The organism is Stenotrophomonas sp. TWI602 (assembly GCF_039674045.1).
Lineage (GTDB): Bacteria > Pseudomonadota > Gammaproteobacteria > Xanthomonadales > Xanthomonadaceae > Stenotrophomonas.
Window position 1 is genome coordinate 1 of record NZ_JBDJMT010000004.1, and the last position, 228461, is coordinate 228461.

Annotated in this window: 205 protein-coding genes, 1 pseudogene and 1 riboswitch (1 of these 207 running past the window's edge); of the genes and pseudogenes, 116 read left to right on the forward strand and 90 right to left on the reverse strand. The window is 66.5% G+C overall.

The features are described from left to right. Positions 1 to 87: 87 nt before the first annotated feature. On the reverse strand, positions 88 to 780 hold the full coding sequence (locus ABE483_RS06095; RefSeq protein ID WP_313212749.1) for a rhomboid family intramembrane serine protease: 693 nt from the start codon (positions 778 to 780) through the stop codon (positions 88 to 90). A 226-nt stretch (positions 781 to 1006) separates the two neighbouring features. On the opposite strand from ABE483_RS06095, the gene ABE483_RS06100 reads away from it, so the two are divergent. Further along, complete coding sequence (locus ABE483_RS06100) at positions 1007 to 2356, forward strand: outer membrane protein transport protein (protein ID WP_346481336.1); 1350 nt, start codon at positions 1007 to 1009, stop codon at positions 2354 to 2356. A gap of 83 nt (positions 2357 to 2439) precedes the next feature. Here the strand turns inward: ABE483_RS06100 and ABE483_RS06105 are convergent, their stop codons facing one another. Continuing rightward, positions 2440 to 3399 carry a helix-turn-helix domain-containing protein gene (locus ABE483_RS06105; protein WP_313212747.1) on the reverse strand — a complete coding sequence of 320 codons (960 nt, stop codon included), beginning with the start codon at positions 3397 to 3399 and terminating at the stop codon, positions 2440 to 2442. A 95-nt stretch (positions 3400 to 3494) separates the two neighbouring features. Here ABE483_RS06105 and ABE483_RS06110 point away from each other — a divergent pair, with 95 nt between their 5' ends. Continuing rightward, complete coding sequence (locus tag ABE483_RS06110; protein WP_346481337.1) at positions 3495 to 3953, forward strand: hypothetical protein; 459 nt, start codon at positions 3495 to 3497, stop codon at positions 3951 to 3953. A 113-nt stretch (positions 3954 to 4066) separates the two neighbouring features. After that, complete coding sequence (locus tag ABE483_RS06115) at positions 4067 to 4699, forward strand: hypothetical protein (RefSeq protein WP_346464584.1); 633 nt, start codon at positions 4067 to 4069, stop codon at positions 4697 to 4699. 94 nt (positions 4700 to 4793) lie between these two features. Here ABE483_RS06115 and putA read toward each other — a convergent pair whose 3' ends face one another. Then, entirely contained in the window at positions 4794 to 8018 is a 3225-nt protein-coding gene (gene putA, locus ABE483_RS06120; protein WP_346481338.1) for a bifunctional proline dehydrogenase/L-glutamate gamma-semialdehyde dehydrogenase PutA, read from the reverse strand. A gap of 12 nt (positions 8019 to 8030) precedes the next feature. Between putA and ABE483_RS06125 the strand changes: the two genes are divergently transcribed. From ABE483_RS06125 to ABE483_RS06155, 7 genes are all read left to right on the forward strand, one after another. Beyond that, on the forward strand, positions 8031 to 8210 hold the full coding sequence (locus tag ABE483_RS06125) for a hypothetical protein (protein ID WP_313212743.1): 180 nt from the start codon (positions 8031 to 8033) through the stop codon (positions 8208 to 8210). A gap of 85 nt (positions 8211 to 8295) precedes the next feature. After that, positions 8296 to 8772 (forward strand): DUF2244 domain-containing protein, encoded by a 477-nt coding sequence (locus ABE483_RS06130; protein WP_070426473.1) that lies wholly within the window; start codon positions 8296 to 8298, stop codon positions 8770 to 8772. 11 nt (positions 8773 to 8783) lie between these two features. After that, entirely contained in the window at positions 8784 to 9725 is a 942-nt protein-coding gene (gene coxB, locus ABE483_RS06135) for a cytochrome c oxidase subunit II (RefSeq protein ID WP_313212741.1), read from the forward strand. 64 nt (positions 9726 to 9789) lie between these two features. Beyond that, positions 9790 to 11400: a cytochrome c oxidase subunit I gene (ctaD, locus tag ABE483_RS06140; RefSeq protein WP_019185997.1), complete on the forward strand. Its 1611-nt coding sequence runs from the start codon at positions 9790 to 9792 to the stop codon at positions 11398 to 11400. Between the two features lie 8 nt (positions 11401 to 11408). After that, entirely contained in the window at positions 11409 to 11543 is a 135-nt protein-coding gene (locus ABE483_RS06145) for a hypothetical protein (protein ID WP_259462181.1), read from the forward strand. Next, positions 11540 to 12127: a cytochrome c oxidase assembly protein gene (locus ABE483_RS06150; RefSeq protein WP_121042251.1), complete on the forward strand. Its 588-nt coding sequence runs from the start codon at positions 11540 to 11542 to the stop codon at positions 12125 to 12127. Before ABE483_RS06145 ends, ABE483_RS06150 begins: the two co-directional genes overlap by 4 nt. Positions 12128 to 12147: 20 nt before the next feature. Beyond that, a complete protein-coding gene (locus ABE483_RS06155) occupies positions 12148 to 13023 on the forward strand; it encodes a cytochrome c oxidase subunit 3 (RefSeq protein WP_152153731.1) in 876 nt (291 codons plus the stop codon). A 40-nt stretch (positions 13024 to 13063) separates the two neighbouring features. Here the strand turns inward: ABE483_RS06155 and ABE483_RS06160 are convergent, their stop codons facing one another. Further along, positions 13064 to 13282 carry a twin transmembrane helix small protein gene (locus ABE483_RS06160; protein ID WP_019185993.1) on the reverse strand — a complete coding sequence of 73 codons (219 nt, stop codon included), beginning with the start codon at positions 13280 to 13282 and terminating at the stop codon, positions 13064 to 13066. Positions 13283 to 13339: 57 nt separating this feature from the next. Between ABE483_RS06160 and ABE483_RS06165 the strand changes: the two genes are divergently transcribed. From ABE483_RS06165 to ABE483_RS06185, 5 genes are read left to right on the forward strand one after another with little or no spacing between them, the layout of a single operon-like run. Continuing rightward, positions 13340 to 14074, forward strand: a complete 735-nt coding sequence (locus tag ABE483_RS06165) for an SURF1 family protein (RefSeq protein ID WP_346481339.1) — start codon at positions 13340 to 13342, stop codon at positions 14072 to 14074. A 27-nt stretch (positions 14075 to 14101) separates the two neighbouring features. Next, on the forward strand, positions 14102 to 14677 hold the full coding sequence (locus ABE483_RS06170; protein ID WP_121042257.1) for a hypothetical protein: 576 nt from the start codon (positions 14102 to 14104) through the stop codon (positions 14675 to 14677). A gap of 11 nt (positions 14678 to 14688) precedes the next feature. Then, positions 14689 to 15900 (forward strand): COX15/CtaA family protein, encoded by a 1212-nt coding sequence (locus ABE483_RS06175; RefSeq protein ID WP_313220124.1) that lies wholly within the window; start codon positions 14689 to 14691, stop codon positions 15898 to 15900. Between the two features lie 4 nt (positions 15901 to 15904). Continuing rightward, the gene (gene cyoE / locus ABE483_RS06180; RefSeq protein ID WP_313212955.1) at positions 15905 to 16798 is read left to right on the forward strand and encodes a heme o synthase; all 894 of its coding nucleotides are present in this window, start codon (positions 15905 to 15907) and stop codon (positions 16796 to 16798) included. A 60-nt stretch (positions 16799 to 16858) separates the two neighbouring features. Continuing rightward, complete coding sequence (locus ABE483_RS06185) at positions 16859 to 17677, forward strand: calcium-binding protein (RefSeq protein WP_313212957.1); 819 nt, start codon at positions 16859 to 16861, stop codon at positions 17675 to 17677. A 71-nt stretch (positions 17678 to 17748) separates the two neighbouring features. On the opposite strand, the gene ABE483_RS06190 is transcribed toward ABE483_RS06185, so the two are convergent. The 4 genes from ABE483_RS06190 to ABE483_RS06205 form a co-directional block, all read right to left on the reverse strand. Further along, the gene (locus ABE483_RS06190) at positions 17749 to 18747 is read right to left on the reverse strand and encodes a bile acid:sodium symporter family protein (RefSeq protein ID WP_313220121.1); all 999 of its coding nucleotides are present in this window, start codon (positions 18745 to 18747) and stop codon (positions 17749 to 17751) included. 52 nt (positions 18748 to 18799) lie between these two features. Then, entirely contained in the window at positions 18800 to 19270 is a 471-nt protein-coding gene (locus tag ABE483_RS06195; RefSeq protein ID WP_346481419.1) for a sulfur transferase domain-containing protein, read from the reverse strand. 74 nt (positions 19271 to 19344) lie between these two features. Further along, positions 19345 to 21075 carry a DNA primase gene (gene dnaG / locus ABE483_RS06200; protein WP_346464577.1) on the reverse strand — a complete coding sequence of 577 codons (1731 nt, stop codon included), beginning with the start codon at positions 21073 to 21075 and terminating at the stop codon, positions 19345 to 19347. 63 nt (positions 21076 to 21138) lie between these two features. Then, positions 21139 to 22062 carry a YihY/virulence factor BrkB family protein gene (locus ABE483_RS06205; RefSeq protein WP_313212962.1) on the reverse strand — a complete coding sequence of 308 codons (924 nt, stop codon included), beginning with the start codon at positions 22060 to 22062 and terminating at the stop codon, positions 21139 to 21141. Between the two features lie 138 nt (positions 22063 to 22200). Here ABE483_RS06205 and ABE483_RS06210 point away from each other — a divergent pair, with 138 nt between their 5' ends. Further along, entirely contained in the window at positions 22201 to 23136 is a 936-nt protein-coding gene (locus tag ABE483_RS06210; RefSeq protein WP_313212964.1) for a hypothetical protein, read from the forward strand. A gap of 67 nt (positions 23137 to 23203) precedes the next feature. Here the strand turns inward: ABE483_RS06210 and ABE483_RS06215 are convergent, their stop codons facing one another. Further along, positions 23204 to 23650: a GatB/YqeY domain-containing protein gene (locus ABE483_RS06215; RefSeq protein WP_176990535.1), complete on the reverse strand. Its 447-nt coding sequence runs from the start codon at positions 23648 to 23650 to the stop codon at positions 23204 to 23206. Between the two features lie 136 nt (positions 23651 to 23786). After that, complete coding sequence (gene rpsU, locus ABE483_RS06220) at positions 23787 to 24002, reverse strand: 30S ribosomal protein S21 (RefSeq protein ID WP_002808376.1); 216 nt, start codon at positions 24000 to 24002, stop codon at positions 23787 to 23789. 167 nt (positions 24003 to 24169) lie between these two features. Here rpsU and tsaD point away from each other — a divergent pair, with 167 nt between their 5' ends. Beyond that, a complete protein-coding gene (tsaD, locus tag ABE483_RS06225; protein WP_346481340.1) occupies positions 24170 to 25195 on the forward strand; it encodes a tRNA (adenosine(37)-N6)-threonylcarbamoyltransferase complex transferase subunit TsaD in 1026 nt (341 codons plus the stop codon). 22 nt (positions 25196 to 25217) lie between these two features. On the opposite strand, the gene ABE483_RS06230 is transcribed toward tsaD, so the two are convergent. After that, positions 25218 to 25580, reverse strand: coding sequence for a hypothetical protein (locus ABE483_RS06230; RefSeq protein ID WP_346481341.1), 363 nt, complete (start codon positions 25578 to 25580; stop codon positions 25218 to 25220). 242 nt (positions 25581 to 25822) lie between these two features. Between ABE483_RS06230 and folB the strand changes: the two genes are divergently transcribed. The 4 genes from folB (at position 25823) to ABE483_RS06250 (ending at position 30615) form a co-directional block, all read left to right on the forward strand. Next, positions 25823 to 26191 (forward strand): dihydroneopterin aldolase, encoded by a 369-nt coding sequence (folB, locus tag ABE483_RS06235; protein WP_088434566.1) that lies wholly within the window; start codon positions 25823 to 25825, stop codon positions 26189 to 26191. Positions 26192 to 26217: 26 nt separating this feature from the next. After that, entirely contained in the window at positions 26218 to 27492 is a 1275-nt protein-coding gene (locus ABE483_RS06240) for a mechanosensitive ion channel domain-containing protein (protein ID WP_313220118.1), read from the forward strand. 137 nt (positions 27493 to 27629) lie between these two features. After that, the gene (locus tag ABE483_RS06245) at positions 27630 to 29804 is read left to right on the forward strand and encodes a glycoside hydrolase family 3 N-terminal domain-containing protein (RefSeq protein WP_313220117.1); all 2175 of its coding nucleotides are present in this window, start codon (positions 27630 to 27632) and stop codon (positions 29802 to 29804) included. A gap of 187 nt (positions 29805 to 29991) precedes the next feature. Then, positions 29992 to 30615: a hypothetical protein gene (locus tag ABE483_RS06250; protein ID WP_346481420.1), complete on the forward strand. Its 624-nt coding sequence runs from the start codon at positions 29992 to 29994 to the stop codon at positions 30613 to 30615. 69 nt (positions 30616 to 30684) lie between these two features. On the opposite strand, the gene ABE483_RS06255 is transcribed toward ABE483_RS06250, so the two are convergent. The 7 genes from ABE483_RS06255 to ABE483_RS06285 form a co-directional block, all read right to left on the reverse strand. Then, positions 30685 to 31839: a PQQ-dependent sugar dehydrogenase gene (locus ABE483_RS06255; RefSeq protein ID WP_313211667.1), complete on the reverse strand. Its 1155-nt coding sequence runs from the start codon at positions 31837 to 31839 to the stop codon at positions 30685 to 30687. 147 nt (positions 31840 to 31986) lie between these two features. Further along, on the reverse strand, positions 31987 to 32334 hold the full coding sequence (locus ABE483_RS06260) for a hypothetical protein (RefSeq protein ID WP_070471533.1): 348 nt from the start codon (positions 32332 to 32334) through the stop codon (positions 31987 to 31989). 105 nt (positions 32335 to 32439) lie between these two features. After that, positions 32440 to 33741 carry an amino acid permease gene (locus ABE483_RS06265; RefSeq protein WP_346466606.1) on the reverse strand — a complete coding sequence of 434 codons (1302 nt, stop codon included), beginning with the start codon at positions 33739 to 33741 and terminating at the stop codon, positions 32440 to 32442. After that, positions 33738 to 34496, reverse strand: coding sequence for a hypothetical protein (locus tag ABE483_RS06270; RefSeq protein ID WP_346464101.1), 759 nt, complete (start codon positions 34494 to 34496; stop codon positions 33738 to 33740). Before ABE483_RS06270 ends, ABE483_RS06265 begins: the two co-directional genes overlap by 4 nt. Before the next feature lie 18 nt (positions 34497 to 34514). Beyond that, positions 34515 to 35363: a MurR/RpiR family transcriptional regulator gene (locus tag ABE483_RS06275; protein ID WP_346481342.1), complete on the reverse strand. Its 849-nt coding sequence runs from the start codon at positions 35361 to 35363 to the stop codon at positions 34515 to 34517. Positions 35364 to 35547: 184 nt separating this feature from the next. Then, positions 35548 to 36654: a dipeptide epimerase gene (locus tag ABE483_RS06280; protein ID WP_313220114.1), complete on the reverse strand. Its 1107-nt coding sequence runs from the start codon at positions 36652 to 36654 to the stop codon at positions 35548 to 35550. Continuing rightward, a complete protein-coding gene (locus ABE483_RS06285; RefSeq protein WP_346481421.1) occupies positions 36655 to 38010 on the reverse strand; it encodes an SH3 domain-containing protein in 1356 nt (451 codons plus the stop codon). A 224-nt stretch (positions 38011 to 38234) separates the two neighbouring features. Here ABE483_RS06285 and ABE483_RS06290 point away from each other — a divergent pair, with 224 nt between their 5' ends. The 9 genes from ABE483_RS06290 to ABE483_RS06330 all read left to right on the forward strand — a co-directional run bounded on the left by ABE483_RS06290 (position 38235) and on the right by ABE483_RS06330 (position 49233). Beyond that, a complete protein-coding gene (locus ABE483_RS06290; RefSeq protein WP_346481343.1) occupies positions 38235 to 39719 on the forward strand; it encodes a transglutaminase domain-containing protein in 1485 nt (494 codons plus the stop codon). A 43-nt stretch (positions 39720 to 39762) separates the two neighbouring features. Continuing rightward, positions 39763 to 42789 carry a TonB-dependent receptor gene (locus tag ABE483_RS06295; RefSeq protein WP_313220112.1) on the forward strand — a complete coding sequence of 1009 codons (3027 nt, stop codon included), beginning with the start codon at positions 39763 to 39765 and terminating at the stop codon, positions 42787 to 42789. 139 nt (positions 42790 to 42928) lie between these two features. After that, positions 42929 to 44506 (forward strand): serine hydrolase domain-containing protein, encoded by a 1578-nt coding sequence (locus ABE483_RS06300; RefSeq protein WP_346481344.1) that lies wholly within the window; start codon positions 42929 to 42931, stop codon positions 44504 to 44506. After that, positions 44460 to 45197, forward strand: a complete 738-nt coding sequence (locus ABE483_RS06305) for a M15 family metallopeptidase (RefSeq protein WP_346481345.1) — start codon at positions 44460 to 44462, stop codon at positions 45195 to 45197. Before ABE483_RS06300 ends, ABE483_RS06305 begins: the two co-directional genes overlap by 47 nt. Positions 45198 to 45240: 43 nt before the next feature. Then, a complete protein-coding gene (locus ABE483_RS06310; RefSeq protein ID WP_121042305.1) occupies positions 45241 to 45618 on the forward strand; it encodes a hypothetical protein in 378 nt (125 codons plus the stop codon). 219 nt (positions 45619 to 45837) lie between these two features. Next, positions 45838 to 46254: an EF-hand domain-containing protein gene (locus ABE483_RS06315; RefSeq protein WP_259262113.1), complete on the forward strand. Its 417-nt coding sequence runs from the start codon at positions 45838 to 45840 to the stop codon at positions 46252 to 46254. Positions 46255 to 46362: 108 nt separating this feature from the next. After that, positions 46363 to 47115: an HAD family hydrolase gene (locus ABE483_RS06320; RefSeq protein WP_123731350.1), complete on the forward strand. Its 753-nt coding sequence runs from the start codon at positions 46363 to 46365 to the stop codon at positions 47113 to 47115. Next, a complete protein-coding gene (locus ABE483_RS06325) occupies positions 47112 to 47657 on the forward strand; it encodes a hypothetical protein (RefSeq protein WP_313211657.1) in 546 nt (181 codons plus the stop codon). Before ABE483_RS06320 ends, ABE483_RS06325 begins: the two co-directional genes overlap by 4 nt. 208 nt (positions 47658 to 47865) lie before the next feature. Continuing rightward, positions 47866 to 49233 carry a VOC family protein gene (locus ABE483_RS06330; protein ID WP_346481346.1) on the forward strand — a complete coding sequence of 456 codons (1368 nt, stop codon included), beginning with the start codon at positions 47866 to 47868 and terminating at the stop codon, positions 49231 to 49233. 395 nt (positions 49234 to 49628) lie between these two features. Here the strand turns inward: ABE483_RS06330 and ABE483_RS06335 are convergent, their stop codons facing one another. Beyond that, entirely contained in the window at positions 49629 to 51143 is a 1515-nt protein-coding gene (locus ABE483_RS06335; protein ID WP_070471520.1) for an acetyl-CoA hydrolase/transferase family protein, read from the reverse strand. Positions 51144 to 51518: 375 nt separating this feature from the next. Here ABE483_RS06335 and glnE point away from each other — a divergent pair, with 375 nt between their 5' ends. Next, positions 51519 to 54359 carry a bifunctional [glutamate--ammonia ligase]-adenylyl-L-tyrosine phosphorylase/[glutamate--ammonia-ligase] adenylyltransferase gene (gene glnE, locus ABE483_RS06340; RefSeq protein WP_346481347.1) on the forward strand — a complete coding sequence of 947 codons (2841 nt, stop codon included), beginning with the start codon at positions 51519 to 51521 and terminating at the stop codon, positions 54357 to 54359. A 222-nt stretch (positions 54360 to 54581) separates the two neighbouring features. On the opposite strand, the gene ABE483_RS06345 is transcribed toward glnE, so the two are convergent. The 5 genes from ABE483_RS06345 to ABE483_RS06365 all read right to left on the reverse strand — a co-directional run bounded on the left by ABE483_RS06345 (position 54582) and on the right by ABE483_RS06365 (position 58255). After that, entirely contained in the window at positions 54582 to 55136 is a 555-nt protein-coding gene (locus tag ABE483_RS06345) for a queuosine precursor transporter (RefSeq protein ID WP_259261656.1), read from the reverse strand. A gap of 75 nt (positions 55137 to 55211) precedes the next feature. Beyond that, complete coding sequence (locus ABE483_RS06350) at positions 55212 to 55739, reverse strand: hypothetical protein (RefSeq protein WP_346481348.1); 528 nt, start codon at positions 55737 to 55739, stop codon at positions 55212 to 55214. Positions 55740 to 55773: 34 nt separating this feature from the next. Continuing rightward, positions 55774 to 56295: a hypothetical protein gene (locus ABE483_RS06355; RefSeq protein WP_346481349.1), complete on the reverse strand. Its 522-nt coding sequence runs from the start codon at positions 56293 to 56295 to the stop codon at positions 55774 to 55776. 67 nt (positions 56296 to 56362) lie between these two features. Then, the gene (locus tag ABE483_RS06360; protein ID WP_313211648.1) at positions 56363 to 57226 is read right to left on the reverse strand and encodes a DUF2145 domain-containing protein; all 864 of its coding nucleotides are present in this window, start codon (positions 57224 to 57226) and stop codon (positions 56363 to 56365) included. Positions 57227 to 57283: 57 nt separating this feature from the next. Further along, a complete protein-coding gene (locus tag ABE483_RS06365; protein ID WP_346481350.1) occupies positions 57284 to 58255 on the reverse strand; it encodes a mitochondrial fission ELM1 family protein in 972 nt (323 codons plus the stop codon). Positions 58256 to 58384: 129 nt separating this feature from the next. Here ABE483_RS06365 and ABE483_RS06370 point away from each other — a divergent pair, with 129 nt between their 5' ends. Both ABE483_RS06370 and ABE483_RS06375 read left to right on the forward strand, forming a co-directional pair. After that, positions 58385 to 58975 (forward strand): malonic semialdehyde reductase, encoded by a 591-nt coding sequence (locus ABE483_RS06370; RefSeq protein WP_088434587.1) that lies wholly within the window; start codon positions 58385 to 58387, stop codon positions 58973 to 58975. 86 nt (positions 58976 to 59061) lie between these two features. After that, positions 59062 to 59763 carry a YceI family protein gene (locus tag ABE483_RS06375; RefSeq protein ID WP_346481351.1) on the forward strand — a complete coding sequence of 234 codons (702 nt, stop codon included), beginning with the start codon at positions 59062 to 59064 and terminating at the stop codon, positions 59761 to 59763. 254 nt (positions 59764 to 60017) lie between these two features. Here the strand turns inward: ABE483_RS06375 and ABE483_RS06380 are convergent, their stop codons facing one another. From ABE483_RS06380 to ABE483_RS06390, 3 genes are all read right to left on the reverse strand, one after another. Continuing rightward, the gene (locus tag ABE483_RS06380; protein ID WP_346466474.1) at positions 60018 to 60455 is read right to left on the reverse strand and encodes a hypothetical protein; all 438 of its coding nucleotides are present in this window, start codon (positions 60453 to 60455) and stop codon (positions 60018 to 60020) included. A 57-nt stretch (positions 60456 to 60512) separates the two neighbouring features. After that, a complete protein-coding gene (locus ABE483_RS06385; protein WP_346481352.1) occupies positions 60513 to 61310 on the reverse strand; it encodes a siderophore-interacting protein in 798 nt (265 codons plus the stop codon). 90 nt (positions 61311 to 61400) lie between these two features. Next, positions 61401 to 61904, reverse strand: coding sequence for a PadR family transcriptional regulator (locus tag ABE483_RS06390; RefSeq protein WP_346467202.1), 504 nt, complete (start codon positions 61902 to 61904; stop codon positions 61401 to 61403). A 469-nt stretch (positions 61905 to 62373) separates the two neighbouring features. On the opposite strand from ABE483_RS06390, the gene aceE reads away from it, so the two are divergent. The 3 genes from aceE to ABE483_RS06405 all read left to right on the forward strand — a co-directional run bounded on the left by aceE (position 62374) and on the right by ABE483_RS06405 (position 68002). Continuing rightward, on the forward strand, positions 62374 to 65061 hold the full coding sequence (aceE, locus tag ABE483_RS06395) for a pyruvate dehydrogenase (acetyl-transferring), homodimeric type (protein WP_346464067.1): 2688 nt from the start codon (positions 62374 to 62376) through the stop codon (positions 65059 to 65061). Positions 65062 to 65172: 111 nt separating this feature from the next. Beyond that, complete coding sequence (locus ABE483_RS06400) at positions 65173 to 67332, forward strand: ATP-binding domain-containing protein (RefSeq protein WP_346481353.1); 2160 nt, start codon at positions 65173 to 65175, stop codon at positions 67330 to 67332. Then, positions 67310 to 68002: a DUF2290 domain-containing protein gene (locus ABE483_RS06405; protein WP_346481354.1), complete on the forward strand. Its 693-nt coding sequence runs from the start codon at positions 67310 to 67312 to the stop codon at positions 68000 to 68002. Before ABE483_RS06400 ends, ABE483_RS06405 begins: the two co-directional genes overlap by 23 nt. 131 nt (positions 68003 to 68133) lie before the next feature. Here the strand turns inward: ABE483_RS06405 and ABE483_RS06410 are convergent, their stop codons facing one another. After that, positions 68134 to 69447 carry a DNA cytosine methyltransferase gene (locus ABE483_RS06410; protein WP_346481355.1) on the reverse strand — a complete coding sequence of 438 codons (1314 nt, stop codon included), beginning with the start codon at positions 69445 to 69447 and terminating at the stop codon, positions 68134 to 68136. Between the two features lie 128 nt (positions 69448 to 69575). On the opposite strand from ABE483_RS06410, the gene vsr reads away from it, so the two are divergent. Both vsr and ABE483_RS06420 read left to right on the forward strand, forming a co-directional pair. Further along, the gene (gene vsr, locus ABE483_RS06415; protein WP_346481356.1) at positions 69576 to 69977 is read left to right on the forward strand and encodes a DNA mismatch endonuclease Vsr; all 402 of its coding nucleotides are present in this window, start codon (positions 69576 to 69578) and stop codon (positions 69975 to 69977) included. 48 nt (positions 69978 to 70025) lie between these two features. Next, positions 70026 to 70841: an endonuclease gene (locus ABE483_RS06420; protein ID WP_346481357.1), complete on the forward strand. Its 816-nt coding sequence runs from the start codon at positions 70026 to 70028 to the stop codon at positions 70839 to 70841. Between the two features lie 38 nt (positions 70842 to 70879). On the opposite strand, the gene ABE483_RS06425 is transcribed toward ABE483_RS06420, so the two are convergent. Both ABE483_RS06425 and ABE483_RS06430 read right to left on the reverse strand, forming a co-directional pair. Beyond that, positions 70880 to 71656, reverse strand: a complete 777-nt coding sequence (locus tag ABE483_RS06425) for an HNH endonuclease (protein WP_346481358.1) — start codon at positions 71654 to 71656, stop codon at positions 70880 to 70882. Positions 71657 to 71737: 81 nt separating this feature from the next. Continuing rightward, positions 71738 to 71953 carry a hypothetical protein gene (locus ABE483_RS06430; protein WP_346481359.1) on the reverse strand — a complete coding sequence of 72 codons (216 nt, stop codon included), beginning with the start codon at positions 71951 to 71953 and terminating at the stop codon, positions 71738 to 71740. A gap of 333 nt (positions 71954 to 72286) precedes the next feature. On the opposite strand from ABE483_RS06430, the gene ABE483_RS06435 reads away from it, so the two are divergent. From ABE483_RS06435 to ABE483_RS06455, 5 genes are all read left to right on the forward strand, one after another. Next, entirely contained in the window at positions 72287 to 72628 is a 342-nt protein-coding gene (locus ABE483_RS06435) for a SymE family type I addiction module toxin (protein ID WP_346481360.1), read from the forward strand. Positions 72629 to 72713: 85 nt separating this feature from the next. After that, the gene (locus tag ABE483_RS06440) at positions 72714 to 72836 is read left to right on the forward strand and encodes a hypothetical protein (RefSeq protein ID WP_346481361.1); all 123 of its coding nucleotides are present in this window, start codon (positions 72714 to 72716) and stop codon (positions 72834 to 72836) included. Positions 72837 to 73048: 212 nt separating this feature from the next. Beyond that, entirely contained in the window at positions 73049 to 75154 is a 2106-nt protein-coding gene (locus ABE483_RS06445; RefSeq protein ID WP_346481362.1) for an AAA family ATPase, read from the forward strand. Positions 75155 to 75157: 3 nt separating this feature from the next. After that, on the forward strand, positions 75158 to 76420 hold the full coding sequence (locus ABE483_RS06450) for an McrC family protein (protein ID WP_346481363.1): 1263 nt from the start codon (positions 75158 to 75160) through the stop codon (positions 76418 to 76420). A gap of 182 nt (positions 76421 to 76602) precedes the next feature. Continuing rightward, positions 76603 to 77742 carry a YncE family protein gene (locus ABE483_RS06455; protein ID WP_346481364.1) on the forward strand — a complete coding sequence of 380 codons (1140 nt, stop codon included), beginning with the start codon at positions 76603 to 76605 and terminating at the stop codon, positions 77740 to 77742. Positions 77743 to 77872: 130 nt separating this feature from the next. Here ABE483_RS06455 and ABE483_RS06460 read toward each other — a convergent pair whose 3' ends face one another. The 3 genes from ABE483_RS06460 to ABE483_RS06470 all read right to left on the reverse strand — a co-directional run bounded on the left by ABE483_RS06460 (position 77873) and on the right by ABE483_RS06470 (position 81558). Then, a complete protein-coding gene (locus ABE483_RS06460) occupies positions 77873 to 79450 on the reverse strand; it encodes a serine hydrolase domain-containing protein (RefSeq protein WP_346481365.1) in 1578 nt (525 codons plus the stop codon). Between the two features lie 159 nt (positions 79451 to 79609). Then, positions 79610 to 81166, reverse strand: coding sequence for a M56 family metallopeptidase (locus tag ABE483_RS06465; RefSeq protein ID WP_346481366.1), 1557 nt, complete (start codon positions 81164 to 81166; stop codon positions 79610 to 79612). Next, the gene (locus ABE483_RS06470; protein WP_259261678.1) at positions 81163 to 81558 is read right to left on the reverse strand and encodes a BlaI/MecI/CopY family transcriptional regulator; all 396 of its coding nucleotides are present in this window, start codon (positions 81556 to 81558) and stop codon (positions 81163 to 81165) included. The genes ABE483_RS06465 and ABE483_RS06470 overlap by 4 nt, the downstream gene beginning before the upstream one ends. Positions 81559 to 82130: 572 nt before the next feature. On the opposite strand from ABE483_RS06470, the gene ABE483_RS06475 reads away from it, so the two are divergent. Then, on the forward strand, positions 82131 to 82943 hold the full coding sequence (locus ABE483_RS06475) for an alpha/beta hydrolase (protein ID WP_346481367.1): 813 nt from the start codon (positions 82131 to 82133) through the stop codon (positions 82941 to 82943). A gap of 111 nt (positions 82944 to 83054) precedes the next feature. Further along, on the forward strand, positions 83055 to 83231 hold the full coding sequence (locus ABE483_RS06480) for a hypothetical protein (protein ID WP_019185714.1): 177 nt from the start codon (positions 83055 to 83057) through the stop codon (positions 83229 to 83231). Between the two features lie 12 nt (positions 83232 to 83243). On the opposite strand, the gene ABE483_RS06485 is transcribed toward ABE483_RS06480, so the two are convergent. Further along, on the reverse strand, positions 83244 to 84086 hold the full coding sequence (locus ABE483_RS06485) for an MnmC family methyltransferase (protein WP_346481368.1): 843 nt from the start codon (positions 84084 to 84086) through the stop codon (positions 83244 to 83246). A 193-nt stretch (positions 84087 to 84279) separates the two neighbouring features. Between ABE483_RS06485 and ABE483_RS06490 the strand changes: the two genes are divergently transcribed. After that, positions 84280 to 84765: a transposase gene (locus ABE483_RS06490; protein ID WP_346466490.1), complete on the forward strand. Its 486-nt coding sequence runs from the start codon at positions 84280 to 84282 to the stop codon at positions 84763 to 84765. Between the two features lie 146 nt (positions 84766 to 84911). On the opposite strand, the gene ABE483_RS06495 is transcribed toward ABE483_RS06490, so the two are convergent. Next, the gene (locus tag ABE483_RS06495; RefSeq protein WP_346481369.1) at positions 84912 to 85331 is read right to left on the reverse strand and encodes a hypothetical protein; all 420 of its coding nucleotides are present in this window, start codon (positions 85329 to 85331) and stop codon (positions 84912 to 84914) included. A 112-nt stretch (positions 85332 to 85443) separates the two neighbouring features. On the opposite strand from ABE483_RS06495, the gene ABE483_RS06500 reads away from it, so the two are divergent. Beyond that, a complete protein-coding gene (locus ABE483_RS06500) occupies positions 85444 to 85776 on the forward strand; it encodes a hypothetical protein (protein WP_346481370.1) in 333 nt (110 codons plus the stop codon). 14 nt (positions 85777 to 85790) lie between these two features. Here the strand turns inward: ABE483_RS06500 and ABE483_RS06505 are convergent, their stop codons facing one another. Beyond that, positions 85791 to 86162, reverse strand: a complete 372-nt coding sequence (locus ABE483_RS06505; RefSeq protein ID WP_313220082.1) for a MerC domain-containing protein — start codon at positions 86160 to 86162, stop codon at positions 85791 to 85793. Between the two features lie 70 nt (positions 86163 to 86232). Here ABE483_RS06505 and ABE483_RS06510 point away from each other — a divergent pair, with 70 nt between their 5' ends. Next, positions 86233 to 87564 (forward strand): GTP-binding protein, encoded by a 1332-nt coding sequence (locus ABE483_RS06510; RefSeq protein WP_346481371.1) that lies wholly within the window; start codon positions 86233 to 86235, stop codon positions 87562 to 87564. Positions 87565 to 87573: 9 nt separating this feature from the next. On the opposite strand, the gene ABE483_RS06515 is transcribed toward ABE483_RS06510, so the two are convergent. Together ABE483_RS06515 and ABE483_RS06520 are read right to left on the reverse strand one after the other, a co-directional pair. Further along, positions 87574 to 89184: an ABC-F family ATP-binding cassette domain-containing protein gene (locus tag ABE483_RS06515; RefSeq protein ID WP_346481372.1), complete on the reverse strand. Its 1611-nt coding sequence runs from the start codon at positions 89182 to 89184 to the stop codon at positions 87574 to 87576. Positions 89185 to 89359: 175 nt separating this feature from the next. Further along, entirely contained in the window at positions 89360 to 90262 is a 903-nt protein-coding gene (locus ABE483_RS06520) for a LysR family transcriptional regulator (RefSeq protein WP_346481373.1), read from the reverse strand. Positions 90263 to 90566: 304 nt separating this feature from the next. Here ABE483_RS06520 and ABE483_RS06525 point away from each other — a divergent pair, with 304 nt between their 5' ends. Next, positions 90567 to 91769 (forward strand): MFS transporter, encoded by a 1203-nt coding sequence (locus ABE483_RS06525; protein WP_346466496.1) that lies wholly within the window; start codon positions 90567 to 90569, stop codon positions 91767 to 91769. A gap of 106 nt (positions 91770 to 91875) precedes the next feature. Beyond that, positions 91876 to 92823 carry a polysaccharide deacetylase family protein gene (locus ABE483_RS06530; protein ID WP_346481422.1) on the forward strand — a complete coding sequence of 316 codons (948 nt, stop codon included), beginning with the start codon at positions 91876 to 91878 and terminating at the stop codon, positions 92821 to 92823. A 9-nt stretch (positions 92824 to 92832) separates the two neighbouring features. Here ABE483_RS06530 and ABE483_RS06535 read toward each other — a convergent pair whose 3' ends face one another. Next, positions 92833 to 94437 (reverse strand): EAL domain-containing protein, encoded by a 1605-nt coding sequence (locus tag ABE483_RS06535; RefSeq protein ID WP_346481374.1) that lies wholly within the window; start codon positions 94435 to 94437, stop codon positions 92833 to 92835. Positions 94438 to 94718: 281 nt separating this feature from the next. Here ABE483_RS06535 and ABE483_RS06540 point away from each other — a divergent pair, with 281 nt between their 5' ends. Beyond that, on the forward strand, positions 94719 to 95492 hold the full coding sequence (locus ABE483_RS06540; protein WP_070426523.1) for a lytic transglycosylase domain-containing protein: 774 nt from the start codon (positions 94719 to 94721) through the stop codon (positions 95490 to 95492). Between the two features lie 9 nt (positions 95493 to 95501). Here ABE483_RS06540 and ABE483_RS06545 read toward each other — a convergent pair whose 3' ends face one another. Then, a complete protein-coding gene (locus ABE483_RS06545; RefSeq protein ID WP_346481375.1) occupies positions 95502 to 97028 on the reverse strand; it encodes a hypothetical protein in 1527 nt (508 codons plus the stop codon). Positions 97029 to 97167: 139 nt separating this feature from the next. Between ABE483_RS06545 and ABE483_RS06550 the strand changes: the two genes are divergently transcribed. Further along, positions 97168 to 99252, forward strand: a complete 2085-nt coding sequence (locus tag ABE483_RS06550; RefSeq protein WP_346481376.1) for a gluconolaconase — start codon at positions 97168 to 97170, stop codon at positions 99250 to 99252. A gap of 6 nt (positions 99253 to 99258) precedes the next feature. Here the strand turns inward: ABE483_RS06550 and ABE483_RS06555 are convergent, their stop codons facing one another. Next, complete coding sequence (locus ABE483_RS06555) at positions 99259 to 99633, reverse strand: YciI family protein (protein WP_346481377.1); 375 nt, start codon at positions 99631 to 99633, stop codon at positions 99259 to 99261. Between the two features lie 189 nt (positions 99634 to 99822). Between ABE483_RS06555 and ABE483_RS06560 the strand changes: the two genes are divergently transcribed. From ABE483_RS06560 to ABE483_RS06590, 7 genes are all read left to right on the forward strand, one after another. Next, positions 99823 to 100242 (forward strand): YciI family protein, encoded by a 420-nt coding sequence (locus ABE483_RS06560; protein WP_313211743.1) that lies wholly within the window; start codon positions 99823 to 99825, stop codon positions 100240 to 100242. A 26-nt stretch (positions 100243 to 100268) separates the two neighbouring features. After that, positions 100269 to 100691, forward strand: coding sequence for a VOC family protein (locus tag ABE483_RS06565; RefSeq protein ID WP_313220074.1), 423 nt, complete (start codon positions 100269 to 100271; stop codon positions 100689 to 100691). A 71-nt stretch (positions 100692 to 100762) separates the two neighbouring features. Next, on the forward strand, positions 100763 to 102016 hold the full coding sequence (locus ABE483_RS06570; protein ID WP_346481378.1) for a sigma-70 family RNA polymerase sigma factor: 1254 nt from the start codon (positions 100763 to 100765) through the stop codon (positions 102014 to 102016). 69 nt (positions 102017 to 102085) lie between these two features. Further along, positions 102086 to 103735 (forward strand): M28 family metallopeptidase, encoded by a 1650-nt coding sequence (locus ABE483_RS06575; RefSeq protein ID WP_346464032.1) that lies wholly within the window; start codon positions 102086 to 102088, stop codon positions 103733 to 103735. 330 nt (positions 103736 to 104065) lie between these two features. Beyond that, the gene (locus tag ABE483_RS06580; protein WP_313211748.1) at positions 104066 to 105325 is read left to right on the forward strand and encodes a histidine kinase; all 1260 of its coding nucleotides are present in this window, start codon (positions 104066 to 104068) and stop codon (positions 105323 to 105325) included. Further along, a complete protein-coding gene (locus tag ABE483_RS06585) occupies positions 105315 to 106088 on the forward strand; it encodes a LytTR family DNA-binding domain-containing protein (RefSeq protein ID WP_313211749.1) in 774 nt (257 codons plus the stop codon). The genes ABE483_RS06580 and ABE483_RS06585 overlap by 11 nt, the downstream gene beginning before the upstream one ends. Before the next feature lie 29 nt (positions 106089 to 106117). Then, positions 106118 to 106462: a hypothetical protein gene (locus ABE483_RS06590; protein WP_313211750.1), complete on the forward strand. Its 345-nt coding sequence runs from the start codon at positions 106118 to 106120 to the stop codon at positions 106460 to 106462. A 39-nt stretch (positions 106463 to 106501) separates the two neighbouring features. On the opposite strand, the gene ABE483_RS06595 is transcribed toward ABE483_RS06590, so the two are convergent. Further along, positions 106502 to 107116, reverse strand: coding sequence for a hypothetical protein (locus ABE483_RS06595; RefSeq protein ID WP_346481379.1), 615 nt, complete (start codon positions 107114 to 107116; stop codon positions 106502 to 106504). A 318-nt stretch (positions 107117 to 107434) separates the two neighbouring features. Here ABE483_RS06595 and ABE483_RS06600 point away from each other — a divergent pair, with 318 nt between their 5' ends. Further along, a complete protein-coding gene (locus ABE483_RS06600) occupies positions 107435 to 108352 on the forward strand; it encodes an oxygenase MpaB family protein (RefSeq protein ID WP_346481380.1) in 918 nt (305 codons plus the stop codon). A gap of 765 nt (positions 108353 to 109117) precedes the next feature. Here the strand turns inward: ABE483_RS06600 and ABE483_RS06605 are convergent. Continuing rightward, positions 109118 to 111238, reverse strand: coding sequence for a M13 family metallopeptidase (locus ABE483_RS06605; RefSeq protein WP_346464031.1), 2121 nt, complete (start codon positions 111236 to 111238; stop codon positions 109118 to 109120). 306 nt (positions 111239 to 111544) lie between these two features. Here ABE483_RS06605 and ABE483_RS06610 point away from each other — a divergent pair, with 306 nt between their 5' ends. Then, positions 111545 to 114493 (forward strand): EAL domain-containing protein, encoded by a 2949-nt coding sequence (locus tag ABE483_RS06610; protein ID WP_346464029.1) that lies wholly within the window; start codon positions 111545 to 111547, stop codon positions 114491 to 114493. Positions 114494 to 114525: 32 nt separating this feature from the next. Here the strand turns inward: ABE483_RS06610 and ABE483_RS06615 are convergent, their stop codons facing one another. Continuing rightward, positions 114526 to 115410, reverse strand: a complete 885-nt coding sequence (locus tag ABE483_RS06615; protein ID WP_313220066.1) for a LysR family transcriptional regulator — start codon at positions 115408 to 115410, stop codon at positions 114526 to 114528. 99 nt (positions 115411 to 115509) lie between these two features. On the opposite strand from ABE483_RS06615, the gene ABE483_RS06620 reads away from it, so the two are divergent. Then, positions 115510 to 116319, forward strand: coding sequence for a class III extradiol ring-cleavage dioxygenase (locus ABE483_RS06620; RefSeq protein WP_313211756.1), 810 nt, complete (start codon positions 115510 to 115512; stop codon positions 116317 to 116319). Positions 116320 to 116450: 131 nt separating this feature from the next. Further along, entirely contained in the window at positions 116451 to 118094 is a 1644-nt protein-coding gene (locus ABE483_RS06625) for a Na+/H+ antiporter (protein WP_121042433.1), read from the forward strand. Between the two features lie 167 nt (positions 118095 to 118261). On the opposite strand, the gene ABE483_RS06630 is transcribed toward ABE483_RS06625, so the two are convergent. After that, the gene (locus tag ABE483_RS06630) at positions 118262 to 118513 is read right to left on the reverse strand and encodes a DUF3297 family protein (protein WP_259261709.1); all 252 of its coding nucleotides are present in this window, start codon (positions 118511 to 118513) and stop codon (positions 118262 to 118264) included. 136 nt (positions 118514 to 118649) lie between these two features. On the opposite strand from ABE483_RS06630, the gene ABE483_RS06635 reads away from it, so the two are divergent. Further along, positions 118650 to 119192 carry a hypothetical protein gene (locus ABE483_RS06635; RefSeq protein ID WP_313211759.1) on the forward strand — a complete coding sequence of 181 codons (543 nt, stop codon included), beginning with the start codon at positions 118650 to 118652 and terminating at the stop codon, positions 119190 to 119192. Positions 119193 to 119234: 42 nt separating this feature from the next. Here ABE483_RS06635 and ABE483_RS06640 read toward each other — a convergent pair whose 3' ends face one another. From ABE483_RS06640 to msrB (ABE483_RS06660), 5 genes are all read right to left on the reverse strand, one after another. Next, complete coding sequence (locus tag ABE483_RS06640; protein ID WP_313220064.1) at positions 119235 to 119510, reverse strand: DUF4031 domain-containing protein; 276 nt, start codon at positions 119508 to 119510, stop codon at positions 119235 to 119237. A 14-nt stretch (positions 119511 to 119524) separates the two neighbouring features. After that, positions 119525 to 120046 carry a hypothetical protein gene (locus ABE483_RS06645; RefSeq protein WP_313211761.1) on the reverse strand — a complete coding sequence of 174 codons (522 nt, stop codon included), beginning with the start codon at positions 120044 to 120046 and terminating at the stop codon, positions 119525 to 119527. Positions 120047 to 120329: 283 nt separating this feature from the next. Beyond that, complete coding sequence (gene motB, locus ABE483_RS06650; protein WP_346481381.1) at positions 120330 to 121277, reverse strand: flagellar motor protein MotB; 948 nt, start codon at positions 121275 to 121277, stop codon at positions 120330 to 120332. Positions 121278 to 121286: 9 nt separating this feature from the next. Continuing rightward, positions 121287 to 122141, reverse strand: a complete 855-nt coding sequence (gene motA / locus ABE483_RS06655; protein ID WP_313211763.1) for a flagellar motor stator protein MotA — start codon at positions 122139 to 122141, stop codon at positions 121287 to 121289. A 91-nt stretch (positions 122142 to 122232) separates the two neighbouring features. Then, on the reverse strand, positions 122233 to 122700 hold the full coding sequence (gene msrB, locus ABE483_RS06660; protein WP_346481382.1) for a peptide-methionine (R)-S-oxide reductase MsrB: 468 nt from the start codon (positions 122698 to 122700) through the stop codon (positions 122233 to 122235). A 127-nt stretch (positions 122701 to 122827) separates the two neighbouring features. Between msrB (ABE483_RS06660) and ABE483_RS06665 the strand changes: the two genes are divergently transcribed. Both ABE483_RS06665 and ABE483_RS06670 read left to right on the forward strand, forming a co-directional pair. Continuing rightward, a complete protein-coding gene (locus ABE483_RS06665) occupies positions 122828 to 123244 on the forward strand; it encodes a classical arabinogalactan protein 4 (RefSeq protein WP_313211765.1) in 417 nt (138 codons plus the stop codon). A 173-nt stretch (positions 123245 to 123417) separates the two neighbouring features. Further along, positions 123418 to 123588 carry a lana protein gene (locus ABE483_RS06670; RefSeq protein WP_121042445.1) on the forward strand — a complete coding sequence of 57 codons (171 nt, stop codon included), beginning with the start codon at positions 123418 to 123420 and terminating at the stop codon, positions 123586 to 123588. 86 nt (positions 123589 to 123674) lie between these two features. On the opposite strand, the gene ABE483_RS06675 is transcribed toward ABE483_RS06670, so the two are convergent. Continuing rightward, positions 123675 to 124154: an Lrp/AsnC ligand binding domain-containing protein gene (locus ABE483_RS06675; protein WP_046272909.1), complete on the reverse strand. Its 480-nt coding sequence runs from the start codon at positions 124152 to 124154 to the stop codon at positions 123675 to 123677. A 149-nt stretch (positions 124155 to 124303) separates the two neighbouring features. Here ABE483_RS06675 and ABE483_RS06680 point away from each other — a divergent pair, with 149 nt between their 5' ends. Then, positions 124304 to 125614 (forward strand): D-amino acid dehydrogenase, encoded by a 1311-nt coding sequence (locus ABE483_RS06680; RefSeq protein ID WP_313211766.1) that lies wholly within the window; start codon positions 124304 to 124306, stop codon positions 125612 to 125614. After that, positions 125593 to 126666: an alanine racemase gene (gene alr / locus ABE483_RS06685; RefSeq protein ID WP_346481383.1), complete on the forward strand. Its 1074-nt coding sequence runs from the start codon at positions 125593 to 125595 to the stop codon at positions 126664 to 126666. Before ABE483_RS06680 ends, alr begins: the two co-directional genes overlap by 22 nt. A 75-nt stretch (positions 126667 to 126741) precedes the next feature. Here the strand turns inward: alr and ABE483_RS06690 are convergent, their stop codons facing one another. Then, complete coding sequence (locus ABE483_RS06690; protein ID WP_313211768.1) at positions 126742 to 127308, reverse strand: DUF3016 domain-containing protein; 567 nt, start codon at positions 127306 to 127308, stop codon at positions 126742 to 126744. Between the two features lie 208 nt (positions 127309 to 127516). On the opposite strand from ABE483_RS06690, the gene ABE483_RS06695 reads away from it, so the two are divergent. Both ABE483_RS06695 and ABE483_RS06700 read left to right on the forward strand, forming a co-directional pair. After that, positions 127517 to 129529, forward strand: a complete 2013-nt coding sequence (locus tag ABE483_RS06695; RefSeq protein ID WP_346481384.1) for an ATP-binding protein — start codon at positions 127517 to 127519, stop codon at positions 129527 to 129529. A 65-nt stretch (positions 129530 to 129594) separates the two neighbouring features. Continuing rightward, positions 129595 to 129885, forward strand: coding sequence for a DUF3247 family protein (locus tag ABE483_RS06700; RefSeq protein WP_313211770.1), 291 nt, complete (start codon positions 129595 to 129597; stop codon positions 129883 to 129885). Positions 129886 to 129915: 30 nt separating this feature from the next. Here ABE483_RS06700 and ABE483_RS06705 read toward each other — a convergent pair whose 3' ends face one another. Continuing rightward, positions 129916 to 130179 (reverse strand): hypothetical protein, encoded by a 264-nt coding sequence (locus tag ABE483_RS06705; protein ID WP_313211772.1) that lies wholly within the window; start codon positions 130177 to 130179, stop codon positions 129916 to 129918. 142 nt (positions 130180 to 130321) lie between these two features. On the opposite strand from ABE483_RS06705, the gene ABE483_RS06710 reads away from it, so the two are divergent. Genes ABE483_RS06710 through ABE483_RS06720 form a run of 3 tightly spaced genes read left to right on the forward strand, consistent with a single transcriptional unit; the run spans position 130322 to position 132833 of the window. After that, positions 130322 to 131443, forward strand: coding sequence for a class I SAM-dependent methyltransferase (locus tag ABE483_RS06710; protein WP_152153033.1), 1122 nt, complete (start codon positions 130322 to 130324; stop codon positions 131441 to 131443). Next, positions 131440 to 132144, forward strand: coding sequence for a pseudouridine synthase (locus tag ABE483_RS06715; RefSeq protein ID WP_123731283.1), 705 nt, complete (start codon positions 131440 to 131442; stop codon positions 132142 to 132144). The genes ABE483_RS06710 and ABE483_RS06715 overlap by 4 nt, the downstream gene beginning before the upstream one ends. After that, entirely contained in the window at positions 132141 to 132833 is a 693-nt protein-coding gene (locus ABE483_RS06720; RefSeq protein ID WP_313213068.1) for an HAD family phosphatase, read from the forward strand. The genes ABE483_RS06715 and ABE483_RS06720 overlap by 4 nt, the downstream gene beginning before the upstream one ends. A 76-nt stretch (positions 132834 to 132909) precedes the next feature. Here the strand turns inward: ABE483_RS06720 and fabB are convergent, their stop codons facing one another. Beyond that, positions 132910 to 134118: a beta-ketoacyl-ACP synthase I gene (fabB, locus tag ABE483_RS06725; protein ID WP_282263386.1), complete on the reverse strand. Its 1209-nt coding sequence runs from the start codon at positions 134116 to 134118 to the stop codon at positions 132910 to 132912. Further along, on the reverse strand, positions 134118 to 134633 hold the full coding sequence (gene fabA / locus ABE483_RS06730; RefSeq protein WP_070471641.1) for a 3-hydroxyacyl-[acyl-carrier-protein] dehydratase FabA: 516 nt from the start codon (positions 134631 to 134633) through the stop codon (positions 134118 to 134120). The genes fabB and fabA overlap by 1 nt, the downstream gene beginning before the upstream one ends. Before the next feature lie 231 nt (positions 134634 to 134864). On the opposite strand from fabA, the gene dinB reads away from it, so the two are divergent. Then, positions 134865 to 135947: a DNA polymerase IV gene (gene dinB, locus ABE483_RS06735; RefSeq protein WP_346481385.1), complete on the forward strand. Its 1083-nt coding sequence runs from the start codon at positions 134865 to 134867 to the stop codon at positions 135945 to 135947. A gap of 427 nt (positions 135948 to 136374) precedes the next feature. Here dinB and ABE483_RS06740 read toward each other — a convergent pair whose 3' ends face one another. After that, the gene (locus ABE483_RS06740) at positions 136375 to 137289 is read right to left on the reverse strand and encodes an MBL fold metallo-hydrolase (protein WP_346481386.1); all 915 of its coding nucleotides are present in this window, start codon (positions 137287 to 137289) and stop codon (positions 136375 to 136377) included. A gap of 226 nt (positions 137290 to 137515) precedes the next feature. Continuing rightward, complete coding sequence (locus ABE483_RS06745) at positions 137516 to 138154, reverse strand: NAD(P)H-binding protein (protein ID WP_313212104.1); 639 nt, start codon at positions 138152 to 138154, stop codon at positions 137516 to 137518. 96 nt (positions 138155 to 138250) lie between these two features. Between ABE483_RS06745 and ABE483_RS06750 the strand changes: the two genes are divergently transcribed. Next, the gene (locus tag ABE483_RS06750) at positions 138251 to 139153 is read left to right on the forward strand and encodes a LysR family transcriptional regulator (protein ID WP_313220057.1); all 903 of its coding nucleotides are present in this window, start codon (positions 138251 to 138253) and stop codon (positions 139151 to 139153) included. Between the two features lie 191 nt (positions 139154 to 139344). Then, complete coding sequence (gph, locus tag ABE483_RS06755) at positions 139345 to 139995, forward strand: phosphoglycolate phosphatase (protein WP_313220137.1); 651 nt, start codon at positions 139345 to 139347, stop codon at positions 139993 to 139995. Between the two features lie 76 nt (positions 139996 to 140071). Here the strand turns inward: gph and btuB are convergent, their stop codons facing one another. After that, entirely contained in the window at positions 140072 to 141913 is a 1842-nt protein-coding gene (gene btuB, locus ABE483_RS06760; RefSeq protein ID WP_346481387.1) for a TonB-dependent vitamin B12 receptor, read from the reverse strand. Positions 141914 to 142036: 123 nt separating this feature from the next. Beyond that, positions 142037 to 142268, reverse strand: a riboswitch (cobalamin riboswitch). Positions 142269 to 142420: 152 nt separating this feature from the next. Here btuB and ABE483_RS06765 point away from each other — a divergent pair. After that, positions 142421 to 142999: a histidine phosphatase family protein gene (locus tag ABE483_RS06765; RefSeq protein ID WP_313220055.1), complete on the forward strand. Its 579-nt coding sequence runs from the start codon at positions 142421 to 142423 to the stop codon at positions 142997 to 142999. Between the two features lie 37 nt (positions 143000 to 143036). On the opposite strand, the gene ABE483_RS06770 is transcribed toward ABE483_RS06765, so the two are convergent. Continuing rightward, positions 143037 to 143408: a TfoX/Sxy family protein gene (locus ABE483_RS06770; RefSeq protein WP_313212100.1), complete on the reverse strand. Its 372-nt coding sequence runs from the start codon at positions 143406 to 143408 to the stop codon at positions 143037 to 143039. After that, positions 143405 to 143887 carry a GAF domain-containing protein gene (locus ABE483_RS06775; protein WP_088432024.1) on the reverse strand — a complete coding sequence of 161 codons (483 nt, stop codon included), beginning with the start codon at positions 143885 to 143887 and terminating at the stop codon, positions 143405 to 143407. The genes ABE483_RS06770 and ABE483_RS06775 overlap by 4 nt, the downstream gene beginning before the upstream one ends. A 119-nt stretch (positions 143888 to 144006) precedes the next feature. Here ABE483_RS06775 and bioD point away from each other — a divergent pair, with 119 nt between their 5' ends. Beyond that, complete coding sequence (bioD, locus tag ABE483_RS06780; RefSeq protein WP_313212098.1) at positions 144007 to 144690, forward strand: dethiobiotin synthase; 684 nt, start codon at positions 144007 to 144009, stop codon at positions 144688 to 144690. A 3-nt stretch (positions 144691 to 144693) separates the two neighbouring features. On the opposite strand, the gene ABE483_RS06785 is transcribed toward bioD, so the two are convergent. The 4 genes from ABE483_RS06785 to msrB (ABE483_RS06800) all read right to left on the reverse strand — a co-directional run bounded on the left by ABE483_RS06785 (position 144694) and on the right by msrB (ABE483_RS06800) (position 149336). Then, complete coding sequence (locus ABE483_RS06785) at positions 144694 to 146124, reverse strand: PLP-dependent aminotransferase family protein (protein ID WP_313212097.1); 1431 nt, start codon at positions 146122 to 146124, stop codon at positions 144694 to 144696. Positions 146125 to 146280: 156 nt separating this feature from the next. Continuing rightward, positions 146281 to 147024, reverse strand: a complete 744-nt coding sequence (gene msrA, locus ABE483_RS06790) for a peptide-methionine (S)-S-oxide reductase MsrA (RefSeq protein WP_346481388.1) — start codon at positions 147022 to 147024, stop codon at positions 146281 to 146283. Between the two features lie 11 nt (positions 147025 to 147035). After that, the gene (locus tag ABE483_RS06795) at positions 147036 to 148793 is read right to left on the reverse strand and encodes a cytochrome c biogenesis protein DipZ (protein WP_070471650.1); all 1758 of its coding nucleotides are present in this window, start codon (positions 148791 to 148793) and stop codon (positions 147036 to 147038) included. Between the two features lie 36 nt (positions 148794 to 148829). Next, entirely contained in the window at positions 148830 to 149336 is a 507-nt protein-coding gene (msrB, locus tag ABE483_RS06800) for a peptide-methionine (R)-S-oxide reductase MsrB (RefSeq protein ID WP_313212095.1), read from the reverse strand. A 146-nt stretch (positions 149337 to 149482) separates the two neighbouring features. Between msrB (ABE483_RS06800) and ABE483_RS06805 the strand changes: the two genes are divergently transcribed. Further along, the gene (locus ABE483_RS06805) at positions 149483 to 150205 is read left to right on the forward strand and encodes a response regulator transcription factor (protein ID WP_346481389.1); all 723 of its coding nucleotides are present in this window, start codon (positions 149483 to 149485) and stop codon (positions 150203 to 150205) included. Continuing rightward, entirely contained in the window at positions 150202 to 151668 is a 1467-nt protein-coding gene (locus tag ABE483_RS06810) for a HAMP domain-containing sensor histidine kinase (RefSeq protein ID WP_346481390.1), read from the forward strand. Before ABE483_RS06805 ends, ABE483_RS06810 begins: the two co-directional genes overlap by 4 nt. Positions 151669 to 151684: 16 nt before the next feature. Here the strand turns inward: ABE483_RS06810 and ABE483_RS06815 are convergent, their stop codons facing one another. Further along, on the reverse strand, positions 151685 to 152944 hold the full coding sequence (locus ABE483_RS06815) for an ATP-binding protein (RefSeq protein WP_346481391.1): 1260 nt from the start codon (positions 152942 to 152944) through the stop codon (positions 151685 to 151687). Between the two features lie 77 nt (positions 152945 to 153021). Continuing rightward, entirely contained in the window at positions 153022 to 153711 is a 690-nt protein-coding gene (locus ABE483_RS06820; RefSeq protein WP_313212091.1) for a winged helix-turn-helix domain-containing protein, read from the reverse strand. Positions 153712 to 154050: 339 nt separating this feature from the next. Between ABE483_RS06820 and ABE483_RS06825 the strand changes: the two genes are divergently transcribed. Together ABE483_RS06825 and ABE483_RS06830 are read left to right on the forward strand one after the other, a co-directional pair. After that, complete coding sequence (locus tag ABE483_RS06825; RefSeq protein ID WP_346481392.1) at positions 154051 to 154662, forward strand: outer membrane beta-barrel protein; 612 nt, start codon at positions 154051 to 154053, stop codon at positions 154660 to 154662. 6 nt (positions 154663 to 154668) lie between these two features. After that, on the forward strand, positions 154669 to 156654 hold the full coding sequence (locus ABE483_RS06830) for an asparagine synthase-related protein (protein ID WP_346481393.1): 1986 nt from the start codon (positions 154669 to 154671) through the stop codon (positions 156652 to 156654). A gap of 100 nt (positions 156655 to 156754) precedes the next feature. Here the strand turns inward: ABE483_RS06830 and ABE483_RS06835 are convergent, their stop codons facing one another. Together ABE483_RS06835 and queD are read right to left on the reverse strand one after the other, a co-directional pair. Continuing rightward, positions 156755 to 157120 carry a phasin family protein gene (locus ABE483_RS06835; RefSeq protein WP_088432036.1) on the reverse strand — a complete coding sequence of 122 codons (366 nt, stop codon included), beginning with the start codon at positions 157118 to 157120 and terminating at the stop codon, positions 156755 to 156757. Between the two features lie 188 nt (positions 157121 to 157308). After that, complete coding sequence (gene queD, locus ABE483_RS06840) at positions 157309 to 157662, reverse strand: 6-carboxytetrahydropterin synthase QueD (RefSeq protein ID WP_019182605.1); 354 nt, start codon at positions 157660 to 157662, stop codon at positions 157309 to 157311. Between the two features lie 188 nt (positions 157663 to 157850). On the opposite strand from queD, the gene ABE483_RS06845 reads away from it, so the two are divergent. The 4 genes from ABE483_RS06845 (at position 157851) to ABE483_RS06860 (ending at position 166748) form a co-directional block, all read left to right on the forward strand. Beyond that, complete coding sequence (locus tag ABE483_RS06845; protein ID WP_346481424.1) at positions 157851 to 160496, forward strand: TonB-dependent receptor; 2646 nt, start codon at positions 157851 to 157853, stop codon at positions 160494 to 160496. Between the two features lie 90 nt (positions 160497 to 160586). Further along, positions 160587 to 163151 (forward strand): M14 family zinc carboxypeptidase, encoded by a 2565-nt coding sequence (locus tag ABE483_RS06850; protein WP_346481425.1) that lies wholly within the window; start codon positions 160587 to 160589, stop codon positions 163149 to 163151. Positions 163152 to 163414: 263 nt separating this feature from the next. Next, positions 163415 to 164266, forward strand: a complete 852-nt coding sequence (locus ABE483_RS06855) for an EF-hand domain-containing protein (protein WP_346481394.1) — start codon at positions 163415 to 163417, stop codon at positions 164264 to 164266. 178 nt (positions 164267 to 164444) lie between these two features. Beyond that, the gene (locus ABE483_RS06860; RefSeq protein WP_346481395.1) at positions 164445 to 166748 is read left to right on the forward strand and encodes a TonB-dependent hemoglobin/transferrin/lactoferrin family receptor; all 2304 of its coding nucleotides are present in this window, start codon (positions 164445 to 164447) and stop codon (positions 166746 to 166748) included. Between the two features lie 137 nt (positions 166749 to 166885). On the opposite strand, the gene ABE483_RS06865 is transcribed toward ABE483_RS06860, so the two are convergent. After that, positions 166886 to 168286, reverse strand: coding sequence for a DEAD/DEAH box helicase (locus ABE483_RS06865; RefSeq protein WP_346481396.1), 1401 nt, complete (start codon positions 168284 to 168286; stop codon positions 166886 to 166888). Positions 168287 to 168731: 445 nt separating this feature from the next. Between ABE483_RS06865 and ABE483_RS06870 the strand changes: the two genes are divergently transcribed. Together ABE483_RS06870 and maiA are read left to right on the forward strand one after the other, a co-directional pair. Beyond that, a complete protein-coding gene (locus ABE483_RS06870; protein ID WP_313212085.1) occupies positions 168732 to 169721 on the forward strand; it encodes a fumarylacetoacetate hydrolase family protein in 990 nt (329 codons plus the stop codon). 20 nt (positions 169722 to 169741) lie between these two features. Further along, a complete protein-coding gene (gene maiA, locus ABE483_RS06875; protein ID WP_346481397.1) occupies positions 169742 to 170395 on the forward strand; it encodes a maleylacetoacetate isomerase in 654 nt (217 codons plus the stop codon). Positions 170396 to 170463: 68 nt separating this feature from the next. Here the strand turns inward: maiA and ABE483_RS06880 are convergent, their stop codons facing one another. Continuing rightward, positions 170464 to 171597, reverse strand: a complete 1134-nt coding sequence (locus ABE483_RS06880; protein WP_313212083.1) for a PilT/PilU family type 4a pilus ATPase — start codon at positions 171595 to 171597, stop codon at positions 170464 to 170466. Positions 171598 to 171695: 98 nt separating this feature from the next. Between ABE483_RS06880 and ABE483_RS06885 the strand changes: the two genes are divergently transcribed. The 11 genes from ABE483_RS06885 (at position 171696) to ABE483_RS06935 (ending at position 185645) form a co-directional block, all read left to right on the forward strand. Next, on the forward strand, positions 171696 to 172079 hold the full coding sequence (locus ABE483_RS06885; protein WP_167390367.1) for a DUF4398 domain-containing protein: 384 nt from the start codon (positions 171696 to 171698) through the stop codon (positions 172077 to 172079). 14 nt (positions 172080 to 172093) lie between these two features. Continuing rightward, positions 172094 to 172975, forward strand: coding sequence for a hypothetical protein (locus ABE483_RS06890; RefSeq protein WP_167390370.1), 882 nt, complete (start codon positions 172094 to 172096; stop codon positions 172973 to 172975). Between the two features lie 364 nt (positions 172976 to 173339). Beyond that, entirely contained in the window at positions 173340 to 173558 is a 219-nt protein-coding gene (locus ABE483_RS06895; protein WP_019182593.1) for a YdcH family protein, read from the forward strand. Positions 173559 to 173711: 153 nt separating this feature from the next. Further along, complete coding sequence (locus tag ABE483_RS06900; protein ID WP_102788976.1) at positions 173712 to 175082, forward strand: pyridoxal-phosphate dependent enzyme; 1371 nt, start codon at positions 173712 to 173714, stop codon at positions 175080 to 175082. 119 nt (positions 175083 to 175201) lie between these two features. Beyond that, positions 175202 to 176395, forward strand: coding sequence for a cystathionine gamma-synthase (locus tag ABE483_RS06905; protein ID WP_346481398.1), 1194 nt, complete (start codon positions 175202 to 175204; stop codon positions 176393 to 176395). A gap of 1 nt (position 176396) precedes the next feature. After that, positions 176397 to 177191 carry an ABC transporter permease gene (locus ABE483_RS06910; protein WP_319206731.1) on the forward strand — a complete coding sequence of 265 codons (795 nt, stop codon included), beginning with the start codon at positions 176397 to 176399 and terminating at the stop codon, positions 177189 to 177191. Next, complete coding sequence (locus ABE483_RS06915; protein ID WP_346466137.1) at positions 177181 to 178545, forward strand: ABC transporter ATP-binding protein; 1365 nt, start codon at positions 177181 to 177183, stop codon at positions 178543 to 178545. Before ABE483_RS06910 ends, ABE483_RS06915 begins: the two co-directional genes overlap by 11 nt. After that, on the forward strand, positions 178542 to 182060 hold the full coding sequence (locus tag ABE483_RS06920; protein ID WP_346481399.1) for a glycosyltransferase: 3519 nt from the start codon (positions 178542 to 178544) through the stop codon (positions 182058 to 182060). The genes ABE483_RS06915 and ABE483_RS06920 overlap by 4 nt, the downstream gene beginning before the upstream one ends. A gap of 95 nt (positions 182061 to 182155) precedes the next feature. Next, positions 182156 to 184345, forward strand: coding sequence for a hypothetical protein (locus ABE483_RS06925; RefSeq protein WP_346481400.1), 2190 nt, complete (start codon positions 182156 to 182158; stop codon positions 184343 to 184345). After that, positions 184342 to 184809, forward strand: coding sequence for a GtrA family protein (locus ABE483_RS06930; RefSeq protein WP_346481401.1), 468 nt, complete (start codon positions 184342 to 184344; stop codon positions 184807 to 184809). The genes ABE483_RS06925 and ABE483_RS06930 overlap by 4 nt, the downstream gene beginning before the upstream one ends. Beyond that, entirely contained in the window at positions 184809 to 185645 is an 837-nt protein-coding gene (locus ABE483_RS06935) for a glycosyltransferase family A protein (RefSeq protein WP_346481402.1), read from the forward strand. Before ABE483_RS06930 ends, ABE483_RS06935 begins: the two co-directional genes overlap by 1 nt. A 97-nt stretch (positions 185646 to 185742) precedes the next feature. Here the strand turns inward: ABE483_RS06935 and ABE483_RS06940 are convergent, their stop codons facing one another. From ABE483_RS06940 to ABE483_RS06955, 4 genes are all read right to left on the reverse strand, one after another. Beyond that, positions 185743 to 186699 (reverse strand): glycosyltransferase family 2 protein, encoded by a 957-nt coding sequence (locus tag ABE483_RS06940; protein ID WP_346481403.1) that lies wholly within the window; start codon positions 186697 to 186699, stop codon positions 185743 to 185745. Beyond that, a complete protein-coding gene (locus ABE483_RS06945) occupies positions 186689 to 187384 on the reverse strand; it encodes an NAD-dependent epimerase/dehydratase family protein (RefSeq protein ID WP_346466141.1) in 696 nt (231 codons plus the stop codon). The genes ABE483_RS06940 and ABE483_RS06945 overlap by 11 nt, the downstream gene beginning before the upstream one ends. Positions 187385 to 187562: 178 nt before the next feature. Further along, positions 187563 to 188504 (reverse strand): electron transfer flavoprotein subunit alpha/FixB family protein, encoded by a 942-nt coding sequence (locus tag ABE483_RS06950; protein WP_346462900.1) that lies wholly within the window; start codon positions 188502 to 188504, stop codon positions 187563 to 187565. Continuing rightward, the gene (locus tag ABE483_RS06955) at positions 188504 to 189250 is read right to left on the reverse strand and encodes an electron transfer flavoprotein subunit beta/FixA family protein (protein WP_128096508.1); all 747 of its coding nucleotides are present in this window, start codon (positions 189248 to 189250) and stop codon (positions 188504 to 188506) included. Before ABE483_RS06955 ends, ABE483_RS06950 begins: the two co-directional genes overlap by 1 nt. Before the next feature lie 261 nt (positions 189251 to 189511). On the opposite strand from ABE483_RS06955, the gene rfbB reads away from it, so the two are divergent. From rfbB to rfbD, 4 genes are read left to right on the forward strand one after another with little or no spacing between them, the layout of a single operon-like run. Continuing rightward, positions 189512 to 190567, forward strand: coding sequence for a dTDP-glucose 4,6-dehydratase (rfbB, locus tag ABE483_RS06960; RefSeq protein WP_346462899.1), 1056 nt, complete (start codon positions 189512 to 189514; stop codon positions 190565 to 190567). A 31-nt stretch (positions 190568 to 190598) separates the two neighbouring features. After that, positions 190599 to 191486: a glucose-1-phosphate thymidylyltransferase RfbA gene (rfbA, locus tag ABE483_RS06965; RefSeq protein ID WP_346462898.1), complete on the forward strand. Its 888-nt coding sequence runs from the start codon at positions 190599 to 190601 to the stop codon at positions 191484 to 191486. Continuing rightward, entirely contained in the window at positions 191483 to 192040 is a 558-nt protein-coding gene (rfbC, locus tag ABE483_RS06970; protein WP_346466143.1) for a dTDP-4-dehydrorhamnose 3,5-epimerase, read from the forward strand. The genes rfbA and rfbC overlap by 4 nt, the downstream gene beginning before the upstream one ends. After that, on the forward strand, positions 192037 to 192927 hold the full coding sequence (gene rfbD, locus ABE483_RS06975) for a dTDP-4-dehydrorhamnose reductase (protein WP_346481404.1): 891 nt from the start codon (positions 192037 to 192039) through the stop codon (positions 192925 to 192927). Before rfbC ends, rfbD begins: the two co-directional genes overlap by 4 nt. 138 nt (positions 192928 to 193065) lie before the next feature. Here the strand turns inward: rfbD and ABE483_RS06980 are convergent, their stop codons facing one another. Beyond that, positions 193066 to 194469: a mannose-1-phosphate guanylyltransferase/mannose-6-phosphate isomerase gene (locus tag ABE483_RS06980; protein ID WP_284128400.1), complete on the reverse strand. Its 1404-nt coding sequence runs from the start codon at positions 194467 to 194469 to the stop codon at positions 193066 to 193068. Between the two features lie 16 nt (positions 194470 to 194485). Then, positions 194486 to 195835, reverse strand: a complete 1350-nt coding sequence (locus tag ABE483_RS06985; protein WP_346481405.1) for a phosphomannomutase — start codon at positions 195833 to 195835, stop codon at positions 194486 to 194488. Positions 195836 to 195995: 160 nt separating this feature from the next. On the opposite strand from ABE483_RS06985, the gene ABE483_RS06990 reads away from it, so the two are divergent. The 3 genes from ABE483_RS06990 to ABE483_RS07000 are packed head-to-tail and all read left to right on the forward strand — an operon-like array spanning position 195996 to position 198014. Beyond that, positions 195996 to 196730 (forward strand): CoA transferase subunit A, encoded by a 735-nt coding sequence (locus ABE483_RS06990; RefSeq protein ID WP_284128398.1) that lies wholly within the window; start codon positions 195996 to 195998, stop codon positions 196728 to 196730. A 1-nt stretch (position 196731) separates the two neighbouring features. Next, positions 196732 to 197364: a CoA transferase subunit B gene (locus ABE483_RS06995; protein ID WP_346462895.1), complete on the forward strand. Its 633-nt coding sequence runs from the start codon at positions 196732 to 196734 to the stop codon at positions 197362 to 197364. 59 nt (positions 197365 to 197423) lie between these two features. Next, positions 197424 to 198014 carry an alpha-ketoglutarate-dependent dioxygenase AlkB gene (locus ABE483_RS07000; protein WP_346466146.1) on the forward strand — a complete coding sequence of 197 codons (591 nt, stop codon included), beginning with the start codon at positions 197424 to 197426 and terminating at the stop codon, positions 198012 to 198014. Here ABE483_RS07000 and ABE483_RS07005 read toward each other — a convergent pair. From ABE483_RS07005 to ABE483_RS07020, 4 genes are read right to left on the reverse strand one after another with little or no spacing between them, the layout of a single operon-like run. Beyond that, on the reverse strand, positions 197992 to 198651 hold the full coding sequence (locus ABE483_RS07005) for an ABC-type transport auxiliary lipoprotein family protein (protein WP_284128394.1): 660 nt from the start codon (positions 198649 to 198651) through the stop codon (positions 197992 to 197994). The two genes, ABE483_RS07000 and ABE483_RS07005, sit on opposite strands and share 23 nt — an antisense overlap. Next, positions 198648 to 199574, reverse strand: a complete 927-nt coding sequence (locus tag ABE483_RS07010) for an MlaD family protein (protein WP_121042588.1) — start codon at positions 199572 to 199574, stop codon at positions 198648 to 198650. Before ABE483_RS07010 ends, ABE483_RS07005 begins: the two co-directional genes overlap by 4 nt. Before the next feature lie 3 nt (positions 199575 to 199577). Then, complete coding sequence (locus ABE483_RS07015) at positions 199578 to 200408, reverse strand: ABC transporter ATP-binding protein (protein ID WP_346462893.1); 831 nt, start codon at positions 200406 to 200408, stop codon at positions 199578 to 199580. A 3-nt stretch (positions 200409 to 200411) separates the two neighbouring features. Continuing rightward, the gene (locus tag ABE483_RS07020) at positions 200412 to 201524 is read right to left on the reverse strand and encodes an ABC transporter permease (RefSeq protein ID WP_070426576.1); all 1113 of its coding nucleotides are present in this window, start codon (positions 201522 to 201524) and stop codon (positions 200412 to 200414) included. A 160-nt stretch (positions 201525 to 201684) separates the two neighbouring features. Between ABE483_RS07020 and ABE483_RS07025 the strand changes: the two genes are divergently transcribed. Further along, entirely contained in the window at positions 201685 to 202944 is a 1260-nt protein-coding gene (locus tag ABE483_RS07025) for a threonine/serine exporter family protein (protein ID WP_088432072.1), read from the forward strand. 90 nt (positions 202945 to 203034) lie between these two features. On the opposite strand, the pseudogene ABE483_RS07030 reads toward ABE483_RS07025, so the two are convergent. The 3 genes and pseudogenes from ABE483_RS07030 to ABE483_RS07040 all read right to left on the reverse strand — a co-directional run. Continuing rightward, positions 203035 to 203409: pseudogene (locus ABE483_RS07030) on the reverse strand (H-NS histone family protein); the annotation flags it as partial. Positions 203410 to 203561: 152 nt separating this feature from the next. Continuing rightward, positions 203562 to 205253 (reverse strand): proline--tRNA ligase, encoded by a 1692-nt coding sequence (locus ABE483_RS07035; RefSeq protein ID WP_346481406.1) that lies wholly within the window; start codon positions 205251 to 205253, stop codon positions 203562 to 203564. Positions 205254 to 205351: 98 nt separating this feature from the next. Beyond that, positions 205352 to 205726, reverse strand: a complete 375-nt coding sequence (locus ABE483_RS07040; RefSeq protein WP_284128390.1) for a DUF4124 domain-containing protein — start codon at positions 205724 to 205726, stop codon at positions 205352 to 205354. A 72-nt stretch (positions 205727 to 205798) separates the two neighbouring features. Between ABE483_RS07040 and pssA the strand changes: the two genes are divergently transcribed. Genes pssA through rimI form a run of 3 tightly spaced genes read left to right on the forward strand, consistent with a single transcriptional unit; the run spans position 205799 to position 207551 of the window. Beyond that, positions 205799 to 206578, forward strand: a complete 780-nt coding sequence (gene pssA, locus ABE483_RS07045) for a CDP-diacylglycerol--serine O-phosphatidyltransferase (protein WP_284128389.1) — start codon at positions 205799 to 205801, stop codon at positions 206576 to 206578. Next, positions 206575 to 207057, forward strand: coding sequence for a hypothetical protein (locus tag ABE483_RS07050; protein WP_284128388.1), 483 nt, complete (start codon positions 206575 to 206577; stop codon positions 207055 to 207057). Before pssA ends, ABE483_RS07050 begins: the two co-directional genes overlap by 4 nt. After that, positions 207054 to 207551: a ribosomal protein S18-alanine N-acetyltransferase gene (rimI, locus tag ABE483_RS07055; RefSeq protein ID WP_121042847.1), complete on the forward strand. Its 498-nt coding sequence runs from the start codon at positions 207054 to 207056 to the stop codon at positions 207549 to 207551. The genes ABE483_RS07050 and rimI overlap by 4 nt, the downstream gene beginning before the upstream one ends. 98 nt (positions 207552 to 207649) lie before the next feature. On the opposite strand, the gene ABE483_RS07060 is transcribed toward rimI, so the two are convergent. The 5 genes from ABE483_RS07060 to ABE483_RS07080 all read right to left on the reverse strand — a co-directional run bounded on the left by ABE483_RS07060 (position 207650) and on the right by ABE483_RS07080 (position 213794). After that, a complete protein-coding gene (locus tag ABE483_RS07060; protein WP_284128387.1) occupies positions 207650 to 208474 on the reverse strand; it encodes a DMT family transporter in 825 nt (274 codons plus the stop codon). A 266-nt stretch (positions 208475 to 208740) separates the two neighbouring features. Next, positions 208741 to 211509 (reverse strand): valine--tRNA ligase, encoded by a 2769-nt coding sequence (locus tag ABE483_RS07065; protein WP_346481407.1) that lies wholly within the window; start codon positions 211507 to 211509, stop codon positions 208741 to 208743. A gap of 43 nt (positions 211510 to 211552) precedes the next feature. Next, a complete protein-coding gene (locus ABE483_RS07070; RefSeq protein ID WP_313209222.1) occupies positions 211553 to 211759 on the reverse strand; it encodes a YqaE/Pmp3 family membrane protein in 207 nt (68 codons plus the stop codon). 45 nt (positions 211760 to 211804) lie between these two features. Further along, positions 211805 to 212230, reverse strand: coding sequence for a DNA polymerase III subunit chi (locus tag ABE483_RS07075; RefSeq protein ID WP_019182556.1), 426 nt, complete (start codon positions 212228 to 212230; stop codon positions 211805 to 211807). 85 nt (positions 212231 to 212315) lie between these two features. Beyond that, positions 212316 to 213794, reverse strand: coding sequence for a leucyl aminopeptidase (locus ABE483_RS07080; RefSeq protein WP_313220012.1), 1479 nt, complete (start codon positions 213792 to 213794; stop codon positions 212316 to 212318). 104 nt (positions 213795 to 213898) lie between these two features. Between ABE483_RS07080 and lptF the strand changes: the two genes are divergently transcribed. Continuing rightward, the gene (lptF, locus tag ABE483_RS07085; RefSeq protein WP_313209225.1) at positions 213899 to 214978 is read left to right on the forward strand and encodes an LPS export ABC transporter permease LptF; all 1080 of its coding nucleotides are present in this window, start codon (positions 213899 to 213901) and stop codon (positions 214976 to 214978) included. Further along, positions 214975 to 216084, forward strand: a complete 1110-nt coding sequence (lptG, locus tag ABE483_RS07090) for an LPS export ABC transporter permease LptG (RefSeq protein ID WP_313209226.1) — start codon at positions 214975 to 214977, stop codon at positions 216082 to 216084. Before lptF ends, lptG begins: the two co-directional genes overlap by 4 nt. A gap of 765 nt (positions 216085 to 216849) precedes the next feature. On the opposite strand, the gene ABE483_RS07095 is transcribed toward lptG, so the two are convergent. Next, the gene (locus ABE483_RS07095) at positions 216850 to 217326 is read right to left on the reverse strand and encodes an RDD family protein (protein WP_346481408.1); all 477 of its coding nucleotides are present in this window, start codon (positions 217324 to 217326) and stop codon (positions 216850 to 216852) included. Positions 217327 to 217397: 71 nt separating this feature from the next. Here ABE483_RS07095 and xerD point away from each other — a divergent pair, with 71 nt between their 5' ends. Then, complete coding sequence (gene xerD, locus ABE483_RS07100; RefSeq protein ID WP_346466150.1) at positions 217398 to 218375, forward strand: site-specific tyrosine recombinase XerD; 978 nt, start codon at positions 217398 to 217400, stop codon at positions 218373 to 218375. A gap of 104 nt (positions 218376 to 218479) precedes the next feature. Further along, positions 218480 to 219259, forward strand: a complete 780-nt coding sequence (locus tag ABE483_RS07105) for a thioredoxin fold domain-containing protein (protein ID WP_313209232.1) — start codon at positions 218480 to 218482, stop codon at positions 219257 to 219259. Between the two features lie 99 nt (positions 219260 to 219358). On the opposite strand, the gene ABE483_RS07110 is transcribed toward ABE483_RS07105, so the two are convergent. After that, positions 219359 to 221467, reverse strand: a complete 2109-nt coding sequence (locus tag ABE483_RS07110; RefSeq protein ID WP_346481409.1) for a glycosyl hydrolase family 18 protein — start codon at positions 221465 to 221467, stop codon at positions 219359 to 219361. A 291-nt stretch (positions 221468 to 221758) separates the two neighbouring features. Between ABE483_RS07110 and purL the strand changes: the two genes are divergently transcribed. Then, positions 221759 to 225643, forward strand: a complete 3885-nt coding sequence (purL, locus tag ABE483_RS07115) for a phosphoribosylformylglycinamidine synthase (protein ID WP_313220010.1) — start codon at positions 221759 to 221761, stop codon at positions 225641 to 225643. Positions 225644 to 226093: 450 nt separating this feature from the next. Continuing rightward, positions 226094 to 228461: the start of an ESPR-type extended signal peptide-containing protein gene (locus tag ABE483_RS07120; RefSeq protein WP_346481410.1), read on the forward strand. It continues 5204 nt past the right edge of the window; 2368 of the gene's 7572 nt are visible here — the first part of the coding sequence; its start codon is at positions 226094 to 226096; its stop codon lies beyond the right edge, outside the window.

The window sequence follows — 228461 nt, forward strand, 5'->3', positions numbered from 1 at the left end:
GCTCGAATCCAACCCTGCGTGGAGCCGGCCAGCGGCCGGCACTACCCGTTGGCCGATCTGTCGGCCGACCTGCTCCCGGTCATGCCCTCAAAACCCATGCCGCTTGCGCAGCCGCCGCGCGATCGCCGCGCGCACATACACGCCGTAGCCCAGGCCGAACACGAAGCCGGCGATATGCGCCCACCAGGCCACCATCCCGAAGGTCGGGCCGATGTAGGCGAACACCACCTGCAGCGCCGCCCAGACCCCGATCAGCAGATAGGCGGGGGCGCGGACGAATTCCAGGAACAGGCCCAGCGGGATCACCACGCCCAGCCGCGCGCCTGGGAACAGGGCCAGGTAGGCGCCGATCAAGGCCGACACCGCGCCGCTGGCACCGATGATGATCTGGTCCGGGTTGCCCATGGTGTAGATGGCGGTCAGATTCGAGATCGCCCCGCCCACCAGGAACAGCAGCATCAGCCGCCACGGCCCCAGCACGCGCTCGGCCGGCAGCCCGAAGATCAGCAGGAACACCAGGTTGCCCAGCAGGTGCGACCAGTCCGCGTGCAGGAACAGCGCGGTGAACAGCCGCAGCACGCTGCCGTCCTGCAGGGTCGCCCACCAGTCCAGCGGATGGGTCAGGCCGGTCGAGAGGGCGCCCCAGTCCATCCACAGGCTTCGCCGCGCATCGTCCGGCCGGGAGATCGACCAGAGGAAGGCCACCCACAGCGCGGCGAACAGCAGGGGGGTGGCCCAGCGGTAGGCGGCTTTCTTGCGGGAGGGGGTCGACACGAACATGCGGGCACTAGCCTAGCGCGGAGGCTGACCTGACGGGGATATGTCGCGTTCAGCATGAATAGCCACAAGGGCGACTTACGTTATTGTTTCATTAACCGCTCTCGGTATACTCGCATACGGCGTCGTATGTCGGGAGGGGAATCCGGCGCGTTGTCCTGACCCATCAAGGGGAGGGGCGGCGCAGGCGCGCGTTGCCAACATCACCGCTTTCCGGAGAGAACCAACAATGCATACCGCTTCCACTCTTGCCCGCGTCACCGCCCTGGCCGTCGGCATCGCCGGTGTCCTGGCCGTGGGCCACGTCCACGCCGCCGCCTTCCAGCTGAAGGAAAACAGCGCCAAGGGCCTCGGCCGCGCCTTTGCCGGTTCCGGCAGCGCCGCCGGCGACGCCTCGATCATGGCCGTCAACCCGGCCGGCATGCGCCAGCTCGAGGGCATGCAGATCCAGGGCGACCTGAGCGCGATCAGCTTCTCGGCCAAGTACAAGGGCACCGGCCGCAACGGCGCAGGTCAGCCGCAGACGGGCGGTAACGGCGGCGACGCCGGCATGATCGCCCCGGTTCCGGCCGCGTACTTCCACATGCCGATCGGCGAGCAGGCCCACTTCGGCGTCTCGCTGACCGCCCCGTTCGGTTTCAAGACCGATTATGACAATGGCTGGGTCGGCCGTTACAGCGGTCTGAAGACCGATATGAAGGCCATCGACCTGGGCTTTGCCGCGTCCTACGACGTCAACCCGTACGTGTCCTTCGGCGCGTCCGTGTTCGTCGAGCACCTGACCATCGAGCTGAGCCAGGCTGTCGACTTCGGCGCCCTCTTCGCCGGTCGCGTGCCGGGCTACGCGCCGGGCAGCGCCGATGGCAAGTCGACCGTGAAGGGTGACAACAACGCCGTGGGCTGGACCGTCGGCGGCTTGTTCAGCCCGGACGAGAACACCCACATCGGCATCAGCTACCGCTCCAAGGTCGAGCACAAGATCACCGGCGGCGATGCCAACTTTGATCTGCCCAACGATGGTGGCCGTACGGCGACGATTCTGGCAGCGACCCAGCCGGGCGTGTTCGTCAACACCAGCGGCAAGGCCACGCTGACCCTGCCGGCCTCGGCCACCCTGAGCGTCACCCACAACATCAATGACCGCTGGACCGTCATGGGTGATGTGACCCGCACCGCGTGGTCGACCGCGTTCGACACGGTCACCATCGACTTCGCCTCCAACCAGCCGAACTCGGAGCTGAACTTCGCGTACCGCGACACGACCTTCGTCTCGCTGGGTACCGATTACAAGCTGAGCGACACCGTGACCCTGCGTGGTGGTGTGGCGCTGGACCAGACCCCGACCACCGACGCGCACCGCGACGTCCGCGTGCCGGATACCAGCCGCAAGTGGCTGTCGCTGGGCGTGGGCTGGACCCCGTCGGCGAACACCGAATACAACTTCGGTTACACCCACCTGTTCACCAGCGAGCCGAACATCCTGGTCAAGCCGACCCAGGGCAACCAGGGCAACTCGCTCAACGGCAAGTACAAGGTCCGTGGCGACGTGCTGGCCGCTTCGTTCAACTACAAGTTCTGATCAACGCCTGATCGGTTGAACGCAGCAGCAGAAAACCCCGCGAAAGCGGGGTTTTTTGTTGCCTGCAGAGAATGCGGACCGGATCAGCGCAACTGCCGCGGCGTGGCGTTGAGGCGCTTGCGCATCAGCCGGCGCAGCGCGGTGGGATCGCGGTAGCCCACCCGCTCGGCCACGGTCTCCACCGAGTAGCGGCTGTTCTCGAGCAGGGCGCGCGCCTGGTTCAACTGCACGCTGCGGATCAGGTGCAGCGGCCCTTGCCCGGTCGCCTTGCCCACCTGCCGCGACAGCGTGCGCGTGGACATGCCGGCATGCGCGGCGAGCGCGCCGACGCTGACCGTGGCCGGCAGGGTAGCTTCGATATGCGCGGTGAGCGAGGCGATCAGCGCGTTGCCCTGCGCCATCATCGCCGGGACCATGAACGGCGATTGCAGCTGCCGACGATCCAGCAGCAGTGCCCTCGCCACCGCATCGGGAAGCGCCGGGCCAAAGCGTTGCCGGAGCAGGTACAGCATCAGATCGGTGTGCCCGAGCGCAGCACCGGCCGTGATCAGCGGCGCGTCGTCGATCACCATGCGGTCTGGATCGACCTGGCACTCCGGAGCTTGCCGCTGCAACGCGCCGGCCAGCCACCAGGTGGTGGTCACGCTGCGCCCGGTCAGCAGCCCGGCGTTGTGCAGCAGGAAGACGGAGGCACAGGAGGCCGCGACACGCCCGCCCGCCGCCACGTGCGCGCGCAGCGCCCGCACCACCCCCGGGATGTCGGGCTCACCCAGCCGCTGTGCGATGGCGTCGGGATCCTCCACGCCCAGCCCTGGCACGATCCAGCACGCCTGCGCATCGGCCACGCGTGGCATCGGCGCGGCACGCAACTGCAGGTGCGTTCCCAGGCGGACAGCGCTGCGCGCCGGGCTGCAGACCTGCCAGCGCGGCACCGGCAGCCCCAGGCGCGGGGCGAGGGTGGCGGCCGTGGTGAGGATGTCCAAGGTAAGCGCGACGCTGGAGGCGAACGCACCCGGCAGGACGATGACAGTGAAATCGTGCATTGGCTGATTGTGCACGAAAGATGTCGGATCGGCCGATGTCGCGCGGTGGGGCGTTCGGCTCCAATGGAGGCCCCTTACGCAACCGGTCGATCCGCATGCCCAACATCACCCTCACCCTTCCCGCCAACGCGTTCGACGCCGCTACCCGGCAACGCCTGCTGCAGGCGGTGCATGACGCCGCCGTCCGCGCCAGCGGCCTGGGTGCCGAGCCAGCTCAGCAGCGGCTGTGCTGGGTGATGCTGCAGGAACTCGCGGCCGGCCACTGGCTGTGTGGCGGCCAGGATATCGGCGCACGCGGCATTCCCTGCCAGGTCGAGGTGCGGATTCCGCAGGGCGTGCTGGATGCGCAGCAACGCGCCGACTACGCGCTGCACCTGCACGACGCCATCGCCGGTTGCGTGGCACCGGGCGATCCGCGCGTGCTGCTGAGTTCGATCGTGATGACCGATATCGCCGATGGCCACTGGGCGGCCAACGGCCGACTGTGGCACTTGAACGACTTCGTGCAGGCGGCCGGTTACGCGCATCTGCAATCGCAGGTCGCATCGACATGATCACGCGCGCCGCGCGGCCGGAACGATGAACACTGGAATGACATCCAGCACGACGTACAATCCCCGCCCGGACTGCGCCCTGCCGTCCCGTGCTTACTGACAAGGATCTGTATATGTCGTCTCTGCTGCTGCGCTCCACGCTCGCCATTGGTCTGGCCGGTCTCTCGCTGCCTGCCATTGCCGCGCCGGAGTTCGCTGCCTGTTTCACGTTGACCCCGGGCCTGTCCTGGTCCAACGCCGATGAAACGCTGACCATCGAAAAAGTCACCTTCGCCGGCCAGACTGCCCTCAAGGTGCACAGTGCCGGTGGTGGCATCGGGATGGCCACGTTCCATGACATCAGCGGCCGCCAGCTGCTGGGCCAGGAGCGTTACAGCATGTCCAGCGACGGCCCCACGCGGACCGACACCTTCAAGCCGGCGCCGACGTTCCCGCAGAGCGCCAAGCCGGGCGATCGTTTCGAGCTCACCGGCGCGGGCGAGCGCACCAACCATGTCGACGAAACCGTCGAGCCGATCGACTACGACGGCTTTTCCGATTACACCTTCGTCGGTTTCGAGAACATTGAAGCGGATGTCGACAACCAGCCGCGCACGTTCAAGGACACCTGCCACGTCACCGCGACCTTCGAAGACGGCCGCATCGAGGCGTGGTACGCCGCCGGCTTCGGCCGCATCAAGTTTGAGCGCTACATGGGTAACGAGCTGCTGATGCAGGACCAGATCGAGTCCATCGAAAGCCCGTGATCCGGGCCGCTGACCGGCGACGCCAAGCGCGTGCCAGGCCCCACAAAAAACCCCGCTTTCGCGGGGTTTTTCGTTTGCTGCATGACGCCGGAGATCAGTCGCCCAGGGTCAGCAGCGAGGCATTGCCACCGGCCGCCGTGGTATTCACGGTGACGGTCTTTTCGGTGGCGAAACGCAGCAGGTAGTGCGGGCCGCCGGCCTTGGGGCCGGTGCCGGACAGGCCCTGGCCGCCGAACGGCTGCACGCCGACCACCGCGCCGATCTGGTTGCGGTTGACGTACACGTTGCCGACGTTGATGCGCGAGGAAATGCGGTCGACGGTTTCATCGATGCGCGAATGCACGCCCAGGGTGAGGCCGTAGCCAGTGGCGTTGATCTGGTCGATCACCGCATCGAGCTGGTCGCCCTTCCAGCGGATCACGTGCAGCACCGGCCCGAAGATTTCCTTGTGCAGCTGGTCCAGGGTCTTCAGTTCGTACGCACGCGGCGCGAAGAAGGTACCGTGCGCGGCTTCGTCGCTGAGCGTGGCAGCGGCGATCAGGCGCGCCTCCTTCTCCATGCGCACGGCGTGGTCCTTGAGGATCTGCAGCGCGTCGGCATCGATCACCGGGCCGACATCGGTCGACAGCAGCCCCGGGTCACCGACCTTCAGTTCGGCCATCGCGCCGGACAGCATGGTCATCACCTTGTCGGCGATGTCGTCCTGCACGAACAGCACGCGCGCGGCCGAGCAGCGCTGGCCGGCCGAGGTGAAGGCCGAACCGATCGCATCCTTGACCAGCTGTTCCGGCAGCGCCGAGGAGTCGGCGATGAAGGCGTTCTGGCCGCCGGTTTCGGCGATCAGCACACCGATGGCGGCGTCGCGGGCGGCCATCGCGCGGTTGATCGCACGGGCGGTGTCGGTGGAGCCGGTGAAGGCCACGCCGGCCACGCGCGGGTCGGCGGTGAGCGCGGCACCGACGGTCGCGCCGTCGCCCGGCAGGAACTGCAGCACGCCTTCGGGCACGCCGGCGTCGAGCAGCAGCTTCACCGCGTAGTAGCCGATCAGGTTGGTCTGCTCGGCCGGCTTGGCGATCACGCTGTTGCCGGCGGCGAGCGCGGCGCTGACCTGGCCCAGGAAGATCGCCAGCGGGAAGTTCCACGGGCTGATGCAGACGAACACACCGCGGCCATGCAGCTGCAGTTCGTTGGATTCACCGGTCGGGCTGGGCAGCTTTTCGGCGTGGCCGAACTGCTCGCGCGCCTGCTTGGCGTAGTAGCGCAGGAAGTCGACCGCTTCGCGCACTTCGGCGATGCCGTCGGGCAGGCTCTTGCCGGCTTCCTTGACGCACAGCGCCATGAACTCGGGCATGCGCGCTTCCAGCTGGTCGGCGGCGTGTTCCAGGATCGCGGCGCGGCTGGCGGCCGGGGTGCGGTTCCAGGACGGCTGCGCGGCCACGGCATTGGCCAGCGCCTTCTCGACGGTGGCGCTGTCGGCGGGCTGCCACTGGCCCACTATCTGGCGCGTGTCGGCCGGGTTGGTCACGTTCAACAGTGCGCCGGTCGGGTTGGCACCCGGCACCAGCGGCGCGGCGTGCCACGGCTTCACGGCGGCGTTGAGCTGCTCGGCCAGGGCGCGCAGATCGTTGTCGTTGGCGAGATTGACGCCCATGGAGTTCTTCCTGTCATGGTTCTGGCTGCGCAGCAGATCGACCGGCAGCGGGATTTTCGGATGCGGGATGGACGCGAACGAGGAGACCACTTCGACCGGATCGCGGATCAGGTCGTCGATGGCCACGTTCTCGTCGGTGATGCGGTTGACGAAGCTGGAATTGGCGCCGTTCTCGAGCAGGCGACGCACCAGGTACGGCAGCAGGTCTTCATGCGAACCGACCGGCGCATACACGCGGCACGGCACGTTCAGACGGTCGGCCGGCACCACTTCGGCATACAGGTCATCGCCCATGCCGTGCAGCTTCTGGTGCTCGTACTGGCCGCCCCTGGCGATCGCCTGCACCGCCGCGATGGTGTGCGCGTTGTGCGTGGCGAACATCGGGTAGATCGCATCGCTGTGCGTGAACAGACGCTTGGCGCAGGCCAGGTAGGAGACGTCGGTGTTCTGCTTGCGGGTGAACACCGGGTAGGCCGGCAGGCCGTCGATCTGCGCGCGCTTGATCTCCGCATCCCAGTACGCGCCCTTGACCAGGCGCACCTGCAGGCGGCGACCGATGCGACGGGCCAGGTCAGCCAGGTAGTCGATCGTGTACGGGGTGCGCTTCTGGTAGGACTGCACGACCACACCGAAGCCTTCCCAGCCGGCCAGCGAGGCATCGCTGACCACGGTTTCAATGATGTCCAGCGACAGTTCCAGGCGGTCGGTTTCTTCGGCGTCAACGGTGCAGCCGATGCCGTACGACTTGGCCAGCTGCGCCAGTTCCAGCACGCCCGGCACCAGGTCGGCCATGACGCGTGCGCGCTTGGCGTGCTCGTAGCGCGGGTACAGCGCAGAGAGCTTGATCGAGATGCCCGGTGCCGAATTGACGTCGCCATCGGGACGGCCGCCGCGGGCCTTGTGGTCGCCGCCGATCGAGTGGATCGCGCGACGGTAGTCTTCCAGGTAACGCTTGGCGTCCTTCATGGTCAGCGCACCTTCGCCGAGCATGTCGAACGAATAGCGGTAGCTGGCGTTGTCGCCCTTGTGCGAGCGCGACAGCGCTTCGTCGATGGTGCGGCCCATGACGAACTGGTGGCCCATGATCTTCATCGCCTGGCGCACGGCCAGGCGGATCACCGGCTCACCCACGCGGCCGATCAGGCGCTTGAACGCGCCCGGCACATCGGCGCGGGTGGCATCGTTGATCTGGACCAGGCGGCCGGTCAGCATCAGGCCCCAGGTGGAGGCGTTGACCAGCACCGAGTCGCTGCCGCCCATGTGCTTCTTCCAGTCGGCATCGCCGAGCTTGTCGCGGATCAGCTTGTCGGCGGTCTCCTGGTCCGGAATGCGCAGCAGTGCTTCGGCCACGCACATCAGCAGCACGCCTTCTTCGCTGCCCAGATCGTACTGGCGCATGAAGGCTTCGATCGCGCCCTGGTCCTGGGCACGCACGCGCACGCGCTTGACCAGGTCGGCAGCAGTGGCCTGCACCTTGGCCTGCTCGGCGGCCGGCAGGCGTGCCTGCTCGAGCAGCTCGCGCACATGGGTGGCCTCGTCCTTCAACCAGGCATCGGTGATCGCCTGGCGGAACGCGTTGGGAACGGCCGGCAGCTCGGGGGACAGCAGCGGCGGGCGGGCGGCGCCGGACGATGCCGGGGCAGGGGGAAGGACAGAGGATGCAGTCATGCCGGTCGGCTCGTGGAGAACTTGACCATTTTAATCGTTTTCTGGGGGAGTCAAGGGCTTTTCGTGGTCGCGCCCATGCGGCGCATCGCCTTTCATACAGGGGGATTCGGCGGATTCGACCCGCCCGCCATTTATTGTGCTGTTTTCGTCAAAACGGCCGCCGCAGGCAATGCTGTATTGCAACATTCCTGAAACTGTGAATGGACCCTTGCTACTCGCTGGAGAGCGGGGCTACCATCGAGACGTTTCCCGCGGCAGGAAAAAACGCGGTTGCGACATGATCGAGGTGCTCATCGCTCCGGACGGATCAGGGACGCAACTGCGGCTGCGCCCCCCACGGGCGCTCGATGCCCGGCAGTTCGTCCTGTTGTTTGCGGTGTTGGCGGGGGTGATGTGGCTGGCGGCTGGCCTGGGCTGGTTCACCGGCAATGTATTCGCCCCCGTGTTTGCTCTGCTGTACAGCGTGTTGCTGGCAGTGGCGCTGCGCACGGTGTGGCGCAGTGGAGAACGGCAGGAAGAGATCCGGGTAGTGCCGGCGTGTGTGGAAGTGATTCCCGCACCCGGGCATTCGCCGGTGTTCAGCGCCCACCCGCACTGGGTGAGGCTGATCGCCGACGAGCGCAGAGTCCGGCTGGCATCCAGCGGTCGGCAGGTGGACGTGGGGAGTTTCCTCGCACCGGCCGAACGCCAGGTACTGGCTCAGAAACTAGAAGGCTTGCTCGCGGCCAATGACGGCCGCAACCGACGACGCTAAGGGTCTAGGCAATGAAGCAATGCAGAAAGTGGGGCAGGACGTTCGGGAAGTCAGTGTTGAGCGGGGTCGCGCTGCTGGCGCCGGCCATGGCGTGGGCCCAGGCGGCCGACCCCAAACCGTGGCAATTGAACATGGGCAAGGGCGTGACCCAGAGCTCGCGGTTGGCGTGGGAGTCCAACCTGTTCTCGCTGTGGGTCTGTACCGTGATCGGGGTGCTGGTGTTCGGCGCGCTGTTCTACGCGATCTTCAAATTCCGCAAATCCAAGGGCGCGGTGGCCGCCACCTTCAGCCACAACACCAAGGCCGAGGTCATCTGGACGGTGATCCCGGTGATCATCCTGGTGGTGATGGCCTGGCCGGCCACGGCCAATCTGATCAAGTTCTACGACACCCGCGATTCGGAAATGACCGTCAAGGTCACCGGGTATCAGTGGATGTGGAAGTACGAATACCTCGGCGAGAACGTCAGCTTCACCAGCCGCCTGGACCGTGAGTCCGACCGGGTCCGCCAGAGTGGCGTGGTGCCGACCCGGGACAGCCATCCGCATTACCTGCTGGATGTCGACAACCGCCTGGTGCTGCCGGTCGATACCAAGGTGCGCTTCGTGATCACCTCCGACGACGTCATCCACGCATGGTGGGTGCCGGCGCTGGGCTGGAAGCAGGATGCGATTCCCGGCTTCATCAACGAAGCCTGGACCAACATCGAACAGGTCGGCGTGTACCGCGGCCAGTGCGCCGAGCTGTGTGGCAAGGATCACGGTTTCATGCCGATCGTGGTCGAGGCGGTCTCCAAGGAGGATTACCAGACATGGCTGGCCTCCAAGAAGCCTGCGCCGGCCCCTGCGCCGGAGGCCGCTCCGGCGCCCGCGCCGGCTGCCCCGGCCGAGGCCACCCCGGCACCGGCACCGGCCAGCGAGCCTGCCGCGGCAGCAACAGACAGCAACGCCTGAAATCGAGCCGCGTCCGCCAGCCGGCGGATGCGGGTACCACCGGATACAGTGAGGTGTAGTTGCGATGGCGCATTCCGCAGTTGACCACGACGGGCATCACGGGCATCAGCAGGGGTTCTTCGAGCGTTGGTTCTTCTCGACCAACCACAAGGACATCGGCACGCTCTACCTGCTTTTCAGCTTCATCATGTTCATCATCGGTGCGGCGATGAGCGTGATCATCCGCGCTGAGCTGGCGCAACCGGGCCTGCAGTTCGTCAAGCCCGAGTTCTTCAACCAGATGACCACCGTGCATGCGCTGGTGATGATCTTCGGTGGCGTGATGCCGGCCTTCGTCGGCCTGGCCAACTGGATGATCCCGCTGCAGATCGGCGCGCCGGACATGGCGCTGCCGCGCATGAACAACTGGTCGTTCTGGCTGCTGCCGGTGGCCTTCAGCCTGCTGCTGCTGACCCTGTTCCTGCCCGGCGGTGCACCGGCCGGTGGCTGGACGCTGTACCCGCCGCTGTCGCTGCAGGGTGGCTACAACGTGGCCTTCAGCGTGTTCGCCATCCACGTGGCCGGCATCAGCTCGATCATGGGCGCGATCAACATCATCGCCACCGTGCTCAACATGCGTGCGCCCGGCATCGATCTGCTGAAGATGCCGATCTTCTGCTGGGCCTGGCTGATCACCGCCTTCCTGCTGATCGCGGTGATGCCGGTGCTGGCCGGTGCGGTGACGATGCTGCTCACCGACAAGTTCTTCGGCACCAGCTTCTTCAACGCCGCAGGTGGCGGTGACCCGGTGATGTACCAGCACATCTTCTGGTTCTTCGGGCACCCGGAGGTCTACATCATGATCCTGCCGGCGTTCGGCGTGGTCAGCGAGATCATCCCCACCTTCAGCCGCAAGCCGCTGTTCGGTTACCAGGCCATGGTCTACGCGATCGCCGCGATCGCCTTCCTGTCCTTCATCGTCTGGGCCCACCACATGTTCACCGTGGGCATGCCGCTGGGCGGCGAGATCTACTTCATGTTCGCCACGATGCTCATCTCCATCCCGACCGGGGTGAAGGTGTTCAACTGGGTCAGCACCATGTGGCGCGGCTCGCTCACCTTTGAAGCGCCGATGCTGTGGGCGGTGGCCTTCGTGATCCTGTTCACCATCGGCGGGTTCTCCGGCCTGATGCTGGCGATCGTGGTGGCCGATTTCCAATACCACGACACTTACTTCGTGGTCGCCCATTTCCACTACGTACTGGTCACCGGCGCGGTGTTCGGGTTGATCGCCGCGGTGTATTACTGGTGGCCGAAATGGACCGGCCGCATGTACAGCGAGACCTGGGCCAAGGTGCACTTCTGGTGGTCGATCGTGTTCGTGAACCTGCTGTTCTTCCCGCAGCACTTCCTCGGCCTGGCCGGCATGCCGCGACGCATCCCGGATTACAGCGTGGCCTTCGCGGACTGGAACCTGATCAGCTCGATCGGCGCGTTCGGCATGTTCGTCACGCCCTTCATGATGGCCGCGATCCTGTGGCACTCGCTGCGTCACGGCGCGAAGGCCGCCGACCGCTGCTGGGAAGGCGCACGGGGCCTGGAGTGGACGATTCCCTCGCCCGCACCGGCGCATACCTTCACCACGCCGCCGACCATCCGTCCGGGTGATCTGGCCCATGACGACATCACCCATTGAGGCCGCTCATGACCAGCACAACCCGCACGCCGGATGAGCAGGCCCTGCAACGTCGCCGCGCGCATCGCACCGCGTGGGCGGTCGGGATCGTCGCGCTGATGGTCTATGGCGGCTTCATCCTCAGCGGGGTGATCGGGCGATGAGCGATCCGCGCCCGGCACCCGCGCGTCATGCGGGCCTGCCCCGCCTGATCGGGGTGGCGCTGGCGGTGTTCGTGCTGACCTTCTCGCTGGTGCCGCTGTACCGCATCGCCTGCGAGAAGGTGTTCGGTGTGCGCCTGGAGCGTGGCCCCGGCGCGGCGGCAGGCACTGCAGCCGCCACCGGCAAGCGCACGGTGCGGGTGGAGTTCGATGGCGGCGTGAATTCCAAGTTGCCGTGGGCGTTCCATCCCGAACAGCTGACGATGGACGTGGTGCCCGGCGAGCTCAACGAGGCGCTCTATTACGCGCGTAACGACAGCGATCGCGCGCTGGTCGGCAGCGCCGTGCCGTCGGTGGCGCCGGCCAAGGCATCGGGCTACTTCAGCAAGACCGAATGCTTCTGCTTCACCGCGCAGACCCTGCAGGCCGGCGAGAAACGCGACATGCCGGTGCGCTTCATCGTCGATCCCGACCTGCCGGCCAACATCACCACGATCACCCTGTCCTACACCTTCTACAAGAACGACGCCTTGTCCGCGCAGCTGGCTCCGGCCAGCCTGCCGACCGGCGCGCGTGCAGCTCCCTGATCCGGACCGGACCCAAGACCATGGCCCAGCAAAGCCCCGATGCGAACGTGTACTTCGTGCCCACGCACAGCAAATGGCCGTTCATCGGTTCCATTGCGATGATGGTGACCATGGTCGGCGTGGCCAGCTGGCTCAACGATTCCGGCTGGGGCAAGTGGACCTTCTACGCCGGCATCGCGATGCTGGTGCTGACCCTGTTCTGGTGGTTCAGCGACGTGGTGCGCGAATCGCAGGCCGGCAGCTACAACCGCCAGGTGGATGGCTCGTTCCGGATGGGGATGGTGTGGTTCATCTTCTCCGAAGTGATGTTCTTCGGCGCGTTCTTCGGGGCGCTGTTCTACACCCGCAACCTGGGCCTGCCGTGGCTGGGCGGCGCGGGCGACGGCGTGATGACCAATGAGCTGCTGTGGGACGGCTATTCGGCGGCGTGGCCGACCAATGGCCCGGGTGCGATCGGCGGCCATTTCCAGACCATCCCGGCCTGGGGCCTGCCGCTGATCAATACGCTGATCCTGCTCACCTCCGGCGTCACCCTCACCATCGCGCACCACGCGCTCAAGGCCGGTCACCGCCGCCAACTCCTGGTCTGGCTGGGCATCACCGTGCTGCTCGGCGTGGGCTTCCTCACCCTGCAGGCGGAGGAGTACATCCACGCCTACAAGGAACTCAACCTCACCCTGGGTTCGGGCATCTACGGCTCGACCTTCTTCATGCTCACTGGTTTCCACGGCGTGCATGTGCTGCTGGGCACGGTCATGTTGGCGGTGATGTGGCTGCGCTCGTCGAAGGGGCATTTCACCCGCGACAACCACTTCGGTTTCGAAGCGGCCGCGTGGTACTGGCACTTCGTCGACGTGGTGTGGCTGATGCTGTTCCTGTTCGTGTACGTGCTGTAGCGTCGGTGCGACCTCCTGCCGCATCGACGCCGGTGCGGCCTCAGCCGCCGATGCCGTGGGGCTTGATCCAACCGCTGTAGATGCCGATGACCACCAGCACGATCAGCGCCACCGATACCGCGATGCGGCGGGTGAGGGCATTGACGGTGCGCTTGGTCTGGCCGCGATCGACCAGCAGGTAATACAGCCCGGCGCCCAGATTCCAGACGATGACGATCAGAAACGCGATTACCAGCAGGGTCTTCAACGAATCATTCATGCGCGGCTCGATGGCGTGGCGGGTGCGCCTATATCACCGCGTTTTGCCGGCGTTGTCATGATGCGCAAGCACACACGCCTGATCGGCTGGATTGCCGCGGTGCTGGTCATCCTCGCGTTCTGCCTGCTGGGCCGCTGGCAACTGCAGCGCATGCACGACAAAGAGGCGTTGCTGGCCCAGCAGGTGCCCGCCCGCGCGCAGTCGCTCACGCTGCGCCAGGCCCAGGCCGCCCCGCCGCTGCTGCGCTGGGTGGACGACCACGGCCGCGTCCTGCCGGGCACGATCCTGCTCGACAACCAGACCCGCGAAGGCCGCGCCGGCCTCAAGGTGTATCAGCCGTTCCAGAGTGATGACGGCGCACGCGTGCTGGTCGATCTGGGCTGGCTGCCGATGCCGCCGGATCGTGTCATCCCACCGATCACACCGCTTACCGGCCATACGGCCATCCGCGGCCTGCTGGCGCCGTCACCGGCCACCGGCCTGGCCCTGGGGCCGGCGCTGTCGCCCGCGCCACAGCCGCACGTGTGGCTGGCCAGCCGGATGCCACCTGACGACATGGCGCGCGCGCTGTCGCTGCCGCCGGGCAGCCTTGGCGCGCGCGTGCTGCGGTTGGATCCGGCGCTGCCAGGCGGCTACGCGCGCGATCTGGAGCTGCTCCCCAATACCCTGCCGCCCAGTCGCCATCTGGGCTACGCCGTGCAATGGTTCGGACTGGCGTTGACCGTGCTGGTGGTCGCGCTGGTCCTGGAATTCCGTCGCCATCGCCGCCGGCGTGGCACTCCCCGGCGCTGACCGGCTCAACATGAGAAAATGCCGCCCATGAATGCCACTTCCCCGGCCCGGCTGCCGTCCCGTTCACGCGGCCGCTGGACCCTGATCGCGTTGTTCGGCGTGTTCTTCGGCGCCATGGCGCTGGCGGGCGTGCTGCGCTTCTCCGGCTGGCAGCCGACCTCGCACCGCAATACCGGGGAGTTGCTGCAGCCGCCGGCCGATCTGCGCGCGCTGCCGCCCACCTTGGCCGACGGTCAGCCATACCCGTGGAACCCCAACGATCGCACCTGGCGGATCCTGGTGGCCCCGTCTGCCAGCTGTACCAGCGAGTGCGTCACTTTGTCGCAGGGATTGGGCAAGGTGTGGCAGCTGTTCGGCCATAACGCCGATAATGTCGAGATCCTGTGGCTGGGCACGCCGCCGGCCGAGGTCCAGGGCATGCCCGCACTGCGCGCGCTGCGCGCCCAACCGGACCTGCGTGCTGCGTTGCCCGCCGTGGATGACGCCGCCGGCACGCCTGTGTATGTGATCGATCCCAATGGATTCGTGATCATGCGGTACGCGCCGGGATTCGATATGGCCGGTCTGCGCAAAGACCTGGCCACGCTGCTGAAACTGAAGTGAGTTCCGTTTAGATGAGCCTCTCCGCACGCCCGGTGCTGCACCGCAATTTCCACCGTCTGGCGTGGTTTGCGCTGATCATGACCGCCAGTACGATCATGTTCGGTTCGTTCGTGCGTCTGTCCGATGCGGGCCTGAGCTGCCCGGACTGGCCGACCTGCTATGGCCGTGTCACCTGGCCGCAGCACGCCGAGGAAGTGATCGGCCACGAGGCCGCCAAGATCCGCCCGCTGGAAACGCACAAGGCGTGGCGCGAGCAGGTGCACCGTTTCCTGGCCGGTGCACTCGGCATCGAGATCCTCACCCTGGCGCTGCTGGCCACGCGCCGCCGTCGCTGGGGCAGCACCGCGGTGATCACCGCCTGTGTGCTGGTGGCGACCGGCATACCGCTGTACATGATGGGGATGCACGTCCCCGCGAGCATCATCGCCTTGATCGGCGAGGCGATCCTGCTGATCGCCGCACTGCGCTGGACCAACATCGACCTGGCCCGCGCCGCATTGCTGACGCTGGCGGTGGTGATCTTCCAGGCGCTGCTCGGCATGTGGACGGTCACCTGGCTGCTCAAGCCGATCGTGGTGATGGGCCATCTGCTCGGCGGCATGCTGATGTTCGGCCTGCTGGTGTGGATGGCGTGGCGTGCCACGCACATGCCGATCACCCTGGCCGAAGCGCCCAAGCTGAAGTGGCTGATCCGCGCCGGCGTGGCCGTGCTGGTCGCACAGATCGCCCTCGGCGGCTGGGTCAGCGCCAACTACGCCGCACTCGCCTGCGGTGGCGGCAGCGCCTCGCTGGACAACTTCCCGCGCTGCGTCAGCCAGTGGTGGCCGACGCATGACTTCAAGGAAGGCTTCACCCTGTGGCGCGGCATCGGCGTGGATTACGAAGGCGGGGTGCTCGATGGCGCTTCGCGCATTGCCATCCAGATGGCGCACCGCATGATGGCGATCGTGGTCGCCGTGTACCTGCTGTGGCTGTCGGTGCGCCTGTTCCGACTGCCGAGCATGCGCGGCTGGGCGAGCGCCCTGGGTCTGCTGGTGGTGCTGCAGATCACCCTGGGCATCCTCAACGTGAAGCTGGCGGTGCCGCTGGAAGTGGCCGTCGCGCACAGCGGGGGCGCCGTGGCGCTGCTGTTCGTGCTGGTGACGTTGCTGGCGCGCCTGCGCGCGCCGGATGCCGAGGGCGGCAAGGCCAGCGCGGCCTCCCCTGCCGTGCAGGCGGGCTGACGGCATGGCCAGTTACCGTCAGTACTGGGATCTGACCAAGCCCAAGGTCGTCGCGCTGATCGTGTTCACCGCGCTCGTCGGCATGTTCCTGGCCATCCCCGGGGTGCCGACCGCGCAGCAGGCGCTGGACGGCGCACTCGGCTTCCTCGGCATCTGGCTGGCCGCCTCGGCTGCTGCGGCGATCAACCAGCTGCTGGATGCGCGCATCGATGCACAGATGGCGCGCACCTCGTGGCGCCCGCTGGTGGTGGGCAAGGTCAAGCCATGGCAGGTACTGGTCTTCGCCGGCCTGCTGATCGCGCTGTCGATGACGATCCTGGTGGTCTGGGTCAACGTGATCACTGCCGTGCTGACCTTCGCCTCGCTGATCGGGTACGCGGTGATCTACACCGTGTACCTCAAGCGCGCGACCTCGCAGAACATCGTCATCGGCGGCCTCGCCGGCGCCACCCCGCCGATGCTCGGCTGGGCGGCGATCACCGGCATGCAGGGCCCATGGGACTGGGCCTACGCGTCGCTGCTGGTGCTGATCATCTTCATCTGGACCCCGCCGCACTTCTGGGCGTTGGCGATCTTCCGCCGCGAGGATTACGCCAAGGCGGAAATCCCGATGCTGCCGGTGACCCATGGTGTGGCGTACACCCGCAAGTCGATCATGGTCTATTCGATCGCCCTGGCCATCGTCAGCATCCTGCCGGTCGTGTTCGGCATGAGCGGCATGTTCTACCTCGGCGGTGCGATCGTGCTCAACGCGGTCTTCCTCTGGTATGCGTGGCGCATGCTGAATCCGCCGGACGAACTGTTCTCGATGAAGATGTTCGGCTATTCCATCGTCTACCTGATGGCGCTGTTCGCCTTCCTGATGGTGGATCACTGGATGCTGCCCTGGTTGGCATAGCTGCCTTGAATCGGTAATTCGCCACCGCCATTGCGTCAGTACCGAACAGGGAGTGACGGCATGAAGCGATGGCGCTGGATGGCAGGCGTGGTGATCGGGATGGCGTTGGGTGCGGCGAATGCCGCACCGGCAGCGTCCGCAGAGGACACGGCCGCGCAGATCATGCGGCAGGCAGGCGCAAGCCAACTCGTGGTCCTGGGCGAACTGCACGGTACGCGTGAGATGCCGCAGCTCGTGCAGGAACTGGTCCAGGCCTATGTCGCGCAGGGCACCCCCGTGCACCTTGGGCTGGAACTGCCGGCCACCGAGAACGCCCGGCTGGCCACCTATCTGGCCTCCAACGGTGACGCCGCAGCACGCCAGGCGGTGCGCACCACCTCCTACTGGCGCACCGCCGGTAAGCCGCACGACGGCCGTCGCAATGAAGACACGCTGTCGCTGATCGAGGCGGTGCGGGTCCTGCGCGTGCAGGGCCACGATGTACAGGTCGTTGGGTTCGACCAGGTGCTGCCGGCGGCACAGGCCGGTACCGGCGCGCGTGATGCGGCGATGGCCGATGCACTGCGCGCGCACCACGCAACGTTGCCTTCCGATGGGCGGCTGCTGGTACTTACCGGGAATGTGCATGCCATGCGCACTCAGCCGGAGGGGCTGCCGTGGCCGCCGATGACCGCCTTGCTGCTCGATCTCCAACCCTACGCGGTGCGGGTCGATGCGCGCAGCGGCGAGGCATGGGGCTGCACACAGCATCGGCAATGCGGCGCGCGATCACTGCCGGCATACACCGGGCCTTCGCCGCTGCAGAGAACGGGCTCGGACCGGTCATACGATCTGCAGATCTGGCTACCGCGCTTCAGCGTGGCGCGGTGGGTGGAATAGCCGCTTGCGATTGGGGATGTTCAGCTATGCCGCGTAGGGCGAGGCTCTACGCGGCAGGAGGTCGAGCGCGCTCAACTACCTCCCTTACCCGTCGCCGGCTCCACCGGATCACGCGCATACCGCTGCGCGATCATCGCGCAGACGATCAACTGGATCTGGTGGTAGATCATGATCGGCAGCACGATCGCACCGAGACTGCCGCCGGCGAACAGGACCTTGGCGATCGGCACGCCGGTGGCCAGGCTCTTCTTCGAGCCGCAGAACAGGATGGTGATCTCGTCTTCGCGGTTGAAGCCCAGCCGGCGCGCGATGAAGCGGATCAGCGGCATCGCGATGCCGAGCAGCACGGCTGCCACCACCGCCACGCTGAGCAGCGACAACAGCGGCGTCTTGCTCCACAGCCCCTCACTGACGGCTTCGCCGAAGGCGGAGTAGACCACCAGCAGGATCGTGCCCTGGTCGGTATAGCGCAGCAGCGCGCGCTGCTTCTCTACCCAGCGGGCGATCCACGGGCGCAGCAGATGGCCGGCCACGAACGGCACCAGCAGCTGCAGCATGATGCTGACGATGGCTTGGCCGGGGTTGTGCATGCCGCCTTCGGTGCCGGCCAGCAGGGCCAGCAGCAGCGGGGTCAGGAAGACGCCGAGGATGCTCGACAGCGAGGCGCTGCACACCGCCGCCGGGACGTTGCCACGGGCAATCGAGGTGAACGCGATCGAGGACTGCACCGTGGACGGCAGCGCGCACAGGAACAGCACGCCGATGTACAGCTCGGGCGTGAGCAGCCAGCCATCCAGCGGTTTGAACATCAGGCCCAGCAGCGGGAACATCACGAAGGTGCAGGCCAGGATGGTCAGGTGCAGGCGCCAGTGCAGCAGGCCGGCGACGATCGACTCTCGTGGCAGGCGCGCGCCGTGCAGGAAGAACAGCGCGGCAATGGCGACGTCGGTGACATCGTCGAGCACCATCGCGGCGGCGCCATGCATCGGCAGGAAGGACGCCAGCAGCACGGTGCAGAGCAGGGCGAGGGTGAAGTTGTCCGGTCGCAGGCGCGACCACCAGCGGGTCATGGTGGGCAGGCTCCTGTAGAGCAGGGAAGTAAGCGGGGGAAGAAGAGCAGGGTCAACGCGCGGCGTCCTGCTCCAGCAGCGCACGGGTCGGTGCTTCCAGCGAGGTCATGCCGGCCTCGCGGCCGAACTGCAGGGCCTGGTCCACCGAGGCACCGTCACGCGCCTGCAGTAGTGCCAGCAGCGCACCGGCGCGATTGCCGGAGGCGCAGTGCAGCAGCACCGGGCCTTGGCTCTGCGCCAGCGCGGTACGCAGGGCCTGCGCATTGGCGTCGGTCAGGCCGGCGGCACCGGCGACCGGTATGCGCACATAGCGCAGCCCCAGGCGTTCGGCCGCGGCGGTTTCATCGAAGCCGCGCGCTTCGCCAGGCTGGCGTAGGTCGATCAGCGTCGTGACGCCGGCCGCGGCGGCCTGCTGTAGCTGAGCGGCGCTGGGTTGTCCGGCGGTGTACAGCTGCGGCCGTGGCTGCGCGAAGGGCAGCTCCGCGGCCCAGGCGGGCGTGCATGGCGCCAGCAGTGCGGCGATGACGCCAGCGCGGAGCCAGCGGAGGATCGATGCAGCGGGGTTCGCGAGGTGGGATGCCACGGCGGCTCCGTTGGTCAGAAGCGGAGGGTGCTGCGCGCCTTGAGCAGTTCGCGCAGCTCGTACTTGTCAGTATCGTCCAGACCCTGCTGGCTCTGCTTTGCCTGAAGCTCATCCAGACGTTGCATCAGCAGCTGTTTTTCCAGCTGGGCCACTGCGTCATGCAGTTCCTGGGTCCACATCGCCTCATCACCAGGCAGGGTCTGCGCGGCCAGCTTGTGCAGCGATTCCTGTTCCTCGCGGCCTTCGAAGTGCTCCAGCAGCGCGCCGGTGCTGATGTCCGGGCGCTGCTCGACCAGGGTCAGCAGTTCGGTCAGCAGTTCGATGCCGGGCAGGCGCAGGCCGGTGAAGTGATGGCCTTCCAGGGTCATCGCCAGCGAGGGCTGCTGCAGCAGGATCGCGATGGCCGCGCGCACCAGGCTGCGGCGCTGTGCCGGTGCCACCGCGCGCTGCGGTTGGCGTGACGGCTGCGCGGACGCACTGGGCTTGGCGCCCAAGCCGGTCAGCGTGGTCAGCTGCTGCTTCATCAGGTCGCCGAAGGCGCCATCGGGAATCTGTGCCAGCATCGGCTTGGCCCGTTCGGCCAGGCGTGCCTTGCCGTCGAGCGTGCCCATGTTGACCTCACGGGTGAGCTCGTCGAAGAAGAACTGCGACAGCGGCGTGGCCTGCTGCAGCCGGGCATCGAAGCCCTCGCGGCCTTCCTTGCGCACGATGGTGTCCGGGTCTTCACCATCGGGCAGGAACAGGAAGAAGGCCTGGCGGCCGTCCTTCATGCGCGGCAGCACCGACTCCAACGCGCGCCAGCCGGCGCGACGGCCGGCGGCATCGCCATCGAAGCAGAAGAACACGTCCGGCGCGTTGCGGAACAGCAGCTCGGCGTGGTCCGGCGTGGTCGCCGTGCCCAGTGTCGCCACCGCCTGGGTGACGCCGAACTGGAACAGCGAGACCACGTCCATGTAGCCCTCGACCACGATCAGCCGCTCGATCTTCTGGTTGGCCTGGCGCACCTGCCACAGGCCGTACAGCTCGCGGCCCTTGTGGAACAGCGCGGTCTCGGGCGAGTTGAGGTACTTCGGGCCGTCGTCTTTCTCCATCACCCGGCCGCCGTACGCGATCACGCGGCCACGGCGGTCGAAGATCGGGAACATGACCCGGTCGCGGAACTTGTCGTAGACGTGGCCGCGGTCGTTCTTGGAAAACAGGCCGGCGCGGTCGAGCAGCTTCATGCGCCGCTCGTCCTTGCCCAGTGCATCCTTCAACGCGCTGTAGCCGTCCGGTGCGTAACCGATGGCGAAGCGCTCGCGGTTCTCCTCATCGACGCCGCGCTGGTCCAGGTAGGCGCGTGCCTTGTCGCTGCCTTTCAGCGCGGTCTGGAAGAAGCGCGTGGCCGCGTCCAGCGCCGAGTACAGATCGCGGCTGTCGTCCTGCTGCTGGGCGGTGCGCGGCTGGGTATCGCGCGGCACTTCCATGCCCACGCGCTTGGCCAGCTCATCGACCGCGTCGAGAAACTCGAGGCGGTCGTAATTCATCAGGAAGCTGATCGCCGTGCCATGCGCGCCGCAGCCGAAGCAGTGATAGAACTGCTTGGTCGGTGAGACCGTGAACGAGGCCGAGCGCTCGTCATGGAAGGGGCAGCGCGCGGCGTATTCCTTGCCCTGGCGCTTCAGCGGCACGCGACTGCCCACCACCTCGACGATGTCGGAGCGGGCCAGCAGGTCGTCGATGAATGCGTCGGGGATACGGGCCATGGGCAGCAGGCGGGGGCATGGCCGGTCACGGCCACGCGCGGAAGCGGGGGTACCGCTAGTCTACTAGCTGCCGGCCGGTTCGCCCGGTTTCGGTGGCTCCACCCCAGCCTCGGCGAGCACGGCATGGGCGCGCAGGCGCTCATCGATCACCGAGGTCATCAGTGCACCGACGAAGAACACCACCGTGGCGTAGTAGATCCACACCAGCGAGATCACCAGGGCGCCCATCGAGCCATACGCGCTGCCCGGTGCGACGGTGGCGATGTACAGGCCGATGCCATAGCGGCCCAGTGCGAACAGGGCCGAGGTGATCGCACCGCCGATGAAGGCCTGGCGCCACGCCACGCGGCGGTCGGGCAGGTAGTGGTAAAGGAAGGCGAAGCCCACGGTGTACAGCGCCAGGCTGGTCAGATAGCCGATCGCCGGCAGCACCGAGGGCAGATGCGCGAACACGACCTGCAGCATCGTGGTGGCGGTCATCGAGAGGATCAGCAGGAAGCCCAGCGCCAGCACCACGCCGAACGAAAACACCCGCTTGCGCAACCAGGCCACGATGCCATCCAGGCGCTCGCCGCTGGTGTTGAAGATCAGGTTCAGGGCGTTCTGCAGCTGGGCGAACACCGCCGTGGCACCAATGAACAGCAGCAGGGTGCTCCATACGCCGGCCAGCGTGCCGATGTCCGGCTGGTTGTTGGCGTTGCTGAGCACCGTCTCCGCCACCGAGGCGGCGCTGGTGCCGGCCACATCATTGATCTGGCCCAGCAACGCCTGCTGCGCCGGGGGGTACAGCGAGGCGGTCAGCCACAGCAGCAGCACCAGCAGCGGCGCCATCGAGAGCAGGGCGTAGAAGGCCAGCGCAGCGGCCTGGGTCATCACGTCCGCATCGATGAAGCGGCGCAGCAGCACGGCGGGGAAGCTCTGCTCCAGCCGCGCCATGTGCTTGCGGATCCTGGAGAGGGAGTGGCTCGGCGGGTGCATGGACGGCATCAGGTCGGAAGCGAGGCCCCCGTTCTAGCAAATCGACGGATTGCACCGGGTGAAGTGGTCCGGTCACGTCAGGATCTTGACGGATATCGCGCTATCCTTTTGCCCGGTTTTCCACCTTCACAGCAGAAAGGACGCTTCATGAAAGGAATGGTCTACACGACGATGGCGCTGTTGGCGGCCGCAGGTCCGGCGATGGCTTCCGGGGCCTGCGACAAGGCTTTCAAGACGGTAGGGGATGCGCGCAACGGTGCGCTGTACATGGCCGATGTCACGGTGCCGGGCCTGAAGGTGCAGAGCGCACTGGACCAGCTGCGCAAGATCGGCGGCGATGACAAGTTCGAAGTCGCGGGGCAGCTGGTGGAGGGCGATACCGGCGACCAGTACCTGATCCAGCGCACAGGGCTGCGCGTCCCGCTGGTCCTGGTGGGCACCGCCGATCGCACCGGTCGCGTCACCCTGGCGACCAAGCTGGCCCGCGGTCAGTCGGTCGAGCCGGCGGCGGCCAAGCAGTCCATGTGCGGAATGCTGGACAAGCTCAAGGCGGGCAGCCAGGGCGACGCGGTCGCCGCCGCGGGGCGCACCCAGTACCCGATGCCGGCCGTCGAGGCGGTGGCAGCGCCGGATCTGTCCAAGATGATGGGCAAGGAAGTGAAAGACACGATGGCGTTGTACCGCAGTGCCGGTGCCTTCAAGGATCTGATGCTGGGGACCAACACGAACAAGGAAGACAAGGGCGATCGCTCGGCCACTTTCCTGCCGCTGTACGCGAAGTACGTGGGGCGGCGCTATCAGATCGACGGCCAGATCTATACGGTCAACTCCAACCGGTATTCGACCAAGCCCGGTGACATCGGCTCGATCAATTACCTGGTCACGCCGACCCGCGGCCTGCTGCGCGTCCGCCAGAACGACACCTTCAACAACAACAACTACACCATCCGCTGTGAATTCGCGTCGGATCAGGCCGCCAACTTCACCATGCTGCGCGAGCGCGACTGGGCCAAGCTGGAAGGCGAGATCAGTTCGATCGAGGAAAGCTCGATGACGCTGCGCAACTGCCGCCAGGCCTCGTAACAACGGACCTGCTGAAACGGAAAAGGCCCGCGAGAGCGGGCCTTTTCACTGCAGCGTGGCGGCGGGATCAGCCGGCCAGCTGCTGCTTGACCAGCTTGGACACCAGGCCCATGTCGGCCTGACCGGCCAGGCGCGGCTTGAGCGCACCCATCAGCTTGCCGATGTCGGCCGGGGTGGTCGCGCCGGTTTCGGCGATGGCGGCCTGGATGGCGGCCACGATCTCGGCCTCGCCCAGCTTGGCCGGCAGGTACTGGTCGATCACCACGATTTCCTCGCGCTCGATCACGGCCAGGTCTTCGCGGTTGGCGGCTTCGAACTGGGTGACCGAGTCCTTGCGCTGCTTGACCATCTTTTCCAGCACGGCGAGCACGGCGGCGTCGTCCAGCTCGATGCGCTCGTCGACTTCGCGCTGCTTGATCGCGGCGTTCATCAGGCGGATCACGCCCAGGCGGTGCTTCTCGCCGGCCTTCATGGCGGCCTTCATGTCATCGGTGAGCTGCTGCTTCAGGCTCATGGGAACACCTCGTGTCGGTGGAAAAGGAAAGCGGGGCGCCGAAGCGCTGGAACGCAAAAAGCCGGTAACGCTCGCGCGTTCCGGCTTCGGCTCCGTCACGACAGGCCAAGGCCTGCCGTATCGAAGTTGCGTCCGATCAGTACAGGCGCTGACGCTTGGTAACGTCGCGCGACGAACGGCGCAGCTGACGCTTCACAGCAGCGGCAGCCTTACGCTTACGCTCCTGGGTCGGCTTTTCATAGAACTCGCGCTTGCGGGTTTCGGCCAGCACGCCGGCCTTTTCGCAGGTGCGCTTGAAGCGACGGAGCGCAAACTCGAAGGGCTCGTTCTCGCGGACTTTAACGCTGGGCATGGAATCTCCGGGACACAGTAGAACCGGGTCACGCCCGGTGAGAGCCGCACATTATAGCGGCGAGAAAAGAAGTTGCAACCCACCCCGGCGAACTTCTTGGCCACGGGTGATGCAGAGACAGGCCAGCGTACGTCTGCCCGGGCCTGAAGAGGTCCATAATACCCGTTATGCGAGTCCTTGGTATCGAATCTTCCTGCGATGAGACCGGCGTGGCGGTGTATGACACCTCCCTGTCCGGGATCGACGCCCTGCGCGCCCATGCGGTCTACAGCCAGATCGCCCTCCACGCTGAATACGGCGGGGTGGTGCCCGAGCTGGCCAGCCGTGACCACGTGCGCAAACTGCTGCCGCTGATCCGGCAGACCCTGGCCGAGGCTGACATGACCGTGGCCGACATCGACGGGGTGGCCTATACGGCCGGCCCCGGGCTGGTCGGCGCGCTGCTGGTGGGGGCGGGCGTGGCCCGTTCGCTGGCCTGGGCGCTGGAGGTGTCGGCGGTCGGTGTACATCATATGGAAGGCCACTTGCTGGCCCCGCTGATGGAAGACGACCCGCCGCAGGCGCCCTTCGTGGCCCTGCTGGTGTCCGGTGGGCATACCCAGCTGGTCGCCGTGGACCGGATCGGCCAGTACCGCCTGCTCGGCGAGACCCTGGACGACGCCGCCGGCGAGGCCTTCGACAAGACCGCCAAGCTGATGGGCCTGCCGTACCCCGGTGGCCCACAGCTGGCCGCCCTGGCCGAGCGCGGCACGCCGGGCCGGTTCAAGTTCACCCGCCCGATGACCGATCGCCCCGGGCTGGATTTCAGCTTCTCCGGGTTGAAGACCCAGGTCCTGCTGGCCTGGCGCGACAGCGACCAGAGCGAGCAGACCCGCGCCGACATCGCGCGCGGCTTTGAAGATGCCGTGGTCGACACCCTGGCGATCAAGTGCGAACGCGCGCTGGATGCGGCGGGCACCGATGTGATCGTGGTGGCCGGCGGGGTAGGGGCCAACAAGCGCCTGCGCGCCAAGCTGCAGCAGATGGCCGCCCGCCGCGGTGGCCGCGCCTGCTTCCCGCGCCCGGCGCTGTGCACCGACAACGGCGCGATGATCGCCTTCGCCGGCGCGCTGCGTCTGGAAGCGGGCCAGCACACGCCGCCGCAGGTGCAGGTGACGCCGCGCTGGGACATGGCGACGCTGCCGGCGGTGTGAGGGTTGCGGCGGCGCTGCTGCATCACGTCGGCCGATCCACCAGAAGCTGAGTCACTGATTCATGGTCAGACATCCACTCCGCTGTGCGTCCGCACCGCCGTCCGATGACCCGCAGGATGGCGGCGAAGTCGTCGGCCAGGGCCCGGGCGAAAATTGGCTCGTGATGGGCGATGCGATTGCGTAATCGCCGGATCTGCTCCAGATCGTCATGGATCTGCGCACGGGTGAGATGCCAAGGCGTTGACACGTTGGCACCGGGCAGGACGGATGCCATGCAATGCGACCATAGCCGAGCATCAAAGCGCTGCGTGAATATCTTCTGCCAGAACACAAAGCCGAGTGCCGGAATGACGTCTGCCGCATCCCTGTTCAAGCGCAGGGTCACGCGCTGCAGCTCGTCTCATTTGGCGTAACCAATCATTGACTCCACTCGGCCCCGGACGTAGTTTTACCCCGCGCGCCACCGGGACCCGCGGATGGAACTCCCATCTCCGCCCGGGGACAAGAAGTAAGCAGAGGGCCCCGCGAGGGGCCCTTTGTCTTTCTCAGAGAGCCTCGTCACCCCGGTTCCCGGCACATTCCGGACAGCCCCGTTACCATGGTCACCATCTTCCACGTGGCATGGCTATGGACAAGGTATTCATCGAAGGGCTCGAGATCGATGCCCTGATCGGGATCTACGATTGGGAACGGCGGATCCGCCAGACCCTGCGTTTCGATCTGGAAATGGGCTTCGACAACCGCCGCCCGGCGGCCAGCGACGACATCGCCGATACCCTCAATTACAAAGCCGTGAGCAAGCGTATCGAGCAGTTCGTGCGTGACTCGGATTACGGCCTGGTCGAAACCCTGGCCGAGCGCATCGCCGAGATCGTGCTGCGTGAATTCAACGTGCAATGGCTGCGCCTGAAGCTCAGCAAGCCCGGCGCGGTACGCGGCGCGCGCGCGGTCGGCGTGATCATCGAGCGCAGCGCGCAGGACCTGGCAACGCCCTGATACCCCTGATAGGAGAGCGATACACGATGTTGGATGCGGTAGTGGCAACCCGATGGCTGGACAGTGTCCAGCGGACCCTCGAACCCTGGCCCTGGGCCTACACCCTGCTGGTGCTGGCAGCGCTGGCCCTGGCGGCCTGGCTGGCCAACTTCGTCACCAAGAAGATCCTGCTGCGCGGCCTGCGCAAGCTGGTCAACCGCTTGCCTGGCCACAGCGCGGGCAATGAAGGCGGCAACAACCTGCGGGTGATCTCGCGGCTGTCCAACGTGGTGCCGAGCATGGTCATCGCCGCCGGCATCCGGATCGTGCCGGACCTGCCGCCGGAGCTGGTGGAGTTCGTGATCGGGGCGTGCCGGGCGTGGGCGGTGCTGACCGTGGCGCTGGCCGTCTCGCATGCGCTGGACGCCGCCAACGATCTGTACGAGCGCCGCCCGGATGCGCGCAACAAGCCGATCAAGGGTTACCTGCAGGTCGTGAAGATCGTTGTCTTCGTGATCGCCGGCCTGTCGATCGTGGCGACCCTGCTGGGGGTGAAGCTCGGCCCGCTGGTCACCGGCCTCGGCGCAGCCACCGCGGTACTCATGCTGATCTTCCAGGACACCATCCTGTCGCTGGTGGCCAGCGTGCAGATCAGCGGCGATGGCCGGGTGCGGCTGGGCGACTGGATCGAGATGCCCAGCCAGAACGCCGATGGCGACGTGATCGACATCGCCCTGCATACCATCACCGTGCAGAACTTCGACAAGACCATCACCACCATCCCGACCAAGAAGCTGGTGACCGAGTCGTTCAAGAACTGGCGCGGCATGCAGGAAGCGGGCGGGCGCCGGATCAAGCGCTCGTTGTATCTGGACCAGCACAGCGTCGGCTTCGTCGATGCGCCGATGCTGGCCGAGCTGGAGCAGTTCGCGGTGCTGGGCGATTACCTGCGCGGCAAGCAGGCCGAGCTGCAGCAGTACAACGCCGAACTCCAGGCCAAGGGCGTGGCGGCCGTCAATGCGCGCCGGGTCACCAACCTGGGTACCTTCCGCGCCTACGTGGAGCGCTACCTGCAGCACCATCCGGGCATCCATACGGAGATGACCCTGCTGGTACGGCAGCTGCAGCCCACGACCCAGGGCCTGCCGCTGGAGATCTACTGCTTCACGCGCAGCACGGCGTGGGGTGAGTACGAGGGGGTGCAGTCGGACGTGTTCGATCACCTGCTGGCGATCCTTCCGGCCTTCGGGCTGCGGGTTTTCCAGGAATCCAGCGACGCCATGTTGATGGCGGGGCAGCAGCGCCTGGCCGCCGCGGAGTAAGCTCCTGTGCCTCCGTCGCCGCCTGCGCGGCGGCGGGGGTCTCCCTCCGGGGAAGAAAAATGAACGCAAAAGTCATTCACAACGGCTTCGGGAACGCTAGAATCCCGGGCTTGTAAACGTTTTCATAAGGACAGCCGGTGGCCGCCGATCGTATCGAAACCCTCATTGCCCAGATGACCGTCGAAGAAAAAGTCGGCCAGCTGGGTGTGTTCGCCGACATGGTCCGCCCGTTCGCGCCGGATGTGAATCCGGAAGCCAACGTCAGCAACGCCGACCAGGTGCTGCAGCAGGTGCGCGAGGGCAAGGTGGGCTCGCTGTTCAATGGCGTCGGCGTGGAAGCCGGCCGCCGCATCCAGCAGGTCGCGCTGGAAGAAAGCCGCCTGAAGATCCCGGTGATCCTGGCTGCGGACGTGATCCATGGCATGCGCACCGTGTTCCCGATCCCGCTGGGCGAGGCCGCCAGCTTCGAGCCGGACCTGGCTGAGCGCACCGCCCGTGCCACCGCGGTGGAAGCCACCGCCGCCGGCCTGCACTGGACCTACGCACCGGCCGTGGATATCGCCCGCGACCAGCGCTGGGGCCGGGGTGCCGAAGGCGCCGGTGAAGACGTGGTGCTGGGCTGTGCGTTCGCCGCCGCCCGTGTGCGCGGCTTCCAGGGCCCGGACCTGCGTGCCGACGATGCCCTGCTGGCCACCCCGAAGCATTTCGCCGCCTACGGGGCGGTGATGGCCGGCATGGAATACAACATGGTCGACATCTCCCCGCAGACCCTGCGCGACGTCCACCTGCCGCCGTTCAAGGCCGCCTTCGAAGCCGGCGCCCTGACCGTGATGTCCTCCTTCAACGACATCAACGGCGTGCCGGCCAGCGCCAACGCCGAGCTGCTGACCGACATCCTGCGCGGGGAGTGGAACTTCCCGGGCGTGGTGATCTCCGATTACACCGCCGACATGGAGCTGGTCGCGCACGGCTACGCCGCCGATGACCGCGACGCCACCGCCAAGGCCTTCACCGCCGGCCTGGACCTGAGCATGCAGAGCGGCTTCTACGCCGAGCACCTGCCGGGCCTGATCGAGAGCGGCGAAGTACCGATGGCCACGCTGGACGAATCGGTGCGCCGCATCCTGCGCCTGAAGGAGGCGATCGGGCTGTTCGACGATCCGTACCGCTCGCTGGATCTGGCGCGTGAAGCGGACACCTCGCACATCGCCGCGCATGACGAACTCTCGCGCGATGCCGCGCGCCGCTCGATCGTGCTGCTGAAGAACGCCGAGTCGGTGCTGCCGCTGAAGAAGGCCGGGCAGAAGATCGCGCTGATCGGGCCGTTCGTGCAGGACCGCGAGAACATCGAAGGCTGCTGGACGCTGTTCGGCGACAAGTCGCGCTACGTCACCCTGGAAGCCGGCGTCCGCGCGGCGATCAGCGATGAAGCGCTGCTGGAGATCGTGCCGGGCTGCGATCTGGAAGCGGCCGTGCAGGATGGCATCGAACAGGCCGTGGCCGCCGCGCTGCGTGCCGACGTGGTGGTGCTCGCCCTGGGCGAACCGCAGCGGTACAGCGGTGAAGCACAGTCGCGCGTGGAGATCACCCTGCCGCCCGCGCAGCAGGCATTGGCTGAAGCGGTGGCGATGACCGGCAAGCCGCTGGTGGTGCTGCTGCGCAACGGTCGCGCGCTGGCCCTGCAGGGCGCCGTGCGCAATGCGCATGCCGTGGCGATCACCTGGTACCTCGGCACCCAGACCGGGCACGCCGTGGCCGATGTGCTGTTCGGTGACTACAACCCGTCCGGCCGCCTGCCGGTCAGCTTCCCGCAGGTCTCCGGCCAGCAGCCGTACTTCTACAACCACGCGCGTACCGGTCGCCCGGAACTGCCGACCATGTCCGAGTTCAAGGCACGTTGGCGCGAGATTCCGAACGAGCCGGCGTACGCCTTCGGCCACGGCATCGGCTACACCACGTTCGCCTATGGCGTGCCGCAGCTGAGCAGCGCGCAGCTGGGCTGGGACGACACCCTGACCATCACCACGACGCTGACCAATACCGGTGCGGTGGCGGGTGAGGAAGTGGTGCAGCTGTACATCCACGATCGTGTGGCCAGCCGCGTGCGGCCGGTGCGCGAGCTGAAGGGCTTCGACAAGATCGCCCTGCAGCCGGGTGAGAGCACCGAGGTGCAGTTCACGCTGGACCGCCATGCGCTGGGCTTCACCGGTCGCGATGGCGTGTTCCGCGCCGAGCCGGGTCAGTTCGAGCTGTGGGTGTGCGCATCGTCGATCAGCGGCGAGCCGGTGATCTTCGAGCTGCTGGCTGCCTGAGGCGGCATCGCCTCACCGGTAGTGCCGGCCGCTGGCCGGCAACGCTGAACGATGATGGCATCCCGGGGCGCCGGCCAGCGGCCGGCACTACCGTGGATCCATCATCGGCGGCTGACGTTTCGGCGGGTACGCTGGCTCTCTCGTGAAACCGATGGAGCCACCCATGCGCCTGTCCCGTACCCCGTTGCTGTTGGCCCTGGCCAGCCCGTTATGGTTGGCCGCCTGCAGTCCGTCGGCGCCGCCGCCGGCCGATACCGCTGCCGCGGACCCTGCCCAGGGCCCGGCGACCGCCATTCCTGAAGGCCGCCCGACGCCAGGTGACACGGTGCCGTCGTCCGGCCTGTCGCCGGATGCGGTCACTGCCGGCAGCCCCGCGCCAGATGCCGCTGCGCCTGCTGCGGGCGGTGCCACGACACCTGCCGCGGAACCCGCCGCGCCGACCAGCGCTGGCACCAGCGACGTCCGTCAGCGCATCGACCAGGTCCTCGGCGACGCTGCCCAGTACGAAGCGGTATTCAATGCCTTCCAGAAAGCCGTCAATGGCGGCGATCGCGCGGCCGTGGTCGAGGAGGTCCGCTTCCCGTTGAACATCGCCAACGGGGCCAAGATCACCGGCCCCGGCGAGTTCCAGCGCAACTACGAGCGCATCCTGACCCCGGCCGTGCGCAAGGCGATCGCGGCGCAGAAATTCGACGACGTCATGGTCAACCAGCAGGGCGTGATGATCGGCGACGGCCAGGTCTGGCTCAACGGCACGTGCCTGGATGCGGCCTGCAGCCGCACCGAGGTCAAGGTCGTGACCATCCAGTAAGCCGATGTAGCGCCAGAGCGCGCGTGAGTTGTGCAGGCTGCCGGCGATGCGCCGGCAGCCTGCCAGGGCTCAGGCTTTCGGCGTGAGCTTGAGCAGCTTGCCGTTGCTGCCGTCTTCCAGCAGCCAGATGGCGCCATCCGGACCCTGTTCGATCTCGCGGATGCGCTCGCCCATGTCGAAGCGCTCGGCCTCGCGGGCGGTGTCGCCGTCGAAGGCCACGCGGACCAGCGCCTTGGACGACAGGCCGCCGATGAAGCCGCTGCCCTTCCACGCCGGGAACTGCGTCCCGTTGTAGATGACGAAACCGGCCGGGGAGATCACCGGGGTCCAGGTCACCTTGGGGGCAGCGAACTCCGGGCGGGTGTCATGGTCGGGGATGTCGCGGCCGTCGTAGTGGCTGCCGTTGGAGACGATCGGGTAGCCGTAGTTGGCACCGCGTTCGATCAGGTTCAACTCGTCACCGCCGGCCGGGCCCATTTCATGCACCCACAGCTTGCCGCGCGCATCGAAGGCGATACCCAGTGCATTGCGATGGCCCAGCGACCACACCTGCGCGGCAACGCCGCCCTGCGAGGCGAACGGATTGTCGGCCGGCACGCTGCCGTCGTCGTTGAGGCGGATCAGCTTGCCGAGATTGCCGCTCATCTCCTGGGCCGGATCGAACTTCTGGCGTTCGCTGGAGGTGATCCACAGTTTGCCGTCCGGACCAAAGGCGAGACGGTGGCCGTAGTGGCCCTTGCCGCTGACTTTCGGGGTCTGGCGCCAGATCACCTTGAGGTCTTCCAGCGTGCCGCTGCCATCGGCCGTCAGCGCCAGGCGCGCACGCGCCACTGCAGCACCGCGGGTATCGCCGTCGCCTTCCTCGGCGTAGCTGAGATAGATCAGCTGGTTCTTCGCGAAGTCAGGATGCGGCAGCACGTCGCCGAAGCCCCCCTGACCGCCGTAGGCCACCTCGGGCACACCGGTGATGGTCGCGGTCTTGCGGGTCTGCACGTTGAAGTGCTTCAGCGCGCCTTTCTTCTCGGTGACCAGCAGGCTGCCGTCGGGCAGGAAGCTCATCGCCCATGGCTCGTCGAAGCGGGCGAATTCGGTGGCCGCGAACGGCCACTGGGCCTTCTTGAGCACGGGCGCGCTGGGGCTGGCCGTGTCTGCCGCGACGCAGGCGGTGGTGAACAGGGCGGGGGTGAGGCTGATAGCGAGGGTGAGCAACAGCTTGCGGGTCATGGAAGTCTCCGTCGGGGAGGCGATGGCCAGCCCCTGTTGTACACCATGGCCATCAACGCCGCGTGGACCAAAGGTCCTGCGGGCATGACAACGGCGACCCGAAGGCCGCCGCTGTCGTTTGCGCTGTCGCCGTGCGGGAAGGCGCGATCAGGTGCCGCGCGGCACGCCCTTGTCCAGGTGTGCCTGGCGCAGCGCGGTGGATTCATCCCAGCCGCGGCGGACCGCATTGCGGGCCTGTTCCCAGCTCAGCTTGCTCTGGCCGTGTTCCTGCGCCCAACGGGTCTGCAGCTCGGCCTCCACTTCTTCATACGCGCGGATCATGTCGTCGGCACGGGTGCGATGACCGAGCTGATACGCGGGCTCGTAATCATCGAAGAACTGGTTGTTGTCGTAGTACGGTTCGCTCGGGAAGCGCTCACGCCAATAGTCCGATACGGCCTGGCGCGGGACACCGTCTTCCGGCACCCGGCCGGGGATCTGATAGTCAGTGCTCATGTGTTGGCTCCGGTTGGGTGAAGCTTCACCGTACCCAAGGCCGGGTTAACGTCATGGACCCGCGAGGTGAATGACACATCAAGCGCCATTCACCTGCGCATCGGCTCAGCCCGGGTGATCGCGGCGCGGGAATTTGTAGATCACCGCACCCACGGCAAACGCGATGCCTGCCGCGGCGATGTTCTGCCAGCTCGCACTGGCGAACAGGGCCAGGCACAGCACCAGCGCGAGGATCGGAATCAGCGGGCCACCCGGCAGTTTCAGCGCACCCGGGCGATCACGGAAGCGACGCGCCAGCACCAGCACCGCGGCGGCCGTGCCGATGTAGGCGAACAGGCGCGTGGTCATCGACAGCAGCGCCAGCTGCACGAACGAACCGGACAACGCCAGCGCCAGCGCGATCAGGCCCTGCGCGATGATCGCCGCCGCCGGGGTGCGGAAGCGCGGGTGCACCTGGGCCAGGATCTTCGGCCCGTAGCCATCGCGCGCCAACGCGAACAGGAAGCGCGGCCCCATCATCATCGTGTTGCTGTTGGTGCCGAGGATGGAGATCGTCGCGCCGACGGTCAGGATCAAGGCGAGCGTCAGACCACCGAAGCTGGCGGCGGCATCGGCCAGCGGCGTCGGCGAGCTGGCCAATCCGGCCAGCGTGCCCTGCGCGATGAACTGCACCGCGCCATAGATCACGGTGACGGTGATGATCATGGTGATCAACGCGAACGGAATATCGCGGCGCGGGTTCTTGTACTCGCCGGCGGCGGCCGGGATGTTCTCGAAGCCGGCGTAGGCATACAGCAGCAGGAGTGCGGCTTCGCCCATGCGCTGCAGATCGTGCGGGTCCGGGCGCACGCCGGAGAAGGCCAGATCGGTATCGACGTAGAACACGCCGATCGCCACGAACAGCAGCAGCGGCAGCAGCTTGCCGATCACCAGGATCACCCCGGTGCGCGCCGCCGAGCGCACGCCGGCCACGTTCACCGCGGTGAGGAAACCGAGCGAGACCACGATGATCGCGACGCGGCCGATGTCATGCCCGGCCCAGGGCCAGAAGCGCGCCACCGCATCGGCCAGTGCATTGCTGAGCGCCGCCGCGGAGCTGATCCGGGTCAGCCAGATCATCCAGCCGATCTCGAACCCGGCAAACCGGCCGAACGCCTCACGCGCATACAGATAGCTGCCGCCGGGCTCGTCGAAGTAGCTGGCCGCCTGCGCGTAGCAGAGCACCAGCAGCGCGACCACGATGCCGGCGGCGACCACGCCCCACAGACTGAAGGGACCGAGCAGGGCAACGGTGGCGGCCGGCAGCAGGTAGATGCCACTGCCGATCACATCGTTGATCGAGAGCCCCACGATCTGCCAGCGGCTGACCGCGCGTTCGAGCTGCGGATCCGGCGGTGCGGTACTCACGGTACGCTCCCCGCCAGCACGGGCAGCTGCCACTCGGCCTGCAGGCGCTGGTACTCCGCGCGCGGCAACAGCACGAAGCGCGGCCGCGCGCTGGCCTGCAACCAGGCCAGCAGCGTGGTCATCGGTGCGGGCGCCATCGCGGTGCAGCCGGCGGTGGCCTCACCGGGCGCGCGCCACAGGTGGGCGAAGATGCAGCTGCCACGCCCGGGCGTGGCCTTGGGGTTGTGCTCGATGACGAAGCCTTCGCGGTAGCGCACGTCGCCCTTGTTGTGCAGGTCCAGCCGCATCGGCTCGGTCGAGCCTTCCACTGCCTCGGCCCCGACCACCTCGGCATCGACGATGCGGTTGTAATACGGCGAATCCGGCACATCCATGCAGTAGCTGGTGTCGCGCATCGGCTGGTAGGGCAGGCCGCTGGTGACGCCGGGCGCATAGCCGAAGGCCGGCCCGATCGCAAAGATACCGGCCGGGCTGCGCCCGTCGCCTTCCTGCTTCTGCGGCGTTCCGGCCTGGGCCGGATGCAGTCCTTCACCCCAGGCGCTGCCGCTGCGGCCCACGGCGACATCGACGGCGGCGCCGTGCGGCTGCCAGCCCTGCGCAGTGCGCTCAAAGGCCTGGAGATTGCCCTGGGTGGCGTCCCAGCCTTCGGTGGTGACCACGACCAGCTGCGTGCTGCCGTCCAGTGGGGTGGCCAAGACGGGAGCGGTGGCGAGCAGCAGCACCGCGGCGGTGACGGAACGGAACAGCGACATCATCGTGGCGGACTCCAGGGATCAGCTGTCGATCAGGTGTTCGATCCGTTCCAGGTTCACCCCGAGCTGGCGGTGGCGGTCCGGGTTGGCGTGGCACAGCAGGACGAAGACAACATCCAGCAGGGACTGCAATGAGGAACGGTACAGCAGTTGTGCCACGTGCGGCGCCGGGTCGTGGGCGCACAGCACCAGGCTGACATCGGCGTGCGCGCGCAGCGGGTTGGCGCTGTGGCGGGTGATCGAGACCACCTTGCCACCCATGTCCTGGAACTGGCGCGACAGCTGGAACAACTGCGGCAGCTTGCCGAATTCGGAGAACACCAGCATCGCATCTCCGGGCCGCGCGGCCGAGAGGTTGGCCATCATCAGGATCGGGTCGGCGTGGTGCACGGTGAGCATGCCGAGCAGCGACAGCCGCATGGCGAACTCGCGCGCGTACAGGCCGTCATCGCCCAACCCGTAGACGAATACCTTGGGCGCCCCATCGATCAGCTGCACGATGGCTTCGATGTCGGCCTGGGGATTGGCCAGCCAGGTCTCTTCTTCGGCCGCGGCTTTGCTTGCGCGCAGGCGCTCGGCGATCTGGGTGAAACCGTCGGCCGCCTCGGGCGCCGGTGGCCGGCTGTGCGGGTCGTTGCCGGCGCGCGCGACGGCCTCGCCGATGGAGTACTTGAGATCGGGGTAGCCCTTGAAGCCCAGCTTCTGGCTGAACTTGACCACGCTGGACTGGCTGATCCCCAATGCACTGGCCAACTGCTGGGAGGAGTAATCGCGCAGGAGATGGGCGTTGTCGAGGATGAAGTCGGCGATGCGACGTTCGATCGCCGACATGTGGTCACGCTCGGAGCGGATTTTCACCAGAGGGGGCATGGCTGGGGCATCAGGTCCGGAAAGGAGAGAATACGCAAAGCACCGGGTAGAGCCGACCGTTGGTCGGCTGCGCAAGGCGGAATCGCGCGAAGTAGAGCCGACCGTTGGTCGGCTACGCACGCCGGAATCGCGCGAACAGCAGCCACCCATGGGGTGGCTCTACCCGCAGGTGGTGCAGGCAGTGTCACCACCGCCGCGGCGTGATCATCTCCAGCCCACGTACCTCGGTGATGCCCAGCCCGGGCGCATCGCTGATGGTGATTTCCGATTCGTTGAAGTTGACCCCACCGGTGACCGGGTTGAACTGGCCCAGTGACGGCCCGTCCAGATCCACCTTGGTGATGATGTCGCTCTTGGCGACGGCCAGGTGCACGGCGGCGGCCACGGAGATGCTCGATTCGATCATGCAGCCGATCATGCACGGCACGCCGTAGATCGCGGCGATGTCGGCGATGCGGATCGCGTTGGACAACCCGCCGGTCTTCATCAGCTTGATGTTGATGATGTCGGCGGCGCGCTGCTGGATCAGGTCGAATACCTGGCCGGGGTTGAACACGCTTTCATCGGCCATGACCGGGGTGTTGACGCGGTCGGTGACGTATTTCAGGCCACTGATGTCGGCGGCCTTGACCGGCTGCTCGAGCAGTTCCAGCACCACGCCGGCTTCTTCCAGCGCGCGCATCGCGTGCACGGCCTGCTTGGCGGTCCAGCCCTGGTTGGCATCCAGGCGCAGCAGGGCGCGGCCCTGCACCGCGGCGTGGATCGCCTTGACCCGCTCGATGTCCAGGCCGATGTCCTTGCCGACCTTGATCTTCAGCGATTCGAACCCGCGTTCGATCGCCGAGAGCGAGTCGGCCACCATCTTGTCGATGTAGTCCACGCTGATGGTGATGTCGGTGGTGATCACCGGATCGCCACCGCCGAGCATGCGGTACAGCGGTGCGTTGTGCAGCTGGGCCCACAGATCGTAGACCGCGATCTCCACCGCCGCCTTGGCGCTGGTGTTGCGCTCCATCGAGGTCTGGATCAGCCCGCAGAGCCGGTTGAGGTTGGCCACGTCCTCGCCGATCAGGCGTGGTTTGATGAAGCTGTCGATGGCCTCGATGATCGAGCCGTGGGTGTCCCCCGTGATCACCGCGGTGGCCGGCGCTTCACCGTAGCCGGTGTGGCCGCTGTCGGTGCGGACCAGCACCACCACGTCTTCGACGGTGTCCACGGTGCGCAGCGCGGTCTTGAACGGGGTCTTCAGCGGCACGCGCAGCATGCCGAGTTCGATGTCGGTGATCTTCATTCAGGGGGTCTGTGGCCGAAGGCGCTGGATGTTGGTGATGCGGTAGATGTAGCTCACGGTATCGCTGGCCATCATCGGCTCCAGTGGAGTGACCGACACGCCGTTGAGATGGGCCTGCACGCGCTTGCCGTCCGCGCCGATCCAGCCGCCGCCGGCGGTGTCATGGATCAGCCAGGTACGGCCGTCGATGTGGCCGATCGCCATCATCACATGCCCGGGGATGTAGACCAGATCGCCGACCTGCAGTGCTTTTACGGCGGCATCGCGCGTGGGCGTGCCGTCCTTGGCGGTAAAGGCGATGCGGTCCAGCGCGGGGCTGATCGCCTGCGCGCTGGTGTTGCGTGGCATCAGCACGCCGGCACTGCGGTAGATCTCCGAGACGAAGCCGCTGCAGTCGCGGGTGTCGTAATCGTGGCCCCAGCCGTAGCGTTCGCCGAGGAACTTGAAGGCCTGGGTCAGCAGCGTGCGCGGGGTCAGCGGCAGGTAGTCGTCCGCAGTGTCCTGCGAACGCGGCAACAGTGCCGTGATCAGCGCCAGGCGGCCCTCGGCATCGCGCACCGGCAGCTGCACCACATGCGCGGCGTGGGCCTGTTGGCCATTGACGGTCTTCTCCAGCGGCCAGTCGGCGATCACCGGCAGGCGCACGCCCATGTCCAGTTGGAGTCGCGACACGCGCGGTTCCTCGGGGGTGTAGGCGGTGAACGCCGTGGCGCCGGTGACCACGCGGTAAGGACCGTGCTGACCGTAGCCGAGCACGGTGTCCGCGTCACCGATACCCACGAAGCGCTTTTCGATCCACGCCGAATAACGTTCGCTGGTAATGAACAGCCAGCGCCCGTCGGCGCTTTCATGCAGCACCGCGACGGCGTCGCCGGGGAACAGCGCCGACTCCTGGAAGCGGTCGATGTCGGTGTCGCCTTGGCTGCTGAACACCCGCAGCGCGGTCGGGAACGCCCGCAGCGCGGCACGATGGGTGACCAGGCCGTACTGGAGGGGGCGCTGCGCCGGTATCGCCTCCAGCGCGAGATTGGCCAAGGTGTCAGTGCGCTGCCGGTCGCTGATGGTCTTGCCGTCCTGGCCATACAGCGTGCGCTCCGGCCATTTGGACAGCGACTGGATGCTGCCCAACACGTGAGCGCGGGGCAGCTGCGCCGGCAGCGCGCGCAGGTCATGGATCGAGGCATCCTCGGACCGCATCCGGGCGTTCTGCGCTGCGATACCGGCGCGATCGAGGATCACGCGGTCCGGATCGGGCAGGCGATCGGCCCAGAAGCCGGGGCTGAGGTAGGCCTCGCGCAGGGCGATGACCCCGCCGAAATCAGCGCTGGGCGCGGCACGCGGCGCCTCGGCCCACACTGGCGCGACGCTGGCGGCCAGCAGTGCAGCCACCACGGCGCGCGACAGCCAGCGGGACCGCACGGGGCGGTGGGGGGAAGCCTGGATCATCACGCGGTCACCCTCCTCGGAAGCATCAGGAATATTTATTCCTTTTTTCGGCGAAAGCAAGAATAAATTATTGACCGGCTATCAGGCGCGTGTTACACAGCGATTACCCCACCCGCACCTTGGGAAGTGTCGCCGTGGATCCTGTGATGCGCAAACCGCGATTGCCTCTGCCCGCTGTCTGGTGCCTGTGCGCTGGTCTGCTGGCAACGCCGTGGGGGCTGGCCGCTGCGCCGGCCGCACTGCCAACGGTGATCGCCGGGATCGACCGCGGTGCGTTTGCGCAGGCCGAGGCGGACATCGCGATGGCATTGGAGGATCCGAGCCTGTCGGCAGCCGATCGTCAGGCCTATGCCTTCGAGCGCGAACGCATGCGTCGCATGCGACTGGACTTCACCCTGGATGCGGCGGCTGCCAAGGCGCAGCTGCGCAAGCAGATCCCCGACCTTCGCGAGGACGACTTCGCGCGCTGGGACGCGGCCGGCCTGATCGAACATCTGGATATCGATGGCCAGCGCCGCTACTTCAAACGCGCGCCGTCCAATCTGTTCCGGATCAGCGCGGAGGCACGCGCGCGGCGGGCACCCGATGCCCGGGCGCCGAAGGAGGGCCCTTACGAGCATCTGCACCCGCATCACGAGGAGATCGTCGCCGCCGCCCGCGCGACGGGCGCGACCAGCCTGGTGCCGCGTCGCATCGAGGTGACCCAGTCGCTGGTGGTCCAGCCCGACGCCGTGCCTGCCGGGCAAACCCTCCGCGCGTGGATTCCGTACCCGCGCGCCATCCCCGGCCAGCAGGAAGACATCACCTGGATCGCCAGTACACCGGCCAGCGCGCAGGTGGCGCCTGAAGCCACCCTGCAGCGGACCGCCTACCTGGAGCGCAAGGCGGTGGCCGGCACGCCCACGGAGTTCCAGATCCGCTATGCAGTGACTGTGTACGCCCGGCATATCGCGATCGATCCAGCCAGGGTCCAACCCACGCCGGAAGATCCTGCGCTGACGCCGTACCTCGCCGAGCAGGCGCCGCACATCGTGTTTACCCCGGCGCTGCGCGCGTTCTCGACGAAGGTCGTCGGGACGGAGACCGATCCATACCGGATCGTACAGACGCTGTTCGACGCGGTGGACGCCATTCCGTGGGCCGGTGCGCGCGAGTACGCGACGATCTCCAACATCAGCGATTACGCCCTGCACGCCGGTCATGCCGATTGCGGGCAGCAGACGCTGCTGCTGATCGCCCTGTTGCGCTTGAACGGTATTCCCGCGCGCTGGCAGTCCGGCATGGTCTATTCGGATGATGCGGTCGGCTACAACAACCTGCATGACTGGGGCGCGGTGTATCTGGCGCCCTATGGCTGGGTACCGATGGATGTCACCACCGGGCGGCTGGAGAGCCCGCAGCCGGCGCTGCGCGATTTCTATCTGGGCGGGCTGGATGCCTATCGCATCGCCTTCAACGACGACTACGGCCAGCCGCTGGTGCCAGCCAAGCAGCACGTCCGCTCGGACACGGTGGATTCCCAGCGCGGTGAAGTCGAGTGGTCCGGCGGCAACCTGTACTTCGATCAATGGAATTACGACGTCCAGTCGCACGTGGTGCCACTGGAGGCAAAGCGGTAAACGGCGGTATCCACGATTCCACATCTGCAGGAGAGAGCAGGGAATGAATGCAAAGCGATTGAAGCGTGCGGCGTTGTACGCCGCACTCGGCGTGTGTCTGGGCGGCCTGGTGCCGATGGGCGCTTCGGCACAGAACGTCAGTGGTGCCGTGGCCGGCCGTGCGACTGCCGGTGACCAGGTGACGGTGGTCAGCAACGGCACCGGCCTGACCCGTACGGTCACCGCCAGTGCCGATGGCAGCTACCGCCTGGGTCAGTTGCCGGTCGGCGATTACCAGCTGCAGCTCAGCCGTGATGGCCAGAAGCTGGGCGAGCCGTTCGCGGTGAGCGTGGCCGTCGGCGGCACCACCACGGTCAACCTGGCCAGCAGCGGCGATGTGGTCAACCTCGATGCGCTGCAGGTGATCGGTGCCCGCGTGGTCAACCGCGTGGATGTGTACTCCACCGAGACCTCGTTCAACGTCAACCGCCAGGAGCTGTCGCGCCTGCCGGTGGCGCAGGATCTATCGGCGGTGGCATTGCTGGCACCCGGTGTGGTCGGTGGCAATTCCTCGTTCGGGGGGCTGTCCTTCGCCGGTTCCTCGGTGGCTGAGAACGCGGTCTTCATCAACGGCCTGAACGTCACCGACATGTACACCCGTCGTGGCTTCTCCAGCGCGCCGTTCGGCTTCTTCAACGAATTCCAGGTCAAGACCGGCGGCTACTCGGTGGAGTTCGGGCGTTCCACCGGCGGCGTGATCAATGCGGTGACACGCTCGGGCACCAATGAGTTCCAGGGCGGCGTGGAAGTCACTGCCGAACCGAGCGCGCTGCGCTCCAGCCCGCGTGACCACTTCCACCGCGACGGCACGCCGCATTCCTATGCCAGCCGCGACAACAGCTCGTTCCTGAAGACCAACGTCTGGGGCTCCGGCCCGATCATCAAGGACAAGCTGTTCCTGTTCGCGATGTATGAAGATCGCGACGACACCGGCCACAACACCTCCTCCGATGCGCTGAGCTGGTTCAAGAACAAGAGCGACAACGGCTTCTGGGGCGCCAAGCTGGATTGGAACATCAACGACAACCACAGCCTGGCGCTGCTGGCGTTCTCCGATGAGGGCGAAATCACCAACGGCGCGTACAACTACGATTGGGATGACGATCAGATCGGTGCGTGGGGCGGCGATTCGGTCACCGAGACCGGTGGCAAGAACTGGTCGGCGACCTATACCGGCCACTTCGGCGAGACCTTCACCGCACGTGCCATGGTGGGCGAGAACAACCAGCGCGCCTTCACCAACTCCTCGCTGGATGAAGCGTGCAGCCCGGTGTTCACCGACGCCAGCTATGCATCACGTCTGGGCAAGCTCAACGGCCTGCGCCCGGGCTGCCATCCCACCGGCGCCGCCATTGCCGAACGCGACGACACGCGTGAAGTCGCGCGGTTGGACTTCGAATGGCAGCTGGGCACGCACCTGCTGCGCTTCGGTGTCGACCGCGAGCTGATGACCACCGAACAGTCCACGCGTTACCCGGGGCCGACCCAGCTCAGCTATACCGCCTACGTCGCCCGGCCCGGCGATGAAGTGTGGGACGGCGCCAACGCCTATGTGCCGGCCGGTGTGACCGAGATGCTGCGCGCACGCAACCGCGTGTCCGGCGGCACCTTCGAGACGGAGGCCAACGCGTTCTACCTGGAAGACATCTGGAACATCACCCCGAACCTGATGTTGAACCTCGGCGTGCGCTGGGACCGCTTCGAGAACCGCACCGCCGATGGTGACGCCTTCATCAAGATGGACGACCTGATCGCGCCGCGCTTCGGCTTCTCGTGGGACATGAAGGGCGACGGCAGCACCAAGCTGTTCGGCAACGCCGGCCGCTATTACCTGCCGGTGACCAACAACATCAACGTCAACTTCGCCGGCGGCCTCACCGACGAGTACTCCTACTACGTCCTCAACGGCTGGCAGCAGCAATCCAACCCGGTCACCGGTGCGCCGTACATGGCCCCGGTCATCGGCCAGCAGATCGGCCCGGTCGATACCCGCATGAACACCGGCGCGGCCGACCTGCGCCAGAGCGTGGACAAGGACCTGAAGGCGGTCTACCAGGACGAGTACATCCTCGGCTTCCAGACCATGATCAACCAGGCCTGGTCGTGGGGCGTCAACGCGACCTACCGCAAGATGGACCGCGCGCTGGATGACATGCGCATCAACCACACCCCGTGCGGCCCGACGGGCACCACCCTGTGGCCGATCGCCAACCCGGGCGAGAGCCTGACGATCTGGGGCGACTCCAGCATCGGCTGCGCCACCGAGGGCTGGATCACCATCGACACCTCCAAGGATGGCTACCGCAAGGGCGGCAGCCTGGAGGTGGTGGGCTATTCCAAGCCCAAGCGCACCTACAAGGCGCTGGAATTCCAGATCGACCGCGCGTGGGATGAGAAGTGGCTGTTCAACGCGTCCTACCTGTGGTCGCGCAGCGATGGCAACTTCGAAGGTCCGGTCAATTCGGATACCAACTACGGCGACACCGGCATGGTCCAGCACTGGGATCATCCGTCCAACAACCAGCGCTATGGCCCGCTGTTCAACGACTTCCGCCATCAGTTCAAGTTCCGCGCCGCCTACGCGCTGAACGAGCAGTGGTCGTTCGGCACCACGCTGCAGGTGTTGTCCGGTGGCCCGATCACCGCCTTCGGCGTGATGTGGCCCAACGACACCGTGGCCGGCGGCAGCACCTCCAGTGAAGGCAGCGGCGGCGGTACCGGCTGGCTGTGCGTGGCCAACTGCTCGGGCCCATACAACCAGCGCCAGTTCGAGTACAGCCCGCGCGGCGCCTTCGGTCGCCTGCCGTGGACCTGGACCATGGGCGCCAACGTCACCTGGCGGCTGCCGGTGGAGGGCATCGACCTGAGCGCGCGCCTGTCGGTCTACAACCTGTTCAATAACCAGACCGTCATCAACGTGCACCAGCGTTATGAAGCCCAGCCGGGCCAGGTGCGCGAGAACACCTTCAACACCGGCACCCGCTGGCAGGCACCGCGCTACACGCAGCTGATGGTGACCTGGAACTTCTGATCCGTTCCGTGCGTGGCAGGTGCCGACAGTGAGTCGGCACCTGCCTTCACCGCCATCCGGTAGGTACCGACTGTTGGTCGGTACAGCTTTCAACCGGCGGCCAGAAAAAGCACGCCCTCCGGCCATGACGAGGGAATCCATGCCGTCACGCACCTCACCGCGCATCCCATCGCGCCTTCTCACGCTTGGCCTGTCCTGCACCCTGGCCCTCGCGCCCAGCGCACGGGCAGCCGACCCGGCCGATACCTTCAATCGCCTGCTCGATCAGACCGTCGCCCACGAACACCTGCCAGGCATCGCCATGGCCGTCGTCGACGATGGCAACCCCGTCTTCATCGGCACCCGTGGCGAGCGCCGCGCCGGGCAGGGCGAGGCCATCGATCCGGATACCCTGTTCAAGATCGCCTCGAACAGCAAGGCGATGACCGCCGCACTGCTCGCCCGGCTGGTCGACCGCGGTCTCCTGCGCTGGGACGATCCGGTCATCACGTACCTGCCGCAATTCCGCATGCATGACCCGTGGGTGACGCAGCAGATGCAGGTCCGCGATCTGCTGATCCACAACAGCGGCCTGGGCCTGGGGGCGGGCGATCTGATGCTGTGGCCCGAGCCCAACAGTTTCACCCGCCAGGACATCATCGCCGGGCTCGCCCACCTCAAGCCGGTCACCAGCTTCCGTAGCGGCTATGCCTACGACAACCTGATGTATGTGGTCGCCGGTGAAGTGGCCGCCGCAGCCGGTGGCAAACCTTACGATCAACTGCTGCGCGAGGAAGTCTTCTCGCCGCTGGGCATGGATCGCTGCCAGGTCGGCGCGTGGTCGGTGGCGGCGGTTGGCAACGTCGCCCAGCCACACACGCGGAAAGACGGCCGCAACGTGGTGCGCGGTGCCGATGGTGAGACCAGCGCCGATCTCACCTCGATGGCTGCCGGCGGCATCCGCTGCAGCCTGCGCGACATGACCCGCTGGATGCAGGTGCTGCTCGATCCGGCGCTCGTGCCCGGTTGGCTGAGCACGGCGCAGCGCCGCGCGCTCTGGACCGCGCACATGCCGATGCCGCTGGGCGAGCGCCAACGTCGCTGGGACAATGCACATGTGTCCGCCTATGGCTACGGCTGGCGCGTGTCGGACATGGACGGCCAGTGGAAGGTGGCCCACACCGGCACGCTGTCGGGCATGTATTCCTCGCTGGCGCTGCTGCCGGACCGCAAGGTCGGCGTGGTGATCCTGATCAACAGCGACGCCGAGGATGCACGCACCGCGCTGATGCAGGCCGCATTGAAGACCTACACCGCACCGGACGACACGGCCGACGCGAGCCATTATCTGGCCCTGCTGGACCAGGAGCGCACCGGCCGCCGCGATGCCGGGCAGGTGCGCCCGGATACCGGCGCGCGCCGGGCCGCCTCGCTTCGCACCACCGCTGCCGCGCACGGCCGTTATCGCGATCCGTGGCTGGGCGAGGCGCTGCTCTGCCCGGAGCAGGGCGCGCTGCGTTTCACCGTCGCCAAGTCGCCGATGCTGCGCGGCCAGGTCATGCAGCTCGGTGAGCGCTGGCTGGTGCAGTGGGATACGCTCGGGGCCGATGCCGAGCCGTGGTTGCAGTTGCAGCCCGGCGCGACGCCCGCCCTGACCTTGTCCGCGATCGATCCGGAGATCGACTTCAGTTATGACTACCAGGACCTGCACTTCACCCGCACCGGCGATTGCCCGTAGCGCGCTGCTGCTGGCGTTGCTGGCCGGCAGTGCCCACGCGGCAGCGCCAGCGGTCACGATCTCGTCCGCGCGCGATGTGGCCGAGGCCGGACTGGTCGACATCCGCACGCTGGCCCCGGCGATCGAACAGGACATCCGCTACGCCGGCCCCGACAACTTCACCGGCCAGCGTGTGCCCGGCTATGACGCGCCCAAGTGCTATCTGCTTGCCCCGGCGGCCGCCGCGCTCGCACAGGTGGAGGCCGACCTGCGCGCAGAAGGCTACGCGCTGCGTCTCTACGATTGCTACCGCCCGGCTCACGCGGTGACGGCCTTCGTCGCCTGGGCACAGGATCCCAAGGAGCAGTCGCGCAAGGCCCTGCAGTACCCGGACCTCGACAAGCCGGCCCTGCTCGGTGGCTACATCGCCGAGACCTCCGGCCACAGCCGGGCCGCGACGGTCGACCTGACCCTGCTCGATTGCCGCACCGGCCCCTGCGCGCCGGTGGACATGGGCACCGACTTCGATTTCTTCGGCCCGCGCGCGCATACCGATGCGCCGGAGATCAGCGCGGCCCAGCGCAGCCACCGCCAGCACCTGCGCCAGGCGATGGCCCGGCATGGCTTTGCCAACTACCCGATGGAATGGTGGCATTTCACCCTGCAGCCCGAGCCGGCGCCGACCACGGCCTACGATGTGCCGGTCCGCTGAGGCGCACCGCTACACTGTGCGCTGACCGCCGGATCGGACCACGATGAACCTGCCGCTGCACGTTGGATTGCTGGGAACGCTGGAGGCAGGGCTGATCGCGCTGTTGGTCGGGCTGCTGGTGTATGCGCTGTGGCATCGCCTGTGCCGCTGGGCAGGCTGGACCGACGGGCATGCGATCGGCTGGGCCTGCGTGATCGCGGTGGTGGCCTCGGCCGGCATCGATGCGTGGAATCTCTTCTATATGGGCATGATGCGGCTGGAGTCGCCGCTGTATGCGCGGTTGTTCCTCGCCGGTATCCATGATCCGAACGAGCTGGGCTCGCGCGTGGTGCTCGAAGTGGCCGGCGCGATCGGCGGTGTTGCACTGGGGTGGCTTCTGTTCAGTTCCCGCTCAGGCGAAAAAAACAGCAACACCGCGTGAGATTGCGTTCGCATCCGGTTAAATTCCGGGCCAATGAATGGGCGTGTTACCAACTGCTCACCTGCGGCTAACCACTGCGGTAATGCACGCGTTCGCGCAGGTGGTTAAGGCTGCGTGCGCAGCGCGGTCGAGGGGCAATATCGATTCACAAACGGGGTGGCAGTGTGGGGCCGTGCGGAAACAACAGGCCGCGCAATACCTACCAAGGAGACCACCCCAATGACTATTCGCAACCGCAAGCCCCTGATCGCCCTGATCGTCGCCGCAGGCAGTGTGCTGGCCATTCCGGCGATGGCCCAGTCGGCACAGCAGAGTGCCGCGCAGGCGCAGAATCAGGCCGCCCAGGCACAGCAGGCGGCAGCGCAGGCGGGCGACGCAGCAGATACCGCTGCCAACGCCGCCGCACAGGCCTCCGCGCAGGCCGGTGGTGGCGGTGGCCAGACGTGGGCCAGCGTCGATACCGACGGCAACGGCACCATCAGCAAGGCCGAGGCACAGGTGAACGCGGGCCTTGCCCAGGTGTTCGACCAGGCCGACACCAACAAGGACGGCGAGCTCTCGCCGGATGAATACAAGGCGTACGTGGCCGCCCAGCAGGGCAAGGCCGCCGGCAACGGCGCCCAGCAGAGCAAGTAAGGACCGGGGACACCGGTAGCGCAGTGAGGGGGAAAGGGCGGCCTCGGCCGCCCTTTCTTTATGCGCCGCGGGGTGGGGTCGCTGGGCCGCTGTTGGTATCCTTGGCCGATGATGACTTCCCTGCCCACGCCGCAAGGCGCTATCGGCCTGGTTGGTTTTGACGGTGATGACACGCTGTGGAAGAGCGAGGATTTCTACCGCAAGGCCGAGCAGGACTACCTGGATATCCTGTCGCGCTACATCGACGTGCACGACACGCAGACCGCGCGCCACCTGCTGGAAGTGCAGCAGCGCAATCTCGGTGTGTTCGGCTATGGCGTGAAGGGCATGACCCTGTCGATGGTGGAAGCCGCCATCGAGATCACCAACCAGACCATCAGTGCCCGCGACCTGCAGCAGATGCTGGACATCGGCCACGACACCCTGCGCCACCCGGTCGAGCTGATCGACGGCGTGCGTGAGTCGGTCACCGAGATCGCCCGCGATTACCCGGTCGTGCTGATCACCAAGGGCGACCTGTTCCATCAGGAGGCCAAGATCAAGGTGGCCAACCTGCGCGACCTGTTCCCGCGTATCGAGATCGTCTCCGAGAAGGACCCGGAAACCTATGCCCGCGTGCTGGAGGAGTTCGATCTGCCGATCAAGCGCTTCGTGATGGTCGGCAATTCGCTGCGCTCGGACATCGAACCGGTGATCACCCTCGGTGGCTGGGGCATCCACACTCCCTACGCGGTGACCTGGGCGCACGAGACCCAGCACGGCGTGGCCGACGACGAACCGCGCATGGTCGACGCGCCGACCGCCTTCGACTGGCCGCAGGCCCTGCGGACCATCGAAGCCAAGGCCGCACAGGCCGGATGATGCGCGCCGGCCTGCTCGCGCTGCTGCTGATGCTGCCCTGGGCAGCCGCGGCCGAGCAGACCCCGGAGCAGTCCGCCGCCTACGTGGTGGACACCGGCGATGCCTGGGTGGACACCCAGCTGCAGGACATCAACCACTACGCCGAGCGCTACCCGGACAGCTTTCTGGATGAAGTCTCGCGCTATGCCGGCGTCTCGCGCGGCTACATCGCCGCGCTGATGCACACTCACGGTTGGCAGGCGGGCGACATCTACTTCGCCTGTTTCTGGGCGCATGTGATCGAACGTTCCTGCCGCGAGAGCGTGCAGGCGTGGTCGCGCGCAGTGCCGCAGGAGGGCGAGGCCAAACGCTGGGAAGCGGTGGTGACCGAGCTGCCGGTCACGCCGACCAACCTGCACTGGCGCGCCTTGCGCCACGCCATCGTCGCCAGCCATGACCACTGGGACCGCCCGGTGAAGCTCGACGCCACGCTGCAGCGCCAGCTGGGCAACCGCGAGCAGCGCCAGCGTGCGGCGAGCAGTCCCACGCCACCCGCGCGCTGAGTTGCCGCGCACGCATCCACCGGGTGCCATCGGGTAGAGCCACCCCATGGGTGGCTGCCCTTTGCGACCATTGCATTCCGTGCAGCCACCCATGGGGTGGCCCTACCCGGTTGTCCCTTTGTTGCTGTGCAGATCGCGGTAACCCACGCCCTCGGCGACAATGCAGCGCTTGCTGCACCTTCCCCCGTGATCCGTTGCCGAGTACGTCATGAGCACCGACCGTTTCGTTTCACCCGACGATATCCGCAGCCTGTTCGCGCAGGCGATGTCCACGATGTACCGCACCGAGGTGCCGCTCTACGGCACGCTGGTCGACCTGGTGGCTGAGATCAACGACGCCGTGCTGACCGCCAACCCGGCGCTGGCCGAGCAGCTGGACCGCACTGACGAACGTGCCCGCCTCGACCAGGAACGCCACGGCGCGATCCGGGTCGGCACCGCCGAAGAGCTGGCCACGCTGGGCCGCCTGTTCGCGCTGATGGGCATGTACCCGGTGGGTTACTACGACCTCTCGGTGGCCGGCGTGCCGGTGCATTCCACCGCCTTTCGCCCGCGCACCGCGCAGGCGCTGGCGCGCAATCCATTCCGCGTGTTCACTTCGCTGCTGCGGCTGGAGCTGATCGAGAACGCCGCGCTGCGCGAGCAGTCCGCTGCCATTCTTGCCCAGCGCCGGATCTTCACCGACACCGCGCTGGCCCTGATTGCGCAGGCCGAACGCGAGGGCGGCCTCGACGAGGCCGATGCGCGCCGCTTCGTCATCGAGGCGCTGGAGACCTTCCGTTGGCACGGCGATGCCACGGTATCGCTGGACACCTATCACGCGCTGCATGACGCGCACCGGCTGATCGCCGACGTGGTCAGCTTCCGTGGTCCGCACATCAATCACCTGACCCCGCGCACGCTGGATATCGACGCCGCGCAGGCCGGCATGCTCGCCCGTGGCATCGACGCCAAGGCGGTGATCGAAGGTCCGCCACCGCGGCGGTGCCCGATCCTGCTGCGCCAGACCAGCTTCAAGGCGCTGGAAGAAACCGTGCACTTCCCCTCGGGGGAGGCTGGGGATGCCGGCACGCATACCGCGCGTTTCGGTGAGATCGAACAGCGGGGCCTCGCCCTGACGCCCAAGGGCCGTGCGCTGTATGACCAGCTGCTTGCGCAGGCGCGCGACAGCGGTGGCGCCGGGAGTACCGGTCAGGATTACCCGACGCGTCTGGCCGCGGCATTCACCGCCTTCCCGGACGACCACGACACCCTGCGCCGCGAGGGTCTGGGGTACTACCGCTACGCCCTGACCGACGCCGGTCGCGCCAACCCGGCCGCCGTTGCGGATCTCCCGGCCGAAGCGCTGATTGCCGCCGGTCTGGCCAGCGCCGACCCGATCGTCTACGAGGATTTCCTGCCGGTCAGCGCCGCGGGCATTTTCCAGTCCAATCTCGGCGGCGACGAACAACGCGCCTACGCCGGGCACGCCAACCGCGATGCCTTCGAGCAGGCGCTGGGCATGACGGTGGAGGACGAGTTCGCGATCTACGAGCGGCTGCAGGCCGAATCGCTGGCGAGCCTGCGGAACCGCTGACGGCGAGCGATCGCTGACCGCGTGGTGACCGCCCTGCGGACGGGATCCTGAACCACGCGGGGGCCGCTCCCCGGGTAGTGCCGGCCGCTGGCCGGCTCTTCATGTACCAAACGCGCATCCGGGCTTGCGGACGGTAATGCGTGGAGCCGGCCAGCGGCCGGCACTACCACGAAACAGAACGCCCCGGTCCATGCATCGCAACACGGAAACAGAACGCCCCGGTCCGTGCATCGCAACACGGAAACAGAACGCCCCGGTCCGTGCATCGCGACACGGAAACAGAACGCCCCGGTCCGTGCATCGCGACACGGAAACAGAACGCCCCGGTCCGTGCATTGCAACACGGAAACAGAACGCCCCGGTAGGTACCGACCGTTGGTCGGTACCGTGCAGCATCAGGCCTTCATCGTCCCGGTATCCAGCCACCGCTGGTGCCATGACAGCGCTTCGGGCAGCAGGTGCGGGGTGTGCTTGCCATAGCTCTCGCGGCTGGCGCGGTCGAAGTAATCATTCAACTGATCGCGGAAATCCGGATGCGCGCAGTTGTCGATCACCACCCGCGCACGCTTGCGCGGGGTCAGGCCGCGCAGATCGGCCAGGCCCTGTTCGGTGACGATGACCGACACATCGTGCTCGGTGTGATCCACGTGGCTGACCATCGGCACAATCGCCGAGATGCTGCCGTTCTTCGCCGTCGAAGGACTCAGGAACGCGGACAGGAAACCGTTGCGCGCGAAATCGCCCGAGCCGCCGATGCCGTTCATGATCCGGCTGCCCATCACGTGCGTCGAATTGACGTTGCCGTACAGGTCGGCCTCGATCATGCCGTTCATGCCGATGCAGCCCAGGCGGCGCACCAGTTCCGGATGGTTCGAGATTTCCTGCGTGCGCATGATGATGCGCTCGCGGTAGAAATCGATGTGTTCCTTGAAGGTCTCGTTCGCCTGCGGGCTCAGCGCGAAGCCGGTGCAGGAGGCGTAGCTCAGCACGCCATCGCGCAGCAGATCGAGCATGCCGTCCTGGATTACTTCGGTGAACGCACTCAGATCGCGGAAGCCGCTCTTGGCCAGCCCGGCCAGCACCGCGTTGGGAATGTTGCCGACGCCGCTCTGCAGCGGCAGCAGGTTGGCTGGCAGGCGGCCCTTGGCCACCTCGTGCTTGAGGAACTCGATCAGGTACTGCGCGATCTGCTCGCTGGTGGTGTCGATCGGGCTGAACGGGCTGTTGCGGTCCGGGCCGTTGGTGCGCACGACGGCGACGATCTTGTCCGGGTCGCAGCGCAGCGCGGTCTCGCCGATGCGGTCGTTGGCGTGCACCAGCGGAATCGGCTTGCGGTGCGGCGGCAGCGCGGTGCCGTAGTAGATGTCGTGCATGCCGTCCACGCCGGCCGGCTGCCATTCGTTGACCTCGACGATCACCTTCTTGGCCAGGTCCAGCCAGGTCTTGTTGTTGCCGACCGAAGTGGAGGGCACCAGCGAGCCATCCTCGCGGATCGCCGAGACCTCGATCACCGCGGTATCGATATCGCCATAGAAGCCGAACCACACGTGCTGGGCGACATGGCTGAGGTGGATATCGATGTAATCCAGCTTGCCCTCGTTGATGCGGTTGCGCGCATCCGGGTCGCTCTGGAAGGGCATGCGCATCGCGATGCCATCGGCCTTGGCCAGCGCGCCATCCAGCTCCGGCGCGGTCGAGGCGCCGGTCATCAGGCTGATCTGGAAGGGCAGGCCCTGGGCGTGCACCGCTTCGATGCGCTGCGCCAGCGCGACCGGCACCGCCTTGGGATAACCTGAACCGGTAAAGCCGCTCATGGCGACGGTTTCACCCGGCTGGATCAGGGCGGCGGCAGCTTCGGCGGAGACAACGCGGTCACGCAGACGCGCGTTTGCAATGCGATCGACAGACATGACGACAACGTTTTTGGGGGGATCTCCATTATCGGCGATCCACGCAGGGGCAGGGGTTCTACCTTGGTGGGATGGCGTTTTCACTTCGTCGCTCCCCTGTTCAGGTTTCCGGCCTACTTCTGTACCCGCAAGTATTGTTTTGCAGTGCAGCGTGCAAGTTCGTCGCCAACCCTAGAAGATCGACCTGCATCCCGACGTGGGGGAGGGAGCAGAGCCCGCTGGCAGTTCGCTGCAAGCGGGCTTTTTTATGTCTCGCCTTCGGAACACCGGGGCGCCGATGGGTCTCGCGCGTCGACACGCGCCCGGTCATGACCGCGCAACCGGTGAACACGCTTCCTGCCCTGCAGGGCGACCCGCGCCGGGCATAATCTCCTCATGCCGATCTCCGACCTCGCCGCGCCCGCGCGCGTCCCCGACGCCCTTGTTCCCCTGGTTGATCGCGCTTTGGCGCGCCTGGCCCTTTCGCTTACCGACGCCGGCCACTGGCCGCCTCCGGCGCCCGTGCTGGAGACCCTGCGCGCGCTGGCCGTCACCAGTGACTTCGCCATCGACACCCTGTGCCGACAGCCGGCGCTGTTGTCGCATCTCACCCAGGAGGGCTGCCCACCGCTGCCCCTGCCGGAACTGGATCCACTCCAGCCCAGCGAATGGCAGCAGCGCCTGCGCCGCTACCGCACCGCCGCCTCCACCCGCCTGATCTGGCGCGACCTGACCGGGCAGGATGACGTGCCTGCCACCCTTGGCGGTGCCACCCGGTTGGCGGAGGAGTGCCTGCAGCTCGCACTCTCCGCGCTGGAGCAGGAATTTACCGGCCGCCATGGCGTGGTCCGTGCGGCGGACGGCAGCGCGCAGCAGCTGGTCGTGTTCGGGCTGGGCAAGCTGGGCGGTGGTGAACTCAATTTCAGTTCGGACGTGGACCTGGTCTACGCCTACCCGCAGGGCGGCGAATCCGATGGCGCGCGCCCGCTCGCCGCCGAGGAATACTTCGCGCGCCTCGGCCAGCGCCTCGCGCGGTTGCTCGATGACACCACCGTGGATGGCTTCAGCCACCGCGTCGATCTGCGCCTGCGCCCCTTCGGCAATGCCGGGCGCGTGGCGCTGTCGTTCGCCGGTATGGACCAGTACTTCCAGCGCGAAGGCCGCGACTGGGAGCGCTATGCCTGGCTGAAGGCGCGTGCCGTCGCCGGTGATATCGCTGCGGGCGAAGCGTGGCTGCAGACCCTGCGCCCGTTCGTCTACCGCCGCTATCTGGATTTCACCGCGCTCGATGGCCTGCGCGAGATGAAGGCCGCGATCACCGCAGAAGTGTCGCGCCGCGAGATGCACGACGACATCAAGCGCGGCCCCGGCGGCATCCGCGAAATCGAATTCCTCGCGCAGGCCCTGCAGCTGATCCGCGGCGGCCGCGAAGCCCCACTGCGCGAGCGTCGTCTGCTGCACGCGCTGCCGGCGCTGGTCGCCTCCGGCCAGATGGCCGAGCAGGATGGCGCCGACCTGCTGCATGCCTACGGGTTCCTGCGGCGCCTGGAAAACCGCCTGCAGATGCTGCGCGATGCACAGACGCATGCGTTGCCCACCGATACCACCGACCGCCTGCGTATCGCCAGCGGACTCGGTTACGAAGACTGGGACGCGCTGGTTGCCGCGCTGGATGTGCAGCGCGAGCGCGTCAGCACCGAGTTCGCCGCGCTGCTCGCACCGCGCCGTGGCCAGGCCGCGCCGGATGCACTGGCCAGCTACTGGCGCGGCCTGCCCGACAACGGCAGCGCCGAGGTGCTGGCCGAAGCCGGCTTCTTCGATGCCGGCAGCGCCGATCAATCGCTGCGCGACTTCGCGCAGAGCTCCGGGGTGAAGTCCTTGTCCGATGCCGCGCGTGCGCGCCTGGACCGCGTGCTGCCGGCGCTGCTGCACGCCGCCACGCGCTCACCGCAGCCAGATGCCGCGCTCAAGCGCGTGCTCGGCCTGCTGCAGGCGATTCTGCGCCGGACCAGCTATCTCGCCCTACTCGACGAACAGCCCAGCGCATTGGCGCGCCTGGTCGACGTGCTTGCACGCAGCGCACTGCTGGCCGAGCGTCTGGCGGCGTATCCGCTGCTGCTCGATGAACTGCTGGACGTGCGCGTCTCCGGTCCGATGCCGGACGCCGCGGGCATGCAGGCCGAGTGCGCTGTCGCGCTGACCATCGATGATCCCGAAGCCGCGCTGCGCCTGCTCAACGAGACCCGGCTGGCGCTGAGCTTCCGCATGGCGATGGCCACGCTGGATGGTCGCCAGCGCGCGGTCGACACCACCCGACAACTGGCTGAACTCGCCCAAGCTGTCGTCGTCACCGTGCTCGCGCTGGTGCAGGCCGACATGCAGCGCCAGCACGGCGGCATTCCCGGCGGGCGTTTCGCCATCATCGGTTACGGCAGCCTGGGCGGACTGGAGCTGGGCTTCGGCTCGGACCTGGATCTGGTCTTCCTGCACGATCACCCGGCCGATCAGGACAGCAGCGACGGCCCCCGCCCGCTGGACCCCGGCCGCTGGTATGCGCGCCTGGCGCAGAAGGTGATGGCGATGCTCGGCGCGGTCACCGCCGCCGGCCGCCTGTACGACATCGACGTGCGTCTGCGCCCGGACGGTGGCAAGGGCGCGCTGGTGTCCTCACTGGCCAGTTACACCGAATACCAGCGCGAACGCGCCTGGACCTGGGAGCACCAGGCACTGGTGCGCGCCCGCGCCATCGCCGGTGATGACTCGCTGTTGGCCGACTTCGAACGGGTGCGCGCGCAGACGCTGGCGCGCCCGCGCGACAACGCCGTGCTCTACAGCGACGTGCTGAAGATGCGGGCGCGCATGCGTGCCGAACTGGACCGCAGCGATGCCGCACGGCTCGACCTCAAGCAGGGCGCAGGTGGCATTGTCGATCTCGAATTCCTGCTGCAGACCGGCGTGCTCGACAGCGCCGTTACGCACCCGCAGGTGGTGCAACCGCGCGATACCCCCAGCCTGATCGACGCGCTGGCCGACATCGCCTGGCTGCCCGGCGGCACCCGCGCTGGCCTGCATGAGGCGCATGCGGCGCTGCTGGATGTGGGCCTGGCCTGCACGCTGGACCGCCGCCCACGCCTGGCGCCACCGACACCTGCATTGGAAGCAGCACGCGCGATGATCATCGCGGCAAGCGATGCGGCGGGGTTGCCGTTCCAGCAACAGATCGATGTCGTCAGCTGACGGCGGTTTGCACCGTCACCGACCTCGAACCGCTCTGGCACCGGTAGTGCCGGCCGCTGGCCGGCTCCCATGAACTCTGCAGAGCCGGCCAGCGGCCGGCACTACCCATCGTGATGCCCGACCGATAGCGATTCCCGGCCGATAGCGATACCCGACCGATAGCGATGCCCGACCCAGGGTGATGCCCGACCGCCAGCGCTACACCGGGCGATCGGCGCGATGTCACACCGCGCGCGGCGCCATCTTCCACAGCAACGCGCGGAACGGCGCCAGCAGGAACACGCCGATGGTCAGCTTCACCGCCAGATCGCCCAGCGCCCAGCTCACCCACGGCAGGCTGGAACCGGCGAACGCGATGCTCCAGAAAATCGTCGTATCCAGCGTCGCGCTGCAGGTGGTCGCCACCATCGGCGCGCGCCACCAGTGCCCACGGCGCAGCCGGTCGAACACGGTGATGTCCAGCAGCTGCGCAGCGATGAAGGCCAGGCACGAGGCCACCGCGATCCGCGGCGTGGCGATCCAGATCGACAGCAGCACCGCCAACGCAAACCCGGCCCAGGCCACCCGCCGTGCCGCCTCCGGCCCAAAGCGGCGGTTGATCAGATTGCTGACCAGGAACGCCACCGGGTAGCTGAAAGCGCCCCAGGTGAGCCAGTCGTTGATCGGGTACTGCACCAGCACGTTCGAACCCAGCACCACCGCGCCCATGGCCAGCACCGCCAGCAACAGCGAGCGCGGGGTCAATGGGGCAAAGGCAATGGCAGGACGCGCGGACATGGCGAGCCGGAAGAGTCAGGGGAACGGCGGATTATCCGGGCTTGGCCGACCGAGGGCCAGCCCGGGCCGGTTCAGTCAGAAGCGTTCGCTCATGCTGGTAGCCGCCGCATCCTGGGTCGGCAGGAACGCCAGCGCGGCGCCTTCGGCATCGGCCACCATCCAGCCCGCGCCGGCCGGGGTCGGGGTGAACGCCAGCACATCGCCGACCTTCACGCCGGCCGCCGGGTTGTCGGCACGCGCCGGCCATGCCACCACGGCCGGTGCATCCGGGGCCTGCGGGTTCTTCAACTCCACCTCGTAGCTGCCGTCCGGTTGCTGCGCTACGCGCTCCACGGTGAGTGGCGGCATCGGCGCGGCCTTCTGTCGCTTTGCGGCCCGGGCGGCGCGGTTGTGCGGCATGGCGGCGTCATGCAGTTCGCTCACGCCCAACGCACTGAGCCAGACCGGGGCGGTGATCACCGCCAGGCTCACCACCGAGGTGGTGAGGACGCTGCTGGTGACCGGTGAGGCATTGCTGAGGTTCTGGGCGGTGACCGGCAGGCTGGTCGCGAGCAAGGCCAGCGCCAGCAGTGGCGCAGCGGCAGGACGGGATATCCGGTTCATTCAATAGCTCCAGAAGACAGCGGACAGCGAGGGGTTACCAACGTGTACTCGGCTGCGCCGCCGCCGCATCGATGGGCAGGAAGGCCAAGGCCGTGCCCTCGGCCGTGGTCACCGTCCAGCCGGCGCCGCCCTGGGTGGGTGTCAGCGCCAGTACGTCGCCCACCGCCACCGCGGCTGCCGGGTTGTCCTCGCGCGCAGGCCAGGCAATCACGGCCGGCTCATCCGGTGCCTGCGGGTTCTGCAGGGCCATTTCGAGGCCGCCGTCGGGCGTGCGTTCCACCTTCTCCACGGTGAGCGGCGGCAGCGGACCGGCTTTGCCACGTGCGTCCTTGGCCGCGCGGCTGCGTCGGGCCGAAGCATCGCTGGCCTTGCTCAGGCCGGCCGAGACCAGCCACACCGGTGCGGTCACCACGACCACGCTCACCACCGAGGTGACGATGACGCTGCTGGTCACCGGGTGATTGATGCCCACCACCTGCGCGGGCGCGGGCAGGCTGGCCGCGCCTACGGCAATGGCCAGCAGCGGTGCAACGACTGCGCGCGAAACACGTGTCATCGAAGATCCTTCTGATGTCTCAACATGGGTCCGCAGTATGCCCGCTGGCGTGCTGCCCGCCGCGGACTCACGGTTTGGGGGCGGTAATGCCCTTCACCGGCACATGCGGCACGGCCAGCTCCTGCTGCAGGCTGCTGCGCAGTTGCAGGAAGTCAAAGATCGATTCCACCGTCACCACTGAGTAGTTGCCGGAAATGCGCTCGCTGGCCGGGTGGTCGGTAACGGCGGCATTGGGCACGAAGAAGCGCGCGCCCAGCCGCTTGGCCACGCCGATGTGCAGCGTGCTGGGGGTATACATGTGCCGCTGCAGCCATTGCTGGGCCTGGGTACGGTTGACGATCAGGGTGCGCTCTTCCACCTGCGCCATCGCCGCGCCCAGCACTTCCAGCACCCATTGGTTGGAATTCTGGTACTCGGTGCGGAACGGATAGGCCACCACGCTGTAGCGCGCCTCGTGCAGCGCCTTGGCCTGGATCGCCGGCTGGGTGAGCATCGCCTTGAGTGCATCGCGCAGCGCAGGTGTCGGCACGCCGATGCGCAGGTCGGTATGGCTGGAGGTTTCGCCGATGAAGGTGGCGACCCCTTCGCGGAACAGGTGCGACTCGGCGGTCTTGCACGGATTGAGCAGGTGCACCGCGCGCCACTGGCCGTCGTCTTCGCGCAGCAGGAAGGCCAGATGGCTGTGGCGCAGGCCGTACTTGCTCAGGTCCTGGCCACCGCGGGCGATCAGCACCACATCCACGCCCTCGAGTGCATCCAGCGCGTCGGTGGTGGCCAAGGCCACATCGAACATGGAGGCCAACGCGGCCGGCGTGGGATAGCGTTCGGTGCACTGCGGTTCGGCGTGTGCGGTCAGCGTAGCGCCCAGCAATACAGCACACAGCAGGGCGGGATGCAGGCGCTTGATCAGCGCAGCGCAGGGTACGTCCATGTCACACGGTCTCCGGCGGCACCGGCCGCGGCCGCATCATAACGCTGCGCGATGCCGTCAGGCCTGAATCCCCAACCGCGCACGTACTTCATCGGCAACGCGCGTGGTCTCGCGCAGCGGCTCGATGCGGCCCTGCGTCTGCCAGTCCAGCCAGCGCGTCTGCAACCGGCCACGTTCGCGCAGCGCGTGCTGGAAGTGTGCGAGTCGCCCTTGCGCCTGGTCGGCCAGGGCCACGGCGACCGGCATGCGCGTGGCGCACGCTTCAGAAAGCAGGTTCACCGAATCCGGCGAGACCACCACGCGGTTGGCCCAGCCCAGCAGCCCGGCATACGGGTTCACGCCGTCGCCGCCATCGCCCCAGATCACATTCGGTACCTCGGCAAACGCACTGCGCAGCGCCCCGACCAGGGCCGGTGGGGTACGTCGCGAGGTCGTGGCCAGCAGGCTGCCGCCGTCCTCGCGCAGCTGGGACGCGAGCTGCTGGAACACCTGCACCATGTCCGGCTCGTGCCAGGGCGCATGCGGGGTCGGCCCACCGACCAGCAGCGCGGTGCGCGGGCCGGGCAGGGCGCTGAACGCGGCGAATGCCGCACGGCCGCAGGCCAGCCAGTCATCGTTGACCGGATTGAGGCTGCCCAGCAGGGTGAGCACGTTGCTGCCGCGCAGGCGGTCGTGTTCGGGCACGACCAGCAGGTCCCAATGGCGCGGGCTGAGGCGAGGGTCGAGGATCTGGACGACCCTGGTGCCACGGCGGCGCAGTTCGCGCAGCGCGCCGGCGGCCTGGCGGCCACACCCAATGGCCAGTTCGGGTACCTCGGTGGCAAGCGTGGCGAAGGCCTCGCCGTAGCCGTTGGCGGCACCCGGCAACCAGCGCGGGGCCAGCCAGCGCCAGGGCGCGCGCGGGGTGAGCACCAGCGGACGATGCGCCCCCAGCTTCAATGCCGTGGCCAGGGCCACCGCCTGCCGCACATTGCCGGCACGGCCGTCAGTGATCGTCCAGGGCGGACTCCATCGTTTCACGTATGGCATTAATTCGTTTCAGTCAGGCTGGGTGTTGCAACTGTCGCGACACTCTACACTGCCAGCCTTCGCCGATCGCGCGGTCGCCCTGCCACGGTAGCCGATGCGCGAACGATTCCCCTTGTTTCCGGAGGCTTCATGTCCCACGTCCTTGACGATGCTGCGCTCGATCAGTTGTTCCGTACCGCCCGCACCCAGAACGCCTTCCTTGATAAGCCGGTCGACGACAGCCAGCTGAAGGCGCTGTACGAGTTGCTGAAGTGGGGCCCGACCGCCGCCAACGGCAGCCCGGCACGCTTCGTGTTCGTGAAATCCCCGGAAGCCAAGGCCAAGCTTGCCCCGGCCCTGTCCGAAGGCAACCACGACAAGACCCTGGCCGCCCCGGTCACGGTGATCGTCGCCTTCGACGAAGACTTCCACGAGAAGCTGCCGTTCCTGTTCCCGCACACCGATGCCAAGGCGTGGTTCGATGGCCCGCGTGAAGGCCGCACCGAAGGCGCGTTCCGCAATGGCAGCCTGCAGGGCGCCTACCTGATCCTGGCCGCGCGCGCGCTGGGTCTGGATGCCGGCCCGATGTCCGGGTTCGACAACGCCAAGGTCGACGAAGCCTTCTTCAAGGGCACCGCGATCAAGTCGAATTTCCTCGTCAACCTGGGGTACGGTGACGCCTCGGGCCTGTTCCCGCGGCTGCCTCGCCTGTCCTTCGACGAAGCCGCCCGCATCGCATAAGCGTTACCGCCGGATCGTGGCCCGTCCGTGCGGATGGGCTGCATGAATTTTTTTTCTTTTCCCTTCGATTACGAGAGAGACCTGACATGACCGTGACCCGCAAACTGCTGCTGCCGCTCGCCCTGACCCTGGCCATCGCCGCCTGCTCCAAGCCGGCCGACGAAGCCGCTGCTCCGGCCGCTGACGCGCCGGCCGCCACCGAAACCGCCGCCCCGGCGGCAGATGCTGCGGCTGCCGCCCCGGCTGCCGAGCCCATCCAGATCGCCTCGGGCACCTACAAGCTCGACCCGACCCACACCGACGTGCTGGTCCAGTGGAGCCACTTCGGCTTCTCGCACCCGACCGCCCACTTCGGCAGCGCCGAAGGTACCCTGGTGTATGACGCCGCTGACGTGACCAAGTCCACCGTGGAAGTGAAGCTGCCGCTGACCGGCCTGAACAGCTTCACCGCCAAGTTCGACGAGCACCTGAAGAGCGCCGATTTCTTCGACGCCGCCAAGTTCCCGGCCGCCACCTTCAAGAGCACCAAGGTGGAAGCCAACGGCACCAACAAGCTGACCGTCACCGGCGACCTGACCATCAAGGACATCACCAAGCCGGTGACCCTGGATGTCACCATCAACGGCGGCGGCGAGCACCCGATGGCCAAGGTGCCGGCGGCAGGCTTCGATGCCACCACCACCATCAAGCGCAGCGATTTCGGCGTCGGCGCGTACGCCCCGAACGTCAGCGATGAAGTGAACATCCGCATCACCACCGAGGCCACTGGCGAAAAGCCGGCTGCCTGAGTTTCTCCTCACTCGTCGTGAGAAGGCAGAAAGCCCGCCAATTGGCGGGCTTTCTTTTTTGTGCGACCGCCGATCGACACACGGTAGTGCCGGCCGCTGGCCGGCAACCAGGAATCCCGCCGAAGCGCAGGCACGCATGGCGTGGCTCTACCGTTGACGCGGCCGGGGTAGATCCACAGCGCAGCCACGCATGGCGTGGCTCTACCGTTGACGCGGCCGGGGTAGATCCACGTCATGCGTGGATATCAGCGCGATCAAGCCGCCGCCACCTGCGCGCTCACCTTGCCCAGCCACAGCGTGGTGAAATCGGTTGGCGTGCGCCGTGCCGGCGCGGTCAAGCCGCTCTCACGCAGGAACGCATGGGTGGCCTGCGCAAACGCCTGGCGGGCCAGCAACGCGGCCTGCTTCACCGAGGCCTGCTGCTTGCGCAGCTGCACGATCTGCAGGCTCGGCTTACCGGGCATCGCGTACTTCTGGTAACGGCGCAGTTCGTCGGCGACCAGGTCGATATCGATGTTCGCCTGCACCAGCGCGGCCTGCGCACGGGCCAATGGCACCAGGGCGGTGCGCAGCTGGGCGATGTGCTCGCCCACGGAAGGCGCCAACGCCGCCAGGGCGGCATCCAGCGCGGGATCGGCACGCTCGGCGCGGTCGATCAGATCGGTCAGTGCCGAAAGAGGAGAGGCTTGCATGAAAGGCACCGGCACAAAACGCGATTGTCGCATTCGCGGCCGGTGCCCGTCGCGGGCTCAGTCGTCGTGGTGCTCGCTGCCGTGGGCCTTCCAGTAGCCGGTGGAGCGGATCCAGTCCTTCGGCACGCCCAGGTGGCCCTCGATGTACTTGCGCATCATCCGGGCCCGGCGCGATTCGGCGGCGATCCAGTAGAAGGTGTCGCCGTCCGGTTCCTCGAAATCGGTCAGCACGTCTTCCAGCAGGGTGCTGCTGGCCGCGTCGAAGCCGTTGCGCTCCAGCCACGAGATGCGGATGCGGTCGTCCTCCGGCAACTCCTGGCGGTCGCCGGATTCGGGGATCTCGATGTAGACATCGGCATTGGCGCCGTCCGGCAGCGTCTCCAGCCAGCGGCCGATCGCCGGCAGCGCGGTTTCATCGCCGATCAGCACGTAGGTGTCGAAGTCATCGGCGGTCATGTGCGAGCCACGCGGGCCGCCCACGGCGATCGCATCGCCCGGCTGCGCGTTGGCGGCCCAGGTCGAGGCCAGGCCGTCGCCGTGCATGACGAAATCCAGCGCCAGCTCGTTGGTCTCCAGATCCCACCAGCGCGGGGTGTAATCGCGCGAGGGGGAGGGCGTTTGGCCTTCGGGGTAGCGCGGGCCTTCCGGGGTCATCGTCGGGACCACGAACTGGCCCTCGGCGTTGGGGAAGAACAGCTTGACGTGGTCGTCCGGCGAGGGCGAATCAAAGCCTTCCAGCGCCTCGCCCCCGACGATCACCCGGCGCATGCACGGGCTGATCTCTTCGGTGCGCAGCACCTGCAGCGGGCGGAACTTCACGGTATGACGGAGCAGTCGGTTTTCATGCAGAGCCATGGGAATACCTGGATCAGTGCCGCAGCGCGGCGTTGAGAAAGAAGGACCTGGCGGGCGGTGGCTGGCTGGGTCTGAAACGAAGAAGGAAGGTCAGCGGCCCTGCGCACGGATCCGCGCAGCGGCCTCGCGCAGCGCCTCGGCCACGGCAGCGGCGTTGTCGTCCTGCCAGCGGCCGTGGCACAGCCCCAGCGCGTGCTTGAGCTCGCGCAGTGCATCGCGCACGGACGGCGGCAGGTTGGCCTTGGTGATCGTGCGCGCGCTGTCGCGTACCCGGTGCACCGCGGCATCGACCTCGTCGCGCTGTGCCTCCAGTTCGGCCAGGCCCAGTGCGCTGAGCGCATACCGCTTGCGCCCACCGTCCTCGACCGCGCCAACCCAGCCGGCGGCCTCGAACTGCGCCAGCACCGGGTAGATCGAGCCCGCGCTGGGTGTGTAGACCCGCACGAACATGTCACTGATCAGCTGGATCAGCTCATAGCCGTGGCGGGGCTGGTCGGCGAGCAGGGACAGCACCAGCAGGCGCAGGTCGCCGCGGCTGAGCGGCCGGGCGGTCAGCGGGCGGGCAGGGCGGTCGAGGTCGCGCGGAGAGGTCATTTCGATATATCGAATGCAGTGGCGGAACGATATATCGAAAACTCCGGTTCGGCCAGCACTGGCGCACGCATGGCAGGGATGCGTTCAGGTCAATTCCTGCTGTGACGGTGCGTGCTTGTGGTGGAACACTGCGCGTGGTCATCGGCCTCCAACGCGTCCGATGATCCACGCCGATGCGCGTTCAAACGCCCCGTCCCCGCGCACGATCCACGCCAATCGCCTGCGCCGCAGCGCCTGCGCTGTCCATCGGTGTCCTGCTGACGCGCCGGTGTCATCGCCGCCGGCCAGGCTGAAATGCAGCGTGGAACCTTCCGGCGCGGCCCTCGCGCTGTCGCCCGCTGTCCTTCCGGACACGCCGGGATGGTTCCATACGCAACCGTAGCGAAGTAAGCAAACCCCTTGGTGCGCTACACTTTGCGGCTAGAAATCTAAAACAGTCGCGCGCGTGCGTGCGGTCATGGGAGCGCAAATGAACTGGTTGAACGAGGTGCTGAACAACGACCCGAATCCTGTGGAAACCCAGGAATGGATCGAGTCGCTGAAGGCCGTTATTGATGTCGAGGGCCCCGAGCGCGCGCATCAGCTGTTGGAAGGCATGGTGGAACTGACCCGTCGTTCGGGTGCTTACCTGCCGTTCTCTCCCACCACCGAGTACGTGAACACCATCGCGCCGACCCTGGAGGCCAAGAGCCCGGGCAACGCCGAACTGGAATGGCGCATTCGTTCCATCATCCGCTGGAACGCGATGGCGACGGTCGTGCGCGCCAACCGCAAGCCGGGCGACCTGGGCGGCCACATCGCCTCCTTCGCCTCCGGCGCCACGCTGTATGACGTGGGCTTCAACCACTTCTGGCGCGCCCCGAGCGAAGACCACCCGGGCGACCTGCTCTTCATCCAGGGCCACAGTGCCCCGGGCATCTATGCGCGTTCCTTCCTGGAAGGCCGCATCGACGAAGCCCAGCTGGACAAGTTCCGCATGGAAGTCGACGGCGGTGGCCTCTCCAGCTACCCGCATCCGTGGCTGATGCCCGATTACTGGCAGACCCCGACGGTGTCGATGGGCCTGGGCCCGCTCGCCGCGATCTACCAGGCGCAGTTCCTGCGTTACCTGGAAAACCGTGGCCTGATCGAGAAGTCCGACCGCAAGGTGTGGTGCTTCATCGGCGACGGCGAGAGCGATGAGCCGGAAACCCTCGGCGCGATCGCGCTGGCCGGCCGCGAAGGCCTGGACAACCTGATCTTCGTGGTCAACTGCAACCTGCAGCGCCTCGACGGCCCGGTGCGTGGCAACGGCAAGATCATCCAGGAACTGGAAGGTGTCTTCCGTGGCGGCGGCTGGAATGTCATCAAGCTGCTGTGGGGCGGTTACTGGGATGCCCTGCTGGCCAAGGACACCAATGGCGTCCTGCGCAAGCTGATGATGGAAACCGTCGACGGCGAATACCAGAATTGCAAGGCCTTCGGTGGCGCGTATACCCGCGAGCATTTCTTCGGCAAGTACCCGGAAACCGCTGCGATGGTCGCCGGCCTGTCCGACGACGATATCTGGCGCCTCAACCGTGGTGGTCACGATCCGCACAAGGTCTACGCCGCCTACCACCAGGCCGTGAACACCAAGGGCATGCCGACCGTGATCCTGGCCAAGACGGTCAAGGGCTACGGCATGGGCAGCGCGGGTGAAGCACTGAACCCGACCCACCAGACCAAGAAGCTGGATGACGACGCCGTCCGCCACTTCCGCGACCGCTTCAACATCCCGGTGACGGATGCGCAGCTGGCCGACGGCCAGGTGCCGTTCTACCACCCGGGCCCGGATTCGCCGGAAGTAAAGTACCTACAGGAACGCCGTGCCGCCCTGGGTGGCTATCTGCCGCAGCGCCGCCGCAAGGCCGAAAAGAGCTTCAACGCACCGAAGCTGGAAAGCTACGAGCGCCTGCTCAAGAGCAGCGGCGAGCGCAGCTACTCCACCACCATGGCCTTCGTGCAGAGCCTGAACATCACCCTGCGCGACAAGGAACTGGGCCCGCACATCGTGCCGATCGTGGCCGACGAAGCCCGTACCTTCGGTATGGAAGGCCTGTTCCGCCAGATCGGCATCTACGCGCCGTTCGGCCAGAAGTACAAGCCGGTTGATGCCGACCAGCTCATGTTCTACCGCGAAGACCAGAGCGGCCAGGTGCTGCAGCAGGGCATCAGCGAGCCGGGCGCCATTGCCTCGTGGATGGCCGCCGGTACCAGCTACTCGGTCAGCAACGTGCCGATGCTGCCGTTCTACATCTACTACAGCATGTTCGGCTTCCAGCGCGTGGGCGATCTTGCCTGGCAGGCCGCCGACATGCGTACCCGTGGCTTCCTGCTGGGCGGCACCGCCGGCCGCACCACGCTGAACGGTGAAGGCCTGCAGCACGAAGATGGCTTCAGCCATATCGTGGCCGGTGGCATTCCGAACGTGCGCAGCTATGACCCGACCTTCGGCTTCGAAGTGACGGTGATCCTGCAGCACGGCACCAAGGCCATGATGGAAGATCAGATTGATGAGTACTACTACATCACCCTGATGAACGAAAACTACACCCACCCGGAAATGCCGGAAGGCGCGGCCGACGGCATCGTCAAGGGCATGTACCTGCTCACCGACGCGGGCAAGCCGAAGAAGGGCGAGCTGCGCGTGCAGCTGCTGGGTTCGGGCACCATCCTGCGCGAAGCCATTGCCGCGGCCGAGCTGCTGGACAAGGACTTCGGCGTAACCGCCGACATCTGGAGCTGCCCGAGCTTCAACGAACTGCGCCGCGACGGCTTCGACGTGGAGCGCTACAACCGCTTCCACCCGGAAGGCGAGCAGCGCAAGGCGTTCGTGACCGAGCTGCTGGAAGGCCGCCAGGGCCCGGCCATTGCCGCCACCGACTACGTGCGTGCGTACGCGGACCAGATCCGCTCGTTCGTGCCAATGTCGTACACGGTGCTGGGTACCGATGGCTTCGGTCGTTCGGACACGCGTGCCAACCTGCGTCGCTTCTTCGAGGTTGACCGGTACTACATCGCGCATGCCGCGATTGCGGCGCTGGCTAAGGAAGGGAAGATGACGGCCAAGGATGTGGCGCGGGCGATCAAGCAGTACAAGATTGATCCTGAGAAGGCTAATCCTGTCGGGGTTTGATGATCCATAGTTGAGTTGCACAAAGGGAGGCTGAATTGCCTCCCTTTTTTTTTCTCAGTTTGAGATAGGATGTTTACTTGCTGGTCGTGGCTGCCAACTGAAGGAGTGATCGTGGCTATCGAGGTAATACTGACGACTGATCGGTATGATAAAGATACGGCGGGAAGAGCTCTGCTGGCATCTCTGCAAGCGCCGGGGCTAGCGTCATCGATGGATGAATCGGTCTTCTACTATGATTTCCCTACCTACGGTGACTATGAGGCGCAGATTCATACGCCGAGCGCTCTACTACTGAGCCCTAGGCTCGGCGTACTCGCTATCAGGGCGCTCAACGCGGCTGAAATCTCTTTGGGAAACAAAGGTACTTTGTTAGAGATAGAGGACGAGATATCTCAGTTCGCTAGCATTCTTATTGGCCGGCTCCTCAAGAGTCGGCAGTTGCGACGTGGCGTCTCCACTTTAAAGTTTAGTATCACCCCTATCATCTATGCGCCAGGCCTGCTGTTAAATCAGGAGGATGTGGGGTTATCGATACCCTTAATTACATCTCAGGACAGCCTTGCGCAGTTCGTGGGCGATTGTGCTTCGTCTTCTGTTCTCGACCCATCAGATCTTGCAGAGGCGCGATCAGTTATAGAAGGGGCAAAAGCCCTAACTAAACCCGTCAAGCGCGCTGTTATTGACCCCAGTCAACAGAGGGCTGCAGTTGCCCTCGCTAGGCTTGAGGCGGACATCGCTAATTTTGATGAAAAGCAGCGACGTGCAGCTCTCTCTACCGTTACGGGACCGCAGAGAATCAGGGGGCTTGCTGGTTCGGGGAAGACCATTATTCTCGCCATGAAGGCGGCGCATTTGCATCTTACGAATCCTTCGGCAAGGATTCTCATTACTTTCTATACAAAAAGTCTTAATGAAACAATTCGGTCGCTGATCACAAAGTTCTATCGGCATTACAAAGATGAAGATCCGGATTGGACCCTTATCCATGTTCGTCACGGATGGGGCGGCGGCCGCAAGGCTGGCGTCTACCACGATGCATGCGTGCGTGCTGGAATTGAGTCGCTGAGTTTTCCAGTGGCGAAGCAGCGCGCGGGCGCAGCTGATCCTTTCGATTACGCATGCGCAGATTATTTGAAACAAATTGATTCTTCGCAAGAGTACTACGACTATTTCTTGATCGATGAGGGCCAGGACTTTCCATCTACGTTCTATCATCTGGCTTATCTTATTACCAAGGGTGATAGAGATAAGAAGAACATAGTGTGGGCGTATGACGAGCTGCAGAACATTCTTGATGTGAAGATTCGCTCGCCTGAGCAGCTATTCGGATCTGATTCCAATGGCGCTCTCGTCTCGCTGGATCGGTCATCCGCAAATCTACCCCGGGGAACTGAAAACGATATCGTCCTCAGTAAGTGCTACAGAAATCAGCGAGAGGTTCTCGTGGTAGCACATGCGCTCGGCTTTGGGGTATATGGCCAGCTTGTGCAAATGCTGGAAAGTGCTGAGCACTGGGGTGACGTCGGCTATGAGATGAAGCAAGGGGATTTCAATCAGCCGGGCTCCAGGATCATCATCGAACGGCCTGCTCGCAATAGTCCTCTTTCAATCGGTCAGGTAGAGGGATTTCCGGTAATCGAGACATTCGTTGCGGGAGACATCGAGGAGGAGTTTGACTGGGCATCAGGGCAGGTTAGTAGCTTTATCTCTGGCGGCCTCAATCCTCATGACATTATAGTTGTATGCCTTGATGATAGAAATGTTAGGTACTATTTCCGGGAGATTAGCTCTAGGCTGGCCGCTGCGGGTTTAAATAGTCACAATTTGTCAGCAGACTCCTATTCCGATCTTCCTTTCTTTGCGGAGGGTAGGGTAACGCTGTCAACGATCTACAAGGCAAAGGGGAATGAGGCGCCAGCTGTGATTATTGTGGGCTTGGATGGTGCGGGCAGGCGGACCCGCTCAGGCCGAAACAAAGTATTTACTGCATTCACCAGGTCAAAGGCTTGGGTGCGTGCGAGTGGCATGGGTGATGTGGCGGTTGGGTTGATGGGGGAGGTTAACTCTGCGCTACGAAAGTTCCCAGTGCTAGAGTTCGATATGCCGGACTTACAGAATATTAACTTTATCCAGAGAGATCTTGGTAAAAAGCAAGCCGCGATCAAGAAGATTCGAGATCAGTACCTCAGAAAATTAGAGCTGGAAGGTTTCACAGAGGATGAGGCCCTTGGGTTGCTGGAGGAAGGTGATGGACCGACGCGCAGTCGTTGAGGGGATAAACGCAAGCTGGAGTTTCTTTGACGAATGCGCATTGGCTGAGAGTTTTGCGAGCCCCGATCCGCTTGGAGTGGATGAGGAGTTTCGCAGGATGGTCATGTCGGCCGATTGCTCGCATGAATCACTTTACTCTTACTGCATTCAGCGATCTCACTTCAATATACTTCTTTACGACCATTCGTTTTTTCAGTTTAGCTGGTCGGGTCTGGATGCAGTTAGATTTGCTTTCTATCCAAATCCTCACGTTTCTGATTTGGCTGGTGTTAATAAGTTCAGAAAGTACCGTGGCAAACTTTCCGACGGCGTTATAGAAGATGAGGATTTTAGTCAGCTTCTGCGTGGGATGGCTTATCGTGGGAGCATTCCGATCTTTAGATATGAAAATGCTCCGTCGCAGTACGTCCCTTTGAGTCATCCGTGCTCGCACCTCCACATCGGTGTGCACGGGGATAATCGATGGGCGCTCAGGCGACAATTGACCCCGCTGGCCTTCTCAATGCTCATGGCAAAGCACTACTACCCTGAGGAGTGGTCTATGGGCGTAGAGCAAGGGTCCACGAGCGGCGAGAATGGCTTCGAAACAAGGCTGCGGCAGGTCCGCTCGGAATGCCGAATAATTGCTGACTTCTCTGCGGAAGAAGAGCTCGCTTTTCATTTTTTCTAAACGGCGTTCATGTCTGCCGCAGTAGCGCAACTAATGAAGCAAAGGACCGGGAATTTTGCGCGCGGAGGGGGCTTGCCTGTGACGCGCGGCGCCCCGGAGTCCAGGCGCCTAATTTCGACGTTTAAATGTGGCTATAGCGAGAGCTGATCTGGATCAATCCTCTTCTGTTTTGTCTTTTTAGCGCCGCTCTTACGATCTCGCTGTTTGATCGGGCTCGCAATGCCCCAATGCGAGGCTGCCTGCGCGAGGCCCATTTTGAGCAGGCCAACCTCTCCGAGGGTGATTTCCTTAGTGGGCCGTTTAGGCTTTATCCCCATGGCTTTCAGTATTTGACTTGCTACAGCGCGCGCGAGCGGTGGTGGAACAGCGTTGCCGATTTGCCGCGCCCCGTGCCATTTGGTCTCGTGGAACCGGAACCAATCCGGAAACCCATGAAGACGTGCCATCTCGCGCACCGTAATGCAGCGACTCCACTTGTAGTGAATCGGCCGGGGGCTGGTAAACGCGCCACGTGCCGCATCCGTCCCTGCGCGTAGCGTGTTGCTGACCCCTTTGGGGGGAAGTTTAAGGAAGCGCGAAATCGGCTCAACCTGCCCAGCCACGGTGTTCGCAAACCTAGCGCGCGAAACCTCCGTGTGGTCAGAGCGCATGCTGGATGTGAGCAGCAGTGGATCCCACGCGCGGCGATAGCCAAACGCCCAGCCCTGTGCGTCCTCGCAGCGCATCAGCGCGGAGTAAAGCGTGCTCTTGCCAAACTTCTTAACTCTGACCTCATCGGTAACGTTCAGCGCGGCGAAGCTCTCGGCATCGGGTAGGTCGTCCAGCGCCTCTTTGCACGTGGGTGCGTCGGGCAGCAGCGAGCCCTTGAGCCCCGGCTTGGCCGTCACTGGATGAGGGTAGCTGGGGATCTGTAGGCCGCGCTTGGCGCCCATGAGAAAAAGCCGCTGTCTGTCCTGAGGTACGCCATAGGAGTAGGCATTGAGTACCTTCCAATCCTTGAGGACGTCGTACCCGGACGCCTCAAATTCCTGAATGAGCTCTTCCAGGAACTTGCGATGCTTACCTAGCGTCAGTCCCTTCACGTTCTCGAAGACGAAGTAGTCCGCATCGAGTTCACGAACGATGCGGACGAAGTCCTTCACAAGCGAATTTCGCGGGTCATCCAGCGCACGGCGGCCGATTAAGGAAAACCCCTGGCAAGGGGCTCCACCGAATACGACGTCGATCTTCCGTTGGCCCACGCCCGCAGCGACGCGGATCTGATCGCCCGTGAGGTCGGTAACGGATCGCGGGATGACGGCGCAGTTGGGGAAGTTGAACGCATGCACTGCTGCATGCACTGGGTCGATCTCAACAGCGGCTACAACGTCGAAGCCCGCTTGCTCGAAGCCTAGGCTGAGTCCGCCGGCCCCTGCAAAGAGGTCGATTCCGATAGGTCTGGTCATGGAGTAATTATAAGGCCGGCTAGGCTGAATGTCGATCGGAGAACGCCTCAATGTCCAGTGGGGCGGGGCCTTCTCGCGGGCTTATCATGAAGCCAGTCAGTCTCAGGGGAAGAGACCAGGAGCTGCGGATGGACCGCCTTACCCCGGAGCGCCGTAGTTGGCTTATGTCAAGGATAGGCAGGGCCAACACGAAGCCAGAGGTCGCTGTCCGGTCGATCCTTCACGGGCTCGGCTACCGCTTCAGGCTGCTTCGTCGGGATTTGCCGGGCACACCGGACATTGTTTTGCCGGGCAGGACCGCCGTGGTCTTCGTGCACGGGTGCTTCTGGCATGGGCATAGCTGTAAAAAGACAAAGATGCCGAAGTCCAGAACGGACTATTGGGGGCCGAAGATTGAAGCCAACAAGCGCCGAGATAGGCGCAAGCGCCGGCAGTTGATCGGGCTCGGCTGGCGAGTGATAGTGGTCTGGGAGTGTGAGCTAAAATACCCCGACAAATTGGCGAACAAGCTATCGAGGGCTCTGGGATAGAGATCTGCCGGAGCGCGACAATGAAGCAACTTTTGCGAAGGACGCAATGTGGAAAAGCCGCAGAAAGCAGCGAAACTGAACCGCTACTCCGAGATCATTGGCGAGGTCTTCCGAAAGAACTACACCCCAGGTAGCACTAAGGTGCCGTTCGAGCGCGGCGAGTTCGAGCATGCGGCGGTAGAGCGAGGAATTCGGTTGCCGAAGAACCTTGGCGATACAATCTACTCGTTCAAGTACCGCAACAGCTTGCCTGCGTCCATCACGGCGACAGCTCCGGAAGGTTTCGAGTGGGGCATCTATGGCGCCGGTCGTGCCAAGTACGAGTTCCGGTTAGAGCGCCCTCTTTCGATCATCCCGCGTACTAATCAATTGGTCGTCAAGATTCCGGATGCCACGCCCGAGATCATCGCGGCCCACGCATTGGGCGATGAGCAGGCACTGCTGGCCAAGGTTCGCTACAACCGACTGATCGACATCTTCCTCGGCGTCACCGCATCTTCGTTGCAGAATCACCTGCGCACGACGGTGAAGGACATCGGTCAGATTGAGATTGATGAGCTTTACGTCGGCCTGGATCGTAATGGTGCGCAGTACGTGGTGCCTGTGCAAGCCAAGGGTGGCAAGGATAAGCATGGCCGGCAGCAGACGGAACAAGATATAGCCTGCTGCCGGGAAAAATTCCCGGCGCTGGTCTGCCGTCCTGTGTCTGCACAGTTCATTACCGCAAACAAGATTGCCATGTTCGAACTTGCCGTCCAGGACGATGAGATTCGGGTTGTGTCCGAAGAGCACTACGAGCTCGTGCCATCAGCAAGCATCACTGCGGGTGACCTAGCTCTATATGCGGGGCGAAAGAGGGGCTAGCCAATGTGGGAGAGTGCGGCAGACGCATTCCTCCACACTCATCGCCACTCGCACCGCGAAAGATGCCACTCAAGTGAATCCCTACTGACCGTTTGCTCGCCTCGCACAGTAGTGGCGAGCTGCGAGCCGGTCAGAGCGGCGTATTCGCTATCTCGCAGCAAGGGCGCGGTCAGTACCCTCAGGCTGCCCGGATCCACTGCGATCAAGCAAAGATCGAACAACGTATGCACATCCGCGCGCAGTAGAAGACCATTTGTTACCGAGTTGGTGGCCTCATTCTTGTAAGGATAGACGTGGGCGGCTTCCAAAATCTCGACTAAGCCGCACCCAGTCACAGCGCATCGAAAGTCATACGCTGCGAGCAAGGCTTTGCGGAACGCCGGTTGGCCACGGCGTCGAACGATGCTCGCAACCGACCGACGCCTTTGGTCTTCGACGTTACTAGGCGAGAAAACATGGGCCGCTTCTGCCAGGCGTTCCTCTTCCTCCAGCTCTTTCTGAATCGCATTGCTTAGAGAGTTGAGCCCAGCAAGCTCGCCAGTGGTTTGGAGCAGGGGAGTCAGTTGCCGGGTGATGGTAGGCCCGACGTTGGCAGCCGGGCGCAGGCCATCAAGCCTCGGTTGCCCCAGCTGCTGCAACACGTAGGAGATGTTCTGCATCCTGTATTCCCACGACTTCGGTGATCGTCCATGACGCTGCGATAGCTCCCGGTAGACCTGGGCTTTGTTGATGCCGTGACCCTGCGCGACGCGCTGCTCCATCCAGCGGTAGGCATCTACCGCTGCTGCCAACTCCTGCTGAGTCCAACCGCTCACGTCGCCACTCCGCCTATGGAAAGCACTGCTTCGATAGGTGGGGAGTATGCCGCATGGGCCGTAGGCAGCCCAGCCGGTGAATCAGCTGCTAACGTTTAGCCCTGGCGAAGGCCAGAACGTGTCTACTCGATTCAGGTCGTAATCCTCGCCAAATGCCAATGCCGCCTCTCGGGCCGGAATGCCCGCGTAGCACCCCAGCAAGAATTCATCCATGCCCGCATCCGCATGGTCGATAGCGAAGAAGCCCAACATGGCCTCGTCGAACGCGTCAAGCCACTCCCCGTCAATCCTGGTCATCTGTAGTCCTCCCGATAGGCCAGAGAGGATGCCGCCACCCCGTCCCAAGGCCTGCGACTGAACCGGGACAGTTGCGTCGCACCGTAGACGCCGCCAACCAACCCCCGCCAGATCAACAGGAACAAGCGATTTCCCATCCTCAGCACCAACGCGCATGGTGTTCATCGGAGCGTAGAAACTCTTCTAGTAGCAGAATGTTGGACGTCCCTTTGTCGGGAGGGTGGCTAATACAACACCCTCGTGGAAATACGCCCGCCGGTTGCTACTAGACGGTTTCTAACCTCCCGACGCCCTTGCCATCCCGGCAAGGGCAAGCCCTGCAGGAGGTCCAACATGTTGACGCCGTGGGAAGACGAACCCGATGACGCGCGCCCCAAGCGCAAACCCTACGCCCGCCCCGCACGCAGCTACCGCGTAGGCGCGCTGACGTACCCGGACCGCGAAGAGTCCGGTCCCACCGAGATTGTTCCCTACCTCAAGCTGCGCGGCCGCTGGCTGGACAAGCTCGGCTTCGACGTAGGCGCCCGCCTGAAGGTGGAGGCCACGCACGGCAGCATCACCCTTACGGTGGTGGAGCGGCCCGTGCCGGTGGTCAAGAAGATCCCCCGCAAGGGCTGGCGGGCACTGGCCGTGCAGCCGCAGCGCCTGCCCCGGTTCGGCAGCGCTGCGCTGTGACGGGCGCAAACGCCAGCACGTCACTGCACCCCCGGTGCAGTGTGGAGGTACAACCTGTTTCAGAACCCAGCAGTGGGAGGAACGCATGAGCAAGAGTGTCTTCATGCAGTTGGAAATGGCCGCTGGCCTGCGCGCCAGCTTTCAGCGCGCGGCGGCGCGCGAAGACCGCCGGGCGGCACAGGTGCTCCAGCAGTTGATGCGGGAGTAGGTGGTGCGGCAATCGTGTGTGGATGCGGACGCAGAGGCCGGTGCCTTCGACCCGGTCAAGCGGGCGGATGCTCCAGACAGGGAATGGCGAGCAGTTCTGTCGGCCCCTTGTCGTCTCCAAGGGTGCCGCCGTAGCATTCCTTAATCGTAAACAGGGGGAATGCATGGTCAGCACAGGGATTGGCACGATCAACCAAGCGCCGGGTGTGCGCAATGCATAGTGCGGATCAGGCTGATACAGCCGCTTCGCCGCTCACCTACGAGGTGGTGCTCACCGACGGTGCCCTCCGCAATGGCTACATCACTGTCGATCCCGGTTGGGCGGGCTTTCCTTCGGCCATGTTGGGCCGGCCAGATGCCCCTTCGGGCAGGACGGCCGTGTTCACCTTCCCGGACGGCTACCAGGTTACTTCGGACCTGCGCGCCAGCGGGCCGGGTTCCGCGCGTATCCGGTCCCGTGTGGGTCCTGCATTCAAGCGGCTGGGTCTGGTGGCGGGCAATTCCCTGCTACTGGTGCGAGAGGGCGAGGGGCAGTACCGGATAGAACCGCGCACCGGTCAACAGCGGGATACCTTCGAACTGGGCTACGTGCGGCTGCGCGCGCGATTCCTGGCGCGGTTCCCCGGCTTCACTGGCTTTGATGACCCGCGGCTGCTGCGCGAATCCAGCTACAAGCGCCAGTTGGTCAACCACTATGAGAACATCATGGTGCCGGCGCTTCGGGACGGACCGGAGCAGGACGTCTGGACGGCGTTGATCAAGCTGCTGCGTGTGCGCGTGGGCAGCGATAACCCCCAACCTCAGAACGTGGTCGGCTGGCGCATCGTGGCCCAATTGGCTGAACTTCCCGAACACGACCAGATACAGTTGGGCGCCGGGGTGATGGAGCTGCTTCACCTGCAGGGACCGGGTGACCGGCTGGATGATTTCAACGATTGCCTGGCCGGGCTCAGCACGCCCTTGCAGTCGGCAGCCCAGCGCTCGCTCTCGAGCCTGCTGCTTACCTTGGACGATCCCACCCGCTACTTCTTCATCAAGACCGGACAGATGCGCCGGGCGCTGAGTCTGCTGGATCCGACCTTCGATTTCGGCAAGGGCGGCATGGTGACCGAAGAGTGGGAGCGCATCCGCTCTCTGGCTCATCGCCTCGCCAAACGCCTCGAAGAAGATGGCTGGCCGCCGGCAGACATGATCGACATTCAGTCGTTCCTGTGGGTGGCCATCGCCTACGAGCAGGGTGAGGGCGCCGAGCGTGAGGACGAGGTTGAGGAAGCCGAGGATGAGGAGTCTGAAGATGAAGCAGTGGACGACGAGGCCGATATGATCCCCGCGCACCGCCCCACCAATACCATTCTGTACGGCCCGCCGGGCACTGGTAAAACCTACGGCGTAGTGGAAAAAGCGTTGGAATTCCTCGACCCGCCACTGCTGGCGACCGCAGCCCGCCACGGCGCCGGTGGCCGGGCATTGCTGAAGCAGCGCTTCGATGTGTTGCTTGAAGAAGGTCGCATCCGTTTTGTCACCTTCCACCAGAGCTTCGCCTACGAAGACTTCGTGGAGGGCCTGAAGGCGCGCGTGGGCGAGGGCGGTGCGCTGGAGTATGTAGTGGAGCCCGGCGTGTTCCTGGAGCTCTGCATCGAGGCCCAGCACAGCGATCTGCCGTATGTGCTCATCATCGATGAAATCAACCGGGGCAACATCGCACGCATCTTCGGCGAGCTCATCACCCTTATCGAGCCCAGCAAGCGGCAGGGCATGGACGAGGCGCTGTCGGTGCGCCTGCCATACTCCAAGCAGGTATTCGCGGTGCCGGCCAACCTTCACCTGATCGGCACCATGAACACCGCCGACCGTTCGTTGGCGGCCATGGACGTGGCCCTGCGCCGGCGTTTCCGGTTCATCGAGATGCCGCCACAGCCAGAGCTGCTGGATGCTGTCATCGACGATGTCCCTTTGGGCGAGCTGCTGGGCACGATCAATGACCGCATTGAGGTGCTGCTGGGGCGCGACCACCTTATCGGCCATGCCTACCTGATGGGCGTAACCGACCTGCCATCGCTGGCCGAGGCCTTCCGCCTGCGCATCCTGCCGCTACTGCAGGAGTACTTCTTCGAGGATTGGCAGCGCATTGCCTGGGTGCTCAACGATGGTGTCAAACCGGAGGGCGAGCGCTTCCTGCGCCAGCGCGACCTTCAGCTGGGCCGATTGTTCGCACCGGATGTGCAGCTCGCGCCAGATAGCGCACGGTGGTACATCCATGAGACGGCGTTTGAAAAGGCAGCCAGCTACCGGGGAATTCTCGCTGGTCGGGCTGGCTGAGCCGTGGCGGTGCTCACGGTCCGCGAATACGCGCGGATTGGCGTCTGCGCACATGCGCCGCGGCAGGAAGGAATGGATGCGGCTTGGCTGCCGCAGGCGTCATTTGACTGGCTATGCGCGGAGTTCGAGCGCCTGCGTGGCGGCGGCGCTGCCCTGGTGCAGCGCGACGGTGCCCGCTGGCTACGGCTGGACCAGTACGTAGGGGTAATGGAATGCCCGGACGGCACAACGTTGGAGGTGCTGCCCAAGCATGTCACCGCCGACGGCGACCACGCTTCCGCCCGTCGGCTGCTGCGGCGCATGCTGTGCACGGTGCTGGACATCCCACCGCGCGAAGGCAGCCTGGCCGGGGTAGCGCTGTTCGATCTGCCGTTGAACGAATGGGTGATGGCGCGCTTCCTGGCTGCGCTGGATGAGCTGGTCAAGCGCGGGCTGCGTTTCGACTACACCCGCGTGCGCGAGGAGCAGGTTTTCCTGCGCGGGCGACTGGATACCACGCGGCAGCTACGGCAACCGCCCACCCGCGCCCATCTGTTCCACCTGGAGCATGACGTCTTCAGCGAAGATCGCCCGGAGAACCGCCTGCTGCGGTCTGCGTTGGATTGCGTGTGCGCTCGTACGCGAAACCCTGGTAGCTGGCGGCTGGCACATGAGCTGTCCACGCGTATGGCTGGCGTGCCGCGCAGCACCCACGTCGCCACGGACCTGCGTGCTTGGGGCACTGACCGGCTGATGGCGCACTACCGGTCGGTGCGCCCGTTGTGCGAGCTGATCCTGTCGGGGCAAAGCCCGCTCGCGCTGCGGGGGGATTGGCGCAGCCCCAGCATGATGTTCCCAATGGAGCGCCTCTTCGAACGCTATGTTGGCGTATGCCTGGCCCGTCAGTTTGCGCCGGCGTGGCAGGTGGGTGGCGCGGCGTCTGAACACCTGTGCAGCCACCAGGGCAAGGGATGGTTCAACCTGATCCCCGACTTCCTACTGCGCCGAGGTAAAGAGCTGCGCGTGCTGGATACCAAGTGGAAGGTGCTCGACGGGCGCGCTTCGGACTCGCGGGAGAAGTACGGGTTGAAGCAGGTAGACTTCTACCAGATGTTCGCTTACGGGCAGCGGTACCTCGAGGGCGCGGGCGAGATGGCGCTTGTATATCCGCTGCATGCGGGTTTCGACCAGGCTCTGCCGGTGTTCGCGTTTGATGCTCGGCTGAGATTGTGGGTGCTGCCGTTTGATCTGGAGCAGGGGAAACTAGTGATACCAGAGGGTTGGTAGACACGTGCCTGGGGCCGGGAGGTGTTGCTGGTAACGGCGCACGCCATACCCGCAGCCCATCCTGCTACCATTCCCCCGCAAACCCAGCCAGCCCACCCAGCGCAGACAGATGCGGGGCCGGCCGTCACATGTACGGCCCAGCGAGCCAGGACACCCTCCCGTGCCCCTTCAAGGAAGCTCGCATGTACCGCAATTCCGTAATCCGCTCGGCCGCTCTGGCCCTCGCCATCTCCCTGAGCCTTGGCGCCCCGTCCGCGTTCGCCGCTGACCAGGCCACCGCATCCGCCAGCACCACCGCCGTCCAGCGCAAAGCCATCGCCCAAGGCCTTTACGAGCTGGCCTTCAGCCCCAAGCAGAACGCCGTCTTCGTCGCCTCCTCGGGCGGCTTCGGTGATGCCGCTGGTCCGTCCCAGGTCCTGCGTCTGAACCCGGAAACCCTGGCCGTCGAAACCGCCATCCCGCTCGAACGCAAGGCGTTCGGCGTGGTGCTGGATGACGCCAACAACCGCCTGTACGTCGGTAACACGGTCGATACCTCGGTCACCGTCGTCGACACCGCCACCAACAAATCGGTCGGCATCGTGCAGCTGATGGAAAAGAAGGTCGGCAAGGACGGCAAGGCCGCGTACACCCACGATCTGCGCGAGCTGGTGGTCGATGGCGCCAACAATCGCCTGTACGTCACCGGCCACTCCGGCGAGGGCAGCGTGCTGTTCGTGGTGGACACGCAGTCGCTGAAGGTCATCAATACCATTCCGGGCCTGGGCAATGCCAAGGCGCCCGGTCTGGCGTTGGATGCCAAGGCCAAGCGCGTGTACACCTCCAACCTGCTGGCTGAGGTCGTCACCGTCGGCACCGACAGCGGCAAGGTCGAGCAGCGCTTCAAGGTCAGTGCCGAGCAGCCGATGAACATTGCGCTGGATCCGGCCGGCAAGCGCCTGTTCGTGACCGACCAGGGCTCGGAGATGATCCGCAAGTACCAGGCCAGCAGCTCGGGTTTCGAATCGAAGCATCCGGGCCAGCGTGTGCTGGTGCTGGACCGTACCACCGGCAAGGAACTGGCCAGCATCCCGACCGATGCCGGCCCGCTGGGCATCCTGCTCGATGCACCGCGCAAGCGCCTGTACGTGACCAACCGCGATGGCGGCACCGTCACCGCATATAACAGCGACACCTACAAGCAGGTGGCGACGTACGCGGTGCCGACGCACCCGAACAGCCTTGCGCTGGATGCCAAGAAGAATGTGCTGTACGTGACCGTCAAGAACGGTGACAGCGAGGCGAAGGGTAGCGAAGAGTCTGTTGCTCGGATTGCGCTGTAACGTGTTGTAGCTGGACCAAAGGCCGGCCGCCTCGCGCGGCCGGTCCTGTATTCGCTGCGTCGGAAGCTCTATTCCCGCGCGCCGTGATGCGAGACTGGCGCAAAGCCCTCGGCGTCGGCCCCAATCGTCATCAAATATCCCGCTCCCGCCGCACGTAATACCCCCGCCCCTCCCCAAACACCACACTCAACGCTTCCACCTTCCCGAACGCATCCCGATGGAACTCTATCTCCAGCCCATCGATATCTGGTGACACAAACCGATTCGGCGACACTGGCAGCACGCGCCCATCGCGTTTCGTCCCAGCCACACCCACGCGCACCTCCCCACCAGCCACCTTCACCTCCAACGCCGGGATGTCGAAGATGTCGGCCAACGCACCGCGCTGCGCCATCGGCACGCGCTCGTCCTGCTCGAACACCCCGGCATAGTCCGCATACCGCGGCTCACGAAGGTCCAGCGCAACCGTGCGCACGGCAGGATTCACGCCACGCCCGATCGCATCCGACAGTGCATTGCGGATCTCCGTCGCCAGCGCGGCGCCATTCTCACCATTGGTAAGAATCACAAAGCCATCGCCCGTCTCCAGATACCCCTCGATCCACGCCCGGTAACTGTCGTTGGAGCCGCCATGGTGGAAGATCCGGGTCTGCCCGGCACCGTCCAGACGCGGGCCAAGGCCGTGCCAGCTTGGCGACACCTCGGTCATCATGTCGGTCGCAATGGGCCGCGGCAGGAAATTTCCTTGGCCACGGTAGCTGGCCGTAAGAGCAGCAACGAACGCGGCCAGGTCGTTGGCGCTGGTCCATAGGCCGGAGGCGCCCTGTTCCGGGAAGGACTGCCAGCCGCGCGGCAGGGCGGTGAGCTTGCCGTCGCCGTCATGCGCTTTGGCGATGTTGTCGGTGTTGGCGGGTGGATCGGTGAACCGGCTGCGCTGCATGCCCAGTGGCTCGAACACCTGCTTGCGTGCGAGCGTGTCCAGCGGCTGGCCAGTCACATCTTCGAGCACGAGCTGTTCCACCATCACACCACCACCAGAGTAATCGCCCCGTTCGCCGGGTGTATGGATCAGACGTATAGGTTTGTTCTTGGCCGGGACGATGCCATCCAGCGTCTGCAGCAGCGTGGGCAGCGGCTCGCCTGGCAAGTAGTCGGCGAATCCACGCACGCCCAGCCCGGCGGTGTGCGACATCAACATGCGCAGGGTCAGCTGCGGTGCCGGCACCGACGGGGTAGCCGGGACTTTCCAGCTGCGCAGGTAGGTGGCGATGTCCCGGTCCAGCGCGAGGGTGCCGTCGGCGACCAATCGCAGTGAGGTGGCGGCCGTAACCACCTTGCTGACCGAGCCGACCGAGAACAACGTGTCGGCATTCACGGCAGCCTGCGTGCCCACCTCGCGCGTCCCGTAGCCGGCGCTGTGCACGAGCTTGCCATCCCGTAGGACAGCGATGGCCACACCGGGCACATGGTGCTGGGCCATGCGTTCCTGCAGCGACCAGTGCGGCAGCCCGGTATCGGCCGGCACCACCGTGGGGCGCAGGCCGGAGGCGAGCGCCGTGCGGATCGTAGCGTCTTCGCGGTCCGCCGCCGCGCCGGGGCCGGCAAGCAGCAGTAGCAGCGCGGCACACAGTGACGCGCGCAGCAGGCCGTACTGAGCGCGGTGGAATCGCAATGGTGTGGATGCCTGCGGAGGGGATGCGTAAGCCATGCGATACCTCATTAGCGGGGGCGATGGGCGAAAGACAGGCGTGCGCGTGCACGCCGCAGTGAGGGGCGATACGGTGCAGCGAAAGAGGGGATGGCGTGGCGGGCGATGGCGGCGGAGGCCATCGCACCGATCAGCGTCACCCGTGGGGAGTGCGGCCGGTCAGCGTCTGCCGGCGACCGCACCACGCTGGGTGAGGTAGTCACGGACGCGATCGTTGCGTGCCTGGTTCAGCGGCGAGCGCCACTGCCCGAAATCGGCCACCACGCCGAGGTTGACGTCGGCACCGTGCTCGACCAGATAGGCCACGGTGTCGACGTCACCGGAGCGGGCGGCATTGATCAGCGGGGTTTCGTCGTAGGCGACGATGCGGTTGACGTCGGCCCCGGCGCCGACCAGACGCTCCACTACCGGCAGATGACCGCGACGTGCCGCCGCGATCAGTGGATTGCCATCGCCGCGCGAGGCCAGGTCGGGCTGCGCGCCGAGGACGAGCAGGGCGTCGACCATCGCCAGTTCGCCTTGCTTGGCAGCGATGATCAGCGCGGTGCCGTCGCCACTGACCTGCGTATCCACGGCAACCCCCGTCTTGACCAGGTGCTGCACGCGGGAGATGTCTCCAGTGCCGGCCGCGCTGAGCAGCTGCTCGGCCTGCGGCGAAACGGTACGCGACGTAGTGGCGGTTTCGTTCTCTGCAACGATGATCGCGTTGCCCAACCGCGGCGTAGCGGCCACGGTGACACCAACATGCGCGACCAGCGCAACCGCACACAGTGCGCCCCAGCCGAAGCGCGTTGTCCAGCGGGTTGAGCGCGTGTCCAGGCGCAGCAGCCCATCGATGCGCTGGCTCAAGCCACTGCGGGTGGCGGACATGCCGACGGCCAGTGGCGCGCTGTGCCCGCGCTGCGTCATCAGTCCGGCGATACCGGCCAGCAGGGAATCGGCATAGCCGCGGCCACTGCCGGTGCGCAGGGCCGCCTGCTCATCGCAAGCCATCTCGCGGGCGAGATCCAGCCGACGGCCCAGCAGGTGCAGGAACGGGCTCCACCAGTACACGGCGAGCAGTGCACGCTGGGCAGCGGTGATCCACAGATCATGCCGACGGATATGCGCGGCTTCATGCAGCAGCAGATCACGCAGCGCGGCCGGGGGCAGGGTGGATGCCATCGTGGTCGGCACCAGAATGCGCGGCGACCACAGGCCAACCACCATCGGCCCCGTGGCGATATCGGATAGTGCAACGCTGGCACCCGCAGGCAGTTCTCCACCCAGCAGCGCTTCGTGCTGGGGCGAATGCCGCGCGCTGCGATGCAGGCGACGCGCTTGCCATGCGCCCTGGCCCAAGCGGGTCAGGCCCCAGAGCGTGCCGAGCAACCAGATCAGTACGGCGCCGTGCAGCAGGGTCGGCGTGGTGGAGGCGGGGATCGTGTTGGTGATGCCGTCCACTTTCTGCGCGACAACCGGTACTGGAGCCTCAGTCGCTAAGGGCAGTACGGCCTGCTGCGCGACCTCAACAGTCGTCGGCGCGGTGCGAGGCAGCAGGACCAACAGCGGTGATGCCGCAGCCAGCACAAAGGCCAGGCAGAGTGCCCAGGAGCGAGCTTCTGCATTGATCCGGCTGCGCCCCACTACAAGGGCAGCCAGCGCGAACAACAAGGTGCTCTGCCAGAGGTGTTGCACGGCCATCGTCGCCAGGGCTTGGGTCCAATGCACGGTCATTTGGGCGTCCTCGAAGGAGATGCGTCGTCCACGCGCTGCTGCAGCGCTTTGAGCTCGTCAGCGTCCATGTCGTGCTCATCGATCAGGTGCTGGGCCAGCACACTGGGCGAATCGTTGAAGAAGGACTTGAGCAGATTCTCCAACGCCTGCTTGCGCGCGTCGCTGCGGGTGATCGCGGCGCTGTAGATGAAGGCGCGACCCTCGCTGCGATGGTGGACCAGTCCCTTCTTGTCCAGCACCTTGAACATGGTCAGCACGGTCGTATACGCGACCGGCTTCTTCCTGGACAGCTCATCGGTGACCTCACGTACGGACGCCTCCTTCTTCTTCCAGAGCACCTCCAGAATGCGGCGTTCGGCGTCGGTCAGGGCAGGCGACACGGGGCGGGCCATGGCTATCTACTGGTTCGTTAGTTGATGCCCGCATCGTGCGCCCGACGGATCGGGCATGTCAACTATGTAATTAGTAATGGCCGGCCTGCGCGGCGAACCATGGCTCCGCCGGCCACGTCGCCGGCACGCATCTATGGGGTGTCATGGCCACGCAACAGCGCGCAGCTGGCACAGCACTCGCTCTCCGGCCTCTGCCGCAGAGCAGCACGCAATGCCGCATGGGCTGCAGGATGCGCACCAAGGCCATGCAACAACAACGTAAGTGCCAGCCCACAGCAGGCGTTTCCGGACGCGCAGGGTTCCACACGATGCGCAGCCTCCGGCGTGATCTCATGACAGTCCATGTACCGGTTCCCAGCGTCGACGATGCCCCATCGCAACTATCGTCCGCTGCCGTCTCAGATGCTGAGATCGTGGCCGAATGATGCCAGCATCGCGCCGCTGAACGCCCCGGCAGGTATCAGTCAGCCCTGTGCACGTCACGTCAGCGACATCGCGCTTTCTTTCACGGCTCACCCAACCCCGTCTCCCTAGGATCGAACCTTCCTTCCCCATCGCTCCAAGGAGTTCCCATGGCTGCTTCCCGCGTTCGCCTGCACGTTGAAGATTCCGGTGGTACCGGCCGCCCGGTGGTGCTGATCCACGGCTGGCCGCTGTCGGCCGAATCGTGGAAGGCCCAAGTCCCCGCGCTGCGCGAGGCGGGCTACCGCGTGGTGGCCTACGACCGCCGTGGTTTCGGTCGCTCGGACAAGCCGGCCGACGGCTACGAGTACGACACGCTCGCCGATGATCTGGCCGGTGTGCTCGAGGATCTGGATCTGAAGGACGCCACCCTGGTCGGCTTCTCCATGGGCGGTGGTGAAGTGGCGCGCTACGTCGCCAAGCACGGCGAATCACGCCTGCACAGCGTGGTGTTCGCCTCGGCGGTGCCGCCCTACATGCTCAAGACCAGCGACAACCCCGAAGGCCCGCTGACGCAGGAAAAGGCCGATGAAATGCGCGAAGGCCTGGAGAAGGACCGCGACACGTTCTTCGATGGCTTCACCAAGGATTTCTTCAGTGCCAACGGCGAGCTCAAGGTCAGCGAAGAAGAGCGCCAGGCCTCGATCAAGCTCTGTCAGCAGTCCGACCAGACCGCCGCGCTGGGCTGCATGAAGGCCTTCGGCACGACCGACTTCCGCGGCGACCTCAAGAAGGTCACGGTGCCGACCCTGGTGCTGCATGGTGACAGCGATGGCACGGTCCCGTTCGAGGGCTCGGGCAAGCGCACCCATGCGGCCATCGCGGGCAGTGAGGTGGTGGTGCTGAAGGACGCGCCGCACGGCTGCAATGCCAGCCATGCCGATGCGTTCAACAACGCACTGTTGGAGTTCCTGAAGAAGTAAGTCGCAGCTCGTTCGCAGATCGCGCCCGGCACGTTGCGATGACGTGTCGGGCGTTCTTGTACGCTGCACAGACCAAGCGAAAGTGCAGCGCTACGCCACACGAGACCACCCATGCGCCAGTCCCAGACACCGCCCTGGAAGAAGCCCAGTCCCAACGGGAAGAAGAAGTCGCAGCCGCTCTCCGAGGCGCAGAAGGATGCGGCACGTCAGCGCGCCGAGGAAAACGGGCGGCGCTACCCCAATCTGGTCGACAACATGTGGGCGGCCAAACTGCCACGTGGCAGTTGACCAGCCCTCTGCTCAGCGCTTGACCGCGAGCACCCCATCCATCGCCAGCTCGGCCTTGAAACCTGCCTTTTCCAGACGCTTGGCGACCTCGCGCGGCACATCGCGGCCGCTGGTCAGTTTGTTCGGCGCACCGGTGTAATGGAACATCCGGCCGCCCTTGCGGATGACGCGCGCGAGCTGGTCATAGAACACCTGTGAATACAGTTCGCCGGCGATGCCGAAGCGCGGCGGATCGTGCAGGATCGCGTCGACCGAGGCGGTCTCCAGCGCTTCGATCTCCTGCGACACATCACCCTGGCTCAGCGCCAGACGACCGCCGCTGCTGTCCGCGTCCGGATCGGGCGACCACGGATTGAGCGTGCGCAGCCACAGCACATCCGGATTCTTCTCGAACGAGCGGATGCGGGTGACCCCACCTTCCAGGCAGCACGCCGCGAAGTAGCCCAGGCCGCCGCAGGTATCCAGCACCGTCTTGCCGGCCGGTGCGATCAACGCGACCTTGCGGCGGGCATCCTCGAACGGGGAGACCTGTGCGCTGGGCAGCATCTTGATGCCGTCGATCTCGAAGGTCGGCGCGTCCCAGTCGGTCGGCACCAGCTTGATCAGCGCCGAGCCGAAGCGCGAGATCGCCAGGAACTCCTCGCCGTCCCAGTAGTACAGGGTGCGGTCCTTGGTCTTGCCGGGATAGGCGTAGGTCTGACCCTTCCACTGCCAGTGGTCGGCCGCCAGCGTGGCGGTGCCGGTGGAGCGGCCGAGGTCGAGCGAGCCGGTCCATTCCCCGGTGCCGGCATCGCGGGCGCGGGTCAGGCTCTCGGCGAGCGGGCGGGTCAGCAGGGGGCCGGTGTAATGGGGCACGGGATCTCAGGCCGCGGCGCGAGCGCCAGACGGTATGGCAGTCAGGGGTGGGCATCGTACCTGAGAAGCCACTGGCCGGCCGTCATGCGGCCGGTTCATGACGGGAGCCCGACCCTTGGATGCGCTGCGCTCCGAGGTGCTCACAGGGAGTGCACTGATCGTGGCTCGGCCTGGCGCTTTGGATACTTGGGCCATGTCCTACGACCACATCCTCTGGCCGACCGGCACCGCCTACTTCTTCAGCGCGCACCTGCGCGATCGCAGCAGCAGCCTGCTGGTGGAACAGGCGCAGACCCTGCGATTGGCGTTCCGGGTGGCGCAGCAGGCGCGGCCGTTCCGGATCAACGCGATCGTGGTGCTGCCGGACCATCTGCACGGGGTGTGGACGCTGCCGGAGGGCGATGAGGAAGGCCATCGGCGCTGGGCGCAGATCCAGGCGATCTTTGACCGCCAGTTGCCGATGGCCGAGCCGCGGCTGCAGCTCCGGCGTGATCGCAGCCTGCGGCCGCTCTGGCACAACGGCTTTCGCGAGCATCGGATCGTCGACGCCGAAGACCTGCAGCGGCATGTGGCGTATGTGCACCACAACCCGGTCAAGCACGGGCATGTGCGTGATGCGACGCAATGGCCATACAGCTCGATCCATCGTGGCCGCCGCGAGCCGGAAGAGGGCGGCTGACGTATGGGAGTGGGGGTTTGCCCGCGGAAGTGTGCGGCAGGCGATATCGGGGGATGAGGGTGGCGGACCGGGCTACTGGTGCGGGCATGCGGTGGGCCGCAGCCAACATCAGTGGCCCGGTAGGCGGTCGCGACGCACGTTGGCGATCAGGGGCACTTCACCGCGAACACCGGCCCGGCGCCGATCAGGACCAGCGCCATGTAGTCGCTGTCCTTGGCTTTGCCCTTGAGCGTGGCCCCCGGGTTGAACTTGAAGATGCCGAAGCCGCCACCGGGGCGCACCAGGGCCTTGTTGATCTGATCCGCATCGTCGCGGAAGAACTGGGCGATCTCGGCGCGGCTGGATTCCTGCAGCGGTGTGGCGTCGCGCTGCCATTGCTCATCGCGATTGAAGGACACGTAGTACTGGCCCTGCTGCTGATCGATACGGAACTCCGCGGGCTTGCGCGCGTGGGTGGCGTAGCAGCCGAGCATCGGATCGGACGAAAACACGCCGGCGCTGTTGTCCTTTCCGCAGCCGGTCAGCAGGAGCGGGGACAGGAGGAGAAGGCTGGGCAACAGGCGCATGGCGGATCCTGGCGACGGGTGTTTCAGCATTGTCCAACACCGCATGAAAAGATGCCGTCTGTGTGCGTCGCGGGCGATGGTGTACGGTGATGCGATTCTCAGGAGACACCCCGTGCCGCCCGATTCTCCGCAAGCGCCGCGCTCACCGTCGACGACGCCGATCTCGGCTCAGCGACTGCCGCTGCTCGGCCTGGTCAGCTTCCTCGGCCTCCCCGTCGGGGCCGCCGCCGCCCATATCGCCACCGCCGCCAATCATGGTGTCACCGCCGGCGCCAGCACCACAGGCGTCTCCATCGGCGTCCTCGCTTCGGCGGCCGTGGGTCTGATTGCCACCGTGGGCTCTCGCGTGCGTCAGGAACGCTGGCCGTGGCTTGGCATCATCGGCGCGGTACTCAGCGCCGCGCCGCTGGTGCTGTTCCTGGTCGGGATGATGTTCAAGCACTGAGCCGAGCCGGCCGCTCAGTGCCGGTGCCGCCGCCAGGCGTTCCACACATGCGTGCTGGCCAACAGCAGGCTGCCGACCACCGTCATCGGGGTCTCGGCCTCATGGCTCGGCCAGCCCATGGCGCCGGCCAGCAGCAACAGCAGCCCGACCAACGCGGCGGCCATCGCCAGCACGGGCAGGCGATGCTGGCGGTGCGCGCGCCACAGCGCGAAGCCGGTCACCGGCGCGGCAATCGCCACGAACAGGGCATGCACCCACTCGGCCTCGGCCCACACGCCCAGCAGCGGGAGCATCGCCGCGAGCAGCGGCAGGGCCAGGCAGTGCAGCAGGCATAGGCCGGACAGCGCGATGGCGCCGGCATCCAACAGGGCAGAGGATCGCTTCATGGGGCGTGGGGGTCTTGGTCTGTGAATGTTATATAGTAACATTTCAATTCCACTTCTGACCTGCTCCGCCATGACTGCCTCTGCTGCCCTTCGTGATTCCCGTCTGCCGGTGACGGTGCTGTCCGGCTTCCTCGGTGCCGGCAAGACCACCGTGCTCAATCAGCTGCTGCGCAATCGCGAGGGTCGCCGGGTGGCTGTGATCGTCAATGACATGAGTGAGATCAACGTCGATGCGCAGCTGGTCCGCGAGGGTGGCGCCGCACTCAGCCGCACCGAGGAGACGCTGGTGGAGTTCAGCAACGGCTGCATCTGCTGCACGCTGCGCGATGACCTGCTGCTCGAGGTGCGGCGGCTTGCGGCGGAGGGACGCTATGACTATCTGTTGATCGAATCGACCGGGATCGCCGAGCCGATGCCGGTCGCGGCGACCTTCTCGGTGCGCGATGAGGCCGGCTTCAGCCTCAGCGACATCGCGCGGCTGGATACGCTGGTGACGGTGGTCGATGGCGCGCAGTTCCTGCACGACTTCGGCTCCAGCGATCGCTTGATCGATCGTGGCCAGCAGGCGGGTGAGGACGACGACCGCGGTGTGGTCAACCTGCTTGCCGAGCAGATCGAGTTCGCCAATGTGATCGTGGTCAGCAAGTGCGATCTGATCGATGACGACACCCTGCAGTCCACGCTGGCCGTGCTGCGTGCAATGAACCGGGACGCGCGGCTGCTGTTGTCCGAACACGGCAACGTGCCGCTGCACGAGGTGCTCGATACCGGCCGCTACGATTTCGTCAAAGCGCAGTTGGCACCGGGCTGGATGCAGGCGCTGCGTGGTCAGCACACGCCGGAGACCGAGGAATACGGCATCACCAGTTTCGTCTACCGCTCGCGCCGACCGTTCCATCCGCAGCGCTTTGCACGCTTGCTGGAAACCGGGCTGGGCAGCGTGATCCGCAGCAAGGGCTTCTTCTGGCTGGCCAACCGCATGGACTCGGTGGGCGAGCTCTCCAGTGTCGGTGCGGCCACGCAGACCTCGGTCGCGGGGGTCTGGTACGCCTCGCGCGAGCGCATGGAGGCGGGCTTGGAGAACACCGTGCCCGAGCTGTCACCCACGCGCGTGCCCTACACGGATATCGGCTGGGCCCGCCAACAGACGGCGTGCTGGACCGCGCCGCTGCCCAGCGTGGAGCAGGTCGGCGATGCCGGTGAGTACCAGGCGATGCGCAGGCTGTGGCATCCCTGGTGGGGCGACCGCCGCCAGGAGCTGGCGGTGATCGGGGTGGCGATGGACGAGCACGCGGTGCGTGCCGAGCTGGATGCCTGCCTGCTCAACGATGAAGAGCTTCGCGCAGGGCCGCTGTTGTGGCAGTTGTTGCCGGATGCGTTCCCGGCGTGGGCGCGCACGTAGCCGCCGGCGCTACACCGGCGTCAGCTGCCAGCCCTGATCAGATGCGCGCAGGGTATGGCTCAATCCCACCGCCTCCAGCAGCGCGTCATCGTGCGAAACGATCATCAGCGTGCCGCTGTACTGGCTGAGCATCTGCTCCAGCGCGGTCAGCGAGGGCAGGTCGAGGTGATTGCCGGGTTCGTCGAGCAGCAGCAGCTGCGGCGGCGTCTGTGCGTAAAGCATGGACGCCAACGCCGCCTTCAAGCGTTCGCCACCGCTGAGCGTGGCCAACGGCCGCAGGCTGCGCTCGGCATCGAGCCCGAGCAGCGCCAACTGCGTGCGCAGCGTGCCTTCGTCGGCGACCGGATGCGCGCGTTGCAGCAGTGACAGGGCCGAGGCGTCATCGGGCAGCATCGTGAGCGACTGATCGAGCAGGGCGACGCTGGCCGCCACCTCGACGTGCCCCGACACCGGCGCCAACGTGCCGGCCAGCAACCGCAGCAGCGTGGATTTGCCGCTGCCGTTGCGGCCCTGCACGCCGATCCGCTGGCCGCGCTTAACCGTGAGATCCAGCGTCTTCCAGGGCGCCTGCACCCACGGCAGTTCGGCGGCGACGAGCTCGGCCACGCGCTGGGGGCCCGGCTCGCTGATCACCGGGGCAAGCAGGGCGATCTCGATGTCCTGCTCCACCTCGCCGGCGGCCTCGCGCACGCGCGCGTCCAGTTCGGTACGGCGCTCGCTCTGCTGTGTTTGCCAGCGGCCGGCACTGTGCTCGCTGCGGTTCTTCATGCCACCGAGCAGGATCGGCGCCTGGTTGGCGGTGCGTGCCTCGCGTGTAGCGCGCGCTTGCCGATGCGCCATCTTCTCGCGCTGATCGCGCAGCTCGGTCTGCTGCTGGCGGCGCTCGCGCTTGCGCAGGGCCAGCTGGGCATCCGCGCTGCGCCGCTCGTCCTGCTTCTTTTCGGCGTAGAGATCGTAGTTGCCGCCGTACGGGCGCAGCCCGCCGGGTGACAGTTCGACGATGCGCGCCATGTGCCGCAGCAGCATGCGGTCGTGGCTGATCACGATCAGGCCGCCGTGCCAGCGCTGCAGCGCCTCGATCAGGCGCGCACGATGGGCGGCGTCGAGGTGGTTGCTGGGTTCATCCAGGATCAGCCCCTCGGCACCGGACAGAAACGCACCGGCCAGCGCGACCTGCATCGCCTGGCCACCACTGAGCGTGGCCGCCGGGCGTAGGGGATCCAGCGCGGGCAGCCCGAGCAGCTGCCACTGCGCCTGCAGCTGCTCGCGGAGGTCCCAGCGCTCACCCACGCGGGTGAAGTCGTCCGGATCCACGCTGCCGGCTTCGATACGGTGCAGGGCGTCGAGCACCGCGCCGACGCCGGCCAGATCGGCGATGCGGCCTTCAGGCACGCCGCTGTGCTGCGTAAGCAGGTGCACCGGCCCGCTGCGCAGGATGCGGCCGGCGGTGGGCGTCAGATCGCCGCTGAGCAGGTGCGCGAGCAGGCTTTTGCCCACGCCGTTGCGCCCGACCAGGCCGGTCGGGGTGCCGTCGAACGCGGCGGACAGTTCGGAAAACAGGACCCGGCCGTCGGGCAGGGTATGCGTCACGCGATCGAGCGTGAGAGCGAATGCGGTCATGCGACCTCCATTGGATGCCAAGGACTCCCCTCCTGCGGAACAGGTGGGTGGAGACGGGCCGTCAGACGACGGCGGCATCAATGGCGCATGTAGGCCTACCTCGGCAACAAAGGCGGCTGGCTGCCGCGTGGCCAGTATAAAACCGCCCGGCGGCAGGGCGATGAACGCCGCCTGTTCAGCAGCTGACCCCGGTCAGCCGGGCGCTGATGAAATCGATGAAGACCCGCAGCTTGGGCAGCACATGGCGGCCGGAGGGCCACAGCAGGTAGAAGGTGCCGCAGGCATGGATGCGGTCGGCCATGACCCGTTGCAGGCGGCCGTCGGCCAGGGCCTCGCGCACCGAGTGCTCGGGGATATAGGCGATGCCGCGCCCGGCCAGCGCGAAGGCCAGCCGCGCTTCGATCGTATTGCTGACCATCGAGACCGGCAGTGCCAGCGGCGCGGCGCCCGGCGTCTGCGGCAGCGGCCACGGTTCCAGCTTGCCGCTGCTGGGGAAGCGGTAGTGCAGGCAGTCGTGGTGCAGCAGGTCCTCGGGCACACGTGGCGTGCCGCGCCGCGCCAGGTAATCAGGGGAGGCGACCAGATAGCGCGGGAACACGCCGAGCTGTCGCGCGCTCAGGCGCGAGTCGGTCGGCGCGCTGACCCGCAGCACGGCGTCGAAGCCTTCCTCGATCACATCCACCAGGCGGTCATCGAAATCCAGCTCCAGGCGGATGCCGGGATAAGCGGCCATGAACTCGGCGAGCAGCGGCAGCGAGATGTCGCCGACCAGCGGCAGGCTGACCCGCAGCACTCCCGTGGGCGCCTCGGTCTGCTGGACCAGCTCATCGCGGGCGGCGTCACGCTCATCGAGGATGCGCCGGCACCGGACCAGGAAGCGCTCGCCCTCGGCGGTGAGAGTGACGCTGCGGGTGCTGCGATGGAACAGCCGCACGCCGAGTGCCTGCTCCAGCCGCGATACCGTCTTGCCGGCCGCCGAGGCGGAGATGCCGAGCATGCGGCCGGTCTCGACGAAGCTGCGGGTGTCGGCGACCTGCACGAAGGTCTGCAGGTTGCCGAGGTTGTCCAAGGCTGACATGGGCGGTTGCACGGGGTGAAAGAGGCACTGTAACGGCCGGCAGGGCCTGCGGGGCGGGCGCCGGCGGCATTGGCCCGCAACACTGCGGTGCGCGGGTGCCTGGTGCCAGCCGAAGACCTTGCGGGGAGGGCGCTTCACCGATTGCGGCCTCGCCGGTCCGGAATGTGCGGAGCGCCACCCGGCTGTTTCCCTGGCGGCTCACCGCCTACCGTGGCGCTCCCCCTTCTGCTGGTGCCCCCATGTCTTCCCTCCCGGACCTTCGCGAGCCCACGTCCTTCGATGCGGCACCCACCCAGGCGCGCCCATGAGCGGGCACGCGGTCGATTCCACCGCCCTCCCCCTGCCCAACGCCGCCAGCCGGTTGCCGTTCGGCGGGCTGCTGGCGCTGGCCTGCGCGGGCTTCATCACCATCCTCACCGAGGCGCTTCCGGCCGGCCTGCTCTCCCCGATGAGCGCCGATCTCGGCGTCAGCCGCGCGCTGGTCGGGCAGCTGGTCACGATCTACGCCCTGGGCTCGCTCGTCGCCGCATTGCCGATGACCGCGCTGACCCGGCGCTGGCCGCGGCGCCCGCTGCTGCTCACTGCGATCGCCGGCTTCGTGGTGGTCAACACCATCACCGCGATGACGCACCACTACGGCCTGATGCTGGTCGCGCGCTTCTGCGCGGGCATCAGCGCGGGCCTGCTGTGGTCGCTGGTGGCCGGCTATGCCAGCCGCATGGTGGTGCCGCAGCTGCAGGGCCGCGCGATCGCGGTGGCGATGGTCGGCACGCCGCTGGCACTGTCGCTCGGCATTCCGGCCGGCACCCTGCTCGGCCAGACCATTGGTTGGCGCTGGGCGTTCGGGTTGATGTCGCTGCTGAGCGTCGGCTTGCTGGTGTGGGCGCGGCTGGTGCTGCCACCCTTGCCGGCCCCGGGCGCGGCGGCGCAGCAGCCGCTGGGCAACGTACTGCGGCTGCGCGGCATGCGCACTGCGTTGCTGACGATGTTCCTGTACGTGCTGGCGCACAACGTGCTCTACACCTACATCGAACCGTTCGCGGCGCTGTCCGGCGCGGCGGCCTGGCTGGATCGCCTGCTGCTGGTGTTCGGCGTGGCCGCGCTGGTCGGTATCTGGATCACCGGGCTGCTGGTGGACCGCTGGCTGCGCGAACTGGTCATCGCCAGCACGCTGGCGTTTGCGTTGTCGGCCGTGGCGTTCGGGCTGTGGCCCGGCACACCGTGGGTGCTGCTGATCGGCACGGTGGTGTGGGGGGTGTCGTTCGGGGGCGTTGCCACCCAGTTCCAGACCGCGGTGGCACGTCGCGCCGATGAGGCCGGTGACATCGCGCAGTCGTTCGTGGTGACCGGCTGGAACCTGGCGATCGCGCTGGCCGGCATCGTCGGCGGGGTGATGCTGGAAACCGTGGGCGAGCGCTGGCTGCCGGCGGTGCTGCTGGTGCTGCTGTTGGCCACGTTGGTGGTGGTGCTGCGCCAGCCGCGTGCGTGGGCCCCGATCGCGCACTGAGCCGAGCCGCCGCACACGGCAAGGTGAGCCGCGATACCCGGCGCTATGCTGGGGCCGGGTATCGCGATGGGAGTGGCAGGTGCGTAACGGAGTCCTTCGAAGTGGCCTGCTGGCGCTGCTGTGCCTGGCCGGGGTCGCACAGGCGGCTGAGCCGGATCGGCGCATCGCGCTGACGATCGATGATCTGCCCTGGCAGCGCCTGGACGAACGCGCCGAGCCCGAGCTTGCCGCCCGTCATGCACAGTTGATCGCAGCCCTGAAGCGGGCCGACGTGCCGGTGGTGGGGTTCGTCAACGAGGTCAAGCTGGCGCTGGACGGACAGGTGCAGCCGACGCGGGTACAGATGCTGCGCGACTGGCGCGATGCCGGTGTCGAGCTGGGCAACCACACCTACGGCCATGTCGATCTGCACGCGATCGGACTGGCCGCGTATGAGCAGGACATCCTGCGCGGTGAAGCCACCTTGCGCCCACTGCTGGCCGAAACCGGGCAGGCACCGCGCTGGTTCCGGCATCCGTATCTGCGTGCCGGGCAGTCACCGCAGGAACGCGCTGCGCTCGGCGCGTTCCTGCAGCAACATGGTTATCAGGTCGCGCCGGTCACGGTCGACAACAGCGAATGGATCTGGGCCTTCGCCTACGATCACGTGCGCGATACCGAGCCGGATCCGGTCGTGCGGGAGGCTCGCCTGCGCCAGCTGCGTCGCGGCTATGTGCCCTACATGCTCAACAAGCTGGACTACTACGAGCAGCAGGGGCAGCAACTGCTGGGCCGGTTGCCTGCACAGGTGTGGTTGATCCACGCCAATGCGCTCAGCGCGGACTGTGTGGAAGAACTGGTCGCAGCCACGCGCCGGCGCGGCTATCGCTTCATCTCGCTGGAGGCGGCACTGCAGGATCCGGCCTACCAGCATGCCGATGGCTACAACGGCGCCGGGGGCATCAGCTGGATCCAGCGCTGGGCGATGGCCGAGGGCAGACCGAAGGCGTTCTATGCTGGCGAGCCGCAGGTCCCGGCGTGGGTGATGACGCTGGCCGGCCTCGAGGCGGAATGACGCAACGGCTCAGGCCGGCGTGTCGCCGTTGGGGTTCTGCATGTCCTCCGGTGCCGGCCCGTACTGCTGCTGGCGCTGCTGGTGGAACGCCATGAACTCGGCCGGCGGCAGTGCCTTCGAGAACAGCCACCCCTGCCCGAACTCCACCTGGCGCGCCTGGAGATAGGCGAGCTGGGCCGGGGTTTCCACGCCCTCCGCCACGGTGAACAGCCCGAGCGTCTTGGCCATGTCGATGATGTGCGAGGTCACCGGGCTGGTGGCACTGTCGGTGCCGATCGCATCGATGAACGACTTGTCGATTTTCAGTGCATCCAGCGGCAGCTGCTGCAGGTACTGCAGGCTGGAATAGCCGACACCGAAGTCATCGATCGCCACGCAGTGACCCATGCGCCGCGCATTGGCCAGGCTGGTGCGCGCGCGGCGGAAATCGATGAAGCCGCGCTCGGTTGCCTCCAGCCAGATCTGCTGGGGGTGGATGCCGGTGCCGTGCAGCTTGCTCGACAGCACCTTCAACGCCCGGCCACTGCTGACATCCTCGGCGGCCAGGTTGATCGCGATGTGCGCGGTGCGGTCCTGTATCAGCAGCGTGCGCATGTCGGCGATCACATGGTCGATGACCTGATCGGTCAGCGCCTCGATCAGCCCGGCTTCCTCGGCCAGCGGAATGAACAGATCCGGCCGCACCAGCGTGCCATCGGGCCGACGCCAGCGCACCAGCGATTCGGCGCCCACGCAGATGCCGGTGTCCAGCTCGATGATCGGCTGGTAGTGCATGAAGAACTCGCGCCTGCGCACCGCCGTGGCCAGTTCGCCCCGCAGCGACAGCCGCCGCCGCGACAGCCACACCACACCCCCGATCGCCGCCAGCGCGCCGAGCACGCCCAGCGGAATGAACTGCCCGATCTGGTGGCGGAACGCGGCGACCAGATCGGTGCGCGGGGCGGTCGCAACGGCCAACCACTCCTGGTCCTGCGCGGTGGCGTAGAGCGTCTGGCCTTCCATGCCGCTGGCGGGCTCGCGCAGCAACCGCTGCAGCAGTTCCTGGTCCCGGATGTCCTGCTGCGCGATCAGGCGCCCGTCCGGGCTGGCTACCGCCAGCCGCACGTTGGGGTCGGCGATCACATCGACCAGCCGCGCCGGGTCCATCAGGATGTCGTACTGCCCGTAGCTGAGCGCCATCAACGGCTGCTCCAGATTGCCGGCCAGCGGCCGGACGCCGAGGGTGATGCCGGCGCCTTCGGCGGTCACGTACCCGGGCGTGGGCTGCGGGATCTCGGCCGTCACCGGCCCCCACGAATTGCAGACCAGCCGGCCCTGTTCGAAGTAGCCCACCTGCTCGGCCGAATGGGTACGCATGGCCAGGCTGCGCATCAGCTGCAGGTGCTCGGGTGAGCAGGGCACCAGTGTGCTCTGGTTGAGCTCGTGCAGGGTGGTCAGTGCCATCTCGTAGGCACGATGCGCGCGCTGCAGGGTGCGCTCGGCCGTGGTCTGCAGCCGCACCTGCTCGGATTCGCTGGCGCGGCTCCAGGTGAAATAGAACACCGTGGCGATCGGCACCAGGGCGCCCAGCAGGGCGAGCACTACAGTGACGGCGATGATCCTGGCGCGGTTCAAACAGACCTCGATGCCTAGTCGAAAAGGGGTTCCATGGCAGCCCGATGGGCCAGGGCACTCACTGCCCCGAGCCGCTATATGACCATCAGTCCGCGGGGATTGAAACACTGCCGCGCGCCGGGACGGGCGGGAGCGGAGGCGGGACGCTCCATGAGGGGTTGAATCCGTCAGCCCTGGGCAGGGCGCCAGCGCGTGCCCAGCGGCAGCCCGGTATTCACCTTCGGTTCGCGCCCCCGGCCGGATCATCGCGCCGCACCCTTCCGTGCCCCGATCCGAGCCCGATGAATCCGACCCTGCCTGCCGCGTTGGCCCTGTTGTCGTTGCTGCTGCCTGGCCTGGCATCGGCGCGCACGGTCTATCGCTGCGTGCAGAGCAACACAGTCAGCCTGGCCACCGCGCCGGAGCCGGGCTCCAGATGCACCCCGCAGCAGATCGACGACAACGCCGTGCAGACCCCCAACCTGTGGGGCAACATGGGCGTCTTCAGTGGCACCCTGTACGAGCGTGAGCAGGACGGTGCGCTGGTCTACTCCACCCGCAACCTGCCCGGCTCGCGCGTGTTCCTGAAGTTCACCGTGGCCACGCCCCCGGGCGAGCCGGCGCACGAAGGGCTGGGCAAGGTCGGTACGCCGCAGTTGAACCGGCATGCCAAGCAGTTCAAGGCGGCAGCCAAGGCCACCGGCGTGGACGATGCCTGGCTGCGCGCGATCGCGCATGCCGAGAGTGGCTTCGATGCCGGCGCGATCTCACCCAAGGGCGCGCAGGGCGTGATGCAGTTGATGCCCGATACGGCCACCGAATACGGCGTGGCCGATCCCCTCTCGGCCGAGCAGTCGATCAGCGGTGGCGCGCGTTACATGAAGGCGTTGCTGCGGCGTTACAAAGGCGACCGCGTACTGGCTGCGGCCGCGTACAACGCCGGGATCGGTGCGGTGACGCGCTACAAGGGCGTGCCCCCGTATGCCGAGACGCTGGCCTATGTGGAGAAGGTCAGCGCGTTGTACGTGCGCTACCGCGAAGCGATGGGGTTCAAGGTGGAGACGCCGGCGAAGTAGGGGCCGGGCTCAGCGCGAGGAGCCGCGTGCGACGATCGCGTACGCGTCACTGCGGCCGACGGCGTTCAACGCCGCTTGGACATCGCGGCGCGCCACCACCTGCCACCAGCGGCGATCGCGCTCCGCATCGCCGGGCAGCGAGGGCACCGTGACAAAGCGCTGGACCGACAGCAGGGTATCGCTGCGGTGCTGGGTGGATTGCAGTCTGCCGATCAGATGCGCGGCCGCGGCGTCCAAGGCGTTGTCCTCCAGCAGGGCCTCCATGAAATAGCCTGCGGCAACATCGTCATGCGCCTGGAGCCATGCCTTTGCCTGTTCGGCACGGGCCAGATCGCCAAGCTGGCGGTAGGCCGCAAAGCGCACCCACTGCTGCACCGCTTCACCGTACGGGCTGAGGTTGTCGCCGATGCCGTTGGCGGTCTCCAGTGCCTGGCGGGGTTGCAGGATGCCGGTCTGCCACACGGCCAGGTTCAGGCGCTGGCTGACATTGCTGCCGCCGCCCTCCGAGAAGCGGCCCGCGAGCGTCATGGTGGCCATCGCCGTCTCGATGTCGCCCAGCCGCCGCTGGGCGATGGCACGACTGTTGAGCAGCCACGCGAGGTCGCCGGACCCCTCGAAGGTGTCCGGAATGCCCGGACCGGCAGCCACCTTGGCCGCCCGGTCCGTCATCGCGAGGACGTCCTCGTTCTTTCCCATCAGCAGCATCGCCTCGCTCATCGCAGAGAGCGCGGTCACGTTCTCCGGCGCCAGCAGCGTGTCCAGCCGCAGCGTGTCCAGATGGCGCTGGGCAGACTGTTGTGGATCGAAACGAGGGCTGTCGCGATCAATGAAGCGATCAAAGCGCTTGTCCGCGCGCAGGGCGATGACTTCCATCGGGGTATCAATGCGCGCAAGGGTGGCCGCGACCCGTTCGGACTGCTCGGCATTGATCTGAAGCAGCGCGAGCGTACGCCAGAAATCAGTCGGCTCCACGCCATCGGGCTTCCACTGGCGCTGGAACAGCACCTCGAGGAACGCGCGCAACACATCCTCCTCGCCCTGCAACCGCTGGATGAACTGCGCGGCCATGTTGATGCTGACATCGCCCGCGAACGAAGGCGCCAGCTGGACTGCACGGGTGATGTTCCGGATGCCGTCAAGCGGATTGCCCTCCTGGGTATCCAGTGCCCCGAGCAGATACAGCACACGCGGTTCATCCGGCGACAGCTGGCGTGCGCTCTGCAGGTATGTTCGTGCGAGCCCCGTCTGACCGGTCTGCAGCGCGGTCCACGCCGCCTGGCTGTAGGCCTCGAGACGGTCGGCCTGCGACAGCGTGGGCAGGGCAGGGCTCGCCAGCAGGCGTTCAAAGGCAATCAGTGCACCCAACGTGTCGCCCTGTGCGGCTTGACCGGCCGCATCGGCGACGGCGTCGCGCAGGACCTGCGCCTGTGGCGCCGTCGTGCCATCGCCGGTGTCGACACGGGCGTGGACGGGACTGCTGCCTGCGATCGCCAGCGCAAGCACCAGGGCACTACGATGACGTTGCAGGCGCCGCATGACGGTGTCCTTCCATGGAATGAACCCCGATTGAAACCGGAACGTGGCATCTGCACAAGTCGCGTTCGTCGTGCAGGGTTTGCAGGCGCGCTGCGAGCGGCTAAGGTCGTGTCCCGAACAGCAGCAGGCAAGGACGGCGATGACGCGCGGACGATGGACGATGGTGGTGCTGATCGCCACCCTGATGGCGGCAGCGCTGGTCTGGACCTTCCTGCGCGAACCGGCAGCGCCGGCACCGCCACCGGGCCCGGTGGCGACGGCCCTGGGTTGGACGCCGCAGATCAGCGTGCTGGCCGGCGACGGCGTCGGCGGCAGCACGGAAGGCCCCGCCGCCCAGGCGCGCTTTGCCGATCCGTACGGCGTGGCCGTGGATGCACACGGCGTCGTGTACATCGCCGATGCCGGCGACAACAACCGTATCCGCCGCGTCCATCCCGACGGCCGCGTGGACACCCTGGCCGGGCAGGGCGAGGGCTGGCGCGATGGCGCTGCCTTGCAGGCGCAGTTCAACACGCCCTCCGGGATCGCGGTGGATGCCAGCGGCAACGTCTTCGTCGCCGATACCGGCAACCACGTGATCCGCCGCATCGCGGTGGACGGCACCGTGAGCACGCTGGCCGGTGATGGCCAGCGGGGCTTCGTCGACGGGCCGGCCGCGCAGGCGCGTTTCGATGGGCCGATGGGCGTGGCGGTGGACGCCGGCGGCCGCGTGTACGTGGCCGATACCTACAACGACCGTATCCGCATCATCGAACCCGATGGACGGGTGCATACCGTCGCGGGCGGCGAACGCCCGGGCATGCTCGATGGCTTGGGGACGGCCACCCGCCTGGATACGCCGGTGGCGCTGGCACTGGATCCGCACGGCAATCTGCTGATCGCCGACCTGTTCAACAACGCGATCCGCCAGCTTGCACCGGATGGCACGCTGAGCACCCGCGTCGCCGATGGGGGCCTGCTCAGTGGTCCGCTGTCGTTGGCGGTGACCCACGACGGGGTGATCTATGCCAGCGACATCAACGGCAAGGTGGTGCAGATCTCGGCGCAGGGGCATCAGCTGGCCTTGGCGGGGGTGCCGCCGCAACCGCGCTTCGCCCGTCCCACCGCGCTCGCGCTCGATGCCGAGGGCGGTCTGTATCTGGCCGATGCCGCGTCCTACCGTGTGCACCGGCTGCGTGCGCTGGCGGCAGGAGAAGCCGCGCCGCCGGCGCTGATCGGCCCCGCGCCGGACGCGCCGCTGCCGCAGACCGCGGGCCGGTGGCCACTGGCCCCGCAGGACGGGTGGCATGAAGTGGTCGGCACCCTGGGTGAAGTGCGCGGCGACTTCAAGGGCGAAAGTCGCCACCACCTGCACGGTGGCTTCGACATCCGCGGCGATGTCGGCCAGCCGGTGCTGGCGATTGCCGACGGCAAGGTGGATACGCCGTTCGCGGCGTGGTCAGTGGGTGGCCAGGCCGAGGGCCTGTCACTGGGCCGGCTCAAGTACATCCACATGAAGGTCGGCCGCGACCCGCGCGATCGTCCGTTCGATGCGCGCTGGCAGCCACTGTTCGGTGAGGACGGCACGTTGGCGCGCATCCGCGTGCGCCGTGGCACGCGCTTCGCTGCGGGTGAGGCGCTGGGCAGCATCAACCGCATGGCGCATGTACACCTGAGCGTGGGTGCCAGCGGCTTCGAGCGCAATGCGGTGGCGCTGGGCTTCATCGATTATGCCGACACCTTCGCGCCGCGCATCACCGAGGTGGCGGTGCTGGACGATCTGGATCAGCCGATCCAGGCCGGCGCCGATGGCCGCATTGCAGTTCCGAGGCAAGGCCCGGGCGTGCAGATCGTGGTGGAGGCGTGGGACCAGGTGGACCGCAACCTGCCGCGGCGGCGGCTGGGGCTGTACCAGGTCGGCTACCAGGTGCTGGATGCGCAGGGCCAGCCGTTGGCCGGCTACGAGCAGCCGCGTTTCAACATCGTCTTCAACCGGATGCCGCGCGAAGACAGCGCCACCCGCGTGGCCTACGCGCCGGACAGTGGCATCACCGTGCATGGCAGCGCGGTCACCCGGTTCCGCTACCTGGTCACCAACACCGTGCGCGATGGGCTGGTCGAGACCGGGCGCTGGCAGCCCGACGCGTTGCCCGCCGGCGACTACATCCTGCGTGGCAGTGCGCGTGACTACAGCGGCAATGAGGCCATCGGCCCGCGCGATCTGAAGATCACGCTGTTGCCCTGAGCCATGTCAGGCGCCGACGCGCACGCGTTCGGCGTCCATGTCGGCCAGCGGGCGCACCTCGATGCTGCCGAAACGTGACCACGGGAACTGCAGGGCGATGCGCATCGCCTCAGCGTGGTCCGGCGCGTTGATCAGATTGAAGCCGGCCAACAATTCGTGGGTTTCGGCGAACGGGCCATCGGTGATGCGGGTCTGGCCCTGGCGCACGCGCAGCGTACGCGCGCTGTCGACCGGTTCCAGCTTCTGCGCGAGCACCAGCGTGCCCTCGGCCTGCAGGCGGTCGGCATGCTGCAGGCAGTCGTGCATCAGGCGGTCGTACTCGTCGCCGGGCAGGGCCTGCAACAGGCCTTCGTCGATGTAGATCAGCAACAGGAATTGCATGGCCGGACCGGGGTGAGCGGGGGAAACGGCATGATGCCCCAGCCCGCGCCCGGGACGTGTTGCAGCGCCGCAGCGGTGCCCCGTTCAGGGGCGGAAAAATAAACCCGTGCGGCGTGTCGATTTCCGCCCTGCGGGCACGTTGTATCCAGTGAACGGCCCGGGTGACGGGCTGGCACACAGGAGCATCCCGTGAAAGTCATGGTACTGGTCAAGGCAACGGCGGCCACCGAGGCCGGTCAACTGCCCACCGAGCAGGAAATACGCGCCATGGGCGCTTACAACGAACAGCTGGTCCAGGCCGGGATCATGCTGGCCGGCGAGGGCCTGCACCCGACCGCGCGCGCCCGCCGGGTGGCGTTCGGCAGTGAACCGCCGCGTGTCATCGATGGGCCCTTCGCTGAAACCCGCGAGCTGGTCTGCGGGTTCTGGCTCTGGCAGGTGCGCTCGCTGGACGAGGCCACCGAATGGCTCAAGCGCGCCCCGTTCGCTGCCGGGGATGTGGTCGAGCTGCGGCCGATCCTCAGTGCCGAGGATTTCGGCGCGGCCTTCACTCCTGAATTACAGGCGCAGGAACAGCGTCTGCGCGACCAGATCGGCACCGCCGATTGATCCCCCCGCATCCCTGGAGCATTCCCATGAAACTGATTCCGTTCCTCGGCTTCAACGGCAAGACCCATGACGCCATGGCCTTCTACGCGCAGGCGCTCGGCGGTAAGGTCACCTCTGAAATGAAGTACCGCGACATGCCTCCCATGGAAAGCCAGGAGGGCTGTGGCGAGATGCCGCCGGAGACACTGGACCACGTTGCCCACAGCCAGCTGGAGGTTGGCTCGGCGGTCCTGATGGCCGCCGATGGCCCGTCGTCGGACGGGCAGGGCAGCACCACGATCAACATCGAGGTCGACTCGGTCGACGAAGCCGAGCGTGTGTTCAAGGCGCTGGCCGACGGGGGTGAGATCAAGATGCCGATCACCGAGACCTTCTGGGCCCATCGCTGGGGCTTTCTGATCGACCGCTACGGCAAGCCATGGATGGTCAACTGCATGAAGCAGCCCTGAGCCCGGACCGGCGCGATGGCACGCCGCGGTGCGGCTTGTGCCCCGGCCGCGCTGGTGCTCTGATCGGCCGCATGGACACGGCACTGACGCAACGACTGGAGACGATCTGGCGCATGGAGTCGCCAGTGTTGACCGCCCGCCTGACCCGCCTGCTTGGCGGCGATGTCGGCCGTGCCGAAGAGCTGGTCCAGGACACCTGGCTGGCCGCGCTGGAGCGCTGGCCCCGCCAGGGGGTACCGGACAATCCCGGAGCGTGGCTGATGACCACCGCGCGCAACCGTGCCATCGATGTGCTGCGCCAGCACCGCCGCGTCGCCGGCCAGCATGCGCAGTACGGCAGTGAGCTGGAGCCACTGCCGTTGCCGGCGCCCGATGACAGCGATGCGCTGGAAGACGACATCGGCGATGACCTGCTGCGGTTGATGTTCGTCGCCTGCCACCCAGTGCTGGCGGCCGATGCGCGCGTGGCATTGACGCTGCGGCTGCTTGGCGGGCTGACCACCGAGGAAATCGCGCGCGCCTTCCTCGCCCCGGAGCCGACCATCGCCCAGCGCATCGTGCGCGCCAAACGCACGCTGGCGCAGAAGCAGGTGCCGTTCGAAGTGCCACGCCAGGCGGCGCTGCCCGAGCGGTTGGCCTCGGTGCTGGAGGTGGTCTACCTGATCTTCAACGAAGGCTATGCCGCCAGTGCCGGCGATGACTGGATGCGCCCGGCATTGTGCGATGAAGCGCTGCGGCTGGGCCGCGTGCTGGCCGGCCGGCTGCCGACCTGGCCGCAGGTGCAGGGTCTGCTCGCGTTGATGGAACTGCAGGCATCGCGCACCGCCGCGCGTACGGATGCGACCGGCACACCGATCCTGCTGCCCGACCAGGACCGCACGCGCTGGGACTGGCTGCAGATCGCCCGTGGCCAGGCGGCCCTGCAGCAAGCGATTGCGCTGGGCGGTGGCGACGACGCCTATGCACTGCAGGCGGCCATCGCCGAGTGCCATGCGCGCGCACCCCGCGCCGAAGACACCGACTGGGCGCGGATGACCGTGTTGTACGCGCGGCTGGCCCAGCGCCAGCCCTCGCCGGTGATCGCGCTGAACCACGCGGTCGCCTTGTCGCGGGCACAGGGTGCGGCCGCCGCATGGCCCCTGGTCGATGCGCTCGGGGACGATGCGCGGTTGCGCGACTACGCGCCGCTGGCCGCGGTGCAGGGTGATCTGTTGGCCCAGCTGGGCCGGCACGACGAAGCGCGCGCGGCCTTCGCGCGTGCAGCCGCACTGACCGCCAACGCACGTGAGAAGGCGCTGCTGCTGGCTCGCGCGGCCGCTGTGTAGACCGGCACTGCACCGCACGGCAGCTCTGGCCTACACTCGGGCGATTGTCGGTCAGTCATGAGGTGCAGCGTGAAGCGTGTGGTAATCAGCCTGTTGGCGTTGTCGGTGTCGTCGGCCTTGATGGCCGCCACCCCCAAATTCGATGGCGCGCGGATCTCCGCCGACGTCAAGGAACTGGCGTCGGATGCCTATGAAGGCCGCTCGCCGGCCACGGCCGGTGAAGAGAAGACCATTGCGTTCCTGAGCAAGCAGTTCGCAGCGGCGGGCCTGCAGCCGGGCGGCGACCTCAAGGATGGCAAGCGCCTGTGGACCCAGGCCGTGCCGCTGCTCAAGGGCGATATCGTCGGCACCCCGAGCCTCTCGCTGAGCAGCAAAGGCACGCCGCAGACGCTGAGCCAGGGCAAGGAAATCGCCGTGCGTGCCGCCATGAACGGTGCCAGCGAAGTGGATATCAAGAACGCGCCGCTGGTCTTCCTCGGCTACGGCGTCAAGGCCGGCGAGCGCAACTGGGACGATTTCAAGGGCGTGGACCTGAAGGGCAAGATCGCGGTCGTGCTGATCAACGATCCGGACTTCGAAACCGGCCAGGGTGATTTCGACGGCAAGGGCATGACCTACTACGGCCGTTGGACCTACAAGTACGAAGAAGGCGCGCGCCAGGGCGCCCTCGGCGTGCTGATCGTGCACGAGACCGCACCGGCCTCGTATGGCTGGGCCACCGTGGCCGGTTCCAACACCAACACCATGTTCGACGTGGTCCGCGACAATCCGGCCGACGCGCATCCGCTGCTGGAAGGCTGGATCCAGCGCGATCTGGCGGTAGAACTGTTCAAGCGCTCCGGCCTGGATTTCGAGGCGCTCAAGAAGCAGGCGCAAACCCGTGACTTCAAGCCGGTCGAGCTGAAGGGCGAGACCTTCTCGGCCAAGTACGCGGTCAAGACCGAGGTGATCACCTCGCACAACGTGGCCGCGCGCCTGGAAGGCAGCACGCATCCGGATGAGACCGTGATCTACAGCGCGCACTGGGATCACATCGGGGTGGGCAAGCCGGACGCGAACGGTGACACCATCTTCAACGGTGCGCTGGACAACGCCAGCGGCACCGCCTCGCTGGTCGAACTGGCCCGCGGCTTCGCCAAGGCCAAGCGCCCGGAGCGTTCGGTGCTGTTCCTGGCCGTCACCGCCGAGGAAAAGGGCCTGCTCGGCTCGGAGTACTACGCCACCCACCCGCTGTATCCGCTGGGCAAGACCGTGGCGCTGATCAACATGGATGGCATGGCGCCCTTCAGTCCCTCGCGTGACTTCGGCATCTACGGCTCGGCCAAGCTGGAACTGCTGGACCAGCTCAAGGACGTCGCCAAGGGCTGGGACATCCGCTATACGCCGGATCCCAAGCCGGAAGCCGGCCTGTTCTTCCGCTCCGATCACTTCCCGTTCGCCAAGCGTGGCGTGCCGGCGGTGTCGTACTCGGCGGGCCAGGATTGGGTGGAAGGCGGCGTCGCCGCTGGCAAGGCGGCGTCGGATGACTACACCGCCAAGCGCTATCACCAGCAGGGGGACGAATGGCAGCCGGACTGGACCTTCGCCGGTGCCTCGCGCGATCTGGAAGTGCTGTACACGCTGGGCAACCAGCTGGCCAATTCGCGCGCCTGGCCGAACTGGAGTGAAGATTCCCAGTTCCGCGCCCCGCGTGATGCCAGCGCCGCCGAGCGAAAATAAGACCGCGTCCGGCCGGCACGCCGGCCGGACCCCGCTGTAGAGCCACGCCATGCGTGGCTTCGCGGTCTCGAACCCAGACGTAGAGCCACGCCATGCGTGGCTTCGCGGTCTCGAACCCAGACGTAGAGCCACGCCATGCGTGGCTTCGCGGTCCCGAACCCAGACGTAGAGCCACGCCATGCGTGGCTTCGCGGTCCCGGAAGAAAGCCAGCCACCCATGGGGTGGCTCTACACCGCTTCGTCCCACCATTCCCCGCCTTCGTCGCATGCCGCTTGTTCCCGCTGCCGGCAGGGCTATGCTCGCCTCACTCCCTATGTGATGACGCCGCCGTGTTCGCCAGCCTCTCCCTGATTCTCCGCATTCTGTTGGCCTGGGCCGCCGCCATCGTGGTGGCGGGGTTCGTCTGGAGTGGCTTCTTCCACGGCATGGACGAAGGTCCCGGCTGGGTGTTCGGCTTGCTGGCCCTGTTCGTGATGGTGACCGCCCTGGGCAGCTGCATTGCCCATATCCGCCGGGTCCAGCACGCGGCCGGGCGCCTGGACGCGGCCACCCTGTCCAGCCGCCAGCGGCGCCAGATCGAGGTCCCCATGGATGCGGGCCCCGCCTTCGCCTTGGTCGAAGCGGCCATCGCCGAGCTGCCGCGGGTGGAAGATATCGAAAGCGCTCCGGGCAGCCTGCAGGTCCGTGCCTACGTACGCCGCGTGGACACCTACAACGGCCGCCCACCGTCGCGCTGGAACCTGCCTGCGCGGCTGGCGATCAAGCGCAACAGCGTGCTCGCCACGGTCACGCCGGGGCAGGGCACCAGCAGCGTGACGCTGCTGTTCGAGCCCGATGCCGGCGTCTGGGCGGACCTGCTGGCGGTGGACGAAGGCAGCAACCATGAGAACGCCGAAGCGGTAAGCCGTGCGATCACCCGCCGGGTGGCCGAGCAGCGCCGCGACGAACAGGCCGCCGCCGAACAGACCGCGACCGAGAAGGAACTCTCGGTGGCCAGACTCAACCTGCTGCATGCCCAGGTCGAGCCGCACTTCCTCTACAACACCCTGGCCAACGCGCAGGTGCTGACCCGCACTGATCCGCCGCGCGCGGACCAGATGCTGGGGCACCTGATCCAGTACCTGCGCAGCTCGCTGCCCAGCGTGGATGAATCGATGTCCACCCTGGGGGTGGAGCTGGAGCGCACCCAGGCCTACCTGGAAATCCTCAAGATCCGCATGGGCGCACGCCTGGCCCTGCAGGTGGATGTGCCGCCGGCGCTGACCAGCGTGCCGCTGCCCTCGATGGCCCTGCAGACCCTGGTCGAGAATGCGATCAAACACGGGCTGGAACCCAAGCCGGGCGGTGGCACGGTATGGATCATCGCGCGCGCTTTCGAGGACCATGTCACCCTCACCGTGGCCGACGATGGCCTCGGTTTCGGGCAGGGCACCAGCGGTACCGGGATCGGCCTGAAGAACCTGCGCGAGCGCCTGCGCCTGACCTGCGGTGAGCGCGCCGGGGTGGCCATCGTGTCCAATTTCCCCAGCGGCGTGGCGGCGACGATCACCCTGCCGCGCGATGCCCGGGAGGCGATCCATGCAGCTTGATGCACTCATTGCCGAAGACGAAGACCTGCTGCGGCAGTCATTGGTCGCCCAGCTGCAGCGGCTATGGCCGGAGCTGCGGCTGGTGGCCGAATGCGAGGATGGCGCCAGCGCGCTGGAGCGCCTGGCCGAGCTGAAGCCGGATCTGGCCCTGCTCGACATCCGCATGCCGGGCATCACCGGCATCGAGGTGGCCCGCGCGCTGCCCGAGATCAGCCCGCGCACCCAGGTGGTGTTCGTCACCGCCTACGACCAGTACGCCATCGATGCCTTCGAACAGGGCGCGATCGACTACCTGCTCAAGCCGGTCAGCGATGAGCGTCTGCTCGCCACGCGTGAGCGCATTCTGGCGCGCATGCAGCTGGGCCGGCCGGACAGCGGCATGCTGGAACAACTGCTGCAGCGCCTGGGCCAGCAGCCCGCCGCCGCCTCAAGCGCGCCGCCGTTGGCCTGGATCACGGCCAGCAACGGGCGTGACACCCAGCTGATCATGCTCGAAGACGTGATCTACTTCCGTGCCGACAGCAAATACACCACGGTGGTCACCGAGCAGGGTGAAAGCCTGCTGCGCACCTCGCTGCGCGAACTGCTCGACGCGCTCGATCCGCAACGTTTCCGCCAGATCCACCGTTCCACCATCGTCAACATGAAAGCGGTCGCCGCGGTCACCCGCGATGACACCGGCCGCGGCCAGCTGCGCTTGAAGCACCGCGCCGAAGTGCTCAACGTCAGCCAGCCCTTCATGAGTCTGTTCCGCGGGATGTAACGCGCCTTTTCTTTTGTCGGGAGCCTGCCATGCGTATCGCCGTTGTCGCCAGTCTCTGCGTGCTGGTGCTGGCTGCCTGCCAGCAATCGAGCAACACCTCCGTCACCCGCATCCGCGCCAATGGCGTGGATGCGCTGTACAGCAAGACCACGGTCGACAACGGGGTGGCCAGCTTCGACTGCATCGCCAGCAGCAGTGGCCACTGCCACTACCTGGTGCTGGATGCGCGCTGCGGGAAGGACAAGGACTGCGCCTATCCGCCCCTGCACCGGCTGTCGGTGGCAGTCGGCAAGACCGAGCAGATGGCGGGGTTGCCGGCTGGCTTCCAGCACTGCGTCAGCGCGGTCCAGAAAGAACAATGCCACCGTGAGTGATCACGGTGGCATCGTGGCTCCCCCCGCGTTTCAGTAGGGTCAGAACGCCGGTTGCAGATGCAGGTTGGTTCCGTTGGGCTGCTCGCCCACGTGGTTGAGCTGGCCGACCAGTTCGGTGTGCTGCTTCATCCGGCCGATCTCGCGCATGATGCGGATATCCTCATGGCGCAGTTCGCGCTTGGCGCTCACGGCCTGCTTGTAGTGCAGCACTTCCGGATAGTGCTGGGCCATATCCAGCGCTTCGGCCACGCACTCCACCGTATCGGCATCGGAGGTAATCCGGGCGCGGCTGTTGAAGGCCTTCATCCAGCGCTCGAAGCCGGCGGTGTGATCGAACATGTTGGCCATGAACCAGATCACGAACAGGATCGACACCCATGAGCCGAACACGATCACCACGCGGGTGAAGGTGATATGGAAGTCATCCTTCCACAGGTAGTTGCTGATCAGGCCGAGGATCAGCAGCGAGGATGCCTGCCACCCGACGATCGAGGCCATCAGCCATTGGCCCTTGGCCTTGGCGAGCACCGCGACTTCCTCGCGGATCTGCTGTTCACTCTTGTTACGCCAATGCGCGACCTGTTTTTCGAACGGGCTGCTGTACAGCTCGTTGTCCTGCAACAGCAAACCCAAACCTTTGAACAAAGCGATCATGACGAGCTCCTTCTGGAACGTGCGGCAGCGCATTGGACGACGTTGTGGCACGTCCAGTTCTAGCACTTTCACGGCGCTTGGCAATGGGCAAAGCGCAAAGATCCGGCGTCATTCCTGCCTGAATGGGCAAACTCGCAGCGGATTTGCGCACTGCGGCACGTAAATCACCGGGTAAATAGCCTGCGGACGCCGGTTCCCATGCTGCAGTTGCACAATGCGCGGGCCCAGCGCGACGGTGCCCTCGCCAGCCCCGGCGGTATCACGCAGAATTGACGCATCCGCGCGAAACGCCGGCCCGCTCCGCCCTCGGTACTGTTGATGTCTTCCCTGCTGCGTTCGCTTGCCCGCCCCGCCACTGCCCCGATCCGCCGCTGGGTACTGGGTGCTTTCCCCCGCGGCCAGAGTGGGATCGATTACGACCATCCCCTGGGCGACCCCGGCTGGTTCGGCCCGGACAGCATCACCTGGCGCGTGCACTCGGAATTTCCCGGGATGCTTGCCGGCGGCCTGTGCGCGCTGATGCTGCAGACCCTGCATCCGCTGGCGCTGGCCGGCGTGTACGACCACTCCAATTTCCGCGATGACATGGTCGGCCGCCTGCGCCGAACCACCGCGTTTGTCGCCGGCACCACGTACGCACCGGCCGCGGAAGTCGAGGCGTTGATCGCCAAGGTGACCCGCATCCACGCGCAGGTGCGCGGGCACACGGCCGACGGCCGCGCGTATTCCGCGGACGATCCCGCCTTGCTGACCTGGGTACACGTGACCGAGGCCTATGGTTTCCTGCAGGGCTGCCGGCGCTATTGCCGCGACGTCCCGGGCGCCATCGCCGATCAGTATTACCGCGAGTACAAGCGCGTGGCCGAAGCACTCGGCGCCACCGATGTGCCGGCGTCGGAAGCGGAGGTCGACGCGTACTTCGCACAACAGCAATCGGCGCTGGTGTTCGATGCGCGCTCGCGCGAGGTGCTGGCGGTGTTGTCCGGCATCCGCTTGCCGGTGCCGATGGCGGGACTGTCGCGCGAGCTGTTCCTGGGTGCCGGCGCGGCGCTGTTGCCGGACTGGGCGACGACGATGCTGGCGCGCACGCCCATGCAACGTGCGCAGTCGCGTGCCTCTGCGGTGATGCTGAAGGGTATGGCGCCACTGTTCCGGCGTGCACTGCAGGATGGCCTGGCGACGCGGGCGTGCACGCGGATGGGCGTTCCTGCCGGCGTGCTTGCTGATTGGCCTTGAAGCGGTGAATCGCGAGTGCCTGTGTCCGATGGTTGGGTCGGGCACGCATAGGCTTCCGGGACCCGCTGCAAGTACGTCCCTGTAAGCTCGAATGCCGCCATCCATGGCGGCATACGGTCCCTCCAGCCTACACGTGCCCGCCCCCTGACAATTGGCCGGTGGCCATGCTGAGATCAAAGGCCAGTAAGCGGAGCTGAGCGGCAGAGCACAGCGCAGCAGCAGAGCACAGCAGCAGAGCACAGCGCAGCAGCAGAGCAAAGCAGCAGAGCAAAGCAGCAGAGCAAAGCAGCAGAGCAAAGCAGCAGAGCAAAGCAGCAGAGCAAAGCAGCAGAGCAAAGCAGCAGAGCAAAGCAGCAGAGCGTCACTGTGTTGCTCCACGAAGCCGAGTAGCAAAGCTACAGATCGAAGCGGGCCAGCGAAACAAACCCAATCACTGCCACAGCCGCGGAGCCGGGGACCGCTTTTCCCTTGCGCACCAGCCCATTGTCAAAGGGTGGGCATGGGTGGGGTGGCGGGACCGTATGCCGCCATGGATGGCGGCATACGAGCTTACATGGACGTACTTGCAGCGGGTCCCGACACCCCGCCCATGCCCGCCCAAGCCAGAGCAGCCGCAAACCCCAGCCGTTGCTCTGCTCCAGCTCTTCAGCTCTTCAGCTCTTCAGCTCTTCAGCTCTGAAGCTCTGAAGCTCTGAAGCTCTACGACAAAAAAAACGGGCGCCGAAGCGCCCGTTCTTTCATCTCAGCAAAACGCGATGAAAAGCCTCACCACACCTTGACCCGCTTCTCCGGCGCCAGATACAGCTTCTGGCCTTCCTTCACCTCGAAGGCCGGATACCACGCATCCAGATTGCGCACCGTCAACGCACGGAACTGGCCCGGCGCATGCACGTTCGTCAACAGCGAATTGCGCAGTGCCTGCTCACGCGCCTTGCTGCGCCACGCCTGCGCAAAGCCCAGGAAGAACCGCTGATCCGGCGTGAAGCCCTCCAGCGTCTGGCCCGGCTTGCCCTGCAACGACAACTGATACGCATCGTAGGCCGTCGACAGACCCGCCACGTCCGCAATGTTCTCGCCCAGCGTCAAACGACCATTCACCGACACCCCCGGGAACGGACTGTAGCTGCTGAACTGCGCCGCCAGCGCATCACCGGCCGCGTTGAACTTCTTCAGATCTTCCGCCGTCCACCAGTTCTGCAGCTTGCCCGTCTCATCGAACAGCGCACCGGCGTTGTCGAAGCCGTGGCTGATCTCATGGCCGATCACCGCACCGATCGCACCGTAGTTCACCGCATCATCGGCCGCACCATCGAAGAACGGCGGCTGCAGGATCGCAGCCGGGAACACCAGACGGTTTTCCAGCGGCACGTTCATCGCATTGATGGTCTGCGGCAGCATCGCCCACTCGCTGTGGTCCACCGGCTTGCCCAGCTTGGCGATGTTGCGGCGGTACTCGAACAGCTCCGCACGCTCGGCATTGCCCAGCGCGTCATCGCGCTTGATCTCCAGGCCCGTGTAATCGCGCCATGTGTCCGGGTAGCCCATGCCCACGGTCAGGCCATCGACCTTGGCTTTGGCACGCGCCTTGGTCTGCGGCGACATCCATTCCAGCGCATCGATGCGCTTGGCGAACGCGGCAATGATGTTCTTGGCCATCTCGTCCGCACGGGCCTTGGTGGCCGGGTCGAAATGACGCTCGACGTACAGCTTGCCGATCGCTTCGCCGACCGCATGGTTGCTGTCATCCACCGCACGCTTCCAGCGCTCGCTCTGCTGCGGGGTGCCGTTGAGCGTGGTGCCGTGGAAGGCGAAGCGCGCATCGGCGAACGACTTGGGCAGGTACGGGGCGGCGCGGTCCAGCGCATGGAAGGCCAGATAGTCCTTCCAGACCTCCAGCGGCTCGGTCGCGACCAGGCGCGAAATGCCGGCCACGGCCTTGGGCTGCCACACGATGAAGTCCTGCTGGGCGTCCAGGCCGGCCGAGGCCAGGAAAGCGCTCCAGTCCATGCCCGGCGCCTTGGCGCTCAGGTCGGCCTGCTTCCAGGCATTGGCGCCCTTGGCGACGTCGTTGGTGTCTTCCTGGGTGGCGTGGGCCTGGGCGATCTTGGTCTCCAGCGCGAGGATGCGCTGGGCCTTGGCCGCCGGATCGGCGACGCCGGCCAGCTGCAGCACCTGGGCGATATACGCCTGGTACTGCTTGCGGATCTCGGCCATGCGGCCGCCCTGCAGGTAGAAGTCGCGGTCCGGCAGGCCCAGGCCGCCCTGCACCAGGTACGGCGCGGTGCGGTCCGGCTGCAGCAGATCCACCGAGACCCACACACCGAACAGGCGGTCGGTGTAGAAGTTGGTGGCGTTGAGCAGGTCCACATCGGCGCGCAGGGTGCCGCCCAGCGCGGTGGCCAGCGCGGCCTTGTCGCTGATCCCGGCGATGGCGTCCAGCGCTGGTTTGACCGGGGCGGCACCGCGTGACTCGATGCCGGTCTCGTCCATGAAGGCGGCGTAGTAATCGCCGATCAACCTGGTCTCGCCCTCGGCCTTGGTATCGGCCGCGGCGCCTTCGAGGATCGCGCGGGTGTCGGCCAGGGTCTTTTCGGAAATGACGTTGAAGCTGCCGTAGCTGGAACGGTCGGCCGGGATCTCGGTGTTCTTGACCCAGGTGCCGTTGGCGAAGCCGAAGAAGTCATCGCCGGCGGCGATGCTGCGGTCCATGCCGGCGGCGTCGAAGCCGAAACTGCCAAGCTGCGGCTTGGGCGCGGCCGGTTCGGCCGGAGCGGCTTCGGGCGCGGCCGCGGCCGGCGCAGTCGCCTGGCGGTCACAGGCGGCCAGGCTCAGCGACAGGCTGGCGGCAATGGCGAGCATCAGGGTGGGGCGGCGCAGCTTGGACATTGAGCTTCTCTGCAACGGAAACATCCAAGTCTAATCCTGTCCCGGGCGTACGGTTATGCCGGCTTCGGCGGCATCGGGTACCGGATCTGCCCGTCCCCGGATTCACCGAGGTGAACGGCCCGCTGCGGTGCTTCCCGTCCTGCGCGTGCTCGTGCATGCTGGCGCGGCACGGATTCCGCGCGCGCCCCGTCGGCGCCCGCGTGACGATCAAGGCGTCAAGAATCCCGGGCAGCGGCCGCTCAGGTTTGGGGAAACCAGGAAGCGTTTACAGATGAAGTCAGCCTGTCGTTCGGGAAAAGGGTTGCGATGCCCGCGTTGAACCGTGCCCTGGCGCGGCCACTGCGGACCTTCGTGTGGCTGGGGGTTTGCCTGGGTGTGCTGCTGGCTGCCGGGCTGGTGGCCACGCTGGTCAATGATGGCCAGCGCCGACAGGAAGCCGCGCAGCGCCAGAGCTCGGCGCTGGCGACCGGTGCCCAGCGCCTGCTGCGGCTGGAGCTGCGCAATCTGGAGCGGGTGATGCAGGGCATTTCCCGGGATGGTGCGCTGCTGTTCCAGCGCGTGCCGGCGCAGGCCCCTGATCTGCTCGACGCCAGCATCGCCGGCGCACTGCAGCGGCATGCCGAACTGCACAGCATCGTGGTGGTCGACCAGTACGGGCGCGCCCTGACCAGTGGCAGCGGCGACCTGCAGCTGCCGCTGTGGGCGGTGGATGACAACCGCGGGCAGGGCAGCCAGGTGTTCCTTGGCCCACCCCAAGCGCTGGATGCCGCGCAGTGGATCCTGCCGCTGGCGCTGCCCATGGGCGGCGACCGCTGGCTGCTGGCACGGCTGCGCACGGCCGAACTGCAGTCGATCATCGGCGGCATGGACACCGGCGATGCCGGGGTGATCTCCATCACCGACCCGCATGGCTATGTGTTGGCGCGCAGTCCGGACCCGGCCGGGGTGGTGGGGCGTCGTTTCGGCCTGGCCAAGCGCGAGCTGCTGCGCCGAGACGCGTTGACGCCGCTGGGGACCGAGATCAGCGCGGTCGATGGCATCGAACGGATTTCCAGCCTCAGCACGCTGGCGCAGTACCCGCTGGCGGTCTACGCCGGGCTGGGCCGGCGCGATGTGCTGGCAGCGTGGTGGCCGTATGTGCAGGCCTCGATCGGCGTCTATCTGCTGTACTGGGCGCTGTTCGGCGCGGTGTATGTGAGCCTGCGCCGTGCCACCCGCGATCAGGACACGCTGAGCGAGGAGCTGCGCACCGGCCATGCCGAACTGCGCATGGCGCACCAGGTTGGCAAGGTCTGCACCTGGTACGTGGATGAGGATGCCTGCCTGTTGCGCTGGTCACCGCTGGCGCGTGAGATTTTCGGCATCGACATCGAGAGCCTGCCGGTCGCCGACTTCTTCGCACGCGTGCACCACGAAGACACCGTACGCATGCAGCAGGCCTTCGACGCCGCATTTGCCGGCAGCGGCGTGCTCGATGAAATGTTCCGCCTGGTGTTGCCCGGGGGCGCGATCCGCTGGGTGTCCGCGCGTGGCCAGCGGGTGGCGGTGGTGGACCGCGAGCGCCGCATGATCGGGGCATTGACCGATGTCAGCGAGCGGGTGGATGCGCTGGCCCGGGTGCAGCAGGCCGAACGGCAGTTCCGGCTGCTGTTCGACCGCAACCCGGCGCCGTTCTGGGTGTTCGATCCGGACACGCTGCGCTTCCTGGAAGTCAACGAAGCGGCGGTGCGCCAGTACGGCTACAGCCGCGATGAATTCCTGGCGATGAGCATCCTGGATATCCGCCCGCGCGAAGGCTGGGAGGAGATCCGCGGGGCGATCGCCCAGGCCCGCATCGGCGACGTGCAGGATGCGCAGGTGCGCCTGCACCAGCGCAAGGACGGCACCGTGTTCGAGGTCCGTGCGCATCTGGCCCGGCTGGATTTCGATGGGCGCCAGGCCTGCCTGGTGCTGGCCGAGGACGTCAGCGAGCGGCTGGCCTACGAGCGCGACCTGGCGTATCACGCCACCCACAACCCGGCGACCGGCCTGCTCAATACGCGTGCGCTGGCCGCGCAGCTGGACGAGGAGGGCGGGGCGTACACCATTGCCTACGTGCAGTTCCGTGGCCTGCAGCTGGTCGCCGATACGCTCGGCCGGGAGGTCGGCGACGTGGTGCTGCAGGCGATGGCCAAGCGCCTGGGCGGGCTCGGCGTGCGCTATGGGCTGCTGGCCTTCCAGCCGGCCGAGGATTTCATTTTCGCCATCCGCGACGACCATCAGCGCCAGACCGCGCTGGACACCCTGGTGCAGACCGTCTCCGAGCCGGTGCGCGGGCAGGATTGGCTGCACCAGTTCGAGCCGCGCATTGGCGTGGCGGTCAAGGCCGACGCCGACACCAGCACCGCCGAGCAGGTGATCGGCATGGCCGCGCAGGCCGCGCATGCGGCGCGCGACGAAGGCAACGTGATCGCCTGGTATGACACCACCGTGAGTTCGCGCTTGTCCGAACGCCTGCGCCTGGCTGGGCGCATCCACAGCGCGATCGATACCGAGTTCGAGCTGTACTACCAGCCGATCTGCCACGCAGGCGACAGCAGCCCGGCCGCGCTGGAAGCCCTGCTGCGCTGGCCGCAGGCCGACGGCAGTTTCATTCCACCGGGTGAGTTCATCCAGCTGTGCGAAGACACCGGCCTGATCCTGGCGCTGGGCCGCTGGGTGATCCGCGCCGCCGCGCAGGCACAGCGGCAGCTGGTCGATGCCGGCTGGGACCTGCCGATCGCGGTGAATGTCTCGGCGGTGCAATTCTTCAACAGCGACCTGGTGGCCGAGTTCACCCGTGCCAGCCAGGAGTTCGGGCTGGCCCGCGGTGCGCTGCAGGTCGAGCTGACCGAGAGCAGCCTGATGCGCAAGCCCGGCCAGGCCAAGCAGACCATGCAGCGCCTGCATGAGCAGGGCATCTGCATCTCGCTGGACGACTTCGGTACCGGCTATTCGAACATGTCCTACCTGCAGCATCTGCCGCTGGACATCCTCAAGATCGACCGCAGCTTCGTGGCGGACGTGGAAACCAATCCACGCAATGCCTCCATCTGCCGTGCACTGCTGTCACTGGGGCACAGCATGGGCCTGACCATCATCGCCGAAGGCGTGGAGACCCCCGGGCAGCACCAGTGGTTGGCCGCGCACGGCTGTGACCAGGTGCAGGGCTATCTGCTGGGCCGGCCGATGCCGCTGGCCAGGGTGATCGCGCAGTTGGATGCGGTGGAGGCGTAGTTCGCCGGGCGCTGCCCGGCCGCCGCCACGCGTCATCCGCCCAGCGCTTCCACCAGGTAGTCGATGAAGCTGCGCACCTTCGGCGCCAGATGGCTGCGGCTGGTGTACACCGCATGGATGCCGATGCCCGGCACCGCCCACGCGGGCAGTACCCGTTCCAGTCGACCCTCGGCGATCGCCTCGGCCACCAGGAAGTCCGGCTGCACGATGATGCCCATGCCGGCGATGGCCGCTTCGCGCAGCACGTCGCCATTGTTGGCACGCACACCGCCACGTACCGGCACGGAGACCTCCCCGCGTGGCCCCTGCAGCTGCCACGCATCCCCGCCGCCCCAGTAGCTGTACTGCAGGCATTCGTGCGCGGAGAGATCTTCGGGTTGCTGCGGCCGGCCATGCGCATCCAGATACGCCGGCGCCGCGCACAGGCTGATCTGCGCGTCCGCCAGCTTGCGCGCGATCAGTGCCGGGCCGGGCTGGCGGGTGATGCGGATCGCCACGTCGTAGCCTTCTTCGACCATGTCCACCAGGCGGTCGGACAGCGACAGGTCCAGTTCCACCTGCGGGTAGCGCGCGCGATAGCCGGCCAGCAGTGGGCCCAGCCGGGCGATGCCATAGCTGACCGGCGCGTTGATGCGCAGCCGCCCGGAGGGCTCCAGGGCCTGCGCGCTGATGCCGGCCTCCAGCGCATCGAACTCGGCCAGCAGCCGCACGCACTCGGCGTAATAGGCCGCGCCCGTGCTGGTCGGGCTCACGCGGCGGGTCGTACGGTTGAGCAGCCGGGTCGAGAGGCGCTTTTCCAGCGCCGCGATCTGCCGGGTCACCCCGGCGGTGGACAGGTCCAGGGCCTGGGCGGCGGCACTGAAGCCGTTGCGCTCGACCACGGCGACAAATACACGCATGGCATCCAGAGTGTCCATTGTTTCTCTTTCAGAAATAAACAGCGTCGATGCATCGTATTTATTGGCAAGGCGGCGCGCAATAAGCTCAGGGCCGTCGTAGCGCTACTGGAGTCCGTGATGTCCCGATTGCCCTCCCTGTACATCTCCCATGGCTCGCCGATGACCGCGCTCAACCCCGGTCTGGTCGGTGAGCGCCTGGCGGCCCTGGCCGCGCGCCTGCCGCGACCGCGCGCGATCGTCATGGCCTCGGCGCACTGGCTGACCCATCAACCCGTGGTCGGCGGGCATGCCCAGCCACCGACCATCCATGATTTCGGCGGTTTTCCGCAGGCGCTGTTCGATCTGCAGTACCCGGCACCGGGCGACCCCGCGCTGGCGCAGGAGATCGCGCAGCGGCTGACCGCGGCCGGCCTGCCGACCGCGATCGACCCGCAGCGCGGTCTCGACCACGGTGCCTGGGTGCCGCTGCGTTTTCTGTACCCGCAGGCGGAGATCCCGGTCGTGCCGCTGGCGATCCAGCCGTTGCTTGGGCCGGCCCATCAGTTTGCGCTGGGTCGCGCGCTGGCGCCGCTGCGCGAGCAGGGCGTGCTGGTGATCGGCTCGGGCAGCATCACCCACAACCTGCACGATTGGCGCAGCTACCAGGACGGCAAGGAAGCGCCGTATGTGCGGCCCTTCATCGAGTGGGTGGAGCAGCGCCTGCAGGCCGATGACAGTGCCGCCTTGCTGGACTACCGCCGGCAGGCCCCGTACGCCGTGCAGGCGCACCCCAGCGACGAGCATCTGCAGCCGCTGCACGTCGCGATGGGCGCGGCCGGTGGCGAGGCGCTCGGTGCGCAGCGCATCGATGCCGGGATCGATGCCGGCTTCCTGGCGATGGACATCTATCGCTTCGACGGTGCCGACGTACAGCAGCGCGCCGCATGAGCGCCGTGCTGTCCGCGAACTGAGCCTGGCGCGCCCCGCGCATTCGCGCGGCGGCGCACGTGTGGTACGTTTTTTCCTGTTTCCGGCGCCGGCTGCCTGCAGCCTCCCCCGCGCTGCTTACTGGAAAATGCATGCATACCATTGAAGTCGTCCTGGCGATGCTGGTGGCGGTGGTCGCCAGCGGCTACCTGGTCCGCGTATTGCCGTTGTCGCTGCCGCTGCCGCTGGTGCAGATCGGGCTGGGCGCGGTCATTGCGGGGGTGTTCAACCGCGGCCACGCGCTGGAGCCGGAGATGTTCTTCCTGCTGTTCCTGCCGCCGCTGCTGTTCCTGGATGGCTGGCGCATCCCCAAGCAGGGCCTGTTCCGCGATAAAGGCGTGATCCTGGAACTGGCCTTCGGGCTGGTGGTGTTCACCGTCATCGGGGCCGGGTTCCTGATCCACTGGATGATCCCGGTGATGCCGCTGGCGGTGGCGTTCGCCCTGGCCGCGATCATCTCGCCGACCGACCCGGTGGCGGTCAGTTCGATCGCCTCGCGCGCGCCGATCCCCAAGCGGCTGATGCACATCCTGGAAGGCGAGTCGCTGCTCAACGATGCCTCCGGCCTGGTCTGCTTCCGCTTCGCGGTGGCGGCGGTGATGACCGGCTCGTTCTCGCTGGCGACGGCCTCGCTGACGTTCCTGTGGGTGGCGGTGGCCGGGCTGGCGATCGGTGTCGCGGTGACGCTGGGCGTGTCCACCTTCCAGCGCTGGCTGTGGCGGCGCTTCGGCGAGGAGCCGGGCGCGGCGCTGCTGGTCAACCTGTTGATTCCCTTCGCGGCCTACCTGCTGGCCGAAGAGTTCAACGCCTCGGGCATCCTCTCGGCAGTCGCCGCGGGCATCACGATGAGCTATGTGGAACTGAGCGGTCGGGTGTCGGGCAGCATGCGCGTGCAGCGCACTGCCGTGTGGAACATGCTGCAGTTCAGCTTCAACGGCATCATGTTCGTGCTGCTCGGCGAGCAGCTGCCCGGCATCGTGGAGCGCGCGATCAAGACGGTCAGCGAGAGCGGGCACCACAGCGCGTGGTGGCTGCTGGTCTATGTGGTGGTGATCAATCTGGCGCTGGTGCTGCTGCGCCTGGCCTGGGTATGGCTGTCGCTGCGCTGGAGCCTGCTGCGCGCGCGCCATCGTGGCGAGGCCCGGCAGGGCACGTCCTGGCGGATCGTGGTGGCGACCTCGGTGGCTGGCGTGCGCGGGGCGATCACCCTGGCCGGCGTGCTGACGCTGCCGCTGTTCCTGCCCGATGGCAGCGCCTTCCCGGCGCGCGATCTGGTGATCTTCCTGGCCGCGGCGGTGATCCTGATCTCGCTGGTCGGTGCCAGCATCGCGCTGCCCCGCCTGCTCAAAGGGCTGGAACTGCCGGCCGATTCGGGCGAACGCAAGGAAGAGGATCTTGCCCGCAAGCTGGCCGCCAAGGCCGCGCTGGCCGGCGTGGAGCGCACGCGCCAGCAGCTGGTGCAGAACCAGACCACCGAGAACGTGCAGCTCTACAACGACGCCGCCTCACGGGTGAGCCTGCTGTACCAGCGCAACCTGGAGAAGGACGCCGGGCCGGATGCCGATCCGGACAAGGTGAAGCGGATGGAGCAGGGCTACCGCCAACTGCGCACCGCCGGGCTCACCGCCGAGCGCGAAGAACTGTTCCGCCTGACCCGGCGTGGCAAGATCTCCGACGAGATCTCGCGCCGGCTGATCCGCAATCTGGATCTGCTGGAGACGCGGCAACGCGATTGAGGTCGCACCGTGTCACGGGTAGAGCCACCCCATGGGTGGCTGCGCGGACCCATTGAAACCCACGCGTCGGGGACGAAGGGCAGCCACCCATGGGGTGGCTCTACCCCGGCACACGTGGATCAGGCGCCGCCGGCACACGTGGATCAGGCGTCGCCGGCGCACGTGGATCAGGCGTCCGGCTTCTGATCCAGGAAATAGGCCACCACGGTGCCCTTGATCTTGATCGTCATCGGGTTGCCGCGGCGGTCGCGGGCCTTGCCGGCCTGCACGCGGATCCAGCCTTCGCTGACCGAATACTCTTCAACGTTGTCGCGCTCGACATCGTTGAAACGGATGCCCACGCCGCGCTCCAGTGCAGCAGCATCGTGGAAGGGGCTGGTCGGGTTGATCGCCAGGTGATCGGGAGGGGTATCGCTCATGGTCACAGGATGCTGACGACCACCAAGGCCGCCTTCTGCCGTACAGGATAAACCGCAGCGGGCCCTGCGCCGAATTTCGCTTCCTGCCAACGCCCTTGCACGGCAGAATGCGCCCCTGTCTCCAGGAATACCGGCCATGCCCGACAACAGCGATTATTTCGACTTCGAAGAAGAGGAACGCGATTTCGACGAGGACGATTTCGAGGCGCGGATCTGGAATCTGTTCGTGCTGATCAACCCGGGCGATGAAGAACTGGCCCTGCAGCAGTTCAACCGCTGGCGCGAGGCGCTGCTGGAGAGCGGCGAAGGCATCGATGAGGATGCCGACTGGCTGCCGCCGATGATGGCGGCGATCGCCTGGCAGTCCGGGTTCGAGGTGGAGCGCAGCGATGCCGATGCACTGATGTCGGCGGTGAACGAGCTGTCCGCGCGCTGGAATCTGCAGATCGACTGGGGCGGCGACCTGGACGATGAGGATTTCGCCGCCGAGGTGGATGCCCCGATGCTGATGGCCACCGCCCATGACCGCCTGCGCGAGCACAACTACGCGCTGTGGAGCGTGGATACCGGCAATGACACGCTGGCCGGGTGGGTGGCGCTGAACCGCGATGACGATGCGATGCTGGCGCTGTGCTCGCTGCTGGGCGTGGAAGTGCGGCCGGGCAGCGATCCGTTCTGAGGGCGCGATTGCGGTCTGCGTGTGCCGACCAACGGTCGGCACCTACGCCTGATACTGCTCGCGCGCGTTCGAGATCACGGCTTTGACCAGCGCACGGTCCGTATGCCGTGAGATGGCCCGTGCGCCCAAGGCGATTGCCTGCAGGCGCAACGGGGCGGGCACGTCGTAGTGCGCGCCGCTGCGGCGGTTCTGGAACGCCCGCCGCGGAATCCCGAGCTGCGCTGCCATGGCGTGCAGCTCGGGCAGGGTATCGGCCATCAGATGCGCCCAGCGCTCGCCGCGCCAGGGATGTACCGCATCGTCGATATAGACCGTCACCGGATCGCCGTGGCTCAGGCCTGCGGCTTGTCGTCGCTGGCGGCCGGGGTGGCGTCGGCGGCGGCATCGGTGCCGGCCTCGTCTGCCACCGGGGCGTCTTCGCTGGCGTCGGCAGCGGTTTCAGCGGTTTCGGCGTCTTCGCCTTCTTCGCCTTCCACGCCTTCAAACTCGGAGACCAGCTGGGTCAGGTACTCGTCGGCGGTCTTGCCTTCGTCGGCGGCCAGGTCGTCGATCAGCTGCTGCAGCTGGCTCGAGTATTCCAGGTTGACCTTGCGGCCTTCCTTCTCCTGGACGTTGGACAGGTGCTTGAGCATGGCCAGCATCGGGACCGGGTTGTCGGCGTTGCCCATGGTCTGGCCGCCAATGGCCAGCAGCCATTCGGTGCCCTGCAGGCCGATCGCAGCGACGACCTGACCTTCTTCGTTGGTCAGCACGGCATGGTTCTGCACCGGCTGCTGGGCGTTGAGGCGGTTGATCGGACGCTTGGGCTGCTGCTTCTTGCGCTTGTCGCGCTTGGCCTTGGACTGCTTGGACATGAGTGCGGTCTATCTACAAAAGGGAAGACCCATTGTAGTGCCGGCCGCTGGCCGGCTCCACGCATTCCGTGAAGGGCGCATATCCCCGGCCGCTGGCCGGCTCCACGCATTCCGTGAAGGGCGCATATCCCCGGCCGCTGGCAGGCTCCACGCATTCCGTGAAGGGCGCATATCCCCGGCCGCTGGCCGGCTCCACGCATTCCGTGAAGGGCGCATATCCCCGGCCGCCGGCCGGCTCCACGGATTCCCTGAATTCCCTCTGCAGCCGCCGCCGCCGCGCCCCTTAAGGCGCGACAGCCGGCGCAAGCGTCGCCTGGATATCGGCGTCGGCAGCGGTGGGCGACAGCGCCACTTCCTGCCCGGCACCGGCCAGGGCCGCCGCTTCGGCCGCCCTGGTCATCACCACGATGCTGATCCGGCGGTTGATCGGGTTGTCCGGCTGGGTGCGGTCGAACAGCACCGAGGAGGACAGGCCGACCACACGGGTCACCTTGTCTTCGGTCATGCCGCCATCCAGCAGGGCCCGCCGGGCGGCGTTGGCGCGGTCGGCGCTGAGCTCCCAGTTGCTGTAGCCATGGGCCGCGTTGTAGGCAGTGATGTCGGTATGGCCGGTGATGCTGATCCGGTTCGGCACGTGGTTGATGAACTGCGACAGCTCGCGCAGGATCTCGCGCGTATACGGCTTGAGCGAGGCGCTGCCCATGTCGAACATCGGGCGGTTCTGCTTGTCCACGATCTGGATGCGCAGGCCTTCGGGGGTGAGGTCGAGCAGCAGCTGGTCCTTGAACGGCTCCAGCGCCTGGCTCTTGCTGATCGCTTCTTCCAGCTCCTGCTTGAGCGCTTCGAGCTGGCGTTTTTCGCGCTCGCGCTCGTCCTGCTGCGGCACCGGCCTGGAGGCCTGCTGGTTCTGGAAGGGATCGTTGCTGTTGCCGCGCGAGATGTCGGTCGCGCCGCCCAGCTTGATCATCGAGGTGCTGGCGCCGCCCGGGCCGGCCATTCCCGGGGCCGGGGTGGAACTGCTGCCGGCCAGCGGGCTGGGGTTGCGGAAGTACTCGGAGATTGCCGCGCGCTCCGGCTTGCTGGTGGCGGCCATCAGCCACAGCACCAGGAAGAAGGCCATCATCGCGGTCACGAAGTCGGCATAGGCCACTTTCCAGGCGCCGCCATGGTGCGCGGCATGCCCGGCCTTCTTGACCCGGCGGACGATGACGGTGGGTTTGGTCTCGGCCATGGCGCTGCCTTACTTGACCGTCTTGAGGTGCTGTTCGAACTCGCTGAAGCCCGGGCGCACGTTGGACGGCAGGGTCTTGCGGGCGAATTCCAGCGCGATCTTCGGGTTGTAGCCGCGCAGGCAGGCCAGCAGGGCGGTCTTCACCGATTCGTAGATGCGTGCGTCCTGTTCGGCGCGCGCTTCCACGGCCGAGGCCAGCGGGCCGACGAAGCCATAGGCCAGCAGGATGCCCAGGAAGGTGCCGACCAGCGCGCCGGCGACGTGCGCGCCGACTTCCGTGATTTCCCCGCCGATCGAGCCCATGGTGATCACGATGCCCAGCACCGCGGCGACGATGCCGAAGCCGGGCAGGCCGTCGGCGACCTTGTTGAGCACCGCGGCCGGCTGCATCGCCTCGCCGTGGTGCTTCTCCAGCTCCATCTCCAGCAGCGGTTCCAGCTCGTGCGGCTCGATGTTGCTGCCGATCATCAGGCGCAGACAATCGGTGATGAAGTCGACCAGGTGATGGTCGGCCTGCACCTTGGGGTAATTGGCGAAGATGCTGCTCTCGGCCGGGCGCTCGACGTGGTCTTCCAGCGCCATGAAGCCTTCGCGGCGCGCCTTGTTGAGCAGTTCGTAGAGCAGGCTCAGGACGTCGATGTAGTCCTGCTGCTTGTAGCGCGGCCCCTTGAACACGCCCACGGTGGCCTTCAGGGTCTGCTTCACGGTTTTGACCGGGGTGCCGACCAGGAACGCACCCAGCGCCGCACCGCCGATGATCACCAGTTCATAGGGCTGCCACAGCGCGCCGAGTTTGCCGTGCGCCCCCACGTAACCGCCGAGCACGCTGAGGATGACGACGAGAAGTCCAACGATGATGAGCATGGGGCCGACGCGGGAAGGGGATACCTCCATGTCGGCCCCTTCACACCCTTTCTGAAGGGGGGTGTTCGCTCGATGTCACACTTTTCCGGATTCAGGCGGCCGGCTCGGCTTCCGCACCCCCGCGCTGCAACGGATCCGGATAGGCCTGCCCGTTGGGCGTGAACGACAGCGAGACCGAGTTCAGGCAGTGGCGCTCATGGGTCGGCGGCGGGCCATCCGGGAAAACATGGCCGAGATGGCTGTCACACCGCGCACAGACGATCTCGGTGCGGACCATGCCATGGCTGGCGTCGCGGATCTCGCGGACATGCGCCGGGTCGAAGGGCGCGAAGAAGCTCGGCCAGCCGGTGCCGGAGTCGAACTTGGTGCTGGAGCGGAACAGCGGCAGGCCGCACAACCGGCAGCCGTAGACCCCGTCCTGCTTGTTGTCCAGGAAGACCCCGCAGAACGGCGCCTCGGTGCCGTGATGCAGCAGCACGCGCTGCTCATCGGCGCTGAGGCCGGCCACCAAGGACTGGCGCTGGGCGTCGGTGGGCGGGGAAAGGTCGAAAGCTGTCATAAACATTCCCTATTGATGTGGTACGTAGATTGGGCTGTTGCCTGTAGAGGTTCAAGCCGGGGCATTCATCGTGCTGATACCCATGGCGGCGCATGGTGAAGACCTGAACCGCCGCCGGGAGATCGCCATGTACCGCCCACGTCGCCTCGCCGCTGCCTTGCTGGTGCTGCTGCCGTTGACCGCGGCCGCGCAGATCGGCCCGCCGCCCACGCCCACCGCGACGCGGCCGGTGGTCACGCCGCAGCGCGCGCCACAGCCCCCGGCCGTGCAACCGGTGCCGGTCGACAGCCTGTCCGACAGGATGGCCCCGGTGAAGTCGTCCTCGCAGACCCAGCAGCAGCTGCGCACGCACCCGATCCAAAGCAAAGGCCCCGCGCAGCCCGCACCGCTGCAGGGCCCGGCCGTGCAGAGCAAGGTCTACGACCGCCACGGCCGGATCATTCCGGGGGTCAAGCAGGTAGGCCCGAACCGCGTGCTCGATACCCGCACCGGCCGCTATTACGACGCCGTCCCCAGCGCTGACGGCCAACAGATCAAGCCCTGACTCCCGGGGTGGCAGGCGGGCAACATGAATGGTTTACATCGCCGCCCGCGCAGTCATCCCCGTCAACGCAAGGCCTCACTGTTTTTTCGCCTGTGATTAACCGAATCGGCGGGACCCTGTACCCGCGCCGCAATACAGCGCATTCCCCGAGGTTTTTCGAGAAGAGTGCAATCATGGCTAACCAGCAGAACCGCAGTCCCGGCAAGACGCCGCAGGAGCAGCAGGGCAGTCAGCAACAGAACCAGAAGCCCGGCCAGCAGAACCAGCAGCAGTGGGACCAGCAGAATCAGAAGGGCGGCAAGCAGCAGGACCAGAAGCATCAGGACCAGAAACAGCAGCGCTGATGCGCTTGGCGCAATGAACAAGGGCGGTGCGCACATGCGCGCCGCCTTTTTGCGTTTCAGCCACGCCACTCAGTCACGCGACCGGATCAATCTGGAATCGGCAGGGTCAAGGTCTCCTTGACCTCTTCCATCACGATGTAGCTCTTGGATTCGCGCACGTGCGGCAAGGTCAACAAGGTGCTGCCCAGCAGCTTGCGGTACGAGGCCATCTCGCTGATGCGGGCCTTGAGCAGGTAGTCGAAATCGCCCGAGACCAGATGGCATTCCAGCACATTGGGCAGCTTCAACGCCGCGCGCCGGAACTCTTCAAAGATGTCGCCGGATTTGTAGGCCAGGCTGATCTCCACGAACACCAGCAGGCTGGCCTTGAGGTAATGCGGATCAAGCTTGGCGTAGTAGCCGGTGATGGCCCCATCGCGCTCCAGCCGGCGGACGCGCTCGGTGCACGGCGTGGTCGACAGCCCGACCCGCTCGCCCAGTTCGGTGAAGGAGATCCGACCCTCGGCCTGCAGGATGCGCAGGATCTTGCGGTCGATCTTGTCCAGTTCACGGGCACGCGTGGCCATCGGCGTCAGCCTCTCAAGGATGTTCGCGAGACAATACCCTGCCTGATGCTGGAAAAACAGGCGAATTGCTTGGTTGCGGCTGACTATACTTCCTCAATTATGGTCCCGGCGTGCTCCTGCGCAGGGAATGATCGGGTTGGAGAGGTGTCATGCGCGTTCTAGTCCTTGGCAGCGGTGTGATCGGCACGACCAGTGCCTGGTACCTGCGGCAGGCCGGGTTTGAAGTCACGGTCGTCGACCGCCAGCCCGGTCCGGCGCTGGAAACCAGTTTCGCCAACGCAGGCCAGCTTTCGTTCGGCTATACCTCGCCGTGGGCAGCGCCCGGCGTGCCGCTCAAGGCCGTCAAGTGGCTGTTCGCCGAGCATGCGCCGCTGGCCATCCGCCCGGGCCTGGACTGGCACCAGTACCGCTGGCTGGCGCAGATGCTGCGCAACTGCACGCATGAGCGCTATGCGATCAACAAGGCGCGCATGGTGCGCATGTCCGAGTACAGCCGCGACTGCCTCAACGAGCTGCGCCGCGAGACCGGCATCGAGTTCGAAGGCCGCGACCTGGGCACCACCCAGTTGTTCCGCACCCAGCAGCAGCTGGACGCCTCGGCGCAGGACATCGAGGTGCTGGCCCAATACGGCGTGCCCTACGAGGTGCTTGATCGCGACGGCATCATCGCCCACGAACCGGCGCTGGCCGGCGTGGCCGACAAGCTGGTCGGCGCGCTGCGCCTGCCGCGCGACCAGACCGGCGATTGCCAGTTGTTCACCCGTCGCCTGGCGCAGATGTGCGTCGATGCCGGGGTGGAGTTCCGCTTCGACCAGGACATCGCCGGCCTGCAGAGCGAGGGCGACCGCATCACCGGTGTACGCATCGATGGCAAGCTGGAAACCGCCGATCACTACGTGGTCGCGCTGGGCAGCTATTCGCCGTCGCTGGTCGCACCGCTGGGCATGCAGCTGCCGGTGTACCCGCTCAAGGGCTACTCGCTGACGCTGCCGATCACCGACCCGGCGATGGCCCCGACCTCGACCATCCTGGATGAAAGCTACAAGGTGGCCGTGACCCGCTTTGACGACCGCATCCGCGTGGGTGGCATGGCCGAAGTGGGCGGGTTCGACCTGTCCCTCTCGCCGCGCCGCCGTGCCACGCTGGAGAAGGTGGTGCGCGATCTGTACCCGGAGGGCGGCGACCTGTCGCGCGCCGAATTCTGGACCGGCCTGCGCCCGGCCACGCCGGACGGCACCCCGGTGGTCGGCGCCACGCCGTACCGCAACCTGTTCCTCAATACCGGCCACGGCACCCTGGGCTGGACCATGGCCTGCGGCTCCGGCCGCTACCTGGCCGACCTGATGGATGCCCGCCAGCCGCAGATCAGCACCGAAGGCCTGGATATTTTCCGCTACACCCACCATGCCGCGTCCGTCCGTCACCGTGAGTCGAGTTCATGCGCCCAGCCCGTGCGTTGATTGACCTGGACGCGCTGCGCAGCAATTACCGGCTGGCACGCGAACTGGGGGGCGGCAAGGCCGTTGCGGTGATCAAGGCCGATGCCTACGGGCACGGTGCGGTGCGCTGCGCCCGCGCGCTGCAGACCGAGGCCGATGCGTTCGGCGTGGCCTGCATCGAGGAAGCGCTGGAACTGCGGGCGGCCGGTATCACTGGCCCGATCCTGCTGCTGGAAGGCTTCTTCGATGCCGACGAACTGCCGCTGATCGTCGAGCACGACCTGTGGTTCGCGGTTGGCGCTCCGTGGCAGGTGGAGGCGGTGGCCGCGTTTCCGACCACCGCCACGCTCACCGTGTGGTTGAAGCTGGACAGTGGCATGCATCGCCTGGGCCTGTGGCCGGACGAGTTCCGCGCCGCGCACGCCACGCTCAGTGCGCTGGCGCATATCGGGCCGATGGTGCTGATGACCCACATGGCGCGTGCCGACGAGCTGGACAGCCCGCGCACCCGTGAGCAGGCCGACGTCTTCGCGGCCGCCATCGAAGGCCTGACCGGGCAGACCAGCCTGTGCAACTCGCCGGCGCTGCTGGGCTGGCCGGAGGTGCGCAGTGACTGGGTGCGCCCAGGCCTGATGCTGTACGGGATCAACCCGATGCCGGCGCACACGGCCCTGACCGAGCGCCTGCGCCCGGTGATGACCATGCGGTCGAAAATCTTTGCCGTGCGCGACATCGCGGTCGGCGAGCCGGTCGGCTATGGCGCGCGCTTCGTCGCGCAGCGGCCGACCCGGGTGGGCGTCGTGGCTCTCGGCTATGCCGATGGCTACCCGCAGTTCGCGCCGAACGGCACCCCGGTGCGCATTGATGGACAGCCCGGCATCGTGATCGGTCGGGTCTCGATGGACATGCTCACCGTGGATCTGACCCACCTGCCGCAGGCCGGCATCGGCAGCACGGTGACGCTGTGGGGCGATGCGCCGCGCATCGAGGCCCTGGCGCCGCTGTGCGGGGTCAGTGCCTACCAGCTGCCGTGCGGCGTGAAGCGGGTGGTGCGCGAGTACGCTGACGGCTGAGCCGCCACCGGCGATGCCGGGTGCATGAAAAAGGCGGCGCTGATGCGCCGCCTTCGTCCTGTCAGAGCCAACGGCTCAGGTATTGGCCGTGGCCTCATTGCGCAGATCGCGCCGGATCCAATCATCCAGCAGGCGCTTCTCGTAGCGCAGCGGGTCGGTGTCGCTCTGCCGTCCGATGTTGTGCAGGTAGCCGGTGTCCTGCAGCTTGCGCTCACCTTCGCCGATCACCTGTCCCTGGGCATCCTTCAGGGTGTAGGTCAGGGTCACGCGCGGGGGGTAGATATCGCGCATCACCCGGATGTCGTTGGCGCGCGGGCCGTGCCACGGCTCGTAATCGCCGGCGCGCTTGATGTCGGTGAAGGTCACCTCCAGCGTCTGGCCGGGCTGCAGTGCCTTGCTGGCGGTGGTCTGCACGTACTTGGCCAGCTGCTGTACCCAGTCACCGCGTTCGGCTTCAAAGCGGTTGTTGCTCAGCCGGATCTCGGTGAACTGGGCCGGGTCGGTCCACATCACCTGGACCGGACCCTCCGCCTTGAGCGCGCGCGGGGCCTGCGGGTCGGTCACGGTGCGTGGGGCGGCGGAGGCACTGCCGATGAGCAGCAGGCCGGCCAGGGCGCCGGCGATCAGGGATGTGCGGTTCATGACAACTCCTGGGGCGCGATCACAAGGGGGATCAGGCACCCAGTGTGATCCTGATCCGGGTGAGGGACAATCCACGCGTGTATGCTCCGGCACTGCGGTTGGCGCCAATTCACCCAGGCCGCCCCCGACCCCCGGCGCTTGACGCTGCGAATACGCGCGTTGGCCGATCCTGTCCTCCTCTGTTTCGCCAGTTGCCTCATTGACGCCCTTGCCCAGCCTGCCCACCTCGACGTTGGAACGCGCCTCCTTCCTGGCTTCATCGCCGGATCCGGCCCTGTATCGCACGGTACTTGAACGCCTGAATGCGGGGTTCTGCATCATCGAAGTGATCTTCGACGATGCCGGGGTGGGTGTGGACTACCGGTTTGTCGAGGTCAACGAGGCGTTTTCACGCAATACCGGGCTGAGCAACGTCTGCGGACAGCGGATGAGCAGCCTGCAACCCGGCCATGAATCCGACTGGTACCGCACCTATGGCGAGGTGGCGCGTAGCGGGCAGGCACGGCAGTTCGAGATGGAAGCGCGCGCGCTGAACCGGTGGTACTCGGTGGAAGCGGTCAGCGTGGGCGAGCCGGACGAGCCTCTGGTGGCCGTGGTGTTCTTCGACATCACCAACCGCAAACACATCGAGGTGGAGCTGGCCGAAAGCGAGGCGCGCTTCAGCGCGCTGGCCGATGGCCTGCCGATGCCGGTCTGGGTGCTGGATGAGCGCGGCCATTCGCGCTTCGTCAACAGTGCCTTCAGCGAGTTTTTTGGAGGCGATGAGCAGCGCGTGCCGGATGATGTCTGGCGTGGCCTGGTGCATCCCGATGATGCTTCGGTATTCGATTACGAACTGCAGGAGGCGCTGAAATCGCAGCGCTCCATGCATGCACTGGTGCGCGGCCGTCGCGCCGATGGCCAATGGCGCTGGCTGGAAATGAACGCCCGGCCGCGCTTCTCGCGCATGGGCCGTTTCATCGGTCTGGCCGGCAGCAGTCCGGATGTGACCGAGCGCCGCGAGATCGAAATGGCGCGCGAGGAACTGCTGCAGTCCGAACGTGCGGCGCGCAGCGCGGCCGAGAACATGGCGCGGCTGAAGGATGAATTCCTGGCCACGCTCTCGCACGAGCTGCGGACCCCGCTGACCACCATCCTGGGCTGGAGCGAACTGCTGCTGCAGCGCATCGACAACACCAGCCCGATGTACAAGGGCCTGGGCGTGATCGCCAACAGTGCGATGGCGCAGAAGCGGTTGATCTCGGACATGCTGGACCTCAGCAGCATGCTGCTGGGCAAAGTGCAGCTGGAAGTGGAAATGCTGGATCTGCGTGCGCAGCTGGAAGAGGCGATGCGCGCGCAGGAGCTGGTCGCCGAAGGCAAAGCGTTGTCGATGGAGCTGGTGATGCCCGACGAGCCCTGTCTGGTGCTCGGCGATGCCACCCGTCTGCAGCAGGTGCTGTGGAACCTGCTTTCCAACGCGATCAAATTCACCCCGGCCGAGGGGCGCGTGGTGCTGACCCTGGCCGCGGACGGCGGGCACTGGTCGATCAGCGTCACCGATTCCGGCGACGGCATCGCGCCGGAGTTCCTGCGTCATCTGTTCAGCCGGTTCCGCCAGGCGGACGGGACGACCACGCGCCGGCATGGCGGCCTGGGCCTGGGCCTGGCGATCGTGCAGCAGCTGGTGGAGCTGCATGGCGGTGCGGTGGCCGCCAGCAGCGACGGCCATGGCCACGGGGCCACCTTCAACGTGCGCCTGCCGCGCTACCAGCCGCAGGCCGACGGTCGTCCGCTGCGCGAAGTGTTCAGCGGCCCGATCACCGAGCAGATCATCGAGCCGTACCCACTCAAAGGCCTGCACCTGTTGGCTGTGGAAGATCAGCCCGAAGTACTCGAGTATCTCCGGCGGCTGCTGGAAGAGCAGGGCGCCTCGGTCACCACGGCGTCCTCGGCCGGCGAAGCGCTGGCACTGCTCAACGAGAAAGGCCATGACGGCATCGATGCGCTGCTGACCGATATCGGCATGCCCGGGATGGACGGTTACGGGCTGGTGCGCACCCTGCGCGACAACATGGGCGTCGAGCCGGAGGCACTGCCTGCGGTCGCGGTGACGGCGCTGGCACGTGCGGACGACCGCAAGCGTGCGTTGGCGTCGGGCTTCCAGGAGCATGTGGCCAAGCCGTATTCGGTGGCGCAGCTGGTAGCCGCTGTACGCGGTGTCCTGGGCGGTACGCGCTGAGTCCTGCGTTGCCGGCGTGTTGACGCCGCCGCGGGCACACTGGGGCGCACGCCACAGGAGTTGCCATGTCCCGTTACGCCCCCCGCATCCATACCGATCCGGCCGCCATCGCGGCGCTGGAAGCCCTGCTGCCACAGCTGCACGGCCAGACCCAGGTCGAACTTACGCTTGAGGATGGCAGCCGCCTGCTGGGCACCGTCGCGGTGCAGCCGACGCTGCAGCAATACCGCGACGCCGAAGAGAACGAAGGCAGCAATGGCCAGCTGCGGTTGGACGATCTGGATACCCCGGTCCAGCAGCACGTGGTGTGGCTGGACCAGATCAAGGCCATCCGGCAGCTGCCCTACCGCGAGTGATCGCGGCGGGCAGGCGCGGGTGGGCAGGGCTCAGTGGGTGAATTCGCTGGGCTCGGCCTCGAAGCGGCGCGCGTAGGCCCGTTCATCGGCGATCCGGGCCACCTCGTCATCGGCCAGGTCCGGGGCACCATAGACCGCATAGGCCACGCTGCCATCGGCGGTCTTGCCGACCTGGTGCAGGCGGTAGCGGGAATGGCCGCCGCCGGTGTCTTCGGGGTAATGCACCGGTGGCTGGCTGCCCTCCATGTCCATCTCGCTGTTGTCGACTACGCCACCGACGAACAATGCACGCATGAGCCATCTCCACGGGAAGTGAGGCTCCACCCTGCCGGTTTGGATGTTGTCAGGGCATCAACAGGACGTTGAATAAACGCAAATCCGGGTGGGGCGGGGCGAACCGGTAGAATGGCGGCCTCTTTTCAAGATGTGCCCCCGCATGGCTGCTCAGCACGACGCTCCCCTGGAAACCCTGTTCCTGCCCTTCGCCAGTGGCGCACTGTCCTGGCCGGCCGGCCCCGTGCTGTTCCTGCGCGCCCGCGATGGCGCACCGCTGCGCGAGCATGCCCAGCCGGCGCAGCTGGTCTGCGAGCAGAGCTTCCGCCCGTTCGCCGACGCCCTGGAAGCCAGTGGCTGGACCGTGCGTGACGAGCAGCAGCTGGCCGGCGATGCCACCCGCTACGCCGTGGTGCTGGTGCTGCCGCCGCGCCAGCGCGAGGAAGCCAAGGCCCTGTTCGCCCGTGCGCTGGCCCTGACCGCCCCGGGTGGCATCGTGGTGGCCTGCCAGCACAACAACGAAGGCGCGCGCTCCGGCGAAGGCGACCTGCAGCAGTTGGCCGGCCTCGGCGGCAAGCTGACCAAGAACCACTGCCGTGCCTACTGGACGGCGCCGCTCAACGGCCAGCACGACGCTGCGCTCGCGCAGCGCTGGGCCACCCTGGACGCGCCGCGCGCGATCCTTGGCGGCCGCTTCCAGAGCCGCCCGGGCATCTTCGCCTGGGACCGCATCGACCCGGCTTCCGCGCTGCTGGTCGAGCAGCTGCCGGCCGATCTGGCTGGGCGTGGGGCCGATCTGGGCGCCGGCTTCGGCTATCTCTCGGCCGAAGTGCTGGCGCGCTGCCCGAACGTGACCGCGCTGGACCTGTACGAGGCCGAAGGCCGCGCGCTGGCGCTGGCCCGCGAGAACCTCGCCGCGCTCGGCAAGCCGGCGGCGCTGGCCTATCACTGGCAGGACGTCACCGCCGGGATCGAGGGCGAGTACGACTTCATCGTGACCAACCCGCCGTTCCACACCCCGTCGCGCGCGGATCGCCCCGACATCGGCCAGCGCTTCATCGCCGTGGCCGCACAGGCGCTGCGCCCGGGCGGCCGGATGTGGCTGGTGGCCAACCGCCACCTGCCGTACGAGCAGATCCTCAATGAGAGCTTCGGCCAGGTCCGCGTGGCTGCCGAGCGCGATGGCTTCAAGCTGATCGAAGCGACCAAGGCCAGCAAGAGCGCCACGCCGGTTCGCACGCCGCGCAGCACCGAGCCGAAGTGGGGCCGCGGAGGCCGCGCATGAAGCTGGTCAAGCTGTTGGCCAACCTGGGCTATGGCAGCCGCAAGCAGGTGCAGGGGATGTTCCGCGCCGGCCTGATCACCGATGCCGAGGGCGAGGTGCTGTACGCCGATGACGCGGTCGCGCATGAGGCGATCCGGGTCGAGGGCGAGCCGCTGGACCCGCCGCAGGGGCTGACCCTGCTGCTGCACAAGCCGCGCGGCTACACCTGTTCGACCAAGGACAAGGGCCGGCTGATCTACGACCTGCTGCCGCCGCGTTACCGCGACCGCGCGCCGGTGCTGTCCTCGGTGGGCCGCCTGGACCGCGACACCAGCGGCATGCTGCTGATGACCGACGACGGCGCGCTGCTGCACCGGATCGTGTCGCCGAAGTCGCGCCTGGACAAGGCCTACGAGGTCACCCTCGCCGAAGATCTGCGCGGCGATGAAACCGCGCGTTTCGCCAGCGGCGGCCTGCTGTTGGAATCGGATGACAAGCCGCTGCTGCCGGCCGAGCTGCACGTGAACGGTCCGCGCCAGGCGCAGCTGGTCCTGCACGAGGGCCGTTACCACCAGGCCCGCCGGATGTTCGCGGCCGTTGGCAACCACGTCGAGGCGCTGCACCGCAGCCGCATCGGTGGGCTCTCGCTGGGCGAGCTGCCTGAAGGTGAGTGGCGCATGCTGGATGCGGCCGATCTCGAGACGCTGTTCAACGTCCCATGACGGCCTTCGCCGCGCTGCCGTTCCTGCCCGACGCCGTCATCTTCGACATGGACGGCCTGATGATCGACAGCGAGCGCGTCTCCATCGCGTGCTGGTCGCAGGCCGCGCAGGAACTGGCACTGCCCTTCCCGGAGGGATTCTGGCTGCGCATGGTGGGCCTGGGCGACCGCGATTGCGAACGCCTGCTGCTGCAGACGGTGAATGCCGAGCAGGTCGCCGCGCTGTTCGCGCGCTGCCACGACCTGTACGAAGCGCGCACGCAGCAGGGGCTGCCGCTGCGCCCCGGCATCCTGGAGATCCTGCAGCTGCTGCACGATCACGGCGTTCCGCGTGCGGTGGCGACCTCCACCCGCCAGCCGCGTGCCTCGCGCAAGCTGGCAGCGGCCGGGCTGCTGCCGTTCTTCGAGGTGGTGGTGACCAGCAGCGATGTGTCGCATCCCAAGCCTGCCCCGGACATCTACCTGCTGGCCGCGCAGAAGCTGGGCAAGGACCCGGCGCGCTGCCTGGCGCTGGAAGACTCCCCGGCCGGTATCCGCGCGGCAGTGGGGGCGGGCATGACGGCGATCCAGGTGCCGGACCTGGTGCATCCGGATGAGGAACTGCGTGCGCTGGGGCATCGCATCGTGGATTCGCTGCTGGACGCACGGCAGTTGTTGGTGCCGCTGCTGCCGGTGACCGGCGCCCGATAACCAACGGCGTTGCCCGTCTGGACCACGAAAAAGCCCGGCACATGGCCGGGCTTTTTCATGCGGACACAGGCTGCCGTCAGAGGCGGCTGAACACCAGCGCCGCATTCGTGCCGCCAAAGCCGAAGCTGTTGGACATCACGGTGTTCAGCTGTGCCGGCTGCGTCTCGCGCACGATCGGGAAGCCTTCCACCAGCGGGTCCAGCTCGCCGATGTTGGCCGAACCGGCGATGAAGCCATCGCGCATCATCAGCAGGCAGTAGATCGCTTCATGCACGCTTGCCGCACCCAGCGAGTGGCCCGACAGCGCCTTGGTCGAGGACAGCGGCGGGATGCTCTCGCCGAACACTTCGCGCACGGCCTTCAACTCGGTGACGTCGCCCAGCGGGGTCGAGGTGCCATGCGTGTTGAGGTAGTCGATCGGGGCGGTGATGTGCTCCATCGCCATGTTCATGCAGCGCACCGCGCCTTCACCGGACGGGGCGACCATGTCGGCACCGTCGGAGGTGACGCCGTAACCGACCAGCTCGGCATAGATGCGTGCGCCACGGGCCACGGCGTGGTCGTAGTCTTCCAGCACCAGCATGCCGCCGCCGCCGGCGATGACGAAGCCGTCGCGGTCCTTGTCGTACGGGCGCGAGGCCGAGGCCGGCGTGTCGTTGAAGCGGGTCGACAGGGCGCCCATCGCATCGAACATCACGCTCATCGACCAGTGCAGGTCTTCACCGCCACCGGCGAACATCACGTCCTGCGCGCCATGACGGATCAGATCCGCAGCGGCGCCGATGCAATGCGCGGAGGTGGCGCAGGCGGCCGACAGCGAGTAGCTCAGGCCCTTGATCTGGAACGCGGTGGCCAGGCAGGCCGACACGGTCGAGCACATCGTGCGCGGCACCATGTACGGGCCGACCTTGCGCACGCCACGGGCGCGCAGGATGTCGGCCGATTCCACCTGCCACTGGCTGGAGCCGCCGCCGGAGCCGGCGATCAGGCCGGTCCGCGGGTTGGCGACCTGCGCCTCGTCCAGGCCGGCATCGGCGATCGCATCGCGCATGGCGATGTACGCATACGCCGAGGCATCGCTCATGAAGCGCTTCACCTTGCGGTCGATCTGCGCATCCAGGTCGAGCTCGATGTTGCCGCCGACATGGCTGCGCAGGCCGGCTTCGGCATGATCGGGCAGGTGGCGGATGCCGGCGCGGCCTTCACGCAGTGCGGAGGACACGGTGTCCAGATCGTTGCCCAGGCACGAAGTGATGCCCATTCCGGTAATGACGACGCGACGCATCAGAAGTTCTCAGTGGAAGTGAACAGACCTACACGCAGGTCTTTGGCAGAGTAGATTTCGCGACCGTCCACCAGCATGCGGGCGTCGGACTGTGCCATCACCAGCTTGCGGTTGATGACGCGCGAGATATCGATTTCGTAGGTGACGCGCTTGGCGCTCGGCAGTACCTGGCCGGTGAACTTGACTTCGCCGCAGCCCAGGGCACGGCCACGGCCGGGCGCACCGATCCAGGTCAGGAAGAAGCCGGTCAGCTGCCACATGGCATCCAGGCCAAGGCAACCGGGCATGACCGGGTCGCCGAGGAAGTGGCAGTCGAAGAACCACAGGTCAGGGCGGATATCCAGTTCCGCGCGTACCATGCCTTTGCCATGGGGACCGCCGTCCTCGCGGATATCGGTGATGCGATCGAACATCAGCATCGGATCATTGGGCAGGCGGCCGCTGCCCGGGCCGAACAGTTCACCGCGGGCGCTGGCCAGCAGCTGGTCGCGCGAGAACGCGTTGAGACGAGTCATGGAAAACGCAATCCTGAGGAAGTTGTCATCGGGGTGAGCCGACCACAGGTCGACTGCTCTTGCATGAAGCAAGTGCTCAAGAGTGCATGAGAAAAAGTGATTCAATCAAACGTTTTAACCGTACGCCGCCGTAGTGTTTTCAGGTTCAAAAACGCATGTTGTTGTTATCCAACAACCATACTGCGGCGTGTGGCTGTAATCTTGTTCATCTGAATCCGAGTGCCAACGCCCGTGTCCCGCCCCCGCAAGATCATTCACGTCGACATGGATGCGTTTTACGCGTCCGTGGAGCAGCGTGACGACCCTTCGTTGCGGGGCAAACCGGTGGTGGTGGCGTGGCGGGGCATGCGTTCGGTGGTGTGCGCAGCCTCGTACGAGGCGCGTGTGTTTGGCGTGCGTTCGGCGATGCCTGCGCTGCGCGCGGAGCGGCTGTGTCCGGAGGCGGTGTTCGTGCCGCCGGATTTCGCCCGCTACAAGGCGGTGTCACGCCAGGTACGCGAGATTTTCCTGCGGCATACGGATCTGGTGGAGCCGTTGTCGCTGGATGAGGCGTATCTGGATGTGACCGAGCACAAAGGCGGGATGACGGTGGCGACGGAGATCGCGCAGATCATCCGCGCGCAGATCCGCGAAGAGACGCAGCTGACCGCCTCGGCGGGGATCGCGCCGAACAAGTTCCTGGCGAAGATCGCCTCGGATTGGCGCAAGCCGGATGGGCAGTTCGTGGTGCCGCCGCATCGTATCGAGCAGTTTCTGACGCCGCTGCCGGTGAGTCGTGTGCCGGGCGTGGGCAAGGTGATGGCGGCGAAGCTGGCCGAGCTGGGGGTGGCGACGGTGGGTGATCTGCGTGCGCTGCCGCTGGAGGAACTGGAGGCGCGGTTCGGGACGTTCGGGGGACGGTTGTTCAATCGGGCGCGCGGCGTGGATGAGCGCCCGGTGGAACCGGATCAGCCGGTGCAGTCGATTTCGTCGGAGGATACGTTCGCCGAGGATCTGTTGTTGGAGGATCTGGCGCCGGCGATCGTGCAGTTGGCGGAGAAGACCTGGCTGGCGACGCGCAAGACGGACCGGGTGGGACATACGGTGGTGTTGAAGTTGAAGACGTCGCAGTTCCGGATCATTACGCGGAGTTTTACGCCGGAGTCGCCGCCGGATTCGTTGGAGGAACTGCGCGATATTGCGTTGGGGCTGCGGGCACGGGTGGAGTTGCCGTTGGAGACGCGGTATCGGTTGGTGGGGGTGGGGTTGGGGGGCTTCCGGGAGCGGGAGGTGGTGCGCCAGCCGGGGTTGTTTGATCACCTGGGTGATGGCTGACGGTTTTTCTGTTTGCGGTGACGGCAACGGCAACGGCTGAGGCGCTGGGGTCCGGGTGATGAGGGTTTGGGACGACGCGGGTGGGGTATCGGGACCCGCTGCAAGTACATCCCTGTAAGCTCGTGTGTTGCCATCCATGGCAACACACGGTCCCGATACCCCACCCGCGTCGTCCCCCCGACACTGGGTCGGTGCGCATGGAAGAGGCGCACTGCCCTTCCCCAATGCCACTGAAGACGTCGCTCTTTGGGGCCGCACCGCTGTGGCATCTCGACTCTCTTTGACGACGTTGATGTCGGCAATGACGGGAACCTCGTGCCGGCACGGCGCGCATGTGCATCGACGGCGGAGCTCTCACCCACGCGGGCTCACCCACGCGTGGTGATCGTGTCGCCTTCGGGCCGCCCAGCCTTTTATTTTCGCGCTATTACGGCCACTGCATTTCACCCTTGGCGACCTTCGCGCTCAGTTCCAGTGAACTCTCGCCCGCCAGATTCGGATAGCGTTTCTTCATCGCGGCAATCAGTGCGTTGGCGTCTTTGCTGCGTGCGGTTTCTTCGTCGAAGGCGCGGATGTAGTCGGCGGTGAAATCCACTGCGCTGATGTCCAAGGCGGCATCGGCTGCGTAGTGGCCGGGGATGACGCGGGCGGGGTTCAGGGTTTTGATCGTGGCCAGTGTCTGCAGCCAGTGGGCGTGCGATTGGGCGCTTTGGGTGTCGGCCATCCAGACGTGTTCGCCGGCGACGATGGGGATGCCGCCGAGGACGGTGCGCAGGGCGGGGATCCACATGACGGTGCGGTCCGGGGTGGGGCCGGTGAGGCCGATGATCTTGATCGGTTGGCCTTCGAGGGTGAGGGTGTCGCCGTCCAGTGGGGTGGGGATGACGATGCGGCTGGGCTTGGCTGCGCCCATCTGCGGGCCCCAGTAGGCGAGTTTGGCGGCCTGGGTGGCGTTGATGTGGGCGACGGTCGCAGGGGTGGCGAGGATGCGGGCGTCGGGGAAGGCGTCCTGCAGCGTGGCCAGGCCGAAGTAGTAGTCGGGGTCGCCGTGGCTGATGTAGATCGTGGTCAGCCGTTTGCCGGAATCGCGGATACGCTGGACGAGTTGCGCGGCATCGGTGGCGGCGAACTGGGCGTCGACCAGGATCGCGTCGTGGCGGCCGGTGATCAGGGTGGACGCGACCGAAAACAGCGCCTTGTCGCCGGGGTGGTAGGGCTGCACCTGCAGCGCGTGGGCTTCGGCGGTCGCCGCAGCGGCGTGGCTGATGGCCGGTGGGCTCATGGCGAGCGCGGTACCGAGCGTCAACGCCAGGGCCAGGGTCGTGCGGGAAACGTTCTGCATTTCAAGAAGTCCTGTGCAGCGCGGCCCCGGCATCACACCGGGGCGGGACGGCCCCGACATGGCACCGGGGGGAACGGCCCCGACATGACACCGGGGGGGGGGACGGCCCCGACATGACACCGGGGGGGGGACGGCCCCGACATGACACCGGGGGGAACGGCCCCGACATGACACCGGGGCCGGTAGAGCCGACCGTTGGTCGGCTGCGTCCAGATCGGCGGCCTGGTCAGTACGCAACCGTGGCGATCTGCCGCACGTATTGCGGGGTTTCGATTTCGCTGACGAAGGCGTCGGCGTAGTCGGCGTAGCTGATCCGGCTGTGGCCGTCATCGCCGACCAGGAAGTTCTTCGCCTGGGTGCGGAAGCCGCCGCGCTGCGGGCCGGGGCCGATTTCGGCGGCGGGGGAGTAGAACGTCCAGTCGAGGTCGTCGACGGCGCGGAGCTGCTTGAGCGTCTCGCGGGCGGCAAGGGCGACCGGCTTGTAGGCGTCCGGGAAGCCCTCGGTGTCCACCAGCTGCACACCGGGGGCGACTTCCAGGCTGCCGGCGCCACCGACCATGATGAAGCGGGGAACGCCGGCCTGGCGCGCCGCGGCGACCAGGGCGGCACTGGTCGTGGTCACCGTGGTGGGGGCATCGCCCGGGCGCGGGCCGAAGGCGCTGGCCAGGACGTCATGGCCGGCGATCACAGCGGCCAGGGCATCGATGTCGTCCAGCGCGGCCACGGCCAGCTGCGCGCCGTCCAGTTCCGCCGGGAGGTCAGTCTCACGGCGGACGATGGCGGTGACCTGGTGGCCGCGGGCGAGGGCCTGGCGGGTGATTTCACGGCCGATGTTGCCGGTGGCACCAACGAGAGCGATTTTCATGGGGGACGTCCGTTGAGGAAGGAAGGCCAGCGTATGCCTCTGGAATCGAACGAAAAACCGCGTATAACGGCCTAATTTGTTGCACGGATCGATCAAATGGACCGGATGACTGCCATGAACGTGTTCGTCGAGGTGGCCGAGCGTGGCAGCCTGACCGCTGCGGCCGAGGCGCTGGAGATGTCGCGGGCGATGGTGACGCGCTATCTGGCCGAGGTGGAGCGCTGGCTGGGGGCGCGTCTGCTGCACCGGACCACGCGCCGGATCAGCCTGACGGGGCCGGGAGAAGCGGCGCTGCTGCGCTTCCGGCAGATGTTGGCGATCGGCGATGAGCTGCGCGGGGAGCTGGCCACGGACAATCCCGAGCCGCATGGCCTGCTGCGGGTCACCGCGAGCGTGTCGTTCGGGCAGAACCATCTGGCGGCGGCGGTGGCCGAGTTCGTCAAACGGCATCCGCTCACACGCGTTGAACTGCTGCTGGTGGATCGGGTGGTCAACCTGGTGGAGGAGCGCGTGGACATCGCCGTGCGCATCTCGCGCGCGATCGACCCGAGCCTGATCGCGCGTCCGCTGGGGCAGTGCCGCTCGGTGCTGTGCGCGGCGCCGTCGTACCTCGCAGAGCGCGGTACGCCGACCACCGCCGACGCACTGGCCACGCACAACTGTCTGACGCACCACTACGTCGGCAAGAGCGTGTGGCATCTGCAACGCGACGGACGGAAGATCGCGGTGGCGGTGGGGGGCAACATCAGTGCAAACGAAGCGTCGTTGCTGCTGGAAGCGGTGCGTGCCGGTGCGGGCATCGCGATGCTGCCGATGTATCAGATCGCACCGCTGCTGCACGCGGGGGAACTGGTCGCCGTACTGCCGGACCATGAAGTCGAACTGCTGGGCCTGTACGCGGTGTACGCCTCACGCCGGCAGCTGCCGACGATCATGCGCAGCTTCCTGGATTTCCTGGTGGAACGCTTTGCCAGCCCGGCGTTCCTGGCGCAGCTGTAAACGCGGCCCCGGTAGAGCCGACCGTTGGTCGGCTGCACTTGATCCGGCAACCGCCCATCAGCACGCCGTGCACCCGCAACCGCAGCGGGCGCGTGCAGCCGACCAACGGTCGGCTCTACCCGGGCGTGCATCGGCATCACACACGCACCTCCGTACAATGGCGCTTCCCTGCTGTGGAAGTGAGCATTGTCTTGTCGTATCCGTATCCGTTGGTGGTGTTCGATCTGGATGGCACGCTGGTGGACAGCGCGGCCGATATCGCCGAAGCGCTCAACCGCACGCTGCAGGACTGGCAGTTGCCGCGCGTGCCGGAGGCGACGGTGTTGACGTGGATCGGTGATGGCGTGCGGCGGCTCGTTGAGCAGGCGTTTACCGCGGCCGGCAGCGATATCGATCTGGACGAGGTAATGCCCGGTTTCATGCGCCACTACGAGGCGTGCCTGTTACGCAGCCCGCGCCTGTTTGATGGCGTGGCCGAAACGTTGGCTGCCTTGCGCAAGCGTTCGGTGACGCTGGCGATCTGCACCAACAAGCCGTCCGCACTGGTGGCGCCGCTGCTGCAGCACTTCGGTCTGCAGGACGTGTTCGCACTGGTGCTGGGCGGGGATTCCTTGCCGGAGCGCAAGCCCAGTGGTGCGCCGTTGCGGCATATCGCCGCGCAGTTCGAGGTGGCCGTCGAGGCCGCCTTGATGGTGGGTGATTCGATCACCGATTACCGCGCTGCCGTGGATGCCGGGATGCCGGTGGCGCTGGTGCGCTATGGGTATCCGCGTGGGCTGGATCTGGACAACGTCGAGGCGGTTGCCGTGGTGGATGATCTGCGGGAATTGTTGGCGTTGTAAGGCGTTCGAGCGTGTGCCGACCAACGGTCGGCACCTGCCAGGGCCGGGACGGCGGCGGTGCCGCCGCCCCGCGCGCTTATTTCGGCTGGTAACGCACGCTCAGTCGATACTCGCGGCCAGGCTGGTTGTACCAGGCGACGGTTTCGTACTCGCGGTCGAAGATGTTGCTGACCCGGCCCAGTACGGACCAATCGCGGGTCAGGGCGTATTCCAGGCGCAGGTCCACGGTGCCGTAGCCCCCCAGGCGCACCGTGTTCGCTGCATCGTCGTAACGCTTGCCGGCGCCGTTGACGGTGAGGCCGGCGCGGACATCACCCACGCGACGATCGACGTCCAGGCGTGCGGTGTTCTGTGCGCGGCGGGCCAGCCAGTTGTCGAACTGTGCGCTGCCGTCGGTGCGGTTGCGCGGGTCGGTGTGGCTGAGCTGTGCGTTGAGGTCGAACCCGGCGACGGTGATCGCACCGGTCAACTCGGCGCCGCGGATGCGGGCTTTCTCGACCTGCGACATCATGAAGGTGGTCGCGTCGTAAGTGATCAGGTCATCGATGCGCGTTTCGTATACGTCCAGGCCCCAGCGCCAGCCATCACCCTGCTGGGCGATGCCGATGTTGGCGCTCTTGGATTTCTCCGGATCCAGGGTCGGCACGCCGCTCCACGGGTCGTAAAGGTCGCTGAAGGTCGGGGCCTTGAACGCGGTGCCGTAGCTGGCGTTGAGGCGGAACCCGCGGCCCAGCTCCAGGCCCCAGCCGAGGCTGCCGGTGGTGTGGTTGCCAAACTGTTCGTTATCGTCGTTGCGCACGCTGGCCTGCAGGTGGTGCGCGCCGAAACGGCCCTGGTACTGCACGAACACGCCGGTGTTGTCGCGGCTGTCGACCAGGTAGCCGGCGCTGCTGCCGTCCAGGTTGTCCTGGCTCCAGTCCACACCGGCGCTCAGCAGCTGGCCGTCAGCGATGCCGATGTCGGCCTGCATCGAGGCACTGTCGCGGTGGGTCTGTGCATTGCCCAGCCAGGTATCCCCGTTGAAGTTGTCCGATTCGTTGTCGGCGCGGCCGACGTTGACCGTCAGGTTGAAGCGCTCGCCCGGCGTGTAGCGCAGCTTGCCGCCGAGTACCTGCTGCAGCGTTTCGGAGTAGTTGTAGTAGCCGTCGTAATGGTTCTCGCCTTCGGCGCGCAGTGCGGTGCCTTCCAGGCTCAACGTGTCCGTCAACGCATAGCCGCCGCGCAGGCTCATGGACAGGTTGCGGTAGCCATCGCGGTCGGGCTCGTCGGCGCCGCAGCCAGCGAAGGGCGACACCGAGCCACGGCAGGCGTTGATGCCATCGGTGTGCTGGTAGGCGATGTCGGTGCCGAACCAGCCACGCTCACCGCTGCCGCCGAAGCCACCGCTGGCCTCGCGCAGGCCGTTGCTGCCACCGCCGAGCTGTAGGTGCGGCGCGAACTGGCCGGCGTTGCGGCGGGTGAAGATCTGGATCACGCCACCGATCGCATCGGCGCCGTACAGGCTGGACTGCGGGCCACGCACGATCTCGATGCGCTCGATCTGCGCCAGCGGCAGGTCCTGGATCATGGCCAGGCCGAGGTCGCCGGTGTTGATGCGCACGCCATCGACCAGCACCAGGGTGTGGGCCGAGTTGGTGCCGCGCAGGAACAGCGAGCTCTGCTTGCCCAGGCCGCCGCTGTTGTTGAGGTTGATGCCGGCACGGCCGCGCAGCAGGTCCTGCAGCGACGGCGCCTGGCTGCGCTCGATCTCGGCGCGGTCGATCACCTGCGCCGGGGAGATGCTGTCCTGCAGGGCGATCGGGGTACGCGTGGCGGTGACCAGCACCTGGTCCAGCGCGGTGGCCTCGTCCTGTGCGGAGGCCACCAGGGGCAGGGCCGACAGCACGGCCAGGGAAAGAACGCGGGTTTGCAGCTTCATCGATGACTCCATGCACCGCGCACGCCCGCGCGGCAAGGGGTGGGGATGATCGCGCTGCAGGGAGGTTCGACGGTGGGCGGGCGCGCGCAGGCGCCTGCTTGCCGCCGCCATGCCCGCCGCATCGCAACCAGTCGTCTTCCAGGCCGGTCTCCGGGCTCGCGGGCCGATGGGGTGCCATCGTGCCAGGCGCCTTCCCATGCCGGAGCACAGTGGCGTGTTGCCTGGTGTTTCCACGCTTACCGTTGCGGGGGCAGCGCCGGAGTGGCGGCGTGGCACAGGGCCTGACGCGTCACCGGCTTCCCGTTTCAACCTGGCGGCATTGCAGCCCCGGGTCACCTGAAAGTGGGCGCAGTCTAAGCCATCGGCCGGGCCCATGGAGCGCACCGGTTAGAATGCGCCTCGCTTTTTCGATGTGATCTCCATGACCCCAACGTGGTTGCAGCACCCCGGCACCGACGCCCGTGACCCGCACTGGCCGGCCGCAGCGGGCAGCAGACGGGGCCGGGCATGATCCTCGATCTGATCCGCCACGCCAGTACCGGCCGCGACGATCATCTTGATGGCCGCACTGATCCAGCGCTGCACGAGGGCGCGACCGACGCCCTGTGCGCGCGCTACGCCGGGCTGCCCTGGCAGCGTGTGCTGTCCTCGCCGCGGCAGCGGGCGCTGTTGAGCGCCGAGGCATTGGCCTTGCCCCACGCGGTGGACGTGGAGGTCGATGAGGAATGGGAAGAACTGGATTTCGGCGACTGGGACGGGCTCGCGCTGGAGGCGCTGCCGATGGATGCGCTGTCCGCCTTCCATCTGGACCCGCATGCCAATCCACCGCCGCATGGCGAAAGCTGGGGCCACTTCGAACGCCGCATCGCGCGCGGCCTGCATCGGTTGCTGGATGAGCCCGAGCCGGTCCCGACCCTGATCGTCAGCCATGGCGGACCGCTGCGGATGGTGCTGTCGCAGGTGTGCGGCCTGCCGATGGCGATGTGCTGGGCGCTGCGCATCGATCACGGCACGCGACTGCGCCTGCGCGTGGAGCGCGAGGACGACCGGCTGTGGGGCGAACTGCTGGAGCTGCAGCAGGTATGAGGCGCGCGGCTACCGACGGTGCGTGGGTAGCCGTGGATCAGCGGTTGTCGTCGTCGATCTCGAACGGCGGCGCTTCATCGCCGTCATCATCGCGGTGCTCCACGGTGCGGTCGTAGACCGGACCGGAGGCAGGCGGCGCCTTCTTCAGCGGCTGGTCGGCGATGATCGCTTCGTACTCGGCCACCAGCACGGTGCGGCGCGCTTCCGGCAGTTCCTGCCAATGGCAATCCTGCAGGGCACCTTCCAGCGAGTAGAGCAGGTTCAAGCTCGGTTTGAAGCCGGCGCGGCGCACCTTGACGAAGGCACCGACCGCACCGACCGCCACCAGGTCTTCCGGCGTACGCAGACCGACCTGGCGCAGCCACGCTGCGCTCTTCGGGCCGATGTTGCGCAGCTTGGCGGCACTCATCCCAGTGCCTCGACGAACACCGCGGCGATGGCTTCCAGCCCGGCCTGGTCCTCGGCATCGAAGCGTGCCAGCGAGGGGCTGTCCAGATCGAACACGCCGACCAGGTCACCGTTGTGGACCAGCGGCACGACCAGTTCAGAGCGCGAGGCCGAGTCGCACGCGATGTGACCCGGGAACGCATCGACGTCTTCGATGCGCTGGGTCACGCGCTGCGAAGCCGCGGCGCCACATACACCCTTGTCGAGTGGAATGCGCACGCAGGCGGGCAGGCCCTGGAACGGGCCGACGACCAGCTCCTTGCCATCGAAGAAGTAGAAGCCGACCCAGTTCAGGTGCGGCAGGGCGTGGTAGACCAGTGCCGACAGGTTGGCCGCATTGGCGATGCGGTCGCGCTCGCCGTGCACCAGGGCGCGGGCCTGGGCCAGCAGCTGGCCGTACTGTTCCGGCTTGCTGCCGGTGAGCGTGGAGGTATCGAACATGGCCGCAGTCTACCAAGCGCGGCGGTTGGTTGCCCCCGGGGCCGGCGGAACGCAGCGGACCGCGCCGCAGCGCTGCCGGGACGGCGGATAATGGCGCGTTTCCGCTCCCGGTCGTCTCCATGTCCCTGCCTGCGCCGCGCCCTGCCGCCCTGTTCGTCACCGGTACCGACACCGGCATCGGCAAGACCTTCAGCAGCTGTGTGCTGCTGCATGCCCTGCGCCGCCACGGCGGCACCGCAGTGGGCATGAAGCCGGTCGCCAGTGGCTGCGAGCGCACGCCCGAGGGCCTGCGCAACGAGGATGCCACGGCCCTGCTGGCCGCCAGCAGGCCGATGCCCGCGTATGACGACCTCAACCCGTTCGCGCTCGAGCAGCCACTGGCCCCGGAGATCGCCGCGGCAGAGGCTGGCGTGCAACTGTCGCTGGCGCCGATCGAGGCCGCCTTCGCGCGCCTGCGCGCCAGCGCGGACACGGTGGTGGTCGAGGGCGTCGGTGGCTGGCTGGCGCCGCTGTCGGCCACGCTGGACCAGAGTGATCTGGTGCACGCGCTGGCGCTGCCGGTGGTGATGGTGGTCGGGCTGCGGCTGGGCTGCCTCAACCATGCGCGGCTGACCGCCGAGGCGATCGCCGCCCGTGGCGCGCGCTGCATCGGCTGGATCGCCAATGAGGTGGACCCGGGCATGGCGCGCCGCGACGAGAACGTCGCACTGCTCACCGCGCGGCTGCCGATGCCGTGCTGGGGGCGTCTGCCGTATGCGCCGGGTGCAGACCCGGCCCGCCTGGCGGACCGGCTGGTGTTCTGAGCGTCAGCTGCCTGCGCGCACCTGCAGCGCGCTGGCGAGCCGGCCGACCGTGGCAATCGCGCCGGCGAAGCGCTCGTCCAGTTCCTGGCAGCACGACAGGCGCAGGCAATGCCGGTAGCGGGCACCGCGCGAGTACACCTGGCCGGGCATGAACACCACGCCCTCGGCCAAGGCCTGCTCGAACAGCTCCCCGGCATCGATCGCCGGGGGCAGCTCCACCCACAGAAGGAACCCACCTGTCGGCTGGGTGGCCGACGTGCCGGGCGGGAAGTGCTGCGCGATCAGGCCACGCACGTGGCTGACCTGGTCGCTGTAGAGCCGACGCAACCCCCGCAGATGATGCTCGTAGTTGCCGGCCTCCAGGAACGCGGCAACCGCGTCCCCGAGCAGGCGTGATTCGGCGCCGGAAGAATGAAACTTCAGCAGCTGGATATCGGCAGCGAAGCGGCCACCGTCGAGCCAGCCGATGCGGTAGTCCGGTGCGAGCGTTTTGGAGAAGCCGCTGCAGACCATGATCCAGCCATCGCGGTCAAAGCTCTTGGCCAACGGCTCCAGGGGCTCCTTGAACTGCAGTTCGGCGTAGACCGCGTCTTCGATCAACGGCACTTGGTAGTGATTCACCAGCTCGGCCAGGCGCTGCTTGTTCGGCACGGGCATGCTGCCGCCGAGTGGATTGTGCACGGTCGGCATGGCCATGATCGCGGCGATGCCGCCGGCGGCGAGCAGCGCTTCCAGTGCCTCCAGATCGAGGCCGTCCCTCGGATGGGTGGGCAGCTCGATCGCGCGCAGGCCCAGGCTGCGCAGCAGCGGGTAGATGTTGAAATACGAGGGCGCTTCGATCGCGACCGCATCGCCGGGTTGGGTCACCACGCGCAGCGCCAGCTGCAGGGCTTCCATCGCGCCATGGGTGAGCACCAGCCGGTCGGTGGTGGTGTGCAGCCCCAGCCGTGGCCCTCGCTGCACGATCTGCGTCAACAGCCGTGCCGCACCGTTGGGACGTGCGTAGGTCTCCACCGTGGTGGCAGCCCGGCGCAGTACCTGCGCGGTGATGCGGGCGAGCTGCGCACCGGGATAGAAGCGCTTGCCGCGCGGCCCGGCGAAGGCCAGGTCGACGATGCCCGGTTGCTGCTGTGCGGCCAGCACGCGCGCCATCATCGCCTGCTGTGCCGGTGCGGTGGGCGGAGACGGCGCCTGCCGCAGCGACTGCGTCGGTTCGGGCAGACGCGGGCTGACCACGAAGCCGGCCTTGGGCCGCGGCAGCACCAGCCCGGCATCCTCCAGCTGCCGATACGCGGCGATCACCGTGTTGAGGCTGAGGCTGCGCTGTGTCGCCAGGCCGCGCAGCGACGGCAGCCGGGTGCCGACCGGCAAGCGCCCACTGCGGATCGCGTCGGCCATTTCATCGGCCAGGGACTGGTAGAGGTTGGTCGCCATCGGCATCTGCATCCACGGGTATCTGTAACCGTGCGGATGCCAGTCATCTGCATCTGTATCCGCCTCGGGACGCAGCCTACCATGGGCGTGACGACTTCCCTCGCGCACGGCAGAGCGGTGTGTGCCGTGCGTCTTTTCTTCTGGTTCGCCGCGTGATCAGCGCGCCGAAATGGTTGTACTCACCAGGCGCGGCTGCTCGCGGTACAGCGCCGGATACTTCTGCTTCAGCGCGGCCACCTTGGGCAGGTCGTTGATCCGGATATACAGCGATTCCGGATGCAGCGTGAGGTAGTTCTGGTGATAGCCCTCGGCGGCGAAGAACGGCTTGCCACCCTCGACCTGGGTCACCACCGGCGCGGCGTAGGTCCTGGCCTGCTGCAGCTGGGCGATGTAGGCGCGGGTGGCATCGCGCTGCGCGGCGTCGTCGGCATAGACCGCCGAGCGGTACTGGGTGCCGCGGTCCGGGCCCTGCCGGTTGAGCTGGGTCGGATCATGCGCCACCGAGAAGAACACCTGCATCAGCTGGCCATAGCTGACCTGGGCCGGATCGTAGGTGACCTGTACCGCCTCGGCATGGCCGGTGCCACCGCCGCCGACGCGCGGGTAGGTGGCGTTCGCCGCACTGCCGCCGATGTAGCCGGAGAGCGCATTGTCCACGCCCTTGATGTGCTGGAACACGCCCTGCACGCCCCAGAAGCAGCCACCGGCGAAGACCACCTGTGCCCGCTTCACACCGGGTTGGCGCAGGTCCGCCTTGCCGGTGGGTGGCGGCATCGCCACGGCTGTGGTGGCTGCGGCGGCGAGCGCCGGTCGATCCAGACCCAGCACCACGCTGGCGGTGAGTGCCGCGATGGCGACAGCGATGCCGCCTGCAACGAGTTTGTCGACTGCGATCTTCATGCGATGGCTCCTCACCCAAACGTAAAGGCGTAGGCGCGCACGCCCGGATCGAGGAACTCGATCTCGAAGGTGCGCTCCTGCACGGCGCCGGACTGGCGGATCAGCTGATACAGACGGTTTTCATCCACGCGGCCGTCGCCGTCGGCGGAGATGTCTCCACCGGCTGCTGCGCCCGGCGCCTGACCGTCGATGCGCACGCGGAACCGGACCGGCTTGCCGTCCTCGCCCGGCGCCAGCACCAGGTGCAGGTCACGTGCATGGAAGCGGAACGCGACACGACCGCCGCGCGTCTCCAGCCGGGCGTCTTCGTTGCCCACGGTCCAGCGTCCAGCCAAGGCCCACTGGTTGTGTTGAAGCGTGGCAGGCACCGTGTAGTCGGCAGGCTGGTCCTGGCGCTGGCCACCGGGCGAGGCGAAGTTCTCGGCACGCGCATGGCCGAGGTAGGTCTCCGGCGATTTGAGGTTGTCCATGTCGGCCTGGCGCGCCACGCCGTCCAGCGTCATCGCTACCGGAGCATCGTCACCGGGCAGGGTGTTGCCCGCCTCGCGCAGCAGCTGGCGGATGATCTGCTCGGACTGCGCATAGTTGCCCTCGCCGAAGTGATGCGCGCGGATCCGGCCCTGCGCATCGATGAAGTAGTGCGCCGGCCAATACCTGTTGTTGAAGCCGCGCCAGATGGCGAAGTCGTTGTCGATCGCGACCGGGTAGGTGACCTTCAGGTCCTTCACCGCCCGCTGCACGTTGGCCAGATTGCGCTCGAAGGCGAACTCCGGCGCATGCACACCGATCACCACCAGGCCGTGATCGCGATAGCGCTCGGCCCACTCACGCACGTAGGGCATCGCGCGCAGGCAGTTGATGCAGGAGTAGGTCCAGAAGTCGACCAGTACCACCTTGCCGCGCAACGCCTGCGCATCCAGCGGCGGGCTGTTGAGCCAGCCGGTCGCACCGGCCAGCGAGGGCAGGGTGCCTTCCACCGGCAGCGGCTGCCCGGGGGCACCGGCGGTGCTCATCATCGCCGCACCGGCGGCGGGTTGCTGTGCTGGCAGCACATCGAGCAGGCCCTGTTCCAGCTTGGCGGTGCTGACCGTGGACAGCCGGGTCAGCACGCCGGTATCCCACCCCATCGCGATGGCGACCACCGCCAGCAGCGCCGCGATGCCGAGCCCGCGGCGCACCCACTCCCCCACGCCAAGACGGCGCTTGAGCGCGGCGAACACGCGCCCGCCGATCCAGATCGCCAGCGCCAGCGAGGTCGCCGCGCCCAGTGCATAGGCGAGCAACAGCCCGCTGGTGCCGACACTGGCGCCCTGCAACGCCGCGCCGGTGAGGATCAGGCCGAGGATCGGCCCCGCGCACGGTGCCCACAGCAGGCCGGTGGCGATGCCGATCAGCAGCGAGGTACCCACGCCCCCCCGGCCCGCGTCACTGGCCGCATCGGCCGAGGCGCTCAGCCGCGCCCCCAGCCGCTGGAACGGCGACAGCAGGCGGTCGGCCAGCGCCGGCCACAGCAGCGCCAGCGCGAACACCGCCATCACCACCAGTGCGATCCAGCGCCCGATCTGGTTGGCCTGCGCTACCCATTGGCTGCTCACCGCCGCCAGGCTGGCGACCACGGCGAACATCAACGCCATGCCGATCAGCAGCGGCAGGCCACTGCGCAGGAACGGGCGGTCCGAGCGCGCGAACACGAACGGCAGCACCGGCAGGATGCAGGGGCTGAGGATGGTGAGCACGCCACCGAGGTAGGCCAGCACGAGCAGAAGCATGGAGAGGTCCTTCTATGACGCAGGGGAGTGCGGCGCTCAGGCCGCGACGAAATTCATGGCCACGCCGTTCATGCAGTAGCGCAGCCCGGTGGGGCGCGGGCCGTCATCGAAGACGTGGCCGAGATGACCGCCGCAGCGCCGGCAATGCGCCTCGACACGGACCATGCCCAGAGTGGTGTCGCGGTCTTCGCCGACGGCATCGTGCAGCGGCGCCCAGAAGCTGGGCCAGCCGGTGCCGCTGTCGAACTTGGTGGAGGAGGAGAACAATGGCAGCGCGCAGCCGGCACAGCTGAAGGTGCCACGCCGATGCTCCTTGTTGAGTGGGCTGCTGAACGGCCGCTCGGTGCTCTGCCGCCGCAGCACGCTGTACTGGGCAGGCGTGAGCTGTTCGCGCCACTGCGCATCGCTGCGCATGACCTCGAACTGGCGCGCAGGCGCGGCGGGAGCTGCCGGGGCGGGCCCGCTGCAGGCGGTCAGTCCGAACAGGCCGGCCGCGGCAGCCATGCCACCCATTCCAAGCACATTGCGACGTGTGTAACGCATGGCCGATCTCCGGGCACGGGGACGATGCGGCCATGCTGCGCCCGGCCCGGTCAACGAATCCTCACGCAGGGTTAAATTTTCCGTGACACATTCAGGTCGCGATCCGTCGACAATGCCGCCATGCCCTCCTGCCGCCCCCTGAGCCGATGAGCAGTGCCAAGCGCGTCCTGATCGTCGAAGACGATGTCCACATCGCCAACCTGCTGCGCATGCACCTGCGCGATGAAGGCTATGAGGTCACCCATGCCGCCACCGGCGACGAGGGCCTGGCCCTGCTGGAGGCGCAGCCGTGGAGCGCGCTGGTGCTGGACCTGATGCTGCCCGGTGTGGACGGCCTGGAGATCTGCAAGCGCGCCCGTGCGATGACGCGCTACACGCCGATCATCATCACCAGTGCGCGCGCCAGTGAAGTGCACCGCATTCTCGGCCTGGAACTGGGCGCAGACGATTACCTGGCCAAGCCCTTCTCGATGCTGGAACTGGTGGCACGCGTGAAAGCGCTGCTGCGCCGGGTGGAAGCGATGGCCCAGAACGCACGCATCGATGCCGGTGAGATCGAGGTGGCCGGGCTGCGCATCGACCCGGTCGCCCGCACGGCGCTGGTGGAGGGACGACCGCTGGAATTGACTCCGCGCGAGTTCGACCTGCTGTACTTCTTCGCCCGTCATCCCGGCCAGGTGTATTCGCGCATGGACCTGCTCAACCAGGTGTGGGGCTACCAGCACGACGGCTACGAGCACACCGTCAACACCCACATCAACCGCCTGCGCAACAAGATCGAGCGCGATGCGGCCAACCCGCAACGCATCCAGACGGTGTGGGGGCGCGGCTACAAACTGGTCGATGGCCACGAGGGGACAGACACGTGATCCGCCTCACCTTGTCCCAGCGCCTGTCCGCGGTGTTTTTCGCGCTGTTGCTGCTGTGCTGTGGCGCACTGGTCTGGATCCAGATGCGCAGCACCACCGTGCATGAGCAGGAAACCGTGCAGCGCCTCTCACGCGGGCTGGCCGAGCACATCGCGCGCAGCGGCGAGCTGATGGATGGCCGCGGCATGCGCAATGGGGAAGTGCGCGCGCTGTTCGGCAAGCTGATGGCGGTCAACCCGAGCGTGGAGGTGTATCTGCTTGATGACCAGGGCCGCATCCTTGGCCATGATGCGCCCGACGGTCACCTCAAGCGCAGCCGTGTCGATCTGGCGCCTGTGCAGGCGCTGCTGCGCGACGAGCCGTTGCCGATCCTCGGCGATGACCCACGCAGTGCGACCGGCCGCAAGGTTTTCAACGCGGCGCCGCTGTGGGTGCAGGGGCATCAGGCGGGTTACATCTACGTGGTGCTGGTCGGCGAGCAGCGCGAAGCGCTCGCCGCCAATATCGCGGCCAACAGTACGCTGCGTACCACGTTGTGGTCGCTGGCGATCGTCGCCGTGGTGGGCCTGCTGGCCGGCCTGGTCGCGTTCCGCTGGGTGACCCGCCCGCTGCGCCAGCTGACCCGGCGCATCCAGTCCTTCGATGTGGATAGTGCCACCCCGGATGCCGCACCGCCCCCGGCGCCGCTGCGCCCCGGCGAGCGCGACGAGCTGACCATCCTGCAGCACAGCTTCGGCCACATGGCCCAGCGCCTGGGCGAGCAGTGGCAACAGCTGCGCCAGCAGGATCTGCAGCGGCGCGAACTGGTCGCCAACATCTCCCACGACCTGCGCACACCGTTGTCGTCGCTGCACGGGTATCTGGAAACGCTGGCACTCAAAGACGCCACGCTCAGTGCCGACGAACGCCAGCGTTACCTGTCCATTGCCCTGTCGCAGAGTCACAAGGTCGGGCGCCTGGCCCAGGCGCTGTTCGAGCTGGCCCGGCTGGAGCACGGCGGGGTGGTGCTCGACCGCCAGGCCTTCTCGCTGCCGGATCTGATCCAGGATGTGTTCCAGAAGTTCGAGCTGGCAGCCGAGTCACGCCGGCAGACGCTCGGGGCCGACATCCCGCCCGGCGTGCCGCCGGTGGTCGCGGATCTGGCGTTGATCGAGCGGGTGCTGACCAACCTGCTGGACAACGCCATCCGCCATACGCCGGAAGGTGGCCGTATCACCGTGACCCTGCGCGCGGCCGAGGGCGAGGTGCAGATCAGTGTGGCCGACACGGGCCCCGGCATCGCCCCCGAACGGCGCGACACCCTGTTCACCGCGATGCCGGCACTGGGCAGCCAACGACCGGACAGCGGCGGGCTGGGCCTGTTGATCGTGCATCGCATCCTGCAGCTGCATGGGCGCGATATCCGCCTGCTGGAGAGTCGCGACGGGGCGCTGTTCGTGTTCTCGCTGCCGGCCACGCGCTGAGCAATGCGCCGGGGGCTCAGGCGTGTGGCAGGAGCACCCGAAAGCGCGCGCCGCCGAGCACCGAGTCGCATACATCTGCACTTCCACCATGTTTGGTGGCGATGATGTGGACCAAGGCCAGTCCCAGTCCGAAGCCGTCGGGGTGTCGCTGCAGCTGCACATAAGGCTGAAAGATACGCTCACGGTCGGCTGGGGCCACGCCAGGTCCGTCGTCATCCACGGCGATGACCACCCCCGATCCGGCGGCATGCAGGCTCACGACCACCTGACTGACTGCGTGACGCCGTGCGTTGCCGATCAGGTTGCCCAACGCCAGCATCAATGCGTCGCGGTTGGCGATCAGCGTGCACCGATGAGAGGGCTGGAAGCTCAGTCTCGCGGCGCTGTCGCCGACAGCAGGAAAGCGCCGTTCGAGCGCCTCGAAAAGCCGCCAGACATCCAGCCGGTGTGTGGTGACATGTCGGCTGCGACCGAACTGCGCGTAAGTCACGCCGGCAGAGGCCAACTGCTCCAGCCGCGCGACATCGGTCTTCAGGCCGTTCAGCAGCGCTGCCCCTTCCGGGTCGTCATCGGCGATCTGCATCATGGCCAGCGCGAAGCGCATCCGCGCCAATGGCGTACGCGTTTCGTGGGCGACCGCCTGGGACAGAATCCGTTGCCCTTCCATCGCGCCATGCAGTTGCGTGGCCATGCTGGACAGCGCCTCACGCAGCGGCCGCACGAGATGGGTGCTGACGGCGGGGGCCGCGACGGCCAGCTCACCCTGCTGGATCGCCAGCGCCATGTGCCCGAGCGCATAGACATCGCGCCACAGGCGATACACCAGGAAGTACAGCGGGAACGCGATGGCGATGATGAAGATGCTGATCATCACTGCGGCATCCACGTGCTCGCTGTCGTACAAGGCAAGATCGGCCTGCTCGGGTTCGGAGAAATCGCCCAGTACCAACACGTCGGCCGAGCCAGGAAGTCGCTGATAGCTGAAGTGCCCGTCTGGAGACAGCACCAGCCCACCCTGGTCCAGATGCTGCAGCGACGGAACATCCAGTACGTGCGGCGCCTTGGCCAGCGACATGACCTCCAGCGGGTAGGCGAACTGCATTTGCAGGTGCCGGGTCAGCTGCGGCCAGTCTGTCTGCGGCGTGTCGGCATAGCGCGCGTGCAGAAGGTGGTGGGTGCCTTGCAGTTGTGTGCGGATCTGCTGTTCTTCTCCCTGCTCGGTGAGTGACGCCCACAGATACAGGCCCGAGGCGATCAGCACCAGGTAGGCCAGCACGAAGCCCAGGCAATAGCGCAGGAACAGGTGGAAGTGACCCCTGTGCTGTGCCGGCGTGCGGTGGGGCTGCAGCGTCTTCAGCCCCATCCGGCTCGATTGAACAGATAGCCCTTGCCGCGGATGGTCTTGATCCGGCCGGGTACCTCCGCCAGGTCACCGAGCTTGCGACGCAGTCGTGAGATACGGGCATCGATCGAGCGGTCCAGGCCATCGAAACCGATCCCGCGCAGATCGCGCATCAGATCATCGCGGCTGAGGATCGTGCCTGCGCTGTCAGCCAGGCACAGCAACAGATCGAACTCAGCCGTGGTCAATTCGATCCGCTCACCCTGCAGCGTCACCTCGCGGGTATCGCGTTCGATGCGAAGCCCCCCGAAGCACAGTGTCGGGCGTGTCTGTCGCTGGCTGCTGGCGCGACGCAGGTGCGCGCGTACGCGCGCCAGCAGGACCCGTGGCTCGATCGGCTTGCCGATGTAATCATCCGCGCCCAGCTCCAGCCCGAGCACCTGATCGATATCATCGGTGCGCGCGCTCAACATGCAGATCACCCCGCTGAAGCGCGGTCGGATCGCGGCACAGACAGCAAAGCCGTCGATACCGGGCAGGGTGACATCCAGCAGCACCACGGCCGGGTCCAGGCCGGGAATGCGCTCCACCGCGCTTTCGCCGCTGAGCTGGTGCACCACGTCGTAGCCATGGCGCGAGAGATAGCCGCTGACCAGAGCGCCGAGACGCTCGTCATCCTCCACCACCACGATGTCGACCATCGCTACCCTGCCTTGTCTTCCTGAGCTGGCGCGATCCTAAGGCAGCACGACGGGGCAGCGAGGTGTGCGCTGAACGTGCCCGTCAGACTGTTCATCCAGAGGCAACTTGTGGGGACTGGTGCGGCGAATCTGCGGTGCAACACGTCGGGCGATGTCGTCATCGGGCGGTCTGAAAGTGTGCCCGCGAAGGCACGAAACACGTGTGTGATTGTCGCGTTCAACCCGCTGTCACGAACCGTTACACAGGGTCTAGAACGGTTGCGCGGGTCACACGTGCGCTGCACTGACAGGGCCCCCGCCAACAACCCACCGTGTGCACTCCCAACCACGGAGTCATCCATGTACATCAAACGTTCCCTGATTGCCCTCTCGTTGGCCCTGCTCACCACAACGGCCCACGCCTCTCCTGCGGATCGCGAAGGTCTCTACGTGTACGGTGGCCTCGGCAAGACGCACGCCAACGGGAAGGTCCCCGCTGCCGATGCCGCACCGGGTACCAAGCGCAAGCAGCGCAGCTCCGGCACGAGCTACAGCGTCGGTGCCGGGTACCGGTTCAACCCGTTCCTGGCGGCCGAAGGCTCCTTCGACAACACTGTCGGCAACCGCCGCAGCAAGGATCCGGGCACGGCGAATCTCTCCAGCCGTTCGCTCACCCTGGGGGGCTTGGCCCTGATACCGATCGGTGATCACGTGGAGCTGTTCGGCAAGGTGGCCGTCGGCAGCCGCCAGCAGAGTTTCCTGCCGCCCAAGGGCACGGAGATCAAGACGACTCGGCAGCGCAAATTTGCCACCACGCCCAGCGTCGGCGCCAACGTGTATCTGACCGACGCGCTCGCGTTGCGCGCCGAGTACACGATCCCGATGTCGGCCAACAAGAAGGTCCAACAGGCGGCCGGCGTGGAAAAGATGCGCCTCAATAATTGGTACGTGGGTATGTCCTACGCCTTCTGATCGGCAATGCCATCGCCACCCCGGAGCCGCTGCGGTCGGGGGTGGCGTTTCCGCGATCCTGACAGGAGAAACCTCTGCATGAGTGGTATCTGTGGCGTCGTCGTGCGCCCTGGAAAATGTTCCGCTGGCTTGCCGCAAGGCTTGGACGCCATGAGTGCGACGTTGCGCCACGGCGGCCGCGCTCCGTCGACCTGGTACGACGAGCGCCACGGCGTGGCGCTGGCGCGATTGCACAGCGTGGGCGGGACCCAACGGTCACCGCAGCGGTCCGCATGTGGGCGCTATGTGCTGTGTCTGGACGGTACGCTGCATACCCGTACGACCCTGCAGCGCGAGTTTGCGACGTCGGCAGGGGCCGCCGAGGAGGATGCGACGCTGCTGCTGCTCTCGATTGCTGCCCGTGGACTGCAGCGCACGTTGAATGAGTGCGACGGGGACTTCGCGCTGGCCGTATGGGATCGCCAGGAGCACGTACTGTGGCTGGCACGCGATCGGGTCGGCGCGCGGCCGCTGTACTACGGCTGGTGCCGCGGCGATCTGCTGTTCGGCATGGGGCTGGCCTCGCTGCACGGCTATCCCGGCTTTCAGGCGCCGATCAATCGCGATGCGCTGACGCTGCTGCTGCGTTTTGGCTACATTCCCGCGCCGCACAGCATCCAGCAGGGCATCTTCAAAGTGGCCGCCGGGTGCGTGGTCCGGCTTACCTTGGCCGTGCGCGAGGCGGGGGCGCTGGCACACAAGGACCACGCGGGTGGTCGCCGCTATTGGGACGCCCGCGAGGAAATGCGCACGGCGATTGAAGCGCGTGCGCACCTGCCGTTGTCCACCCGTGACGATGCGGTGGAGCGGCTGGAACTGGTGCTGCACCAAGCGGTATCGCGGCGGTCGCCACAGGAGGGCACAGCGGCGGCATTCCTGTCCGGGGGGACCGATTCCTCGTTGGTCACCGCCGTCCTGCAGTCGCAGTCCATGCTGCCGGTCGACACCTTCACGGTCGGCTTCGACGATCCGCGCCACGACGAAGCCGACTGGGCAGATCAGGTCGCCGCCCGGCTCGGGACCCGGCACACCCGTCACATCCTCCGGCGTAGCGAGGCAGACACCCTCGTGGCGGCGCTACCGGACATCTGGTGCGAGCCCTTTGCCGATGCATCGCAGGTGCCGACACTGCTGGCCAGCATGCTGGTCGCCGGCCGCCATCGTGTGGTGATGACAGGCGATGGCGGGGATGAGTTGTTCCATGGACATACCGCTTATCAACGTGCCATCCGCAATGCAGCGTGGAACGAACGTGTGCCTGCGCCGTTGCGGTGCCTGTTGCGGCGATGGCCTGCGGCCGACCCCGAACGGGCGCGATTGGGCGGCTGGCCCGCGCTGCGTTCGGAACTGAGCGCCGATAGCGTGGAGGCGCACTACCTGTTGCGGGTATCGCGTTGGCGCGATCCGGCGCGGGTGGTACTGCAGACAACCGAGCCGGCGACGGTGTTCACCGATCGCGCGCGCTGGCTGGACGCAGGCGAACCGGCCGATCGGGTGCAGTATCTGGACTTCCTGATGGATCTCGGCAACGGCATCCTGACCAAGATCGATCGGGCCGGGGCAGCCCAGGGGCTGGAAACCCGATCGCCGCTACTGGATCCGGCGGTGGCGCGCTTTGCCTGGTCGTTGCCCGGTGGCCTCACGTTCGCCGATGGCGAACACAAGTGGATTCTCAAGCAGCTGCTGTCGCGGCATCTGCCCGAACGGCTGGTGTACCGGCCCAAGATGGGGTTCGGCCCGCCGGTCGCCGCCTGGCTGGCCGGCCCGCTCTTCCCATGGGCCAATGCGCTGCTGGACGAACAACGGCTGTGCCGCGAGGGCTACTTCGATGCAGCGCTGGTCGGGCGGATATGGACGGAGTTCTGTGAGGGCCGGCGCAAGTGGCACACCCACCTGTGGCCGATCCTGATGTTCCAGGCATGGCTGGAGCGCCATCGGTGCGCCATTGCCTAGGCCTGATCGCCGCCCAAAAAAAGACCCGACAGAGGGAGGGTTCTGTCGGGTCTGGGATTGCGTGGGGGGAGGGACCCACGCAAATTCGATGTTGTCCGGCTCAGCCGCGCGTCTTGCCCGCGCTGGGCGTGGCGGCCGCGAACGGCTGCCGGGCGAGTTCGCCGAAGGCTTCGGAGGCCTTCAGCCCCAGGCCGGCCACTTCCTGGCTGGCGCTGGTCCAACGGGCGAGGTTGTCACGTGCCAGTTGCGCGCCTTTGGGCAGCAGCGACTGCAGCGTGCCGGCATCCTGTGACTGCACGATTTCACCGAAGAACCCGCTGGTGGCGGTGATGTTCTTCTCCAGCGTCTTCAACTGCACCCCGAACATGCTTTCGGCATTTTCCAGCGCGAGCCGGTTGGCACGCGTGGCCGTGGCGGCCAGCTGGCGGGTGTAGTCGCTGAAGGAATCGGTGAACGCGGACGCCATGGTCAGGACGGCTCGAGAACGTTGATGCAATGCAGCATACGCCGAAAATATTGCATTGCAACATTCCATCGCCAGTGGTGGCCCGGTTTTAGTTGAACCGGTTTCCAATCAATGGGTTGCGCAGGCTTGCGGGCGATGATGATGGGGTGGGAGCCGACCAACGGTCGGCTCTACCGCGCGCTGCCGGGTCAGCCGCGGTAGCGGCAGCCGGAGGTGCAGGTTTCGTGCACGGTGACTTCGCTCAGCTCGGGCAGGGCCGGCTTGAGTTCGTCCCAGATCCACATCGCCAGGCGCTCGCTGGTCGGGTTCTCCAGGCCGGGGATGTCGTTGAGGTAGTGGTGGTCCAGACGGTCGTAGATCGGCTGGAAAGCGGCTTTGACGTCGCCGAAATCCATGATCCAGCCGGTCTGCTCGCCGGGCTCGCCTTCCACTTTGAGTTCCACCCGGAAGGAGTGGCCGTGCAGGCGCGCGCACTTGTGGCCCGGCGGCACGTTGGGGAGGTGGTGAGCGGCCTCGAGGGTAAAGACTTTGAAGATTTCCATGGCCGCATTGTAGCGGTGGGCTGGGGCTCCAGTAGGGGGCGGGCGTTAATTGTTGCTAACGAAAACATTTCCATCCGGATGAAGAGATGTTAGTTTCTCTTATATCCGTATGAAGAGATGTTATTGGCCGCGGTTCAGCCAGGCATGGACTACTGCGGAACTTGTCGTCCACCACCCCACTGAAGTTCATGCCCAAGCACACTCTTCTTGTAGCGGCGCTGTCCGTCGCTCTGGCAACGCCTTTGACCGCGTTTGCCGACGCCGCCCCCGATGCCGCCGCCGCCGGCGACAGCAAGACCCTTGCCGCCGTGCGGGTCACCGGGTCCAACATCAAGCGCACCGATACCGAGTCGGCCAACCCGGTGCAGGTGATCGAGCGCCAGCAGCTGGAGGAGACCGGCAAGGCCACCGTCGCCGACCTGCTGCGCTCGATCTCGGCCAACACCGGCAACGCCGCCAACGAAACCACCAACAACGGCTGGGCCTCCGGTTCGGCGGGCATCGGCCTGCGCGGCCTGTCGCAGAAGAACACGCTGGTGCTGCTCAACGGCCGGCGCCTGGCCAACTATGGCTTCCCGGCCGGCGGCCTGTCGGACACCTTCGTCAATCTCAACGCGCTGCCGCTGGTTGCGGTGGAGCGCATCGAAGTGCTCAAGGACGGCGCCTCGGCCGTGTACGGTTCGGATGCCGTGGCCGGTGTGGTCAACATCATCACCCGGCAGAATTTCGAAGGTGCCGAACTCGGTGGCAGCCTCGGCACCGCCGACCAGGGCGGGCTGGACGAGCAGAACCTGAAGTTCATCGGCGGCATCGGTGATCTGGACACGGACGGCTACAACATCCTGGTCAGCCTGGAAGGCTACAACCGCGAGCGCCTGGACCAGGACCAGCGCGACCTGACCAAGTCCGGCATCTACACCGACAAGCCCGGCGGCCGCTGGAACGGCTGGTCGGCCAAGGGCGCGCGCTATCTGGTCAATGGCACCTCGGTGCCGATGCTCGATGCCAGCGGCAACTGCCCGGACGGCACCACGCTGGTCGCCAGCGCACCGATCGACGGCCTGGCCGGCAACACCTGCGGCTTCAACCAGGCGCCGTACACCACGCTGATCCCCTCGACCAAGCGCTACCAGGCCTACGTCAACGGCACCTTCCGGGTGAACGACACCGTCGAAGCATTCGGCGAAGTGCTCTACAGCGACATCAAGGGTGTCTCCTGGTTCGGCAGCAGCCCGTTCTTCACCCTGGAAAGCGGCCGCTTCGCGCTCAACGCCGATACCGGCCTGGCCGAACCGGTGTCGTCCAATCTGCCCGCCAGCAGCCCGTACAACCCGTATGGTCGCGCGGTGCCGATCGAGTACACCTTCTTCAACCTCGGCGCGACCATCAAGACCAACCGCTCGCAGGCTTACCGCGGCCTGGTCGGGCTGCGCGGAAGCCTGCAGAACTGGGATTGGGAAGTGGGCGCGTTCGGCGCACGCAGCAGCGAGCGCGAGACCGTCTCCGGCGGCTTTGCCAACCGGTATGCACTGGCCGATGCGCTGGCCTCCGGCAGCTACAACCTGCTCAATCCATCGGCGACCTCGCAGGACGTGCTCAACGCGATCAACATCAGCACGCTGCGCCCGGCCGAGTCGGTGCTGCAGGGCGTGGATGCCAAGATCTCCGGGGCGGTCGGCCACACCTGGGCCGGTGAGATCGGGTTCGCCGCCGGTGCCGAATGGCGCCGCGAGAAGCTCGACTCCAACAACCCGTGGCAGATCGATGCGGGCCTGCAGATCCGCCCGGCGATTGCCGAGGTGCATGGTGAGCGCAAGGTCACCGCGGCCTATGCCGAAGTGAACGTGCCGCTGGCCGAGCGTCTGGAACTGCAGGCGGCTGCGCGCGCCGATCACTACAGCGATTTCGGCGATGCGTTCTCGCCCAAGCTGAGCCTGCGCTGGCAGCCGTGGGACATCCTGCTGGTACGCGCCGCCGCCTCCAAGGGCTTCCGCGCGCCGTCGCTGTCGGAGAACTCCAACAGCACCAGCATCGCCTACGGCAGCGTGATCGATCCGCGCGACCCGGACGTGCCGGGCTCGCGCCAGAACCCGACCTTCTTCACCGTCGGCAACAACGATCTCAAGCCGGAGCGTACCAAGAGCTTCAATGCCGGCATCGTGCTCTCGCCGTGGTCCAACACCAGCCTGAGCGTGGATTACTACCGCATCGAGCTGGAAAACCTGGTGGGCACCAACAACACCCAGACCCTGGTCACCGACAACGTGCCGGGTGCGGTCAGCCGCGATGAGCGCGGCAAGCTGCTGGCGGTATTCAACCGCTACCAGAACCTGAGCGAGCTGAAGACCTCCGGTTTCGATGTCGAGCTGCGTCAGCGCTTCCCGACCGCGCGTGCCGGCGACTTCGGCCTGAGCACCGCCTTCACCCACGTGCGCGACTACAGCCGCCCCACCGTGGTCGGTGGTCCGCTGGTGGATTACGCCGGCAGCAACCTCGGCGCCACCCTGCCCAAGAACAAGGCCACCACCACCTTCGATTGGAGCTACGGCGACTTCCGCACCGCGCTGACCTGGTACTACACCAGTGGCTATGACCAGAAGGCCAGCGCCGCGGCCACTGCCGTGCAGGATCGGGTGGATGCGTACAACCAGTTCGATCTGTACCTGGGCTACACCGGTATCGACAAGCTGACCCTGTACGCGAAGATCCAGAACCTGGCCGATGAGGAGCCGCCGTACGACGCCTCCTTCCCGGGCATCCGCGCGCCGTACGACTTCAGTCAGTACGACCTGCGCGGTCGCTACTTCACGGTCGGCTTCGACTACCGCTTCTGACCTCATCCAGCGCACCGGAGCGTGCGTATCCACAGGGCCGGAAGGAACCGGCCCGTCTTTCGGGGAATCGCTGTGTCTTTGCAACGTCGTCTGCTGTCTCCCATCGCCTGGTTGGCGCTGGTGCTGTCTGTGTTCGCTGCGCCTGCGTCCGCGCAGAGCGCGTACTTCTTCCCGGGCAGTGGTGATTTTGATCCGGCCGTGCCCACGCCCCAGCAGTTTCTCGGCTATGAGATCGGCAGCCGTTACACGCGGCACGATCAGCTGGTGGCCTACTTCAACGAACTGGCCAGGCACTCGGACAAGATCAAGGTGGAAGAGATCGGCCGCAGCTACGAGGGCCGCCCGCTGCTGATCGCCACGGTGACCTCGGCGCAGAACCTGCAGAACCTGGATACGCTGCGCCGCCAGCACGTCACCCTGGCCGATCCGGCGCAGCCGCTCTCGGCCGCCGGCAACAGCCCGGTGGTGGTGTGGCTGGGTTACAGCGTGCACGGCAATGAAACCTCCAGCGGTGAAGCGGCGATGCTGACCGCCTACTACCTGGTCGCCAACCGCAGCGCGGAGACGGCGCAGTGGCTGCAGCAGGCGGTGGTGCTGTTCGATCCGGCGCAGAACCCGGATGGGCGCGACCGCGCGGCAAGCTGGCACAACGCCTATGCCTCCTCGCCTGCCTCGGCCGATCCGGCCGACAAGGAACATGTCGAACCGTTCCCGCAGGGCCGCACCAATCACTACTTCACCGATCTCAACCGCGACTGGCTGGCGCTGACCCAGCAGGACACGCGGCCGAAGATCGCCTATTTCCACCAGTGGTACCCCAACGTCCAGATCGATTTCCACGAGATGGGCAAGGACAGCACCTACTACTTCGAACCGTCACCGGCGAGCATGCACAGCCCGCTGATTCCGGCGGCGTCGTATGACTTCAACAAGACCCTGGCCAAGTACCACGCCCAATCGCTGGATGAACTGGGCTCGCTGTATTACACCGGGGAGAACTTCGACAACTTCTCGCCGGTGTATGGCTCGACCTACCCGGACTTCCACGGTGCGGTCGGCGTGACCGTGGAGCAGGCCAGCTCGCGCGGCCGCGTGCAGGAATCGGTCAACGGCCTGCTGACCTTCGGCTTCACCATCCGCAACCAGGTGGCGACCGGACTGGGCACGGTGCGCGGCGCAGTGACCGAACGCGACGGGCTGCTGAAGCTGCAGAAGGACTTCTTCCAGTCCGCGCTGAAGCAGGCCAACCAGCAGCCGGTGAAGTCCTTCGTGTTCGGCGACGCGGCTGATCCGGGCCTGACCCAGCGGCTGCTGGATCTGCTGCTGCAACACCAGATCACGGTGCAGGCGTTGAGCGCCCCGATCACCGTGGATGGGCTGCGCTTCGAGCCGGGCAGCGCGTACGTCGTCCAGGCCGCGCAGCCGCAGTTCCGCCTCGTGCATTCGATCTTCGCCGACACCCCGCCGATCAAGGGCGATGTGTTCTACGGCAGCACCTCCTATGCGATCGCGCCGGCCTACGGTATCGCCTTCGCCGCAAGCCGCAGCCGGATTGCCGGTGGCGAGCGTGTGGCCAGCGTACCGGCCGCCAACGGTGGCGTGGTTGGCGGCCAGGCGGGCTACGCCTACGTATTCGATTGGCGCGATTACAACGCCAGCCGCGCGCTGTATGCGCTGCAGGCCAAGGGCGTGGTGACCCGCGCAGCCTTCCAGCCGTTCACCGCGGCCACCGTGCAGGGCGAGCAGTCATTCGGCTATGGCAGCGTGGTGGTGCCGGTCGCGGGCCAGCCGCTGGCCGGTGCCGAGCTGCTTGCCGCGGTCGATGCGGTCGCACGCAGCAGTGGCGTGCACATCCAGGCGCTGTCCAGCGGGCAGAGCCGCGGTGGCATCGATCTGGGCAGTGACAGCGTCAAGGCACTGCGCAAGCCGGCGGTGGCGCTGGTGATGGGCGAGGGCGTCAGCGCCACCGAGATCGGCTCGGCGTGGTTCCTGCTGGATCAGCACCTGCAGTTGCCGGCCAGCAAGATCGACCCGGCCCAGTTGGGCAAGATCACCCTGGACCGCTACACCACCATTGTCCTGGCCGGCGGTACCTATGCCGGCGTGGACGCCACCGCCGTGGCGGCGCTCAAGCGCTGGATCAATGCCGGTGGCTCGCTGATCACCTACGGCACGGCCGCGCGCTGGGCGATCGAGCAGAAGCTCAGCGACGAAGTGCTGGGGCCGGAGGAGAAGGCGCCGGACGCAGCGCGGCGCGCGTTCGGTGACCAGCGCGACATCGCGGCGATCGAGCGGGTGAGCGGCAACATCCTCAGCGCGGACGTGGACAACACCCATCCGCTGGGCTTCGGCGTACCGCGTCGGCAGCTGGCGGTGAACAAGGAAAACGGCCTGAGCTTCCAGCCCAGCCGCAACCCGTTCTCTACCGTGGTGCGCATCGACGAGGCGCCGAAGGTCAACGGGTACCTTTCCGAGCGAAACCGCAGCCGCGTCGCCGGTGCCGCGTGGCTGGTGGTCTCGCCGCAGGGGCAGGGCAATGTGGTGCTGTTCGCCGATGATCCGGCGCACCGCAAGTACTGGCACGGCACCGAGCGCCTGCTGTTGAACGCGATCTTCTTCGGCAACCAGCTCAACCCGACCAAGCCGCGCGGCTGACACGCCCACCGGTAGTGCCGGCCGCTGGCCGGCTCCCGACCCCCCACCCACACAGCCGACTCCCCGTCGGCTGTGTTCATTCCGCCCCATCACAGCCCCTGTGAAAATCCCGTATTGCGAATCATTCGCAATAAGAATAGGATGGCGCCCGCTCACGCTGGACATGAGCGTCACCGGTACCGTCGCGCCGATTCACGCCAACCCCTCCCGGGTTGCGCATCCGCGTCCTCGAACCGTCACCGTCCTTTCTCCAGGGAACCACCATGAAGATCGTCCCGCTCACCGCTGCCCTGATGGCCCTGGTGCTGGCCCCGGCCGTCCTCGCGCAGCCGGCCAGCAAGACCGCCACCGCCTCGCCGACCGCCGCCGCCTTCCTCGCACAGTTCGCCACCAACGGCACCGACAGCGTCAGCTGGGCCCAGTTCGAGGCCTTCCGCAAACAGCGTTACGCCCAGACCGACCGCAACCACGACGGTCATGTCGACGAACAGGAATACGTCGACGAGTACCTGCAGCGCTTCGACGTGCGTCTGGCCGACGCACGCGCCGGCCACCTGCGCCAGACCGACACCCGCTTCAAAGCGTTGGACCGCGACAACAACGGCGCGATCAGCCGTGCCGAGTACGATGCCGCCGGCGAACGTACCTGGGCCAGCTATGAAACATCCCAGAACGCCACGCAGGAGACGGCCGCGGCGTCTTCGCGCGATCCGTTGAAGATGCCGACCTCGCATACCGCCAACGGCATGCTGGAACTGTACGACCGCAACAAGGACGGCGCGGTCGATCGCGCAGAGTTCGATGCAGTGCGTGCAGCGAGCTTCGCCGCCACCGATACCGACGGCGACGGCACGCTGTCGCTGGCCGAGTACACCGCCGAGTTTGACGGCCGCCTGGACCACCAGCGCCAGCGTGTCCGTGCCGATGCCGAGCGCCAGGCCCGCGTGCGCTTCGCCTCGCTGGACAAGGACGCCGATGGCCACATGACGTTCGCCGAGTACCAGCTCTCGGGCAAGCGCATGTTCGACCGTGCCGACAGCAACGGTGATGGCGTCGTCGATGCGGGCGATCCGGAGCCGGTCGCCGGCGCGCACTCGGCCAACGGCAACCGCTAGCGGCCCGGACGTGCCGTGCACGTGCCACGTATCAGCCAACGATGATTCCGGCGCGCGATTCCCCGCGCGTCCTTGTGCCTCCCAGCCCCGCTCGATCCACTGATCGCCGCAGCCAGGAACGGCCCGCCGCCAACCGCGGCGTTCACGCCATTCCCTACCTCTCCTGCGGAGCTTGATCATGAAGTCGTCCCTCACCCTGCTGGCCATGGCGGTTGCCGCCGGCCTGTCCGTCACCGTGCACGCTGAAACCGTCAACGATGCCAGCACGCTCGATACCGTGCGTGTGCAGGCTGAGCGCGCCAAGAAAACGCGCTCGGCCAACCAGAACGTCACCGTGCTCACTTCGGCCGATCTCGACAGCGAGATGGCCAATACGATGGAAGAGGCGATCCGCTACATCCCCGGTGTCAGCATCGTGGACATGGGCCGTTTCGGCGATAACGGCTTCAACATCCGTGGTCTGGAAAGCGACCGCGTGGCGATCACCGTCGATGGCCTGAGCCTGGGCGAATCGGTGGAAACCGCGCGTTCCTATGAGTTCTTCCGCGGTGGCCGCGGCGATGTGGACATCGATACGCTCAAGAGCCTGGCCGTGATCAAGGGCGCCGATTCGATCAGCGCCGGCAGCGGCGCACTGGGCGGCGCGGTGGTGTTCACCACCAAGGACCCGGCCGACTATCTCAAGGCGAGCGGCAACGATACCCACCTTGGATTCAAGGCGGGGTACTCCGGCGCCAACGACGAAACCATGGGCACGCTGACCGTCGCCAACCGCACCGGCTTCGTCGAATCGATGCTGGTCTACACCCGTCGCGAAGGCCATGAATCCGAGTCGTGGTACGACACCACGAACGACCGGATCGGGGTCGGTCGCCGTACCCCCGATCCGGTCGACAGCACCCGCGACAACCTGCTCGGCAAGCTCGACCTGCAGCTCGACGAGGCCAATACGCTGGGCTTTCTGTACGAGCGTGGCCGCGCCACCAACGACGTGGACAACCTGTCGCGTGTCTATGCACCGGGTTACCTGTCGCGCAAAGGCCATGACACCAACGACCGTGACCGCTACGGGGTGAACTACCAGTGGCGGGCCGACAACGCGCTGTTCGATACCCTGGATGCGCAGGTGGACCGGCAGGTCACCGACAGCCGTGGCATCACCACCATCGTGGCCGGCAGCGGCTGCCCGGGCGGCGCCACGCCGTGCCTGCGCAGCGAGAACCGCTCCACCAAGCAGACCCTGGACCGTGCCGCGGCCGATTTCAGCAAGGTGTTTGCCACCGCAGGCGCACGCCACGACGTGGTCTACGGCCTGGCCTGGCAGCAGCGCGACATTGATTTCACTGCCGTCGACACGCGCTGGAATGCTGCTGGTGCCGTGGCCTCGGTGGAGATCGATCCGCGCCAGGTGCCCAAGACCGACGTCACCGCCTGGAACCTGTACCTGCGCGACAGCGTGCAGCTGCTCGACGAACGACTGACCCTCAGCGCGGGAGCGCGCTACGACCGTTACGATTACGCGCCGCAGGTGGATGCCACCTTCGTGGACCGCACCGGCACCGTGCGTGATGTGAGCTTCGCCTCGCCGAGCTGGCAGCTGGGCGCGGAATACCGCTTCCTGCCCGATCACGCGCTGTGGGCCCAGGTGGGTCGTGGCTTCCGTGCGCCCACTGTGGCGGACATGTACTCGCCGACCAGCGCCACCCAGGTGATCAACGCGCAGAACGGCCAGCCGCTGCTGCTCAACGACACCGTGTCCAATCCGGACCTGGAGGCGGAAAAGAGCCTGAACCTCGAGTTCGGCTACCGCTGGAGCACGGACCGCGCGCAGCTGGGCCTGTCGGTGTTCCGCGACCGCTACGAGAACTTCATCGAGTACACCAACCTGGTCCAGTCGGTACCAGGTGGTTTCCGCACGACGGCGACCGGTCCGGTGCTGTACTCGCGCAACTACACGATGCCGACCAACGCGGGCGAAGTGACGGTCAAGGGCGCGGAGCTCGAGGGCCGCTGGCAGATCAGTGATGCGTGGTCCTCGCGACTGGCCGCGTCCTACGCCAAAGGCGAGAAGCGCAATGGCGATCCGCTGGAGAGCATCGTGCCGGCCAGCGCCGTGCTCGGCGTGCGCTATGCCCCCTCGCCGGTGTGGAACCTCACCGCCAGCGTGACCCATGCCGTGGCCAAGAAGACCAAGGACGCCTACACCACCGACGCCACCGGTAAGGTCACCACGCCGGCCTTCGTCGACAAGGCCGATGGCTACACCGTGCTGGATCTGTATGGCACCTGGAACGTCACCCCGCAGTGGAAGCTCAGCGCTGGCCTCTACAACCTGACCAACGAGACGTACTACCTCTGGCAGCGCGTGCGCAACGTCAACAAGGGCAGCAACACGCTCTACGGCTACGTCAACGATGAGGGCATCGGCCGCTACAGCGAGCCGGGCCGCAATGCACGGATCACGGTGGCCTACAGCTTCTGAGTCGGGGCGCCGAGCCACAGCCGTACAGGCGCCAACGGCCGGGCCGGTAGTGCCGGCCGCTGGCCGGCGCCAGACAAACAAAAAAAGGGCGACGCAGATGCGTCGCCCTTTCTACGTTTCAGCGATGCCCGAAGGAATCAGCTGGCGCGACCGCCACCGCCACCCTGGCTGCGGCCACCGCCGGCATTGCCACCGCCACGGCGCTGGCCCTGCGGCTGGCCACCGCGCGGTGCACCGCGGCCGGCGCCATCACGCTGACCGCCACCGGCCTTCTTCGGGCCGGCATGGGCGTGGCGCGGGGCCTCGGCGTGCGGGCGACGTGCATGCTTGCGCGGCGAGCGATCGCCACCCGGCAGTTCGGCCTTGCCCGGCGCGCTGTTGCCCCAGCGGATCGGGGTCTGCGGCTCGAAGCCCGGCACGTCGCGGATGTCCATGTCCTTGTCGAGCAGGCGCACGATCTGGCGCAGCAGCTTGGCCTCGTCCTGCGCCACCAGCGAGATCGCCTGGCCGGTCGAGCCGTTACGGCCGGTACGGCCGATGCGGTGCACGTAATCCTCGGCCACCATCGGCAGGTCATAGTTGATGACCTTCGGCAGCTCGTTGATGTCGATGCCGCGCGCGGCGATATCGGTGGCCACCAGCACGGTCACGCGGCCGGCCTTGAAGTCACCCAGCGCACGCAGGCGCTGGCCCTGGCTCTTGTTGCCGTGGATCGCCGCGGTCTTGATGCCGGACTTGTCCAGGAACATGGCCAGCTTGTCGCAGCCGTGCTTGGTACGGCCGAACACCAGGGTCTGCTCACGGCTGTCCTGGGCCAGCAGGTGCAGCAACAGCTCGCGCTTGCGCGGGCCATCGACCGGGTGCACGTGGTGGCTGATGTTCTCGGCAACGGTGTTCTTCGGCGTGACCTGGATCTGCTCCGGGTTGCGCATGAACTCCAGCGCCAGCTGCTTGATGCTCTCTTCGAAGGTCGCCGAGAACAGCAGGGTCTGACGGTTCTGGCGCGGCAGCTTGGCGAGGATCTTCTTGATCGACGGCAGGAAGCCCATGTCGAGCATGCGGTCGGCTTCGTCCAGCACCAGGATTTCGATGCCGGAAAGGTCGACGCTGCGGCGCTCGATGTGATCGATCAGGCGGCCCGGGCAGGCGACCAGCAGGTCCACGCCACGGCGCAGCACGTCGAACTGGTTGCCCATGCCGACGCCGCCGTAGATGCAGGCGCTCGGGATGCGCAGGTACTTGCTGTAGCCGCGCAGGCTGTCATGCACCTGGGTGGCCAGCTCGCGGGTCGGGGTCAGCACCAGCGCACGCGGGCGGCGCGGGCCATCGACGGCCTGCGGGTTGGTGCCCAGGTGCTGCAGCAGCGGCAGGCCGAACGCGGCGGTCTTGCCGGTACCGGTCTGTGCGCCGGCCAGCAGGTCGCGGCCTTCCAGGGCGAGCGGGATGGCCTGCTCCTGGATCGGGGTGGGGGTTTCGTAGCCCTGCTCGGCCAACGCGCGCAGCAGGAACGGGGCAAGGCCCAAGGATTCAAAAGACATCGGGTGGAAGCTCCAAAGACAAAGTAACGCCAGGCCGAATGGCCGGACGCGAGGCAGATCAATGTGATCGGCTGACTCGGAGCGTTCCCGTAAACCGCGCTGCGAGAATTGGGTGCAGTCGACGCGGTGCGCAGACTGGAATGCATGACGAATGGCGTCGGAGTGGGGGCGGGCGACGGATCGTTTGATCCATATCGCCGGCGATCCCGAAGGGAAACGGACGGCCGCTGCAGACCCGGATAGTCTAACGGATGTTTGAGACCCATACCAAACCCCCCTGTTCAGCTTGGAAGGAGGGGGGCGGAACGGTAGAGCCACGCCATGCGTGGCTGCTCCTGCGCGTAGGCAATGCATTACGGTAAGGCGATGCGGCGGTGCAGCTGGTAGGCCCGTCAACCATTTGATTACACTTGAAACCTATTTTCGCGATCCCGGATACCCACCCATGAAGCTTGGTTCTTTGAAGGAAGGCGGCCGCGACGGCACCCTGATCGTGGTCTCGCGCGATCTGCGCCAGGGCGTGCGCGCCACCGGCATCGCCGCGACCCTGCAGCAGGCCCTGGAAGACTGGAGCCACCTGGCGCCGCGACTGAACGCCCTGTACGAATCGCTGAACGACGGCGACGCCGACGGCGTGTTCGATATCGACCTGCAGGCGCTGGCCGCCCCGCTGCCGCGTTCCTATGAGTTCGTCGACGGCAGCGCCTACCTGCCGCACGTGGCCCGCGTGCGCCGCGCCCGTGGCGCCGAGGTGCCGGAAAGCTTCTACACCGATCCACTGATGTACCAGGCCACCAGTGCCGGCTTTTACGGCCCGCGCGATGCGGTCAAGGTGGTCAGCGAGGAATACGGGATCGATCTGGAAGCCGAGCTGGTGGTGATCACCGACGACGTGCCGATGGCGGTGACGCCCGAGCAGGCCGCCGGCCATATCCAGCTGATCGGCCTGGTCAACGATGTCTCGCTGCGCAACCTGATCCCGGGCGAGCTGGCCAAGGGCTTCGGCTTCCTGCAGTCCAAGCCGCGCTCGGCGTTGTCGCCGGTGTTCGTCACCCCCGATGAACTCGGCGAGGCGTGGCAGGACAGCAAGGTCCACCTGCCGCTGGTCACCCACATCAATGGCACCTGGTTTGGCGCGCCGGAAGCGGGTGTGGACATGCAGTTCAACTTCGCCCAGCTGGTCGCGCACGCGGCCAAGACCCGCCCGCTGGGCGCCGGTGCGATCGTCGGCTCGGGCACCATCGCCAACGAAGACACCAGCAAGGGCGCCTCCTGCTTCGCCGAACAGCGCACCGTGGAAACCCTGCGCGACGGCAAGCCGAGCACGCCCTTCATGTCCTTCGGCGACGTGGTGCGGATCGAGATGTTCGATGCGGCCGGCGACAGCATCTTCGGTGCGATCGAGCAGCGCATCGAGCAGGCGGCCAAGCCCTGAGCGCCGCGGCGGGGACCGTCATGGAACCGATCGAACTCTTCAGTTACTGGCGGTCCAGCGCGGCCTACCGCGTGCGTATCGGGCTGAACCTCAAGGGCCTTCCGCACCGGATCACCCCGGTGCACCTGGTCCGCGAGGGCGGTGAGCAGCACAGCGCGGCCTATGCCGCGCTCAACCCGCAGGAACTGGTGCCGACCCTGCGCCATGGCGGCCGGGTCCTGCAGCAGTCGATGGCGATCCTGGAGTACCTCGACGAGGTGTTCCCGGCCACGCCGTTGCTGCCCAGCGACGCCGAGGGCAGGGCGCGCGTGCGTGCGCTGGCCCAACTGGTGGCCTGCGACCTCCACCCGCTCAACAACCTGCGGGTGATGCAGTATCTGGAGCGCACGCTGCAGGCAAGCGCCGAGGCGCGCACGGCGTGGACGCTGCACTGGATGGCGGAGGGCTTGGCGGCGATGGAAACGCTGCTGGCCGATCATCTGGCGACGGGTACGTTCTGCCATGGCGACCAGCCCGGGCTGGCCGATGCCTGCCTGGTGCCGCAGCTGTACAACGCGCACCGGTTCGGCCTGGCGCTGGCGCCGTACCCGACCCTGCAGCGGATCGAGGCGGCGTGCCTGGCGCTGCCGGCCTTCGACGCGGCGCGGCCCGAGCATCAGATCGACGCAGGGTGACGGGTAGGCATCGACCGTTGGTCGATGCGCCTGGCCCATTGCCCCCGCCAACGGTGGGGGCTTAGCCGTCAGAACCCGTGGGTGATCGACGCCGGTGCGCTGTTGGCCGAGAAATCCGCGTACGGATCGTGCTCGCCGCTGCCGCCTTCGGACAGCCGGAACTTCAACGCCAGGCCATCGCGCGAATCGGCCGCGCGCAGCGCTTCCTCCTGCTCGATGATGCCGTTCTTGGCCATCCGGAACAGGCACTGGTCGAAGCTCTCCATGCCTTCTTCCAGCGAGGCTTCCATCGCCGCCTTGATCTCGTGCACCTGGCCGCGGCGCAGCAGGTCGCGGATCATCGGCGTATTGATCAGCACTTCGGTGGCCGGCAGGCGGCGCCCGTCCTTGCCCTTGACCAGGCGCTGGGAGACCACCGCGCGCAGGTTCAGCGAGAGGTTCATCAGCACGTTGCGATGTGCACTCTCAGGGAAGAAGTTGAGGATGCGCTCGATGGTCTGGTCGGCGTTGTTGGAGTGCAGGGTGGCCAGGCACAGGTGCCCGGTTTCGGCGAAGGCGATGGCCGCTTCCATCGTTTCCGCATCCAGGATTTCGCCGATCAGGATGACATCGGGCGCTTCGCGCATCGCGTTCTTCAACGCGTCGTGGAAGGTGTGCGTGTCCAGCCCGACCTCGCGCTGGTTCACGATCGACATCTTGTGCTTGTGCAGGTACTCGATCGGGTCCTCGATGGTGAGGATGTGCCCGGTGGTGGTGCTGTTGCGGTGGTCGATCATCGAGGCCAGCGAGGTGGACTTGCCCGAGCCGGTCGAGCCGACCACCAGCACCAGCCCGCGTGGCGTCATGATGACGTCCTTGAGCACCTGCGGCAGGTTGAGCTCTTCGATGCTGGGGATCTTGCTGCGGATCGCACGGATCACCATGCCGACCTCGCCGCGCTGCTTGAACACGTTGACGCGGAAGCGCCCGGCATCGGGCAGGGCAATGGCCATGTTGAGCTCGAGCTCGCGCTCGAACTGCGGGGCCTGGCCTTCATCCATCAACGAGTAGGCGATCTTCTTGACCATCCCGGGCGGCAGCCCGGTATTGCCCAGCGGATAGAGTTTCCCCTCGATCTTGATGTATACCGGTGCTCCGGTCGTCAAGAACATGTCCGACGCGTTCTTTTCGGTCATCAGCTTCAGGAAATAGCCGATATCCATGCGAAATGTTTCCCCAACAATCAGCGGCTTGCCATTGCAAGCGCACCGCAGGCTTCCGACAATGGCCGTGCACACAACTTCTGGCGACGGCACCCCCAATGAAACCTAGCTTCGCACAAATACGACGGGCCCTGTATGTGACGGTGTGCGCATTCGCGCTCTCTGGTGCCGCACAAGCGCAGGATGGCGCCCTGGAGCTGATGCAGGCCCAGCAGGCGGTCGACAAGGCCACCCAGGCCGATGCCGACCAGTACGCCCCGGACCTGATCGCCGTGGCCCGCCAGGGTCTGGAGCAGGCCCAGCGTGCCGCTGGCGACCGCCGCGAGCGCAAGAACGCGCCGATACTGGCCGTTCGCGCCACGGTCGATGCCGACCTGGCCCGCGCCCGCAGCGAAGAAGCCACCGCCACCGCGCAGCTGCAGCTGCGCCGCAATGAAGTCAGCCAGCTGCAGCGCCAGTTGGCCACCGGGGAAGACCGCTGATGATGTCCACCAAGATGCGCATGCCCTGCCTGCTGCTGGCCGCCAGCCTCAGCCTGCCGCTGATGGTCCAGGCCGCCGATGACCCGGCCGTGGCCCAGCTGACCCAGCGTCTGATGGCGATCCAGTCCAACCCGGATGCGGCCCAGCTGGCCGCCTTCGAGCGCTTGCAGGCCCAGCAGGCCGTGGCCGATCTGGCCAAGGCCAAGCGCCGCGACCAGGACCAGGCCCGTTACCTGGCCGAGCGCCGGGTCGAGATCGCCGAGACCAGTGTCCGTGCCGCGCTGGCCCAGCGTGAGGTGGATCAGCTTGAACGCACCCGCAGCGAGCTGCTGATCGAAGCCAGCCGCCGCGATGCCCAGCGTGCCCGCCAGGAAGCCGAGCGCCTGCGCGTGCAGGCCCAGATCCAGGCCGAGGAAAGCGAGCGCCTGCGCCAGGCGGCCGAGCAGGAAGCGCTGGCCCGCCAGGATGCCGAAACCGCGCTGACCAGCGTGGCTGGCAAGCAGACCGCGCGACTGAGCGCCGCCCAGCAGAACGCGGCCAAGCTGGCCCGTGAGGAAGCCGAGCTGGTGGCGGGCAGCAAGCTGCCGGGCTCCAAGTTCGACAGCCGCGGCGAAGTGTTCACCTTCAACGGCGATGCTTTCGCGGCCGGCAAGGGCAGCCTGTCCGGCGGTGCCAAGGGCCAGGCCAAGGCCTTGGCCGAGTACCTGAACATCGGCAAGAAGGGCCGGGTCCGGATCGAGGCGTACGACGCCGCGGCCGGTGTCGGCCAGCAGCGCGCCGAGGCCCTGCGCGATGCGCTCGTGGCGGCTGGTGTCAGTGCCAGCCGGTTGCAGGTCAGCGGCAAGAAGGCCGCCGCGACCAAGGCCCGCTCGGCCGAGGTCATCATCGCGCCCTGATGCCGGACCGGTGCTGCGTCATGCGCAGGGGTCATGACGCAACTGGTTGTTTTTGTTTAATTTTCGTTGTTCTGCGCGTTCAGCCTGAACCCCGCTTAGGCGGGGTCGACGATATCGTTTGAAAGGGTTGAACCGGCCCCGAAGCAAGCGTAGGGTCAGTTGTCCGGGTCGCCTTCCGCGTCCCGGACGATAGGAGGGCCGGCAATGCACCAGCGCCACGAATCACAGCAGTCCGAGGTCCAGTCTCTACTGGCCGCCGCTGCGGGTTCGCAGGTCAGGGTTGTCCGGCACTCCGCCCCAAGCAGCGCCCCGTGCCGTCAGGCCGGGGCGTTCTTGTTTCTGCAGAAGCGATAGGAGGTTCATCATGTTTGAAGGTCAGCCCCAGAGCGATATCGACGCACGGCGCAAGCAGGATCCTGAATTCAAGGCGCTCTACGAACGGCACCAGAAGTTGAACAAGAAGTGCATGGATGCCGAGCTGGGTGTGCTTCCGATAGACAGCCTCACCCTGGGACAGATGAAGCGTGAAAAGCTGCTGGCCAAGCAGAAACTGGAACGGATGTACGCCTCCCCCGTGCACTGACCCCCCTTGCTGCCCTACGTCGCGGGCGGTTCCGGTCTCCTCGTCGACCGGTGCCGTCCGCGCCGCTTGATGAACGCGGCAACCTGACTTTCGCCGCCAACCGTCGGATAATCACCGGTCCGGCCGCATTGCGGCGCGAATCGATGTGAACCGATGGCAATCCACTCCTCCGTACTCGAACTCATTGGCCAGACCCCGATCGTCAAGGCCCAGCGCCTGGATACCGGTGTCTGCGAGCTTTACCTGAAGCTCGAGAGTGCCAATCCCGGAGGATCGATCAAGGACCGCATCGGCCTGTCGATGATTGAAGCCGCCGAGCAGCGTGGCGACCTTAAGCCGGGCGCGACCCTGGTCGAGGGCACCGCCGGCAACACCGGCCTGGGCCTGGCGCTGGTCGCCCAGCAGAAGGGCTACAAGCTGATCCTGGTCGTGCCGGACAAGATGAGCCGCGAGAAGATCTTCAACCTCAAGGCGATGGGCGCCGAAGTGCGCCTGACCCGTTCGGATGTGGCCAAGGGGCACCCCGAGTACTACCAGGACATGGCCAAGCGCGTGGCCGAGGAAACCCCCGGCGCGTACTTCATCAACCAGTTCGGCAATCCGGACAACCCGGCCGCGCATGAGTTCGGCACCGGCCCGGAAATCCTGGCGCAGATGGACGGCGACCTGGACGCGATCGTGTTCGGCTGTGGCAGCTCCGGCACCATGACCGGCCTGTCGCGCGCCTTCTCCACCCTCTCGCCGAAGACCGAACTGGTCCTGGCCGACCCGGTCGGCTCGATCCTCGCCGAGTACATCAATGACGGCGTGCTCAACGACAAGTCGGGCAGCTGGCTGGTGGAAGGCATCGGCGAGGACTTCCTGCCCTCGATCGCCGATTTCAGCCGCGTCACCAAGGCCTACGCGATCAGCGATGCCGAGAGCTTCCATACCGCGCGCGAGCTGCTGGGCAAGGAAGGCATCCTCGGCGGCTCGTCCACCGGCACCCTGCTGGCCGCGGCGCTGAAGTACTGCAAAGAGCAGACCACCCCGAAGAAGGTGCTGGTGCTGGTCTGCGACACCGGCAACAAGTACCTGTCCAAGATGTACAACGACTACTGGATGCTGGACAACGGCTTCCTGGAGCGCCCGCAGAGCGGCGACCTGCGCGACCTGATCCTGCGCCCGTACGGCCAGCGCGATACTGTCGTGATCGGCCCGAACGACCTGCTCACCACCGCCTACCAGCGCATGAAGCTGTACGACGTGTCGCAGCTGCCGGTGATGGACGGCGACCAGCTGGTCGGCATCGTGGATGAAAGCGACGTCCTGCTGCATGTGTACGGCGACGAAGCCCGCTTCCGCGACCCGGTCGCCACCGCGATGGTCAGCAAGCTGGACCGCCTGGACGTGAAATCCCCGATCGAGGCCCTGCTGCCGGTGTTCGACCGTGGCCAGGTCGCCATCGTCATGGATGGCGCCAACTTCCTCGGCCTGATCACCCGCATCGACCTGCTGAACTACCTGCGCCGACGCGTACAGTAAGCGTCTGTGTCGCAATGAACCCATGTTTATCCGCGTCAACGGCCGATTAAGCCAGCGCTGATAGACTTCCGCTCCTTTTGCGGGGCCCCCCATGGGGGCTCCTCTTGCTGGGAAACAACATGTCCGATCACGCTTCTTCCGGGCACGGCGACCGCTCGCTCGCCCTGGCTACCCTGGCCATCCACGGCGGCCAATCGCCGGATCCGAGCACCGGCGCGGTGATGCCGCCGATCTATGCGACCTCCACCTACGCCCAGTCCAGCCCCGGCGAGCACCAGGGCTTCGAGTACTCGCGTACCCACAATCCCACCCGCTTCGCCTACGAGCGTTGCGTGGCCTCCCTGGAAGGCGGTAGCCGCGGTTACGCGTTCGCCTCGGGCATGGCCGCCAGCTCCACGGTGATGGAGCTGCTGGATGCCGGCAGCCACGTGGTGGCGATGGACGACATCTATGGCGGCACCTTCCGCCTGTTCGAGCGCGTGCGTAAGCGCACCGCCGGCCTGCAGTTCAGCTTCGTCGACCTGACCGACCTGGCCGCGTTCGAGGCCTCGATCACCCCGCAGACGAAGATGGTCTGGATCGAGACCCCGACCAACCCGATGCTGAAGATCGTGGACATCGCCGCAGTCGCTGCGATCGCCAAGCGCCGCAACCTGCTGGTGGTGGTTGACAACACCTTCGCCTCGCCGATGCTGCAGCGCCCGCTGGAGCAGGGCGCGGATCTGGTCCTGCACTCGGCCACCAAGTACCTCAACGGGCACTCGGACATGGTCGGCGGCATGGTGGTGGTCGGTGACAACGCCGAACTGGCCGAGCAGATGGCCTTCCTGCAGAACTCCATCGGCGCGGTGCAGGGGCCGTTCGACAGCTTCCTGGCCCTGCGCGGCCTGAAGACCCTGCCGCTGCGCATGAAGGCACACTGCGCCAACGCGCTGGCCCTGGCCCAGTGGCTGGAAAAGCACCCGGCCGTCGAGAAGGTCATCTACCCCGGCCTGACCTCGCACCCGCAGCATGAACTGGCGACCCGCCAGATGAATGGCTACGGCGGCATTGTTTCGATCGTGCTCAAGGGCGGTTTCGAGGCGGCCAAGCGTTTCTGCGAGAAGACCGAACTGTTCACCCTGGCCGAGTCGCTGGGGGGCGTGGAAAGCCTGGTCAACCATCCTGCGGTGATGACGCATGCCTCGATCCCGGTCGAGCGCCGCGAGAAGCTGGGCATCAGCGATGCGCTGGTGCGGCTGAGCGTGGGGGTGGAGGAGTTGGGGGATCTGCAGGTGGATCTGGAGCGGGCGCTGGGTACCGAGGCCGCTTGAGATGGGCATCCTGTCGGTATTCGGAAAAAACCGCTCGCTTGCCTACGAACTGACCCAGCGTGAAGTGCTGGGCCGGTATCGTGGCGCGAGCTTCGGCCTGTTGTGGTCGTTGATCAGTCCGTTCCTGATGTTGCTGGTCTACACGCTGGCGTTCGGCTTCGTGATGAAGGGGCGCTGGCCAGGCTCGAGTGGTTCGACGACTGATTTCGCGCTGATCCTGTTTGCCGGCTTGACCGTCCATGGGTTTTTTGCCGAGTGCTTCATCCGCGCGCCGCAGTTGATCGTCGGCAATACCGGTTATGTGAAACGCGTGGTGTTCCCGCTGGATATCCTGGTGTGGAGCATGACGTTCTCCGCGCTGTTCCACCTCGCCATGAACATGGTGGTATTGCTGATTCTGTATCTGTGCCTGAAAGGCAATATCCACGCCACTGCGCTGCTGTTGCCGCTGGTGCTGGCGCCCTTGGTGATCCTGACCGTTGGCGTCGGCTGGGCGGTATCAGCGCTGGGCGTGTACCTGCGCGACATCGGGCAGATTGCCGGCGTCGTCGCAACCGCCATGTTGTTCCTTTCCTCGGCGATCATTCCGGTGGAATCGGTGCCGGAGAGTTATCGCATCGTGTTTGAACTGAATCCACTGACCTTCATCATCAACCAGGTGCGTGAAGTGGTGATCTGGGGCCGCCTGCCGGATTGGACAGGACTGGCGATCTACACGGTGATCGCGTGCGTGGTCGCATTCATCGGACATCGCATTTTCACCAAGCTGCGCGTGGGGTTTGCCGATGTCCTCTGAAGTCACTGCGGCAGAAACCGTCATCGAGGTCCAGGGCGTCGGCAAGGCGTACCACATGTACGAGCGGCCCTCGCATCGCCTGTGGCAGGCGCTGGCCGGCAAGCGCAAGTCGTTCTACAAGGACTTCTGGGCGCTGCGCGGCGTCAGCTTCTCGATCCGCCGCGGCCAGACCGTGGGTATCGTTGGCCGCAACGGGTCGGGCAAGTCGACCCTGCTGCAGATGATCGCCGGCACCTTGAACCCCACCGAAGGCCATATTTCGGTGAAGGGACGGGTCGCCGCCCTGCTGGAACTGGGCAGCGGCTTCAACCCGGAATTCACCGGGCGTGAGAACGTGCTGCTCAACGCGACCATCCTTGGGCTGCGACGCGATCAGATCGAGCAGCGGATGCAGAGCATCCTGGCGTTCGCCGACATCGGCGAGTTCATCGATCAGCCGGTGCGCAGTTACTCCAGTGGCATGTCCGTGCGCCTGGCGTTCGCGGTGATCGCCCACGTGGATGCGGACATCCTGATCATCGATGAGGCGCTTGCGGTCGGTGATGCGTTCTTCTCGCAGAAGTGCATGCGCTTCCTGCGCGAGTTCCAGAAACACGGCACCCTGCTGTTCGTGAGCCACGATGCCGCGGCCGTCACCAACCTCTGCGAGAACGCGGTATGGCTGGAGAACGGCAAGATGCGCCTGGCCGGGACCTCGCAGGAGGTGGTCGAGGCCTACATGACCGAACAGCACGTCGTCGGCCGGCGCGAGGCAGGGTCCGAAGACATCGTCGTGGCGGCGAAGAAGAAGCCCCGCCGGTTGTCGACCGATCATGCCGATTTCCGCCAGGACGCCTTCAATGAAGCGGGCGTGCAGAATCGCATCGCGTTGTTCGAGTTCGATCCGGACAATGTCGGGCAGGAGTTCGGCGCGGACGGTGCGCGCATTGTCGATGTGCGCATGACCGATGCCGAAGGCACGCCGCTGTCGATCCTGGAAGGAGGCGAGCTGGTGCGCCTGGAGGTGCGGGTCGCCCTGCGCGAAACCCTGGACAACCTGATCGTCGGCTTCTACGTGAAGGACCGACTGGGCCAGCGCCTGTTCGGTGACAACAGTTACTTCGCCTGCAAGGACGCGCCCGTGTCCGGCGAGGCAGGCGAGACCGTGGTAGGGGCATTCGTCTTCCGGATGCCGATCATGCCGTCCGGTTCCTACATGGTCGATGTTGCCGTGGCCTCCGGCGACCAGCACGACCATACACAGCAGCATTGGATCCACGACGCGCTGGAGTTCCGCGCGCTGGATGAAACCATGCGGTTCGGCCTGATCGGGTTGCCGATGCTGTCCATTGAAGTTTCCAAGGAGTCGCGATGATCGAGTTTACCGGCGAGCGCTTTGTGCCCACTGAGCACGGCGTGATCAGGCAGGAGCACCTGCATCGCTATGCGTGGTGCCTGCCGCTGGTGGAAGGCAAGGACGTGCTCGATGTCGCCAGTGGCGAAGGCTATGGCAGCGCCATGCTGGCCTCCAAAGCGCGCTCGGTGCGCGGCGTGGATATTTCCCACGATGCAGTGAATCATGCCGCCGAACGGTATGCCGCGCTTGGCAACCTGCAGTATCTGCAGGGTTCGGCAGCGGCCATTCCGCTTGCCGATGACAGCGTGGATGTCGTGGTGTCCTTCGAGACCATCGAGCACCTGCTGGAGCAGGATGAAATGATGGCCGAGATCCGGCGCGTGCTGCGCCCGGACGGCATTCTGGTCATGTCCTCGCCGAACAAGGAGGTCTACTCCGACCAGGCCGGTTACCACAACGATTATCACGTCAAGGAACTCTATCTCAATGAGTTCCAGGCCCTGCTGGAGAAGTACTTCCCGGCGGTGGAACTGTCCGGTCACCGCATGGCGGTCTGCTCGACCATCACGCCCCTGGATGGCGCGCCGGAACAGCAGGTGTTCCAGGCGTTGGCCGATACCGGCGAACGCGTGGAGCAGCGCGTGGCGCACATGCCGGCGGCGGTCTACTTCGTGGCCATCGCCGCGGCAGACCGTGGGCTGATCCCGGTGCTGCCTGCCTCGGTGCTGTATGCCGAAGGCGAAGATCTTTACAACCATCATCATGAAGTGGCCCGGTGGGCGAAGGCGCAGGATGCGGAGATCGCGTCGTTGCGCGGTCACGTGCAGCGCGAGCAGGCCGAGGTCGGGTCGTTGCACGGGAACCTGTCACAGCAGCAGAACGCGTTGGAGAAGCTCGCAGGAGAATTCGAGCAGCAGCGACAGACTGTCGAGAGCCTCGCAGGCGAGCTCGAACATCAGCGTCAATTGATGAACTCACGGGGGATTGAGCTTCAGCAAAAGCAGCATCATGCCGAAGTCCTCGAGCGTAACCTGGCGCACGCGCAGAATGTGCTGAGCGTCGAGCGCGATCATGCCCGCCGGCTCGAAGGCGCCATCGCGGCGTTGTGGGAAGCGAAAATCCAGCTGGAAGTCGATTTGTCCAATCTCTTGGGCAGCGCACGGGATGACCTCCACAAGCATCACCTTGATATCGGGCTGTTGATGGCCTCGGCGGGGGGAGTGTCCAGTGAATCACCCGCCGCGGACCTGGCGGCCGATCGTCGGCGCGAACAGGAACTGGCCGACGTCGTGCAGCGCTATCGTGGTGAGTTGTCGTCGCTGCAGGCATTCACCAGCACGTTGTTGCAGTCGAAATCGTGGAAAGTCACACGGCCGCTGCGGTTCCTGTCCCGTGTCGTGCGGGGTGACAGCGATGCCGTGTTGAACTCGCTGCGTGCCACTGGCCTGGCACGGCATCGCCTGCTCGCGCCCTTGGTGCCGACGATCAAGCGGTTCTTGATGCGTCGCCGGGACGCTGTCGTGGTTCCGGTGGAGGGGCTCAAGCTGGATCAGATTCTCCAGAATCCCGACCAGGCGCTGCAGGACCTCCGCTTCGAGTCAGTCGAGGCGCCGGTGGTCAGCATCGTCATCCCCACCTACGGCAACTACGAACAGAGCCTGGCCTGCATCGCATCGATCGCCCGTGCCGGTGCGGATGTTTCCTTCGAGGTGCTGGTCCTGGAGGATGCTTCCGGCGATCAGGACATCAAGAAGCTCGCCCGGATTCCGGGCCTGCGGTTCCACGATAACCCGACGAACCTCGGCTTCCTGCTGTCATGCAATCAGTCCTTGACCCTGGCCAAGGGCGAGTTCATTTACCTTCTCAACAACGACACCGAAGTGACGCCTGGCTGGCTTGACGCACTGGTGCAGGTCTTCCGGACCCATCCGGACGCCGGCATGGTCGGCTCCAAACTCGTCTATCCGGACGGGCGGCTGCAGGAGGCCGGTGGCATTGTCTGGGCCGACGGCAGTGCCTGGAATTTTGGCCGTCTGGATGTTCCCGGCAGATCGGCTTATTGCTATCTGAAGGAAGTCGACTACGTCTCGGGTGCGTCGATCATGCTGCCGGCGACCTTGTTCCGGACGCTGGGTGGCTTCGATGAGCGCTATGTACCGGCCTACTATGAAGATACCGATCTTGCCTTCCGGATCCGCGAACAGGGGTTGAAGGTCTATCTCCAGCCGGCATCGGTTGTCGTCCATTACGAAGGTCTGTCCAGCGGCACCGATGAAACGACCGGCGTGAAGGCGTTCCAGGCGATCAACCGCGAGAAGTTCCTGGCACGCTGGGAAAACACGCTGCGCGACGAACAGTTCCCGAACGCCCAGGATGTGTTCCTGGCGCGCGACCGCTCCCGCAACCGCCGACACGTGCTGGTCGTGGACCATTACGTACCGCAGCCGGACCGCGATGCGGGATCACGGGCGACCTGGCAGGTGATCGAGACCCTCGTCCGCCAGGGGTGCCAGGTGTCGTTCTGGCCCGCCAATGCGTACCAGGACCCGATCTATACCCCGCCGCTGCAACAGCTCGGCGTTGAGGTGCTGTGCGGCTCGGAGTACGTCGGTCGCTTCGACGCATGGCTGACCGAACACGGCAACTACCTTGATGCGGTGGTGCTGAACCGGCCGCATATCTCGGCCGACCTGGTTGGCAGTGTCCGTCGGCACAGCCGTGCGAAGGTTGTCTACTACGGGCACGATATCCATCACCTGCGCATGCAGCAGCAGCTGGCGCTGCATCCGGATCGTGAACTCGAAGAAGAGACTCGCCGTTTCCGTGATTTTGAACACGGTCTGTGGAAGCAGGCAGACGTGGTGCTGTACCCATCCACTGATGAAACGGCCCACGTCCGCCGTTGGCTGGCCGAGCATGAGCCGGGTGTCGACATCCGTGCGGAGACCATTCCGCTGTACGCGTATGACCCTGTGCCCGAGGCTGATATGGCCGGGCCGGAGGGCCGCGAGGGCATCCTCTTTGTTGCCGGTTTCGCTCACGCGCCCAACGTCGATGCGGCGTTGTGGTTCGTTCGCGAGGTCCTTCCGCTGGTCCACCGTGAGGTCCCCGGCGTCCGGTTGAGCCTGGTCGGCTCCAATCCGCGGCCGGAGGTCCTGGCGATGGCATCGGCGCATATCGAAGTCACCGGTTACGTCAGCGATCAGGTCCTGACCCAGCGATACCAGCACGCACGCGTCGCGGTGGCCCCGCTGCGTTTCGGCGGTGGTGTGAAGGGGAAAGTGCTGGAAAGCCTGCAGCATGGTCTCCCCTGTGTCACCACCTCGATCGGTATGCAGGGCCTCGGCGCTGCGTCTTCTTTCATGCCGGTAGGTGATGCGGCTGAGGAAATGGCCGCCCATATTGTCAAACTGCTGCGTGATGACGAGGCTTGGCAGCAGGTCTCTGATGCAGAACGGATGTTCATCCGGAGCTTCTACTCGCACGACGCTCTTTGGCGTGTACTGTCCGCAGCCATCGAGCCGCGCTTGTAGCCATTCTGGGCGCAGTGGCTGGCCGGGGTATGCGACGTCGCGCTGTGATGGCTGACGACTAGTCAGGAATTGATGTGACAGGAGTAAAAAATGGCATGAACAAGGCGACGCGCAACCTCATGGGTGCGGCGACGGTGGCGGTGATCGTACTGGTGGTTGCTGTCGCAAGGTTCTCGGGCATCGCGATCCTGCATGGTCCGGACGCCGACGACGTGCTTGTACCGATGTACTTCGACATCAGCCGATCGATAGGTGAGCACGGGCTGTTTGCCGGCATGTACGACTCCGGTCTGGTTGCAGGCTTGTCGTACTGGGGCAGCCCGAGTTTTCATCCCTTGTATCCGTTGTATTTCAACTGGCTGGGCAGTGATTCAACGATTCTGGATACGCTGGATCGCCTGAAGCTGGTTTTCTTTCTCCACATGGGAATCTACGGCGTCGGCAGCTATCTGCTCGGGCGTTGCCTGGGCCTGCGGCAGCTGCTGGCAATCTCCGTCGGCCTCGTCGCTCCTTTCCTGCCTGCGTTCCAGAGCGTTGGAGTGTGGCCGCCCATTTCGGCTTCACTGGCATGGTTGCCGTGGATACTGTTCTTCCAGGCGCGGATCTACCAGCGAGGTTGGGCGCCCGTGGCGGCCATCGGCCTTGCGGCCTCGGTGACGCTTCTTATCTATGCACAGCCAGCGCAGAATCTGGTGCTGGCATTCGTTGGCTCGGCAATTGTCGGAGCGGTTTACAGCGTTGTCGTGCTGAGGCAGCGGGGGTGGCAGAAGGCTCACGTCCACCTTCGTCCCATCTATGCGTCACTTGCGTTGGCCGCGGCGGTGATCGTCGTCGCTTGTTACCCCTACCTGTCCGGGGTGATGGACTTCCATAGCGATTCGATCCGGTGGCTGGGTGATGGTCGGGACATCAGCGGAAAGGACAAGCTGCCCCTGTCCGCGTTGACGGCCCATGGGCTGGGGTGGAAGGCTGTTTTTGCACCCTTCGCATTCGCTCATCAGTACAGCATGGTGGTGGGCAACCTTTATCTGGGCGCTTCCATTGCACTGGCCTGTCTGTCCTATCCATGGTTGTTCAGGACGAGGCCGCTGATGACTGCCTTGCTTGCATCAATCGCAATCAGTGCCATCTTCTGCTTTGCTGCGTTCGGCTGGCTGTTGTATCTGTTGCCGATTGCCAACAAGGTGCGCGAAGTAAACTGGTGGTCGCTGTACGTCGTCATGCTGGCTCTTCCGGTGGGTGCGCTGTGTCTGCAGCGGCTTGTCTCGTTGATCCGCCGCAAGCAGCAGCGTCAGTGGATCTGGTGGCCCGAGATCGCGGCAGCGACCATTGTCGTCATGGCCTTGCTGGGTGTGTTGGTCAGTGGCGAGTTCTATTGGCAGATAATCCCCGTGTTGCTGGGCGCTGCGCTGCTGTGGTGGTCGGCCAGCAGAGGTGTCGCGGTCAACAAGGCGCTGCTGAGCTTGGTTGTCATTGTCTCGGCTGCAGTACCGATTGTCGTTGCCAAGACGCCGAGCCTGGGGCAATCGATGATCGTGCGGGGCGAACGGATAGAACAACGGCATTCGATGGCGACGGTGTTCGCAGCCCTGGAGAGTCCGGAGAACTACCGCGTCGCCGTCAGCGAGACGCTGCCTGATTTCAAAATCCTTGGCCACCAGCTGGCCAATCTCGGAGCCCGGGGGATCCGCGGGGACCTGAATCCACAGCGGCGTTCAAAGTTCGAACTGCTTTACTTCCCCAAGCCCGCGGTGGCCCGGTTGTATGGCGTCCGTTACACGGTGGTTGCGGCAGGGACCGAGGGCGCGCTCGCCATTGATGATCGCTACGCGCTCCGCGACGATCCCGCAGCGCTGCCTCGTCTCTTCCTTGCGGAGGGTGGCCTGGCGGTCGTCCCTTCGCCTTCTGCATCGCTTCAGGCAGCGGACGGCGCTCAGGTCGATCACATCTATGCCACCCCCAGGGCGGTGGAGAGACTGGGGGTAGGGCAGACGACGCTCGGCGAAGGGAAATTCTCGGCCCGTCCGGTCGCTGCCTGGCATAACTCGGCTGTGATGTTGCAGGCGATGGTGGAGACCAGTGGTCCCGCCTTGCTGGTGTTGAACGAAGACAGCGACGGCAGGTGGTATGCCATCGTCGATGGCGACGTTCGACCAGGGGTGGCCGTGAATGGCTTCCAGACTGCATTCGCATTGCCGGCGGCGGGGAAGCATAGCGTCATCATCCGCCGACCTGCCGGCTTTGCCGATTACTTTGCCGGGCTGCCCGTGGGTGGACAGCAGTGAACGGTGAGCGCTCGCCGCTTGCCGGATCGGGCGCTCCCGGTCCACTGCAACGCTTCTTCAAGGATCAGCGCGTCCTCTTCCTGATCGTCGGTGGAGCAAATACAGCGTTCAGCACGGCGTTGTTCGCGGGCTTGGTGCTGCTGTTTGGCCCCGGCGTTCCCTCCGTGACCAGCCTGGTGATCGCATGGGTTGTGTCGCTGGTGCTGGTGTTTTTCGTCTATCGCCGTTTGGTGTTCCGGGTATCGGGTCATGCTTGGCGTGACTTCGCCCGCTTCGCCAGTGTCAACCTCGGCAGTCTGATGATCAACATGGCAGCCCTGGCACTCCTCGCGGATGTGCTGGGTCTGCCCCCCATTCCGACACAGATCCTCATCACAGTGGTCGTGGTGATCTTCAATTATGTCGGTCACAAGTATTTCTCGTTCCGGCGACGCCCGGAGCCTGGTTCCAAGGAGGAACGTTGATGACTCCTCGAGTGTCGGTCGTTGTACCTGCCTACAAGAATGCGGACTACCTGCAGCAGACCCTGGATTCAATCCTGGCGCAGGACTATCAGGATTACGAACTGGTCATTGCCGATCATTCATCCGCTGATGGAACCGAGACACTGTTGGCGCAGTATGCCGAGCACCCGCGCGTACGTGTTCTGTCACCGACCCCGCCAGGCGGCGGTGCCAAGGCCAACTGGGACCGGGTAACGCAGGCCGCACGTGGTGAGCTGTTGAAGCTGGTGTGTGGTGACGACCTCATCGCACCGGATGCGCTCAGCAAGCAGGTCGCCGCGCTTGATGCCCACCCTTCTGCGGTGTTCGTCGCCTGTAAGCGAGATCTCATCGACGCGCAGGGAAAGGTGGTGATCGGTGCCCGGGGGCTCGGCACGCTCAATGGCCTGGTCTCGGGCCGTGACGCCGTGCGCGCTTCAGTAATGGCCGGAACAAATCTGTTCGGCGAGCCCGGGTGCGTGATGTTCCGGCGCGAGCTGCTGCCTGCCAGCGGATGGGACAACAGTCACCCCTACCTCATCGATCAGGCAAGCTACACCAGCGTGATGCTGCAGGGAGACATGGTGGCGTTACGCGAAAGCCTGGCCAGCTTCAGGATCAACGCCGGGCAGTGGAGCGTGCGTCTGATGCATGAACAGGCGAATCAGGCTATCGCATTCCACAACGCGTTGGCTGCGGCAGATCCCACTTTGTTGCCAGGCCTGACGCTTCGCGTGGGGAATCTCAAGGCTCGCTTGATGGCCCATGCGCGCCGCTTGACCTATGTCTGGCTGGGTCGCCGAATGCAGGCCGGCTGAGGCCGGCTGCCCGAGGGAAGCCCCTGAGGCATGAGCGGATGACCTGCTTGGTCTCCAGGGGCGCAGTGACCACGTTCCGCCGGCAACGTCAGCGCGGTCAGCTCTCCGGCGCGTCATCCACATTGGCGGTTTCGCCAATGATGTACTGAGGGCGATTATTGATGTTCAGCAGGATTCTGCCGGTGTACTCGCCAATCGCACCCAACGCCAACAACTGCAGACCACCCATGAAGAGGATGGTGATGATCAGCGAGGGCCACCCGACAGCAACCTGAGGGGAGTGCAGTTTCTGCCACAGGACGACGATCGCAAGCAGAAAGGCGATGCACGAGGCCACGATACCTGCGAGGGATACAAACCTCAGCGGAACGATCGAGAAGCTGGTGGCCATCTGCAACCACAGCGAGATGGACTTGCTCAGGCTGTAACCGGACTGCCCATCCCCGCGTGCATGATGCTGCGCGATGACGGTTGCGATGCGTTTGTGGCTGGTGCTTTGGATCAGCAGTCCATCAAGGTAGACGAAAGGACCGTTGTACCTCCGCGCCTCTTCACCGAGTTCGCGGACGAATCCCCGAAACGGAGAGAGGTACAGGCCCTTTGGCTTCTTGAGCAGGCGCGCGGCAACCATGTCGTTGAAGCGGCTGCCGAGCCGCTTCCATAGCGCGTGCTGCTTTTCCGGGAACTGCGCGTAGCACAGGTCTGCGCCTTCACGTAGTTTGGCGACGATCCGAGGAATGTCGGCAGGATCGTGCTGGAGGTCGTCGTCCATCGTCACGATGTATCGGCCGCGCGCTATGCCAAGTCCCGCCATGATCGCATTGTGCTGCCCTGCGTTTCGTCGTAGATCCAAGCCACGCAGCCAAGGGCGTGCCTGGGCCTGCTGCACGATGACGGACCAGGCGTCATCGGGGCCGGCGTCATGCACCAGAATGACTTCAAAGCCGCCGTCCCCAAACGCCGGGAACAGTGTCTCCTCCAGTCTGGCCACCAGGTTCGGCAGGATGCCGGCGCTGCCATAGACAGGTATGACGACGGAGATTTCAGGATTCATGGGGCTGGCCGTAGTACTTGTGGATCACGCGGAGAGGGTAGTCTGGACCAAAATCCAGCCCGATGTCGCGCGCCGTGCGCTCGGCCAGCGCGGTATCAATCAGCATCTCCTCGCCCCGGTCCACCGCGATGATCTGCGCGCGGCGTCCAAGCACGGATTCGAACAGGCCGACGATCTCCGTCATCGGCAGCGACCATGGGGAAGCGATCGAGGCCACCTTTGGCACCGGCCCAGCGCCGGAGAGCAGCTGCGCGGCGATGCGGACGACGTCGTCGATATCGATCAGATTGCGGCAGGCGCGTGTCCAGACGGTCAGCGGATCGCCAGCCAGGATGCGGTCTCGCAGGAAGTTGGTGAGCGTGTTCGGATTGCGGGTATGCCCGACCACCTGTGGAAGCCGCAGCACGATACCGGCCGGATGCGCGGCGACCAGTGCTTCCATGGCACGTTTGTGCCGGAAATAGGGCGAGTCCTGCAGCGGGTTGACCACATTGCAGCTGCCGAAATAGACCAGCCGGGTGATGTCGCCGGCCAGGTACTGCGCCAGCATTGCACGCTCGCGTGCGAAGGCGGCCGGGTCTGTTTCGCTGGAGTTGGACACCCCGGAGGCGAAAATGACGGTTCTGGCGTCGTCTGCGAACAGGGGCGCGAATGCACGCGCCACCAGTCCCGAACCGACGATCATCGCAGGTCCCCGTTCGGTAGGCAGTGGCGGAAAGGTACGGGCATATCGAATCACGTCCATGCTGGGCGGCCGGTGGCAGCGCTGCGGCCACCCGGGGGGCTTACCTTACGCGGCCTGGACGGCCCGCGGAAAGAGGCAGGGCGTGAGGGCCAAGGCCATCACGCCCTGCGGGTCGGGCTCAGCCCAGCGCCGCTTCCAGCTCGGGCAGCAGGGTGAACAGATCCCCCACCAGGCCGATATCGGCGATCTCGAAGATCGGCGAGTCCGGGTCCTTGTTGATCGCCACGATGGTCCCGGCGTCCTTGATGCCGGTCAGGTGCTGGATGGCACCGCTGATGCCGACGGCCACGTACAGCTCCGGCGAGATGATCTTGCCGGTCTGGCCGACCTGCAGGTCGCTCGGCACATAGCCGGCGTCCACGGCGGCGCGGGAGGCACCGACCGCGGCACCGAGCTTGTCGGCCAGCTGGAAGATCACCTTGAAGTTCTCTTCCGAACCCACGCCACGGCCGCCGGACACTACGCGCTTGGCGCTCTGCAGGTCCGGGCGGTCGGTGGCACCGGCGGCGAGGCCGATGAAGCGGGTGTGGCTCGGCAGGGTCGCATCGACGCTGGCCGCTTCCACGCTGGCGCTGCCGCCCTTGGCTGCTTCCGGCCACGAGGCGGCACGCACGGTGGCGACCACGATCTGGTCGGCCGGCACTTCGACGGTGATGATGGCGTTGCCCGCATAGATCGGGCGCTTGAAGCTGTGGCTGCCTTCGACGGTCATCAGGTCCGAGACCTGGTTGACGCCCAGCAGGGCGGCCACGCACGGCATCAGGTCCTTGCCGAAGGTGGTCGAGGGGCCGAACACGTGGGTGTAGCCGGTGGCCAGCTGCGCGATCTGCGGGGCCAGCACCTGGGCGAGCGCCTGCGCGTTGGCGGCGTTGGCCACGGTCAGCACCCTGGCCACGCCCGCCAGCTGCGCAGCCTCGGCGGCCACGGCGGCCGGATCGGCGGCCAGCACCAGCACGTCGATGCTGGCGCCGCTGATCGCGGCGGCCGCGCTGACGGTCTTGGCGGTGGCGGCGTTGAGCTTGCCGTCGTGGTGTTCAGCGACAACGAGGATCTTGGTCATTACAGCAACCCCTTCTGCTTGAGTGCAGCGACCAGTTCGGCCGCATCCTTGACCATCACACCCTTGCTGCGCTTGACCGGCGCGGCGTACTGGGTGGTCTTGAAGGTATCGGCGGCTTCAACGCCGAGGTCGGCCAGCTGCAGGGTCTCCAGCGGCTTGGCCTTGGCCTTCATGATGTCGGGCAGCTTGATGAAGCGCGGCTCGTTCAGGCGCAGGTCCGTGGTGACCACGGCCGGCAGGTCGACTTCCAGCGTTTCCAGGCCGGCGTCGACTTCACGGGTGACCGTGGCCTTGCCGTCGGCAATGTCCAGCTTGCTGGCGAAGGTCGCCTGCGGGCGGCCCCACAGCGTGGCCAGCATCTGGCCGGTCTGGTTGGCGTCGTCGTCGATGGCCTGCTTGCCCAGGATCACCAGGTCCGGCTGTTCCTTCTCGACCAGCTTGAGCAGGGTGCGGGCGGCGGTCAGCGGCTGGATCGCCTGGTCGGTCACGACATGGATGGCGCGGTTGGCGCCCATGGCCAGGCCGTTGCGCAGGTGCGCCTGGGCATCGGCCGGTGCGATCGTGGCGACCACGACCTCGGTGGCGATGCCCTTGTCGCGCAGGCGCAGCGCTTCTTCCAGCGCGATTTCATCGAACGGGTTGGGGGACAGCTTGACGCCGTCGGTGACCACGCCGGAACCGTCCGGCTTGACCTGAATGCGGACGTTGTAGTCCACCACGCGCTTGTACGCGACGAGGATTTTCATCTGGTGCTGGATCCTTCAATAACGGGAGAACGTCCGGTTCTTTGACTAGCAACCGGTTCGGGGGTGGGACAGCGATTCTAACTGGCGCAAGGGCACCATGCGAATGCGTATGGTTATGCTGCAGCGCGTCATGAAATCGACGGAAAACGCCGACTGTTCACGCTGCACGGGCAGTCGTGAAGACGGCCGCCATGTATCCTGTGGCGCTGAGTCGGGGCGCCACCAGGCCCCCTGCACGCACATCGAACAGGAGAACGGGTAGTGCCCACATGGCTTGTCACCGGCGGAGCCGGATTCATTGGCGGTAACTTTGTCCTCGAAGCGGTCGCCAAAGGCGTGCGCGTCATCAATCTCGATGCGCTGACCTACGCGGGCAACCTCAAGACGCTGGCCTCGCTGGACGGCAACCCGGACCACGTGTTTGTCGAGGGCGACATCGGCGACCAGGCGCTGGTGTCGCGCCTGCTGGCCGAGCACCAGCCCGACGCGGTGCTGAACTTCGCCGCCGAAAGCCACGTGGACCGTTCCATCGACGGCCCGGGCGCGTTCATCCAGACCAACGTGGTGGGCACCCTGGCGCTGCTGGAAGCCGTACGCGATTACTGGAAGGCGCTGCCGGACGACAAGGGCCAGGCGTTCCGCTTCCTGCACGTCTCCACCGATGAGGTCTACGGCACCCTCGGCGAGACCGGCAAGTTCAGCGAGACCACCCCGTATGCGCCCAACTCGCCGTACTCGGCGTCCAAGGCGGCCTCGGACCATCTGGTGCGCGCGTTCCACCACACCTACGGGCTGCCGGTGCTGACCACCAACTGCTCCAACAACTACGGCCCGTACCACTTCCCCGAGAAGCTGATCCCGCTGGTGATCGCCAAGGCCCTGGCCGGCGAACCGCTGCCGGTCTACGGCGATGGCAAGCAGGTGCGCGACTGGCTGTTCGTCAGCGACCACTGCGAAGCGATCCGCACCGTGCTGGCCAAGGGCCAGATCGGTGAGACCTACAACGTCGGCGGCAACTCCGAGAAGCAGAACATCGAAGTGGTGCAGGCGATCTGCGCACTGCTCGATGCACGCCGCCCGCGTGAGGATGGCCAGCCGCGCGCCAGCCAGATCACCTACGTGACCGACCGCCCCGGCCATGACCGCCGCTACGCGATCGATGCCTCCAAGCTCAAGGACCAGCTGGGCTGGGAGCCGAAGTACACCTTCGAGCAGGGCATCGGCTTCACCGTGGACTGGTACCTGGACAACCAGGACTGGGTCAACGGCGTGCTCGACGGCAGCTACCGCCTGCAGCGCATCGGCACCACCGCCTGAGCGCGGTGATCACCAGACAGAGGACAACCGCATGACTCAACGCAAGGGCATCATCCTCGCAGGTGGTTCGGGCACGCGCCTGTATCCGATCACCAAGGGCGTCAGCAAGCAGCTGCTGCCCGTGTACGACAAGCCGATGATCTACTACCCGCTCAGCGTGCTGATGCTGGCCGGGATCCGCGACGTGCTGATCATCAACACGCCGCACGAGCAGGCGCTGTTCCAGAGCCTGCTTGGCGATGGCTCGCAGTGGGGCATGAACATCGAGTACGCCGTGCAGCCGAGTCCGGACGGGCTGGCGCAGGCCTACCTGATCGGCAAGGACTTCATCGGCGGCAAGCCGAGCTGCCTGGTGCTGGGCGACAACATCTTCCACGGTCATGGCCTGCGTGAAGTGCTGCGCAATGCCGACCAGCGCGATACCGGTGCCACGGTGTTCGGTTACTGGGTCAATGATCCGGAGCGCTACGGCGTGGCCGAATTCGACAAAGCCGGCAAGGTCATCGATCTGGTCGAGAAGCCCGAAAAGCCGCGTTCGAACTATGCCGTCACCGGCCTGTACTTCTACGACGGCAACGCCAGCGATTACGCCGCGGAGCTGAAGCCGTCGCCGCGCGGCGAGCTGGAGATCACCGATCTCAACCAGCGTTACCTGCGCGAGGGCAACCTGCATCTGGAAGCGCTGGGTCGTGGCTATGCGTGGCTGGATACCGGCACCCACCAGTCGCTGCTGGAAGCCTCCAACTTCATCGAGACCATCCAGACCCGCCAGGGCCTGCAGGTCTGCTGCCCGGAAGAAATCGCCTTCGGCCAGGGCTGGATCAACGCCGAGCAGCTGGAGAGGCTGGCAGCGCCGCTGATCAAGAACGGCTACGGCCAGTACCTGCACACGCTGGCTGTGCGAGGAGTGGTGCCGTGAAGATTGTCGACACCAAGCTGCCGGGTTGCGTGGTGATCGAGCCGGCCGTGTTCGGCGACGAGCGCGGCTTCTTCTTCGAGACCTGGAACGCGGCCCGCTTCGGTGAGCATGGACTGCCGACGAAATTCGTACAGAGCAACGTCTCCAGCTCGTCCAAGGGCGTGCTGCGCGGCCTGCACTATCAGTGGCCGCGGCCGCAGGGCAAGCTGGTCAGCGTGCTTGAAGGCGAAGTCTACGACGTGGCGGTGGATATCCGTCGTGGCTCGCCGACCTTCGGCCAGTGGGCCGCCGTGGTGCTGAGCGCGGAGAACAAGAAGCAGTTCTGGATTCCGGAAGGCTTCGCGCATGGTTTCGCCGTGCTGTCCGAACGGGCGATTTTCAGCTACCTCTGCACCGAGGTGTACCTGAAGGACTTCGACGCCGGCGTCCGCTGGAACGATGCCGACATCGCCGTCGACTGGCCGATCAGCGCACCCACGCTGTCGGCCAAGGACGAGTCTGCGCCGTTCCTGAAGGACATCGCCGAGGACCGCCTGCCGGTCTACCAGCCGTGACGATCCTGCTGCTGGGGGCCAATGGCCAGCTTGGCCAGGAACTGCGACGCGCACTGGCCCCGCTGGGTACGATCGTGGCGACCACCCGCAGTGGCGCGCTGCCCGACGGCAGCGCGTGCGAGGTGGCCGACTTCGACCAGCCCGCCTCGCTAACCGCACTGCTGGACCGCGTCCGGCCGGCGCTGGTGGTCAATGCCGCCGCCTACACCGCGGTGGACCGGGCCGAGGACGACCGGGAGGCGGCTTTCCGTGCGAACGCCGAAGCCCCCGGTGTACTGGCGCACTGGTGCGCGCAGGCCGGCGTCCCGTTGGTGCATTACTCCACCGATTACGTGTTCGACGGGCAGGGCACGCGCCCGTACCGGGAAGACGATGCGACCGCCCCGCTGGGCGTGTATGGCGCCAGCAAGCTGGCCGGTGAGCAAGCCATCCGTGCGGCCGGTGGACGCCACCTGATCTTCCGCACCGCGTGGGTATACGCTTCCCACAGCGCCAACTTCCTGCGCACGATGCTGCGGGTGGGGGCGGAGCGCGACGTACTGCGCGTGGTGGCGGATCAGATTGGTACGCCGACGCCGGCAGCGTTGATTGCCGATGTGACCGCGCAGGCGCTGCAGCACGACGGGGCACTGTCGGGCACGTGGCATCTGACCGCCAAAGGCGAGACCAGCTGGCACGGCTTTGCCGAAGCGATCTTTGCGGACGCGGTCGCAACAGGCGTGCTGCCGCGGGCACCGAACGTCGAGGCGATCTCCACGGCCGAGTACCCGACGCCGGCCAAGCGCCCCGCCTATTCGCACCTGGATGTGGCGAAGCTGGAGCAGGACTTCGGCGTCGTGCTGCCACGCTGGCAGGACGGTCTGAAGCGGGTCATCGCGGACTGCTGACCCAGGCGTAGAGCCACGCCATGCGTGGCTGACGCGGTGTCAGGATTCCAGGCAGGGCAGCCACGCATGGCGTGGCTCTACCCGCAATAAAAAAAACCCGGCCTTGGCCGGGTTTTCTGTTTATCTGTCTGGCGTCGATCAGGTACGCCCGTACGTGTCCTCGAACCGCACGATATCGTCCTCGCCCAGATAGCTGCCGGACTGCACTTCGATCAGCTCCAGCGGCAACTTGCCCGGGTTCTTCAGGCGATGGGTCACGCCCAGCGGGATGTACGTGCTCTGGTTCTCGGTGAGCAGCAGCACTTCTTCCCCACGCGTGACTTCGGCGGTACCGCTGACCACGATCCAGTGTTCGGCGCGGTGGTGGTGCATCTGCAGGCTCAGCGTTGCGCCCGGCTTGACCGTGATGCGCTTGACCTGGAAGCGGGCGCCATTGTCGATCGAGTCGTAGGCGCCCCACGGGCGGTATACCTTGCGGTGCCAGGTCGCTTCGGGACGGCCATCGGCCTTGATCCGGGCGACCACCTGCTTGATCTCCTGCATGCGGTCGCTCTTGCCGACCATGACCGCATCATCGGTCTCGACCACGATCACGTCATCCAGGCCGACCAGCGCGATCAGGCGCTCGCCGTAGGCGAAGGTGTTGCGGCAGTCGATCGCGATCACGTCGCCGTGGTGCGCGTTGCCCTCGCCATCCTGTTCGGACACGTCACGCAGCGCGGTCCACGAACCGACGTCGTTCCAGCCGGCATCCAGCGGCACGACCACGGCGTCGGCGGTCTTTTCCATCACCGCGTAGTCGATGGAATCCGACGGCACGGCGGCGAAGGCGTCTTTGTCCAGGCGGGTGAAATCGCTGTCGCGGCGCGCCTGCTGCCAGGCGGTGCGGCTGCCGGCCAGCATGGCGGGATTGAACGTCTCCAGCTCGGCCAGGAAGCGCGAGGCCTTGAACAGGAACATGCCGCTGTTCCAGAAATACTCGCCCGACTGCACGTACGCGCTGGCGGTTTCCGCATCCGGCTTCTCGACAAACCGATCCACGGCGCGGACATCACCTTTGGAGGCCGCCTTGATGTAGCCGTAGCCGGTTTCGGGGCCGGTCGGCACGATGCCGAACGTCACCAGCTTGCCGGACTCCGCGGCCGGTACCGCACGCAGTACGGCAGCACGGAACGCCTGTTCGTCGGCGATTACATGGTCCGACGGCAGCACCAGCAGCAGCGCATCATCACCCTCGCGCGTCGCTTCCAGCGCGGCCACCGCGATCGCCGGGGCGGTGTTGCGGCCAATCGGCTCCAGCAGGATTGCCTGCGGCTGCACGCCCAGCTGCTGCAGCTGCTCGGCGGCGACGAAGCGGTGCTCCTCGTTGGCGACGATCAGCGGCGCGCGGCCGGCGATCGCTGCCACACGCTGCCAGGTGGCCTGCAGCATGGTCTGTTCGCCGGCCAATGCCAGGAACTGCTTGGGGTAGGACTCGCGCGACAGTGGCCACAGGCGGGTGCCGGAGCCGCCGGAAAGGATGACGGGAAGAAGGTTCTGCATGGTGGGGGTACTCGCCTCAGGCGTCCTTGAGCAATTGGGAAATTTCATCGGTGCGTGCGCGCAGCAGCGCTGCGTCGCCGCGGGTTTCAACATTCAGGCGCAGCAGCGGCTCGGTGTTGGAACTGCGCAGGTTGAAGCGCCACTCGCCGAAATCGGCGCTGATGCCATCGGTGTGGTCCAGTGCCGGCGCCTGCGCGGCGTAATGCTCCATCACGCGGGCGACGGAGCGCTTGGCATCGGCGACCTTGAAATTGATCTCGCCACTGCACGGGAACTTCTGCATGCGCGCTTCGACCAGATCGGCCAGCGAGCGGCCGGACTCGGACACCAGCGCGGCGATCAGCAGCCACGGGATCATGCCGGAATCGGCGTAGGCGAACTCGCGGAAATAATGGTGCGCACTCATCTCGCCGCCGTAGACGGCATTTTCCGAGCGCATCTTTTCCTTGATGAACGCGTGGCCGCTCTTGCACAGCACCGGCTGGCCACCGGCGTCCTCGACCATTTCCACCGTGTTCCAGGTCAGGCGCGGGTCGTGCACGATCTTGCCGCCGGGCTGGCGCGCGAGGATCGCCTGGGCAAGCAGACCGACCAGGTAATAGCCTTCGATGAAGCGGCCGTTATGGTCGAAGAAGAAGCAGCGGTCGAAGTCGCCATCCCAGGCGATGCCGAAGTCCGCGCCATGCTCGCGCACGGCCTGTGCGGTGAGCTCGCGGTTTTCCGGCAGCAGCGGATTGGGGATGCCATTCGGGAAGCTGCCATCGGGCTCGTGGCAGATGCGGATGAACTCCAGCGGCAGGTGCGGGGCGAGCAGATCCACGATCGTGCCGGCGCCGCCGTTGCCGGCATTGACGACCAGCTTCAAGGGCTTGAGGGCCTTGGGCTCGATGTAGCTCAGCAGGTGCGCGATGTAGGCGCTCTTGTCCGGATGCGACTGCAGGCCGGCGCTCGGCTCGGCGGCGGGGGCCTGGTCGGCCTCGACCGCATCGGAGATCGCGAACAGGCCGGTATCGGAACTGATCGGGCGGGCCTGCTCCTTGACCAGCTTCATGCCGTTGTAATCCATCGGATTATGGCTGGCGGTGACCATGACCCCGCCGGCCGCCTTCAGGTGGTCCACCTGGAAATAGACTTCTTCGGTTCCGCACAGCCCGATGTCGAGCACCTCGCGGCCGGCGCCGCGCAGGCCGGCTGCCAGCGCATCCTGCAGGGCCCCGCTGGTGAGGCGGACATCGTGGCCAACCACCACCGTGCCGGGCGACAGCTGCGCCGCCAGGGCCACGCCGATGCGACGGGCCAGATCTTCGTTCAGTTCATCCGGAACCCGGCCGCGGATGTCGTACGCCTTGAATGCGGGGAGCGTCATCTATTCAGTCCTTCTGACAGTCAGCGCACTAGTTTAGCCGCTGCCGTGTATGGGAATCGTTTTCACCGGGGCGGGCCGGGTCAATGCCGGAGCCCGGGGGCAGGGAAAGCCCCGGGCAATGGCTACAATGGCCGCTTACATCAACGAGGTGAGGGCGTAGATGAGCAAGTCCCCAGACAACGCCGGGCGACGTGGAAAGCAGTACGCCAGTGCGGCTGAAGCGCTGCAAGGCGCCATCGCCGATGGCCAGACCCTGGCGGTCGGCGGGTTCGGCCTGTGCGGTATTCCCGAGGCCCTGATCGCCGCGCTGCGCGATTCCGGTGCCAAGGATCTGACCGTGATCTCCAACAATGCGGGCGTGGATGGCTTTGGCCTCGGCCAGCTGCTGGCGACCCGCCAGATCCGGAAAATGATCTCGTCCTACGTGGGCGAGAACAAGGAATTCGAGCGCCAGTACCTGGCCGGTGAGCTGGAGCTGGAGTTCAACCCGCAGGGCACCCTGGCCGAGCGCCTGCGTGCCGGTGGTGCGGGCATCCCGGCCTTCTTCACCGCAACCGGCTACGGCACGGTGGTGGCCGAGGGCAAGGAAACCCGCGAATTCGATGGCAAGCACTACGTGATGGAGACCGCGCTGCGCGCCGACGTCGCGCTGGTCAAGGCGTGGAAGGCCGACGAGGCCGGCAACCTGGTGTTCCGCAAGACCGCGCGCAACTTCAACCCGGCCTGCGCGATGGCCGGCAAGCTGTGCATCGTGGAAGTGGAAGAGGTGGTGCCGGTGGGCAGCATCGACCCGGACCAGGTGCACCTGCCGGGCATCTACGTGCACCGCATCGTGCACAACCCGCACCCCGAGAAGCGTATCGAACAGCGTACCGTGCGCCAGGAGGCGAACTGAGATGGCCTGGACCCGCGATGAAATGGCACAGCGCGCCGCGCGCGAACTGACCGACGGCGCCTACGTGAACCTGGGTATTGGCCTGCCGACCCTGGTCGCCAACCACATTCCCGACGGTGTGGATGTCTGGTTGCAGTCCGAAAATGGCCTGCTCGGCATCGGCCCGTTCCCGACCGAGGCCGAGGTCGACGCCGACCTGATCAATGCCGGCAAGCAGACGGTGACCGCACGCGCGGGCGCCAGCTACTTCGGCAGCCACGACAGCTTCGCGATGATCCGCGGCGGCCACATCAACCTGGCCATCCTCGGCGCGATGCAGGTCACCGACAAGGGCGACCTCGCGAACTGGATGGTGCCGGGCAAGATGGTCAAGGGCATGGGCGGGGCGATGGATCTGGTCGCCGGCGTGCAGCGCGTGGTGGTGCTGATGGAGCACACCGCCAAAAGCGGCGAGCACAAGATTCTGCCCGAGTGCAATCTGCCGCTGACCGGTGTCGGCGTGGTGGACCGCATCATCACCGACCTTGCCGTGTTCGATGTCACTGACACGGGCCTGGTGCTGGTCGAGGCGGCTCCGGGCGTGGGTATGGATGAGTTGAAGGAAAAGACCGGCGTGGCCTTCGTCCAAGCCTGATTGCCATTGCCGCCGTGGTGTCCGTTCAACGGGCACCACGCTGGCTCCTGAGGAAGGCCATGGACCTGCATCTGCGCGACGCTGAAGTGAGTTGGCACCGTCACTGGCTCTCCCGCGACACCGCCGACACCCTCCAGCGCACGCTCCGCGACGACGTCCCATGGGAGGTGCACACGATCCGGATGTTCGGCCGCCAGGTCGATTCCCCGCGCCTGAGCTGCTGGATGGGCGACCCGGCCGCGCGCTACCGCTATTCCGGTACCGAGTTCGTGCCGCAGCCCTGGCATCCGGCGCTGCTGCCGCTGCGCGATCAGCTGGCGGCCTGCTGTGGCCATGCGTTCAACAGCGTGCTGCTCAACCGCTACCGCGATGGCGATGATGGGATGGGCTGGCACAGCGACAACGAGCCCGAACTGGGGCCGGCACCGGTGATCGCGTCATTGAGTCTGGGCGCGGCGCGGCGGTTCCTGCTGCGGCGCCGGGACGACCATGCGAAGAAGGCCGAGGTCCTGCTGGACCATGGCGATCTGCTGGTGATGGGCGGGCAGACCCAGCGCCATTACCAGCATTCGCTGCCGAAGAGCGCCCGGCCGCTGGCCGAGCGCCTGAATCTCACGTTCCGCTGGATCAACGCACCCGGGCAGGGGTGACCGCGCTGCGGGCGTGATCCTGCTCGCCGGTCACCAGCGTCCAGCCCACCACGTTCGTGGTCAGTGTCTGCAGCCCCTGTTCCAGCGCGGCGGTGACCTGGGCGACGTCGGTGCTGCCGACCGGGTTTTCCTGGCGGAAGGTGCGGTCGGCGACCACGCGCTGGTCGATCACGTGGATCAGCTTGGCGTTGACTTCGATCAGCGCGGTCGGCGTAGCCTGGCCGCGGTAGTCGGCTTCGAAGCGGCGCACGTCCATGGCCAGTTTGTAGTCGGCCCGGATGCCGGTGGTGACCCGGGCCACCCCGTTGATGCGACCGGAATCCTCGAAACCGCGCACCAGCGCGTCATCGAGCATGTCGGTGGCCGGCTGGGCCCAGCTCACGCCCTTGTAGACCTCCAGTTCGGAGGGAGTCGGGCGCACGTTGATGCGCGGGCTGTCGACCACGCGCGCGGCGCTGGGCTTGACCAGCACCAGCTGCCAATCGACGGTCGGCCAGCTCGGGTCGGCCTGGATGCGGACCACGGGCGAATAGATGGTCACCGCGCTGCGCTCGTTGCTGCCCAGCAGCGAGCAGCCGCCAAGCGCGGCGATCAGGGCGATCGGCAGCAGGGGCCGGAACAAGGTCGGGCGGCTCATTTGGGTTCGAACTCCTTGGGTGCGTCGCGGCCGAGCAGATAACGTGCCGGGTTGTTGTCCAGGCGGTCGCTGACCCGGCGCAGGTCGCGGATCAGGCCGCGCAGCTCGGTCAGGGTCGGGCCGAGCTGGGCCAGGCCATCGTTGGCGAAGCTGTTGATCGCGGCGCGGTTCTCGCCAAGGATCGAGTCGGCGTTGCCGGCGGCGGAGTCCAGCTTGCTCAGCGTGGTTTCCAGTTTGTCCAGGATCGGTGGCAGCTGCTGCACCAGATTCTTGTCCAGGCGCTGGATGGTGCCGTTGGTGCTCTTGAGGGTGACGTCCAGGCTGCGTGCGGCATCGCGCGCGCTGAGCAGCAGCGCCTGGGTGCCCTGGTCACGGTCGGCCAGGCCGCCGCTGATGGTTTCCAGGTTGGCCAGGGTCGCGTTGATGCTGGCCACGTTGCGGTCGCTCAGCACCTGGTCCATGCGCTCGACGATGCGGTTGGCCACGTCGGTGATGTTCTGCAGCGCCGACGGCGTGGTCGGGATGATCGGGGCAGGGTCCTTGTTGACCGCGGTCAGCGCGGCGGACTGCGGGGTGCCGCCACTTAGCTGGATGATCGACGGACCGGTCAGGCTGGTGATCGCCAGCTTGGCGCGGGTGTCGGTCTTGACCGGCGTATTGGAGTTCAGGCGGATCCGCGCGACCACCTGGCGCGGATCATCCGGGACCAGGTTCAACTCGGTGATCGAGCCGACCGCGATGCCGTTGTACTGCACCGGGCTGCCCACCGACAGGCCGGTGACGGCCTCGCGGAACACCACGCGGTATTCCGTCCAGGTGCGGTCGGAGGAGTACTTGGCGGCCCACAGGCCGAAGGCCAGCAGCGCCAGTCCCACCACCAGGGTGAAGGCGCCGATCAGGACGTAATTGGCTTTGGTTTCCATGGCTTACTCGCTCTCGTGCTTTGCATCGCGCGCAGCACGCGCGCGCGGTCCGTGGAAGTACTCCTGGATCCACGGGTGGTCCAGTTGTTCGATCTCGTGCAGCGGGGCGTTGGCGATGACCTTCTTGTCGGCCAGCACCGCCACCCGGTCACAGATCGCATACAGGGTGTCCAGATCGTGTGTGATCAGGAAGACAGTGAGGCCCAGCGCTTCCTGCAGGGTCTTGATGAGGCGGTCGAACGCGGCCGCGCCGATCGGGTCCAGCCCGGCCGTGGGCTCGTCCAGGAACAGCAGCGGCGGGTCCAAGGCCAGCGCGCGGGCCAGGCCGGCGCGCTTGCGCATGCCGCCGGACAGCTGCGAGGGCAGCTTGTTGATCGCATCGGCGGGCAGGCCGGCCAGCTTCACCTTGAGCAGGGCCAGTTCGTAATGCCAGCGCTCGGGCAGCTCGCCGTGATGTTCCTTCAACGGCACCTGCACGTTCTCGCCCACGGTCAGCGAGGAGAACAGCGCACCATCCTGGAACAGCACGCCGGTATTGCGTTCGATATGCAGGCGGTTGGCCGGGTCGCTGGAGCGGGCATCGACGCCGAGCACCTCGATCTGACCATCGTCAGGCGTGCGCAGGCCGAGGATGCTGCGCATCAACACCGATTTGCCGGTGCCCGAGCCGCCGACCACGCCGAGGATCTCGCCGCGACGCACATCCAGGTCCAGCCCGTCGTGTACCACCTGCGCACCGAAACGGTTGGTCAGCCCGCGCACGCGGATCAGCAATTCGCCGTCATCGCTGGCGGCAGCGTCGCGGTCAGGGGCCGGCGCGGTGTCGGTGATCATCGGTTACCAGCCCATCTTCATGAACCACAGCGCGGCGAACGCGTCGAGGATGATCACCAGCGAAATGGCCTGCACCACGCTGGAGGTGGTGCGCTCGCCGACCGACTGCGCGGTGCCTTCCACCTTCAGGCCTTCCAGGCAGCCGATCAGGCCGATCACCAGCGCGAACACCGGCGCCTTGGACAGGCCCACCAGCATGTTGCGCACTTCCATGGTGTCGTGCATCCGCGCGATATACATCTGCGGCGGGATATCCAGATCGAACGCACCCACGGTGATGCCACCGGCCAGGCCGGCGACCATCGCGATGAAGGTCAGCAGCGGCAGGGTGATCAGCAGGGCGATCAGCCGCGGCAGCACCAGCAGATCGACCGGGTCCAGGCCCAGCGTCTTCATCGCGTCGATTTCTTCGCGCGCCTTCATCGCACCGATCTGCGCGGTGAACGCACTGGCGGTGCGGCCGGCCAGCACGATCGCGGTCAACAACACGGCGAACTCGCGCAGGAAGGCGATGCTGACCAGTTCGACCACGTAGATCTCGGCGCCGAAGTCGCGCAGGATCGTGGAGCCGAGGAAGGCGATCACCGCACCCACCAGATACGACAGCAGTGCCACCAGCGGCACCGCATCCAGGCCGACCTGTTCCATCTGGGCGACGGTGGCGGTGAGCCGGAAACGGCGCGGTTCCTTGATCAGGCGCGCGCCCTTGACCAGGTTCTCGCCGAGGAAGCTGGCCAGCGCCACGATGTTGTGGCCCATGCCGTGCACGCTGACACCCAGCCGTTCCAGTGCGGCCAGCACGCCGAAGTCGCGCTTGGCCTTGGGCCGGTCGTCGGCGACTTCCTCGATGGTGGAGACCAGCGCACGATGCTCCTCGCGGAACGTCACCGCGTCCTCGCCGAGATCGGCGCGGTGGGCCACGCGCAGCAGCTGCAGCACGCCGGCCGAGTCGAGCAGGGTGATCCCGCTGGCGTCCAGACCGGTCACCTTCTCAGGAAGGCCGCGCAGCACCTCGGCCGCGTCCAGCGCGGTGCGTAAAGTCCAATGACCAGACAACCGGATCAGACCGGGGTCTTGGGCATCCTGCTCGAGATGGGGGGCTTGGTCTGAGGTCATGTAGGCGTCCTGCGCGCAGCATAACCTGTCCGGGTGCATGGCTCGCGTATGCGCCGGACCGGGCTGAACGCGTTGCTCGGCAACACCGGGGGCGTCATGCCGCGATGCGATGCCACCGGGATTTTTCAGGCCGGGGCGTGTTCGGGTAATACTACGGCGCATGTCTGCCGACGCCCCCACCATCGTTGCACCACCGGCCACCTACGCACAGCGCGTGGCCTTCGTTTCGGAAATGGCCGGGCGCCTGCACAGCTATGGCACTACCGCGCAGCGGCTGGAAGCCGCCGTGGTCGCGCTGGCGCAGCGGCTGGACCTGGATTGCGAGCCGTGGTCGAACCCGACCGGCCTGATCCTGAGTTTCAGCGACCCGACCAAGGCGATCGGTTCGTCGGACATCACCCGCGTGATCCGGCTGGCGCCGGGCGAGAACGACCTGCATAAACTCAGCATCGCCGACCAGATCACCGATGCGGTGGCCAACGGCACCATGAGCATCGCGCAGGGGCACACCGCGCTGCGCCAGCTGGACAAGGATCCCGGCCGCTGGGGCAAGATCCGCACCATTCTTTCCTACAGCCTGGGCGCAGCGGGCGTGGCCGGCCTGTGGAAACTGCCGTGGCTGGATATCGCCACCGCCGGCGTGATCGGTCTGCTGATCGGCGTCATGGGCATGTATACCGACCGCCGCCCGGCCACGCGCGAGGCCAACGAAGCGTTGGCGGCCCTGCTCGCCGGCTCGGTGGCGACGCTGGTGGCCTCCTTCATCGGGGCGCTCAACCTCAACACGGTGATCATCGCCTCGCTGGTGGTGCTGCTGCCCGGGATGTCGCTGACCAATGCGGTCAATGAGCTGGCCAGCCAGCACTGGGTCTCCGGCACGGCGCGGTTTGCCGGTGCGGTGACCACGATCCTGAAACTGACGGTGGGCGCGGTGATCGCGGTGACCCTGTCCGGCATCGTCGGGCTGGAACCGCTGGTGCGCGCCTCGCGACCGCAGGCCGATTGGGTCGAGTGGGGCGCGCTGCTGCTGGCCGCGTTCGCGTTCGCGATGTTGTTCAAGGCCAACCGCCGCGATTTCCCCTGGGTGATGGCGGCGGCCGTCGCCGGCTATGCGATCTCCAAGTTCGCGGGCCAGGCCTGGGGCATCCCGGCCGGTATTTTCATGTCGGCGATGCTGCTGACCGCCGCCGGCAATCTGTTTGGCCGGCTGGCGCAGCGCCCGGGCGCGATCATCCGCTTGCCCGGCATCATCATGCTCGTGCCCGGCAGTACCAGCCTGCGCGGCGTGCTGACGCTGGTCCAGCAGCAGGACATGAGCGCCGGCCAGACCGTGCTGATGACCGTGCTCAACGTGGTGATGGCGCTGGTGGCCGGCCTGCTGTTCGGCAATCTGCTGATCCCGGCGCGCAAGAATCTTTGACCCTCCCGGTCATCGCGCGCGCCATGAACGGGTACGAAAACGCCGGCGCGAGGCCGGCGTTTTCATGTGCAGCAGTGACTGACCGGCTTACTTCTTGATCAGGAACTCTTCAACCTTCTTGCCCTTGGCAGTATGCGCAGCCAGCCAGCGCGGCTGCTTGCCACGGCCGGTCCAGGTTTCCTTCGGGTTGGCCGGGTTGCGATACTTCGGAGCGACCTTGCCGAGCTTGCGCACGGCCTTGGCCGGGGCCTTGGTGGCCTTGCTCGCGGCACGGCCACGTGCGGCCGGGGCGGCGCCGCCGAACAGTTCTTCCACCGAATAGCCCTGGGCCTTGGCCAGCTTGGTCAGCTGTGCGCGGACCTTGGTGATCGCCGGACGCTTGGCCACGATGGTCTGCTGCTTCTTGGCGTTCTTGATCAGCGCGCCCAGCTCTTTGGCGGACAGGCCGCTCAGGTCGATACTCATCTACTACTCCGCAATATATTAAGGACAGGGTGAGCCGGTCCTTGGCGTCGGAAACAGCATACATTCTCTTTTGCGAAATACACAAACAAACCGGAGTTATTGAAACCGGGTCCGCCATTGAAAAGGCCGGGTTATTCACCCGGCCTTTGTCATTACTTCGTCAATTTTGCCAGCAGCGCGTCCTTGTCGAGGACCTCCGCTTCGGCGGCACTGCGAGCGCGGTACTCGAACGTGCCGGCGGCGACGCCGCGTTCGGACACCACGATCCGGTGCGGGACACCGATCAGTTCCATGTCGGCGAACATCGCGCCCGGGCGCAGGCCGCGGTCATCCAGCGCCACATCCAGGCCGGCGGCCTGCAGCTGCGCAAGCAGCTCGGTGGCGGTGGACGACACGGTCTCGTCCTGCTTCGGATTGATCATGCAGACCACGACCTGCCACGGCGCCATCGCGTCCGGCCAGATAATGCCGGCATCGTCGTGATTCTGTTCGATCGCCGCCGCCACGATGCGCGAAATGCCGATGCCGTAGCAGCCCATCGCCAACACCGCAGCCTTGCCGTTTTCGTCAAGCACGGTCGCATTCAACGCCTGCGCATACTGGCGGCCGAGCTGGAACACATGGCCGACTTCGATGCCGCGCGCGATCTTGAGTTCACCGCCATCGGCGGCACGATCACCGGCCTTGGCGTTGCGGATGTCCGCCACTTCCGGTTCGGGCAGGTCGCGGCCCCAGTTGACGCCGGCGATATGGGCACCGGCTTCGTTGGCACCGATGACGAAATCGGCCAGCGCGGCGACGTCGCGGTCGGCCACGATGCGGATCGGCTGGGCCGGATTGAGCGGGCCGAGGAAGCCCGGCTCGCTGCCCAGATGCGTGGCGATCTCCGCCTCGCTGGCCATGCGGTAGCCCTGCAGACCCTCGACCTTGCCCAGCTTGATTTCATTGACGTCGTGATCGCCGCGCACCAGCGCCAGCACGAAGCCGGCCTCGCTCATGATCGCGACCGACTTGACGGTGCGCTCCAGGCCCAGGCCGAGCAGGGCGGCGACGGCTTCGCAGGTCTTCTGCGTGGGCGTATCGATCCTGCGCAGCGCTTCGCTGGCGGCCGGGCGCTCGCCCGGGGCCGCGGCGATGGCCGCTTCCATGTTGGCCGCGTAATCCGAGCCGGTGGAAAACACCAGCGCATCTTCGCCCGACTCGGCGATCACGTGGAATTCCTGCGAGGCGTCGCCACCGATCGCGCCCGAGTCGGCCTGCACCATGCGGAAATCCAGGCCCAGGCGGGTGAAGATGCGGCTGTAGGCCGACTTCATGTTCTCGTATTCGCGCACCAGGCACGCATCGTGCAGGTGGAAGGAATAGGCATCCTTCATCAGGAATTCGCGCGAGCGCATCACGCCGAAGCGCGGGCGGATCTCATCGCGGAACTTGGTCTGGATCTGGAAGAAATTGACCGGCAGCTGCTTGTAGCTGGACAGCTCCTGGCGCGCGAAGTCAGCGGCAGCCTCTTCCGCGGTCGGGCTGTAGCAGAACACCTGCTCCTTGCGATCCTTGAGCTTCAGCAGCTGCGGGCCGAACTTTTCCCAGCGGCCGGTGGCTTCCCACAGTTCCTTGGGCTGGATGGTCGGAATCTGGAATTCCACCGCGCCGGCCCGCTCCATTTCCTCACGCACGATGCGCTCGACCTTGCGCAGCACGCGCAGGCCCAGCGGCGACCAGGTGTACAGCCCCGAGGCCAGCTTGCGGATCATGCCCGCGCGCAGCATCAAGCGGTGGCTGGTCAGCTCCGCGTCGCTGGGGGTTTCCTTGGTGGTGTGCAGGTGGAACTGGGAGAGGCGCATCGTCGGCTTCGCTGAACGGCAGAAGCCGATATTCTGCCAGTCCGGCCGCCGCGATGGGTGTTGCGGTTGGTTTTGGCCGCCTCGACGGGGCCGGTGGCTCAGGCCTTGGGGGTGCAGTAGGCCTGGATGGCGGCCTCGGCCAGGGTCTTCTGGGCGCTGCGCTGCTCGTCGGTCAGGGCGGTATCGGCCGTGCCGTCGCCATCGGCATCCTGCATGACCTTGCCCGGCCCGTTGAGCAGGGTGAGATTGCCGCGGGCGTCGGTGCAGGCCTTGTTCTCGGCCGGGGCGGCGGCGGTCTCGCGCGGGAGCGGGTCCCGGTTCTCGACCTGGCGGGCCTCGTACTTCTGCCCGGCCGGTGGCTTCTCCGAATACTGGGTGACGCCGTTGGCATCTTTCCACTTGTAGACAGTGCCGGCGCTGGCCGTGGCGCTGGCGAGCAGCAGCAGGCCGCTCAGACGGGACAGGGCACGCATGGCAACTCCGGGAACGGGGCAGAACCGTGATTGCAGCACCCCGGGCCGGTGCTGGCAAGCTAAACTGGCCGCATGGATCAGATGAAACCCCCGCCGCGCTCGCGCAGCATTTACCTGCTGCCCAACCTGTTCACCACCGCAGGCCTGTTCGCCGGCTTCTACGCGATCATCGCCGCGGCCAACGGCGACTTCGTGAATGCCGCGGTCGCGGTGTTTGTCGCAGCGGTCATGGACGGCCTGGACGGCCGCGTGGCCCGCCTGACCGGCACCAGCAGCGAATTCGGCGTGCAGTACGACTCGCTGGCCGATCTGGTCAGCTTCGGCATGGCCCCGGCCCTGGTGATGTACCACTGGTCGCTGTCCTGGCTGAAGTTCGACGACCCGGTGATGGGCCGCGTCGGCTGGGCGGTCGCCTTCCTGTATGCCGCCTGCGCCGCGCTGCGCCTGGCCCGTTTCAATACCCAGGTCAGCGTGGTCGATAAACGCTGGTTCATCGGCCTGGCCAGCCCGGCCGCCGCGGGCCTGATGATGTCCTTCGTCTGGGCCTTCGCCGATGGCAACCTCGGCTGGGACGGCAACCAGCTGCGCTATGTCGCGCTGGGCGTGACCCTGGTGGCGGCGCTGCTGATGGTGAGCCGGATTCGCTTCTGGAGCTTCAAGGGCAGTGGCGAGAAAGGACCGCGCGCCGATCGCGTGCCGTTCCTGGCGCTGGCCCTGGTGCCGATCGCCATCGCGATCATGGTCATCGATCTGCCGCGCGTGCTGTTCGCGGTAGGCGTGGTGTATGCCTTGTCCGGCCCGTGCTACTGGGCGTGGCAGCGCACCCGCAAGACGGTCGAGCCGAACGCGTGAGCGGGCAGGCGCTGCCGCCATTGTGGTCGCCGGCGCAGCAGTCCTGGCTGCAGGCGATGGGCTATACGGTGTTCGTCGACGGCAGTGTCGAGCCGGAGGCCGCTGCCGTACCTGATGTGCAGCTCAGCGCGGCGCCGCTCGCAGAGTCGTCCGTGCCCGTGCGCCAGTCGCGGCCGGCACCGGCGGTGGATGCGCCCGCACCGGTGCGCCGAAGCGCGCCGCGCACGGTCGAAGAAGGCGCGCCGCCGCCCGTTCCGGCGGCCACGCCGGCACGCGCAGGCGGAGGCCGCCGCGCCGCGGTGCGGATGCCCGATCGCCTGCAGATCGCCCTGCTACGCGCCTCCGGCTGCAACCCGGCCGAGCCGGACACCCAGGTCTTGATGGCCAGCTGGAACCTGGATGAACTGCGCAGCAGCGCCGCCGCCAAGCGCGCGTTGTGGCCGCAGCTGCGCGCCCTGCGCAAACGGGGCCGGTCGTGAGTGCGGTGAGCTCGCCGCGGCCGTTGTCGCTGCGCGCGCTGCGCGAAAGCGACCTCAATGCGGTGATGGCCATCGAGGTGCGCGGTTACCCGTACCCGTGGACCCGCGGCATCTTCCAGGACTGCCTGCGTGCCGGTTATCCCGGCCTGGCGATGGAAGAGGACGGCCTGCTGATGGGCTACGGCCTGCTCAGCATCGCCGCCGATGAAGCCCATATCCTCAACATCTGTGTGGACCCGCTGTGCCAGTCCCGTGGCCACGGCCGCTACCTGCTGCGCGCGCTGGTGAAGCTGGCACGCGACCATGGCGCGCACCGCGTGTTCCTGGAAGTGCGCCCGTCCAATACCTCGGCCGTGGCGCTGTACCACAGCGAAGGGTTCAATGAGATCGGCCGCCGGCCGCGCTATTACCCCGCCCGCGACGGGCGCGAGGATGCGCTGGTGATGGCGATCGAGCTGGTCGACGACGACATCCAGGTGATGCCGCCGCTCTGACGTCCCGATGTAGAGCCACCCCATGGGTGGCTGCTGTTCGATCCGGCCCGTACGGGGTGTGGCTGTCGGAGACAGGCGCAGCCACCCATGGGGTGGCTCTACGTGATCCGCAGCACCACTGCCCCGAGCACGATCAGGCCGGCGGCGATCCAGCGCTGGCGGGTGACCCGTTCGTGCAGGATCCAGGCCGAGATCAGGATGCCGAACAGGATCGAGGTTTCGCGCAGCGCGGCGATCATCGCAACCGGCGCCACGGTCATGGCCCACAGCGCCAGGCCGTAGGAGATCAGTGTCCCGAACCCGCCCACGATGCCGTAGGCCCAGTTGCGGCGGGCATAGTCACGCAGCGCGCCGGCGCGGGTGCACAGCGCCCACAGGGGCAGGGGCAGGCCGGAGAGCAGGAACAGCCACAGGGTGTAACTCACCGCGGCGCCCGAGTGGCGCGCGCCCCAGGCATCGACCAAGGTGTAGGTGGCGATGACGCCGGCATTGAGCAACGGCAGCCACAGATGCTGGCGCGAGGTGCCGCGGGTCATGCACAGGATGCCCAGGCAGATCAGCGCGATTCCGCTCCACGCGATCCACGCCAGGCGCTCGCCCAGAAACAGCGTGCTGATCAGCGCCACCAGGATCGGCGCGCAGCCGCGCATCAGCGGGTAGGACGCGCTCATGTCGGTCAATTGGTAGGTACGTGCGACGAGGACGTAATACCCGACCTGGAGCAGGGTCGAGGTCGCCAGCCATGGCCAGCTCTGCGCGGCGGGTGTGGGCATGAACGGCAGCGCGATCGCGGCGATCACCGCCGCCGAGCCGGTGACCAGGATCGTGGTCAGCAGCGTGTCGGTGCCGCGTTTGACGATCGCGTTCCAGCTGGCATGCAGCAGGGCGGCGAACAGCACGATGCAGAAGAGGGACAGCGACATCGTGTCGGCGGTCATTCAATCCGTGGACGAACCCGCATCATGCCGCAGATGGGCAGCCATCGGGCCCGTAACCGCGCGGGCGGGCCCTACCTACGTTATCGGCCCAGGGTAGAGCCACCCCATGGGTGGCTGCACGCCATCCCGCCCCGGAAGGCAGCCACGCATGGCGTGGCTCTACCCTGGCCCCGCAGAAGCAGCCACGCATGGCGTGGCTCTACCCTGGCCCCGCAGAAGCAGCCACGCATGGCGTGGCTCTACCCGTGCGCTTACAGCTTCGCGCGCTGCGAGCGCAGGCCATCCAGCTGGGCGGTCCATTCGACCAGGCGCACGCGCTCCTGCTCGACCACGGCCGCGGGCACCTTGTCGGTGAACTTGGCCAGCTTGGTCTCGCTCTTTTCCTTCTCCGATTCCACCCGGGCGATTTCCTTGTCCAGGCGCGCGCGTTCGGCGCCCAGATCGACCAGGCCCTCCAGCGGCACCAGCAGGGTGAGATCGCCCACGATCGCAGCGGCGGCCGGCGGCGTGTCGCTGCCGTTGGCCAGCCATTCGATGCGCTCCAGCTTGAGCAGGAACGACAGCGACGAGGTGAAACGGGTCATGCGCGCGCGGTCGTCGTCGTTGCCACCCTGCAGCAGCAGCGGCACCAGCTTGGACGGCGGCACGTTCAACTCGCTGCGCACGCGGCGCAGCGCGTTGACCATCGACTTCAGCCATTCCACGTCGGCTTCGGCGCGGGCGAAATCACCCGCGAACTCCTCGGCGGTCGGGTACGGACGCAGCGAGATGGTGTCGTCGGTGATGCCCAGGCGCGGGGCGACCTGGCGCCACAGCTGCTCGGTGACGAACGGGGTCAGCGGGTGCAGCAGGCGCAGCAGCGCTTCGAGCACGTACAGCAGGGTGTGGCGGGTGCTGTTGGCATCGTCGGCGTCGGCACCGTTGAGGGCCGGCTTGGTCAGTTCCAGGAACCAATCGCAGAACTCGTTCCAGGCGAATTCGTACAGGCACTGCGCCAGCAGATCGAAGCGGTAGTTGGCGTAATGCGTCTGCGCTTCGGCCGAGACCGCGGCCAGGCGCGCCAGAATCCAGCGCTCGGCATCGGTACGCGGCTGCGGCACGCCGGTGAAGCTGCTGCCCTCGGTGTTCATCAGGGTGAAGCGGCTGGCGTTCCACAGCTTGTTGCAGAAGTTCTTGTAGCCCTCGGCGCGGTTCATGTCGAACTTGATATCGCGGCCGTGGGTGGCCAGCGCGGCGATGGTGAAACGCAGCGCATCGGCACCGTGGGCGATGATGCCCTCGGGGAATTCGCGGCGGGTCGCCTTCTCGATCTTCGGCGCGTCCTTGGGCTTCATCAGGCCGGTGGTGCGCTTGGCGACCAGGTCCTCGATGGAGATGCCATCGATGATGTCCAGCGGGTCGAGCACGTTGCCCTTGGACTTGGACATCTTCTGGCCCTGCGCATCGCGGATCAGACCGGTGATGTAGACGTCCTTGAACGGAATCTTCCCGGTGAAGCTGTCGGTGGCCATGATCATGCGGGCCACCCAGAAGAAGATGATGTCGAACCCGGTGATCAGCACCGACGACGGCAGGTAGCGCTCGAAACCGCGCGCGTCCATCGCCTGCTCGTTCGGCCAGCCCAGGGTGGAGAACGGCCACAGCTGCGAGGAGAACCAGGTCTCCAGCACGTCGCTGTCCTGGTGCAGGGCGAGGTCGGCAGCGAGGTTGTTCTTCGCGCGGGCCTCGGCTTCATCACGGCCGACATAGCAGTTGCCCGCGTCGTCGAACCACGCCGGAATGCGGTGGCCCCACCACAGCTGGCGGCTGATGCACCAATCCTGGATGTTCTCCATCCAGTGGCGGTAGGTGTTGATCCAGTTGGCCGGCACGAACTGGATGCTGCCGTTCTCGACCAGCTCCAGGCCACGCTTGGCCAGCACGTCCATCTTCACGAACCACTGGTCGGTGAGGTACGGCTCGATCACCTGCTGGGTACGATCACCGCGCGGCACCTGCAGCTTGTGCGCCTTGGTCTCGACCAGGATGCCGAGGTCTTCCAGCTCGGCCAGGATCACCTTGCGCGCTTCGTAACGGTCCAGCCCGCGGTACTTCTCCGGGGCGTTGTCGTTGATCGCCGCTTCCGGGGTGAACAGGTTGATCATCGGCAGGTCGTGGCGCAGGCCGACCTGGTAATCGTTGAAATCGTGCGCGGGGGTGACCTTGACCACGCCGGTACCGAACTCGCGGTCGACGTAATCATCGGCGATCACCGGGATCTCGCGGTCGGTCAGCGGCAGCTTGACCATTTTGCCGATCAGGTGCGCGTAACGCTCATCCTCCGGGTGGACCATCACCGCGGTGTCGCCCAGCATGGTTTCCGGGCGGGTGGTGGCCACGGTCAGGGTGCCGCTGCCGTCGGCCAGCGGGTAGCTGATCGACCACAGGAAGCCGTCTTCCTCCACGCTCTCCACTTCCAGATCGGAGATGGCGGTCTTCAGCACCGGATCCCAGTTGACCAGGCGCTGGCCACGGTAGATCAGGCCCTGCTCGTGCCAGCGCACGAAGGCCTCGACCACCGCTTCGGACGGCTGCGGGTCCATGGTGAAGGTGCTGCGCGACCAGTCGCTGGAGGTGCCCAGGCGGCGCATCTGGCGCTCGATGGTGTCACCGGACTGCGCCTTCCACTCCCACACCTTCTCGATGAAGCCGTCGCGGCCGAGCGAATCGCGGGTCTCGCCGGTGTTGGCCAGGGCCAGGTTGCGCGACACCACCATCTCGGTGGCGATGCCGGCGTGGTCGGTACCCACCTGCCACAACGTGTCGTAGCCGCGCATGCGGTGGTAGCGCACCAGCGCATCCATCAGGGTCTGCTGGAAGGCATGGCCCATGTGCAGCGTGCCGGTCACGTTCGGCGGCGGCAGCAGGATGGTGTACGGCTCGCCCTTGCCGGACGGCTTGAAATGGCCGGCCTTCTCCCACGCGTCGTACAGCGCGGTTTCAAAGGTTTTCGGGTCGTAGCTGGAGGCGAGTTGGGTCATGCGGGAACCAGGATCGAATACGGAAGGTGGGGGTGCCGGAAGCTCAGCGCCCGAAGGCGCGGCGGATCTTCTGGTCGGTATGGAACTGTGAGACCGCGTAGGCGGCCCAGATCGCGGCGGGCAGCCAGCCAGACAAGGACAGCCGACTGACAGTCGGCTCTACCTTCGAGACGTTGAGGATGCCTGTGATCGGGCGGCCGATGGTGAAGAAGGCGAACCAGGGAAAGATCAGGGCGATCAACAGGCGCATCAAGGGTCTCCGGGGGCGGCGGCGACCGGACGGGCGCCGCGCGGGTTACATGTCGTACTTGTTCAGGTCAAAGCCCAGCGCCTTGTACTGGCGCCAGCGCTCGCGCAGCGGTTCGCGCGCTTCGGGGTCGGCCGGTACCACTTCCAGCACGCGGTCGCAGGCTGCCAGATAGGGATCGTCGCGCAGGTTGATCACCAGCGGCCGGGCCGGGGCCTCGGTGCCGGGCACGGCGATCAGCACCAGCGCCTCTTCCTCGTCCATGTCTTCGCCGGCGATCTGGTGCGGGATGTAGGCATCGTTGTCGAACGCCCACAGCAGCTCGTCCAGCTCTTCGGCCTGGGCCTGGTCGCGTGCCAACACCAGGGTGAACAGCCCGGCGTCATTGGCCTTGCGGGCCAGTTCGCAGACCAGGCGCAATGGCTCGGTCAGGAAGCGGGGCTTGGCGATCAGGTAGAAATCAGCACGGGACATGGCAGGGCCTGGAGCGGAGGGAGAACCCGGCGCCAGGCCGGGCGGGACCGCGGCCACCCGCAGGCGGCCGCGATCGGGCAGGGCATCAGGCGCGGGCGACCTGGTCCAGCAGCCACTGGCTCAGCAGGCCGACCGGGCGGCCGGTGGCCATGCCGCGCTTGCCTTCGTCGCTGGCCACGCCGGCGATGTCCAGATGGGCCCAGCGCTGGCCTTCGGCGAAGCGCGACAGGAAACAGCCCGCGGTGATCGCACCGGCCCAGCGGCCGCCGATGTTGTAGATATCGGCGAAGCTGGAATCCAGCATCGGCTGGTACTCGTCCCACAGCGGCAGGCGCCAGGCGCGGTCGAACACATGCTCACCGGCGGCCAGCAGCTCGTTGGCCAGGTCGTCGTGCTTGGTCATCAGGCCGGCGGTCTGGTGGCCCAGCGCGACCAGGCAGGCACCGGTCAGGGTGGCCACGTCGATCAGCGCGGCCGGCTCGAAGCGCTGCGCGTAGGTCAGGGCGTCGCACAGGATCAGGCGGCCTTCGGCGTCGGTGTTGCCCACTTCGATGGTCTTGCCCGACATCGAGGTGATCACGTCCGAGGGGCGGTAGGCATTGCCGTCGATGGCGTTTTCCACCGCCGGCACCACCACCACCAGGTTCAGCGGCAGCTTGGCCGTGACGGCCGCGACGAAGGTGCCGATGACGTTGGCGCCACCGCACATGTCGTACTTCATCTCTTCGATGCCGCCCTGGGTCTTCAGGTTGACGCCACCGGTATCGAAGGTGATGCCCTTGCCGACCAGCACGTAGGGCTTGGCGTCGCCGCCGTTGTTCCACTTCAGCACGACCAGGTGCGGGCGGTTGGCCGAGCCACGGGCCACAGCCAGCAGCGAGCCCATGCCCAGCGCTTCCATCTGCTGTTCGTCCAGCACCTCCGCTTCGGCGCCTTCATGCGCCTGCGCGAACGCGACCGAGGACTCGGCCAGGTAGGCCGGGGTGCAGACGTTCGGCGGCAGGTTGCCCAGCTCGCGGGCGTACTGCACGCCGGCGGCGATGGCCTGGCCCTGGGCCAGCGCCTGGGTGTCGGTGCCGGCGATGGCCAGCGTGGTCAGGCCCGGCTCGTCGGCCTTCTTCTTGCCCAGCGTGGCGCTGTAGCGGTAGGCGGCGTGGTCGGCGGTGATGATGGCCTGGCGGATGTTCCAGGCGGCATCGCGGCCCTTGACCTCGATCTCGGTCAGGGTGAACAGCGCGTGGTGGTTGACCCCGCTCTTCAGGGCGCGGCTGGCATCGCCGACCGCCTTGAGGTACTGCGGCACGCCGAATTTGGCCGGTTCGCCCAGCCCGACCACCAGCACGCGTGCGGCGGTGACGCCGGGCAGATCGTGCAGCAGGGTCGTGTTACCGGTCTTGCCGCCCACGTCGCCGCGGGCGATCAGGGCCGACAGGCGGCCACCGGACGCGGTGTCCAGGGCCTGTGCCGCCGGGCTCAGGGTCTGGTCGGCATAGGCGCCGACGATGACGCAATCGCACTCGGCCGAGGCCGGTGCTGCGTGGTTCAGGGTGAATTCCAGGGCCATTGATCAGATTCCGTTGGCAAATCCGTACAATCGCGAGCTGTTTACGTCCCGTCAGTAGACTGGGCAGCACCGCGAACGAATCCGAGAGTTTAAACCACCGCCCCATGTCGAAGCTCGATCGCTATCTCCTGCGTGATTTCGTCCAGAGTTTCCTGGCCACCCTGATCGTGTTGCTGGTGGTGAGCGTCGGTGGTGTCCTGGTGGACATCCTCGGCAACATCGCCGACGGCCGCCTGCCTGCCCGCCTGCTGTTCTCACAGCTGGGCCTGCAGTTCATCGTCTATATGCCGCTGATCCTGCCGCTGGCGCTGATGCTGGGCCTGCTGCTGGCCACGGCCCGGCTCTACCGGGACTCGGAAATGGCGGTCATCACCGCCATCGGCGTCGGCCCCAAGCGCCTGCTGCGCCCCCTGCTGATGCTGGTGGTGCCGGTGGTCGGCCTGATCGGGCTGTGCTCGCTGTGGCTGGGCCCCTGGGCCGACCGCACCGGCGAGACAATGATCGACGAGGCCAACCGCAGCGTGGTCATGGCGGGCCTGGAGGCGGGCAAGTTCACCTCCCTGCCCAATGGCGGCGTGGTTTACCTGTCTTCGGTCTCCCCGGACGGCACCCAGCTGGGCAAGGTCTTCCTGCAGCGCCAGAAGGAGGACCGCATCGAAGTGATCTCCGCCGATCACGGCCGGATGTACTTCGAGGGCGCCAAGCAACGCTATCTGGAGCTGGATGACGGCCACCAGGTGGAAGGCCCGGCCAACGGTGCGCTGGACTACAAGCTGATGACCTTCGCCCGCAACGACGTGGCCATGCCTGACGGCGCCGAGACCCGCAAGGACGACGACCCCGAACTGCTGCGCACCACCCAGCTGTTCGGCGATGAGCGCCCCGAGGCCCAGGCGCAGCTGCACTCGCGCATCGCCCCGCCGCTGATCGCGCTGGCCTTCGCCCTGATGACCCTGCCGCTGGCCCGCAGCTCGCCGCGCCAGCAGCGCTACGGCCGGATGATGCTGGCCTTCCTGGCCTATATGGTGGGCATGAACCTGATGTTCATCGGCACCCGCTGGATCGCCGATGGCAAGATTCCCGCCGTGGCGGGCCTGTGGTGGCTGACGCTGCCGTTGCTGGCCCTCGCCCTGTGGATGTATTTCCGCGACGGCAAACTGTCGCGTCCCCGGAGGACCGCATGAACGTGTTGCGCCCCATGCGGTTTGATCTGTACCTGGGCCGCGCCGTGTTCGGCACTGTCCTGCTGACCTGGGCGGTGCTGGTCGGCCTGGACGTGGTGATGGCCTTCTCCGGCGAGTTCAAGGACGTCGGCAAGGGCAGCTACACCCTCGGTCACGCGGCCGCCTGGGTGCTCTACACCGTGCCCCGCCGCGCCTATACCTTCTTCCCGACCGCCGCCGTGATCGGCGCGCTGATGGGCCTGGGCCAGCTGGCTGCCACCTCCGAACTCACTGCACTGCGCGCGCTGGGCCTGTCGCGCAAGCGGCTGAGCGTCTCGGTGGCGATCGCGCTGTCGCTGATGACCGCGGTGATGGTGTTCAGCGGCGAAACGCTGGGCCCGTGGGGCCAGAGCAAGGCCGACGACATCAAGATCAGCGCCAAGTGGGGCAGCAGCCTGAGCGCGGCCCGCTATTCGGGCGTGTGGGCGCGCGAAGGCGACACCTTCCTCAACGCCCAGAGCGGCGACGAGCAGTTGCAGGCCGGCGGGGGCACGCGGCTGATCCTGCACGATGTGCGCCTGTACAAGATCGCCGACGACGGCCGCCTGGCCTCGCTGACCTACGCCACCACCGCCGAACATGGCGCCGATGGCTGGGTATTGAACAAGGTCCGCCGCGACACGTTCGGTGAGCGTTCGGCAACGCGGGAGACGGCCGAATCCGAGCCGTGGAATTCACGCCTGGATGCGGCGGCGCTGGCCAGTGGTATCTCCAAGCCACGCAATCTGACGGCGATGGATCTGCGTACCAGCATCGAGTACCGCAAGCGCAATGGGTTGGATGCGCGCGATTACGAGGATGTGTACTGGAGCCGTTGGTTCTATCCGATCAATGTGTTGGCGTTGTGCCTGGCGGCGGTGCCGTTCGCGTTCGGTTCGCTGCGCAGTGGCGGTATGGGCAAGCGGTTGTTCCTGGGCATTCTGTTCGCGCTGGGCTTCTGGTTGTTGCAGTTGTTCTTCGGGCGCATGGCCGGTGCGTTGAAGTTCGATTACCGGATTGCGTATGCGTTGCCGCCGATCGTGATGATGGTGGTGTCCGGGTTGTTGTTCCGACGGAAGTCGGGCTGATTTTTCAGCTCAAACGCCAGACGCCAAAGTCCAGAACCGAAGCCGAAGCCGAAGCCGAAGCCGAAGCGGCCACCATGTGCTCTCGAGCTAGGCGCGACGGGCTCGCCATTCCGGGACCCGCCGCAAGTACGTCCATGTAGGCTCGTGTGCTGCCATCCATGGCAGCACACGGTCCCGGCCTGGCAATCCCGTCGCGCCTCCGACAGTGTTCTGGTGGGGGTAGGGAGAGCAGGAGCAGCCGGGCATGGCCCGGCTCTACCGTTCTGACGGGTTGGCGAAGTGACGCTGTTCGTATTGAATCTTGGCGACTGAGCGACTGAGCGACTGAGCGACTGAGCAATTGATCGACGAAGGCTTGATCGATTCAGCGAAGGTACGACTTCGCTATGAAGATTGCGCTCCTTACGCGTCTTGATCGCGAGAGCCGGTACTGAGTGCGAAACGTCGGTCACGCAACAAATCCGCCTTGATCAACCGCACTTCGCAATCTGTCAATGCGGAGAGGCGCAGCCCATTTCAGGGCCGTAGTGCGCCATGGATGGCGCACTACGAGCTTACATGGGTGAGGGCGGATCGCTTGCGAGGCACTGCCTCGCATCCGACCGAACGCACAGCCGCCAGCGGCTGGGCCGGGCCGCGGAGCGGGACTTGCAGCGGGCCCAGAAATGGGTTGCGCCTCTCCGCAAACGCACAGAAAACAGAGGCGCTGCTTTCAGCGCTGTTCTGGAAGGCTTTAGAGCGTCAGTGCGTCAGTGCGTCAGCGCGTCAGTACTTCGGCAGCCGCACAACCCGCGTCCCGCTGGCCCGGTCATGCCAGGTCAACCGCTGCCGATCCACCAGCGCCCACCAGAACCCCAGGCCGGCCGTCAGCACCGACAGGGACCCCACCGCATACCGCAGCCACAACTGCCTGCGCGTCGGCCCCGTGCCGTCCAGCGACACCACCCGCAACCGCCACGGCCGCATCCCCAGCGTCTGCCCGCCGCGGCGCCAACTCATCGTCGCGTACAGGCCTGTCACGACCCAGCAGCATGCCCACAACGCCCACTGCCACGCGCTGAACGGGGCGATGTTCTCCCGCGCTGCGTGACCGCTGATCGTGTAGACCGCCACGAACACCGCCCCCAGCAGCATCCACAGCGCCAGGGCGGGGAAGAAGTCGTACAACAGTGACAACAGCCGCCACAGCAGCAACGATGCAGGGCGATCAGCAGCGGGGGACGACAGCGCGGTATCGGTCATGACCCGGAGCATACCCGGCCCGCTGCCCGCGTTCGATGGCCCACGCACGGCCTGCTCCGTATGCTGTGCGCATGTCCGATGCCACCACCCCCGCACTGCGCCGCCAGCTCATCCAGCACCTGCCCGAGCTGCGCGACGATGACAACGTCCGCATCCAGCGCTTCCTCGACACGGCCTGGGCCGAACACGGCCTCGCGCGTGCCAGTCTGGACAGCTACCGGCGCGATCTGGAAGGTCTCGCGCGCTGGCGTGATGGCGCGGCCGGCGGGCTGGCCGGTCTCGATCGCGCCGGGCTGTTCGACTACCTGGCCTGGCGCTCCCGCCATGGCTGGTCGCCGCGCAGCAATGCCCGCCTGCTTTCCGCGCTGCGGGCCTTCTTCGCCGATGCGGTCCGCCGCGGCGAGCGCAGCGATGACCCCAGTGCGTTGCTCGATCCGCCGAAGCTGCCGCGGCTGCTGCCCAAGGCGCTGGCCGAAAGCCAGATCGATGCGCTGTTGGCCAGTCCCGACATCGAGACGCCGCTCGGGCTGCGCGACCGCGCCATGCTGGAGTTGATGTATGCCGCGGGCCTGCGCGTCAGCGAACTGGTCAACCTGCCGGCCAATGCCGTGAATCTGCGCCAAGGTGTGCTGCGCGTGACCGGCAAGGGCAGCAAGGAACGGCTGGTTCCGCTGGGGGAAGAATCCCAGCACTGGCTCGAACGTTATCTGGCCGAATCGCGCCCGCAGCTCACCGGCAAGCGCAACGTGCCGACGCCACAGGACGGCGCTGTGCCGATGTTTTTGGAGCCCTCCCTGCATCCCTTGAGCCGCCAGCAGTTCTGGGGGCTGGTGAAGAAGTACGCGGTGCTGGCCGGGATCGACCCCGCCCGGATCAGTCCCCATGGCCTGCGCCACAGCTTCGCCACCCACCTGCTCAACCGGGGCGCCGATCTGCGCGCCCTGCAGATGCTGCTCGGCCACAGTTCGCTGTCCACCACCCAGATTTACACGCTGGTGGCCCGCGAGCACCTGCAGAAGCTGCACGCCAAGCACCACCCGCGCGGCTGAGGCGGGGCCAAACGCGGCCGCGCCTCACCGTTCCACTGCGGTCCAGCTGCGTGAGCAGGCAGCTGTGCGAGAATCCAGCCTGACCTCTTACACCGGAATGCTCGATGCTCCGTGTTGCCATTGCGGCGCTCTTCGGCGCGCTCAGCCTGTCTGCCTGCGCGCAGCAACCGTCCGCTCCGGCGGCCAAGACCACTGCCGCCACCCCGGCCGCTGCCGGTGATGCCGACCAGCGCGTGCGCACCGCGCTGCAGCAGCTGGACCCCACCTTCAAGCCTGATTTCATCGGGGCCGCGCCGTTTGCCGGTTTCCGCGAGGTGCTGGTCGGAGGCCAGGTGCTGTACGTCTCTGATGACGGCCGCTACCTGATGCAGTCCCAGCCGTACGACATCCAGAACAAGGCGCCGGTCAGCAGCCAGGGCCTGCTCAGCTACCGCCGCAAGCTGCTCGATGGCGTGCCGCACAACGAGCGCATCGTGTTTGCCGCGCCGAATGCCAAGTACACCGTCAGCGTCTTCACCGACATCGAGTGCGGCTACTGCCGCAAGCTGCACCAGGACATCGCCGAGCTCAACCGCAACGGCATCACCGTGGAATACCTGGCCTTCCCGCGCATGGGCCTGGGCAGCCAGGACTACACCGACATGATCTCGGTCTGGTGCGCTGCCGACCGCAAGCAGGCCCTGACCGCCGCCAAGACCGGCAAGGCCGTCACCCCGAAGAACTGCACCAATCCGGTGGCCATGCAGTACAAGCTCGGCCAGCAGATGGGCGTCAACGGCACTCCGGCGATCTTCGCCGCCGATGGCACCCAGCTCGGTGGCTACCTGCCGCCGGCGCAGCTCAAGGCCGCGCTGGAGCGCGTCTCGGCAGGCGGCAGCCGCTGAAGACAGAACGCCCCGGCCAGGCCGGGGCGTTTTCGTTGTTGCGATCAACGCGGCGCGTCCCTGCGGGATCAGCGAGGCAGCGCCCCGTGTCAGGCGGGCTTACTTCAAGCCGTCACTGATCGCCTTGGTCAGGGTGCCCTGCGCATCATCGCCGCTGAACTCCCAGAAGAATGCACCGCCCAGGCCCTGTGCTTTCACATAGCCCATCTTCTCGGTGACCATCGCGGGCGTATCCAGACTCCAGAACGTGGTGCCGTTGGAGATCCACGTGGCCTTGGCGACGTTGTCGGTGTACACCGGCCAGTTGAGGGTCTTCAGCACCTTCCAATCTTCGATACCGGCTTCGTACGTGCCCGGTGCCGCGCCGCTGGCGCTCTTGTAGAGCCCATTGTTGCCGCTGGCCACGCCGGTCCAGCCACGCCCGTAGTAGCCGATGCCCAGGTTCAACTTGCTGGCCGGTACCCCGCGGCTGAGGAAGGCTTCCATCGCATCGTTGCTGTTGTAGAGCTTCTGGTCGCCGGTGGAGGGATCAGCCGGTGAATCGAACAGGGCCGAGTGATGGTTGGTCTGCGGATCCCATGCGCCGTGGAAGTCGTAGGTCATCACGTTGATGAAATCCAGGTACGGGTGGTAGCTGGCCGGATCGGTCACCCGGATCTTGTCCACGCCCGCGCCCACGGCCACCGTCAGCAGCAGGCCGGGCCGCACCGCATCAAGCTGGCGGCGGAATTCGGCCAGCAGCGCGGTGAAGTTGGCGTTGTCGGCCGGCGTCCCGCAGCTCAGCCCGCACGCCACCGGGTACTCCCAGTCGATGTCGATGCCGTCGAACACGCCGAGCGCCGCACCCGCACCGCCCGCACCATCGGCCACCGGCAGGTTGCCTTTGATGTAGGCGTCGATGCACGAGGCCACGAACGCCTGCCGGTTGGCCGGCTGCGCCGCGCTGGAGAAGCCGCGCGACCAGGTCCAGCCGCCCAGCGAGATCAGCACTTTCACGTTCGGGTGTTTGGCTTTGAGCTGCTTGAGCTGGTTCCAGTTGCCACGCAGTGGCTGGTCCCAGGTGTCGCCCGTGCCGCTCACGCTGTCGCCGGCCGCGAAGGATTTGCCGTAATCGGCGTAGGCATCGCCGCCCACGCCGGTGTTCGGGTCGGAGGCCTGGGTCACGCCGACTTCGCAGCGGTTGTTGCGCACGTTGCCGAAGGCGTAATTGATGTGGGTCAGCTTCGCCGCCGAGCCGCTGGTGTCGATGTTCTTGACCTGGTAATTGCGGCCGTAGATGCCCCACTGGGTGAAGTAGCCGATCACCCGCTTGGCGCCCCCCCCGCCGCCACCGGCGGCCGTGGTTACGCTGATCGAGCCGCTCTGCGCCGAGGCGTTGCCGGCGTTGTCGCGTGCCCGCACCGTGTAGGTATAGGCCGTGCTCGCGGCCAGGCCGCCATCGGTGTACTGGGTGGCACTGGGCGAGCCGACCAGGCTGCCGTTGCGGTACACGTCGTAGCCGGCCACGCCGCTGCCGCCGCTGTTGTCGGTGGCCGCGTTCCAGGCCAGGTTCACCGTCGTGGCGGTCCTGGACGGGGACGCCAGTCCGCCCGGAACGCTGGGTGGCGTGGTGTCGTTGCTGGCCGCGGTGACGGTCACATTGACGGTGGCCGAAGAGGTCACGGCGTTGTTGTTGTCGGTCGCCACGGCTTTGAAGGTGTGGCTGCCGGCCGAGGCATTGCTCCAGACCACGCTGTAGGGGGCGCTGGTGTCGATGCCCAGCGAGGTGCCGCCGCGGAAGAACTCGACCTTGCTGATGCTGCCATCGGTATCGCTGGCATTGGCGCTCACCGTGATGCTGCTGCCGGCGGTGAAGCTGGCCCCGGCGGCGGGCGAGGTCAGCGCGACGCTGGGCAGCTGGTTGCTGCCGCTGCCATCGCAGGCACCGAGGTTGGTGTAGTAGGGCGCACCGGCCGGGTGGTCGGGTGGGGCGTTCCAGATGTCCTGGTTGGCGCGGTACAGCACGCCGCCTTTCTGCAGGGTCTGGCCGGCCAGATAGATGGCCGCGCCATTCCATTCGGGCGCCCCGGTACAGTTCGCGGCCTGCACCAGCGTGGGCGTGCCGGCGGCAGCGGCCAAGGCCAGCGCCAGCAACCAGCGCCGTCGGCGCGGACGCAGGGCGGGGGAGGAAAACGATGTCACTGCACGGCGCGCAATCGGGTCTGGCATGGTCGGTCTCCGATCAGGTGGGCGCATGCCGCCGGGATGGCGGCATGCGTGCAGCAGGTCCGGGCGCCGGTGAGAGAGGCCGGCAACGACATGGGGGACGGACAGCACCGGGCGCTGGGGCCAGGTGGTGATAACGTTGTCATGTAATCCCGGCGCAATCCGTGAACCAGCGCATGGTTCGGGTGTGAACGCACCTTGCCGCCTCCCAGGCAGGCCGATCCCCAGGGCCGGGCCGCGGCGGCCGACTTGGGTACAATAGTGGGCCCCGTTCCCAACCACGGTTCCCCGGACATGATGGTCCTCGAGGGCGCATCCGCCCTTTCGCCGTTCCGCCGCGAACGTCTTGAATCCCGCCTGCAGTCCCTGGCCGCCGATCTGCGCATCACCGGTGCCTGGCATGTCTACTTCATCCAGACCGAGGGCGATGCGGCCCCGGACCCGGTGATCCTGAGCCGGATCCTGGAGGCCCAGCCGACCCTGGCCGGGCGTGAGGACGGGGCGGTATCGCGCTTCGTGGTGCCGCGATTGGGCACGCTGTCGCCGTGGTCGAGCAAGGCCACCGAGCTGGTCCGCGGTGCCGGGCAACCGATCCGCCGGGTCGAACGTGGCCTGCGCATCGATCTGGCCGGCTGGCCGGCCGACGCGGCCGCGCAGGAAGCGGTGATCCGCGCGCTGCACGACCCGATGACCCAGTCCGTGCTGGCCGAGACCGCGCAGGCGCAGGCGCTGTTCAGCGCCCCGGCGCGCGGTGAGCTGGAACGGATCGCCCTGGAGGATCTGGAGGCAGCCAACAGCCGCCTCGGCCTGGCCATGGCCCAGGACGAGATCGACTACCTGCGCCAGCGCTTCGGCGAACTGGGCCGCAAGCCGTCGGACGTGGAACTGATGATGTTCGCGCAGGCCAACTCCGAGCACTGCCGCCACAAGATCTTCAATGCCAGCTGGACCATCGACGGTGCCGACCAGTCGCACTCGCTGTTCCGCATGATCAAGAACACCCACCAGCAGACCCCGCAGCACACGTTGAGCGCCTACAGCGACAACGCCGCGGTGGTCGCCGGTTTCCCGGCCGCGCGCTATCGCCCGGACCCGGCCACCGGTCAGTACCGCAGCGAAGCCGTGGTCGATTCGGCGTTCTGCATCAAGGTGGAAACGCATAACCACCCGACCGCGATCGCCCCGTTCCCGGGTGCGGCCACCGGTGCCGGCGGTGAAATCCGCGATGAGGGTGCGACCGGACGCGGCGGCAAGCCGAAGGCCGGCCTGACCGGTTTCTCGGTCTCGCACCTGCGCATCCCGACCCTGCCGCAGCCGTGGGAGGCCCCGCGCGCGCTGAACCCGCGCATGGCGCCGGCGCTGGACATCATGCTGGACGGCCCGCTCGGCGGCGCCGCGTTCAACAACGAGTTCGGCCGCCCGAACCTGCTTGGCTACTTCCGCAGCTTCGAACTGCCCGAAGGCGAGGGCCTGACCCGCGCCTACGACAAGCCGATCATGCTGGCCGGTGGCCTCGGCGCGATCGACCAGAACCAGGTCGAGAAGCTGCGCCTGCAGCCCGGCGACGCCGTCATCGTGCTGGGTGGCCCGGCGATGCTGATCGGTCTGGGCGGCGGCGCCGCCAGCTCGGTGGCCTCCGGTGAAAGCGCCGAAGACCTCGATTTCGCCAGCGTGCAGCGCGACAACCCGGAAATGGAGCGTCGTTGCCAGGAAGTGATCGACCGCTGCGTCGCGCTCGGCCTGGACAACCCGATCCGCTGGTTCCATGACGTGGGCGCCGGTGGCCTGTCCAACGCGATTCCCGAGTTGCTGCATGACTCCGGCGTGGGCGGTGTGATCGATCTGGGCAAGGTGCCCGCCGATGACCCGTCGCTGTCGCCGATGCAGTTGTGGTGCAACGAATCGCAGGAACGCTACGTGCTCGGTGTGCCGCAGGCGCGCCTGGCCGAGTTCGCCGCGCTGTGCGCGCGCGAACGTTGCCCGTTCGCCGCCGTTGGCGTCGCAACCGCTGAAGAGCGGCTCGTCGTGGCGTACGGCGCTACCGTGGGCAATACCCCGGTGGATGCCCCGATCGATCTGCCGATGGACGTGCTGTTCGGCAAGGCGCCGAAGATGCACCGCGACACCGTGCACCCGTCGGCGCCGCGCTGGCCGGCGCTGAAGACCGCGGGGCTGGACCTGCACGAAGCGGGTCTGCGCGTGCTGGCCCATCCCTCGGTGGCCTCGAAGAACTTCCTGGTCACCATCGGTGACCGCAGCGTCGGTGGCCTGACCGCACGCGAACAGATGATCGGCCCGTGGCAGCTGCCGCTGGCCAACGTCGCCATCACCTTGGCCGGTTTCGACACCGTGGCCGGCGAAGCGATGTCGATCGGCGAGCGCACCCCGCTGGCGCTGCTGGATGCGGCCGCGTCGGCGCGCATGGCGGTCGGTGAAGCGATCACCAACCTGTGTGCGGCGCCGGTGGATGCACTGGAAACGGTGAAGCTGTCGGCCAACTGGATGGCCGCGGCGGGCCATCACGGCGAAGACGCGCTGCTGTATGACGCGGTGCGTGCGGTCGGCATGGAGCTGTGCCCGCAGCTGGACCTGAGCATTCCGGTCGGCAAGGACTCGCTCTCCATGCAGGCGCAGTGGCAGGACAACGGGCAGGCGCACAAGTCGGTGTCGCCGGTGTCGCTGGTGATCTCGGCGTTCGCGCCGGTTGCCGATGCGACCGGCCAGCTGACCCCGCTGCTGGACCGTGACGCCGACAGCGAGCTGTGGCTGATCGGCCTGGGCGCTGGCAAGCAGCGTCTGGGCGGCTCGATCCTGGCCCAGGTGCACGCCGACCATTCCGCGCTGCCGGCCTTCGCCGGTGCCGTGCCGGATCTGGACGATGCACAGCGCCTGCGCGCGTTCTTCGAACTGATCCGCGATGCGCGCCAGGCCGGCCTGCTGTTGGCATACCACGACCGCAGCGATGGCGGTGCGTTTGCCGCGCTGTGCGAGATGGCCTTCGCCTCGCGCCTGGGCCTGGACATCACCCTGGATGCCTGGGGCGATGATCCGTTCCGCAGCCTGTTCAATGAAGAGCTGGGTGCGGTGGTGCAGATCGCCAAGGAAGACCGCGCCGCGTTTGCTGATCTGGTCGAACGCCATGCACTGACCGAATGCGCGCAGCGCATCGCGCGTCCGACCACCGCCCCGGTGGTGCGTGTCTCGCTGCAGGGCGAAAGCCTGGTCGAGTGGCGCTGGGAAGCGCTGTTCGATGCCTGGTGGTCGGTCACCCACGCCATGCAGAAGCTGCGCGACAACCCGGACAACGCCGACCAGGAGCGTGCGATCGCGCGCAACTTCAACGCGCCGGGCCTGAAGCCCAAGCTGACCTTCGATATCAACGAAGATGTGGCGTCGCCTTTCATCAACACCGGCGCACGTCCGCGCGTGGCGGTGCTGCGCGAGCAGGGCGTCAACGGCCAGATTGAAATGGCAAACGTCTTCGAACGTGCCGGCTTCAGTTCGTTCGACGTGCATATGAGCGATCTGATCGAAGGCCGTGTTGCACTGTCCGATTTCACCGGTCTGGTGGCCTGTGGTGGCTTCAGCTACGGCGACGTGCTCGGTGCCGGCCGCGGCTGGGCCACCTCGGTGCTGGAGCGCGGCGCGCTGCGCGATGCCTTCGCGGCTTTCTTCGCCCGCGAGGACAGCTTCGCGCTGGGCGTGTGCAACGGCTGCCAGATGATGAGCCAGCTGAAGGACATCATCCCCGGTGCCGAGCACTGGCCGCAGTTCCGTCGCAACCGCAGCGAGCAGTTCGAAGCGCGCACCGCGTTGCTGGAAGTGGTGGAATCGCCGTCGATCCTGCTGCGTGGCATGGCCGGTTCACGCCTGCCGGTCGCGGTGGCGCATGGCGAAGGCCAGGCGGTGTTCGCCAACGCAATCGACCAGGCCGCGGCGCGCGTGTCGCTGCGTTACATCGATGGCGATGGCAACGTGGCCACCCAGTACCCGCTGAATCCGAACGGCTCGCCCGACGGCATCACCGGCCTGACCACCACCGATGGCCGCACCACGATCATGATGCCGCACCCGGAACGCACCCCGCGTGCGATCAACCACAGCTGGCATCCGGAGGACTGGAACGGTGATTCACCGTGGCTGCGGATGTTCCGCAACGCAAGAGTATGGTGCGGCTGATACTGCGCAACGCATCAAAATCGATGCAGTGAAAATCGCGTGAAGAAACCGCCGGCCTGTCCGGCGGTTTTCTTTTATGCGGTGCACAAACTCATCGGGAGCAATGAGTTACACGGCGTTACAACGTGAAAATCCGTTATATCGTTTGCTCACATGCAGCTAACAAAAATGCGCAATAACGCGGCGTTTTTGTGACGCGCGACACGGTCATATCAAAATCAACGTCAAAGTCTTGACGTCATTGAAACTGTACGTTAACACTGCATCCTCATTTCGACAGCGTTCAGTTCCACAGTAACCGCATGGATGGCGAGCACGCTGTAGGTATCTGCCAGCCATTGCGCACAACGCAGTAAATCAAGCGAAAAAACGCCCCCAGGGGACGTTGGACCACGCGGTCCGGCGTTGGCGTCGCTTTGCCTAAAACCAGCCTAATCAGGAGCCGCATCGATGAATCGGATTTATCGCAAGGTCTGGAACAAAGCACTGGGGCAGATGGTCGTCGCCTCGGAATTGGCCAGCAGCCAGTCCTCGGGTGTCGTCATCGATCAACGCCGAACCGCTGGCGGACGCAACACCGCACTGCTCTCGGTCGCCATCGCGCTGACGCTTGGATTGGGCGTGGCAGGCGCCACGCAGACAGCGCACGCGCAGTCGGTGGAAGTGGGCGGGAATGCGAACTGCGTGGTCTTGAACAGCAAGGTCATCGACAGCTGCGTGGTCGATGGCAACGCCACGGCCTCGGGCACCAACGCGGTCGCCATCGGCAGCAACAGCACCGCCTCCGGTGCCAACAGCGTGGCGCTCGGCGCCGGCTCGAAAACCAACCGCGCCAACACCGTGTCGGTCGGTGATGCCGGCAAGGAGCGCCAGGTCACCAACGTCGCCGCCGGCACCGCCGCTACGGATGCGGTGAACAAGGCGCAGCTGGACAAGGTTGCGGTCGCCGCCGAAGGCGCGACCCGCTATTTCAAGGCCGATGGTGACGGCACCGACGCCGATGCGGCGAAGATCGATGGCGAGGGTGCACTGGCCGCAGGTGCCAGCGCCAACGCCGATGGCGACGGCGCAACGGCCCTGGGCAACAGCAGTCAGGCCATCGGCAATGCCACCACTGCCGTTGGCAGCCAGGCACTCGCGGTTGGCCTCGGCGCAAGTTCGTTCGGCCAGGGCAGCATGGCCTTCGGTGATGCCAGCATCGCGCTCGGCCAGAGCGCCGCAGCGTTTGGTCTGGGCGATGTCGCCCTGGGCGCATCAGCGGTAGCGGCCAGTGAAAACGGTGCGGCAACGGCGATCGGTGGTCTGGCCGAAGCCAGCGCCGATGGTGCGACCGCGATCGGTGGTGGTGCACTGGCCATCGGGCCGGGCAGCACCTCGCTGGGCCGCGGTGCGGCCAGCGCGGGCGAAGCCTCGGTGGCGGTGGGTGCGTTCAGCGTCGCGGTCGCGGATTTCAGCGCGACGCTCGGCGCGAATTCGGCCGCGGTTGCAGTGGGTAGCGTGGCACTCGGTGCCGGCTCGTATGCCGATCGCGTCGACACGGTGTCGGTCGGCAATGCGGACAACGGCCTGCGTCGCCAGATCACCAACCTGGCCGATGGCACCGAAGACAGCGATGCGGTGAACAAGGCGCAGCTCGACGCCGTTGGCGCGGTTGCCGCCAACACAGACAAGAATTTCCAGGCCACCGGCAGCAGCGACAGCGATGCCGGTGCGTTTGCAGCAGGCGATAACGCGACCGCGATCGGCGAGGCGTCCAACGCGCTGGCCAACGGCGCGACCGCGCTCGGCAGCGGCGCCACCGTCACCGCGCAGAACGCGACGGCCGTCGGCTACAACGCCAGCGCTACCGGTCAGAACAGCGCAGCCTTCGGCACCAACGCGCAGGCCAACGGACCGGGCAGCGTGGCCGTGGGCGGGGCAGCGGTGGATGCCGATGGCAACCCGCTGATCACCAATGGGGGCGTGCCGGTCGATACCGGTGCAACCAGCGCCGGCGTGGGCGGCACGGCAGTGGGCGCGAGTGCGGAAGCCGCAGGCTTCGCGTCGTCGTCGTACGGCGTGGGTGCTTACGCATCCGGTGCACAGGCCTCGGCGTTCGGCGCGGTCTCCAATGCCACCGGCGACTACGCGACGGCGGTCGGTACGCAGAGCGTGGCGACCGGCAACAGCAGTACCGCCATTGGCGGTCCGGCGGATCTGCTGCCGGGGTTGGGCTTCTTCGTGCAGACCCAGGCCAGTGGCGAAGCCGCTACGGCGGTGGGTGCAGGCGCGATCGCCAGTGGTGATTACGCCGTGGCCAACGGCACGTTGAGCGAAGCCTCGGGCACGGAGGCCACGGCAGTGGGCTACTTTGCCTACGCGCCGGGCGAGGGCGCCACCGCACTCGGCGCGGAGACCTGGGCCAGCGGTGAGCTGAGCACCGCCGTCGGTTTCTACAGCACTGCGCGAGGCGCGAACAGCGTCGCGCTGGGTGCCAACTCCACCGCCACCCGGGACAACACGGTCTCGGTGGGTGACGTCGGCAATGAGCGCCAGATCACCAGCGTCGCGGCCGGTACCGAAGCCACAGACGCGGTCAACAAGGCGCAGCTCGATGCGGTTGCGACGTCGGCCTCGGCGACCTCGGCGCAGTTCAAGGCGAACGGCGCGGCCAGCGGTGCGGTCGGTGCATTCGCCGATGGCGAGGATGCGCTGGCGGCCGGTGAGGCCAGCAATGCGCTGGGCGCCGGGGCAACGGCGGTCGGTGGTGGTGCGACCGCGGTCGGCGATGACACCGTCGCGCTGGGCCGCAACAGCAGCGCCACCGGCAACGGCAGCG

Excerpts from the sequence above, each read along its gene's own strand:
- ABE483_RS06115 (WP_346464584.1), top strand. The coding sequence starts at position 4,067 with ATGTCGTCTCTGCTGCTGCGCTCCACGCTCGCCATTGGTCTGGCCGGT.
- ABE483_RS06795 (WP_070471650.1), bottom strand. The coding sequence starts at position 148,793 with ATGCTTCTGCTCGTGCTGGCCTACCTCGGTGGCGTGCTCACCATCCTC.
- ABE483_RS07070 (WP_313209222.1), bottom strand. The coding sequence starts at position 211,759 with ATGCGCCTGTTGATCGCCCTGATCTTTCCCTGGTTCGCCTTCTTCACC.
- tsaD (WP_346481340.1), top strand. The coding sequence starts at position 24,170 with ATGCGAGTCCTTGGTATCGAATCTTCCTGCGATGAGACCGGCGTGGCG.
- msrB (WP_346481382.1), bottom strand. The coding sequence starts at position 122,700 with ATGACAGCTTTCGACCTTTCCCCGCCCACCGACGCCCAGCGCCAGTCC.
- ABE483_RS06525 (WP_346466496.1), top strand. The coding sequence starts at position 90,567 with ATGAGCGGGCACGCGGTCGATTCCACCGCCCTCCCCCTGCCCAACGCC.
- bioD (WP_313212098.1), top strand. The coding sequence starts at position 144,007 with ATGTCCCTGCCTGCGCCGCGCCCTGCCGCCCTGTTCGTCACCGGTACC.
- ABE483_RS06175 (WP_313220124.1), top strand. The coding sequence starts at position 14,689 with ATGAGCCTCTCCGCACGCCCGGTGCTGCACCGCAATTTCCACCGTCTG.
- motA (WP_313211763.1), bottom strand. The coding sequence starts at position 122,141 with ATGCTCATCATCGTTGGACTTCTCGTCGTCATCCTCAGCGTGCTCGGC.
- ABE483_RS06260 (WP_070471533.1), bottom strand. The coding sequence starts at position 32,334 with ATGAGCACTGACTATCAGATCCCCGGCCGGGTGCCGGAAGACGGTGTC.
- pssA (WP_284128389.1), top strand. The coding sequence starts at position 205,799 with ATGGATCAGATGAAACCCCCGCCGCGCTCGCGCAGCATTTACCTGCTG.
- ABE483_RS06240 (WP_313220118.1), top strand. The coding sequence starts at position 26,218 with ATGTTGGATGCGGTAGTGGCAACCCGATGGCTGGACAGTGTCCAGCGG.
- cyoE (WP_313212955.1), top strand. The coding sequence starts at position 15,905 with ATGGCCAGTTACCGTCAGTACTGGGATCTGACCAAGCCCAAGGTCGTC.
- ABE483_RS06595 (WP_346481379.1), bottom strand. The coding sequence starts at position 107,116 with ATGATCGCTTTGTTCAAAGGTTTGGGTTTGCTGTTGCAGGACAACGAG.
- ABE483_RS07010 (WP_121042588.1), bottom strand. The coding sequence starts at position 199,574 with ATGGAAACCAAAGCCAATTACGTCCTGATCGGCGCCTTCACCCTGGTG.
- xerD (WP_346466150.1), top strand. The coding sequence starts at position 217,398 with ATGTCCGATGCCACCACCCCCGCACTGCGCCGCCAGCTCATCCAGCAC.
- ABE483_RS06600 (WP_346481380.1), top strand. The coding sequence starts at position 107,435 with ATGTCTTCCCTGCTGCGTTCGCTTGCCCGCCCCGCCACTGCCCCGATC.
- ABE483_RS06445 (WP_346481362.1), top strand. The coding sequence starts at position 73,049 with ATGCATAGTGCGGATCAGGCTGATACAGCCGCTTCGCCGCTCACCTAC.
- ABE483_RS06355 (WP_346481349.1), bottom strand. The coding sequence starts at position 56,295 with ATGACACGTGTTTCGCGCGCAGTCGTTGCACCGCTGCTGGCCATTGCC.
- ABE483_RS06830 (WP_346481393.1), top strand. The coding sequence starts at position 154,669 with ATGCCATCGCCACCCCGGAGCCGCTGCGGTCGGGGGTGGCGTTTCCGC.
- fabB (WP_282263386.1), bottom strand. The coding sequence starts at position 134,118 with ATGCGTCGCGTCGTCATTACCGGAATGGGCATCACTTCGTGCCTGGGC.
- folB (WP_088434566.1), top strand. The coding sequence starts at position 25,823 with ATGGACAAGGTATTCATCGAAGGGCTCGAGATCGATGCCCTGATCGGG.
- ABE483_RS06550 (WP_346481376.1), top strand. The coding sequence starts at position 97,168 with ATGACGCGCGGACGATGGACGATGGTGGTGCTGATCGCCACCCTGATG.
- ABE483_RS06765 (WP_313220055.1), top strand. The coding sequence starts at position 142,421 with ATGATCCTCGATCTGATCCGCCACGCCAGTACCGGCCGCGACGATCAT.
- ABE483_RS06105 (WP_313212747.1), bottom strand. The coding sequence starts at position 3,399 with ATGCACGATTTCACTGTCATCGTCCTGCCGGGTGCGTTCGCCTCCAGC.
- ABE483_RS06315 (WP_259262113.1), top strand. The coding sequence starts at position 45,838 with ATGACTATTCGCAACCGCAAGCCCCTGATCGCCCTGATCGTCGCCGCA.
- ABE483_RS06320 (WP_123731350.1), top strand. The coding sequence starts at position 46,363 with ATGATGACTTCCCTGCCCACGCCGCAAGGCGCTATCGGCCTGGTTGGT.
- ABE483_RS06095 (WP_313212749.1), bottom strand. The coding sequence starts at position 780 with ATGTTCGTGTCGACCCCCTCCCGCAAGAAAGCCGCCTACCGCTGGGCC.
- ABE483_RS06905 (WP_346481398.1), top strand. The coding sequence starts at position 175,202 with ATGTCCGATCACGCTTCTTCCGGGCACGGCGACCGCTCGCTCGCCCTG.
- ABE483_RS06410 (WP_346481355.1), bottom strand. The coding sequence starts at position 69,447 with ATGACCAGACCTATCGGAATCGACCTCTTTGCAGGGGCCGGCGGACTC.
- ABE483_RS06150 (WP_121042251.1), top strand. The coding sequence starts at position 11,540 with ATGAGCGATCCGCGCCCGGCACCCGCGCGTCATGCGGGCCTGCCCCGC.
- ABE483_RS07075 (WP_019182556.1), bottom strand. The coding sequence starts at position 212,230 with ATGTCCCGTGCTGATTTCTACCTGATCGCCAAGCCCCGCTTCCTGACC.
- alr (WP_346481383.1), top strand. The coding sequence starts at position 125,593 with ATGCGCCCAGCCCGTGCGTTGATTGACCTGGACGCGCTGCGCAGCAAT.
- ABE483_RS06900 (WP_102788976.1), top strand. The coding sequence starts at position 173,712 with ATGGCAATCCACTCCTCCGTACTCGAACTCATTGGCCAGACCCCGATC.
- ABE483_RS06495 (WP_346481369.1), bottom strand. The coding sequence starts at position 85,331 with ATGCGCCTGTTGCCCAGCCTTCTCCTCCTGTCCCCGCTCCTGCTGACC.
- ABE483_RS06145 (WP_259462181.1), top strand. The coding sequence starts at position 11,409 with ATGACCAGCACAACCCGCACGCCGGATGAGCAGGCCCTGCAACGTCGC.
- ABE483_RS07015 (WP_346462893.1), bottom strand. The coding sequence starts at position 200,408 with ATGATCACCGACACCGCGCCGGCCCCTGACCGCGACGCTGCCGCCAGC.
- ABE483_RS06855 (WP_346481394.1), top strand. The coding sequence starts at position 163,415 with ATGAAGATCGTCCCGCTCACCGCTGCCCTGATGGCCCTGGTGCTGGCC.
- ABE483_RS06890 (WP_167390370.1), top strand. The coding sequence starts at position 172,094 with ATGCGCATGCCCTGCCTGCTGCTGGCCGCCAGCCTCAGCCTGCCGCTG.
- ABE483_RS06475 (WP_346481367.1), top strand. The coding sequence starts at position 82,131 with ATGGCTGCTTCCCGCGTTCGCCTGCACGTTGAAGATTCCGGTGGTACC.
- ABE483_RS06205 (WP_313212962.1), bottom strand. The coding sequence starts at position 22,062 with ATGCCGTCCATGCACCCGCCGAGCCACTCCCTCTCCAGGATCCGCAAG.
- ABE483_RS06155 (WP_152153731.1), top strand. The coding sequence starts at position 12,148 with ATGGCCCAGCAAAGCCCCGATGCGAACGTGTACTTCGTGCCCACGCAC.
- ABE483_RS06335 (WP_070471520.1), bottom strand. The coding sequence starts at position 51,143 with ATGTCTGTCGATCGCATTGCAAACGCGCGTCTGCGTGACCGCGTTGTC.
- ABE483_RS06690 (WP_313211768.1), bottom strand. The coding sequence starts at position 127,308 with ATGAACCGCACATCCCTGATCGCCGGCGCCCTGGCCGGCCTGCTGCTC.
- ABE483_RS06715 (WP_123731283.1), top strand. The coding sequence starts at position 131,440 with ATGAAGCTGGTCAAGCTGTTGGCCAACCTGGGCTATGGCAGCCGCAAG.
- ABE483_RS07060 (WP_284128387.1), bottom strand. The coding sequence starts at position 208,474 with ATGTCGCTGTCCCTCTTCTGCATCGTGCTGTTCGCCGCCCTGCTGCAT.
- btuB (WP_346481387.1), bottom strand. The coding sequence starts at position 141,913 with ATGAAGCTGCAAACCCGCGTTCTTTCCCTGGCCGTGCTGTCGGCCCTG.
- ABE483_RS06885 (WP_167390367.1), top strand. The coding sequence starts at position 171,696 with ATGAAACCTAGCTTCGCACAAATACGACGGGCCCTGTATGTGACGGTG.
- ABE483_RS06705 (WP_313211772.1), bottom strand. The coding sequence starts at position 130,179 with ATGCGTGCATTGTTCGTCGGTGGCGTAGTCGACAACAGCGAGATGGAC.
- ABE483_RS06170 (WP_121042257.1), top strand. The coding sequence starts at position 14,102 with ATGAATGCCACTTCCCCGGCCCGGCTGCCGTCCCGTTCACGCGGCCGC.
- ABE483_RS06275 (WP_346481342.1), bottom strand. The coding sequence starts at position 35,363 with ATGCCCCCTCTGGTGAAAATCCGCTCCGAGCGTGACCACATGTCGGCG.
- ABE483_RS06635 (WP_313211759.1), top strand. The coding sequence starts at position 118,650 with ATGCCCGACAACAGCGATTATTTCGACTTCGAAGAAGAGGAACGCGAT.
- purL (WP_313220010.1), top strand. The coding sequence starts at position 221,759 with ATGATGGTCCTCGAGGGCGCATCCGCCCTTTCGCCGTTCCGCCGCGAA.
- ABE483_RS07110 (WP_346481409.1), bottom strand. The coding sequence starts at position 221,467 with ATGCCAGACCCGATTGCGCGCCGTGCAGTGACATCGTTTTCCTCCCCC.
- dnaG (WP_346464577.1), bottom strand. The coding sequence starts at position 21,075 with ATGGCCCGTATCCCCGACGCATTCATCGACGACCTGCTGGCCCGCTCC.
- ABE483_RS06630 (WP_259261709.1), bottom strand. The coding sequence starts at position 118,513 with ATGAGCGATACCCCTCCCGATCACCTGGCGATCAACCCGACCAGCCCC.
- ABE483_RS06430 (WP_346481359.1), bottom strand. The coding sequence starts at position 71,953 with ATGACCAGGATTGACGGGGAGTGGCTTGACGCGTTCGACGAGGCCATG.
- ABE483_RS06310 (WP_121042305.1), top strand. The coding sequence starts at position 45,241 with ATGAACCTGCCGCTGCACGTTGGATTGCTGGGAACGCTGGAGGCAGGG.
- ABE483_RS06130 (WP_070426473.1), top strand. The coding sequence starts at position 8,296 with ATGATCGAGGTGCTCATCGCTCCGGACGGATCAGGGACGCAACTGCGG.
- ABE483_RS06720 (WP_313213068.1), top strand. The coding sequence starts at position 132,141 with ATGACGGCCTTCGCCGCGCTGCCGTTCCTGCCCGACGCCGTCATCTTC.
- ABE483_RS06510 (WP_346481371.1), top strand. The coding sequence starts at position 86,233 with ATGACTGCCTCTGCTGCCCTTCGTGATTCCCGTCTGCCGGTGACGGTG.
- ABE483_RS06325 (WP_313211657.1), top strand. The coding sequence starts at position 47,112 with ATGATGCGCGCCGGCCTGCTCGCGCTGCTGCTGATGCTGCCCTGGGCA.
- ABE483_RS06545 (WP_346481375.1), bottom strand. The coding sequence starts at position 97,028 with ATGCGGCGCCTGCAACGTCATCGTAGTGCCCTGGTGCTTGCGCTGGCG.
- ABE483_RS06490 (WP_346466490.1), top strand. The coding sequence starts at position 84,280 with ATGTCCTACGACCACATCCTCTGGCCGACCGGCACCGCCTACTTCTTC.
- lptG (WP_313209226.1), top strand. The coding sequence starts at position 214,975 with ATGAACGTGTTGCGCCCCATGCGGTTTGATCTGTACCTGGGCCGCGCC.
- ABE483_RS06895 (WP_019182593.1), top strand. The coding sequence starts at position 173,340 with ATGTTTGAAGGTCAGCCCCAGAGCGATATCGACGCACGGCGCAAGCAG.
- ABE483_RS06160 (WP_019185993.1), bottom strand. The coding sequence starts at position 13,282 with ATGAATGATTCGTTGAAGACCCTGCTGGTAATCGCGTTTCTGATCGTC.
- rpsU (WP_002808376.1), bottom strand. The coding sequence starts at position 24,002 with ATGCCCAGCGTTAAAGTCCGCGAGAACGAGCCCTTCGAGTTTGCGCTC.
- ABE483_RS06670 (WP_121042445.1), top strand. The coding sequence starts at position 123,418 with ATGGCTAACCAGCAGAACCGCAGTCCCGGCAAGACGCCGCAGGAGCAG.
- ABE483_RS06845 (WP_346481424.1), top strand. The coding sequence starts at position 157,851 with ATGCCCAAGCACACTCTTCTTGTAGCGGCGCTGTCCGTCGCTCTGGCA.
- ABE483_RS06555 (WP_346481377.1), bottom strand. The coding sequence starts at position 99,633 with ATGCAATTCCTGTTGCTGATCTACATCGACGAAGGCCTGTTGCAGGCC.
- ABE483_RS06190 (WP_313220121.1), bottom strand. The coding sequence starts at position 18,747 with ATGACCCGCTGGTGGTCGCGCCTGCGACCGGACAACTTCACCCTCGCC.
- ABE483_RS06665 (WP_313211765.1), top strand. The coding sequence starts at position 122,828 with ATGTACCGCCCACGTCGCCTCGCCGCTGCCTTGCTGGTGCTGCTGCCG.
- ABE483_RS06620 (WP_313211756.1), top strand. The coding sequence starts at position 115,510 with ATGTCCCGATTGCCCTCCCTGTACATCTCCCATGGCTCGCCGATGACC.
- ABE483_RS06610 (WP_346464029.1), top strand. The coding sequence starts at position 111,545 with ATGCCCGCGTTGAACCGTGCCCTGGCGCGGCCACTGCGGACCTTCGTG.
- ABE483_RS07025 (WP_088432072.1), top strand. The coding sequence starts at position 201,685 with ATGTCTGCCGACGCCCCCACCATCGTTGCACCACCGGCCACCTACGCA.
- msrA (WP_346481388.1), bottom strand. The coding sequence starts at position 147,024 with ATGAAGATCGCAGTCGACAAACTCGTTGCAGGCGGCATCGCTGTCGCC.
- ABE483_RS06165 (WP_346481339.1), top strand. The coding sequence starts at position 13,340 with ATGATGCGCAAGCACACACGCCTGATCGGCTGGATTGCCGCGGTGCTG.
- ABE483_RS06710 (WP_152153033.1), top strand. The coding sequence starts at position 130,322 with ATGGCTGCTCAGCACGACGCTCCCCTGGAAACCCTGTTCCTGCCCTTC.
- ABE483_RS06625 (WP_121042433.1), top strand. The coding sequence starts at position 116,451 with ATGCATACCATTGAAGTCGTCCTGGCGATGCTGGTGGCGGTGGTCGCC.
- fabA (WP_070471641.1), bottom strand. The coding sequence starts at position 134,633 with ATGACTCGTCTCAACGCGTTCTCGCGCGACCAGCTGCTGGCCAGCGCC.
- ABE483_RS07005 (WP_284128394.1), bottom strand. The coding sequence starts at position 198,651 with ATGAGCCGCCCGACCTTGTTCCGGCCCCTGCTGCCGATCGCCCTGATC.
- ABE483_RS06370 (WP_088434587.1), top strand. The coding sequence starts at position 58,385 with ATGTCCCACGTCCTTGACGATGCTGCGCTCGATCAGTTGTTCCGTACC.
- ABE483_RS06570 (WP_346481378.1), top strand. The coding sequence starts at position 100,763 with ATGGACACGGCACTGACGCAACGACTGGAGACGATCTGGCGCATGGAG.
- ABE483_RS06465 (WP_346481366.1), bottom strand. The coding sequence starts at position 81,166 with ATGACCGTGCATTGGACCCAAGCCCTGGCGACGATGGCCGTGCAACAC.
- aceE (WP_346464067.1), top strand. The coding sequence starts at position 62,374 with ATGAACTGGTTGAACGAGGTGCTGAACAACGACCCGAATCCTGTGGAA.
- ABE483_RS07035 (WP_346481406.1), bottom strand. The coding sequence starts at position 205,253 with ATGCGCCTCTCCCAGTTCCACCTGCACACCACCAAGGAAACCCCCAGC.
- ABE483_RS06375 (WP_346481351.1), top strand. The coding sequence starts at position 59,062 with ATGACCGTGACCCGCAAACTGCTGCTGCCGCTCGCCCTGACCCTGGCC.
- putA (WP_346481338.1), bottom strand. The coding sequence starts at position 8,018 with ATGACTGCATCCTCTGTCCTTCCCCCTGCCCCGGCATCGTCCGGCGCC.
- ABE483_RS06750 (WP_313220057.1), top strand. The coding sequence starts at position 138,251 with ATGGACCGGATGACTGCCATGAACGTGTTCGTCGAGGTGGCCGAGCGT.
- ABE483_RS07080 (WP_313220012.1), bottom strand. The coding sequence starts at position 213,794 with ATGGCCCTGGAATTCACCCTGAACCACGCAGCACCGGCCTCGGCCGAG.
- ABE483_RS06585 (WP_313211749.1), top strand. The coding sequence starts at position 105,315 with ATGCAGCTTGATGCACTCATTGCCGAAGACGAAGACCTGCTGCGGCAG.
- ABE483_RS06590 (WP_313211750.1), top strand. The coding sequence starts at position 106,118 with ATGCGTATCGCCGTTGTCGCCAGTCTCTGCGTGCTGGTGCTGGCTGCC.
- ABE483_RS07040 (WP_284128390.1), bottom strand. The coding sequence starts at position 205,726 with ATGCGTGCCCTGTCCCGTCTGAGCGGCCTGCTGCTGCTCGCCAGCGCC.
- msrB (WP_313212095.1), bottom strand. The coding sequence starts at position 149,336 with ATGCGTTACACACGTCGCAATGTGCTTGGAATGGGTGGCATGGCTGCC.
- ABE483_RS06910 (WP_319206731.1), top strand. The coding sequence starts at position 176,397 with ATGGGCATCCTGTCGGTATTCGGAAAAAACCGCTCGCTTGCCTACGAA.
- ABE483_RS06955 (WP_128096508.1), bottom strand. The coding sequence starts at position 189,250 with ATGAAAATCCTCGTCGCGTACAAGCGCGTGGTGGACTACAACGTCCGC.
- ABE483_RS06805 (WP_346481389.1), top strand. The coding sequence starts at position 149,483 with ATGAGCAGTGCCAAGCGCGTCCTGATCGTCGAAGACGATGTCCACATC.
- ABE483_RS06940 (WP_346481403.1), bottom strand. The coding sequence starts at position 186,699 with ATGAATCCTGAAATCTCCGTCGTCATACCTGTCTATGGCAGCGCCGGC.
- ABE483_RS06775 (WP_088432024.1), bottom strand. The coding sequence starts at position 143,887 with ATGTTCGATACCTCCACGCTCACCGGCAGCAAGCCGGAACAGTACGGC.
- ABE483_RS06860 (WP_346481395.1), top strand. The coding sequence starts at position 164,445 with ATGAAGTCGTCCCTCACCCTGCTGGCCATGGCGGTTGCCGCCGGCCTG.
- ABE483_RS06255 (WP_313211667.1), bottom strand. The coding sequence starts at position 31,839 with ATGACCCGCAAGCTGTTGCTCACCCTCGCTATCAGCCTCACCCCCGCC.
- ABE483_RS06785 (WP_313212097.1), bottom strand. The coding sequence starts at position 146,124 with ATGGCGACCAACCTCTACCAGTCCCTGGCCGATGAAATGGCCGACGCG.
- ctaD (WP_019185997.1), top strand. The coding sequence starts at position 9,790 with ATGGCGCATTCCGCAGTTGACCACGACGGGCATCACGGGCATCAGCAG.
- ABE483_RS06345 (WP_259261656.1), bottom strand. The coding sequence starts at position 55,136 with ATGTCCGCGCGTCCTGCCATTGCCTTTGCCCCATTGACCCCGCGCTCG.
- ABE483_RS06605 (WP_346464031.1), bottom strand. The coding sequence starts at position 111,238 with ATGTCCAAGCTGCGCCGCCCCACCCTGATGCTCGCCATTGCCGCCAGC.
- ABE483_RS06365 (WP_346481350.1), bottom strand. The coding sequence starts at position 58,255 with ATGCCATACGTGAAACGATGGAGTCCGCCCTGGACGATCACTGACGGC.
- lptF (WP_313209225.1), top strand. The coding sequence starts at position 213,899 with ATGTCGAAGCTCGATCGCTATCTCCTGCGTGATTTCGTCCAGAGTTTC.
- ABE483_RS06110 (WP_346481337.1), top strand. The coding sequence starts at position 3,495 with ATGCCCAACATCACCCTCACCCTTCCCGCCAACGCGTTCGACGCCGCT.
- ABE483_RS06880 (WP_313212083.1), bottom strand. The coding sequence starts at position 171,597 with ATGGATATCGGCTATTTCCTGAAGCTGATGACCGAAAAGAACGCGTCG.
- ABE483_RS06215 (WP_176990535.1), bottom strand. The coding sequence starts at position 23,650 with ATGAGCCTGAAGCAGCAGCTCACCGATGACATGAAGGCCGCCATGAAG.
- ABE483_RS06745 (WP_313212104.1), bottom strand. The coding sequence starts at position 138,154 with ATGAAAATCGCTCTCGTTGGTGCCACCGGCAACATCGGCCGTGAAATC.
- ABE483_RS06405 (WP_346481354.1), top strand. The coding sequence starts at position 67,310 with ATGGACCGACGCGCAGTCGTTGAGGGGATAAACGCAAGCTGGAGTTTC.
- ABE483_RS07065 (WP_346481407.1), bottom strand. The coding sequence starts at position 211,509 with ATGACCCAACTCGCCTCCAGCTACGACCCGAAAACCTTTGAAACCGCG.
- ABE483_RS06280 (WP_313220114.1), bottom strand. The coding sequence starts at position 36,654 with ATGAAGATCACCGACATCGAACTCGGCATGCTGCGCGTGCCGCTGAAG.
- ABE483_RS06950 (WP_346462900.1), bottom strand. The coding sequence starts at position 188,504 with ATGACCAAGATCCTCGTTGTCGCTGAACACCACGACGGCAAGCTCAAC.
- ABE483_RS06740 (WP_346481386.1), bottom strand. The coding sequence starts at position 137,289 with ATGCAGAACGTTTCCCGCACGACCCTGGCCCTGGCGTTGACGCTCGGT.
- ABE483_RS06380 (WP_346466474.1), bottom strand. The coding sequence starts at position 60,455 with ATGCAAGCCTCTCCTCTTTCGGCACTGACCGATCTGATCGACCGCGCC.
- glnE (WP_346481347.1), top strand. The coding sequence starts at position 51,519 with ATGCCGATCTCCGACCTCGCCGCGCCCGCGCGCGTCCCCGACGCCCTT.
- ABE483_RS06505 (WP_313220082.1), bottom strand. The coding sequence starts at position 86,162 with ATGAAGCGATCCTCTGCCCTGTTGGATGCCGGCGCCATCGCGCTGTCC.
- queD (WP_019182605.1), bottom strand. The coding sequence starts at position 157,662 with ATGGAAATCTTCAAAGTCTTTACCCTCGAGGCCGCTCACCACCTCCCC.
- ABE483_RS06935 (WP_346481402.1), top strand. The coding sequence starts at position 184,809 with ATGACTCCTCGAGTGTCGGTCGTTGTACCTGCCTACAAGAATGCGGAC.
- ABE483_RS06540 (WP_070426523.1), top strand. The coding sequence starts at position 94,719 with ATGAATCCGACCCTGCCTGCCGCGTTGGCCCTGTTGTCGTTGCTGCTG.
- ABE483_RS06480 (WP_019185714.1), top strand. The coding sequence starts at position 83,055 with ATGCGCCAGTCCCAGACACCGCCCTGGAAGAAGCCCAGTCCCAACGGG.
- ABE483_RS06300 (WP_346481344.1), top strand. The coding sequence starts at position 42,929 with ATGCCGTCACGCACCTCACCGCGCATCCCATCGCGCCTTCTCACGCTT.
- ABE483_RS06185 (WP_313212957.1), top strand. The coding sequence starts at position 16,859 with ATGAAGCGATGGCGCTGGATGGCAGGCGTGGTGATCGGGATGGCGTTG.
- ABE483_RS06390 (WP_346467202.1), bottom strand. The coding sequence starts at position 61,904 with ATGACCTCTCCGCGCGACCTCGACCGCCCTGCCCGCCCGCTGACCGCC.
- ABE483_RS07105 (WP_313209232.1), top strand. The coding sequence starts at position 218,480 with ATGCTCCGTGTTGCCATTGCGGCGCTCTTCGGCGCGCTCAGCCTGTCT.
- ABE483_RS06980 (WP_284128400.1), bottom strand. The coding sequence starts at position 194,469 with ATGCAGAACCTTCTTCCCGTCATCCTTTCCGGCGGCTCCGGCACCCGC.
- ABE483_RS06645 (WP_313211761.1), bottom strand. The coding sequence starts at position 120,046 with ATGTCCAAGCAGTCCAAGGCCAAGCGCGACAAGCGCAAGAAGCAGCAG.
- ABE483_RS06515 (WP_346481372.1), bottom strand. The coding sequence starts at position 89,184 with ATGACCGCATTCGCTCTCACGCTCGATCGCGTGACGCATACCCTGCCC.
- ABE483_RS06825 (WP_346481392.1), top strand. The coding sequence starts at position 154,051 with ATGTACATCAAACGTTCCCTGATTGCCCTCTCGTTGGCCCTGCTCACC.
- ABE483_RS06295 (WP_313220112.1), top strand. The coding sequence starts at position 39,763 with ATGAATGCAAAGCGATTGAAGCGTGCGGCGTTGTACGCCGCACTCGGC.
- ABE483_RS06305 (WP_346481345.1), top strand. The coding sequence starts at position 44,460 with ATGACTACCAGGACCTGCACTTCACCCGCACCGGCGATTGCCCGTAGC.
- ABE483_RS06945 (WP_346466141.1), bottom strand. The coding sequence starts at position 187,384 with ATGATCGTCGGTTCGGGACTGGTGGCGCGTGCATTCGCGCCCCTGTTC.
- ABE483_RS06440 (WP_346481361.1), top strand. The coding sequence starts at position 72,714 with ATGAGCAAGAGTGTCTTCATGCAGTTGGAAATGGCCGCTGGCCTGCGC.
- ABE483_RS06925 (WP_346481400.1), top strand. The coding sequence starts at position 182,156 with ATGAACAAGGCGACGCGCAACCTCATGGGTGCGGCGACGGTGGCGGTG.
- vsr (WP_346481356.1), top strand. The coding sequence starts at position 69,576 with ATGGACCGCCTTACCCCGGAGCGCCGTAGTTGGCTTATGTCAAGGATA.
- ABE483_RS06995 (WP_346462895.1), top strand. The coding sequence starts at position 196,732 with ATGGCCTGGACCCGCGATGAAATGGCACAGCGCGCCGCGCGCGAACTG.
- ABE483_RS06985 (WP_346481405.1), bottom strand. The coding sequence starts at position 195,835 with ATGACGCTCCCCGCATTCAAGGCGTACGACATCCGCGGCCGGGTTCCG.
- ABE483_RS06700 (WP_313211770.1), top strand. The coding sequence starts at position 129,595 with ATGTCCCGTTACGCCCCCCGCATCCATACCGATCCGGCCGCCATCGCG.
- ABE483_RS06820 (WP_313212091.1), bottom strand. The coding sequence starts at position 153,711 with ATGGTCGACATCGTGGTGGTGGAGGATGACGAGCGTCTCGGCGCTCTG.
- ABE483_RS06565 (WP_313220074.1), top strand. The coding sequence starts at position 100,269 with ATGAAACTGATTCCGTTCCTCGGCTTCAACGGCAAGACCCATGACGCC.
- ABE483_RS06990 (WP_284128398.1), top strand. The coding sequence starts at position 195,996 with ATGAGCAAGTCCCCAGACAACGCCGGGCGACGTGGAAAGCAGTACGCC.
- ABE483_RS06270 (WP_346464101.1), bottom strand. The coding sequence starts at position 34,496 with ATGATGTCGCTGTTCCGTTCCGTCACCGCCGCGGTGCTGCTGCTCGCC.
- ABE483_RS06435 (WP_346481360.1), top strand. The coding sequence starts at position 72,287 with ATGTTGACGCCGTGGGAAGACGAACCCGATGACGCGCGCCCCAAGCGC.
- ABE483_RS06350 (WP_346481348.1), bottom strand. The coding sequence starts at position 55,739 with ATGAACCGGATATCCCGTCCTGCCGCTGCGCCACTGCTGGCGCTGGCC.
- ABE483_RS06100 (WP_346481336.1), top strand. The coding sequence starts at position 1,007 with ATGCATACCGCTTCCACTCTTGCCCGCGTCACCGCCCTGGCCGTCGGC.
- ABE483_RS06680 (WP_313211766.1), top strand. The coding sequence starts at position 124,304 with ATGCGCGTTCTAGTCCTTGGCAGCGGTGTGATCGGCACGACCAGTGCC.
- coxB (WP_313212741.1), top strand. The coding sequence starts at position 8,784 with ATGAAGCAATGCAGAAAGTGGGGCAGGACGTTCGGGAAGTCAGTGTTG.
- ABE483_RS06360 (WP_313211648.1), bottom strand. The coding sequence starts at position 57,226 with ATGGACGTACCCTGCGCTGCGCTGATCAAGCGCCTGCATCCCGCCCTG.
- ABE483_RS06455 (WP_346481364.1), top strand. The coding sequence starts at position 76,603 with ATGTACCGCAATTCCGTAATCCGCTCGGCCGCTCTGGCCCTCGCCATC.
- ABE483_RS06385 (WP_346481352.1), bottom strand. The coding sequence starts at position 61,310 with ATGGCTCTGCATGAAAACCGACTGCTCCGTCATACCGTGAAGTTCCGC.
- ABE483_RS06675 (WP_046272909.1), bottom strand. The coding sequence starts at position 124,154 with ATGGCCACGCGTGCCCGTGAACTGGACAAGATCGACCGCAAGATCCTG.
- ABE483_RS06330 (WP_346481346.1), top strand. The coding sequence starts at position 47,866 with ATGAGCACCGACCGTTTCGTTTCACCCGACGATATCCGCAGCCTGTTC.
- ABE483_RS06835 (WP_088432036.1), bottom strand. The coding sequence starts at position 157,120 with ATGGCGTCCGCGTTCACCGATTCCTTCAGCGACTACACCCGCCAGCTG.
- ABE483_RS07020 (WP_070426576.1), bottom strand. The coding sequence starts at position 201,524 with ATGACCTCAGACCAAGCCCCCCATCTCGAGCAGGATGCCCAAGACCCC.
- motB (WP_346481381.1), bottom strand. The coding sequence starts at position 121,277 with ATGGCCGAGACCAAACCCACCGTCATCGTCCGCCGGGTCAAGAAGGCC.
- maiA (WP_346481397.1), top strand. The coding sequence starts at position 169,742 with ATGGAACCGATCGAACTCTTCAGTTACTGGCGGTCCAGCGCGGCCTAC.
- ABE483_RS06210 (WP_313212964.1), top strand. The coding sequence starts at position 22,201 with ATGAAAGGAATGGTCTACACGACGATGGCGCTGTTGGCGGCCGCAGGT.
- ABE483_RS07095 (WP_346481408.1), bottom strand. The coding sequence starts at position 217,326 with ATGACCGATACCGCGCTGTCGTCCCCCGCTGCTGATCGCCCTGCATCG.
- ABE483_RS06870 (WP_313212085.1), top strand. The coding sequence starts at position 168,732 with ATGAAGCTTGGTTCTTTGAAGGAAGGCGGCCGCGACGGCACCCTGATC.
- ABE483_RS06920 (WP_346481399.1), top strand. The coding sequence starts at position 178,542 with ATGATCGAGTTTACCGGCGAGCGCTTTGTGCCCACTGAGCACGGCGTG.
- ABE483_RS06470 (WP_259261678.1), bottom strand. The coding sequence starts at position 81,558 with ATGGCCCGCCCCGTGTCGCCTGCCCTGACCGACGCCGAACGCCGCATT.
- ABE483_RS06770 (WP_313212100.1), bottom strand. The coding sequence starts at position 143,408 with ATGAGTGCCGCCAAGCTGCGCAACATCGGCCCGAAGAGCGCAGCGTGG.
- ABE483_RS07000 (WP_346466146.1), top strand. The coding sequence starts at position 197,424 with ATGGACCTGCATCTGCGCGACGCTGAAGTGAGTTGGCACCGTCACTGG.
- ABE483_RS06520 (WP_346481373.1), bottom strand. The coding sequence starts at position 90,262 with ATGTCAGCCTTGGACAACCTCGGCAACCTGCAGACCTTCGTGCAGGTC.
- rfbA (WP_346462898.1), top strand. The coding sequence starts at position 190,599 with ATGACTCAACGCAAGGGCATCATCCTCGCAGGTGGTTCGGGCACGCGC.
- ABE483_RS06615 (WP_313220066.1), bottom strand. The coding sequence starts at position 115,410 with ATGGACACTCTGGATGCCATGCGTGTATTTGTCGCCGTGGTCGAGCGC.
- ABE483_RS06915 (WP_346466137.1), top strand. The coding sequence starts at position 177,181 with ATGTCCTCTGAAGTCACTGCGGCAGAAACCGTCATCGAGGTCCAGGGC.
- ABE483_RS06865 (WP_346481396.1), bottom strand. The coding sequence starts at position 168,286 with ATGTCTTTTGAATCCTTGGGCCTTGCCCCGTTCCTGCTGCGCGCGTTG.
- ABE483_RS06460 (WP_346481365.1), bottom strand. The coding sequence starts at position 79,450 with ATGGCTTACGCATCCCCTCCGCAGGCATCCACACCATTGCGATTCCAC.